Source organism: Streptomyces monashensis (assembly GCF_001866665.1).
In the GTDB taxonomy this organism is placed as follows: Bacteria; Actinomycetota; Actinomycetes; order Streptomycetales; family Streptomycetaceae; genus Streptomyces; species Streptomyces monashensis.
The window spans coordinates 1-206,678 of record NZ_MLYO01000025.1 but is presented as its reverse complement, the minus strand read 5'-3'; the positions used below and the strand labels follow the sequence as shown (position 1 = coordinate 206,678).

General features: G+C 72.0%; 156 protein-coding genes and 21 pseudogenes. 89 read left to right on the top strand and 88 right to left on the bottom strand.

What is annotated here, in order from left to right:
- On the top strand, positions 1 to 514 hold a 514-nt coding region (locus BIV23_RS16045; RefSeq protein WP_107471180.1), incomplete at its 5' end, for a peptidoglycan-binding domain-containing protein.
- A gap of 158 nt (positions 515 to 672) precedes the next feature.
- Here the strand turns inward: BIV23_RS16045 and BIV23_RS16040 are convergent.
- The 5 genes from BIV23_RS16040 to BIV23_RS16020 form a co-directional block, all read right to left on the bottom strand.
- Positions 673 to 1,053 (bottom strand): hypothetical protein, encoded by a 381-nt coding sequence (locus tag BIV23_RS16040; protein WP_079173186.1) that lies wholly within the window; start codon positions 1,051 to 1,053, stop codon positions 673 to 675.
- 429 nt (positions 1,054 to 1,482) lie between these two features.
- Positions 1,483 to 2,400 carry a MurR/RpiR family transcriptional regulator gene (locus tag BIV23_RS16035; RefSeq protein WP_071371450.1) on the bottom strand — a complete coding sequence of 306 codons (918 nt, stop codon included), beginning with the start codon at positions 2,398 to 2,400 and terminating at the stop codon, positions 1,483 to 1,485.
- 78 nt (positions 2,401 to 2,478) lie between these two features.
- Positions 2,479 to 4,284: a glycosyltransferase family 39 protein gene (locus BIV23_RS16030; RefSeq protein WP_071381508.1), complete on the bottom strand. Its 1,806-nt coding sequence runs from the start codon at positions 4,282 to 4,284 to the stop codon at positions 2,479 to 2,481.
- A gap of 92 nt (positions 4,285 to 4,376) precedes the next feature.
- Complete coding sequence (locus BIV23_RS16025; RefSeq protein ID WP_071381507.1) at positions 4,377 to 6,284, bottom strand: phosphatase PAP2 family protein; 1,908 nt, start codon at positions 6,282 to 6,284, stop codon at positions 4,377 to 4,379.
- Between the two features lie 229 nt (positions 6,285 to 6,513).
- The gene (locus tag BIV23_RS16020; RefSeq protein ID WP_071381506.1) at positions 6,514 to 7,416 is read right to left on the bottom strand and encodes an N-acetylglucosamine kinase; all 903 of its coding nucleotides are present in this window, start codon (positions 7,414 to 7,416) and stop codon (positions 6,514 to 6,516) included.
- 260 nt (positions 7,417 to 7,676) lie between these two features.
- Here BIV23_RS16020 and BIV23_RS16015 point away from each other — a divergent pair, with 260 nt between their 5' ends.
- From BIV23_RS16015 to BIV23_RS15990, 6 genes are all read left to right on the top strand, one after another.
- Positions 7,677 to 8,822, top strand: coding sequence for an ROK family transcriptional regulator (locus BIV23_RS16015; RefSeq protein ID WP_071381505.1), 1,146 nt, complete (start codon positions 7,677 to 7,679; stop codon positions 8,820 to 8,822).
- Positions 8,823 to 9,098: 276 nt separating this feature from the next.
- Positions 9,099 to 10,427, top strand: a complete 1,329-nt coding sequence (locus BIV23_RS16010) for an extracellular solute-binding protein (RefSeq protein WP_071381504.1) — start codon at positions 9,099 to 9,101, stop codon at positions 10,425 to 10,427.
- Between the two features lie 117 nt (positions 10,428 to 10,544).
- Positions 10,545 to 11,456, top strand: coding sequence for a carbohydrate ABC transporter permease (locus BIV23_RS16005; protein ID WP_071381503.1), 912 nt, complete (start codon positions 10,545 to 10,547; stop codon positions 11,454 to 11,456).
- Positions 11,453 to 12,355 (top strand): carbohydrate ABC transporter permease, encoded by a 903-nt coding sequence (locus tag BIV23_RS16000; protein ID WP_071381502.1) that lies wholly within the window; start codon positions 11,453 to 11,455, stop codon positions 12,353 to 12,355. Before BIV23_RS16005 ends, BIV23_RS16000 begins: the two co-directional genes overlap by 4 nt.
- Before the next feature lie 2 nt (positions 12,356 to 12,357).
- Entirely contained in the window at positions 12,358 to 14,058 is a 1,701-nt protein-coding gene (locus BIV23_RS15995; protein ID WP_071381501.1) for a hypothetical protein, read from the top strand.
- Positions 14,059 to 14,109: 51 nt separating this feature from the next.
- The gene (locus tag BIV23_RS15990; RefSeq protein ID WP_071381500.1) at positions 14,110 to 15,939 is read left to right on the top strand and encodes a hypothetical protein; all 1,830 of its coding nucleotides are present in this window, start codon (positions 14,110 to 14,112) and stop codon (positions 15,937 to 15,939) included.
- A gap of 3 nt (positions 15,940 to 15,942) precedes the next feature.
- Here the strand turns inward: BIV23_RS15990 and BIV23_RS15985 are convergent, their stop codons facing one another.
- Positions 15,943 to 16,605, bottom strand: coding sequence for a nucleoside/nucleotide kinase family protein (locus BIV23_RS15985; RefSeq protein WP_071381499.1), 663 nt, complete (start codon positions 16,603 to 16,605; stop codon positions 15,943 to 15,945).
- A gap of 107 nt (positions 16,606 to 16,712) precedes the next feature.
- Here BIV23_RS15985 and BIV23_RS15980 point away from each other — a divergent pair, with 107 nt between their 5' ends.
- On the top strand, positions 16,713 to 17,453 hold the full coding sequence (locus BIV23_RS15980) for a beta-phosphoglucomutase family hydrolase (protein WP_071381498.1): 741 nt from the start codon (positions 16,713 to 16,715) through the stop codon (positions 17,451 to 17,453).
- Complete coding sequence (locus BIV23_RS15975) at positions 17,450 to 19,804, top strand: glycoside hydrolase family 65 protein (RefSeq protein ID WP_071381497.1); 2,355 nt, start codon at positions 17,450 to 17,452, stop codon at positions 19,802 to 19,804. The genes BIV23_RS15980 and BIV23_RS15975 overlap by 4 nt, the downstream gene beginning before the upstream one ends.
- 22 nt (positions 19,805 to 19,826) lie before the next feature.
- On the opposite strand, the gene BIV23_RS15970 is transcribed toward BIV23_RS15975, so the two are convergent.
- The gene (locus BIV23_RS15970; protein WP_071381496.1) at positions 19,827 to 20,720 is read right to left on the bottom strand and encodes a M48 family metalloprotease; all 894 of its coding nucleotides are present in this window, start codon (positions 20,718 to 20,720) and stop codon (positions 19,827 to 19,829) included.
- Complete coding sequence (locus tag BIV23_RS15965) at positions 20,717 to 21,100, bottom strand: BlaI/MecI/CopY family transcriptional regulator (protein ID WP_071381495.1); 384 nt, start codon at positions 21,098 to 21,100, stop codon at positions 20,717 to 20,719. The genes BIV23_RS15970 and BIV23_RS15965 overlap by 4 nt, the downstream gene beginning before the upstream one ends.
- Positions 21,101 to 21,315: 215 nt before the next feature.
- On the opposite strand from BIV23_RS15965, the gene BIV23_RS15960 reads away from it, so the two are divergent.
- The 5 genes from BIV23_RS15960 (at position 21,316) to BIV23_RS49615 (ending at position 25,548) form a co-directional block, all read left to right on the top strand.
- The gene (locus tag BIV23_RS15960) at positions 21,316 to 22,326 is read left to right on the top strand and encodes a lysylphosphatidylglycerol synthase domain-containing protein (protein ID WP_071381494.1); all 1,011 of its coding nucleotides are present in this window, start codon (positions 21,316 to 21,318) and stop codon (positions 22,324 to 22,326) included.
- A 75-nt stretch (positions 22,327 to 22,401) separates the two neighbouring features.
- Positions 22,402 to 23,256, top strand: a complete 855-nt coding sequence (gene prcB / locus BIV23_RS15955) for a proteasome subunit beta (protein ID WP_071381493.1) — start codon at positions 22,402 to 22,404, stop codon at positions 23,254 to 23,256.
- 289 nt (positions 23,257 to 23,545) lie between these two features.
- The gene (locus BIV23_RS15950; RefSeq protein ID WP_071381492.1) at positions 23,546 to 24,157 is read left to right on the top strand and encodes a DUF6230 family protein; all 612 of its coding nucleotides are present in this window, start codon (positions 23,546 to 23,548) and stop codon (positions 24,155 to 24,157) included.
- A gap of 37 nt (positions 24,158 to 24,194) precedes the next feature.
- The gene (locus BIV23_RS51870; protein ID WP_425443494.1) at positions 24,195 to 24,638 is read left to right on the top strand and encodes a DUF6114 domain-containing protein; all 444 of its coding nucleotides are present in this window, start codon (positions 24,195 to 24,197) and stop codon (positions 24,636 to 24,638) included.
- A gap of 487 nt (positions 24,639 to 25,125) precedes the next feature.
- Positions 25,126 to 25,548, top strand: coding sequence for a hypothetical protein (locus BIV23_RS49615; protein ID WP_143079087.1), 423 nt, complete (start codon positions 25,126 to 25,128; stop codon positions 25,546 to 25,548).
- Positions 25,549 to 26,458: 910 nt separating this feature from the next.
- Here BIV23_RS49615 and BIV23_RS15935 read toward each other — a convergent pair.
- The 6 genes and pseudogenes from BIV23_RS15935 to BIV23_RS15910 all read right to left on the bottom strand — a co-directional run bounded on the left by BIV23_RS15935 (position 26,459) and on the right by BIV23_RS15910 (position 31,333).
- On the bottom strand, positions 26,459 to 26,644 hold the full coding sequence (locus BIV23_RS15935) for a hypothetical protein (RefSeq protein WP_071381489.1): 186 nt from the start codon (positions 26,642 to 26,644) through the stop codon (positions 26,459 to 26,461).
- A gap of 650 nt (positions 26,645 to 27,294) precedes the next feature.
- Positions 27,295 to 28,701, bottom strand: a pseudogene (locus tag BIV23_RS15930) (sensor histidine kinase); the annotation flags it as partial.
- Positions 28,698 to 29,363: a response regulator transcription factor gene (locus BIV23_RS15925; protein ID WP_071381488.1), complete on the bottom strand. Its 666-nt coding sequence runs from the start codon at positions 29,361 to 29,363 to the stop codon at positions 28,698 to 28,700. The pseudogene BIV23_RS15930 and the gene BIV23_RS15925, both read right to left, overlap by 4 nt.
- On the bottom strand, positions 29,317 to 30,072 hold the full coding sequence (locus tag BIV23_RS15920) for a phosphatase PAP2 family protein (protein ID WP_071381487.1): 756 nt from the start codon (positions 30,070 to 30,072) through the stop codon (positions 29,317 to 29,319). The genes BIV23_RS15925 and BIV23_RS15920 overlap by 47 nt, the downstream gene beginning before the upstream one ends.
- Positions 30,069 to 30,671, bottom strand: coding sequence for a phosphatase PAP2 family protein (locus tag BIV23_RS15915; protein ID WP_071381486.1), 603 nt, complete (start codon positions 30,669 to 30,671; stop codon positions 30,069 to 30,071). Before BIV23_RS15915 ends, BIV23_RS15920 begins: the two co-directional genes overlap by 4 nt.
- Positions 30,668 to 31,333 carry a DedA family protein gene (locus BIV23_RS15910; protein WP_071381485.1) on the bottom strand — a complete coding sequence of 222 codons (666 nt, stop codon included), beginning with the start codon at positions 31,331 to 31,333 and terminating at the stop codon, positions 30,668 to 30,670. The genes BIV23_RS15915 and BIV23_RS15910 overlap by 4 nt, the downstream gene beginning before the upstream one ends.
- Before the next feature lie 238 nt (positions 31,334 to 31,571).
- Between BIV23_RS15910 and efeU the strand changes: the two genes are divergently transcribed.
- From efeU to nicT, 3 genes are all read left to right on the top strand, one after another.
- On the top strand, positions 31,572 to 33,599 hold the full coding sequence (gene efeU, locus BIV23_RS15905; protein ID WP_071381484.1) for an iron uptake transporter permease EfeU: 2,028 nt from the start codon (positions 31,572 to 31,574) through the stop codon (positions 33,597 to 33,599).
- Positions 33,600 to 33,658: 59 nt separating this feature from the next.
- On the top strand, positions 33,659 to 34,930 hold the full coding sequence (efeB, locus tag BIV23_RS15900) for an iron uptake transporter deferrochelatase/peroxidase subunit (protein ID WP_071381531.1): 1,272 nt from the start codon (positions 33,659 to 33,661) through the stop codon (positions 34,928 to 34,930).
- 185 nt (positions 34,931 to 35,115) lie between these two features.
- Positions 35,116 to 36,267: a Nickel transporter NicT gene (gene nicT / locus BIV23_RS15895; RefSeq protein ID WP_177239910.1), complete on the top strand. Its 1,152-nt coding sequence runs from the start codon at positions 35,116 to 35,118 to the stop codon at positions 36,265 to 36,267.
- Positions 36,268 to 36,351: 84 nt separating this feature from the next.
- Here nicT and BIV23_RS15890 read toward each other — a convergent pair whose 3' ends face one another.
- The gene (locus BIV23_RS15890; RefSeq protein ID WP_071381483.1) at positions 36,352 to 36,555 is read right to left on the bottom strand and encodes a hypothetical protein; all 204 of its coding nucleotides are present in this window, start codon (positions 36,553 to 36,555) and stop codon (positions 36,352 to 36,354) included.
- A gap of 153 nt (positions 36,556 to 36,708) precedes the next feature.
- On the opposite strand from BIV23_RS15890, the gene BIV23_RS15885 reads away from it, so the two are divergent.
- Positions 36,709 to 38,562, top strand: coding sequence for a glycoside hydrolase family 15 protein (locus BIV23_RS15885; protein ID WP_071381482.1), 1,854 nt, complete (start codon positions 36,709 to 36,711; stop codon positions 38,560 to 38,562).
- Positions 38,563 to 39,107: 545 nt separating this feature from the next.
- Here the strand turns inward: BIV23_RS15885 and BIV23_RS15880 are convergent.
- Both BIV23_RS15880 and BIV23_RS15875 read right to left on the bottom strand, forming a co-directional pair.
- Complete coding sequence (locus tag BIV23_RS15880) at positions 39,108 to 41,846, bottom strand: SpoIIE family protein phosphatase (protein ID WP_079173184.1); 2,739 nt, start codon at positions 41,844 to 41,846, stop codon at positions 39,108 to 39,110.
- Between the two features lie 92 nt (positions 41,847 to 41,938).
- Complete coding sequence (locus tag BIV23_RS15875) at positions 41,939 to 44,458, bottom strand: PP2C family protein-serine/threonine phosphatase (protein ID WP_071381481.1); 2,520 nt, start codon at positions 44,456 to 44,458, stop codon at positions 41,939 to 41,941.
- A gap of 230 nt (positions 44,459 to 44,688) precedes the next feature.
- Between BIV23_RS15875 and BIV23_RS50330 the strand changes: the two genes are divergently transcribed.
- The gene (locus BIV23_RS50330) at positions 44,689 to 46,203 is read left to right on the top strand and encodes a hypothetical protein (RefSeq protein ID WP_245790544.1); all 1,515 of its coding nucleotides are present in this window, start codon (positions 44,689 to 44,691) and stop codon (positions 46,201 to 46,203) included.
- A gap of 1 nt (position 46,204) precedes the next feature.
- Here the strand turns inward: BIV23_RS50330 and BIV23_RS15865 are convergent, their stop codons facing one another.
- The 3 genes from BIV23_RS15865 to BIV23_RS15855 all read right to left on the bottom strand — a co-directional run bounded on the left by BIV23_RS15865 (position 46,205) and on the right by BIV23_RS15855 (position 49,422).
- Complete coding sequence (locus BIV23_RS15865; RefSeq protein ID WP_071381480.1) at positions 46,205 to 46,426, bottom strand: hypothetical protein; 222 nt, start codon at positions 46,424 to 46,426, stop codon at positions 46,205 to 46,207.
- Positions 46,427 to 46,466: 40 nt separating this feature from the next.
- Positions 46,467 to 47,687 carry a hypothetical protein gene (locus BIV23_RS15860; protein WP_071381479.1) on the bottom strand — a complete coding sequence of 407 codons (1,221 nt, stop codon included), beginning with the start codon at positions 47,685 to 47,687 and terminating at the stop codon, positions 46,467 to 46,469.
- A 370-nt stretch (positions 47,688 to 48,057) separates the two neighbouring features.
- Complete coding sequence (locus BIV23_RS15855) at positions 48,058 to 49,422, bottom strand: FAD-dependent oxidoreductase (RefSeq protein ID WP_071381478.1); 1,365 nt, start codon at positions 49,420 to 49,422, stop codon at positions 48,058 to 48,060.
- A 211-nt stretch (positions 49,423 to 49,633) separates the two neighbouring features.
- Between BIV23_RS15855 and BIV23_RS15850 the strand changes: the two genes are divergently transcribed.
- Entirely contained in the window at positions 49,634 to 50,698 is a 1,065-nt protein-coding gene (locus BIV23_RS15850) for an NAD-dependent epimerase/dehydratase family protein (RefSeq protein WP_071381477.1), read from the top strand.
- Positions 50,699 to 50,724: 26 nt separating this feature from the next.
- Here BIV23_RS15850 and BIV23_RS51865 read toward each other — a convergent pair whose 3' ends face one another.
- Complete coding sequence (locus BIV23_RS51865) at positions 50,725 to 52,467, bottom strand: C40 family peptidase (protein WP_071381476.1); 1,743 nt, start codon at positions 52,465 to 52,467, stop codon at positions 50,725 to 50,727.
- 436 nt (positions 52,468 to 52,903) lie between these two features.
- Here BIV23_RS51865 and BIV23_RS15840 point away from each other — a divergent pair.
- Positions 52,904 to 53,951: pseudogene (locus tag BIV23_RS15840) on the top strand (DUF1996 domain-containing protein); the annotation flags it as partial.
- Positions 53,952 to 54,126: 175 nt separating this feature from the next.
- On the opposite strand, the pseudogene BIV23_RS51860 reads toward BIV23_RS15840, so the two are convergent.
- A pseudogene (locus tag BIV23_RS51860) lies at positions 54,127 to 54,702 on the bottom strand (lipoprotein); the annotation flags it as partial.
- Positions 54,703 to 54,822: 120 nt separating this feature from the next.
- Here BIV23_RS51860 and BIV23_RS15830 point away from each other — a divergent pair.
- Positions 54,823 to 55,293, top strand: coding sequence for a flavodoxin family protein (locus BIV23_RS15830; protein WP_071381474.1), 471 nt, complete (start codon positions 54,823 to 54,825; stop codon positions 55,291 to 55,293).
- Positions 55,294 to 55,453: 160 nt separating this feature from the next.
- Here the strand turns inward: BIV23_RS15830 and BIV23_RS15825 are convergent, their stop codons facing one another.
- A complete protein-coding gene (locus tag BIV23_RS15825; RefSeq protein WP_071381473.1) occupies positions 55,454 to 56,005 on the bottom strand; it encodes a GNAT family N-acetyltransferase in 552 nt (183 codons plus the stop codon).
- 104 nt (positions 56,006 to 56,109) lie between these two features.
- Positions 56,110 to 56,907 (bottom strand): SAM-dependent methyltransferase, encoded by a 798-nt coding sequence (locus BIV23_RS15820; protein WP_079173183.1) that lies wholly within the window; start codon positions 56,905 to 56,907, stop codon positions 56,110 to 56,112.
- 215 nt (positions 56,908 to 57,122) lie between these two features.
- Between BIV23_RS15820 and BIV23_RS15815 the strand changes: the two genes are divergently transcribed.
- Positions 57,123 to 57,596 (top strand): SRPBCC domain-containing protein, encoded by a 474-nt coding sequence (locus BIV23_RS15815; protein ID WP_071381472.1) that lies wholly within the window; start codon positions 57,123 to 57,125, stop codon positions 57,594 to 57,596.
- A 98-nt stretch (positions 57,597 to 57,694) separates the two neighbouring features.
- Complete coding sequence (locus BIV23_RS15810; protein ID WP_245790543.1) at positions 57,695 to 58,207, top strand: hypothetical protein; 513 nt, start codon at positions 57,695 to 57,697, stop codon at positions 58,205 to 58,207.
- A 60-nt stretch (positions 58,208 to 58,267) separates the two neighbouring features.
- On the opposite strand, the gene BIV23_RS15805 is transcribed toward BIV23_RS15810, so the two are convergent.
- On the bottom strand, positions 58,268 to 59,419 hold the full coding sequence (locus BIV23_RS15805; RefSeq protein WP_079173182.1) for a PP2C family protein-serine/threonine phosphatase: 1,152 nt from the start codon (positions 59,417 to 59,419) through the stop codon (positions 58,268 to 58,270).
- Positions 59,420 to 59,475: 56 nt separating this feature from the next.
- Positions 59,476 to 59,904: an iron-containing alcohol dehydrogenase gene (locus BIV23_RS15800; protein ID WP_071381470.1), complete on the bottom strand. Its 429-nt coding sequence runs from the start codon at positions 59,902 to 59,904 to the stop codon at positions 59,476 to 59,478.
- Between BIV23_RS15800 and BIV23_RS50320 the strand changes: the two genes are divergently transcribed.
- Positions 59,876 to 60,052 (top strand): hypothetical protein, encoded by a 177-nt coding sequence (locus tag BIV23_RS50320; protein WP_177239904.1) that lies wholly within the window; start codon positions 59,876 to 59,878, stop codon positions 60,050 to 60,052. The genes BIV23_RS15800 and BIV23_RS50320 overlap by 29 nt on opposite strands.
- Positions 60,053 to 60,115: 63 nt before the next feature.
- Here the strand turns inward: BIV23_RS50320 and BIV23_RS15795 are convergent, their stop codons facing one another.
- From BIV23_RS15795 to BIV23_RS50315, 4 genes and pseudogenes are all read right to left on the bottom strand, one after another.
- A complete protein-coding gene (locus tag BIV23_RS15795) occupies positions 60,116 to 61,105 on the bottom strand; it encodes an aldo/keto reductase (RefSeq protein WP_071381469.1) in 990 nt (329 codons plus the stop codon).
- Positions 61,106 to 61,205: 100 nt separating this feature from the next.
- Positions 61,206 to 61,743: pseudogene (locus tag BIV23_RS51855) on the bottom strand (cytochrome P450); the annotation flags it as partial.
- Positions 61,728 to 62,318, bottom strand: coding sequence for a cytochrome P450 family protein (locus BIV23_RS51850; protein WP_071381467.1), 591 nt, complete (start codon positions 62,316 to 62,318; stop codon positions 61,728 to 61,730). The gene BIV23_RS51850 and the pseudogene BIV23_RS51855, both read right to left, overlap by 16 nt.
- A gap of 76 nt (positions 62,319 to 62,394) precedes the next feature.
- Positions 62,395 to 63,565, bottom strand: a pseudogene (locus BIV23_RS50315) (ATP-binding protein); the annotation flags it as partial.
- A gap of 627 nt (positions 63,566 to 64,192) precedes the next feature.
- Here BIV23_RS50315 and BIV23_RS15775 point away from each other — a divergent pair.
- The gene (locus tag BIV23_RS15775) at positions 64,193 to 65,089 is read left to right on the top strand and encodes a hypothetical protein (RefSeq protein WP_079173181.1); all 897 of its coding nucleotides are present in this window, start codon (positions 64,193 to 64,195) and stop codon (positions 65,087 to 65,089) included.
- Between the two features lie 156 nt (positions 65,090 to 65,245).
- Positions 65,246 to 68,620, top strand: a complete 3,375-nt coding sequence (locus tag BIV23_RS15770) for a pyruvate carboxylase (protein ID WP_071381466.1) — start codon at positions 65,246 to 65,248, stop codon at positions 68,618 to 68,620.
- A gap of 66 nt (positions 68,621 to 68,686) precedes the next feature.
- Here BIV23_RS15770 and BIV23_RS15765 read toward each other — a convergent pair whose 3' ends face one another.
- The 10 genes from BIV23_RS15765 to BIV23_RS15725 all read right to left on the bottom strand — a co-directional run bounded on the left by BIV23_RS15765 (position 68,687) and on the right by BIV23_RS15725 (position 78,004).
- On the bottom strand, positions 68,687 to 69,664 hold the full coding sequence (locus BIV23_RS15765; RefSeq protein ID WP_071381465.1) for an SMP-30/gluconolactonase/LRE family protein: 978 nt from the start codon (positions 69,662 to 69,664) through the stop codon (positions 68,687 to 68,689).
- Positions 69,665 to 69,706: 42 nt separating this feature from the next.
- A complete protein-coding gene (locus tag BIV23_RS50310) occupies positions 69,707 to 69,844 on the bottom strand; it encodes a hypothetical protein (RefSeq protein ID WP_177239908.1) in 138 nt (45 codons plus the stop codon).
- Positions 69,845 to 69,879: 35 nt separating this feature from the next.
- On the bottom strand, positions 69,880 to 70,341 hold the full coding sequence (locus tag BIV23_RS15760) for a hypothetical protein (protein WP_071381464.1): 462 nt from the start codon (positions 70,339 to 70,341) through the stop codon (positions 69,880 to 69,882).
- Between the two features lie 103 nt (positions 70,342 to 70,444).
- Positions 70,445 to 71,221, bottom strand: coding sequence for a polysaccharide lyase family 7 protein (locus BIV23_RS15755; protein WP_071381463.1), 777 nt, complete (start codon positions 71,219 to 71,221; stop codon positions 70,445 to 70,447).
- Positions 71,222 to 71,336: 115 nt separating this feature from the next.
- Positions 71,337 to 72,539 carry a carbohydrate-binding protein gene (locus BIV23_RS15750; protein ID WP_071381462.1) on the bottom strand — a complete coding sequence of 401 codons (1,203 nt, stop codon included), beginning with the start codon at positions 72,537 to 72,539 and terminating at the stop codon, positions 71,337 to 71,339.
- A 129-nt stretch (positions 72,540 to 72,668) separates the two neighbouring features.
- On the bottom strand, positions 72,669 to 75,290 hold the full coding sequence (locus tag BIV23_RS15745; RefSeq protein WP_071381461.1) for a glycoside hydrolase family 31 protein: 2,622 nt from the start codon (positions 75,288 to 75,290) through the stop codon (positions 72,669 to 72,671).
- Between the two features lie 271 nt (positions 75,291 to 75,561).
- On the bottom strand, positions 75,562 to 75,978 hold the full coding sequence (locus tag BIV23_RS15740; RefSeq protein WP_071381460.1) for a PaaI family thioesterase: 417 nt from the start codon (positions 75,976 to 75,978) through the stop codon (positions 75,562 to 75,564).
- 41 nt (positions 75,979 to 76,019) lie between these two features.
- The gene (locus BIV23_RS15735) at positions 76,020 to 76,235 is read right to left on the bottom strand and encodes a tautomerase family protein (protein ID WP_071381459.1); all 216 of its coding nucleotides are present in this window, start codon (positions 76,233 to 76,235) and stop codon (positions 76,020 to 76,022) included.
- Between the two features lie 26 nt (positions 76,236 to 76,261).
- Entirely contained in the window at positions 76,262 to 77,170 is a 909-nt protein-coding gene (locus BIV23_RS15730) for an SDR family NAD(P)-dependent oxidoreductase (RefSeq protein WP_071381458.1), read from the bottom strand.
- Positions 77,171 to 77,218: 48 nt separating this feature from the next.
- The gene (locus BIV23_RS15725; RefSeq protein WP_071381457.1) at positions 77,219 to 78,004 is read right to left on the bottom strand and encodes an SDR family oxidoreductase; all 786 of its coding nucleotides are present in this window, start codon (positions 78,002 to 78,004) and stop codon (positions 77,219 to 77,221) included.
- A gap of 152 nt (positions 78,005 to 78,156) precedes the next feature.
- Between BIV23_RS15725 and BIV23_RS15720 the strand changes: the two genes are divergently transcribed.
- From BIV23_RS15720 to BIV23_RS15710, 3 genes are all read left to right on the top strand, one after another.
- On the top strand, positions 78,157 to 79,011 hold the full coding sequence (locus BIV23_RS15720; protein ID WP_071381525.1) for a helix-turn-helix transcriptional regulator: 855 nt from the start codon (positions 78,157 to 78,159) through the stop codon (positions 79,009 to 79,011).
- A gap of 160 nt (positions 79,012 to 79,171) precedes the next feature.
- Entirely contained in the window at positions 79,172 to 80,296 is a 1,125-nt protein-coding gene (locus BIV23_RS15715; RefSeq protein WP_071381456.1) for a GNAT family N-acetyltransferase, read from the top strand.
- Positions 80,297 to 80,394: 98 nt separating this feature from the next.
- Entirely contained in the window at positions 80,395 to 83,034 is a 2,640-nt protein-coding gene (locus BIV23_RS15710) for a WD40/YVTN/BNR-like repeat-containing protein (protein WP_071381455.1), read from the top strand.
- Between the two features lie 42 nt (positions 83,035 to 83,076).
- Here the strand turns inward: BIV23_RS15710 and BIV23_RS15705 are convergent, their stop codons facing one another.
- From BIV23_RS15705 to BIV23_RS15680, 5 genes are all read right to left on the bottom strand, one after another.
- A complete protein-coding gene (locus BIV23_RS15705; protein WP_071381454.1) occupies positions 83,077 to 83,847 on the bottom strand; it encodes an ABC transporter ATP-binding protein in 771 nt (256 codons plus the stop codon).
- Between the two features lie 4 nt (positions 83,848 to 83,851).
- A complete protein-coding gene (gene mdlC, locus BIV23_RS15700; protein WP_071381453.1) occupies positions 83,852 to 85,459 on the bottom strand; it encodes a benzoylformate decarboxylase in 1,608 nt (535 codons plus the stop codon).
- On the bottom strand, positions 85,456 to 87,048 hold the full coding sequence (locus BIV23_RS51845) for an ABC transporter permease (RefSeq protein ID WP_245790542.1): 1,593 nt from the start codon (positions 87,046 to 87,048) through the stop codon (positions 85,456 to 85,458). The genes mdlC and BIV23_RS51845 overlap by 4 nt, the downstream gene beginning before the upstream one ends.
- Positions 87,045 to 88,013, bottom strand: coding sequence for an ABC transporter substrate-binding protein (locus tag BIV23_RS15685; RefSeq protein ID WP_071381452.1), 969 nt, complete (start codon positions 88,011 to 88,013; stop codon positions 87,045 to 87,047). Before BIV23_RS15685 ends, BIV23_RS51845 begins: the two co-directional genes overlap by 4 nt.
- Positions 88,014 to 88,100: 87 nt before the next feature.
- Entirely contained in the window at positions 88,101 to 89,108 is a 1,008-nt protein-coding gene (locus BIV23_RS15680) for a Ppx/GppA family phosphatase (protein ID WP_107471175.1), read from the bottom strand.
- Between the two features lie 265 nt (positions 89,109 to 89,373).
- Here BIV23_RS15680 and BIV23_RS15675 point away from each other — a divergent pair, with 265 nt between their 5' ends.
- The 6 genes and pseudogenes from BIV23_RS15675 (at position 89,374) to BIV23_RS15650 (ending at position 95,734) form a co-directional block, all read left to right on the top strand.
- Positions 89,374 to 90,570: an FAD-dependent oxidoreductase gene (locus BIV23_RS15675; RefSeq protein WP_107471174.1), complete on the top strand. Its 1,197-nt coding sequence runs from the start codon at positions 89,374 to 89,376 to the stop codon at positions 90,568 to 90,570.
- 124 nt (positions 90,571 to 90,694) lie between these two features.
- Complete coding sequence (locus BIV23_RS15670; RefSeq protein WP_079173180.1) at positions 90,695 to 92,494, top strand: RICIN domain-containing protein; 1,800 nt, start codon at positions 90,695 to 90,697, stop codon at positions 92,492 to 92,494.
- A gap of 56 nt (positions 92,495 to 92,550) precedes the next feature.
- The gene (locus BIV23_RS15665) at positions 92,551 to 93,369 is read left to right on the top strand and encodes an inositol monophosphatase family protein (RefSeq protein ID WP_071381451.1); all 819 of its coding nucleotides are present in this window, start codon (positions 92,551 to 92,553) and stop codon (positions 93,367 to 93,369) included.
- A gap of 44 nt (positions 93,370 to 93,413) precedes the next feature.
- A complete protein-coding gene (locus BIV23_RS15660; RefSeq protein ID WP_071381450.1) occupies positions 93,414 to 94,769 on the top strand; it encodes an FAD-binding protein in 1,356 nt (451 codons plus the stop codon).
- Between the two features lie 396 nt (positions 94,770 to 95,165).
- Positions 95,166 to 95,381 (top strand): annotated as a pseudogene (locus BIV23_RS48590) (coagulation factor 5/8 type domain-containing protein); the annotation flags it as partial.
- A 110-nt stretch (positions 95,382 to 95,491) separates the two neighbouring features.
- Positions 95,492 to 95,734, top strand: a complete 243-nt coding sequence (locus BIV23_RS15650) for a chaplin (RefSeq protein ID WP_071381448.1) — start codon at positions 95,492 to 95,494, stop codon at positions 95,732 to 95,734.
- A 226-nt stretch (positions 95,735 to 95,960) separates the two neighbouring features.
- Here BIV23_RS15650 and BIV23_RS15645 read toward each other — a convergent pair whose 3' ends face one another.
- The gene (locus BIV23_RS15645) at positions 95,961 to 97,127 is read right to left on the bottom strand and encodes an acyltransferase family protein (protein ID WP_071381447.1); all 1,167 of its coding nucleotides are present in this window, start codon (positions 97,125 to 97,127) and stop codon (positions 95,961 to 95,963) included.
- A 395-nt stretch (positions 97,128 to 97,522) separates the two neighbouring features.
- Positions 97,523 to 97,862: pseudogene (locus BIV23_RS51840) on the bottom strand (sugar phosphate isomerase/epimerase family protein); the annotation flags it as partial.
- A 121-nt stretch (positions 97,863 to 97,983) separates the two neighbouring features.
- On the opposite strand from BIV23_RS51840, the gene BIV23_RS15635 reads away from it, so the two are divergent.
- From BIV23_RS15635 to katG, 3 genes are all read left to right on the top strand, one after another.
- On the top strand, positions 97,984 to 99,153 hold the full coding sequence (locus BIV23_RS15635; protein WP_071381446.1) for a glycoside hydrolase family 113 protein: 1,170 nt from the start codon (positions 97,984 to 97,986) through the stop codon (positions 99,151 to 99,153).
- A gap of 432 nt (positions 99,154 to 99,585) precedes the next feature.
- Positions 99,586 to 100,023: a Fur family transcriptional regulator gene (locus tag BIV23_RS15630; protein ID WP_071371518.1), complete on the top strand. Its 438-nt coding sequence runs from the start codon at positions 99,586 to 99,588 to the stop codon at positions 100,021 to 100,023.
- 33 nt (positions 100,024 to 100,056) lie between these two features.
- The gene (katG, locus tag BIV23_RS15625; protein ID WP_071381445.1) at positions 100,057 to 102,267 is read left to right on the top strand and encodes a catalase/peroxidase HPI; all 2,211 of its coding nucleotides are present in this window, start codon (positions 100,057 to 100,059) and stop codon (positions 102,265 to 102,267) included.
- An 89-nt stretch (positions 102,268 to 102,356) separates the two neighbouring features.
- On the opposite strand, the gene BIV23_RS15620 is transcribed toward katG, so the two are convergent.
- Positions 102,357 to 102,917, bottom strand: coding sequence for a GlcG/HbpS family heme-binding protein (locus BIV23_RS15620; RefSeq protein WP_071381444.1), 561 nt, complete (start codon positions 102,915 to 102,917; stop codon positions 102,357 to 102,359).
- A gap of 277 nt (positions 102,918 to 103,194) precedes the next feature.
- Here BIV23_RS15620 and BIV23_RS48585 point away from each other — a divergent pair.
- Both BIV23_RS48585 and BIV23_RS15615 read left to right on the top strand, forming a co-directional pair.
- Positions 103,195 to 103,475, top strand: a pseudogene (locus BIV23_RS48585) (sensor histidine kinase); the annotation flags it as partial.
- Positions 103,450 to 103,776: pseudogene (locus BIV23_RS15615) on the top strand (LuxR C-terminal-related transcriptional regulator); the annotation flags it as partial. The pseudogenes BIV23_RS48585 and BIV23_RS15615, both read left to right, overlap by 26 nt.
- A gap of 68 nt (positions 103,777 to 103,844) precedes the next feature.
- Here the strand turns inward: BIV23_RS15615 and BIV23_RS15610 are convergent.
- Together BIV23_RS15610 and BIV23_RS15605 are read right to left on the bottom strand one after the other, a co-directional pair.
- The gene (locus BIV23_RS15610; protein WP_071381443.1) at positions 103,845 to 104,768 is read right to left on the bottom strand and encodes a serine hydrolase; all 924 of its coding nucleotides are present in this window, start codon (positions 104,766 to 104,768) and stop codon (positions 103,845 to 103,847) included.
- Positions 104,765 to 105,757 carry a LysR family transcriptional regulator gene (locus BIV23_RS15605; RefSeq protein ID WP_071381442.1) on the bottom strand — a complete coding sequence of 331 codons (993 nt, stop codon included), beginning with the start codon at positions 105,755 to 105,757 and terminating at the stop codon, positions 104,765 to 104,767. Before BIV23_RS15605 ends, BIV23_RS15610 begins: the two co-directional genes overlap by 4 nt.
- A 130-nt stretch (positions 105,758 to 105,887) precedes the next feature.
- On the opposite strand from BIV23_RS15605, the gene bla reads away from it, so the two are divergent.
- The gene (bla, locus tag BIV23_RS15600) at positions 105,888 to 106,826 is read left to right on the top strand and encodes a class A beta-lactamase (RefSeq protein WP_079173179.1); all 939 of its coding nucleotides are present in this window, start codon (positions 105,888 to 105,890) and stop codon (positions 106,824 to 106,826) included.
- Positions 106,827 to 106,902: 76 nt separating this feature from the next.
- Positions 106,903 to 107,415, top strand: a pseudogene (locus BIV23_RS15595) (right-handed parallel beta-helix repeat-containing protein); the annotation flags it as partial.
- Positions 107,416 to 107,454: 39 nt separating this feature from the next.
- Here BIV23_RS15595 and sigJ read toward each other — a convergent pair.
- Positions 107,455 to 108,429, bottom strand: a complete 975-nt coding sequence (gene sigJ, locus BIV23_RS15590) for an RNA polymerase sigma factor SigJ (RefSeq protein ID WP_071381441.1) — start codon at positions 108,427 to 108,429, stop codon at positions 107,455 to 107,457.
- Between the two features lie 194 nt (positions 108,430 to 108,623).
- On the opposite strand from sigJ, the gene BIV23_RS15585 reads away from it, so the two are divergent.
- Positions 108,624 to 109,316 (top strand): NAD(P)-dependent oxidoreductase, encoded by a 693-nt coding sequence (locus BIV23_RS15585; protein ID WP_071381440.1) that lies wholly within the window; start codon positions 108,624 to 108,626, stop codon positions 109,314 to 109,316.
- Between the two features lie 11 nt (positions 109,317 to 109,327).
- On the opposite strand, the gene BIV23_RS15580 is transcribed toward BIV23_RS15585, so the two are convergent.
- Together BIV23_RS15580 and BIV23_RS15575 are read right to left on the bottom strand one after the other, a co-directional pair.
- Positions 109,328 to 109,720 carry a VOC family protein gene (locus BIV23_RS15580; RefSeq protein WP_071381439.1) on the bottom strand — a complete coding sequence of 131 codons (393 nt, stop codon included), beginning with the start codon at positions 109,718 to 109,720 and terminating at the stop codon, positions 109,328 to 109,330.
- A gap of 136 nt (positions 109,721 to 109,856) precedes the next feature.
- Positions 109,857 to 110,402 (bottom strand): annotated as a pseudogene (locus tag BIV23_RS15575) (amidohydrolase family protein); the annotation flags it as partial.
- Positions 110,403 to 110,404: 2 nt separating this feature from the next.
- Between BIV23_RS15575 and BIV23_RS15570 the strand changes: the two are divergent.
- A pseudogene (locus BIV23_RS15570) lies at positions 110,405 to 110,893 on the top strand (TetR/AcrR family transcriptional regulator C-terminal domain-containing protein); the annotation flags it as partial.
- A 332-nt stretch (positions 110,894 to 111,225) separates the two neighbouring features.
- Here BIV23_RS15570 and BIV23_RS15565 read toward each other — a convergent pair.
- From BIV23_RS15565 to BIV23_RS15535, 7 genes are all read right to left on the bottom strand, one after another.
- Positions 111,226 to 112,788 (bottom strand): N,N-dimethylformamidase beta subunit family domain-containing protein, encoded by a 1,563-nt coding sequence (locus BIV23_RS15565; protein ID WP_245790541.1) that lies wholly within the window; start codon positions 112,786 to 112,788, stop codon positions 111,226 to 111,228.
- Between the two features lie 149 nt (positions 112,789 to 112,937).
- The gene (locus tag BIV23_RS15560; RefSeq protein ID WP_071381438.1) at positions 112,938 to 113,936 is read right to left on the bottom strand and encodes a hypothetical protein; all 999 of its coding nucleotides are present in this window, start codon (positions 113,934 to 113,936) and stop codon (positions 112,938 to 112,940) included.
- A 103-nt stretch (positions 113,937 to 114,039) separates the two neighbouring features.
- Positions 114,040 to 115,059 carry an aminoglycoside phosphotransferase family protein gene (locus tag BIV23_RS15555; protein WP_071381437.1) on the bottom strand — a complete coding sequence of 340 codons (1,020 nt, stop codon included), beginning with the start codon at positions 115,057 to 115,059 and terminating at the stop codon, positions 114,040 to 114,042.
- A 117-nt stretch (positions 115,060 to 115,176) separates the two neighbouring features.
- A complete protein-coding gene (locus BIV23_RS15550) occupies positions 115,177 to 116,976 on the bottom strand; it encodes a phospholipase C (protein WP_245790540.1) in 1,800 nt (599 codons plus the stop codon).
- Positions 116,977 to 117,203: 227 nt separating this feature from the next.
- Entirely contained in the window at positions 117,204 to 118,430 is a 1,227-nt protein-coding gene (gene efeB / locus BIV23_RS15545; protein WP_107471178.1) for an iron uptake transporter deferrochelatase/peroxidase subunit, read from the bottom strand.
- Positions 118,427 to 119,635 carry an EfeM/EfeO family lipoprotein gene (locus BIV23_RS15540; RefSeq protein WP_071381435.1) on the bottom strand — a complete coding sequence of 403 codons (1,209 nt, stop codon included), beginning with the start codon at positions 119,633 to 119,635 and terminating at the stop codon, positions 118,427 to 118,429. Before BIV23_RS15540 ends, efeB (BIV23_RS15545) begins: the two co-directional genes overlap by 4 nt.
- A 169-nt stretch (positions 119,636 to 119,804) precedes the next feature.
- Positions 119,805 to 120,581: a polysaccharide deacetylase family protein gene (locus BIV23_RS15535; protein ID WP_177239907.1), complete on the bottom strand. Its 777-nt coding sequence runs from the start codon at positions 120,579 to 120,581 to the stop codon at positions 119,805 to 119,807.
- 183 nt (positions 120,582 to 120,764) lie between these two features.
- On the opposite strand from BIV23_RS15535, the gene BIV23_RS15530 reads away from it, so the two are divergent.
- Both BIV23_RS15530 and BIV23_RS15525 read left to right on the top strand, forming a co-directional pair.
- Positions 120,765 to 121,775, top strand: a complete 1,011-nt coding sequence (locus BIV23_RS15530; protein WP_071381434.1) for an alpha/beta fold hydrolase — start codon at positions 120,765 to 120,767, stop codon at positions 121,773 to 121,775.
- Complete coding sequence (locus BIV23_RS15525; protein ID WP_071381433.1) at positions 121,775 to 122,404, top strand: DinB family protein; 630 nt, start codon at positions 121,775 to 121,777, stop codon at positions 122,402 to 122,404. The genes BIV23_RS15530 and BIV23_RS15525 overlap by 1 nt, the downstream gene beginning before the upstream one ends.
- Before the next feature lie 23 nt (positions 122,405 to 122,427).
- On the opposite strand, the gene BIV23_RS15520 is transcribed toward BIV23_RS15525, so the two are convergent.
- A complete protein-coding gene (locus BIV23_RS15520) occupies positions 122,428 to 123,192 on the bottom strand; it encodes a GNAT family N-acetyltransferase (RefSeq protein ID WP_071381432.1) in 765 nt (254 codons plus the stop codon).
- Between the two features lie 609 nt (positions 123,193 to 123,801).
- Here BIV23_RS15520 and BIV23_RS15515 point away from each other — a divergent pair.
- Together BIV23_RS15515 and BIV23_RS15510 are read left to right on the top strand one after the other, a co-directional pair.
- Positions 123,802 to 126,306 carry a SpoIIE family protein phosphatase gene (locus BIV23_RS15515; RefSeq protein WP_071381431.1) on the top strand — a complete coding sequence of 835 codons (2,505 nt, stop codon included), beginning with the start codon at positions 123,802 to 123,804 and terminating at the stop codon, positions 126,304 to 126,306.
- A 95-nt stretch (positions 126,307 to 126,401) separates the two neighbouring features.
- Positions 126,402 to 127,199 (top strand): maleylpyruvate isomerase N-terminal domain-containing protein, encoded by a 798-nt coding sequence (locus BIV23_RS15510; protein ID WP_071381430.1) that lies wholly within the window; start codon positions 126,402 to 126,404, stop codon positions 127,197 to 127,199.
- A 3-nt stretch (positions 127,200 to 127,202) separates the two neighbouring features.
- Here BIV23_RS15510 and BIV23_RS15505 read toward each other — a convergent pair whose 3' ends face one another.
- Positions 127,203 to 128,381, bottom strand: a complete 1,179-nt coding sequence (locus BIV23_RS15505) for a PP2C family protein-serine/threonine phosphatase (RefSeq protein ID WP_177239906.1) — start codon at positions 128,379 to 128,381, stop codon at positions 127,203 to 127,205.
- A 201-nt stretch (positions 128,382 to 128,582) separates the two neighbouring features.
- Entirely contained in the window at positions 128,583 to 131,522 is a 2,940-nt protein-coding gene (locus tag BIV23_RS15500; protein WP_079173176.1) for a lectin, read from the bottom strand.
- A 213-nt stretch (positions 131,523 to 131,735) separates the two neighbouring features.
- On the opposite strand from BIV23_RS15500, the gene BIV23_RS15495 reads away from it, so the two are divergent.
- Positions 131,736 to 133,193 (top strand): arabinofuranosidase catalytic domain-containing protein, encoded by a 1,458-nt coding sequence (locus tag BIV23_RS15495; RefSeq protein ID WP_071381429.1) that lies wholly within the window; start codon positions 131,736 to 131,738, stop codon positions 133,191 to 133,193.
- Positions 133,194 to 133,206: 13 nt separating this feature from the next.
- Here the strand turns inward: BIV23_RS15495 and BIV23_RS15490 are convergent, their stop codons facing one another.
- From BIV23_RS15490 to BIV23_RS15480, 3 genes are all read right to left on the bottom strand, one after another.
- Positions 133,207 to 134,853: an APC family permease gene (locus BIV23_RS15490; RefSeq protein ID WP_071381428.1), complete on the bottom strand. Its 1,647-nt coding sequence runs from the start codon at positions 134,851 to 134,853 to the stop codon at positions 133,207 to 133,209.
- A gap of 102 nt (positions 134,854 to 134,955) precedes the next feature.
- Entirely contained in the window at positions 134,956 to 135,945 is a 990-nt protein-coding gene (locus tag BIV23_RS15485; RefSeq protein ID WP_071381427.1) for a trypsin-like serine peptidase, read from the bottom strand.
- 218 nt (positions 135,946 to 136,163) lie between these two features.
- Entirely contained in the window at positions 136,164 to 136,637 is a 474-nt protein-coding gene (locus BIV23_RS15480; RefSeq protein ID WP_071381426.1) for a MarR family winged helix-turn-helix transcriptional regulator, read from the bottom strand.
- Positions 136,638 to 136,859: 222 nt separating this feature from the next.
- Between BIV23_RS15480 and BIV23_RS15475 the strand changes: the two genes are divergently transcribed.
- From BIV23_RS15475 to BIV23_RS15460, 4 genes are read left to right on the top strand one after another with little or no spacing between them, the layout of a single operon-like run.
- Positions 136,860 to 137,771 carry an SDR family oxidoreductase gene (locus BIV23_RS15475; RefSeq protein WP_071381425.1) on the top strand — a complete coding sequence of 304 codons (912 nt, stop codon included), beginning with the start codon at positions 136,860 to 136,862 and terminating at the stop codon, positions 137,769 to 137,771.
- Position 137,772: 1 nt separating this feature from the next.
- Positions 137,773 to 138,669, top strand: a complete 897-nt coding sequence (locus BIV23_RS15470; RefSeq protein WP_071381424.1) for an amidohydrolase family protein — start codon at positions 137,773 to 137,775, stop codon at positions 138,667 to 138,669.
- Between the two features lie 10 nt (positions 138,670 to 138,679).
- Positions 138,680 to 140,233 carry an acyl-CoA synthetase gene (locus tag BIV23_RS15465; RefSeq protein WP_071381423.1) on the top strand — a complete coding sequence of 518 codons (1,554 nt, stop codon included), beginning with the start codon at positions 138,680 to 138,682 and terminating at the stop codon, positions 140,231 to 140,233.
- A 29-nt stretch (positions 140,234 to 140,262) separates the two neighbouring features.
- A complete protein-coding gene (locus BIV23_RS15460) occupies positions 140,263 to 140,721 on the top strand; it encodes a MaoC family dehydratase (RefSeq protein ID WP_071381422.1) in 459 nt (152 codons plus the stop codon).
- Here the strand turns inward: BIV23_RS15460 and BIV23_RS15455 are convergent.
- Positions 140,712 to 141,350, bottom strand: a complete 639-nt coding sequence (locus tag BIV23_RS15455) for a TetR/AcrR family transcriptional regulator (protein WP_079173194.1) — start codon at positions 141,348 to 141,350, stop codon at positions 140,712 to 140,714. The genes BIV23_RS15460 and BIV23_RS15455 overlap by 10 nt on opposite strands.
- 203 nt (positions 141,351 to 141,553) lie before the next feature.
- Between BIV23_RS15455 and BIV23_RS15450 the strand changes: the two genes are divergently transcribed.
- Complete coding sequence (locus tag BIV23_RS15450) at positions 141,554 to 142,576, top strand: aldo/keto reductase (RefSeq protein ID WP_071381420.1); 1,023 nt, start codon at positions 141,554 to 141,556, stop codon at positions 142,574 to 142,576.
- A gap of 192 nt (positions 142,577 to 142,768) precedes the next feature.
- On the opposite strand, the gene BIV23_RS15445 is transcribed toward BIV23_RS15450, so the two are convergent.
- Positions 142,769 to 143,974 (bottom strand): NAD(P)/FAD-dependent oxidoreductase, encoded by a 1,206-nt coding sequence (locus BIV23_RS15445; RefSeq protein ID WP_071381419.1) that lies wholly within the window; start codon positions 143,972 to 143,974, stop codon positions 142,769 to 142,771.
- A 109-nt stretch (positions 143,975 to 144,083) separates the two neighbouring features.
- On the opposite strand from BIV23_RS15445, the gene BIV23_RS15440 reads away from it, so the two are divergent.
- From BIV23_RS15440 to BIV23_RS15425, 4 genes are all read left to right on the top strand, one after another.
- On the top strand, positions 144,084 to 144,899 hold the full coding sequence (locus BIV23_RS15440; protein ID WP_079173193.1) for a GntR family transcriptional regulator: 816 nt from the start codon (positions 144,084 to 144,086) through the stop codon (positions 144,897 to 144,899).
- Between the two features lie 77 nt (positions 144,900 to 144,976).
- Positions 144,977 to 146,338 carry an MBL fold metallo-hydrolase gene (locus BIV23_RS15435; RefSeq protein ID WP_071381417.1) on the top strand — a complete coding sequence of 454 codons (1,362 nt, stop codon included), beginning with the start codon at positions 144,977 to 144,979 and terminating at the stop codon, positions 146,336 to 146,338.
- A gap of 45 nt (positions 146,339 to 146,383) precedes the next feature.
- On the top strand, positions 146,384 to 146,773 hold the full coding sequence (locus BIV23_RS15430) for a rhodanese-like domain-containing protein (protein ID WP_079173175.1): 390 nt from the start codon (positions 146,384 to 146,386) through the stop codon (positions 146,771 to 146,773).
- On the top strand, positions 146,770 to 147,516 hold the full coding sequence (locus BIV23_RS15425) for a sulfite exporter TauE/SafE family protein (RefSeq protein ID WP_071381416.1): 747 nt from the start codon (positions 146,770 to 146,772) through the stop codon (positions 147,514 to 147,516). Before BIV23_RS15430 ends, BIV23_RS15425 begins: the two co-directional genes overlap by 4 nt.
- 105 nt (positions 147,517 to 147,621) lie before the next feature.
- Here the strand turns inward: BIV23_RS15425 and BIV23_RS53210 are convergent, their stop codons facing one another.
- Complete coding sequence (locus BIV23_RS53210) at positions 147,622 to 148,296, bottom strand: LysM peptidoglycan-binding domain-containing protein (protein ID WP_071381415.1); 675 nt, start codon at positions 148,294 to 148,296, stop codon at positions 147,622 to 147,624.
- A gap of 494 nt (positions 148,297 to 148,790) precedes the next feature.
- Positions 148,791 to 149,015, bottom strand: coding sequence for a DUF1275 family protein (locus BIV23_RS15415; protein WP_071381414.1), 225 nt, complete (start codon positions 149,013 to 149,015; stop codon positions 148,791 to 148,793).
- A gap of 41 nt (positions 149,016 to 149,056) precedes the next feature.
- On the opposite strand from BIV23_RS15415, the gene BIV23_RS50305 reads away from it, so the two are divergent.
- Positions 149,057 to 149,227 carry a hypothetical protein gene (locus BIV23_RS50305; RefSeq protein ID WP_177239905.1) on the top strand — a complete coding sequence of 57 codons (171 nt, stop codon included), beginning with the start codon at positions 149,057 to 149,059 and terminating at the stop codon, positions 149,225 to 149,227.
- 24 nt (positions 149,228 to 149,251) lie between these two features.
- Here the strand turns inward: BIV23_RS50305 and BIV23_RS15410 are convergent, their stop codons facing one another.
- The 3 genes from BIV23_RS15410 to BIV23_RS15400 all read right to left on the bottom strand — a co-directional run bounded on the left by BIV23_RS15410 (position 149,252) and on the right by BIV23_RS15400 (position 153,112).
- Positions 149,252 to 150,628, bottom strand: coding sequence for a glycoside hydrolase family 43 protein (locus BIV23_RS15410; RefSeq protein ID WP_071381413.1), 1,377 nt, complete (start codon positions 150,626 to 150,628; stop codon positions 149,252 to 149,254).
- Positions 150,629 to 150,741: 113 nt separating this feature from the next.
- On the bottom strand, positions 150,742 to 151,959 hold the full coding sequence (locus BIV23_RS15405; protein ID WP_071381412.1) for a glycosyltransferase: 1,218 nt from the start codon (positions 151,957 to 151,959) through the stop codon (positions 150,742 to 150,744).
- Between the two features lie 115 nt (positions 151,960 to 152,074).
- Positions 152,075 to 153,112 carry a C40 family peptidase gene (locus tag BIV23_RS15400; protein WP_071381411.1) on the bottom strand — a complete coding sequence of 346 codons (1,038 nt, stop codon included), beginning with the start codon at positions 153,110 to 153,112 and terminating at the stop codon, positions 152,075 to 152,077.
- A 229-nt stretch (positions 153,113 to 153,341) separates the two neighbouring features.
- Between BIV23_RS15400 and BIV23_RS15395 the strand changes: the two genes are divergently transcribed.
- The 5 genes from BIV23_RS15395 to BIV23_RS15375 all read left to right on the top strand — a co-directional run bounded on the left by BIV23_RS15395 (position 153,342) and on the right by BIV23_RS15375 (position 160,480).
- Positions 153,342 to 154,580 (top strand): ABC transporter ATP-binding protein, encoded by a 1,239-nt coding sequence (locus BIV23_RS15395; protein ID WP_071381410.1) that lies wholly within the window; start codon positions 153,342 to 153,344, stop codon positions 154,578 to 154,580.
- A gap of 249 nt (positions 154,581 to 154,829) precedes the next feature.
- Positions 154,830 to 155,189 carry a SpoIIE family protein phosphatase gene (locus BIV23_RS46270; protein ID WP_079173192.1) on the top strand — a complete coding sequence of 120 codons (360 nt, stop codon included), beginning with the start codon at positions 154,830 to 154,832 and terminating at the stop codon, positions 155,187 to 155,189.
- Between the two features lie 162 nt (positions 155,190 to 155,351).
- Positions 155,352 to 157,619, top strand: a complete 2,268-nt coding sequence (locus tag BIV23_RS15385) for an APC family permease (protein WP_079173191.1) — start codon at positions 155,352 to 155,354, stop codon at positions 157,617 to 157,619.
- 254 nt (positions 157,620 to 157,873) lie between these two features.
- On the top strand, positions 157,874 to 159,121 hold the full coding sequence (locus tag BIV23_RS15380) for a magnesium transporter MgtE N-terminal domain-containing protein (RefSeq protein WP_218161866.1): 1,248 nt from the start codon (positions 157,874 to 157,876) through the stop codon (positions 159,119 to 159,121).
- A 48-nt stretch (positions 159,122 to 159,169) separates the two neighbouring features.
- On the top strand, positions 159,170 to 160,480 hold the full coding sequence (locus tag BIV23_RS15375; RefSeq protein ID WP_071381513.1) for an NRAMP family divalent metal transporter: 1,311 nt from the start codon (positions 159,170 to 159,172) through the stop codon (positions 160,478 to 160,480).
- A gap of 520 nt (positions 160,481 to 161,000) precedes the next feature.
- Here the strand turns inward: BIV23_RS15375 and BIV23_RS15370 are convergent.
- Together BIV23_RS15370 and BIV23_RS15365 are read right to left on the bottom strand one after the other, a co-directional pair.
- Positions 161,001 to 161,298 (bottom strand): annotated as a pseudogene (locus BIV23_RS15370) (Hsp20/alpha crystallin family protein); the annotation flags it as partial.
- Between the two features lie 326 nt (positions 161,299 to 161,624).
- Positions 161,625 to 163,043 (bottom strand): sugar porter family MFS transporter, encoded by a 1,419-nt coding sequence (locus BIV23_RS15365; RefSeq protein WP_071381407.1) that lies wholly within the window; start codon positions 163,041 to 163,043, stop codon positions 161,625 to 161,627.
- 322 nt (positions 163,044 to 163,365) lie between these two features.
- On the opposite strand from BIV23_RS15365, the pseudogene BIV23_RS51820 reads away from it, so the two are divergent.
- Positions 163,366 to 163,467 (top strand): annotated as a pseudogene (locus BIV23_RS51820) (IS982 family transposase); the annotation flags it as partial.
- 19 nt (positions 163,468 to 163,486) lie between these two features.
- On the opposite strand, the pseudogene BIV23_RS51815 reads toward BIV23_RS51820, so the two are convergent.
- Both BIV23_RS51815 and BIV23_RS15355 read right to left on the bottom strand, forming a co-directional pair.
- Positions 163,487 to 163,771 (bottom strand): annotated as a pseudogene (locus BIV23_RS51815) (SpoIIE family protein phosphatase); the annotation flags it as partial.
- A 301-nt stretch (positions 163,772 to 164,072) separates the two neighbouring features.
- Complete coding sequence (locus BIV23_RS15355) at positions 164,073 to 165,701, bottom strand: PucR family transcriptional regulator (RefSeq protein ID WP_425443492.1); 1,629 nt, start codon at positions 165,699 to 165,701, stop codon at positions 164,073 to 164,075.
- A gap of 376 nt (positions 165,702 to 166,077) precedes the next feature.
- Between BIV23_RS15355 and BIV23_RS53565 the strand changes: the two are divergent.
- From BIV23_RS53565 to BIV23_RS15300, 13 genes and pseudogenes are all read left to right on the top strand, one after another.
- Positions 166,078 to 166,191, top strand: a pseudogene (locus BIV23_RS53565) (general stress protein); the annotation flags it as partial.
- A gap of 109 nt (positions 166,192 to 166,300) precedes the next feature.
- Positions 166,301 to 166,672: a hypothetical protein gene (locus tag BIV23_RS51810; RefSeq protein WP_245790539.1), complete on the top strand. Its 372-nt coding sequence runs from the start codon at positions 166,301 to 166,303 to the stop codon at positions 166,670 to 166,672.
- Complete coding sequence (dnaK, locus tag BIV23_RS15345; RefSeq protein WP_071381404.1) at positions 166,627 to 168,534, top strand: molecular chaperone DnaK; 1,908 nt, start codon at positions 166,627 to 166,629, stop codon at positions 168,532 to 168,534. The genes BIV23_RS51810 and dnaK overlap by 46 nt, the downstream gene beginning before the upstream one ends.
- 8 nt (positions 168,535 to 168,542) lie before the next feature.
- Positions 168,543 to 169,154, top strand: a complete 612-nt coding sequence (locus BIV23_RS15340) for a nucleotide exchange factor GrpE (protein WP_071381403.1) — start codon at positions 168,543 to 168,545, stop codon at positions 169,152 to 169,154.
- 6 nt (positions 169,155 to 169,160) lie between these two features.
- On the top strand, positions 169,161 to 170,114 hold the full coding sequence (locus BIV23_RS15335; protein WP_071381402.1) for a DnaJ C-terminal domain-containing protein: 954 nt from the start codon (positions 169,161 to 169,163) through the stop codon (positions 170,112 to 170,114).
- Entirely contained in the window at positions 170,111 to 170,518 is a 408-nt protein-coding gene (locus BIV23_RS15330) for a chaperone modulator CbpM (protein WP_071381401.1), read from the top strand. Before BIV23_RS15335 ends, BIV23_RS15330 begins: the two co-directional genes overlap by 4 nt.
- A complete protein-coding gene (clpB, locus tag BIV23_RS15325) occupies positions 170,509 to 173,148 on the top strand; it encodes an ATP-dependent chaperone ClpB (RefSeq protein ID WP_071381400.1) in 2,640 nt (879 codons plus the stop codon). The genes BIV23_RS15330 and clpB overlap by 10 nt, the downstream gene beginning before the upstream one ends.
- Positions 173,145 to 173,603, top strand: a complete 459-nt coding sequence (trxA, locus tag BIV23_RS15320; RefSeq protein WP_071381399.1) for a thioredoxin — start codon at positions 173,145 to 173,147, stop codon at positions 173,601 to 173,603. Before clpB ends, trxA begins: the two co-directional genes overlap by 4 nt.
- 6 nt (positions 173,604 to 173,609) lie before the next feature.
- Entirely contained in the window at positions 173,610 to 173,870 is a 261-nt protein-coding gene (locus tag BIV23_RS15315; protein ID WP_071381398.1) for a UBP-type zinc finger domain-containing protein, read from the top strand.
- Positions 173,870 to 175,651: an FAD-dependent oxidoreductase gene (locus BIV23_RS15310; RefSeq protein WP_071381397.1), complete on the top strand. Its 1,782-nt coding sequence runs from the start codon at positions 173,870 to 173,872 to the stop codon at positions 175,649 to 175,651. Before BIV23_RS15315 ends, BIV23_RS15310 begins: the two co-directional genes overlap by 1 nt.
- 41 nt (positions 175,652 to 175,692) lie before the next feature.
- Positions 175,693 to 176,190: an Hsp20/alpha crystallin family protein gene (locus tag BIV23_RS15305; protein WP_071381512.1), complete on the top strand. Its 498-nt coding sequence runs from the start codon at positions 175,693 to 175,695 to the stop codon at positions 176,188 to 176,190.
- Between the two features lie 474 nt (positions 176,191 to 176,664).
- Positions 176,665 to 176,842: pseudogene (locus tag BIV23_RS51805) on the top strand (MFS transporter); the annotation flags it as partial.
- A gap of 43 nt (positions 176,843 to 176,885) precedes the next feature.
- Entirely contained in the window at positions 176,886 to 177,278 is a 393-nt protein-coding gene (locus BIV23_RS15300) for a DUF2267 domain-containing protein (RefSeq protein ID WP_071381396.1), read from the top strand.
- 59 nt (positions 177,279 to 177,337) lie between these two features.
- Here the strand turns inward: BIV23_RS15300 and BIV23_RS15295 are convergent, their stop codons facing one another.
- The 3 genes and pseudogenes from BIV23_RS15295 to BIV23_RS15290 all read right to left on the bottom strand — a co-directional run bounded on the left by BIV23_RS15295 (position 177,338) and on the right by BIV23_RS15290 (position 179,344).
- A complete protein-coding gene (locus BIV23_RS15295; protein ID WP_071381395.1) occupies positions 177,338 to 178,531 on the bottom strand; it encodes a PP2C family protein-serine/threonine phosphatase in 1,194 nt (397 codons plus the stop codon).
- Between the two features lie 64 nt (positions 178,532 to 178,595).
- Positions 178,596 to 178,769, bottom strand: a pseudogene (locus BIV23_RS53205) (ISNCY family transposase); the annotation flags it as partial.
- Between the two features lie 125 nt (positions 178,770 to 178,894).
- Positions 178,895 to 179,344 (bottom strand): DUF1931 family protein, encoded by a 450-nt coding sequence (locus tag BIV23_RS15290; protein WP_071381394.1) that lies wholly within the window; start codon positions 179,342 to 179,344, stop codon positions 178,895 to 178,897.
- Positions 179,345 to 180,170: 826 nt separating this feature from the next.
- Between BIV23_RS15290 and BIV23_RS15285 the strand changes: the two genes are divergently transcribed.
- Complete coding sequence (locus BIV23_RS15285) at positions 180,171 to 182,345, top strand: FUSC family protein (RefSeq protein ID WP_071381393.1); 2,175 nt, start codon at positions 180,171 to 180,173, stop codon at positions 182,343 to 182,345.
- Here the strand turns inward: BIV23_RS15285 and BIV23_RS15280 are convergent.
- Entirely contained in the window at positions 182,319 to 182,855 is a 537-nt protein-coding gene (locus tag BIV23_RS15280) for a phosphate-starvation-inducible PsiE family protein (RefSeq protein WP_071381392.1), read from the bottom strand. The two genes, BIV23_RS15285 and BIV23_RS15280, sit on opposite strands and share 27 nt — an antisense overlap.
- A 172-nt stretch (positions 182,856 to 183,027) precedes the next feature.
- On the opposite strand from BIV23_RS15280, the gene BIV23_RS15275 reads away from it, so the two are divergent.
- From BIV23_RS15275 to BIV23_RS15260, 4 genes and pseudogenes are all read left to right on the top strand, one after another.
- Positions 183,028 to 183,384 carry a hypothetical protein gene (locus tag BIV23_RS15275; protein WP_071381391.1) on the top strand — a complete coding sequence of 119 codons (357 nt, stop codon included), beginning with the start codon at positions 183,028 to 183,030 and terminating at the stop codon, positions 183,382 to 183,384.
- Positions 183,374 to 184,519: an acetate/propionate family kinase gene (locus tag BIV23_RS15270; protein ID WP_071381390.1), complete on the top strand. Its 1,146-nt coding sequence runs from the start codon at positions 183,374 to 183,376 to the stop codon at positions 184,517 to 184,519. The genes BIV23_RS15275 and BIV23_RS15270 overlap by 11 nt, the downstream gene beginning before the upstream one ends.
- A 514-nt stretch (positions 184,520 to 185,033) precedes the next feature.
- Positions 185,034 to 185,216 (top strand): universal stress protein, encoded by a 183-nt coding sequence (locus tag BIV23_RS50295; RefSeq protein WP_071381389.1) that lies wholly within the window; start codon positions 185,034 to 185,036, stop codon positions 185,214 to 185,216.
- A gap of 318 nt (positions 185,217 to 185,534) precedes the next feature.
- A pseudogene (locus tag BIV23_RS15260) lies at positions 185,535 to 186,368 on the top strand (IS701 family transposase); the annotation flags it as partial.
- Between the two features lie 226 nt (positions 186,369 to 186,594).
- Here the strand turns inward: BIV23_RS15260 and BIV23_RS51800 are convergent.
- Positions 186,595 to 187,146, bottom strand: coding sequence for a hypothetical protein (locus tag BIV23_RS51800; RefSeq protein ID WP_245790538.1), 552 nt, complete (start codon positions 187,144 to 187,146; stop codon positions 186,595 to 186,597).
- Positions 187,147 to 187,770: 624 nt separating this feature from the next.
- On the opposite strand from BIV23_RS51800, the gene BIV23_RS15250 reads away from it, so the two are divergent.
- The 3 genes from BIV23_RS15250 (at position 187,771) to BIV23_RS15240 (ending at position 191,036) form a co-directional block, all read left to right on the top strand.
- Positions 187,771 to 188,034, top strand: a complete 264-nt coding sequence (locus tag BIV23_RS15250; protein ID WP_071381387.1) for a helix-turn-helix transcriptional regulator — start codon at positions 187,771 to 187,773, stop codon at positions 188,032 to 188,034.
- A gap of 159 nt (positions 188,035 to 188,193) precedes the next feature.
- A complete protein-coding gene (locus tag BIV23_RS51795; RefSeq protein ID WP_079173190.1) occupies positions 188,194 to 189,075 on the top strand; it encodes a DUF6083 domain-containing protein in 882 nt (293 codons plus the stop codon).
- 503 nt (positions 189,076 to 189,578) lie between these two features.
- Positions 189,579 to 191,036, top strand: coding sequence for a UvrD-helicase domain-containing protein (locus tag BIV23_RS15240; protein WP_071381386.1), 1,458 nt, complete (start codon positions 189,579 to 189,581; stop codon positions 191,034 to 191,036).
- Positions 191,037 to 191,101: 65 nt separating this feature from the next.
- On the opposite strand, the pseudogene BIV23_RS53560 reads toward BIV23_RS15240, so the two are convergent.
- The 5 genes and pseudogenes from BIV23_RS53560 to BIV23_RS15215 all read right to left on the bottom strand — a co-directional run.
- Positions 191,102 to 191,419: pseudogene (locus BIV23_RS53560) on the bottom strand (alpha/beta hydrolase); the annotation flags it as partial.
- A 276-nt stretch (positions 191,420 to 191,695) separates the two neighbouring features.
- A complete protein-coding gene (locus BIV23_RS15230; RefSeq protein ID WP_071381384.1) occupies positions 191,696 to 194,974 on the bottom strand; it encodes a TniQ family protein in 3,279 nt (1,092 codons plus the stop codon).
- Positions 194,971 to 196,092 carry an AAA family ATPase gene (locus BIV23_RS15225; protein WP_071381383.1) on the bottom strand — a complete coding sequence of 374 codons (1,122 nt, stop codon included), beginning with the start codon at positions 196,090 to 196,092 and terminating at the stop codon, positions 194,971 to 194,973. The genes BIV23_RS15230 and BIV23_RS15225 overlap by 4 nt, the downstream gene beginning before the upstream one ends.
- The gene (locus BIV23_RS15220) at positions 196,089 to 198,257 is read right to left on the bottom strand and encodes an integrase (protein WP_245790537.1); all 2,169 of its coding nucleotides are present in this window, start codon (positions 198,255 to 198,257) and stop codon (positions 196,089 to 196,091) included. Before BIV23_RS15220 ends, BIV23_RS15225 begins: the two co-directional genes overlap by 4 nt.
- 8 nt (positions 198,258 to 198,265) lie before the next feature.
- Positions 198,266 to 199,054 carry a TnsA-like heteromeric transposase endonuclease subunit gene (locus BIV23_RS15215; RefSeq protein WP_245790536.1) on the bottom strand — a complete coding sequence of 263 codons (789 nt, stop codon included), beginning with the start codon at positions 199,052 to 199,054 and terminating at the stop codon, positions 198,266 to 198,268.
- Positions 199,055 to 199,248: 194 nt separating this feature from the next.
- On the opposite strand from BIV23_RS15215, the pseudogene BIV23_RS15210 reads away from it, so the two are divergent.
- A pseudogene (locus BIV23_RS15210) lies at positions 199,249 to 200,016 on the top strand (ATP-binding cassette domain-containing protein); the annotation flags it as partial.
- Between the two features lie 31 nt (positions 200,017 to 200,047).
- On the opposite strand, the gene BIV23_RS15205 reads toward BIV23_RS15210, so the two are convergent.
- On the bottom strand, positions 200,048 to 203,149 hold the full coding sequence (locus tag BIV23_RS15205) for a non-ribosomal peptide synthetase (RefSeq protein ID WP_107471170.1): 3,102 nt from the start codon (positions 203,147 to 203,149) through the stop codon (positions 200,048 to 200,050).
- A gap of 308 nt (positions 203,150 to 203,457) precedes the next feature.
- On the opposite strand from BIV23_RS15205, the gene BIV23_RS15200 reads away from it, so the two are divergent.
- Positions 203,458 to 206,678 (top strand): type I polyketide synthase (locus BIV23_RS15200; protein WP_245790535.1); only part of this gene is annotated, 3,221 nt, incomplete at its 3' end.

The following is a 206,678-nucleotide window of genomic DNA, read 5'->3' as shown; positions in this document are numbered from 1 at the left end:
CAGATCCCCTGTCCCCAAAGCCGCTGCCTCCGGCGTCCCTGCCCCCAGCGCCCGCGCCGCGACCCCCCGGCTGCGCCGGGCCTCCGTCGCCGTGGCCGTGGCCGCGGCCGCCCTGGTCGGCTTCGGCTGCGCGATGCTGCTGCCCTCCGGCCGGGGATCCACCGCGAGCGCCGCGACCCCGGGGCCCTCCCGGCCCGCGGCCAGCGCACCACCCACCTCCGGGCAAGCCCCCGCCATCCCCACCGCGCCCACCGACCCCGACGGCCCCGGCACCCTCCGCCAGGGCGACAGCGGGCCTGACGTCGCCGAACTCCAGCAGCGCCTGCTGCGCGTCCCGGACGTCTACCGCGACGGCTCCACCGACGGCACCTACGACGCCACCCTCACTGCGGCCGTGGCCCGGTTCCAGCTCTGGTACGGCATCAGCGGCGACGAGCGGGGCGTCTACGGCGACGACACGCGCCGGGCCCTGGAGTCACGGACGTCACGGTCGCCCCTCGGCGACGGTTCGTGAGACCGGCCCGGAGCGGCGGACGGGGGGAATCGGTCCGACGGAGCTCCACAGCGGCCAAACGGGCCGACGGAGCCCACAGCGGCCCCCCGGCCGCGCCGTGACCGCGGCACGCACCCGACCCGGGGTACCCCGGGGTACGGGGAAGGGCGGCGCGGGGATCAGCGTCCCGGGCCGCGCCCCGACAGAGCCTCGCTGACCGCCCGTACGCTGCGGGCGATGTGCTGCAGCTGCAGGACCTCGGCGGCGTACAGCTTGATCGTGTGCTCGATGACCGACTCGGGCAGCCCCAGCATCGGCAGCTCGGCGCGCGCGGTCTGCAGGGCGGTCCGGGCCACCCGGACCTCCTGCTGGACCTGGAGCTGGGCGTGCCGGGCGAGCAGCACGGGGTGGCGGATGAGCGCCGGATAGCTGGCGTAGCGCGCGGGGATCAGCTCCCGCAGCCATTTGGCCGCCGAGCGCTCCCAGTCGTACGAGCCTGGCGTCTTGACCTGACAGGGCCAGTCGGGACTGATGCGCGTGCTGGTCAGGGGCATGATCATCGCTTCCGGTGTGCGGCGTCGTGAGGGTGGTCCGACGAATGCGGGGCGGCCCCGGCCTAGGGGATGGCCGGGGCCGCCACGGGCGCGTCGCGCAGACGGCGCGCCCCGGAACACCACACGTACCGACGTGGGTAGGAGCCGACGGCCGGGGGTGTCCGTTCGGGGGCCCCGGCCATCGGGAACCGGCGCTGCGGGTGGTCTTGCGTGCGCATGGCTGGTCCGTCGGCTTTCTCGGGGCGGTGGCGCGAGCGGTGGGTCCGCGTGCGCGGAACGTGCCCGGAGTGGGCCGGGCGCGATCCGTGAGCAGTATTTATATATGCCGTCCGGTTTGCAAGGCGTATGAAAACATTCATGCGTGCTTTGTGGCGGATGATCCCTGTCCGGGGGTATCGGGAGGCGCAGGATCTTCACGGATCCCTGGCGCGGACCTCAGTCCTTCATGAAGAACTGGTGGTGCTCGGAGAGCTGCTCGTACTTCTCCAGCCGGGCCTGGGTGCGCTCCGGATCGGCGTCGGTCATGGCCTGGAGCAGCGCGGCGGCCAGCACGCCGGGCGCGGCGTAGGAGTCGAACACCATGCGCGAACCGGTGCCGGTGGCGAAGGTGATCTCGGCCGCTTCGGCCAGCGGCCCGAGTGCCAGGTCGGTGACGAGCGCGACCTTGAGCCCGGCGTCCCGGGCCACCCGGACGGCCTGCAGGGTCTCGTGGGAGTGCCGGGGCATGGCGAAGGCGAGCACCCAGGTGCCGCCGGCCTCGCGGGACTGGAGCAGGGCGTCGTAGGCCACGCTGCCCCCGCGCGTGACGAGCCGCACGTCGGGGTGGATCCGGCGGGCCGCGTAGCCGAAGTACTCGGCGAGGGACACGGAGATGCGCAGGCCCAGCACGGTCAGCGGGGTGGAGCGGGACAGCGCGCGGCCGACCCGGATGATCCGGTCGGGGTCGGCGAAGTCGCGCCGCAGGTTCTCCAGGTTCTCGATCTCCGCGTCGACGGCCGCCTGGAGTTCGTTGGCCCGGTTCTCCTCGCCCGGGCCGCCCGCCAGCGTGCTCAGCGCGATGGCCTGGAGCCGCTCGCGCAGCGCGGGATAGCCGCTGAAGCCGACGGCGGCGGCGAAGCGGGTGACGGAGGGCTGGCTGACCCCGACGCGATCGGCCAGCTCGGTGATCGACAGGAACGCGGCCTCGGTGATGTGCTCGATCAGATACTGGGCGATGCGCCGCTGACCCGGCGACAGACGGGGGCCGTCGAAGAGTTCCCGGAGCCGGGAGGTCGGAGCGGGCTCGGCCTCGGGCACGGTCTTGCCCGAGGTGATCGCTGACGCCTGTGCGCGTGCCTGCTGCGGCGAGGGCACCCGGCCGCCTCCTTTGTCTGCCACGACCACTCAACATAGCTCACCGGCCGTCTTGACCAGCGGGTTGAGCGTACGTGCTCACCGTCGGTAGAGCGTGATCGAATAGCCCACATTGCCGACCGGATGACTGGAAGCGATCAGTTCGGCCAGTCGGCCGCTTGCCTTCGCGACCGCCGAGTCCGACACCACGAGCAGCCCGTGCACCCGGTCCGGCGGCACGTCGCGCGGATCGGCGGCGCGGATGCCGTAGTACGACGGCACGCCGCTGCCCTTGTAGACCAGCCACACCCGCTCGCCCGGATCGTCCCGGCGCAGCCGGTCGGCGAGCCGGCCCAGGTCCTGTCCCCAGTCCACGTTGGAGTCGTGCAGCAGCCGGTGGGTTTGCGCGGGCCCGCCGAACGCGTCGTTGGCGTACGGCAGGTAGTACGGGAAGGTGCGCAGCGAACTGACCGCCGTCCACAGCACGAGCACGGCCGTCACGGCGGCCGCCCACCGCCACCGCCTCCGGGACCACGGAGCCCGGGCCGGCACGCACGCCGGCACGCAGGCCGCCGTCACCGCGAGGAACACCGGCACGCACAGCGCGTACCGCGTCCCGAACTCCCGCGATCCCGTCATCGCCGCCGCCAGCAGCACGCCGGGCGGCACCAGCAGGTACGGCGCCGCGGGCCGCAGCCGCCGCAGCGCGACCACCGCAACGGCGCCGGCCGCGCCCAGCGCCAGCAGGCCGATCGGGGTCTTCACCAGCAGGGCGACGGGCAGGTAGTACCACCGCCGGCCGGTGTACAGGTGCCCGAACAGATAGCCCTGCCACGGGTAGTCCTCCAGCCCGAACTGCACCCGCATCCCGGCCCGGTACGCGGGCGGCAGCGGCAGCAGATCGACCAGCCTCCCGCGCAGCCCGTGCAGTGCCGGGACGGGTTCGGCGGGGGAGAACCGCAGCAGGGGGTCGACCGCCAGATACGAGGCCCAGACCACGGCCACCGCCACCAGCGCCATGCCGACCGCGGCGGCGAGCGCGGTCAGCACCCTGCGCCGCCGGCCGGCCCCCGCGGAGGCGACGGCCACGGACACCGCGGCGAGCGCCGTCAGCACCGGCACCGCCGGCAGCGCGCTCATCTTGGTCGCCACGGCCGCCCCCAGCGCCACCCCGGCCGGCGGCACGTACAACCCGGGCCGCCGGCGCGCCCGCCACAGCAGCCATACCGAGGTCAGGACGAAGCCGGTCACCGGCATGTCCAGCGTGGCCAGCGAACCGTGGGCGACCACGTCGGGCGTGAAGGCGTACAGGGCGAGCGCCACCAGCCCACCCGCCGCACCCGCCAACCCACCCGTCAACCCACGCGCCGCACCCGCCAACCCGCCCACCGCACCCGCCAACCCGCCCACCGAACCGGTCAGTTCGCCCGCCGTGCCCGTCAGGTCGCGGGCGAACGCGAAGACGACCAGCCCGAACAGCAGCGTCAGCACGATCACCGGCAGGCGTGCCCACAGCATCAGCCGCCCGGGATCGTTGCCCGACTCGTACAGCAGATGCCGGCCCACGTCCCCCTGCGTGCCGGGGTACGACGCGTCGTAGCGCGGGTCCGCCACCGCCGTCCCGGCCTCGATCAGCAGCTTGCCGAGCGGCGGATGTTCGGGGTTGTAGCGGATCCGGTGCTCGCGCAGATAGTCCGTGGCCGTCGCGACGTACACCGGCTCGTCGATCGTCGGGGTCTGCTGCACGGCCGTCGTCACCATCACCGCGGCCATCTGGGCGAGCAGCAGCAGCGCCACGAGCGGCACCAGCCACCGCCGGTGCCGGTGCAGCCCGGCGTACGGGCGGGCCGGGGCCGCGGCGGGAGCCGCCGGGCCGGGGACCAGGTGCTGTGCGCGCGCCATCATCCGCCCCGCGGTGGCACCGGCCGTACGGCGGCGGGAGCGTGCGTGGGCCGGATCATGGCCCTACTGTCGCACCGCTCCCGCCACCGGGGGCGTCACCGCTGCACGAGTCGTACCGACAGACCTTCTGCCGTGTACACGGGTACGGCCCGCAGGTGGCCGGAGTTCACCTCGATCCGCGCGAACCGGCCGCGCAGCCGGGGCGCGTCGAGGACGGGCAGCGTGCTGCCCGCGGCCGGCGGCCGCTCGGTGTCGAGGCGCAGCGACAGCGCGGCCCCACCGCCCAGCACTGCCAGGTGACGGACCGTCAGCGGCGCCTTGCGGCCCGTGCGCAGGGTGATCTCCAGCGTGCCCGCGTCCTGGGCGTAGGCGCCGCGCACCCGCAGCCGCCCGGCCACCCGCAGGGTGCCGTCCGTGATCCGCACGTCCCCGTGGCCGAGGGCGTCCTCGCCGCCCGCGACCAGCGCGCCCTGGGCCAGCACGGTCCCGCCGGTGTAGCGGTTGCGGCCGGTCAGCGTGAGCGTGCCGGTGCCGCGCTTGGTCAGGCCGCCGCGGCCGTCGATGCCGTTGCGCCAGGCGTCGGCCGCCGAGAATCCGCCCGCCGCCGCGTCCAGGACGACGGTGACGTCCGTGTCGAAGGCGCCGTAACCGTCCGCCGCGGCGAACAGGTTCAGCCGGCCCCACTGCTCGAAGCCGTCGAGCAGCACATAGCCGGAGGGCAGCGCGGTGCTGCGCAGCACCGCGCGGCGCTGGTCCGCGCTCAGGTACGGCAGCCGGGTCTCCAGCAGCACCTCGGCGCCCTTCGGCACGGTCAGCGGCAGCTCGCGGCCCTGCCGGGTGAGGACGTACGTCAGCCGGGGCCGGACCGCGCGGGCGTTGGCGGCACGGTCGGCGTACGGGTCGGTGCCGGTGTGCGCGTAGGAGAAGAGGGTGTCGGCGGTGGTGCCGGTCCGCTCGGTGAAGTAGGCGAGGGCCTGGGCGCGGGCGGCGGCCTTCAGCTGGGCGTTGGCCGGGTCGGCGAGGGTGGCGGCGGCGAGGGCGGTGGCCATGATCCGGCCGCCGATGACGTCGACGGGGTGGTGCATGCCTGCCACGATCCGGGTGTGGCTCAGCTCGACGGCGCGCGTCACCAGCTCCTGGAAGCGCTCCGGCACGGCGTACGCGTAGGCCAGCGCGGCCAGGTGGAAGGCGTTGGTGTGGCCGCTCGGGAAGCCGCCGTCGTCGGTGGCGGAGGTGCCGCGCTGGCGCAGCAGCTGCGGGGCGACGGCCACCGGGGAGTCGTACACCGGGAAACCGAACGCGTCGGTCCTGCCCGTGTCGACGACTTCGCTGTTCTCGTTCAGCCGCCACGGACGCGGGTACTGGTAGGCGTACTTGGCGGGATTGCCGGAGGCGTACGGGCCGCGCACCGTGTCGACCAGTTCGGCGACCTTGCCGAGCGAGGAGTCGTGGGCGCCCGCGCCGAGCGCCGAGCCGGCCGGGGCGTCGGCGGGCACGGCGTCGTTGACGGTGGTCGCCGGGGTGCCGTCGGGGGCGTCGTTGATCGAGGTGACCGCTTTGGCGCCCGCCTTGTACAGGTCGGCCAGTGGGCCGAGGCCCGCGATCATCGCGTAACTCTGGTGCCGGCGGTCGTAGACGAACGCTTCCTTCGCCTGGGCGTCGGTGCGCTCGGCCGTGGTACACGCGCAGTAGCGCAGGTCGGCGCGGAGGATCGCGGGGCGCAGCGGGGCGCCGGTGTCCCAGGCGGCGCCGGTCTTCCACACCTGGGCGAAGCCGCCGAGGACCCGGACCACGGCGTTGGTCTCGGGCGTCAGGTTGCCGGCGACGTTGGTCCGGTAGGAGTCCACGAACGCGGCCGGTGCGGTGGCCGCCGTGGCGTCGGCCGCGGGCAGCCGGACGGCGACGGCCGGGGCGGCGAGCACGCCCGCCGACGCGGCCAGCGTGGTGGTGAGGAACCCGCGCCGGTTCAGCGCGGCGGAGGGGGGCCCGGCAGGTGACGGCATGCCTGTGCCTCTCGGAAGCGGTCCACGGAACGCGGGGCGCGATGGGCCGACGTGTGCGAAACCGTGGAGAAGAAGGAGGAGGAAGTTGAACGCGTGAATATCTAGGGGTGGGGTGTGACCCGTCGGGGAGTCCCGGGTGAGCTCGGTCTGGTCGGCAGGTGAACGCGAGGCGCTCGGCACACGGAAACCGACAACCGCCGCCCGGCACAACGGAGTTCCGGTGTCTCGCTCACAGCAGCCCGCGCGCGAGCGTCACCGCCCCCGCCACCGGGGGTACCCGCAGCGGGCGCGGCCGGGCCGACGGCAGGGATGCGGCGAGGGCTGCGGCGAAGGCGTCGTACAGCGCGGGCTGGGCGAGGATGGTGCTGCCCGCGACCACCACGTCGTCGGTCACCGCGCCGCGCCGGTCGAGGAGTTCGACCAGCGCGGCGAGCGCGCGGCCGCCGGCGGCGATGACGTCACGGGCGAGCGCAGAGCCGTCCTCGGCGGCGGCGAAGACGGCCGGGGCGTGCCGGCCCCAGGCGGCGGACGGATCGGGGGCGCTCTCCAACGCGGCGCCCAGCGCGGGCACTTCGGGGACGCCGAACGCGTCGAGGAGGGCCGTCGCCAGCGCGTCGGGTGCCTCGCCGCGGTCGTGGGCGGCCCAGCAGGCCCGCGCCGCCTCGCGGACCAGTCCGGCCGCGCCGCCCTCGTCGCCGAGCACCGCGCCCCAGCCGCCGACCTGCACGGCCGTGCCGTCGGCGCGCCGCCCCACCGCCACCGAGCCGGTGCCGGCGACCAGGCCGGCACCGCCCTTCGCCAAGCCTGCGGCGGGGACGAGGAGTTCGGCGTCGCCCACGACCAGCGTGGGCACGTCGAAGTGGAGGTGCAGGGCGGTACGGAGCTGCTCGCACTGGCGCGCGGTCTCGCAGGCGTGGCCGCCCACCGCCAGTGCCGCCGGGCGCGGGCCGGCCGGCAGGGCCTCGGCGATCAGCCGGGCCAGCCAGCCGGCGGCGGCGACCGGGTCGTGCGGCCGCCAGCCGCCGCTGGTACGGACGTGGTCGGCGAGCGGGGTGTCCCCGGCCACGGCACGCAGCCGGGTCTTGGTACCGCCCACGTCGATGCCGACCAGGACGGGCGTGGAGTCCTGCACGGGACCTCTTTCGTCGTGCGTCGGGTGCGCTGTGCTGTGCGTGCGCGCGGTGCAGCGACGGCGGGCGAACCGTGCCGGGGGAAGCCGGGAAGAGCCGGTGGCAAGCCGGTGAAAACCCGGGAGACGGGCTGGTCGCAGCGATCGGGAGGCCCCGGGACGGGCCTCTGGCGGAGCACGGCAGGCGAGTACCGTGAAGTTCGTTAGGAAATTAACTAACGAAGTACAGTGCGTCAAGAGTCCTCGCGACCTGTGGGAGAACCGTGGAACACGACGTGGTGGCGGCACCCCGGCTGACCGAGAGCGCGAGCGCGGTGTTCGCCGTGCTCGCGCAGGCGGGCAGCGCGACCCGGCCGCAACTGGCGAGCCTGGCCAAACTGTCCAAACCGACGGTGTCCTCGGCCGTCGCGGAGCTGGAGAGCGCCGGGCTCGCCGCCCCCTCCGGCACCGCCTCCAGCGGCACCGGCCGCAGCGCCGCCGTCTACCGGCTCGGCCCCGGCGCCGGCGCCGTCCTCGCCGTCGACCTCGGCCCGGACCTCACCCGGGTCCGCGGCTGCGCCCTCGACGGCGCCCTGCTCGCCGAGGTCACCGCGTCCCGGGCCGAAGCCGCGGACGCCGTCCGCGAGGCCCTCGGCACGCTGCCCGCCGCGTTTCCGCCGCGCGCCGTCGTCGTCGCCGTCGGCGACGTCGCCGCGCCGGCCGGGAAGGGCGCGCCGGTGCGTCCCGCGACCGCCAAGGCCGGCCCCGTCTTCGACGCCGTGGCCGTCGCACTGCCCCCGGGCGTGCCCGTGCACCTGGAGAACAACGTCAACTGCGCAGCGCTCGCCGAGCTGCACGAGGGCGCCGCCCAAGGCCGTGCCACCTTCGCCTACCTGCGCGTCGGCGTGGGTGTCGGCCTCGGCATCGTCATCGGCGGGCAGGTGGTGCGCGGGGCGAACGGCGCCGCCGGCGAGCTGGCGCGGCTGCCCTACCCCTGGGACGACGACAGCGAGCCGCGCCTGGAGGCCCTGGAGGACTACATGGGCGCGCGCTCCCTGCTGCGCCGCGCCGCCGAGGCCTGGCGGGAGAGGGACGGGCCGTGCCCCGAGACCGCCGAGCAGCTGTTCGCGCTGTCCGGCGAGGGGCGGGCGCCGGCCCGCGCCGTCGTCGCCCGGCACGCCGCCGACGTCGGCCGGCTGGCCGCCGCCGTGACCGCCGTACTGGACCCGGGGCTGATCGTGCTCGGTGGCAGCACCGGCGCGGACCCCCGGCTGCTGCCCGGGGTGCGGGCCGAACTGGCCCGGCTGAGCTGGCCCACCGAGGTGGTCAGCAGCACGGTCGGCGACCTGGGCACCGTCGTGGGCGCGGCCCGGCTCGCGGTGGCCCGAGGTGTCCGAACCGTGACCGAGCCCGGGCGGCGGAAGGATTGACGGCTTCCGGCCCGTTCTGCCAATGTCCGGACAAGCGCTTTCTAAGCCGGTCGGGACGTCGGCTTGGGTCGGCGTCCCGACCGTACGCGACGTACGGCAGCCGCACGAGGGCGTGCTTGTGCGACGACGGCACTCATGGCCGGGGATCCCACCCGCGAAGGCGACGCGGCCGGGCGAGGCCGCGCCCCCGGGAAGCGAGATTTCACCTGCAGAATGCACCCGTGCCGCCTCGGTCGGCGCCGTGCTCCGTCCCCCTACGACGAAAAGGGATCGAAGATGACCAGTGTGGGTGTGCGGCGCTCCCGCCGACTCGGCCGCGGCGGCATACGCCGCGTGGTTCCCCTCGCTGCCGTGGCCGCGGCAGGTGCCCTTCTGCTCTCCGCCTGCGGGTCGGGGTCCGGCTCGGGCGGCAACTCCAAGTCGCTGACGTTCTGGATCTCCACGGTTCCGGGGCAGGACGCGGGCTGGAAGAAACTGGTGGCGCAGTACAAGAACGAAACCGGCGTCGACGTCAAGCTCGTCAACATCCCCTACGACGGCTACCCGGCGAAGCTCCACAACGCCGCTCAGGCGAACGCTCTGCCGGACGTGGCGGACGTGCCCGCGCTGGACCCGATCTGGTCGAACAAGCTGCTCGACCTCAGCTCCGTCGCCAACGACAAGAGCAACAACATCAACGGCAACTTCCTCGCCAAGGACTCGTCCGGGAAGGTGCTGTCCATCCCTTCGGACGTCACCGCGTCCGGCCTGTACATCAACGAGACCCTGTTCAAGAAGGCCGGCGTCTCCTTCCCGGCCTCGCCCCAGAAGACCTGGACCTGGACCGACTTCATCAAGGCGGCGAACACGGTCCGGGAGAAGACCGGCGCCAAGTACTCCCTGACGTTCGACCAGTCGCCGTCCCGGCTCCGCGCCATGGTGTACGAGATGGGCGGGCAGTACGTCCACGCGGACTCCTCCGGCACGTTCTCGGTGGACGCCGCGACCAAGAAGGCCGTGAACTACTTCGTCGGACTGAACGACGACAAGACCATGCCGAAGTCGGTATGGACCAGCGGCGCCGACCCGTCGGCCATGTTCCAGAGCGGTGACGTGGTCGCCTACTGGTCAGGCGTGTGGCAGGTTCCCGCCTTCGCGGAGAGCATCAAGAAGTTCGACTGGGCGAGCGTCCCGACTCCCGCCGAGCCGGTCCAGGCGAGCGACGTCAACAGCGGCGGCATGATGGTCGGGTTCAACAACAACGGCGCCGCGGCCACCGCCGCGCAGAAGTTCCTGGCCTGGGTGTACGCGCCGAAGCAGTACACCGAGCTCGTCGAGACCTCCGGGTTCCTCCCGGTCGAGAGCGGTCTGAACCCGAAGTACCCCTTCACCTCCGAGGCGGCGCAGGCGGCGTTCAAGCTGTACAACGAGGAGATCCCGCTCTACGCCCCGATCTCCGGGTACTTCAACACCGCGCAGACGAACTGGGTGCTGAAGGGCAAGAGCCTCACGACCGACCCGACCAAGACGGAGCTCGGCAAGGCGATCAACGGCCAGCAGTCGGCCGACAAGGCCCTGGAGAACATCGTGGCCGGCTACAACCAGCAGGTCGGCGGCGGGTCGTAGACCACAGGGCCGGGCGGCGGGGCCGAGACACCGCCGCCCGGCCCTGGCCGCCCACGTGACGCCGGGCTCATGGCGTGAGCCCACAGGAATCCCTTCCAGCAGCACGGAGTCAGGAAGATGACAAAACGCGCCTCGGACGTGTCCGCGAGCCCGCCCAGGAGACGCCGCAGCTACACGATCGCGCCGCTCGTCCTCATCGCGGCCAATGTCGTGCTCTTCGCGCTGTTCTTCGTGTGGCCGGCGGTGATCGGGCTCGTCTACTCCTTCACGAACTACACGGGGGTGGGGGCGTTCCAGTTCGTCGGACTGGACAACTACAGCAACCTGTTCGGGGACTCCTCCTTCTACGAGGCGCTGACCCGGACGCTGCTGTACACCGTCCTCTTCGTTCCGCTGAACTTCGCGCTCTCGCTGCTCATCGCCAACATGCTGGTGAGCAAGCACGCCAAGGGAGCGTCGCTCGCCCGCGTCGTCTTCTTCATCCCCTGGCTGCTGTCGCCCATCGTCGTGGGTGTCCTGTGGCGGTGGCTGTTCGGCGAGAACTTCGGACTGGTCAACTACGTCATCGAGAAGCTCGGCGGGCACGCCGTCCCGTGGCAGTCGAACGCGGACCTGTCGCTGCTGGTGGTGGTGATGGCGGCGTCCTGGGCCTGGACCGGCTTCTCGATGCTGCTGTTCATCGCGGCGATCAAGAACGTGCCGGTGTCGTACTACGAGGCGGCCTCGCTCGACGGCGCCGGTCCCTGGCGCCAGTTCATCAGCATCACGCTGCCGAGCATCGCGCCCACCTCGTTCATCGTCATCCTGCTCAACACGATCAACGCGATGAAGGAATACCCGCTGTTCGTCTCCCTCAACAACGGCGGACCCGGAACGTCGAACAACCTGCTGGTCCAGTACATCTACCAGACCGGCTTCCAACGGGGCCAGATCGGCTACGCGAGCGCCGCGTCGTTCGTGCTCATGCTCATCCTGATGGCCGTCGCGATCGTCCAGCTGATCGTCAACCGGCGGGTGGAGAACCGATGACAACCACAGACATGCCACGCCCGGTCGACGCCGGTCCCGGACAGGCCGTCTCGAAGAAGCGGACCCGCAACGCGGGCAGCGGCGGGGTCCGGCGGGCGGTGTCCGCGACGACACTGCTGTGGATCCTGGCGTGCCTCTACGGACTGCCGGTGCTGTGGTTCATCCTCAGCTCCCTCAAACCGGCCGGGGACCTGTTCTCCTATCCGCTGACGATGGTTCCGCACCACCCCACCCTGTCGGGATACCTGACGGCGTGGCGCAGCGCCAACTTCTCCCAGTACTTCGTCAACACGACCCTCGTGTGCGTGATCACGACGATCCTCACGGTGGCGGCCAGCTGCTGCACCGGGTACGCGCTGGCCAAGTACGACAACAAATGGCTCAAGGCGTTCTTCATCTGCATCCTGGCCACCACGATGCTGCCGGGCGAGGTCATGCTCGCCCCGGAGTTCCTGGTGGTGCGCAACCTCGACCTCTACAACTCGTTCACCGGCATCATCCTCCCGGCCGTGCTCACCGCGACCGGATGCTTCATGTTCCGCCAGTTCTTCCTGACGGTTCCCGACGAACTCGTGGAGGCCGCACGCATCGACGGCGCCCGCGAACTGTCGATCTTCCTGCGGATCATGGTGCCGCTCTCCCGGCCCATCATGCTGACCCTCGCCATCCTGTCCTTCCAGTGGCGGTGGAACGACTACATCTGGCCGCTGCTGATGCTCAACGACCCCACCAAGTTCACCGTGCAGATCGGCATCCAGAGCATCGTCGGCGCGCAGAACATCAACTGGTCGGTCCTGCTCGGCGCATCGGTCATCTCCATGATCCCGCTGATCGTCATCTTCCTGGTCTTCCAGCGCTACGTCATGGGCGCAGACATCAATGCCGGACTGAAGGACTGACCGTGCCCACTCCGTTCGACGACGAGTTCGTCCGCGCAGCGGCGCTCGCCGCCGACGGGTCGGCCGACCCGTCGGCGGAATTCATTGAGCCGCACCGCGCCCTGGCCCGGCGGGTGAAGACCCTGGTCGCGGCGTACCTCTCGCCGGAGTCGGCCCTGCACGGCAGCGAGCGGGCCGTCGCCGCCGCGCTGACCCACCTCCGTGCCCTGCGGTCCGTGCAGACGGCCTCCGGCCTCTTCGCGGGCGGCGACAACGTGCAGTCGCCGCCGGACTCCGCGTTCACCGTCAACGACGTGTGCGACGCGCACGTCCTCGCCGCGGGCGCGGGGCCGGAACTGGCCGACGTCACGGCGGCGCTTGCCGAGATCGCGGGCGCCGCCACCGGCCCTCTCCTGACCGGCGGGGTGCACACCCCGAACCACCGCTGGGAGCTGTCCGCGGCGCTGGCCCGGCTGCACCGCTCGTTCCCGGACGCCCGGCTGCTCGCCCGCGCCGAGGAGTGGCTCGCCGAGGGCGTCGACATCGACGCGGACGGCCTGTACTCGGAACGCAGTGCCGTCTACGCGTCCCTCGTGACCAACCCGTCGCTGCTGTTGCTGGCCGAGGTGCTCGGGCGTACCGACCTGCTGGACGCCGTCGAACGCAACCTTGCCACGACCCTGGACCTGATCAGGCCGGACGGCACGGTGGAGACCGTCCACTCGCGCCGCCAGGACCAGAAGCTTTCGTTCCCGTTGTGGCCCTATCTGCCGCACTACCGGCTGCTCGCGATCCGCACCGGCCGGGGCGACTTCGCCCGCGCGGCCCGCCTGGCGGCCGCCGACGGCATCGACGACCCCGACCTGCTCGCCCAGACCCTCCTCACCCCGGATCTGTGCCGCGCCCTGCCGGCCCCGGACGCGGAGAAGCTCCCGCGCGCCCGGTATCTCCCCACCGCACGCCTCGCCGCACACGCCTCGGCCACCGCACACACCGTGGTGTACGGCGGCTCCGACGTGCCCGAGCACCGGCGCATCCGCTCGGGCCTCGCCTGCAACCCCACCTTCCTGCGCCTGTTCGCCGGTGCCGCCGTCCTCGACGCGGTCCGTCTCTCGCGGGGGTTCTTCGACCTGGGCCCTTTCCGCGCCGCCGACATGGAACAGCTCGCCGACAACCGGTACCGGCTCACCGAAACCCTCACAACCGCCTACTACCAGCCGCTCCCGAAGGACCGGAGGCGCGACGACGGCGCCTACCGCCTGGTGGACGAGGGCCGCTTCTCCGCGGCGATGGCCTTCCCTGACCGCCCTCGGGACGAGGTCTCCCACACGACCCGCGTCGAGGTGGACCTCAGGGAAGACGGTGCCGACCTGCGGATCGACATCCGCGGCCCACGGGTGCCCTGGGCCCTCGAACTGACCTTCCGGCCGGGCGGCGTGCCAGAGGGCGCCGTGCCGATCGGCGACGGACGCTGGTGCCTGACGAGGGGGCCGATGACCTACCGGGTCGGCGACGACGAGATCCGGGTCGAGGCCGGCGTCGAGGCAGGCGAACCGCTTGCCGGGCCGGACCGGAGCGACGTACTGCGGTACGACCCGGGTCAGGACCACACCGTGGTGGGCGGCACCGATGCGACGACCGGGAACCGCGTCTACATTGGTGGACACGGCCCGCACACACTGACCGTCGCACTGCGCGCCCGCCGGCCCGCACCTGTCGTGTGACCCCGACGAACCGACGCCATGGCCACCTCAGGCATGAAGGGCTGATCCCCGTTGCACCTCCCCCGCCAGCGCGGCCCCCTGCACGACCTGCCCGACACCCCCGAGGCCTACGACGCCGTCCTCGCCGACGTCGTCGAGCAGGCCCTCGCCCGCCTCACCCCCGAGGGCAACCTCGAACACCCCGACGCCCTCGACGACGTCGGCGACACGTCGCTCGGCATCACCGCGCTGCTCGCCCTCGCCTGGCAGCGCGGCAAGGACCCCCGGCTGCCCGAGGCCGTCCGCCGCAGCCTCGCCTTCCACCTCCGCGAGCGTGTCTACACCGGGGACAACCCCGGATACCCCAACCTGCGCCGGACCAACTCGGGTCTGCCGTACGCCCGTTACGTCCTCGAAGCGGGCGCCCACCCCATCGGCGACTGGCCCAGCACGGTCTGGGCGCTGCTCCAGGCGGTCAACGTCCTCGACGCGGCCGACGGCCTCCTTGACGACGAACCGCGCGCCGAACTACGGGAGTTGGCGCACGGCTACTGGTGCTGGCTGACCGAGGCGACCTTCTTCAACCCGCAGGAGGCCGGCAACCAGGCCATCGGCTGCGTGGTCGGCGGCCTGATGCTCGCCCGCCACCTCCCGGCAAAGGAGGGGGAGTCGGTACGCGCACGGGCACTGAGCCTGTACGCCGAGGAGATCCGCGCCCGCCGGGTCCGCGACCGGGGCGCCCTGCTGCCGCCCGAGCACGGCGGTGCCTACGACAACAACTACGGCCCCATCTCCCTGTCCTTCCTCGCCCAGGCCCACCGGGTCAGCGGCGCGGAGATGTTCGCCGAGGACGGCGACACCCTCGCCCGCTACCTCGACGCCCGGCTGACCAGCGGCGGCTACGACTGCGGCGGCCCGCGCTACAGCGAACAGCACTCCGGCTTCGAATCCGTCCTCGGCCTGCGCTACTTCGGCGCACGCATCGGCACCGACCTGGGCCGCTACCGGGGCGACACCCGCTGGGCCCGGCACGCGGTCCAGCGTGACGGCCGGATCGACGGGCACTTCGCCTTCATGCTGGTCTGGCAGATCCAGGACCCCACGCGCTGGCACCGCACCCCGTCGCCCGCCGTCGCCCGCCACCAACTGCGCTGCGGCACCGTCTCCGTGGCCTTCGACAGCCGGCTGACCCCGGCCCTGATCGAGGCCGCCGGCACCTACTACCTGCCCGCCGCCGTACGCCGCCAGCACGGCTTCGGCCCGGTCACCGACGGCTTCCTGCTGTGCCGCCCGATGGGCGAGGTGCGGGTCCGCGACGTCCGCGCCGACGGGCTCGCCGCCAAACTGGTCACCAAGCCGGTCGTCGGCCGCGACCACGTCCTGCGCCACGTCCGCTCGCTGTACGTCACCGACGGCACGCGGCTGTGGGTGACGGTCGCCCTGGGACGGCTCGACGGAGCGCCGTACCTGCTGTCCGGACTGCCGTACGCCGCCGACGACGGCGACCGGGTGCGCCGCGTCGCCGAGGGCGAGGCGGTGTCGGCGGGCGGGCTGAGGCTCACCCACCCGGCAGCGTCCGGTCCCGACCATTTCGACGCCCGGGCCGAACTCACCCAGGAGCAGGCCGCGTTCGCGCTCGCCGCCGACCCGCGCGGCTACGGCGACCCCGACGAGGGCTGGCGCCACCTGGTCTCCTCCACCGCGCTGGAGGCGGAGCCGGCGCCGGGCGCACCGCGGGGGCTGCACGTGTTCGCCGTACGGTACGGGCCCGGCGGAGCGTTCGCGCCCGTCCTCGAAGCGGCGGGGGAGGAACTCACCGTGCGCACCGAGGCGTTCACGGCGGTCCTCGGCCCTGCGGCCGGGGACGACCGGGGCGAGCCCACGCTCATCCTGCGCCGCTGAGTCTCAGCGCTCGGGGAGCACGGCGGCCGGGAGCGCGGCGGGCGGCACCACCAGGTCCGCCCGCCCCCGTGTCGCCGCCACCAGGCCGGCGTTGCGCTGGTCCGTGCCCAGCACCCAGGCCACGGCGCTGTCGTGGTCCTTGCCGAACTCCTCGTGCCGCGCGACCAGCCGGCGGATCCGCTCGTCCTCGGCGATCTCGCAGAACCACACCTCGTCCAGGCACGGCCGCACCCGCGCCCACGAACCCTCCGCGAGCAGCAGGTAGTTGCCCTCGGTCACCACCAGCCGGGCCGTCGGCGCCACCGGGACCGCGCCCGCCAGCGGCTGCTCCAGGACCCGCTCGAACCCGGGCGCGTACACCACCTCCTCGGTGTCCTCGCGCAGCCGGCGCAGCAGCGCCGCGTACCCGGCCGCGTCGAAGGTGTCCGGGGCGCCCTTGCGGTCCCGGCGGCCCAGGCGGTCCAGTTCGGCGTCGGCCAGATGGAAACCGTCCATCGGGACGTGCGCCGCCCAGGGCGGCCCGTCCCCGTTCAGGGCGCGCACCACCTGCTCGGCCAGGGTCGTCTTGCCCGCGCCGGGGCCGCCCGCGATGCCGAGCACGGCACGCCGGCCGTCCCGGACGAGGCCACGGGCGCGAGCGAGAAGGTCGTCGAAGGTCAGCGGCACACCGCCCAGTGTGGCACCGCCGCGTGCGCCGCGGGCTGTGCCGAGAAGTACGCTCCGGTGTGGCGTGCGCCACCTCTCGAACGCCGATCGTGGGGAAGAGTGCCGGTATGACTCAGCTCGGTCTGCCAGAAGCGATCCAGGCCTGTCTGTTCGATCTCGACGGGGTCGTGACCAAGACGGCCCTCGTGCACGCGGCCGCCTGGAAGGAGACGTTCGACGCGTTCCTGCGCGACTACGACGGCGAGCAGGGGCGGCCGTTCGACGCGGACGCCGAATACGACGAGTACGTGGACGGCCGCCCCCGCGCCGACGGCGTGCGCGCCTTCCTCGACTCACGCGGCATCCACCTGCCCGAGGGCAGCCCCGACGACCCACCCGAGACCCGCAGCGTGCACGGCCTCGGCAACCGAAAGAACGACCTGCTCCGCGAGAAGATCCGCACCGGCGGCGTGGAGGCCTACGCGGGCACCCTGCGCTATCTGGAGGCGGTGCGCGCCGAGGGGCTGCGCACGGCGATCGTCTCCTCCAGCGCCAACTGCCGCGACGTACTCCGTGCGGTCGGCGCCGAGCACTTCTTCGACGTGCGGATCGACGGGATCGTCGCCGCCGAGCGGCACCTGCCCGGCAAACCGCACCCCGACACCTTCCTCGCCGCCGCCCGCGACCTCGGCGTCGAACCGTCCCGCGCCGCCGTCTTCGAGGACGCCCTGGCCGGCATGGACGCGGGCCGCGCGGGCGGGTTCGGATACGTCGTCGGCGTGGACCGCGTCGGCCAGCGCGAAGCGCTGTACGCGCACGGCGCGACAATCGTCGTGGCCGACCTCGCGGAGCTGGGAGGCGAGGAATGATCACCGGCCGGTCGTACGCCGTCGAGCCGTGGGCCGTCCGCGAGACCGCCCTCGACCTCGGCGTCCTCGCCCAGAGCGAGTCCGTGTTCGCCCTGTCCAACGGCCATGTCGGCTGGCGCGGCAACCTCGACGAGGGCGAGCCGCACGGCCTGCCCGGCAGCTACCTCAACGGCGTGCACGAGGTGCACCCGCTGCCGTACGCCGAGGCCGGGTACGGCTACCCGGAGTCCGGCCAGACGGTCATCAACGTGACCAACGGCAAGATCCTGCGACTGCTGGTGGACGACGAGCCGTTCGACCTGCGCTACGGCCGGCTCTTCGCCCACGAACGGGTCCTGGACCTGCGCCGCGGCGTGCTGGAGCGGACCTGCGAGTGGACCTCGCCGGCCGGCTCCACGGTCCGGGTGCGCTCCACCCGGCTGGTGTCGCTGACCCAGCGCGCGGTGGCCGCCGTCGCCTACGAGGTGGAGGCCGTCGGCTGCCGCAGCCGCGTGGTCATACAGTCCGAGCTGGTCGCGGGCGAGACGCTGCCAGCCTCCGACGGCGACCCGCGCGCGGCCATGGCGCTGCAGTCGCCGCTGGAGCAGGAGGACCACTTCGCCGCCGACCGCCGGCTGCGGCTGGTGCACCGCACCAAGCGCAGCGGCCTGCGCGTCGCCGTGGCCGCCGACCACGTCGTCACCGGCCCGGAGCGCACGACGACCCGCAGCGAGAGCGGCTCTGACGTGGCCCGGCTCACCGTCACCTCCGTACTGGAGCCCGGGCAGACGCTGCGGGTGGAGAAGCTCGTCGCGCACGGCTGGTCCGGCACCCGGTCGCTGCCCGCGATGGCCGACCAGGTCGACGCCGCCCTCGCCGCCGCCGCGCAGGACGGCTGGCAGGGGCTGCTCGCGGACCAGCGGGCCTGCCTGGACGACTTCTGGGCCGGCGCCGACGTCGAGGTCGAGGGCGACGAGGAGATCCAACAGGCCGTCCGCTTCGCCCTGTTCCACGTCCTGCAGGCCGGCGCCCGCGCCGAGCAGCGCGCCATTCCGGCGAAGGGCCTGACCGGCTCCGGATACGACGGGCACGCCTTCTGGGACACCGAGATGTTCGTGCTGCCCGTGCTCACCCACACCGCGCCCGCCGCCGTCGCCGAGGCCCTGCGCTGGCGGTACAACACCCTGGACGAGGCCCGCGAGCGCGCCGCCCAACTCGGGCTCGCCGGCGCCGCGTTCCCCTGGCGGACCATCGCCGGACCGGAGGGCTCGGCGTACTGGCCGGCCGGCACCGCCGCCTTCCACGTCAACGCCGGGATAGCCGACGCCGTCGTCCGGTACGTCGAGGCCACCGGCGACGACGGCTTCGAGCGCGAGGCCGGTGCGGAACTGCTCGTGGAGACCGCCCGGTTGTGGCGCTCACTGGGCCACCACGACACCCGCGGCGGCTTCCACATCGACGGCGTCACCGGACCCGACGAGTACAGCGCGGTCGCCGACGACAACACCTACACCAACCTGATGGCCCGGCGGAACCTGCTCGCGGCGGCCGACGCCGTCGAACGCCACCCGGACCAGGCCGCCCGGCTCGGCGTGGACGCGGAGGAGAGCGCGGCCTGGCGGGACGCCGCCGAGGCCATGCACGTCCCCTACAACGCCGAACTCGGCGTCCACGAACAGCACACCGGGTTCACCCGCTACCAGCGCTGGGACTTCGCCGGCACCCGCCCCGACCAGTACCCCCTGCTCCTCCACTTCCCCTACTTCGACCTCTACCGCAAGCAGGTCGTCAAACAGGCCGACCTGGTGCTGGCCATGTACACCTGCGGCGACTGGTTCGACGGCGAGGGCGACGAGGAGCAGATCGCCCGGAACTTCGCCTACTACGAGCCGCTGACCGTGCGGGACTCCTCGCTGTCCGCCTGCTGCCAGGCCGTCATGGCCGCGCAGACCGGCCATCTCGACCTCGCCTACGCGTACACCGCCGAGGCGGCCCTGATGGATCTTCAGGACCTGGAGCACAACACCCGCGACGGACTGCACATCGCCTCGCTGGCCGACACCTGGATGGCGCTGGTGGCGGGCTTCGGCGGCCTGCGCCCCGACGGCGAGAACCCGCGTTTCGCACCCCGGCTGCCCGAGCGGCTGAGCCGGCTCGCCTTCCACGTCCGGTTCCGCGGCCGCACGCTGCGCGTGGACATCGGCCCGGACAAGGCGACCTACGCGCTCCTCGCCGGCCCGCCGCTGACCCTGCGCCACCACGGCGAGCCGCTGACGGTGACCACCGCCGACCCGGCCGTCCGTGCCGTACCGCCGCCGGTGCGCCGCCCGGCCCCCGAGCAGCCGCCGCACCGGGCACCGGGCGCGGGCTGAGGCCCCGCGGCCCGCGCCCGGCTCAGCTCAGTGCGCCGGACAGCAGCCCCATCAGGTCGCCCGTCGCGTCGGCGGCCAGCAGGGCGGGCAGGGTGCCCAGGGCGAGGACGGCTGCGGCGGCGGTCCACAGGCGTGGCGGTGGGGTGGTGTGGAGGGCCGCGATACGGCGGGTGACGGCCCGGTCGGTGAAGCCGAGGGCGCAGGCGCGCCGGGCCCGGCCCGCCGTGAGCGCGGCCCGGGCCAGCGCGCGGGCGGTGGCGCGGCGGTCCCCGACCAGGGCCGCGGCCCGCTCGTCCGCCCAGCGCTCCACCAGGAACGCGACGGCCGCACGCACCGGGCGCAGCAGCGGATTGGCGGCCGCGGCGAGCGTCACGGCCGTCACCAGCGCCCCGTGCCGGTACGTGAGATGGGCCCGTTCGTGCGCGAGCAGCACCCGGCGCTCGGCCGGGGCCAGCGCGCTCAGCATCGCCGAGGTCACCAGGATCCGGCCCGGCCGGCCCGGAATCGCGAACGCCTGGGGCACCGCGGAGGCGGCGACGATCAGCTCGGTGTCCGCCGGCTGCCCCGCGCACAGCCGCCGCAGCACCCGCCGCGTGGACCGCTCGGCGCGCACGGCGCGGTGCAGCCGTACGGCGACGACCAGCAGCGCGGCACTCGCGCCGAGTCCGATCACCTCCGGCACCGGGTCCATCACCGGACGACCCGCCTCGCGCGCCTCACGGATCACCGGCGGGGCGTCCCCGAGCAGCGCGGCGGCCAGCAGCACCAGCGACCAGGTGGTGGCCGTGGCCGTCAGCACGGCGGCCGACGCCAGGACCGGCGCGGCCAGTGCCGGGGCGACGCGCCGGGCGATCACCGGTCCGACCAGTGCCAGCAGCAGGGACAGCACCAGCGGTCCGTACACGTCGAAGATCATGCGCCGCCCCCGGCGAGCAGCTCGCGCAGCGCGCGCTCCTCCTCGGGGCTCAGCCCCGTGACGAACTGCTGGAGCGCGGCGATCGGGTCCGGACCCCGGTCCAGGGCCTCGTGCATCGCCTCGGCGGTCAGCTGGGCCGCGTTCTTCGCCGGCCGGTACGCGCCGCGCCGCCCGGCCGCGTCGCGCAGCACCAGCCCCTTGTCGTACAGACGCTTGAGGATCGTGTGCACCGTGTTGTAGGCGAGCGCCCCGTCGACCTCGGCCTGGATCTCCGCCGGAGTCAGCGGCCGCTCGGTGGCCCACAGCGCGGCCAGCACTTCGCTCTCCAGCTCCCCGGCGCTGCGCCGCTCCGCCCTGCCGCGGGACTCCGTGCCAGCCATGCACCAACCTTACAGCGCGTAGTGCGTGGACCAGATGGCCCCGTCCGCCCGACAAGAGGCCGCGATACGGGGTAGTTTGGGGGTGTTTTCCCTTGGCCCTACAAGCTGTAGGGTTGTAGGGGCTCAGCCCGCCACGGGGCAAGAGGGGTGATCATGGCCGCCGGCGCGCACACCACACACGCGGTATCGCGGAACGCCCACCCCGGGAGCGGCCGATGACGCCCTCCGGAACGGAAACGACCGCGGGCACGGAAACGTCCCCGCCCACGGCCCCGGCCGCCGAACTCGCCGCGGCCTCCCCTGTCGTCCGCCGGCCCGCGCCCTGGCACCTCGGCGTCCTGCTCGCCGTCCTGCTCGGCGGGGCGTACCTGGCCCGCCGGCACTGGCCCGCGCTGGAGAGCGGAGCCGGGCGGCTGGCCGGAGCCGACCAGGGGTGGATGCTCCTCGGCGCGATCGCGGCCCTCGGCACCTGGGCGGCCTCGGCGCTCGCCCAGCAGGGCGCGGTCGTACGGCGGCTGCCCCGAGCCCGGCTGGTCGCCGCCCAGTTCGCCGCCTCCGCAGCCAACCACCTGCTGCCCGCGGGCCTCGGCGCGGGCGCGGTCAACGTACGGTTCCTGATGCGCTGCGGACTGCCCGCCGCCCGCAGCGCCGGCGCCCTCGCCGTCAAGGCCGCCACCGGTGCCGTCGTCCGCCTCGCACTGATCGCGCTGCTCGTCCCGGCCTGCCCGGGCCTGCTGCGGCTGCCGCGCCTGTCCCTGTCCGCGACCGTCCTCGCCTGCGCCCTGGGCGCCGCACTCCTCCTGACGGTCCTGCTCGTGACCCCCTGGTGGCCGCGCTGCCGCCGGGCCCTGGCCACCGTCCTCGCCGACATCCGCGCCCTGCACGCCTGCCCCGCCCGCGCGGCGGCCCTGTGGGGCGGCTCGCTCGCCTTCGCCGCTCTGCACTCCCTGGTCCTCGTCGCCGTCGGGCAGGCCGTCGGACTGCCGCTGCCCCCGCTCCAGGTGGCCCTGCTGTACCTCGCCGCGAGCAGCGCCGCCGCGCTGCTGCCCACGCCCGGCGGACTCGGCTCCCTCGACGCGGCGCTCGCCCTCGCCCTCACCGTCGCCGGCGCCCCCGGCGCGGCCGCCGCCTCCGCCGTCCTCGGCTACCGGCTGCTGACCGTGTGGCTGCCCCTCGTCCCGGGCCTGCTGGTGCTCGGGGTGATGGTGCGCCGCAAGGCCCTGTGAAGGGCGGGGAGTTTCCCGCGCGGCCACTTCAGGTAGGAGTCGGGTGTCGTATGCCCGTACTGGAGGGGGAGAGCCATGACCGGGACCGAGACAGCGGGGCTGCCGAGCGAGGCGTTCTTCACACCGGGGTCGTCGTCCTTCACCGAGTTCCTGGCCGCACACCGCCCCGGACTCCTGCCCACCACGCCCCGGCTGCCCGGCGGCGTGCGGACGGCACCCGACAGCTTCCCGCACGGCACCACGGTGCTCGCCCTGACCTACGGCGACGGCGTGCTGATCGCCGGCGACCGCCGGGCCACCATGGGCAACCTCATCGCCCAGCGCGACCTGGAGAAGGTGCACCCCGCCGACGACTACACGGCCGTCGCCTTCGCCGGCACCGTCGGACTCGCCGTCGACATGGTCCGCCTGTACCAGGTCGAGCTGACGCACTTCGAGAAGATAGAGGGCACGGCGATGACCCTCGCGGGCAAGGCGACCCGGCTCGCGGCCATGATCCGGCAGAACCTGGCCCAGGCCATGCAGGGCCTCGCCGTCGTCCCACTGCTCGCCGGGTACGACCTCACCGCACCCGACGGCGGCCGCGGCCGCATCTTCGCCTTCGACCCGGCCGGCGGCCTCTACGAGAAGCACGACTTCTACGCCGAGGGCTCCGGCTCGCCGTACGCCCGGGGCGCCCTGAAGAAGCTGTACCGGCCGGGGCTGACCCGCCGCGAGGCCGTACTCGCCGCGCTCCAGGCGCTGTACGACGCGGCGGACGACGACTCGGCCACCGGCGGCCCCGACCTGAACCGCCGTATCTTCCCGGTCGTGTCGGTGATCACCGCGGACGGCTTCGCACGGCTGTCGGAGGAGGAGACCGAGGAGCTGAGCCGGGAGATGATCCTGCGCCGCGAGGACCGCCCGGACGGCCCGCACGCCGCGCCCTGATCGCATTCCAGAACATTCGAGACCAGGATTTCCACAGACCGTGCCGAAGTGCGGGTGACGGATAAATCCTCATCGTATTGTCGGCCGTTCTGGTGCTGAAATTCCGGGTGTCGTCCGTGCCGCGTGCGCATGGCGGCGCGATAGGTCATCCGGGCGGCTTCGCACGAGAACGGCGGTGCCTGGCTTGCGGACCATGCCGGAGTGTCCGATGCTCGACCCGTCGCCGTTCAATGGAGTGGATGGGGAATTCGGCAGATATTCAAGGACGATCGCCGTATGGAGTGGGAAAATGCGAAGAACGCGCTGGAAGCGTTTTGCCGCCATCCTGGCGCCGAGCATTGCCGCCGCTGCCGTCCTGACCGTGAGCGTGGCGCAAGGCGCTCTCGCGGCCTCGTTCTTCATCTCGGGTGACACATTCAAGATCGCCGCGGACTCCCTGACGGGCAAGGGCCTGAGTGTCTACGGCATGGTGAACGTGACACGCAAGGGTAAACTCGTGCCGGTCACCGTCACGGGAGTGAGGGCCGCGAAGATCGACGGGCTGTGTCTGTCGGTCCTCTTCCCGATCCCCGTACTCGGCTCCTACACCCTGCGACTGACCGGCGACCGCGACCGTCCCGCCACGACACGGGACATGTTCTTCGATGTCGACCAGCTCAACGCCAGCGAGCAGAGCCTGAAGAATCTGGACATCGGTGTCGCCGCCGGATCGCTCACCTCGGGCGAAGTGTCCCCCGGCGACCGGGACTCGAAGTTCTTCGACCCGAACAGCATCGCGCTGCAGAGTACGGCGATCGCCATGAGCAACCTCCGTGTCAACGCCGTCGCGGCTTCCCTGGGCTCTCTCGACCTGCCCGGAGCGCGGGTGTCATTCAAAGCGGGCGCGCGCGAATGCTTCTGACCCGCCGGCGTGCCCGAAAAGTGGTGAGCCCTCTGACATGAAGAGTCCGACCATGCCGGCCGAGTGGCGTGATTCCCTCTCCCGCACGAGACACGAATTCCGAATCTGGCGCGATACACGGCCCTTCTGGGCAGGCCTGATCACTCTGTCAGCGGGTCTGCCGATCATCTATTTCCCCTACGCGCACCTGAGTTGGGGCGGTGTCACCTTGGCACTCTCCAGCACGGCCGGTGCCGCGTCACTGGTCATCGGTGTCCTTCTCGTCGTCCTCGGCCCCCTGTTGTGGTTCCAGCAGAACGCACGCCTCTTCGCCGGAATCGCCGCGATCCTGATGTCCTTGATCGCGCTGCCGCTCGCCAACTTCGGTGGCCTGCTGCTCGGTACGCTCCCCGGCCTGATCGGCGGCTCCCTCGCCTGCGCCTGGACGGCACCCGACGACACCTGCGCGCCACCGGCGGACGGCGGTCCTCATGCCCGGTGACCGCCGCGGCGTCCCGCCCCACGACGGCATGCAGGCCGGGAGCGGCATGATCGAGGCACGTGTCCCGAGAGCGCGCGCCGCGTTCCCCGGAATCGCCGGACCGGTCGGGCACCTCTTGCTGCTGGGCTCGCTGCCTCTCGCTCTCCTGGCGATGGCAACCGAGCCACCGGGAACGGGACCGGCGACGACAGGCCACTTCGTGCCGAGCGCACGTCGGGCCCCCACCTCCGGAGCAGGCACCGGCCACGTTCCCTGCACGTCCCGCAGCCGCCCCACGGCCGGCCCGCACCCCGCGCATTCCCCCGGCGCGGACGCGACGACGTGCCGTACGGGACCGTCGCACGAGCCGGACCAGGCGGTCGCCTCTCCGGGACAGCCGGCCTCCGCCCGACGCGGTCGCGGTACCCACCGCAGCCGCACGCCCTCCGTCGTCCCCACTCCGGCCGCCCCGGCCGGGGAGTCCTGGACCCTCACATCACGGCGGCTCGTGCTGTACGGCACACGGTTCGCGGGTGTGGTCACCGTCAGGACCGCAGCGGGAACCGAGCGACTGCTCAAGTTCACCGTCCGCTCGTTCGAAGCGGCGGACCTCGACCTGACGGTCCGAAGGGGGCTCGCCACCTGGCATCTCAAGGCCGGAGCCGGCACCGTCGCCACCGCGGGGAGCCCGGCGACGCTGTACGCGGAAAAGCTGGTCGGTACGGCCTTGGTACCGGGCCGCAGGACGGCCGTGCCCCACGGACGCGTCGTGATCAGTCCGAGCTCCGTTCCGCGGTGGCTCTCTCCTCGGGTTCCCGCTGCGCGGAACACCCGCCGCCGGACGGTCGTCATCGAAGGGGCGGCCCTCTACCGGATCCGCCTGACCGGCGGAACTCTGACGATGCCCAGGCCCCACCTCACCATGACGTAGCGGCCGGCAGTCTGGTTCCCGAACGCCTCCGACTTCATCCACGACAACCGCAACCGCGGAATCGACATCCTCGACGTCGTCATCTGCCTCTACCGCACCGCCCGGCCCGGCCAGACCCCCGAGGACACCGCGCACCTCCTCGGCCGCCTGGCCAACTGGATGGTCGACGCCTTCCTCGACTTCGGCGACGCACCGGTCAGGAAGGTCCTCGGCATCGTGGGAAGCCAGCGGAGGGAACACACCTGCCACCGGCCCGGATGCTGCGAAGGCGAACCCCTGCCCGCCGGCGACCACCCCGAGAGCGTCACCGCTCAACTGCGTGCCCACTCCCACGGCCCGGAAGACGACCTGCCCTACGAACGCCAACTCTGGGCCGACCTTGCACGTCGCTGCGTCCCGCCGTACACCGACCTGGCCCCCGCCCCTGCTTACCCTCCTCGCCTGGGTCGCCTGGGTCGCCTGACGACAGGGCGACACCATCCCTGCACGCCACCCCCTGTGCGAGGTCACGGCCCTCGACAGCAAATACGTACTCGCTCACCAACTCCACCGAGGCCTCAACCTCGACGCCCCGGCCGACGGCTTCCTCTACACCTTCCGCAACGCGGCAGCCGAGGCTTCGACCAACGACGAAGCCGCACTCCGCGCCCTCTGACCACCAGCGCGGCCCCGGCCTACACGCCGGGGCCCGCCCCGCCCCGCCTCGGCCCCAGCACCGGACCCATAGGGCGCCGTCCGGATCACATCCGGACGGCGCGTCACCACAAGGAAAACGTTGCCTGAGGTGTCTGATGCGGCACTGGAACGGCCCCGCACCGATTCACCTCGACGGGCGCTCAGCGGGTTGGTTCGGGCTGCCTCGTTCCCGGTGCAGAGTCAGCCCGCTGGCCTCACGCGCAGGGGTGATGGTCTACAGGAGGCCGTACTCCATGGCCGTCGCGTCCGGGGTGGCCAGAAGGCCGTACTCCGTCGCGGACGCGTCCGGGCTGACCTTGACGTACTTTGCGCCGTCCTGCACGGCATGGGCGGTGTCGCCGGTGCTGCCCCCGCCGCTGACAGAAAGCAAAATGGCGACGAGCAAACTGGCGCCGAGCATGGCAGAAGTGCGGAACCTCATTAGTTCCCCCATGTATTAGTTGGGCTCGGTTCTGCACAAAACTTATTGCTTTGCCGGGAAGTTGACGACCTACCGGCGCGAACTTATCTTTCAAACTCGCTCCCCACCCGAGGCTGAGTGAATCCTCCGCCTTTCGGGATTGATCGGCTCTATACCGGATACGGGCCAGGAGATCGATCAGCAGCGACTTCACCGCACTTTGAAAAAGTCATGGCCCCACCCCTCTTCCATTGCGGAGTGGGGCTCGACCTGTTCAGACGCTCCAAAGCGGCAGCGTCGGGAGTGGGATGTTCGGCAGCGGGCGGGGCCTGGGCGTGCACCAGGCTGACTGGTCAGCCACCGCCCCAGTCGGGGGCGCCGAGGGTGTAGAGGAGCGCGGCGACTGAGGCCAGGGTGAACGCAATCAGCGTCAGGCGCTGCCAAGGGATGACCTGAAGCATTGAAGACTCCTTGAGGTCGGTACTGCTGGTGTGCTTGGAGTGATCAGCCGCCGCCGAAATCGGGGGCGCCGAGGGCATAGAGAAGAACGGCGACTGAGGCCACGGTGAACGCAACCAGGGCCAGGCGCTGCCAAGGGATGACCCGAAGCATGAACGACTCCTTGAGGTCGGTGGTGTCGGAGTGTCGGCCGCCGGCAGGATCACCACGAACCGCGCCCCCGGTCCGTGCCCCGGGTCGTAGGACACCTCGCCCCCCGCTGACCTGGCCAGACGCCGGGCGAGTGGCAGGCCGAGGCCCGCGCCGCCGTGTCCGTCGGCGGGGTCGGCCCGTCGGCCGGGCTGGAAGAGCAGCTCGGTGAAGGCGGCGGGCACACCGGTGCCGTCGTCCGCGACCTCGATCCGGATGCCGTCGTCCGAGCGGGACGCGGCGAGCGTGACCGTCGTACGGGCGTACCGCACCGCGTTGGCCAGCAACGGACTGACGATCCGTTCGAGGAGCGCCGGCTGTACCCCGGTGGTGAGCGGTTCCGCAACGGTCACGCGTACGGACGGGGAGGCGTCCGTCCGGGCGGCCAGCCGGTGCAGTGCCGTCGGCACGTCGGCCGTGCCCGGAGCCGTCGTCATCCCCTCGCGGGCCTCGGCCAGCAGGGTGTCGCAGATCGTGCGCATCGACTGCGCGGCCTCGGCGACGACGCCGAGCGAGGCCTTCGTGTCGGCGTCGGAGCGCGGGCGGGCGTGCCACCAGTCCAGTTCGGCGACGATCCGGCTGAGCGGGGTGCGCAGTTCGTGGGACAGCTCGCCGGTCAGCTGCCGCTCGTGCCGCAGCACCGCCCGGATGCGGTCCAGCAGCGAGTCCAACGAGGCGCCCAGCGCGGCCAGTTCGGCCGGCCCGCCGCGGCCCGTGAACCGCTCGGCGGAGCCCACGGCGCTCCACTGCGTCGCCTGGTCCGTCATGGTCCGCACCGGCCGCAGTGCCCGCCCCACCGCCAGCCGGGTCAGCGCGTAGGTGCAGGCGAGCATGACCGCGTCCAGCGCGAAGGAGCCGAGCAGCAGCGTCCGGGCCGAGCTCCGGTACGGCGCGAGGTCCAGCGCCGTGACCACGGTGGTCCGCCCCGCGCCGCCGGGCACGGGCTCCGCGCACAGCCGTATCGTGTCGGGGCCGTGCACCGTGCGGCACGCGCGCCGGCCCCCGGCGGCCAGGACGTCGGCGGCACCGGTCAGTTCACCCGCTCCGGACGGAGGCCGCTCCAGCGGCCGGCCGCCGGCGTAGATCCACGCGTTGGTGTCCAGCAGGCGGTCGCCCGAGGTCTCCAGCACACGCACCCGGCCGTGCCGGGTGTCGAGGGTCGTGGCCACGGCCGCGGCGCGGGTGCGCAGCGTGTCGTCCGCCTCCCGTTCCAGGCGATGGCGGACCACGGTGTTGAACACCACGGTGAGGATCACCATCAGCAGCGCGGCCGTGGTCAGCGCGACCAGCGAGAGCCGCCCGCGCAGGGTGCGCGGGGCGTGCCGCGCGAGGAGCGGGCGGGCGGCTGCCGGGGCCCTCGTCTCGGGGAGTCCTCGTGCCGGGGAGTCCTCGTGCCAGGTGGTCGTCATGTCAGGCGGTGGCCGATCCCGCGGGCCGTGGCGATGGTCAGGTCGCTGCCCGCCGCACGCAGCTTGCGGCGCAGCCGGGTCAGATACTGGTCCAGCGTGTTGTCGCTGACCTGGGCTCCCTCCGGCCAGCCCGCGCGCAGCAGTTCACGGCGCCGTACCAGTTCCCCGCCCGCCGCCGCGAGCGCCGCCAGCAGCCGGAACTCGGTCGGGGTGAGGTCGACGCGGTCGCCGTCCACGGTGGCGCTGTGCCGGACGGCGTCCAGCACCAGGCCGCCCGCCGTGGCGGCCACGGGCGGCGGTGCGGCTCGGCGCAGGGCGGCGCGCAGCCGGGCGGTCAGCTCGGCGAGGTGGAAGGGCTTGGGCAGGTAGTCGTCGCCGCCGGCCGAGAAGCCGGAGAGGCGGTCGGTCAGCCCGTGCCGCGCGGTCAGGAAGACGACCGGGGCGAGGAAGCCGCCCGCCCGCATCGCCTGGCAGACGTCGCGGCCGTCGGCGTCGGGCAGGCCGACGTCCAGCACGACGGCGGACACGTCCGGTGTCGCCAGCCGCAGGGCGGTGGCGCCGTCGGCGGCCGTGACCGTGTCGAAGTCCTCGTCGTGCAGACCTCGGCGCAGTACGTCACGCAGGGCGTGATCGTCCTCGACGATGAGGATCCTTTGGCGCATGACTCTCCACCGGCCCGTCGGCCGGATCGCTCGGGTGGGGTGGGCCCGGCTCGGGGGGCCCGGGCAGGTGACGCGCGGGCAGCCGGCGGGCCGCCGCGCCGGTGCACAGGGCGAGCCAGCCGACCGCGAACAGCCAGCCGCCGACGACGTCGGTGAACCAGTGCACGCCGAGGTAGACGCGGGTCAGTCCGACCCCTGCCGCCCAGAGCGCGACCAGCGCGCACAGCACGGTCCGGCCCCGCGGGGCGCGCAGAGCGAGGGCCAGGATCAGCAGCCCGGCCGTCAGCGCGCTGGTGGTGGTGTGGCCGGAGGGGAACGACCAGCCGGAGGCCTGCGTCTGCCAGTCGTGCCGCGGCGGCCGGGCGCGGGCGACCAGGTTCATGACGCCGTAGCGCACCGCCTGGCCCGCGCCGAGGCAGGCGACGGCGAGCACCGCGGCCGTCAGCCGCCGCCGCGCCGTGCTGCCCGCGATCAGCCCGGCCAGGGCCGCCAGGACGTAGGGCACGGCACCCGTGCCCGTCGCGGTCAGCCCGCGGGCGAGCGCCACCGCGACCGGCGGGCGGTGCGCGACGGACCAGGACAGCAGGCCCCGGTCCGGAGAGAGCGGGCCGGCCTGGTCGCTGACCAGCACGGCGGTCAGCGCCGCGAACGCCATCCAGGCGGCCAGGGCGACGGTGCCCGCCGACTCGGTGAACCGGCCGCGGTTCATGACACCAGCAAGGGCCGCAGCCGCGTTCCCGACAACCGTCTCGGCAGATCCTCCGGCAGTCGCTTCAAGGCGGTCATGGCGAGGAACGCCACCGCCGCGCCGACCGCCGCACCCACGGCGACGTCGTGCGGATAGTGCACCCCGACCCACACCCGGGACGCCCCCATGGCGCCCGCGCACACCGCCGCCACCACGCCGAGGCGCCGGGAGACGAAGAAGAGGGCCACCGCCGCCGCGAAGGCGATCGTGGCGTGGTTGCTCGGGAACGACCAGTCACCCCGCGTGGGACACGCCTCCAGCGTGCGGAAGGCCAGATGCCGGCACGGCCGGTCCTCGGCCACCAGCGGCTTCACCACGCTGGTCACCGCGTACGCCAGTACCACCACCGCGGGGACGGCCAGCGCGGTCAGTGCCGCCGTGGTGCCCTCGCGGCGGGCCCGCCACCAGCCGACGAGCATGAGCAGCGCGAACACCGCCAGCCCGTACGCCGACCACACCGCGATCACGCCGTCCAGCCAGCCGGGGGTCCGGTGGGCGAGGTCCACCACGTCCCGGTAGAGCGGCCCGTCGACCGACGAGCCCGTCAGGGCGAGGTTCATCCGCGCACCCCCTCCTTGGCGGCACGGCGGGCGCGCAGCAGCTCGGCGGCGAGCGGCAGCAGGGACACCACGACGATCAGCGCGATCACCGGCAGCAGGTACTTGTCCACATTGGGGATCGAGGAGCCCAGCGCGTATCCGGCGAGGGTGAGGCCGAGGCTCCACACGAGCCCGCCCACCGTCTGCCAGACGGTGAACGTCCGCGCCGGCACGCCGAGCGCGCCCGCCATGGGGTTGAGCACCGTGCGCACCACCGGGACGAAGCGGGCCAGCACGATCGCCTTCGCGTGGCCGTAGCGCTCCAGCAGTTCCTCGGCGCGCTGCGCGCCCTCGCGCAGCTTGGCCGACCGGGTGCGGGCCAGCAGCGCGCCGCCCGCCTTCCGGCCGATCAGGAAGCCGCACTGCGAGCCGGTCAGCGCGCCGACGGCCGCGGCGGTGAGCAGCGGGCCGAGGGAGAGATGCAGCCCGCTGCTCGCCGAGCCCGTGCACAGCAGGCCCGCGGTGAACAGCAGCGAGTCCCCGGGCAGGAAGAACCCGATCAGCAGGCCGGTCTCGGCGAAGAGCACCACGCCGACACCGAGCACGCCGAAGGCGGCGAGCAGGGAGTGGGCGTCGAGCACGTTGACCGCGAGCTGCGATGCCAGGTGTGGGGGAGTGGCCATCGCCGTACGCCCTTCTTTCGGGTTCCTTCGACGTACGTCTCGAAGGACATCTCGACTCCATCCGACTACATATTTGTAGACGGTCGACGGAAGTGTAGACGAACGAGGAGAGCGGATCGTTCCCGGACTTTACCTTTCCATTGCCATTTCATGACCGACTGACTACATGGCCATCGTCATGATGGTCCGCGAAGGTTAGGCATGCCTTCACTAAGTAGGTCTGGGAGGGCAGCAGGTCATGTGGGACGACGCGTTTCCGAGTTTCCTGATCGGATTGAGGGAGGGACTCGAAGCCGGACTCATCGTCTCCATCCTCGTCGCCACCCTGGTCCGGGCCGAGGCGCGCTCGCGGCTCCCCCAGGTGTGGACCGGCGTCCTCGCCGCCGTCGCGGTGGCCATGAGCTTCGGCGCGGTGCTCACCTTCACCGCCGCCTCCATGCCGCAGACCGCCCAGGAGGCCTTCGGCGGCACCCTCAGCGTGATCGCCGTCGCGTTCGTCACCGCCATGGTGTTCTGGATGCGCCGCTCCGCCCGCAGCCTGTCCGGCGAGCTGAAGGAGAAGGTCACCGGCGCGCTCGCCATGGGCTCCGGTGTGCTGATCCTCACCTCCTTCCTCGCCGTCGGCCGTGAGGGCCTGGAGACCGCCCTCTTCTTGTGGACCACCGCCCAGGCGGCCGGTGAGTCCGCGGGCCCGCTGGCCGGCGCCGGCATCGGCCTGGTCCTCGCGACGATCCTGTGCTGGGGTCTGTACCGCCGGGTGCTGAAGATCAACCTGACGAAGTTCTTCACCGCCACCGGCGCCGTCCTGATCGTCATCGCGGCCGGTGTCCTCGGCTACGGCCTGCGTGACCTCCAGGAAGGCGGCGTGCTGCCCGGCAAGACCGCCTACGCGGTCGACCTCGGCAGCAGCGTCGACGCCGGCTCCTGGTACAGCACCCTCGTCCAGGGCGTCCTCAACCTCACCCCGACCATGACCTGGCTGCAGGTGGTCGCCTACGTCGGCTACCTGGCCGTCGTCATGACCCTGTTCGTGCGCGGCGTACGGGGCACGACGCCGAAGCCGGCCAAGGAGCGCACCGAGACCGAGCGGCAGCCGAAGGCCGCGCGGCGCCGCCCGGTCTGGGTCGTGCCGGCCGCCGTGGTCGCCGTACCCGCCGTCATCGCCGGAGCCGTCGTCGCCCTCTCCCGGCCCAAGCCCGCCGGCGACCAGACCGTCGCCGTCTCCGAGAGCGAGTGCGGCAAGGGCTTCACCGCGCCCAAGCCGGGCCGGCAGACCTTCCAGATGAAGAACACCGGCGGCAAGACCTCCGAGGTGTACCTCATCGACCCGTCGACCAGCGCGGTCTACGGCGAGATCGAGGGCCTCGCCCCCGGCACCACCCGCGACCTCGTCGCCACCGTCGCCGGCGGCACCTACGCCTGGCGCTGCGTCCCCACCGGCGGCAAGGCCGTCACCTCCAAGTCCGTCACCGTCACCGGCGGCGGCGCGGCCAGGCCGGTCGTCCCCGTCTCCGAGCAGGACCTCGCCGCGCCGCTGAAGCAGTACAAGGCGTACGTCGGCCAGGGCCTGGACACCCTGGCCGGCCAGACGAGGACGCTCGCCGACGACATCAAGGGCGACCACCTCGACAAGGCCCGCACCGACTGGCTCACCGCCCACCGCACCTACTCCTCGCTCGGCGCCGCCTACGGCACCTTCGAGGACTTCGACAAGAAGATCAACGGCCGGGCCGACGGACTGACCGACGGCGTGCACGATAAGGACTTCGCGGGCTTCCACCGCATCGAGTACGGCCTGTGGCACGGACAGTCCGCCAAGGACCTGACCGGCCCCGCCCAGCAGCTCGCCACCGACGTCGCGGGTCTGCAAAAAGCGTTCCCGAGCCAGGACTTCGACCCCGGTGACCTGCCCCTGCGCGCCCACGAGATCCTGGAGAACACCCTCCAGTTCGAGCTGACCGGCGACACCGACGAGGGCAGCGGTACCAACCTCGCCACCGCCGACGCCAACCTCTCCGGCACCCGCGAGCTGCTCACCGTCCTCAAGCCGCTGCTCACCAGCCGCGCGCCGAAGGTCCTCCCGACGGTCGACGCGGACATCGCGCGCGTGCAGAAGCTGCTGGACGCCGCCCACGACGGCGGCCACTGGACGCCCGTCGACCAGCTCGGCGCGAGCGACCGGCAGCGGCTGAACGGCGCCGCCGGCCAGCTGCTGGAGGACCTCGCCCCCATCCCGGACCTGCTCGAGATCCGGAAGTCCGCCTGATGACCGACCACGCCTGCCCGATGCCGTCCGCGCACCCGCACCCCGAAGGGACCCCGCCGATGTCCACCGCCGACCAGCCGACCTGCCCCGTCGGCCCCGCCCGCCGCTCCTTCGTGCGCACGGCGCTGGGCGCCGGTGCCGCCGGAGCGGTGCTGGCCGGCGGCGGCTTCGCACTCGGCGAGAGCGGCGGCACCGCCGAGGCGCAGACCTCCCACCCCGACGGCGGTGCCGAGGTCCCCTTCCACGGCGCCCACCAGGCCGGCATCCTCACCCCCGCGCCGGCCGCGGCCACCTTCGTCTCCCTGGACGTCATCGCCGACGACCGGGCGGGCCTGACCGACCTGCTGAAGACCATCACCGAGCGGGCCCGCTTCCTCACCGCCGGCGGCGCCCCGGCCGACCTCGGCGTCGGCGCGCCGCCCTCGGACAACGGCATCCTCGGCCCCGAGGTCCCCTCCGACGCCCTCACGGTCACCGTCGGCGTCGGCGCCTCCCTCTTCGACGACCGCTACGGCCTCGCCAAGGCCAGGCCCGCCCGGCTCACCCCGATGCGGACCTTCCCCAACGACAACCTGAACGCGGCCGAGTGCCACGGCGACCTGTCGCTCCAGATCTGCGCCCAGAGCACCGACACCGTGCTGCACGCGCTGCGCGACATCGCCCGGCACACCCGTGGCGCCATGCAGATCAAGTGGCGCATCGACGGCTTCCAGAACGCCCCGCGCCCCACCGGCGCCCAGCGCAACCTGCTCGGCTTCAAGGACGGCATAGCCAACCCGGACGTCACCTCCGCCCGTGAGACCGACCGGCTGATCTGGGTCGGCGCCGGCCAGGGCGAGCCCGCCTGGGCCACCGGCGGCAGCTACCAGGTGATCCGGATCATCCGGATGCTGGTCGAGTTCTGGGACCGGGTCTCGCTCAGCGAGCAGGAGAAGATGTTCGGCCGCCGCAAGGACACCGGCGCCCCGCTCGACGGCGCCCAGGAGACCGACATCCCCCAGTACGCCAAGGACCCGAAGGGCAACGCGATCCCGCTGGACGCCCACATCCGGCTCGCCAACCCGCGCACCGCGCAGAGCGACAGCTCCCGCATCCTGCGCCGCGGCTTCAACTACGACCGGGGCGTGGACAACGTCGGCAACCTCGACATGGGCCTGGTCTTCGCCTGCTACAACCAGGACGTCAAGCGCCAGTTCGAGGCCGTGCAGACCCGGCTGATCGACGAGCCCCTCGTCGACTACATCTCCCCGACCGGCGGCGGCTACTTCTTCGCCCTGCCCGGCGTGCGGGACGCGAAGGACTGGCTCGGCCGGGGCATGTTCTCCGCCTGAGCCTCCGCGCGCTCCCTCCGGTCAACCGTTTCTGCAGCTCAGAGGCAGGTCTTTCCCGTTTCTTTTCCTTTTCCATGGGAAAGGCCTGCCGCCCCCTTTACTGCACATGAGTTGCAAGTAGGAGAGGATGGCACAAGGCTGCGCGGTGCAGCCGTACCCGTACGACCGAAGGACACACCCTCCCGATGACGGCCGCCCCTGGTTCAGCTCCGTCCCTCCCCGCCCAGGCCGACGGCAGGCCGTCGCTCTGGCACCGCGTCCGCGGCTCCATGACGCGGCAGGAATGGATCAGGGTCGGCGGGATGACCGGCTTCGTGCTCGCGCTGCACGTCATCGGCTGGGGCACGCTCGTCGGGATCATCGCGCCGCAGCACTTCAGCGTGGGCAAGGAGTCCTTCGGCATCGGCATCGGCATCACCGCCTACACGCTCGGCATGCGGCACGCCTTCGACGCCGACCACATCGCGGCGATCGACAACACCACCCGCAAGCTCATGGGCGAGGGACAGCGCCCGCTCTCCGTCGGCTTCTGGTTCTCCCTCGGCCACTCCAGCATCGTCTTCGGCCTCTCCCTGCTGCTCTCGCTCGGCCTGAAGACCCTGGCCGGCCCGGTCCGCGACGACAACTCACACCTGCACGAGGTCACCGGCCTGATCGGCACGACGGTCTCCGGCACCTTCCTCTACCTCATCGCCGGCATCAACCTCGTCATCCTGGCCGGCATCTGGAAGGTGTTCCGCAGGATGCGCTCGGGCCACTACGACGAGGCCGCCCTGGAGACCCAGCTCAACAACCGCGGCTTCATGAACCGCCTGCTCGGCCGCGTCACCGGCACCATCCGCAAGCCGTGGCAGATGTACCCGCTGGGCCTGCTCTTCGGCCTCGGCTTCGACACCGCCACCGAGATCGCCCTGCTGGTCCTCGCCGGCTCCGGTGCCGCCTCCGGCCTGCCCTGGTACGCCATCCTCACCCTGCCGGTCCTGTTCGCCGCGGGCATGTCGTTGCTGGACACCATCGACGGCTCGTTCATGAACTTCGCCTACGAGTGGGCCTTCTCCAAGCCGGTCCGCAAGGTCTACTACAACCTCACCATCACCGGCCTGTCCGTCGCCGTCGCCCTGATCATCGGCACCGTCGAACTCCTCGGCCTCCTCGCCGACAAGATGGACCTGCACGGCGCCTTCTGGGACTGGATCTCCGGCCTCGACCTCAACACCGTCGGCTTCGTCATCGTCGGCCTGTTCTTCGCCACCTGGGCCGTCGCCCTGCTGATCTGGAAGGCGGGCCGCATCGAGGAGAAGTGGACGGCGGGCCTGGCCGAACAGTCGGCGGACTGACCCGCCGGGACCGGCGCGAGCCAGGGGCGCGGGGCCGTGTGCCGCACACGGCCCCGCGCCCCTGTTTCCGGCTCCCCGGACGCCTTACGGCAGCAGCCTCTCGACGGCCGTCGGGTCCGTCGCCATCTTGCGACGGGCCCAGTCGAGGTTCTTCGGAGTGACGTCCCTGCCCGCCGCCATCACGAAGTCCTCCGGGGTGACATCCCGGGAGGGAGCGGTGTGCAGCAGGGCGTCCGGGGTGCAGTGGTCGCCGGACGACCGGGACTCGTCGGGTGTGCTGGTCGACATGATGCCTCCTCCTCGGTCCGGATGACCGCATCCGTGCCGGTGCCGCCGAACGGGGCACACTCTCACCATTGCCCGCGGCGCCTTCCCACGCCACCGGAGCGCACACGCTCCTAAGCTGGAAGACATCTCGCACCGTACGCCGGGAGGCCACCGATGGCCCAGACCCCGTTCACCGAGGACGCCCGCCCCGGGCCCCGCTATCTGCCCATCGCCGAGCACGGGCTCATCGGGGACCTGCGCAGTGTGGCCCTGGTCGGCACCAACGGCACGATCGACTGGTACTGCTCCCCGTCCTTCGACGCCCCCAGCGTCTTCGCGGCCGTCCTCGACGCCGAGCGCGGCGGCTCCTTCGAACTGGCCGCCGCCGTGCCCGCGCGCACCAAGCAGTTCTACTTCCCCGACACCAACGTCCTGATCACCCGGTTCTTCACTGAGGACGGCGTCGGCGAGGTGCAGGACTTCATGCCGGTCACCTGCGACGGCACGGCCTGCCCCGGCGAGGCGGGCCGGCACCGGCTGATCCGGCGCGTGGTCTGCGTCCGCGGCACCGTCCCCTTCCGGGCACAGATCGCGCCGCGCTTCGACTACGGCGCCGCCCCGCACACCCTGAGCAGCGTCGACGGCGGCACCGTGGTCTTCGAGTCCGCCGTGCAGGCCCTGGCCCTGACCTCCACCGTCACCCTGGAGTGCGACGGCCGCGACGCCCGCGCCGACTTCAAGCTCGCCGAGGGCGAGAGTGCCGTGTTCGCCCTCGACCAGTTCGGCGGCACCGTGACCCCCCGCGGCTGCGCCCGCGCCGAGGCCGAGCACGAGTTCAACGCCACGGTCGCCTACTGGCGGCGCTGGCTGCACCAGTCCCGCTACCGGGGCCGCTGGCGCGAGATGGTGCACCGCTCCGCCCTGACCCTGAAGCTGCTCACCTACGCCCCCACCGGCGCCATCGTCGCCGCGCCCACCACCAGCCTGCCCGAACAGCTCGGCGGCGAGCGCAACTGGGACTACCGGTACGTGTGGGTGCGCGACGCCGCCTTCGCCGTCTACGCGCTGCTCAGGCTCGGCTTCAGCGGCGAGGCCGAGGCGTTCATGCGCTTCCTCACCACCCACGTCAGCCCCGGCGACAGCGGCGACGACTCCGCACCGCTCCAGATCATGTACGGCATCGACGGCCGCACCGAGCTGCCCGAACGCGAGCTGCCCCACCTGGAGGGACACCTCGGCTCCGCGCCGGTCCGGATCGGCAACGCCGCCGCCGACCAGCTCCAGCTGGACATATACGGCGCCCTGATCGACTCGATCTACCTCTACGACAAGTGGGCCCAGCCGATCTCCAGCTCCCAGTGGGACGACGTGTGCCACCTGGTCGACTGGGTCTGCGCGCACTGGGACCAGCCCGACGAGGGCGTGTGGGAGACGCGTGGCGGCCGCAAGAACTTCACGTACTCGAGGCTGATGTGCTGGGTCGCCATCGAGCGGGCCATGCGCCTCGCCCGCCGCCGCGGCCTGCCCGCCGACCTGGTCCGCTGGGGGCAGGCCCGCGACGCCGTCTACCGGCGGATCATGGAGTGCGGCTGGTCGCAGCGGCGCGGCGCCTTCGTGCAGTACGAGGGCGGCGATGTGCTCGACGCCTCGCTGCTGATGATGCCGCTCGCCAAGTTCGTCGCCCCCACCGACCCCAAGTGGCTGTCCACCCTGGACGCCCTCGGCGACGACCTGGTCTCCGACTCCCTCGTCTACCGCTACGACCCGCAGTCCAGCCCCGACGGGCTGCGCGGCGACGAGGGCACGTTCTCCATCTGCTCGTTCTGGTACGTCGAGGCCCTGGTCCGGGCCGGCCGGCTCGACGAGGCCCGGCTGGCGTTCGAGAAGATGCTCACCTACGCCAACCATCTCGGCCTGTACGCCGAGGAGATCGGCCGCACCGGCGAGCAACAGGGCAACTTCCCACAGGCGTTCACCCACCTCGCCCTGATCAGCGCCGCCTTCAACCTCGACCGCGCCCTCGGCTGACCGGCCCGCGCCGGCCGCCCGCGCTCGGTCGAACCCGGAGCCGGTGACCGGCCCCGCGCAGGCCACCCGGGCCGGTCGCCGCGCAGCCGGCTCTCCCGCACGGCCGCGGGGAGCGCGGTGAACTCCGCCTCGCCGTCGGGGACATCGGCGTCCCGCCGCCGTCGTGCGCGGCCGGCCCGTCGAGGTCGTAGGCCACGACCACGGTGTCCGAGCGGCCGGGCGCGAACGGCTCGGCCGGCGGGCCCGGCATCCCGGCCGCGGTCAGGCCAAGGATCCGCGAGTCCCGGCCCGGCGGCGACACCGAGCGCGGCCGCAGCTGCGTGGCCGCCGGCCGGGCGCGCAGCCGCAACAGACGGCCAGGACCGCGCGGAACACCGGCGGACAGCGGTCCGGCCGGTCCGCCAACGGTCCTTCGTACCGGGAGAGTTCGCGCACCGCCTCGCGACGGCGGTCGTGGCCCGCCCTACCACCAGAGCCACCCGAGCGGCTGCTCCGCACCGGCCGCCCGCAACTGCCGCGGCGCACCCGGCCCCCTCCCGCGGCCGTCACGGCAGCGGCTGCTCCGCCCAGATGATCTTGCCGTTGGGGATGTACCGGGTGCCCCAGCGCTCGGCGATCTGCGCGACCAGGAACAGCCCCCGGCCGCCCTCGTCCGTGCTGGCCGCGTACCGCAGATGCGGCGAGGTCGTGCTGGCGTCGGAGACCTCGCAGATCAGCGTGCGCTCGCGCAGCAGCCGTACCCCGATCGGGGCGCGGCCGTACCGGATGGCGTTGGTGACCAGCTCGCTCAGGATCAGCTCCGTCGTGAAGTCCAGCTCCTCCAGGCCCCACTCGGTCAGCGTCCGCGTCACCGAGGCCCGCACCTCGGACACCGCCGCGGGGTCCGCGGGCACCTGCCACTCGGCGACCCGGTCGGCGCCCAGCACCCGGGTGCGGGCGACGATCAGTGCGACGTCGTCGCTCGGCCGGGCCGGCAGCCGGTCCAGGACCGTCCGGCAGGTCTCCTCCGGGGAGGCGTCCGGCGTCCGGCCCAGGGCGTCGCGCAGCAGCTCCAGACCCTCGTCGATGTCCCGGTCCCGGTCCTCCACCAGCCCGTCCGTGTAGAGCACCAGCCGGCTGTCCTCGGCCAGCTCCAGCTCGGCCGTCTCGAACGGCAGCCCGCCCAGGCCCAGCGGCGGACCCGCCGGCACCTCCGGGAACTCCACCCTGCCGTCCGGGTGCACCACCGCGGGCGGCGGATGACCGGCCCGGGCCAGGGTGCAGTGCCGGGAGACCGGGTCGTAGACGGCGTACAGACAGGTCGCGCCCGTGATCGCCGCCGAGCCGTCGGCGGAGGTCTCGTCCTGGTCGATCCGGCCCACCAGCTCGTCCAGCAGACCGAGGAGTTCGTCCGGCGGCAGATCCAGCGACGAGAAGTTGTGCACCGCCGTGCGCAGACGGCCCATGGTGGCCGCCGCGTGCAGCCCGTGTCCCACCACGTCGCCCACCACCAGCGCCACCCGGGCACCGGACAGCGGCAGCACGTCGAACCAGTCGCCGCCCACCCCGGACTGCGCCGGCAGATAGCGGTACGCGATGTCCAGCGCGCCCTGCTCGGGCAGCGTGCGCGGCAGCAGACTGCGCTGCAGCGTCACCGCCATGCTGTGCTCGCGGGTGTACCGGCGGGCGTTGTCGATCGACACCGCCGCCCGCGCGACCAGCTCCTCGGCGAGCGCCAGCTCCTCCGAGTCGAACGGCTCCGGCTTCTCCGAGCGCCAGAAGTTCGCCACCCCCAGCACCAGACTGCCCGCCCTGAGCGGCACGGTGATCATCGAATGGATGCCGAACTCCAGCACCTGGTCGGTGCGCTCCGGATGCTGGGCCCGCCAGCCCGGAGCCTCGCGCAGCCGGGGCACCACGACCGACTGCCCGGTGGTCAGACTGCGCGCCTGCGGCGAGGTGGCGACGAACCTGATGTGCTCGCCCACCGGGTACAGCGGGGAGCCGTCGCGCACCCCGGCGCCGGCCGCGCGGCGCAGCGCGGTGCCGGGCCGCGGCTCCTCCCCGTGCAGCACCGCGTCGAACAGGTCCACCGTCGCGAAGTCCGCGAACCGGGGCACCGCTAGCTCGGCCAGCTCCGCCGCGGTGCGGGTCACGTCCAGGCTGGTGCCGATGCCCACACCGGCGTCGTACAGCATGTTCAGCCGCTCGCGTGCCACCTCCGCCCGGCCCGACAGGGCCCGCAGCTCCGTCGAGTCGCGCAGCGTGGTCACGCTGCCCGCCGGGCCGCCGCGCAGATCGGTGGGGCGCTGGTTGATCGCCAGCAGCCGGTCCTTGACCAGGTGCACCTCGTCCGTCGCCACCCGGCCCGAGGCCAGCAGGGCCGCCGTCTCGTCGTCCAGGCCCAGCTCCAGCACGCTGCGCCGCTCGGCGTCCTCCGGCAGGCCCAGCAGCCGGTGCGCCTCGTCGTTGGCGAGCAGCAGCCGGGCGTCGTCGCCGACGATGAGCACGCCCTCGCGGACCGCGTGCAGCACCGCGTCGTGGTGCTCGTACATCCGGGTCATCTCGTGCGGGCCGAGGCCGTGCGTCTGGCGCAGCAGCCGTCTGCTGACCAGGGCCGTGCCGCCGGTCGCGAGCGCGAGCGCCGCCGCTGCCGCCCAGAGCAGCAGGGGCAGTTGCTGGTCGGCGGTCCCGCCGACGTGCGCCGTGGTGATGCCAGCCGAGACCAGGCCCACCACCGTGCCGGCGGAGTCCTTCACCGGCACGACGACCTGCACCAGTGGCCCTATCGTGCCGTTGACGTGCTCGGTGACGATGCCCCCGGCCACCGCCGGGGCGATGGTGCCGACGAACTTCTTGCCGATGCGGTCCGGCTTGGGGTGCGTGTAGCGGATGCCGTCGGTGTTCATCACGACGACGAAGTCGACGCCGGTCGCCTTGCGTACGGCCTCGGCCTTCGGCTGGAGGAGCTTCGTCGGATCCGGGGTGCGCAGCGCGGCCGCCGTGCCCGGTGCGTTGGCGAACGTCTCCGCGACCGCGAGCGAGCGGTTGCCGGCCTCCGTGTCGCTGTCGCGGCGTACCTGGAGCACCTGCGCCACCACGGCCGCGACGACCAGCAGCAGCACGATCACGACCTGGAGGAGGAAGACCTGCCCGGCGACGCTGCGACCGGTCACCGCCGCGCGCAGCTTGCCCGTCCCGGCGCCGTCGCCGCCCGGGGCGTCCGGCGCGGGGCCCTGCGGTGCGTCCGGGCGTCCGGACGCGCGGGGCGGCCGCGTCGAGTTTCGGCCGGACAGTCGCACCATGTGCCCATGTCTACACTGCCCGGCCCGCTCAAGCGAGACCGTGACCATCGTCGATGGTCGTACGGTCGCGGCGCGCGGCGCGCGGCGTGCGGTCACGGGCCCGACGGCCGGGCCGACCGCCGGGCGGCGAGCAGCAGCGCCACGTCGTCGGGGCGGTCGGCGGCCAGCCGGGCGGAGGCGGTCAGCCGGTCGGCGACCCCGGCCAACGACCGCCCGCCGCGCGTCCCGGCGGTGGCCCCGGCCCTGCCGAGCGCCAGCCGCAGCGCGGTGATTCCGTCGTCGATGTCGGCACCGGGCCGCTCCACCAGCCCGTCCGTGTAGAGGGCGAGGATCGCGTCCGGCTCCAGCAGCAGCCCGGCCACCGGGTAGCGGGCGTGCGGATCCACGCCGAGGACGACCCCGCCGGGCAGGTCCAGCACACGGGTGCTGCCGTCGGGGCAGCGCAGCAGGGGCGGCGGATGCCCGGCCCGGGCGACCACGGCCCGGCCGGTGGCCGGGTCCAGCCGCAGATAGCAGCAGCTGGCGAACTGGCCGGGGTCGAGGTCGATCAGCAGCCGGTTGGTGCCGCACATCACCTCGTCCGGCGGCCGGTCGCCGAGCGCGAACGCCCGCACGGCGCTGCGCAGCTGGCCCATCGTCGCCGCCGCCTGCACCCCGTGCCCCTGCACGTCGCCGATCACCAGCGCGATCCCGTCACCGGCCTCCACCACGTCGTACCAGTCGCCGCCGACGTCCATGCCCTGCGTGCCGGGCAGATAGCGGCCCGCCGTCTCCACCCGGGGGTGCGCCGACAGCCGGTGCGGCAGCAGGGCCTGCTGGAGGCCGCGGGCGAGAGCGGCCTCGCTGTCGTAGCGCTGCGCTCGCTCCATCGCGTGCGCGATCAGCCCGGCGAGCGCGGTGAGGACCGTACGTTCCTCGGTGGTGAAGGAGCGTCTGCCGTCGAAGCCGAGGATGCACGAGCCGACCGGCCGGCCGGAAGCGATCATCGGCAGGAACGCGCGGGCGCCCTCGTCGGCGTCCAGCGGCATCCCCGGATAGGCGGCCGCCATCTGCTGCATCGACTCGAAGAACAGCGGCCGTCCCGTGGTCAGGCACTCCACACCGGGCAGGTGCGCGTCGAGGCCGGTGCCCTCGAACGGGGCGAGGAAACCCTGCGGGAAGCCGCTCTCCCAGGCGAGGTACAGATGCCGTTCCTGGAGCACGTAGATGGCGAGGCGGCGGCCGCCGAACGCCGGCAGCAGCTCCTGCACGACCACCGCCGACACCTGCCGGGCGGTCACCGCGTCCGTCAGTGCGATGGCCAGCGCGATCGGCCGGTACAGCGGCGTCATCGAGTGGTCCGCCGGACTCTGCGGACTCTGCCGATTCTCCGGCGCACGCGCCTCGGAGACCGGCCCGACGGGCGTGTCCATCCGGCTGGCCGGCACGAGCGTGCAGGTCAGCAGGTCCGCCCCGGGATGCGCGGACACGGCGAGCCAGTCGCCCCCGCCGGCCTGGCCGCCCGCACCGGCCGGGCGCTGTGCGTGGAAGTGCACCGGGTCCGCGGCCAGCAGCGCACCGCGCAGATGGTCGTCGTACGGCGGCCCGGTCAGCCACGGCAGCGCCTCCCACAGCGGCCGTCCGAGCAGCAGCTCCCGCTCCCGCCCGGTGAGCCGGGCCGCGGCCTCGTTGACGTACACGACCAGCCCCAGCCGGTCCAGGCAGAGCACCCCCTGCGGCAGCAGATCCGCCGCGCCGTCCGCGGCGGCGCCCGGTCCGGGGTCGAACACCACGCCGCCGACCCGCCCGCCGACCTCCTCCGTGGTCGGCCACAGGTCCAGCAGCCGCGGCGTGCCGCCCGGGGCCCGCAGGGTCAGCGGCGCGCCGGGCGGTTTCCCGGCGGCGGTATCGCGCAGGGCGGCCAGGATCCGGTCCGCGTCGACCGGGGCCACGGCGTCCGCGAGCGCCGTGTCCGTCCCGGCGAACTCGCCGGGCCGCAGCCCGAGCAGGCCGTACAGGCAGTCGTCCGCGCGCACCGCGCGGGTCCGCGGATCCCAGCTGAACCGCCCGAGACCGGCCCGCGCGGGCCGGCTGGAGGGCGGCCGCACACCGAGCGGCTCGGCGTCCCACACGATCGCGCTCGCGTCCCCGGCGGCGAGCGCCAGCAGTTCGGCGCCGAGCCCCTCGGCGAGCCGGGCGAGCAACTCCTGGTCGAGCTCCTGGGCCGGGGTGTCGCTCTCCGCCGGGCGCAGCACCGAGAGCACGCCGAGCGGCTCGCTGCCCCCCGGCACCGGGACGTGCACCGACCCGAGCGGGAAGGGCAGTCCCGCCGCGAACTGCGGATACCGGCGCACCGTCTCGGCGGCGTTGGCCAGCACCACCCGGACCCCGAGGCGGTAGGCGTCGGCCGCGGGGAAGGGACGGCCGACCTGCAGCCGCCACCAGGGGCGGAACAGCGGGCCGGGCAGTCCGCAGAGCACCGCGAGCCGCAACAGGCCCGGCGTGCCGGAGCGCAGATACACCGCCGCCACCCCGCCGCCCGCCACACCCAGCGCGCCGGTCGAGGCGTCGGTCAGCAGCGCGGCCAGCCTGGCCCGCGTACCGACCACCTGCTCGCCGCCGCTCCCAGCCATCGGCCCTACCTCGTCCCGTGCGCCCTCCGGGTGGCTGACACAGCAAGAATGCGCCAGGAGGAGTACGGAACGCACCTCAGATGCGCACCACTCACCTGGCCTATTCACGGGGAGGCCCGGGTGGCACGTTCGGCGGACGGCTCTTCCTAATGGAGGCGTAATGGAGGCGTACTGCTGCTGCCGTACGAGGGGGGCGCAGAGGTGGCCGCACCCCGTCGACTGGAGCCGAGATGACCACCTGCTCTTCGTCCCCCCGCCCCGACGACGCCCTCATGGCCCCCGCACCGGCCACCCTCGGCGTCCACGCCCCGCTCCCGCACCTTCTGGCATCACCGCCGGCGCTGTCACCACGACCGGTGCCCGAGGACTTCGAGCCATGCCCGGAGGAGATACCGCAGGAGCTCCCGTACGAGGGCCCGCGTGAGATTTCCGGGGGGTCCGCCGGGGTCGAGGCTTCCGTCGAGGGCGAGGCGGCCGACGGGCGTGGCTGTGACGGCGACGGAGTGCCGGCCCACGATCCCCTGCACGGCCTGGTCCACTCGGCGGTGGCCGACCGGCCGATCGAGGACGTCGTCCGGCTCATCACGCTGCTGGAGAGCTCGCCCGAGCACTCCCGGGCCACGGCGGACGCGCTGCGTGCGATCGGCCTCGGCCGTTCCGTGGAGGATCTCGCCCGCCTGGTCGCCCTGCTCACCCGGCCGCCCCGGGGGACCGACGGCGCCGACGAGGCGATCCGTGCCGCCGCCCGGGGCCGTCCCGTGGCGGAGGTCACCCGGCTGATACGGCTGCTGCACCACGCGCCGGTGGAGCCCCACTGCCGGGAGACCGTCCTGCGGGCGGCGGCCGTCAACCTGCCCCTGGAGGAACTCGCCGAGCTGATCGGCCGGTTGGCCACGGACCGCACCGCCTTCGAGTCCGGCCCGGTCCACCTCGTGCCCGCCGCGGCGGTCCGCGGCACCGGCACCATGCCGATCCCGCCCGTCGGCCGGACCGCGAACGGTGGGCCCGCGCGGGAGAAGCCACGGGCGGCGAGGCGCAGGTGCGTGCGGGACCGGAGGGCGGCCGCCGCGATCGCGGCCGAGTGGGCGACGTGGCGGTCGACGGCGCCGGAGCGGGTCGCGGACCGGCCGACGGCGCCAGAGGCGCCAGAGGCGGCGGAGGCGCCAGAGGCGGCGGAGGCGGCGGAGGCGGCGGAGGCGGCGGAGGAGAGGACGGATCCGGTTCCGAGTACGGCGGACGCGGCGACGACGGACGCACGGGCGAAGGCCCGGCCGCTGACGGACGGGCCGGAGCGGCTGCGGGCCGAGGACGGCGCTGTGACCTGCGGGGCGCGGGGCCGCCGGAGTTCACGCGCGGCCGTATGGCCCGCCCGGGGCGCCGCGCTGCTCGTGCTCCTGTGCGGGGTGGCCCACGCCCCGCGCTCCTGGGGCGGACCGCGCCAGGGAGTGCTCGTCGCCGGTGCCGTCGCCGCTGTGCTGTGCCTGCTGCTGGCGCTGGTGCTCGCCCTGCCGCTGCGCACGACGCTGCTCCGGCTCGGCACGGCGACCGTCGCGCTCGGCGTCGGCGCGGCACTCGCCGCGGGCCAACTGCTGCGCGGGCGGCTCGGCCTGCCGGACGCGTTGCGGCTGTGGGACCTGACCCTGGCCCCGCGGTGGCTCGCGGGTACGGCGGCGCTCGCGACCGCGCTGGCGGCCCTGGTGGTGCTGCTGGCCGTCCTGGTCGGCGGGCGCGGCGCCGCGAGCTGACTCAGTGTGCCCCAGGGGCCGGCTCCGCCCCGTCGGCGTACACCGGTCGCAACTCCAGGCGGCCGTCCGTGCGGGCGGCCGTCATGGCGAACGGGACGGCGTCCGCCTCCAGGCACATCGCGACGTCCTCGGGGTGGACCCCGGCCCAGCCGCGCCGTACGCCGTCCGCGAGCCGGGCGGCGGCGTCGGAGCGCCGGGCCCGGTCGATCGTGGTGGTGTCCATGCCGTCTCCTTCCGGCCCCGTTCCGCGTGCTGCTCGCGGGTCACGGATTCCGGTCCGTGCCGCTGTTCTCGGGCGTGTGACCGGCGGGCGCGTCCGGTGCGCCCGGCGCCGGGGTGCCCCCCGCCGCGTCGTCCGGGGCGTGCGTCTGCTCCCGCTGCCCCTTGGCGGTGAACCGCAGCCGCTCGAACGTGCGGGTCAGCTGCTGGAACGCCCCCGGCGTGCGGGCCGCGGGCCGTTCCTGCGCGGACGCGGGGGCGGGGACGTCGCGGTACGCGGCCAGGGCTTCCAGAGCCTGCTCGGCCGCGGCCTTGTACAGGTCCCGCGACTTCGTCATCGCCTCCAGGGCCTCGGCGTACCGGGCGGCCAGCCGCCGCTCGCGCTCCAGTTCCTCGGGGAGGGTCAACAGGGTCCAGTGTTCGCGCAGATCGTCCAGTGCCTCCTCGGTCTCCCGGGGCAGGGGCCGGGGCAGGGCGGCGAAGTGCCGCAGGGCCGCGAAGAGTTCCCGCGGCTCGGTGCCGTCCAGGAAGACGCTGCGCACGCGGTGCACCGCGCCGTCGTAGCCCTTGGGCGCCGGGTCGGGCGGCAGTACGACGGCACCGCCGCGCGGGACCTCGACACCGAGGTCCTTCAGCGCGTAGTTGACCGCGCGGAACTGGTGCGGGGCCGTGCGGTGTTCCACCACGCGGTGCCGCAGACCGGGCGGCAGCAGCCGGGCCAGCGGCAGCCGGCCCTGCGCGTCCGGGGTCATGGCCTCGTGCACGACGACGTTGACGCACCACCCCTCGCGGGCGACGTCCCGCAGTCGGCGGCGCATCTCCTTGTCGTCCTCGGGCAGCGTGTTGACCTGCCGCAGGCGTACGCCCGTGACCGTGGCGTGGTGGTCCCAGGAACCCTCGTCGCCTGCGCCGGTCCCGCTCTCGGGCCAGAACAGGGTCGCGGGCGAGGGCCAGGTCTCGTCCCAGGGGCGCTCCGCCTCGGCGACGAGCCGCCACTCGTGGCCCTGCGGCCGGCCCTCGTTCGGTACGAGGGTGAGACGGGCCCGCACGGTGACGGTGCCGGCGGCCCGCCAGCGCGCCTCGAAGACCCGTCCGGCCGTGCCCTCGGGTACGGCCGGTTCGGCGAAGTCGTCGATGTCCCCGCTGTCCTTGTGCCGGCGCAGGGTGCGGCGCACGACCTCGTCGGGGGCGGTACCGGTATGGCGGCCGCGGACCGCCCAGAGGGTCTGCGGGGCGGCGGCGCGGTCGGTGGCGGAGTTCGACATGGGCCAATCTGCTGATGGGGGCGGGTGAGCTTCCCAGTATCACCGCTCGGCCGGGAAGCGTCGCGTCCGGGGCCGGGCGGCGGCGCGTGCCGCCGGGCGAGCGCCCTGGTGCACGACGTGTGCGCCGTACGCACGGGGTGCGCGCGGAACGCGACGGGTGGGCGCCGTGCGCACATGGCCGGGGCCTGTTCCGGTCCCCGACAATGGTCGGCGAACGGGGTCCGCCCGCCCATCCGCATAGGGGTGGACCCCGTTCGGGCCGGGCCCGGAGCGGGGTGAGGGGGCCGGCGCGACGACGCCGGCTCCCTCCGGGCCGTACAGGAATCCGGGACCTCTCCGGACCAGGCCTCACACCCCGCTGACCAGGGCCTTACGCCCCGCTCTCCCGCAGCATGTCCGCACGCTCGACGATCTTCACGCGCTCGCGGCCCTGCGGCTCGCCCAGCGCGCGCTCGGCGGCGTCCAGCTTGTACCAGCCCTCCCAGGTGGTGAAGCGGACCTCGCGCTCGGCGAGGAAGGCGTCGACGGCCTCCGGCTCGGGCGAGGCCGGGGTGTGCAGGCGGCCGTTCGCGTGGTCGTCCAGCAGGTTGGCCACGGTCTCGTTGGCGTCGCCCTTGGTGTGGCCGATCAGGCCCACGGGTCCGCGCCGGATCCAGCCGGTGACGTAGGTGGACTGCAGGTGGCCGCCGCCCTCCTCGACGACCCGGCCGCCCTCGTCCGGGACGGTGCCCGAGGCTATGTCCCAGGGCAGCTTCGGGAGCTTGTCGGAGAGGTATCCGACGGCGCGGTAGACCGCGGTGACGTTCCAGTCCTTGAACTCGCCGGTGCCCTTGACGTTGCCGGTGCCGTCGAGGGCGGTGCGCTCGGTGCGCAGGCCGACGACCTTGCCGTCCTCGCCGAGGATCTCCGTGGGGGACTCGAAGAAGTGCAGGAACAGCTTGTGCGGCCGCTCGCCGACGTCGCGGATCGCCCAGTTCTCCAGCGTCTTGGCGACCATGTCGGCCTGCTTGTTGCCGCGCCGCGTCTCGATCGAGCCCGCGTCGTAGTCGATGTCCTCGGGGTCGACGACGACCTCGATGTTGGGGGAGTGGTCCAGCTCGCGCAGCTCCATCGGGCTGAACTTGGCCTGGGCCGGGCCCCGGCGGCCGAAGACGTGGATCTCCACGGCCTTGTTGGCCTTCAGACCGTCGTGGACGTTCGGCGGTATCTCGGTCGGCAGCAGCTCGTCCGCGGTCTTGGCGAGCACGCGGGCCACGTCGAGGGCGACGTTGCCGACGCCGAGCACGGCGACCTTCTCGGCCTGAAGCGGCCAGGTGCGCGGCACGTCCGGGTGGCCGTCGTACCAGGAGACGAAGTCGGCGGCGCCGTAGGAGCCGTCCAGCTCGATACCGGGGATCGGCAGCTCGCGGTCGGCCGTCGCGCCCGTGGAGAAGATCACCGCGTCGTAGAAGTCGCGCAGGTCGTCCAGGCTGATGTCGGTCGGGTAGTCGACGTTGCCGAACAGCCGGATCTGCGGCTTGTCGAGCACCTGGTGCAGGGCGGTGACGATGCCCTTGATGCGCGGGTGGTCGGGGGCGACGCCGTACCGGATCAGACCGAACGGTGCGGGCATCCGCTCGAAGAGGTCGATGGACACGCCGGGGTCGGCGGCCACCTCGGACTTGAGCAGGGCGTCGGCGGCGTAGATCCCGGCGGGACCGGCTCCGACGATGGCTACCCGCAGGGGGCGCGGCATGATCAGGTTCCCTTCGAACGTGGACAGTCGGCTCGAATGGGAGGAAGCCTAAACTAAGGCATCCCTAAGTTAGTACGGGGGTCCCGTCTATGACCTCATAAGGTGATCTTATGGGTTGTTCAGGTGTTCCTTATGCAAGGGGTTCCTCGCGGGGGCGACCGCAGGGATCCTGGCCGGGACTGTGAAGGCCGGCCGTGGAGGGTGGGGAAGCGTGGGCGGACTCGCGGGGACGACGGTGGCGGTGACGGGTGGCAGCGGCTTCGTCGGCAGCCACGTGGTGCGGCGTCTGCTGGAACGGGGCTGCGTGGTGCACGCGACCGTGCGCGACGCCGCCGACGCCCGCAAGGTCCGACCGCTGTGGGAGCTGCAGGAGGCGTTCCCCGGTCGACTCGTCCTGCACGAAGCCGACCTGCTGAGGGAGGGCTCGTTCGACGAGGCGTTCGGCGGCTGCTCGACCGTCTTCCACGTGGCCTCGCAGTTCCTCATGCCGGAACGCATCCGGGACGGCCGGCGGGACGTCGTGGACCCGGCGTTGCTCGGCACCCGAAACGTCCTCGGGGCCGTCGAGCGCACCCCCGACGTCGGCACCCTGGTGTTCACCTCGACCGTCGGCGCGATCTTCGGTGACTACGCCGACGTGCTCGGGATGGACGGCCAGGTGCTGTCGGAGCGCTACGTCAACACGACCAGCACGGCCTCGAACAACCCCTACCACTACGCCAAGACCCTTGCGGAGAGCGCCGCCTGGGAGGCGGCGGCCGCGCAGGACCGCTGGCGCATGGTGTCGGTCAACCCCGGGCTGGTCCTGGGCCCTTCGTTCACCCCCGCCTCCGACTCCGGCAGTCTCTTCCTGCTGGACGAGCTGTTGCGGGGCTGCTTCTGCTACGGCGCACCGGACTTCAGCTTCACCACCGCCGACGTCCGGGACGTCGCCGACGCGCACCTCGCGGCGGCGGAGAACCCGGCGGCCCGGGGCCGGTACATCGTGGCCGCGGAGACCATGGCGTCGTTCCACGAGATGTCCCGCATCCTCCGCGCCCACCACCCGCGCGACCTGCGGCTGCCGCGCACCAGGCTCCCGCACTGGCCGGTTCGGATCCTGGGCCCCGCCTTCGGCCTCACCCAGGACTACATCAGCAAGCACCTCGGCATCCGCTTCCGCGTCGACAACAGCCGTGGCATCCGTGAACTCGGCCTGACCTACCGGCCGTTGGAGGAGACCCTGCTGGACCACTACGAGAGCCGGCGCGCACACCGGCGCCGGCGCCACGGCTGAGCCCCCGGGGCAGGTCGCGCCGGGGGTCAGGCGGGTCGCACGATCCGGTGGATCGCCGCCTCCCCGGCACCGTAGATCGACTCCTCGCGGATCGTCGACCCCGGCCCCGGCGCGTGGACCATCATGCCGCCGCCGACATGCAGGCCCACGTGCCGGTCGTCGTCGAAGAAGAGGACCAGATCACCGGGTTCGGCCCCGGCGAGCGTCACCGGGGCGCCGGCGCGTGCCTGCTCGTGCGCGGCACGCGGCAGCGTGACCCCGGCGGACCGCCAGGCGGCCTGCGTGAGGCTGGAGCAGTCGTACGAACCCGGCCCCATCGCCCCCCACACGCACGGTTTCCCGATCTGCCCCCGAGCGAACGCGATGGCCGTGGCGGCACGGGCGGCCCGTGACGACTCGGGGGTGGGGGAGGGGGTGCCGGCGGGCGTGGCGGGCGCCGCCGGGTACGGGATCGCGCCGGTGTCGGGTGCGGTGAACGCCGGGGGCGGGAAGGAGCCCGTGGTGGTGGCTGAGGCGGCGGCGTCCGGCCCTGCGGTCCCGCCCGGTTCCTGCGCCGCCGCTGCGGGTCCACCCGGCGTCGGGCCCCACTGGGCTTGTTGCCACTGACCGGTTGCCCAGCCGGTCAGGGCCGCGCCGGCCTGCGCCGCGTCGGGCCGGGCGGGCGCGACCGTGGGGGGATGCGTCGTCACGGGCGCGGCCGGTACGGCCGTTGCGGGTACCGGGAATCGGGCGGCGTACCGGGAGAGGACGTCGCTCGCCGCCGCCAGCTTGCGCTGGTTGCTCGCCTTCGAGGCGGCGAGGGAGGGACGGCCGGGCACGGCGGCACCGGGAAGGATCCTGGGTTCCCGTACGGGCGTGGCCGGGGCGGCAGGCGGTTCGGTGACCGGCGGGGCGACCGTCTCGGCAGGGCCGCGTCCGAACGGCGTGCCCTGCGCGCCATGGGCCGTGAGCGCCGTCGCCTCCGGCGCACCGGACGCCATCAGGGCTGCGGCATCCTGCGCACTGGGGGCCATCAGTGTCGACGCCCCTTGTACTGCTGTGGGTGCCATCAGGGCCGCCCCCGTACCCGGTTGAACGTCACCGGCCGTCCAGGCGGCTCCCCCCTGTGTGCCGGGCGTCATCAGCGTCGTGGCATCCGCCGTGCCAGGCGCCGCCAGGGTGGCCGCACCCTGCGTGCCCGGAGCCATGGACGTGGCGGGTCCCGGCGCGAGCGGCGCCATGACGGCCGTCGCCTCCAGCGGACCGGGGGTCATCGATCCCACCGACCCTTGTCCGCCCGGCCCCGGCGCGCCCGGCGTCCCGAACTGTGCCGGCCCACCCGGCAGTTCGGTCGGCCGGGAGACCGGAAGGGCGGCACGCCCGCCGTCGCTCGGTGCGTCCTGGGTGGAGCCGCCTGCGGTCAGCTCGGCCACCGCGCGGCGGACGGGGGACTGCTCTAGTTCCAGAGGGCGGCGGACGACCGGTGTGTCACCGCCGGGCAGCTCCCGGGAGCGCGCGGGAGCCGGCGAGCGGTCGGGGAGCCGGTCCGCGGGCAGAGCCGCGGGGACGGTCGGGCCGAGCTTGGCGCGAGCCGTGTCGAACCACTGCCGGGCCATCTCGTCCAGCGCGGGTTCCGGCCGCCGCCCCGACCGCTTGGCCAGCGGCACGCCCCGCGAGCGCGTCACCGCGGCCATGGCCCGCGTCGCGTTGAAGTTCCCGGTCTCGTACTCCGCGCGGTCGTAGAGGGAATCGATCCGCTGGCGAACCTCGTCGCGGCTTTCCGGCGCCATGGAAGACGTGCTCCTTCCTTGCCCCGCAGGGCAGTTGGGCCGTTTCGTCCGGCTGAGCCGGGCGGCCAGGCGTCAACCTAACCAAGGTGTGTACCTCGTGTGAAGGTTGGAGTGTGGAATGTCCGATACGTAATTGTGATGTTCGCAGTGACGTTCGAGAGGGAAGAGCCGAGAGTCGCGATTTCCTGTGAGAGCCTGGTGAATTCGCGATCCTGTTGAACATCACGCAGCCGTCCTCCGTAGGAAACGGGGGATCTCCATCCCGGGCCGGTGAACCCAGACCGGCGAACCACAGAGGACGACCTTGGCGCGCACCAGCCGTAGCCGGAGCAGCAACCGTGGACATCCGTCGGGTGCCCGCCGTACGACCCTCGCCGCGGCCGTGCTGCTGGGCGGCGCCGCGCTGGTCGTGGCCGGCGTCTACGTCTCGACGGCCGAGGGGCGGGGGGCGGGCCGGGCAACCGCCGGTGCGGGCGCCACGGTTCGACAAGGCGCCCCCGGCCAGGGGCGGAGCGCAATCGGCCCGGCCCACGGCGAGAACGGCGCCGGCCAGAGCGGAAACGGCCCCGTCGTCTCCGACTACACGGACATCACCTCCGTGGAACCCGGCCTCCCGAGCCCGCCCGAGCTGTCCGGCGCCTCGCGCGGCAGCTTCACCTCCGACTGCGGCGTCAACGCGGGCGGTCTGTTCAACTCCGACAACGTCATCGTCGCGCCCGGCGTCGCCGACGGCGCCCACCACGTCCACGACTACGTCGGCAACCAGGGCAACAACGCGTTCGCGAGCGACGACGACCTCGCGAAGGCGAGCACGAGCTGTGCGGACCGGGGCGACAAGTCCTCATACTACTGGCCGGTGTTGCGCCTCCAGAACGGCACGCGCGAGCGCGACGCGGAATCCCCGGGCGGCGGCACGGAGGGCAACGCCGGGCAGATCGTCACGCCGAATCAGGTCACGCTGACGTTCGTGGGCAACCCGCGCGGCAAGGTCACCGCCATGCCCCGGCTGCTGCGCATCATCACCGGGGACGCCAAGGCCGTCGTCAACGGCCCCGGCAACGCCAACGCCTCGTGGAGCTGCACCGGTTACGAGGACCGGCAGCTGACGGACAAGTACCCGCTGTGCCCGGCGGGCAGCGACGTCGTGCGCACCTTCCGGTTCCAGAGCTGCTGGGACGGCCGCAACACGGACAGCGCCGACCACCGTACGCACATGGCCTTCACCGGCCCCGACGGCTCGTGCCCGGCCGGCTTCCGTGCGATCCCCCAGCTGGTGCAGCGCATCGTCTACGACGTCCGCGCGCCGAGCCTGCGGGACGGCGGCCGTACGGTCCCGCTGTTCGCGATCGACTCCTTCCCCGACCAGTTGCACAAGCCCGTCACCGACCACAGCGACTTCGTCGACCTCTTCGACGCGAGCCTGATGCGGGAGATGGTCGACTGCATCAACTCCGGCCGCGCCTGCGAACCCGGCCGCGGCGGCTCCGGTACGGCAGCCGTGCCGACGGCCGCCCCGAGTACGGCGGCGGGTGCGGCACCGAGTGCCGGCGCGTCGCCCGCACCGTCCCCGGCCCTCCTCGCCGGGGCCCCCGCACCGTCCCGGTCATGTTCCTCCGGGCCAGGGAGGTGCAGGACGACCGGCCCGTCGGGTGTGCTCACCGCGAGCGCGGTCTCCTTCTCGGACTCTTCCAGGAGCTTGCCGGTGTAGACGTACTCCACCTCCACGCCGGACAGGCCGCCGCCGGTGCGGACCGTGCGGTACGTCGCCCTGCCGGTGTTCTCCTCCGCGGCGACGAACTGCCGGAGCACCGTGCCCGCGTCGGCGTTGCCGTCCTTGCCGGTCCACACGCGCAGGAAGCCGATGTGGCCGGCCGGTTTCGCATCGATCTCGCAGGCGGCGGTGACCGGCCCCCGGCGCAGGAAGCTGTCGGCGAGCGCTCCGGTCGGATCGCCGTCGGAGCCCTTCGACGCCCTCGACAGATCCGCCTCGGCGTCGATCGACATGGCCTTCCAGTCCCGGGCGATGTCGAAACGGACCGGCAGCGGGCAGCCCGAACCCGGCGCGCCGACGGTGCCGCCACTCGGCGTCGCCGTCCCCGCGCCCCTCGCGGACGCCGACGCGCTCGCGGCCTTCTTCCCGGCAGCGTCCGCCGACCCCGCGCATCCGCCGAGCACTGCCGCCAGCGCCGCCGCCGCGTCGGCGTTGCCGTCCACGGCCCCCACTCCGACCTGCATCGTCGTCTCCCCTCCTGAGCAGAGGCGCACCTGTGGCCGAGGCCCCGGCAACGCCGACCGGAACATCCCGCGCGGGTCCGCCCGGGCCCACCCGGCCGTCCGCTCACTAGGGTGCGGGGTGTGCCTACCTTGCTGATCGTCCATCACACGCCGTCGCCCAACTGCCAGACGCTGTTCGAGGCCGTCCTCGCCGGCGCGACGACACCGGAGATCGAGGGCGTCCGCGTCGTGCGGCGCGCGGCCCTCGCCGCCACCGCCTCCGACGTGCTGGAAGCCGACGGGTATCTGCTCGGCACACCCGCGAACCTCGGCTACATGTCCGGTGCGCTGAAACACTTCTTCGACCAGATCTACTACCCCTGCCTGGACCAGACCCGGGGGCGCCCCTTCGGCTACTACGTGCACGGGGGCAACGACGTCACCGGCGCCGTCCGTGCCGTCGAGGCCGTCACCACCGGCCTCGGCTGGCGCCGCGCCGCCGAGCCGGTGACCGTCACCGGCGAGCCCGGCAAGGCCGACACCCAGGCGTGCTGGGAGCTCGGGGCCACCGTCGCGGCGGGGCTGATGCCCGACGAGCCTCCCCGCCGGTAGGGGCCGTACGCACCGATGACGCGAGAGCCGCGGACGGGGATGCCGCCTGTGCCGTGCTCGCCCTGCGCCACCGGCTGATCCCGCCCACCGCCAACCTGGACACCCTCGAACCGCGCCCGGACCTGGACGTCGTCAGCACGGTGCCCCGCCGACCGCGCGCTCAGGGCATCCAGTCGGCCGCCGCCCGGGTGAGGTGGCGGCGCGGCGCCCGGGCGTCCCCGGCCCGGCGCGCGCCGCTGCCGGGGTCCTCCGCGAGCGGCCGTACGAAGAGGCTGACGGCGGCCTCCTCCGCGAAGCCGTTGCGGCGCATCAGCGCGGCGGAAGCGGTGTTGCGCCGCTCCACGTCCGTGACCACGCACACCGCTCCGGCCGCGGCCAGCCGTGCGCAGCACTCCTTCACCAGCCGGGAGGCCACCCCGCGCCCCTGGAAGGCCGGGTCGACCGCGATCCACTCCAGGTAGCCCCAGTCGGCCCGCTGCTCGAACGACAGCGACCCGAGCACGAACCCGGCCACCCGGTCCCCGTCCAGCATCACCAGACAGGCCGGGTCCGGGGCGTCCAGATGCCCGGCGACCGCGGACAGCGACCAGCCGGTGTAGGGCATGGCGTCGGTGTCGTACACACGGTGGCCGAGGTCGAGGACGGCCGCCAGATGCTCGAAGCCGAGAGGCCGGAGCGTCAGTTCCCCGGGTGGGGGCGGTGCGTCGGCCATGGGCACTCCCTTCGGGCGGCATTTCGCAGCATATGTCCGCACCGGGCATCCGGCACGGCCGCCGCGCGCTCCCCGAGCCTCCGCCGTCGGGGCCCGCGCGGCCGTCAGGGCTTGCGCGCCACCCCCACGTACACCGGCTGCACCTCGCGCACCCGCATCTGAGGCCCGGGATGCCAGTCGGTGGCCGCGACGACGCCGGGCTCGCACAGCTCCAGACCCTCGAAGAACCGTGTCACCTCGGCGTGCGAACGCGCCCGGACCGTCGCGCCGCCGGAGCGGTAGACGGCCTCGATCCGCGCCCAGACCTCCGGGTCGAACTCGGCGCCGCCGTGGGACAGCGCCAGATGGCTGCCGGACGGCAGCGGATCCAGCAGGGTCCGCACGACACCGTACGGATCCTGCTCGTCGGGGACGAACGGCAGCAGCGCGATCAGCGACAGGCCCACGGGCCGGCTCAGGTCGAGGTGCTCGCGGGCGTACTCCACGATCCGCTCCGGCTCGCGGACGTCGGCGTGCAGATAGGCGGTACGGCCCTCGGGGGTGCCCCGGAGCAGCGCCTCGGCGTGCCGCAGCACGATCGGGTCGTTGTCCGCGTACACCACCCGCGCACGCGGCTCGACCGCCTGCACGACCTGGTGGAGATTCGGCTCGGTGGGGATCCCCGTGCCCACGTCCAGGAACTGGTCGACACCCTGGCGGGCGACGTACCGCGCGGCGCGGTGCATGAACTCGCGGTTGGCCCAGGCCGTGTCCCTCGCGCCGGGGAAGATCCCCAGCACCGCGCCCGCGGCCTCGGCGTCGACGGGGTAGTGGTCCTTGCCGCCCAGGAACCAGTCGTACATCCGGGCGGGGTGCGGCCTGCCGGTGTCGATCCGGTCCGGGCTGAATCCGGTGTCTGTCACGTCGGCTCTCCGTGAGGATCGGGGGGTGGGTGCCTCGTGGCGCCTGTGAATCTACCGGGGCGTGTGAACTGCCGTGCGCCAGGGGGACATTCGGGGACAGCCCCTGCCGACGCAGCGCCGCTGCAGGGAGGTTGATTCACTCCTCGGGCGTCGTCGTCGGCGCGGTCGCCCGCAAACCGCGACCGGCGAAGGGGTCGGGCCGGTAGCGTGAGCGCATGTACGCCACACGGATCTCCCGGCGGGTGCAGGCGCCCCCGCACGCCGTCTACGGGGCGCTGACCGACCCGGACGCGCTCGCGGCCTGGCGGGTCCCGGCCGGCATGACCGCGTACGTCCACCGTTTCGACGCCGGCGAGGGCGGCACCTTCCGGGTCTCCCTCACCTACGACGAAGCGTCCGCCCCCGGCAAGTCCGGCGGGCACACCGACACCTATCACGGCCACTTCGCCCGGCTCGTGCCCGGCGAACTGGTCGTGGAGGTGCTCGCGTTCGAGACCGACGACGACGCCGTGCGCGCCACCATGACCATCACGACGACGCTCACCGCGGCCGACGGCGGCACGGACGTGGAGATCCTGCACGAGGGCGTTCCCGACGGCATCCCCCGCGAGGACAACGAACAGGGCACCCGGACGGCCCTCGACAACCTCGCCCGGCTCGTCGAGAGCCGTCCGCACTCCGGGAAATAGATCTCGAACGACGGAACCACCGCGAGGGAATTGCGGTCTTAAGGTCCGTCGAAGGCCGGGATCGGCCTGGTCGCTCCTTAACCGGGGGAATGAGACACATGTCCGTTGGCACTCGCACGCACAGCCGCAAGATCCTGCTCACCGCCGTGGCCCTGACCGGCGGACTCACCCTGGCCGCCGTGACACCCGCCCTCGCCGGCACCGGCGCGAGCCACACCACCCGGGCCGCCGCCGTGTCCTCCGCCCAGGGCGACCCGCGCAATGTCACCCAGCACGTCGCCGACTTCTACGGCGCCTACATCGACGCCGTCCGGGCCACCGACGACAAGTCCGCCGGCCCGGCCGCCGACGCCCTGCGCCGCTTCTACCTCTCCGCCGCCGCCCAGAAGACAGTGGCCGCCTTCGAGAAGAAAGAGCACGCCGACGGGATCCTGTTCGCGCAGAGCGTGCCCGTGAAGTGGACCGTGGCGTACACCGGCTCCGGCGCGGGCCACGCCACCAGCCGTGTCACGCTCACCTGGAGCGACGGCAAGCACCCGGAGGTCTCCCGGATCGACGTCCGGTCCGACCTGAAGACCCTGAAGATCACGGACCTCAGGCCGGTCCGCTGAAGCCAGGGCGTGCGATCCCGCTCCGCCCCACTCGGGGCGGGGCGCGCGCCCTTCACACCGTCACCCGTGCCGGTGGCCGTCGTCGCCTGCCCGGCCGTGATGCCGGCCCCGCTCGACCACGGTGCGGTGCACGGCGATGAGCGCGGCGTCGTCGTCCAGCCGGCCGCCCACATGGGTGAGCAGATCGCGCCGCACATGGTGCATCAGCGCCTCGGGGCGGTCCTCGGTCCAGCGCGCCGCCCGGTCGGTCAGCGGATAGAACAGGCCGCGGGCGTCCCTCGCCTCCACCACGCCGTCGGTGTAGAGCAGCAGGGTGTCACCCGGTTCGAAGGAGAACACGTCCAGCGTGTGCTCGGCGTCGCTGTGCACCCCGAGTGGCGGCGACGGGTGCAGGCTCGGGACCGTGACCGCGCTGCCGGGGCTCAGCAGCAGCGGCGGGGGATGACCGCAGCTGGTCATCCGGGTCAGGGGATCCTGGTCCGGTATCTCCACCAGCAGCGCGGTGGCGAACCGCTCGCCCGCCTCCTCCAGCGGTTCCAGATCCGCCGCATAGCGGGTGATGCTCTGGTCCAGCAGGACGGCCAGCTCGGGGAGCGGGATGTGCCGGTGCGCGCTCTCCCGGAACGAGCCGAGCAGCAGGGCGGCCTCGCCGATCGCGGCCAGCCCCTTGCCCCGCACGTCGCCGATCATCACCCGCACCCCGCCCTCGTACTGCGTCACCGCGTACAGGTCGCCGCCGATCTGCGCCTCGTCCTCCGCGGCCAGGTACAGCGAGGCGATCCGCAGCGGACCGATCTGCTCCGGCAGCGGCCACATCAGCACGTGCTGCGCGGCCTCGGCGACCGAGCGGATCTGAGCCAGTTGGGCCTGCCGGCGCTCCCGCACGGCGCTGTAGACCACCACCAGCACCGACAGCACCGCGAGCGTGATGATCTGCACGACGTGGTTCGTGGTGGTGACGCCGCCATGGGCGATGCCGATGAGGACCTGGGCCGCGAGGGCCAGCGCCCCGACGGCCGCCGTGGTGCGGGGACCGGCGAAGGAGGGCGTGAGTGCGGGGGCGATCACCAGTGCCGGGCCGAGGTGCACGTTGGTGGGTGTCTGCACGTCCGCCACCGTGATCACCACGATGAGCAGGACCGGGAGCAGCAGCAGTGCGTGCGAGGACAGCCAAGGATGCCGCGCACCCCCCGTCCCGATCCGGGGTCTCATGCCTCCAGCGTGCTCCCGGGCCGGACCCGCCGCACGTCAGGCCCCTCCTCGACGGGTCAGTACACCCGGCTGAGGATCTCCAGGACCTCCCGCTCCCCGGCAGCCTGCAGCCGGGGCGCGTTCCTCGTCACCGCGTCCGCGTCCGCGTCCGCGACCGCGCCCGCCGCGACCGCGCCCGCCGCGATCGCGCCCGCCGCGATCGCCGGGAGCAGCGAGCGGTCCGCGCCGAGCGCGCGCAGCGGGCGCTTGACGTCGAGGGCGCCGGACAGCTCCCGCACCGCGGCCACGGCCGCCCGCGCCCAGTCGCCGTCGGCCGGCGCCGCCACGCCCAGCGCCCGGGCCGCCCGCTCGTACGGCTCCCGTGCCCGGGGCGTGCTGAACTCCATGCCTTCCTCCAGCACGGCGGCGAGCGCGACTCCGTGCGGGGTGCCGGTGTGCGCGGTGAGCGCATGCCCGATGCCGTGGACCAGGCCGAGCGCCGACATCGGCGCCCGCTTCGTCCTGCTGGTGGGCGCGGTGGTCCTGGCCCTGGGCGGCCTGGTCTCCCATTTCCCGGCCCCGGAGGCGACGGACCTGGACCTGGCGAGGGCGGCCCGCGCCCCGAAGGGGCGGCGCGGAACCGCGCGACGGTAGTCCGTCACCTCCGGCGGCCAGGGTGAACTCCTGGACGGTGGACGGCAGTTACCCCGACGGCGCCTACCGGTTGACCGACCGCATCCCCGCCTCGTCGTACCGCTCACCCGACACCTGCGGCAGCTCGGCGTCGATGCGGGCCAGGTCCTCCTTGGTCAGCTCGATGCCGACCGCGCCCGCGTTCTGCTCCAGGTAGGTGCGCCGCTTCGTGCCCGGGATCGGCACCACGTCCTCGCCCTGGGCCAGCACCCAGGCGATGGCCAGCTGGGCCGGGGTGACGTCCTTCTCGGCCGCGATCTCCTTGACCTTCGCCGCGAGGCGCTGGTTCGCGTCCAGGTTGGCCTCCGCGAAACGCGGGTTGCCCCGCCGGAAGTCGTTCGCGTCCAGCTCGTCCGGCGAGCTGAAGCGGCCGGCGAGGAAGCCGCGGCCGAGCGGGGAGTACGGCACGAAGCCGATGCCCAGCTCCCGGCAGGCCGGCAGCACCTCGGCCTCCACGTCCCGCGTCCACAGCGAGTACTCGCTCTGCACGGCGGTGATCGGGTGCACGGCGTTCGCGCGCCGGATGGTCTCCGCGCTCGCCTCGCTCAGCCCGATGTACCGGACCTTGCCCTCCTCGACCAGCTCCTTCAGCGCGCCCACCGTCTCCTCGATCGGCACGTTCGGGTCGACGCGGTGCTGGTAGTACAGGTCGATGCGGTCCGTGCCCAGCCGCTGCAGCGAGCCGTGGACCGAGGCGCGCACGTGCTCGGCGGAACCGTCCTGCGGGCCGATCGTGCTCATGTCGCCCGGTACCGCGTTGTCCATCCGGTAGTTGAACTTCGTCGCGAGCACGTACTCGTCCCGGTGTCCCCGGATCGCCTCGCCGACCAGCGACTCGTTGGTGAGCGGGCCGTAGAGCTGCGCGGTGTCGAGGAAGTCGATCCCGAGCTCCAGAGCGCGCCGGATGGTCAGGACGCCCTCGTCCTGGTCGGCGGAGCCGTAGAAGGCGGACATGCCCATGCATCCGAGGCCGATGGCCGATACCTGGAGGTCCCGCAGACTGCGCTTCTGCATGTGATGTCCCAGCCTTTCCCGTACATGCGGTCGTCGTGCCGTGCGTCTGCGACGCTACGAGTTGGAGCGCTCTCCAAGTCAAGCAACGCTCCGCTCCGGGTCAGGAATCCAGCCGCACCGGCAGCTCGAACAGGTCGTTCTGGGTGACCACCGGCTCGTTGTGCAGGTCCTCCGCGGCAACCGCCAGGTCCAGGCGGGGGAATCGAGCGTACAGCGCGGGCAGCGCCACACCCGCCTCCAGCCGGGACAGGGCGGCGCCCGGGCACACGTGCGGGCCGTGGCCGAAGGAGATGTGCCGGTTCCTCGTACCCCGGGTGATGTCGAACTCCCCGGCACGCGGGCCGTGTGCCCGCTCGTCACGGCCGATCGCGCCGTACGACACGACCAGCGCGTCCCCGGCCGGGATCACCCGGTCGCCGACCGGCACGTCCTCGGTCGCGAAGCGGATGAGCACGTGCGAGGCCGGGGCCGGGCGAATTGCCGATCCAGTCGGCGGTCGGCTGGTGGTCGGCCGCCATCATCACCATCAGGTCCTGGGTGATCTCCTCGTCGGTGGAACCGCTGTCGTCGGCCGGCATCCGGGAGACCACGTCACGCGCCGGCTCCGACATCCGGTCGGCGATCAACTGCCCCATGACGTGGCCAGATGGGCCTGCCCCGCGAGGGCCCGCTCACGGCCGTCGATCATGTCGTTCAGGGCGGTGACCAGACCCGGGCCGTCCTCGTCGGAGAAGCCGTGGAGCCGGGCGAGGACGCGCACGGGCAGCAGCATCGCGTACTGGGCGACCAGGTCGGCCTCGTCGGTCGTGCACAGCGCGTCGATCAGCTCGTCCGCGAACCGCTCGGCGTGCCGCCGCAGTTCGAAGGGGGCCACGGCCTCCGGGGCGTTGCTGGCCATCGTCGCGCGCTGCCAGTGCCGTTCGCCGACCGTGTGGAGGACCGACGGCTGGCGGCGGCCGATCATCGGCAGCAGCGGCCAGTCGTCGGGTATGTGCTCCCCCTGGTTCCACAACTCGGAGTCGCGGCTGAACAGGACGGGGTCGCCGGTGGCTTGATGCAGTTCGCGGTTGCCCAGCACCAGCCAGGCCGGGACGTCGCCGTCGAGCAGGACCGGTACGACGGCGCCGTGCTCGCGCCGCATCTCCCGGTACAGGCGGGCGGGTTCGGCCGGGAACCGGGGTCCGCCGATCGGGACGGCGTCGGGGGTGGTCACACGAACTCCCCCCGGGGCAGGCCGGCTCGGACCGGCGGTCCGGCGTACCGGTGCCGCACATGCTCCACGAGCGCGGCGGGCGGCGTCGGGGGCTTCGGTGGCTGTGCCGTCGCGGGGCCGGGTTGGTGAGGATGTCCTGGGGGACGAGCATCAGCACACCCGTGTCGCCCCGCGCGGACGGGCGGAACGACACTTTCAGGCCGTGCTTGCGGGCGAGGCGGCCGACCACGGCGAGCCCCAGCCGGGTGCCGGTCAGGCCGCCCAGTCCAAAGACGTCGCCGGAGACCGCCCGCTCGGCACGGCGCGGCTGCACCTCGCCCATCACCAGGCCGCTGTCCTCCACGGACACGATGACCCCGGCCGGCACCTCCTCGACGTAGACGTGCACCGTTGCCGTCGGCGGCGAGAACTTCGCGGCGTTGTCCAGGAACTCGGCCGGCGCGTGCATCACGCCCTCCGCGGCGCGCAGGGCCACGGCCACCTCACTGGCCGAGTGCACCCGCACCCGTCGTATCCGGCGATGCGGCCCATCGCGCCGCGCAGGGTCGACTCCATGCCGATCGGGCGCGCCCAGCGGCGGCCCGAGCGCGCCCCGGCCGGCACGGCGACGGAGTCGGCGAGCCGGCTCGCCTGCGCGGTGCGGTGGTCGGGCTGGAGCAGGTCGGCGAGGACGTCCTCGTCGGAGTGCCGGTCCTCCATCGCGCGCAGGTCGGCGAGGGTGGCCGTGGCGAGGGCCTGCAGCCGGCCGGCCGCGTTGGAGGTGGCGGCGAGCACCGTGACCCGTTCGCGCCGCGTCTGCTCCAACTCGGCCGCCAGCCGCGCGTTGTCACCCCGCAGCCGGTGCGCCTCCCGCCCGCCCGCTCCAGCCGGGTCCGCTCGGCCTCGAACGTCTCGGTGAACTCGGCGCGCTGCTGCGCGAGTTCGTCGATGTGCCGTTGCTGCTCCTGGCGGGTCACCTCGCTCGTACGGGCCTGTTGGTGCAGGAGCCGTCCGAGATCCCGGGTCACGGCCTCCAGCCGGTGCCGCAGACCGTGCGTGGTGCGCAGGCCGTGCGCGGCCGTGGCGACCGCCGCGCTCAGCACGGCCGCCGCCGTGCCCGCGCCCGAGGCCAGCGGAGTACGCACCGAGTCCGGCGCCGCCGCCACCGCCGCGCAGACCGCGAGCGCCGACAGGGCGCCGATCGCGGCGAGGACGCAGAAGAAGGTGCGGAGAGGGGGTCGTTCGCCGGCATGCGTGGGCGCGGTCATCGGTCCGGTCCTCGCGGCAGGGGGGGGAGGTGGCGGCTGGCCGAAACAATCGGGTGGTGAGACGTGACGCACGGTGGTGAACTGGCGGTCACTGTACGAGAGTTCGTAATCGAAAATGAAAGGTTCCGCATTCGATCCATGAAGTGGGCGGTCAGAACCGCGCGTTGGACGCGAACACCGGATGAACCGGGCGTTCCGGACCCGTGTGAGCGGCACGCGGCGTGGGCGCGGCGCGTCGGGGCGGGTGCAGGGGATCCTGATCAGAAGGACGGAAACCGGGCCCCTCGGGTTGCCTCGCCGGGCCGGATTTCCGCGCCCGCGACCTGTGGGTCTTTTCATACCCCCGGGCATGCGCAATGGATCTTGACGCCCGCCTTCCGGATCGCTGAACTGTCACCGACCGGGCCTCACCACCACAGAGGCCCACACCGGGGGAGGGACCGGGCATGCATGGCGTGACCCGCACGGAGGGGGTAGGCCGACCGGGTGAGACCCGCACATCTATACGATGGCGCCTGAAAACGGCGGATGTCGGAAAAACGCCGCCCACGGCTCGTATGCCGGAAGCGTGGCGAAGGGGGCGATGTGTATGACCGGGGAGCAGAAGGCGATGGGCTGCCGTGTCCCATGACGACTGAGACGACCGAAAGGCGCATCGAGACCTGCCGCTCCCTGCTCGCCCGGCTCGCGCGGTTCACCGGGCGCACGCTGCGCGGCGAGTGGCACGCGATCGTCGTCGAGCCGGTACGGCGCCTCGCGCGCCGCGGACTGTCCGGACTGCTGCTGGCCTTCGTCGCCGCGTTCGGCGTCATCTTCTTCCAGGCCATCGCCCAGCACCCCCTCGGCCGGCTCTGGGTGACCCGGCTCGGCGGCGTCAAGGCCGACCTGCCGCTGTGGCTGTCGTTGCTGCGCACCCCCGTGTCGCTGTACGTACCGGCGCTCGACCTGCCGGTGTGGGCCGGCATCACCCAGCTGTTCCTCGCCTTCGCCTGGGCCGAACTGGCCCTGGGCCGGGCCCGGACACTGGCGATCTCCTACATCACCACGCTGGCCGGCACGCTCACCGCCCGAGTGATGATCGCGATGGGCCCCGGCTGGGGCGGCCTCGGCTTGCCGCCCGCGGCGGCCCATGTGCTCGACACCGGTCCCTCCGCCGCCGTCGTCGGCCTGTTCACCTATCTCGCGGTGATCAAGCGGGCGCCGGTGGTGTTCACGCTGACGGGCGGCTCGATGGTCGTCGAGTCCGTCGCCATCCCCAACCTGGCGGGCCGCGAGCATCTGATCGCGGTGGGCTCGGCGATCGCCCTCGGGCTGCTGCACGGCCGCCGCGCGTGGCTGCGGGCACGGCTGCGCTCCCTGCTGCCGCCGCGCCGCCGCACACCCGCGACCGCCCCGGCGGCACCTGCCCTCGCACCCGCTGCCGCCGCGCCGGCCGCCTCCGCACCCGCGCAGTCCCGGACGGTGCCCGCCCCGGCGCGGGCCGACCGGCGCGGGGACGCGGCGATGACCTCCGCGGAACGCTGACCGGCCGGCGCCCGACTGTGGCGTCGGCCACCCCGGCGGTGTGATGGTTTTCGCACGACCGTGCCGGGGGGAACCCCTAGGGTTGCCGCGAGAAACGGCAGGTGTGGCAGACACCGTGGTGTTCGTCGCCCGACAGGCAGCCGAAGGGATTCCAGGATGTTCCGCAAGGTGCTGGTCGCCAACCGTGGAGAGATCGCGATCCGCGCGTTCCGGGCGGGCTACGAACTCGGGGCGCGCACCGTCGCCGTGTTCCCGCACGAGGACCGCAACTCGTTGCACCGGCTGAAGGCCGACGAGGCGTACGAGATCGGGGAGCCGGGCCACCCGGTGCGGGCCTACCTCTCCGTCGAGGAGATCGTGGGCGCGGCCCGCCGGGCGGGTGCCGACGCCGTCTACCCGGGGTACGGCTTCCTGTCCGAGAACCCCGAACTGGCCCGCGCCTGCGAGGAGGCGGGCATCACCTTCGTCGGCCCCGGCGCGGCGACCCTGGAGCTGACGGGCAACAAGGCCCGCGCGGTCGCCGCCGCCCGGGCGGCGGGCGTGCCCGTGCTCGGTTCCTCCCAGCCCTCCACCGACGTGGACGAACTGCTGCGCGCCGCCGAGGAGATCGGCTTCCCCGTCTTCGTCAAGGCGGTGGCGGGCGGCGGCGGTCGCGGCATGCGCCGGGTGCAGGACCGCGCCCAGCTGCGCGAGTCCATCGAGGCCGCCTCCCGCGAGGCCGCCTCCGCCTTCGGCGACCCGACCGTCTTCCTGGAGAAGGCCGTCGTGGACCCGCGCCACATCGAGGTGCAGATCCTCGCCGACGGCGCGGGCAACGTCATCCACCTGTACGAGCGCGACTGTTCGCTCCAGCGCCGCCACCAGAAGGTCATCGAGCTGGCCCCGGCGCCGGGCCTCGACCCGGAGCTGCGGAACCGGATCTGCGCCGACGCCGTCCGCTTCGCCCGCGAGATCGGCTACCGCAACGCGGGCACCGTGGAGTTCCTCCTCGACTCCGACGGCAACCACGTCTTCATCGAGATGAACCCGCGCATCCAGGTCGAGCACACCGTGACCGAGGAGGTCACCGACGTCGACCTGGTCCAGGCCCAGATGCGCATCGCCGCCGGCGAGACCCTCGCCGACCTCGGCCTCGCCCAGGACACCATCACCCTGCGCGGTGCCGCCCTCCAGTGCCGTATCACCACCGAGGACCCCGCCAACGGCTTCCGCCCGGACACCGGCCGGATCAGCGCCTACCGCTCCCCGGGCGGCTCCGGTATCCGTCTGGACGGCGGAACCACCCACGCCGGTACGGAGATCAGCGCACACTTCGACTCGATGCTGGTCAAGCTCACCTGCCGGGGCCGGGACTTCGGGGCCGCGGTGGGCCGCGCCCGGCGTGCCGTCGCCGAGTTCCGCATCCGCGGTGTGGCCACCAACATCCCCTTCCTGCAAGCGGTCCTGGACGACCCGGACTTCCAGGCGGGCCGGGTCACCACGTCCTTCATCGAGCAGCGCCCGCACCTGCTCACCTCCCGTTCCTCGGCGGACCGCGGCACCAAGCTGCTCACCTACCTCGCCGACGTGACGGTCAACAAGCCGCACGGCGAACGCCCCGAACTGCTCGACCCCGTCACCAAGCTGCCCGCGCTCCCGGCCGGCGAGCCCCCGGCCGGCTCCCGCCAGCGCCTCGTCGCCGTCGGCCCCGAGGAGTTCGCCCGGCAGCTGCGCGCGTCGCCGGCCCTCGGCGTCACCGACACCACGTTCCGCGACGCCCACCAGTCCCTGCTCGCCACCCGCGTACGCACCAAGGACCTCCTCGCGGTCGCCCCGGTCGTCGCCCGCACCCTGCCCGAGCTGCTGTCCCTGGAGTGCTGGGGCGGCGCGACGTACGACGTGGCGCTGCGCTTCCTCGCCGAGGACCCCTGGGAGCGGCTGGCCGCGCTGCGCGAGGCCGTACCCAACATCTGTCTCCAGATGCTGCTGCGCGGCCGCAACACCGTCGGCTACACCCCGTACCCGACCGAGGTGACCGACGCCTTCGTGCAGGAGGCCGCCGCCACCGGCATCGACATCTTCCGTATCTTCGACGCCCTCAACGACGTCGGCCAGATGCGCCCCGCCATCGACGCCGTCCGCGAGACCGGCACCGCGGTCGCCGAGGTCGCCCTCTGCTACACCGCCGACCTGGGCGACCCGTCCGAGCGCCTCTACACGCTCGACTACTACCTGCGCCTGGCCGAGCAGATCGTCGACGCCGGCGCACACGTCCTCGCGGTCAAGGACATGGCCGGACTGCTGCGCGCCCCGGCCGCCGCGAAGCTCGTCTCGGCGCTGCGCCGCGAGTTCGACCTGCCCGTGCATCTGCACACCCACGACACGGCGGGCGGCCAGCTCGCCACGTACCTCGCCGCGATCCAGGCGGGCGCCGACGCGGTGGACGGCGCGGTCGCCTCCATGGCCGGTACGACCTCGCAGCCGTCGCTGTCGGCGCTCGTCGCCGCCACCGACCACTCCGAACGCCCCACCGGCCTCGACCTCCAGGCCGTCGGCGACCTGGAGCCGTACTGGGAGGGCGTCCGCAGGATCTACGCCCCGTTCGAGGCGGGCCTCGCCTCCCCGACCGGCCGCGTCTACCACCACGAGATCCCCGGCGGCCAGCTGTCCAACCTGCGCACCCAGGCCGTCGCGCTCGGCCTCGGCGACCGCTTCGAGGACATCGAGGCGATGTACGCCGCCGCCGACCGCATCCTCGGCCGCCTGGTGAAGGTCACCCCGTCCTCCAAGGTGGTCGGCGACCTCGCCCTGCACCTGGTCGGCGCCGGGGTCTCCCCGGACGCCTTCGAGGAGACGCCCGACCGGTTCGACATCCCCGACTCGGTCATCGGTTTCCTCCGCGGCGAGCTGGGCACCCCGCCCGGTGGCTGGCCCGAGCCGTTCCGCACCAAGGCCCTCAAGGGGCGCGGCGAGCCCAAGCCCGCGCCCGAACTGTCCGCCGACGACCGCGAGGGACTCGCCAAGGACACCCGGGCGACGCTCAACCGGCTGCTGTTCCCCGCCCCGACACGCGAGTTCGACACCCACCGGCAGTCCTTCGGCGACACCAGCGTGCTGGACAGCAAGGCCTTCTTCTACGGCCTGCGCCCCGCCAAGGAGTACGCCGTCGACCTGGAGCCCGGTGTCCGGCTGCTCATCGAACTCCAGGCGGTCGGCGAGGCCGACGAGCGCGGGATGCGCACCGTGATGTCCTCGCTCAACGGCCAGTTGCGCCCGATCCAGGTCCGTGACCGCGCGGCCGCCTCGGACGTACCGGTGACGGAGAAGGCCGACCGCGCGAACCCCGGCCACGTGGCGGCGCCGTTCGCCGGTGTGGTGACCCTCGCGGTGGCCGAGGGCGACGAGGTCGCCGCCGGTGCCACGATCGCGACGATCGAGGCGATGAAGATGGAGGCCACCATCACCGCGCCGAAGGCGGGCCGGGTCGCCCGGCTGGCCATCAACCGCATCCAGCAGGTGGAGGGCGGCGACCTGCTCGTCGAGCTCGGCTGACCCGTACACACCTGCGCCGCGACCGGATGCCCTGCCGGTCGCGGCGCAGGTGTGTCTCCGGCGCGGCTACAGCCGGTCGCCGCGTTCCCGGAGCCGGGCGAGCAGCAGGTTCGGGTCCTTCCGTGTGAAGTACGCGGCGTTCGGCACGTAGACGACGCGGCCGAGTACGGCGACCGACGTCGGGTTGGACAGCCCGTCCTGCTGTCCGAGGGCGGCCGCGTGCGATCCGTCGCGGCGCACCAGGACCACCTGGTTGGCCTTGTTCAGCGCGGCCACCACCGTGCGGCCGGAGCCCGTGAAGGCGAAGTCGTCGATGCCGGCGAGCCCGCGGGCCAGGGTCTCGGCCCGGCCCGCGGAACCGTCCTGGCCGACGGGGATGCGCAGCAGCGTGCCGCGGTCCGTGTTCGACACCCACACGGCACCGCGGTGCACCTTGAGGCCGTTGGCGCCGCAGCCGCCCGCCGAGGCGCCGGTCAGCGGCTCGAGCGCGGTGTCCCGGGCCCACACGGTGGCCGGTCCGCCCTGCTGCGGGACCCGCCAGACGGTGCCGAGCACCGAGTCGGCGGCGTACAGCACGCCCCGGTGCTCGTCGAGGGCCAGGCCGTTGGGATAGCCGTTCGCCGGCAACGGGGCGATCTGCTCGGGTTCCTCGCCGGGGGCGAGGCGCCAGATGCCCGTTCTGCTCGTACCGGTCGCGTAGTTGACGTACAGCGTGCCGTCGTGGGCGCGGGCGATGCCGGTCACGACGGCCTTGTGCACGAGCGGGGTGTCCGGGTGGGCGACGGCCGGCAGGGTCGCGCCGATCCGGGTCTGTCCCTCGGGCGTGACATGGGCGACCTGCCGGGCGTAGGCGAGGGTCAGGTCGGCGGAGCCGTCGGGTTCGAGCGCGATGTTGTCGGGCGTCTGCCCGGCGGCCAGGCCGAAGTGGGCGGCGATGCGGGCGTCGGTGACGACCGGCTCGGTGCCGGTCGCGGGCGCCGCCGCGACCACGCCGAACGCGAGCGCGGCCGTGGCGGCAGCGGCCAGGCGGGGGAGTCGGGGCATGTGACCTCTCTCGGGACGGCGCGCGGGCGCCGGCGTGCGGGGTCACACCACCATGCGGCTGCGCCGGTCGCCGGGGGCGAGCGCCGGGCCGCGGGATCGCCCGCGCGGCTCAGCACCCGCCGCGGCGAGCGGCGCGCCCGGGTGACGGTCGGTGCGGTCGCCGGGCTTCGCGGCCGTCACTTGGGCATCGGTCCCGGAGAGCCGGTCCCCGAGCGTCAGTCCCAGAGCGGGTAGTTCATCACCGGCTTGAACGTGTCCGGCCGGGCGCCGGGGTAGGTCAGGCTGAGGTTCGCGAAGCGCAGGAAGTACGGATGCTTTTTCCAGGCCTGCTCGCCGCTGAGCCGGATGACGACCGGGTACGAGTGGAAGGTGCCGGCCGCGCAGTACGGCTTGCAGTCGTTCACCATGTTGACGCCGACGGCCTTCGCCCCGTCCGGACCCCACTGGGTCCAGTGGAGTCCGGTCAGCCGGCTGTTGCCGTCGCCGCAGGCCAGGATGAAGTCGTTCGGACGGACGTTCCGGTGGAAGAAGCAGTCCACGAGTACGGGCTGCCCGGGCCGCGCCCTGACCGGGGTCGTGGCCGTGGTCGGCACGCTGGCCGACGCCGTCGTCATCGCCGCTGTCAGCAGGGTTCCTGCCGCCAGGGTCACCGCCGTACCCACCACTGATCCGCGCATGGCCGCTCCCACCGTTGTGCTGTGTCCGACCGCGTCCACTCGACGCTACGACCGTACGGCCATTTGCACCAGTCGCGCAGGTCGGACGGCGTGGCGGCCGTGTTCAGCCGTGCTTCACGGTCAGCCCGTAGAACGCCACGCGGGCGCCGTCGGTGGTGCTGTCGGAGGAGGACTGGTTGTAGGAACCGGCCTTGAAGTACTGCTTGTACTGCTGGAACGACGACGCGATGGCGTAGTGGGTGGTCGTCCCGTTGACGGTCAGATCGATCGTGTTCCCGCCGGAGACGGCGATCGTATAGCTCCAGGTGTTCCCGATCGCAACATGTCCCACGGCGTGCGAGGTCTGGCCGCCGGACGGCGAGTTCTCGGTGCCGAGCACGATGTCGCCGTTCGCGTGGTAGTACAGCTCCAGCAGCGGCTTGGTGGACGAGCCGCCGCTGCCGAGGTGGATCTGCCCGACGCACACGTTCTTCGTCACCGACACCACGCGCAGCGTCGCGCTCATGCTGTGCGAGCCGGACAACGCCCAGTCCGCGGCGCTGCCGTCGCGGTTCATCTCGCGCAACTCGGAACGCGCGTAGTTCGAGTTGGGGGTCGTGACGCCCTTCTCGGGCGCCCAGAAGATCATCGCGCCGTCGCGGATGTCGGTGTAGAAGTACGCGTCCTGGTAGCCGTTCGCGCCCTGGAGCCGGGACGAGGGGATGATGGTCGGGCTGCCGGGGGAGCCCACCGGCTCCTGGAGTTCCCACACGGACAGGTCGAAGTTGCCGCCGGGGGCGACGTGCGGATCGGCGGCGAGCGCGCTGGGGCTGCCGAGGAGGGCGAGCGCGAGGGCGAGGCCCGCGGCGGCCGGTACCGCGAGGAGCCGGGCTCGGGTCATGGGGGGTCCCTTCGGGCGGGAATGCGGCCGTCGTTCATATGGATGAACGACGGCCGCGTACATGGTCGTTGGTGACCCGAGAAGCTAGAGGTCCGGACCAGGCCCGTCAAGAGGTTCAGCAGGCGCCCTCGTCCTGCCACGGCCCCCACTGCGAGGCGCCGGGCACCTCGTTCTGGGTCCACCACTTGGCCTTCCAGTCGTGCTGGTTGTACGACACCTCGTCCCCGCCCGTGTACGCCGTCGACGCGTTCCACGCCGGCTTGCACGAGCCCGGGGTCGGCGTGGGGGTGGGTGTGGTGGTGGGCGGGGTGGCGCCCGCGAACTTCACCGAGTCCTTCGCGAAGTCCCAGTCGCCCTGCGCCACGCTGGAGCAGGTGCCGGACGTGCGGCCCCCGTTGTCCGGCGGGCTGCACTGCCGGTCGCGGTTCAGGGACCAGAACGTGAAGCGGTCCATGTGGTGGCTCGTGGCGTAGTCCAGCACGGTCTGGAAGTCCGCCTGGGTGAAGATCTCGCCGGTGTCGCTGCGGCCGTTCATGCCGGAGAAGCCCTCGTGGGCGTATGCCGTCGCCTGGTCCCAGCCGAAGGTCGACTGGAGGATCGCGTTGAAGTTGGTCAGCGCGCTGGTCTGGCTCGCGGCGCCGTTGAAGCCGCCGTCGAACGGCATGATGGAGAAGTTGTTCGGCGTGAACCCCTGGGACTTGGCCTCCAGCAGCATCTGCTTGCCGAACCAGCCGGTGCCGTCCGCGGTGCCGGCCGTCGTCACGGAGACGTACAGCCCCGGGTTGTTCTGCTGGAGGATCTTGGCTGCGCCGATCTCGTTGTGGATCGCCGCCGTGTTCTCGTACTCCGGCTCCTCCAGGTCGAAGTCGATCGCGTGCAGGCCGTACTTGGTGATGACCTGCTGGTAGGCGGCCGCCGTGGCGGCGGGGTCGGCACAGTCCTGGCCGAGCTTGGTGCCGCCGTAGCCGCCGATGGAGACCGACACGTCCCCGCCCTTGCCGCGGATGGTGTTGATCATCGACTGCACGGCCGTGTCCGAGGAGACCGGTGCGGTGCCGCCCCAGGTGGGGGTGCAGCCGCCGCCGTTGGGGGCGAGGACGAACGCCAGCTGGAAGGCCTTCAGGCCGGTCGCGTCCATGATGGCGGACGGGTCCGGCGGGTCGTTGTCCAGCGGCATCAGATAGGGGGCCGCGGCGTACCAGCGGTCGCTCAGCGCGGTGGTCGCGCCCGAGGCGTTGCCCGCGACGAGCGCGGTCGTGCCGGCGGCGGCGAGGGTGACGGCCGCCGCCGCGCCCAGACATGCCCGAAGCCGTTTCACTTCGTGCCTCCAGAGGGTGGGGGTGGGGAGTCCCCGGTACGGGGAGCCCCACCCTCCGGGAGCTGTTGCGGCCACGTCAATAAGTTGGACTAGACCAGCGTGCTCTTTGGACTAGACCATGCGATTCCTTTACCTGTCGTCGACCAGCCGCACCGTGAACCCGCGGTCGAGGGGCAGGCTCGCCGTGGCGATCGTCGTGACGTGCGTGTCCGGGTCGAACGACCAGGCGGATGCGGGCAGTCGGCGACCGTCGAGCAGGACGAGTGCGGGCGCCGTGGCGCCGTGCACGGTGAACCGGTACGCGCGGGCGTCCACCTTGCCCGCGTAGTCGCCCTTGCTCGCGCCCACCGAGACCGTCGTCCCGCCGCCGTCGGAGTGCAGGGACACCCGCTGGCCGGCCGCCGCGCCCTTCGTGAAGTCACGGGTCACGCCGTCGTCCTCGTACAGCGTGTACCGGCTCGTGCCGCGGGCCGCCGGGTACAGGTCCCAGTCCAGCTCGTTCCGGTCCCGGGTCTGCCAACTCGTCGTCCCCTTCGGCCACATGGGCACGACCGCGCCCTCGCGCACGAACAGCGGCAGGGTGTCGAGCGGGGCGTGGTAGCCGTTGAGCGTGGTCGGACCCTGGTAGGTGCGGCCCGTCCAGTAGTCGGTCCAGGTGCCCTTCGGCAGGTAGATGCCGTCGCGGGTGTCGGAGTTCTGGTAGACCGGGGCGACGAGGAAGTCGGGCCCGGACAGGAACTCGTACTTCGCCTGGTCCGCGAGGGTGTCCGGGTCGTCCGGGTACTCCAGCCACAGCGGGCGGACCGCCCCCACCCCGGTCTTCGCCGCCTCGGCGGACAGGGTGTACATGTACGGCAGCAGCCGCTCCTTCAGCTGGAGGTACTTCCGGTTGATCGAGGTGTACGGCTCCCCGTCCAGCCAGGGCTGCTGGTCGGCGGGCTTCTTCGTGGTGAGGTCGGTCGCCCAGCCGTCCATGGTCATGATGGCCGGCAGGAACGCCTTCCACTGCAGGTCGCGGGCGTACATCGTGGCGTCGTGGCGGTAGATGCTGCCCACGTCGCCGGTGTCGTACGCGATACCGGACATCGTCGCCCCGGCATAGGCCGGGATCTGCCAGCGGATGTAGTCCCACGACAGCTTCTGGTCGCCGCTCCACAGCACCCCGCAGCGCTGCGCGCCCGCCCAGGACACCGGCAGCCACACGAATCCGCGCGCGTCGCTGTTGTCCTCGATGCCCTTCTTCGCCGCGTCGCACGCGTCGAGGGCGAACTTGTAGCCGTTGCCGACCCAGGCCACGTCCAGCTTGGCCACCCGCTGACCGGCCTTGACCTGGTCGGCGAGCTTGTCGATGCCGTCCTGGGTCCACAGGCCGAGCTGGGCGTGGCGGTCCTGGAGGCCCTTCGCGGTCTGCTCCAGGTTCTCGTACCCGCAGCCGTAGCCGTCGTTGACCAGCATCCAGCCGAGCGGCATCCGGTGCTGCGCGTACCCGTCGGCGATCTTCAGCGCGTCCAGGGTGTGCCGCTCGCCCCGGTTGGCGTTGTGCAGGTAGCAGTCGGAGTCGCCGGGCTCGAGGCCGTACACCGGGGGCATGAAGGGTCTGCCGACCAACGCCGTGTACTTCCCGATCACTTGCTTGGCGTCACCGAGGAAGTAGTAGGCGTCCAGGCGCCGTTCCTGCTGGCCGGTGGTGACCGGCCGGCCGAAGGTGTACACGCCGGGCGCGAAGGTGTTGCGCAGGACGCCGTAGCCGGCGCTGGAGAGGTAGAACGGCTGGGAGTTGTTGTAGCCGCCCTCGTCCCAGTCGAAGCTGTTGGCCACGTACATCGTCTGCCCGCGGTGCGAGAAGCTGCCGTTCTGCTCGCCGCCGCCGAAGAACTGCTCGTCCGCGCCGCGCGCGAGACTCTGCCGCATCCCGCCGGTGGACCAGCGCAGCGGCTTGTCCTCCTGCCAGATACGGGTGCGGTTGTCCGGCTTGTAGAGGCCGAAGCGCAGCGGCTTCTTGTAGACGCGCAGGACGGCCTGCGGCGAGCGGATGCCGTAGTAGTCGCCCGCGTCGAAGGACGAGGTGTGCCGCTGGAGCGCGGGCTCCCTGCGCACGATCGCGGTGCCCGCCGGGTCGCTCAGCGAACCGGACGGATCGGCCTGGAGCCGGAGTTGACCGCCCGTCAGGAAATCGGCGCGCGCCGCCAGCCGCCCGGCCCCGATGGTGTAGCTGCCGTCGCCGCCCGAGAAGGAGGTCAGGTCGCTGGCGTCCGTGGTCGCGGGCAGGTACGCCGTGCCCGTGAAGGAGCTGTCGTGCACGTCGTACGGCACGACCAGCACGTGGTACGTCCCCGACGCCCGCGGGATCACCGTGGCCTCGGGGTCGGCGGTGCCCGCGCTGGACGCCACCTGCTTGCCCTGGTCGTCGTAGACGTACAGGTCGAAGTCGTCGGAGGGCTTGTCCCATCTGATCGACAGCGGGACGCCGCCCTCGGGGTTGTCGTCCCAGTAGCCGGCCGGCACCGAGACGGTCAGGTCGAAGCGGTCGCAGACCGTGTCGCCCGGATCGCTGCCGGCGGCCGGGCAGCTCTCGGTGCCGCCGCCGGTGCCCTTGGCGTAGACCGGGCTCTGCCAGCTGACGCTGCTGTGGGCGGTGTCGAGCACGGCGCCGGAGGCGGTGGCGGCGGCCTGGGCGGGCGCCGGTCCGGCCAGCACGGTCGCCGCCAGGGCGGTCGCCAGCCCCAGCGGCGCCCAGGCCGGCCGGGGCACACGGTGGCGCGGTCTTTCCAGTCCTCGCGGTCGTTGCGGTCTGTGCACGGCGGAACAGCTCCCCTCGCGGCACTGCGGACTGACTGTTCTGAGCGATGATGCTCGGAAACGCTTGAAACATGCTTCGATCGAGCAACTTCAAGCACGCAGCCTCAGGGGTTACACAGGTTCATGTCAAGAGCGCGGGTGCGGAAGACGGGGCGGACACGACGAGGGCCGGCCCCCTCGTCGACGGGGGCCGGCCCTCGCGGCCGGGACGTTCGCGGTCGTCTCAGGCGGTGTTCTTCCGGAGCACGATCTGGGTCTGCGTGGTCTGGCCGACCAGCCGGTCCCGGTCGTCGCGCAGATCGGTCTGCACCACCAGCAGCGTGCCGCCCAGGTGCAGGGTCCGGGCCGTGGCGTGCACGTGCCCGGAGGCCACCGCCCGCAGGAAGTTGGTCTTGGACTCCACCGTCGACGTACCGGACGCCCCCTCGGGCAGGTTCAGGTACGCGCACACCGCCCCGACGCTGTCGGCCAGCGCCATCAGGGCCCCGCCGTGCAGCACGCCGCCGGCCGTGCACAGCTGCGGGGACCACGCCAGGGCGCCGACGACCCGCTCGGCCGCGGCCTCGCGCAGTTCGATGCCCAGGCCGGCCGCGAAGGGCATCGCGGCGAGCAGGTCGGCGGGCTGGGGGACGGGTGGCATGGCGTACCGCCTTTCACGCGACGGATCACATCGGTCGGTCGTCAATCCTGCGCCGACTCCCGGAGCTTGGCCAGGGTCAGCACGCCGCCCCCGATGCCCCAGCCGCCGTCGGCGACCTCCTCCACCAGGACCATCGTGGCGGCGCGGGCCCGCTCTCCGTAGACCTCGACGTACAGCTCGGTGGCGCGGGTGACGAGCAGCTCCTTCTGCTGCGCGTCCAGGCTTCCGGCGGGCACCTTGAAATTCGCGAACGGCATGGTGACTCTCCTTCTTTGACGGTGTATCAGAGGGAACTTCCGGTGGTGAGCAGGTCGTCGAGGCCCGCGCGGCGGAAGAAGTCGGCGCGGACGCGGTCGGCGACCGCGGAGACGACCTCGCTGCCGTCCCGCGCGGGGTCGACATGCGTGCGCAGCGGGCGCCGCCCGGCGGGCAGGTCCACCAGGCGTACGACGTCCCGGGCGACCTCCGCCACGTCCGCGTCCGGCGGCACCAGCGCCGCGAGGCGCTCGTCCAGCCCCGCCAGGAGGGCGCCGTAGCGCTCGTCGTAGGCGTTCGCGCGTCCGGTGTCGGCGGGGGTGCCGGCGTGCAGGAAGTGGTTGGTGCCGGAGGTGAAGGCGCCCGGCACGACGATCGCGGTGTCGATGCCGAACCGGACCAGCTCGCCGGCGTAGCTGACCGCCAGCGCGTCCATCGCCGCCTTCGCCGCGAAGTACGGCCCCAGGAACGGCGGGCAGCCGCCGCGCGTGCTGGAACTGCCGATCCACACCAGCAGTCCCGCGCCCCGCTCCCGCAACGCGGGCAGAGCGGCCCGGTTCACACGCTGGGCGCCCAGCACGTTGACGTCGTACAGGTCCGCCAGCTGCTCGGGGGTGAAGGCCTCGGCGGGCCCGGTGACCATGTGGCCCGCGTTGTGCACCACCACGTCCAGGCGGCCCTGTTCGGCGAGCACCCGGGCCACGGCCGCGTCGGCGCAGTCCTGGGAGGTGACGTCCAGGTCGACCGCGTACAGGGACACGCCGTGTCCGGCCGCGTACCGGTCCAGGCCGGCCACCGCGGGTGCGTTGCGGCCGGCCGTGTCGCGCATGCCCGCGTAGACGGTGTGACCGGCGTCGGCGAGGGCGCGCACGGTGAGCGCGCCGAAGCCGCTGGAGGCGCCGGTGACCAGGATGGTGAGGGGAGTGTCGGTCGTCATGGTTCCTCGGTGGGGGTGGGGCAGGGATGAGCGGGAAGTGAGAGGGGTTCAGATGATGCCGCCGTTGGCGCGGACCACCTGGCCGTTGACCCAGTGGCCGGCCGGGGAGGCGAGGAAGGCCACCACCCGGGCGATGTCCTCGGGCGTGCCGAGGCGCTCCAGCGGGGGCTGGGCGGCCAGGGCGGCGACGGCCGCCTCGTCCTTGCCGTCCAGGAACAGATCGGTGGCCGTCGGTCCCGGCGCGACGGTGTTGGCGGTGACGTCCCGGCCGCGCAGCTCGCGGGCGAGCACCAGGGTCAGCGCCTCGACCGCGCCCTTGCTCGCGCTGTAGGCGCCGTACGACGGGAACGCCAGGCCCACCACGGAGCTGGAGAAGCCCACGAACGCGCCGCCCCGGCGCAGGGTGCGGGCAGCCTCCCGGGCGACCGCGAACGTGCCGCGCACGTTGGTGCGGTGCAGTGCGTCCAGCTCCGCGAGGTCCAGCTCGGCGATCGGCGCGAGATACATCCGGCCCGCCGCGTGGACCACGACGTCCACCCCGCCGAACTCCTCGGCGGCCGTGCCGAACAGCGCGGCGACCTGCTCCTCGTCGGCGACATCGGCGCGGACGGCGAGCGCGCGGCCGCCGGCCGCGGTGATGTCCGCGACGGCGGCCTCGGCCAGGTCGCGGTTGCCCGCGTACCCGACCACCACGGCGTGTCCCTCGGCGGCGAGCCGGACCGTGGTCGCCCGGCCGATGCCGCGCGAGCCGCCGGTGACGACGGCGACGCGAGGCGTCGAGGCGGCGGCGGTCGAGGGGGTGGGGGGCGAGGGGGTGGGGGCTTCGGCGGACATGAGATCTCCAGTCGCTGAGGGCGTTGTGCCCGGTCGGTGACCTGCTCGGTGACCCCACCCTGGGCCGTCGCGCCCGCGGCAGCCACGGCTGCGCTCACCCTGGGGTCGGCGACCCCTGGATACGCGGGCCGGTTGGCGCGACCATGGGAGGCGTGAACCACGCAGAGTTGGCCGCCTTCCTCAAGTCCCGGCGCGACCGGGTCCGCCCCGCCGACGTCGGCCTGCCCGCGGGACCCCGCCGCCGGGTACCGGGCCTGCGCCGCGAGGAGGTCGCCCAGCTGGCCGGGCTGTCCGCCGACTACTACACCGAGCTGGAGCGCGGCCGCGGCGCCCAGCCCTCCGCGCAGGTCCTGGCCGCCCTCGCCCGCGCCCTGAGGCTCAGCGGCGACGAGCGCGACCACCTCTTCCATCTCGCCGAGCGCCCACTGGCGCCCGCCGCGAGCGGCCCCGCCACACTCGTCCAGCCCGCCCTGCTCGGCCTGCTGGACCGGCTCACCACGACCCCCGCCCAGGTCATCACCGATCTGCACGAGACCCTCGCGCAGAACCCGCTCGCCGTGGCGCTGCTCGGCGCGATGCCTCCCGGACGCGGGCCCGAGCGGAGCTTCGTCTACCGCTGGTTCACCGATCCCGCCGCCCGCGGCGTGTATCCGGCCGAGGACCACCCGCACCACTCCCGGGTCTTCACCGCCGACCTCCAGGCCGTCGCCGCCCGGCGCGCGAAGGACGCCGACGTGACCCGGATGGTGGCGGCGCTGCGCCGGCGCAGCGCGGAGTTCGCCGAGCTGTGGGAACGGCGGGAGGTGGCCCTGCGCCGCACGGACCACAAGCGCATCGTCCACCCCTCGCTCGGCGTCATCGAGCTGGACTGCCACAACCTCTTCAGCGAGGACGGCCGTCAGCGGCTGCTGTGGTTCAGCGCGCCGCCCGGCACCGAGGGACACGCCCAGCTGGAACTGCTCTCGGTCATCGGCACGCAGGACCTGGGCGCCCGGGTGGACTCCTGACCGATGTCCGCAGACCCATGGCGGACCGTCCGTCGCCTGGGGCACCCTTGAGGGCGTGCGTACTGTTTCGCGCGGTTTGAGCAGTCGCACGCGGTGGGGACGCAGACAACGGTACGAATGGCAGGACGCGCCCGGCGCGTCATGGGGGGAGCGGTCGCGCATGCGATCCATCAGCCGTGCTTCACGATCCGTCGTGGAGATCACCAACCACAGACCCGGCGAGCTGACGCCCGAGCTGCGGGCCGCCTGGCATCGCGCCATGGACGAGTCGCCCGAGTACGCCAATCCCTTTCTGGCACCGGAGTTCGCGGCCGGCGTCGGCCTCTTCCGGGGCGGCGCGCGGGTCGCGGTGCTGCGCGAGGGCGGGGAGCCGGCGGGTTTCCTCCCCTACGAGCGCGGGCCGCTGGGCACCGGCCGGGCCATCGGGCTCGGCCTGTCCGACTGCCAGGCCCTCGTGCACCGGCCCGGGGTCACCTGGGACCCGGACGCGCTGCTGCGGGCGTGCGGGCTCAGCATCTTCGAGTTCGACCATCTCGTGCAGGAACAGCGGCCGTTCGCGCCGCACGTCACGGGCACCTTCGCCTCGCCGGTGATCGACGTGAAACCCGGCGACGGCGGCTATCCGGAGTGGCTGCGGGCCACCTATCCGGGGCTGGCCAAGACAACGCTGAAGAAGGAGCGGCGGCTCGGCCGCGACATCGGCGAGGTGCGGTTCGCGTTCGACGAGCGCGACCCCGAGATCCTGCGCACCCTGATGCGCTGGAAGTCCGCGCAGTACCGCAGGACCGGCCGCATGGACCGGTTCTCGCGGCCCTGGATCGTCGGCCTGGTCGACCACCTCTTCCGCGTCCGCGAGGAGCACTTCACCGGGGTGCTGTCCGTCCTGTACGCGGGCGACCGCCCGGTGGCCGCCCACTTCGGCCCCCGGTCGAGCACGGTACTGGCCGCCTGGTTCACCGCCTACGACCCCGAACTGCACTACTACTCCCCAGGGTTGATGATGCACCTGCGCACCGCCGAGGCGGCGGCGCGGGCGGGGGTGACCCTGGTCGACCTGGGCCGGGGCGACAAGGAGTACAAGGAGTGGCTCAAGACCCGCGACCTGCGCGTCGGGGAGGGCTTCGCGGCCCGCGCCCATCCGGTGGCGATGGCCCAGCGGCTGTGGCGCAGGCCGGTCAGGGGCCTGCGCAACACGGTGCTGGCCCACCCGGGACTGCGTGATCCGGCGGACCGGTTCCTCAGGACGGTCGGCAGGCTGCGGACCCGCCGGAACGGCAGCTACTGACAGGTTCTCGCCAAGACTTTGCCAAGCGGCGGATGTTTCCGTGTCCGCGTGATCGGGTCTCCAGCGTCGGTCGTGTCGATCGCTCCTGGAGGTCCCTGGTGTCCGTGCCGACCCGCAGAAGACGGTGGTTCACCGTCTGCGCGCTCACGGCGTCCGCCGCACTCGTCGCCATCCCCCCGTCCGCCGCGTCAGGGCGCTCACCGAGCCCCTTCGGCGCCCGCGTCCTCGGCCAACTGGCCAAGGAACGCGTGCACTCGGTGGGCGCCGTGTCCCCGAACGAGGCGGGGGACGGCGACGGCGGCAACGAGGCGGACGGGATCGCCGAGGGCGCGGACCAGTACGCCGAGGCCCGCACCGCACCCGGCGTCGTCGCCCCGGGCGCCTACGGCGCGGCCTGGAACAGCCTTGCCCATCTCCGCAGCGCGGGCGGCCGTTGGCACAACATCACCGACCTGCCCTACAACTCCGACGACCCGCGCTACCGCGACGTCGACTCCAACTCCAGCGGCGGCTCGGGGAACGTCACCGGCCGGATGGCCGCGGTGGCCGCCGACGACGACGGCTACGTCTACGCGGGCAGCGCGGGGGGCGGCGTGTGGCGTTCGCGCAGCGGAGGCGGCCGCTGGCAGCCCATCAGCGACCGGCTGCCCGCCCAGTCCACCGGCGCCCTGGCCCTCGACGGCGCGGACCGGCTGTGGCTGGGCACCGGCGAGGCCACCACCAACTCCGACGCCCACCTCGGCAGCGGCGTCTACGTCCTGACCCACCCCCACCACGACGCCTTCTCCGTCCGCAGCCGGGTCGGCGGCAGCGAGCTGGAGAGCACCACCATCCACGAGCTGCGCTTCGGCGGCGGCCGGGTGTGGGCGGCCACCAGCGAGGGCGTGTGGAGCCACTCCACCAGTGACCTGCGCGGACCCTGGAAGCTGGAGTTCGCCCCCAACCCCGACTACCTGCCGAAGGGGTCCAGGGCCCAGGACCAGCAGGCGCCGTACAAGAACATCGCCAACGACATCGCCATCGACCCCAAGGACCCCTCCAGGGTGGTCCTGGCCGTCGGCTGGCGCAGCGGCGACGACTACAACGGCTTCTACACCAGGGTGAACGGCGCCTGGACCCGCATCACCAGCGGCCTCGGTGACCTGCCGGCCGACGCCGCGAACGTCGGCAACGTCACCTTCGCCCGCTCCGCCGACGGGTCCCGCTACTACGCCATCGACCAGTCGCCGCACCAGCTCAGCACCAACCCGGACAGCGGCCTCGAGGGCATCTACGTCTCCACGTCCGGTTCCCCGACCGGCCCCTGGACGAAGATCGCTGACTACAAGGGCCTCGCCGCCGACAACTCCGCGCTGACGACGGCCGGTTACATGCCCGGCGTCCAGGCCTGGTACAACCAGTTCCTCGCCGTCGACCCGGCCGACCCGCAGCACCTGTACGCGGGCCTGGAGGAGGTCTACGAGACCAAGGACGGCGGCACCACCTGGTCGACCGTCGGCCCGTACTGGAACTTCCCGTTCTCCTGCTGGAGCATCGACCCGTCCCGGCAGACCGGCGCCTGCCATCAGACCACCCACTCCGACCAGCACGGCGTCGCCATCGGCAGCTACCACGGAACGTCCTTCGTCTACGTCGGCAACGACGGCGGCGTCTACAAGCGCCCGGTCGACGGCGCCCAGGACGCCTCCGGCCACGCCACCGACTGGACCTCCCTCAACGACGGCACCATCGACACCCTCCAGTACTACTCGGTCGGCATCGGCAAGGACCTCGACCACGGCGGGGTGTCCGTCACCGGCGGCCTCCAGGACAACGGCCAGTCGATCCTGCGGAGCAACGACACCGTGATGGGCTCCGACTTCGGCGGCGACGGTGGCGACACGCTCACCGATCCCGCCAACGGGTGCGACATCGCCCAGGAGTACGTCTACCTCGCCGTCCAGGTCACGCAGAACTGCGCGGTGAACGACGGCAGTTGGTCCACCGACCCGACCAAGGCCACCTCGTACTCCGTCGCCCCGCCCGACAACGCCACCAGCGAGGCCCGCTTCATCGCCCCGCTCACCTCGGACCTGAAGAACGGCGACACCTGGGTCGCGGGCGGCCGTCACGTCTGGGTCCAGACCCACGGGTACGCCATCCGCAGCGGATCCGAGTGGACCAGCGTCCACGACCTCGGCCAGGGCCGCACCGCGACCGCCGTCGCCGCGTCCGGCGGGAAGATCTACGCCGCCTGGTGCGGCCCCTGCAACAACCAGGGCTTCGCCCGCGGCATCGCCGTCGGCAACGCGGACGGCACCGGCTGGCACGACATCAACCTGCCCGTCGACGGGACCGTACCGAACCGCTACCTCAGCGGTTTCGCCGTCGACCCGACCGATGCCGACCACGTCTTCCTCACGGTCAGCGGCTTCTCCCGGGCCTGGACCGAGGGCCCCGGCGCGGGCGTCGGCCATGTCTTCGAGTCGACCGACGGCGGCACCACCTGGAAGGACATCTCGGCGAACCTGCCCGACGTGCCCGGCGACTCCGCACTGCTGACGGCAGACGGCGGCCTCGCCGTCGCCACCGACCTCGGCGTCGTCTACCGCGCCCCGGGCCGCACCACCTGGCAGCGCGTCGGCAGCCTGCCGGCCGTCGCCGTCCTCCAGCTCAAGGCGAGCCCGGACGGCGGCACGCTGTACGCCGCGACGCACGGCCGCGGTATCTACACGGTGAAGCTGCGCGACCTGCGCTGAGCATCCGGTGACGGGGAAGGGGTGGTCCCGGCAGGCCCGGGGTCACCCCTTTCGGCCGTCCCGGCCCTCGCCGCGCACCGCCCGTCCCACCTCCGTGCGCAGCGCGACGAACCCGGGCAGGCTCCGCGTCGTGATCTGGTCGCGGTCTGCGGGCAGGCCGACCGGCAGGTCGAGGACGATGCGGGAGCCGGGGCCGGGGGAGAGGACGACGACGCGGTCGCCGACGTACACGCTCTCGTCGATGTCGTGGGTGACGAACACGATCGTCGTGCCGTCGGCCCGGTGCACCTCCAGCAGCAGGTCCTCCAGATCCTCGCGGGTGCGGGCGTCGAGCGAGCCGAACGGCTCGTCCATGAGCAGCAGCGAGGGGCGGCAGACCAGGGCGCGGGCGATGGCGACCCGCTGCTGCATCCCGCCCGACAGCTCGGGCGGACGGCGCCGCCCGGCCCCGGCCAGACCGACACGGTCGAGGATCGCCTCGGCCTCGGCCCGGCGCGCGGCCCGGCCGAGGCCGAGCCGGCGCAGCGCAAGGGCCACGTTGTCCCGCACGGTGAGCCACGGCAGCAGCGAGCGGCCGTACTCCTGGAAGACGACCGCGAGCCGGTCCGGCACCCCGGCCACCGGGGTGCCGTCCACCGTGACCGTGCCGTCCTGCACGGGCAGCAGCCCGGCGATGGTGCGCAGCAGCGTGGACTTGCCGCAGCCCGACGGCCCGACGACGCACAGGAGTTGTCCGTCCGGCACGGTGAGGGTGATGCCGTCGAGGACGCGCTGGTCGCCGAAGCGCCGGCCGACCGCGTCGAGGTGCAGCATCCCCTCACCCCGCCCACGGCTCGTACAGTGTGCCCGCGCTGCCGGTGACCCGCAGGTGCAGCAGGAAGGGGCCCGCGTGGTCGCCCCGGCCCAGTGCGTGGTCCAGGGCGGCCGGCAGCTCGCCGGGGTCCTCGGCGCGGGCCGCCGGGCAGCCGAAGGACCGGGCGAGGGCGGCGAAGTCGATGCCGGTGATGTCCGCGCCGGGGACGGCCTCGACGCCGATCCGGCGGCCGAGCGCGCGGACGGCCGCGTAACCGCCGTTGTCCAGCAGCACATAGGTGACCGGGGCCGCGTGCCGGGCCGCGCTCCACAGCGCCTGCACGGAGTACAGCGCCGAGCCGTCGCCGACCACGCACACCACCCGGCGCCGGTCGGCGAGGGCCCGGCCGACCGCGAGCGGCAGCCCCCAGCCGAGCGCCCCGCTGCCCGTGGTGAGAAAGCCGCCGCTCGTATCGACGGGCACGCGCGCGTGCAGCGCGTCCCGGTGGCTCGGCGCCTCCTCGACGAGCACGCGGTCGCGCGGCAGCCGGTCCCGCAGGAGGTCGAACAGGAACTCCGGGGTGAGGTGCGCGTCGGCCGCGGCCGGGGCGGACGCCGGCCGGGGCGGCGGGGGTTCCCGGTCCGCCTCCTTCAGCAGCTCCGCGAGCCGGGCCAGGGCGGGCCGCAGGGTGGTGACGATGCTGGTGCCGACGGGCAGCCACGCGGCCTGGGCGGCGTCGCAGTCCAGGTGGAACAGCTCGGTGCCGGGCGCGAGCGGCGGACCGTCGTCGGCCACGTGATAGGTGAACACCGGTGCGCCGAGGGCCACGACGACGTCGTACGGCGCGAGGCGCGCGGCCAGGTGGCGGGCCACCGGCGGCAGGAAGCCCTGGAACAGCGGATGCGACTCGGGGAACCCGGAGCGGCCGGAGAGCGGGCTGATCCACACCCCGGCCCGGAGCCGCTCGGCCAGCGCCCGGACCTCGTCCAGCGCGTCCTCGTCGTCCACCCCCGGGCCGACCACGAGCGCCGGGCGGGCGCAGGAGTCCAGCCGGCCCGCGAGCGCGGCGAGGGCGTCCGGGGCGGCCGTGAACGCCGTGTGCAGTGTGCGGGGCCGGACGGGCTCGGCGGGGCGGTCCCAGTCGTCCTCGGGCACGGACACGAACACCGGCCCGCGCGGGTGGGCCGTCGCGGTCCGGTACGCCTCGGCCAGCACGGCCGGCACGTCCTCGGCCCGCTCCGGCTGGCGGGCGGACTTCACGTACGGGCGCGGGAACAGGGCCGGTTCGTCGGCGCCGAGGAACGGCCGCAACTGGAGCAGCGAGCGCGCCTGCTGGCCCGCCACGATCACCAGCGGCACCCGGTCCCGGTAGGCGTTGAACACCGCGCCGAGCGCGTGACCCACCCCGCCGGCCGAGTGCAGGCTGACGAACGCGGCCCGCCGGGTACCCAGCGCATGTCCGGCCGCCATACCGACGGCGACGGACTCCTGGAGTCCGAGCACATAGGTGAAGTCGTCCGGCCAGTCGCGGAACATCCGCAGTTCCGTGGAGCCCGGATTGCCGAAGACCGTGGTCATGCCGGTGTCGCGCAGAAACCGTACGACCGCCTCGCGCACGGTGGTCGTCGTCATGCCGTCCTCCTCGCTGACATCCTCGGCCCGACGAGCCGCTTCTCGACCGCCAGCAGACCGGTGTTGAGCAGAAAGCCGAGCGCGCCCAGCAGGACCAGCGCCGCCCACACGGTGAGCAGGTCGGAGCGGGTCTGCGCGTCGGTGAGGGTGAAGCCGATGCCGTTGTCGCTGCCCGGGAGCAGCTCCGAGAAGACCATCAGGATCAGGGACAGCGACAGGCTGAGCCGCAGCCCCGCGAAGATCCGGGGGAGCGCCGAGGGCAGGATCAGGAACCACAGGCGCTCGGGCGCCGTCAGCCTTAGCACGGCCGCCGCCTGAAGCCGCAGCGGGTCGGTCGCGCGGGCGCCCTCGGCCGAGTTGATCAGCACCGGCCAGACGGCGCTGAACGCGATCGACGCCACCTGCATGGGCGTACCGAGGGCGAAGACCACGACGAACACCGGTACCAGCGCGGGCGGCGGCACGGCCCGCGCGAACTGGAGCACCGGATTGCACAGCGCGTACGCCCGGCGCGAGCGGCCCACCGCGAGCCCTAGCGCGATGCCGGCGACCGCCGCGAGCGTGAACCCGGCCGCCATGCGGCACAGGCTCGGCAGGATCGTGTCCTCGGCGGCCCGGGTGAGGAAGAGATGCCGGGCCGGTCCCGAGAACCACAGGTCGCGGGCGTGCCGGACGACGCGCAGCGGCGGGGGGAAGTAGACGCTGCCCTGTGCGCGGGCGGCCGGCTCCCAGCAGGCGACGGCGCCCAGGAGCACCGACCAGCGCAGCAGAAAGGGGACGGCGGTGCGCCGGGCCCCCTCCATGGCGAACTGCCCGTCCCCGCCCCCGCGTTCGCGTGCCCAGGCGAACAACCGCCGTTCCGCGGCGACCAGTACGCCGTTGACGATCAGGCCGAGACAGCCCGCCCACACCACCGCGGCCAGGACGTCCAGGGTGCCGTCCGTCGCGGTCTGGGCCTGGGCGATGAAGATGCCGAGGCCCTGCCCGAAGCCGGAGAGGATCTCGGTGGCCACGGCCAGGATCAGGGCGACGCCGGCGGAGATCCGCAGCCCCGCGGCGATGAACGGGGCGGTGCTCGGCAGCTCCACCCGCCACAGCACCGCGAGCCGCCCGAAGCCGAAGGCGCGCAGCGTGTCCTTGGCCGGCGGGTCGGTCTCGCCCAGGCCGTAGAGGGTGTTGAACAGCACCGGCCAGAGCGAGGCGTACGCGATCAGCGTCACCTCGGTCCGCGTGCCCGACCCGAGCAGCAGCGACACCAGCGGGATCAGCGCGACCGAGGGCAGCGGCCGCAGGAACTCCACGACCGCGCGCACGGCCGCCTCCACCCCCGGCACCGCGCCCAGCAGCAGCCCGAGCGGTACGGCGATCGCGCAGGCGAGAGCCAGACCCAGCGCCCAGGCCCGCAGGGTCGCCCCGACCCCGTCGAGGAAGGCCCCGTCGCCCGCCAACCGCACCGCACGGGCGAGGACTTCGGAGGCGGGCGGCAGATAGTCGCGCCGGACGATCCCGGCCCGGGAGAGCGCCTCGCACACCCCGAAGGCGAGCGCCGCCCCGAGCAGAGCGGGCGCCAGGTCCCGACGCCGGGTCATGTCACCAGCAACGGCGCCGGATCGACGTCCTTCGCCAGCATCCCCTGTTGTCGCATGAGCTGGATCAGCCGGCGCAGCTGTGCCGCGTCGGCGGTCGCCGGATAGGCGGGCAGATGGAGACTCCTGGCCGCGTCCGCCGTCACCTTGGCGTACTCCGGCAGTTCCGCGCGGACCGCGTCCGGGTCGGCGGCGGCGAGCCTCGAGGCCGCCTCGATCGCCCGCCGGAAGCCCGCGGCGGCCTTCGGGTGCTTGCGGACGAAGGCACTTGTGGTGACGTATCCGCTCGCGGGCAGGCCCGCCGCCGGTCCCGAGCCGCCGTCCAGCAGCACCCGTGCGCCCACCTGGTGCTGGATCGCGGAGTCGAAGGGCTCGACCGCGTGGACGGCGTCCACCTGGTTCCGCTCCAGCGCGGGGCCCATCTGCGGGAACAGGATCTGCCGGTAGACGGGCCGCCCCGCGCCCCGGGCGGCGAGGATCGCGTTCAGGGTGAGGGACTGGATGTTGTTGAGGACGGCGACGGCGACCTTCTTGCCCGCCAGGTCCCCGGGCGACGTCAGGCCGGAGTCCTTGGGCACGAGGACGTCCATCATGTGCGGGGCGATCCGCACCCCCTCGGCGAGGATGCGCAGGTCCAGGGTGCCCTTCTCGTACGCCTGGAAGTAGGTCACGTAGTTCGCGCTCGCGATCGCGTCGACCTGGCCCCTGAGCAGCGCGGGCAGGGCCTGGATGCTCTGCTGCACGGGCTGGACCCGCACGTCCAGGCCCTCCTTGGCGAACAGCCCCCGGTCCCGGGCGAGATAGAGCGCGGCCGAGTCGGTGAGCGGCAGCGCCGCCACGGTCAGCCGCTCGCGCCCGTCCCGCGGGGACGACGTGCCGCCGCTGTCGCAGCCCGCCAGGAGCAGGGCCGCCGCGGCGACGAGGGCGGCGAGGCGTTTCGTTCCCGGTCGTGATCGACGTAATGCCATACGGGCATGCGTACCCCTCATTTGTCATGATCGCTACATGCGGAGTGTGTTTCGTTGCCGTCGGGTGCCGCGGGCGCCGGGTCCCGGCTACGCCGACGGACCCGCGATGCGCAGGGCCGCCGCCGGGGTCAGGAGGGCGGCGTCGGCGGCGCCGGTGACCTCCGTCCACCACTCGGCGCCGTCCTCGACGTAGCGCAGCAGCACGCCCTCGCGGATCGCCCACGGCAGCACGACGACCCGGCGCAACCCCATGAGCTTCAGCGCCGTGTGGCCCACGACCGCGCCGGCCAGGCTCTGTTCGGCCCGCGGCGCGGAGATGCCGGGCAGCTGGGCCCGCTCGGCGGCGGACAGCGCGGCGAGCCTGCGCACCGCCTCGCTCAGGTCCCGGCAGCGCATCTCCCGCCGCACGAACGGCCCGTAACGCCCGGGTGCCGCCCCGCACAGCCTGGCCAGCTGCTGGAACGTACGGGAACTGACGGCGGCCGTGCGCGGCGCCTCCCAGCGGATCCGCGTGGCCACGTCCCGCAGATCGTGCCGGACCCGGCGGCGCAACTCCTTCAACTCGGCCGGACCCGGCGGATCCTGCAGACCCAGGTGCTCCCGGGTGAGCCGTCTGGCGCCGAGCGGGAGCGAGGCGGCGAAGTCGGGCAGCCGGCCCCGGCCGAAGGCCACCTCCAGCGAGCCGCCGCCGATGTCGAGCAGCGCGAGGGGGCCCGCGCGCAGACCGAGCCAGCGCCGCGCCGCGAGGAAGGTCAGCTCCGCCTCGGTCTCGCCCGGCAGGGTGCACATCCGGATTCCGGTTCCGGCGGCCACCCGCCGCAGCACCTCCAGCCGGTTCGGCGCACCGCGGACCACCGCCGTCGCGAAGGCCAGCGGCCCCGTCGCATGCCAGCGCCGGGCCGTGGCGCCGGCCGCGGCCACCGCCTGCACCAGACCCTCCACCGCCTCGTCGGCGATGGTGCCGTCCGGACCGACATGTTCGGACAGCCGCAGCTTCCACTTGACCGTGTGCACCGGCAGCGGAACGCCCCCCTCCACATCCGCGATCACCAACCGAACCGTGTTCGACCCCGCGTCCACCACGCTCAACCGCATGGTCGGGACGTACCCACTTCCCCGTCAAAAACCCGTCAGGGCGCGGGCGCACCGGGTGACGCCTGTGCACAGGTCCCCGCGGTGTGCCGCCCGGGTGCGGCGCACGGGACGGAGGCGCGACGCGCACGCGGAGGGGTGGCGGGCCCCGGCGCCGCCGTCGGTCGCGCGGTGTCCGGATCTCGGTCCTCTGCGCCCCCGCGGCGCCCTCGCCGCCCTTATAGGGTGACCGTTGCCGGACACGCACGGTCGAGACGGGGAGAGGCACGTGAGCGCGACAGACGTGGGCGGGACGCACGCGACGAGGGCAGTGGTGGTCGGCGGCGGCATCGCGGGCACCGCCGCCGCGCTCGGACTGCGCAAGGCCGGGTACGACGTGACCGTGTACGAGGCCCACCCCGACACGGCCGAGGACATCGGCGCCTTCCTGACCCTGGGCAGCAACGGCATGCGCGCCCTGGCCCAACTCGACGCCACGGACGCGGTCACGGCCATCGGGTTCCCGCTGACGTCTCTCCGGCTGCTCGACAGCCGCGGCACCGAGCAGGCGCACGCGCCGCTCGGCGAGGTGACCGACCCCGGCCTGCACTACCGGTGCCTGCGCCGCGGCGAACTCAACGCCGCCCTCCAGCGCGAGGCGGCCCGGCGCGGCCTCCCGGTGCGCCACGGCGTCCGCCTGACCGGCGTGAGCGAAGGGCCGGGCGGCGTCACCGCGTACTTCGCCGACGGCACCACCGCCGACGCCGACCTCCTCGTCGGCGCCGACGGCCTCGGCTCCACCGTGCGCGCGCTCATCGCCCCCGAGGTGCAGCCCGGTTACGCGGGCCAGCGGATCTACTACGGCTACACCGCCACCGCCCCCAGCGCCGATCCGACCGGCCTCATCACCTTCGTCCGCGGCGCCGAGACCACCTTCGGATACGCGGTGTCACCGGCGGGGGAGACGTACTGGTTCGCCCGCGTCGACACCGAGGCCCTGCCCGCCGACGCCTCCGCCCACGAGGTCGACCCGCGCGAGGAACTGCTGCCGCTGCTGGCCGAGGACGCCACACCGGCCGCGGACATCGTCGCCGCCTCCGTCGGCCCGGTCCTCGCCACCAACGCCACCGACCTGCCGCTCGGCTCCATGTGGCACACCGGACGCGTGCTGCTCATCGGTGACGCGGCCCACGCCGCCTCCCCGGCCACCGGCCAGGGCGCCTCGATGGCCCTGGAGGACGCCGTCGTCCTCGCCAAGGCGCTGCGCGACCGGCCCGGCGTGCCCGCCGCGCTCGCCGCCTACGAGGCGCACCGCCGCCCGCGCGCGGAGCGCAACGTCGCCGTCAGCGGCGGCATCTCCCGCGCCGGGCACCGTTCGGCCCGACCGGGCGCGGCCGTGGCCCGGCCAGCCGACCCGGACGCGGCACTCGTGCGCCAACTGGCCTGGGACACACCGCTGTCCGCCACCCCGCCCGAGGAGTCCTGAGCCGCACCACCGCGCGGCCGAGCGCGCGAAAGTACAAGAGGCGCGGCACTGGAGTCCATTGCCGGACAGAGCGGCGGGGCCGGATCGTTCCGTGCAACCGGCCCTTCGGCAACAAGGAGCACAGGTGCGACTCTTGAAGAACAGAGCGGGCACAACCCTGTCAGTGACCTCGGCGGCCGTCGCCCTGGTCCTCGGCGGCGGCCTCACCTCCCCGGCGACGGCCGCGACACCCCCCGACGCCGCCTACCGCGTGACCGTGGGCAGCCCGGTGCCGTTCACCCACCCCACGGACACCCCCGCCACCCCGTACCTGGACCGGGACGGCACCTTCCACTACCAGCAGTCCGCCGCCCTGTACGGCGCCAAGGACCCGCGCACCTGGGACTTCTACACCGGCAAGGACTTCGACTCCGCCGGCTTCGACACCAAGCTCAGCAAGGCGGTGAACCCGGCCAACTCCGCCGACCGCAACGACGACACCACCTGGCGCTGCAACAACAGCCCCACCGGCCGCGAGGCCACCTACGCACCCAGCGGCTCCGGCTACGCGCAGAAGAACTACTGCGACCTGTCCGGGCTGTGGGTCGACCCCGACACCGGCGACTGGTACGGCCTGGTGCACAACGAGTTCACCCCGCAGCCCTTCGGTGACGGACTGCACTACGACGCCGTCGACTACGCCGTCTCCACCGACCACGGCCGCACCTGGACCGTCAAGGACCACGTCATCACGTCCCCGTACAGCACGAAGCGCGGGGACACCACGGCCTTCCCGAACCAGACGTACTCCTACGGCGACGGCGACCAGCGCCTCTTCGTCGACACCGCCTCCGGCTACTTCTACGTCTATTACGGCTCCCGGATCATCGACAAGAGCGGTGGCTGGAAGGCGTTCTACGAGCACGTCGCCCGCGCCCCGATCTCGGCCAAGATGGCCCCCGGCTCCTGGCGCAAGTGGTACGACGGCGCCTGGTCCCAGCCCGGCACCGGCGGCAAGGAGAGCAACATCGTCCCCGTCGACGCCGACCACCCCACCGGCTACACCCCGGCCGCCGCCGAGTACGACCCGGCCGACACCGGCACCGCGGCCCAGCAGATCGCGGCCGGCACGATGCCCCCGACGTCGCCGCTGTTCGTCATGAACATCGCCTACGACGCCTACCTCGGCCTCTACATCGGCGAACCGCAGGCCGTCGACCAGAGCGGCGGCTCACCGCAGTACCTGTACGCCACCGACGACCTGACGACCCAGAAGTGGCACCTCATCGGGGACACCGGGAGCTACACCAACGCCTCCTGGTACCGCTGGTTCCTCGACAGCGCCAACCGCACCGGCTCCGCGATCGTCGGCAAGTCCTTCCGCTCCTACTGCGCCTTCGGCTGCGCGCACGACGCCTCCGGCGAGTACGTCGACATGACCGTCGACGCAGCGAAGCCCGCGGCCGCGCCCGTGGACACCAGCCGCCGCTACCGCATCTTTGGCGGCACGGGCCGGTTCCTCGCCCAGGCGGCCGGCGGCTCCGGCACCACCTCGCTGGCCCGGCCCACCGGATCCGGCCGGGACACCTGGGTCTTCAGGCCGACCGGCGACGGCGCCTTCACCCTCACCAACGCCGCGAGCGGCCGACTGCTCGGCGTCGACTCCGCAGCCACCGCGGGCCGCGCCTGGGGCGCCCGGCCCACCGTCACGCGGGCCCCGGCAGGCGGGCCGGCCGTCGGACAGCAGTGGTTCGTGATCCCGGACGCGGGCGGCCACACCTACCGGCTGGTCAACCGCTACAGCGGCCTCGTGCTCGGCCTCTCCGGCACGCCCGGGCGACTCTCCGAGACCACGCCGGTGCGCACCTGGACGGACCACACCCACAGCGCCGTCGGCGGGGCCCGCACCGCCGCGGAACAGACCCTTTCCCTCACCGCGAGCTGAGCGCCGGAGCACTCAGCTCCTCCGGACGGCACGGGACTTCCGGCTATCCTGCGCCCATGTCGATCATCAACGGGGAAACCGACGCCCACCTGGCCGTACGAGCGGCCCAGGCGGGCGCCGCCGTGGTCCGGGGCCTCCACGGCAGCCTGCTCGCACGCTACGACAAGTCCGCGGGCGACTTCGCCACCGAGGCCGACGTGGCCGCCGAGCGGGCCATCCTGGACGTGCTGCGCGCCGCCCGCCCCGCCGACGCCGTGACCGGCGAGGAGAGCGGGCGCTCCGGCGCCGCCGACGCCCGCCGCCGCTGGCTCGTCGACCCGCTGTGCGGCACCCTCAACTACGCCGTGCGCACCATGCTCGTCGGCGTGAACGTCGCCCTGCGCGACGGCGACCGGGTCACGGCCGCCGCGACCGCCGACCCGTTCAGCGGCGAGGTGTTCTGGACCGACGGCGACACGGCCCGGGTGCGCGCGGGCGACGGCACCGACGCGCCGCTGACGCCGACGGCCCGTTCCGCGCTGGTGGACGTCAACCTCGACCCGCCGTTCCCCCACGCGCCCGGCTTCCGGGCGGTGCACCTGCTGGCCGACCCGGGGTTCGCCGAGCGGTTCAGGCCCCGGGTGATCTCCAGCACCCTCGCCGTGGCCTGGGTCGCGGCAGGGCGCCGGGCCGCCTACGTCACCGACGGCGACCTGCGCGACAGCGTGCACTTCGCGGCCGGTATCGCCCTGTGCCGCGCGGCGGGCTGCACGGTGACCGGCCTGTCCGGCGAGCCCGTCCTCACCGGCGCCGACGGACTCGTCGCGGCGGCCGACACCGCGACCCACGCCGCCCTGCTGGAACTCGTCAAGAACCAGACGGCGGGCCCGCGTTGACGGCGATCTCGACGCCCGCCGCCGACTTCTGATGTGATTCCGGCATGACGCAGGCCCATGACCTCGCCGCCCGCTTCGGCCCGGCCCTGGACACCCGCCCCGAGGCACTCGCCGCGTCCGCGCGGGACTTCGGCCACCTCGTGCGGGAGACACCGCTCGGCGTGCTGCGCCCGGAGTCCGTCGCCGGGATCACAAAGCTGCTGGAATTCACCGGCCCCCGGGGCATCCCGGTGAGCGTGTACGGCGGCGGCCACTCGATGTACGGGCAGGGGCAGGCGGGCGGCGGGGTCGTGCTGGACCTGCGCCCGATGAGCCGGATCGGTGACGTCGCCGACGGCCGGGTCACGGTGGGGGCCGGGGTGTCGTGGCGGGAGGTGCTGGCCGCCACCCTGCCGCACGGGCTCACACCCCCGGTCCTCACGGACTACCTCGGCGCGAGCGTCGGCGGGGTCCTGTCGGCGGGCGGGCTCGGCGGCGCCGCCCACCGGCACGGACTGGTCGCGGACCAGGTACTGGAGCTGGAGGTGGTGACCGGCGCCGGGGAGCACCGCGTCTGCTCGCCCGACCGGGACCCGGCGCTCTTCCACGCCGTCCTCGCGGGCCTCGGCCAGTGCGCCGTCATCGTCACCGCCACGCTGCGCCTCGTCCCCGCGCCCGCCCGGGTCCGGCGCTACTGCCTCTTCTCCACCGACCTCGCCCGCTACCTCGCCGACCAGCGGACGCTCGCCGAGGAGCCGCGCTTCGGCTACCTGGAGGGCCAGGCCCGCCCGGCCGAGCAGGGCGGATGGCAGTACATGACCGAGGCGGTGGCCCCGCACACGGACGGGCTCGCGCCCGACGACCGGGCACTGCTCGACGGCCTCTCCCACGACCCCGCCACCGTGGAGACGACCGACCTCTCCTACGCCGAGTTCGTTCACCGGGTGGACACGGACGAGGCGGTCCTCACGGAGACGGGGGAGTGGCTGCACCCGCACCCCTGGCTCAACCTGCTGCTCCCGCACGACCGCGCCGCGTCCGTCGTGCGTGCCGTCCTCGCCGACCCGGCCTTCCAGGACCTGCGCGACACCGGCCTGGTCCTCCTCTACCCGCTGCTCTCCGGCCCGCTGCGCGCACCGCTCTTCCGCCGCCCGACCGGCACCGTCCTGCATCTGTTCGCCCTGCTGCGCACGACGCCGCCCGACCGCCCCGGGACGGCCGAGGCCATGGTGGCCGCCAACCACAGGGCGTACGACCTCGCCCGGTCCGAGGGCGGCGTCGCCTATCCCGTCAACGCCCTGGCGATGACCGCCGCCGACTGGCGCGAGCACTTCGGGAGCGGATGGCAGGCCTTCGCCGAGGCCAAGAAGCGCCACGACCCCCACCACATCCTGGCCCGGGGGCACGGTCTGCGGTTCTGACTCCCGCGGCTCCGAGCGTCCGCCTTCCGAAGGTTCTGGCTTCACCCTTCGGAGCCGCCAGATGGGAAGCCGCACGAGACCGAGATGCCCGGGAGTCGCGCTCGCCGCCCTGGCCACGCTGCTCACCCTTCCCCTCGCCCACACCCGGCCGCCGCGACCACCCCGGCGGCCGCCGCGACCCCGGCCACCGCCTGCGACCCGGCCGACGCCGCCCGGGGCAGACCCGCCACGGCCTCCTCCACCGACCGCACGCGGCACCGCTACGGCTACTCGCTGTGGGAGACGGCCGTGCACACCGCGGCGACCGCGACGACGGGCCCGATCCAGGGCGGCGGCGCCCTCGGCCCGAACGTCATCGTGGCCGACCCCTCCACCCCGAACTTCCAGCAGAAGTTCGACGACGTCTTTTCCCATCAGCAGTGGTGCGCGGCCGATCCCTCGATCGTCCGGGCCGACGGCTTCGAGGCCCCGGCGACCGGTGGCATCGGACTGCACGACCCGCTGGTGATCTCGCTCGGCGGCAACGGCCAGTACGCCCACGTCGTGAACGGCACCGGCGCACCGACCTCGGGGACCGGCACCGCCCCGTCGAAGGTGACGTCCTTCCCCTGACCTGCACTCCATGATCGCGCGGCTCCCCCCGAACGGCGTAGCCGGAGAGGCGGACGGCGTGGCGTACGGGTGTGATGGAAACGCCCCATCGTCAACCAGTGAGGCAGATCATGCGTCTTCGCAATTGCGCGACAACGGCCGTGCTCGCGGGCTTCCTTGCCATGGGGGGCTCGGCGACGGCCTTCGCGGACGACCCGGGCCCGACGACCGGCAGCGCCGCCGACAGCCCGGGCCTCGCCTCGGGCGACGTCATCCAGGTCCCGGTCGGCGTCAACGCCAACGTGTGCGGCGACACCATCGACCTGATCGGTCTGCTGAACCCGTCCATCGGGAACACCTGCTCCATCAAGTGACGCCGTCCGTGCGCCGGCTCCCGCCCCGCGGGAGCCGGCGCACGGCTGTTCAGAACCGCTCGGTGCGACGGAACGGGACCAGGGGGTGTCTCGTGGCTCGTGGCGGGGCCGCACGCCGCGAGGCGCGGCGTGTCGCGGCCAGGACCGCATCCCTGGTGGAGCGCCCACCCCGGCTGGATCACAGCCTGCCTGATCCAGCCAGGACGCCGCGGCTCGCGGCGGTGGCTCAGTCTCTCGCCGCCGCCTGGGCCTCGCGGGGGGCCGGCGCCTTGGCCGGGTGGCGGCGGCGCAGCAGCAGACGTCTCGCCGGGAGCTCCACCAGCTCGTAGAGAAGCCAGGACAGGCCGAGCGAAAGGGCGAACACGGTCGCGGTGACCGCGATCCCCGCCAGGCCGCCGAAGTGCGGCTTGATGCCCACCAGGTGCGTCCCGGCGCGCAGCACCAGCAGATGGACCATGTAGAAGGCGAAGGACAGCTCGCCCAGCCGCACCATCCGCCGGCTGCGCCACATCGACGGCAGCCCCTTCAGGTCCGCGTTCGCCGCCGCCGGGATCAGCAGGGTGAAGCCGATGATCGTGCACATGGTCGCCGAGTAGCCGAGCGGGGCCTGCGGGACCAGGAAGTAGCCGATGATCGCCAGGGCGAGGGAGGCCTCCAGGCCGGGTCCACGCCAGCGGCCGAGCAGGACCAGCCGCGCGGTGACCGCGCCGAGAATGAACTCGGGCAGCCGGGCGGCCGGGAACGAGTACAGCGCGTAGGTCCACCAGTGCTGGGAGTCGGCCCGGGAGATCACCACGATCGCCACCAGCGACAGCCCGCCCAGCGCGACCGAGCCGCGCACGCCGAGCCGGCGCAGCAGCAGGATCAGCAGCGGGAAGGAGGCGTAGAAGAAGGCCTCGCAGGCCAGCGACCAGCTGACCGGGTTGAGCGTCTGCCACCAGGGCCGCCACCAGGAGTGCAGCAGGAGCACATTGGCCACCGCCTGCTTCGGCGTCGGCTGCGCGTTGCTCTCCAGCGTGAGCGCCAGCAGGAACGCGAGGCCGACGGTGACGAGGTGGACCGGATAGATCCGGGCGACGCGCCGCCGCCAGAAGCCGAGCGCCCGGTCGTGGGGTCTTGCCGACCAGGTCAGTACGAATCCGGACAACACGAAGAAGAACGACACTCCGGTGGCGCCGGAGCTGAAAGCCCAGTACACCAGGCTGCCGCCGGTGCCGCCGAAGTAACCGAAGTTGTTCACGTGCAGACCGAACACGAGCAGCGCAGCCATCCACCGCAGTCCCGTCAGGGACGGCAGTGAGGTGTTGGGGGTGCGCGGGGAGTCCCTGGCGGTGGTCTCGCCGTCAGGGGGGTGCGGCGTCGTCCGGATCGTCCGGGTCGTCGCCGTGGTCATCGAATCACCTGCCGCAGAGGATTGGCGTGGGGCATGAAGGGGAACGTTGCCCGTTCACCTCCGATCATGTGCGTCACATGGCAAACATCACACCGTTGCCGAACGACGCACCCTTCTGTATGCCACGGACGGCCGGGCCCGTGCACCCTTACGGGTGACGACACGCCGCACTGCATTGATCGTCACAAATTGACGTAAACAGACCGACGCTAAGTGCCCGAAATCTCCTCATATTCAACGCAATTATCGGGAATGGCGAAGCGGCCTGTGCCGTCGCACGGGCCACTTGAGGAGAAGGTAATTACTAGGAAGGAATTGCACAGGAAAAACCGTGCGAGAGGAACTACGCGGGCAGCTCCTTCCTGATCCGTCCCCGACAGAGGGAAGGAGTGCGGGGCGCAGTACTCGGGACGGCCGTTGAACTCCGAGTTCATCAGCGGACATCCGAGCTCCGCGGTGATCTCGATCATCCGCTTCCCGTAGCGGACCGCCGCCTGCCGCTCCGTCTCGTCCGGCGAGGACCACTTGTACGGCGGCAGCACCGAGGACAGCTGGACGCCGTGCGTGCGCAGGGCCGTCCTCAGCTCCGCGATCCGCCAGCGGGTGCACGAAGAACGGCATGAAGTCGGCACGCGGGGACAACTCGATGTACTGGTAGCCGAGTTCGGCCACCGTGCGCACCATGGAGTCGATCGGCAGGGCGCGGAACATGTACGGGTCGATGGCGATCTTCACGCGGCACCTCCGTAGAACGACCGGCGTCGCGACTTTCGGTGTCGGATCGCCATCCTTGGACCCCGTGCCGTAGACCGTCGGCGGACGGTGCCGGCGGGGCGCTGCCCGGGAGGGTGGCCGTATGCAGAGGACCAAGGGGATCAAGCGCGCACAGTTCCTGGCCGGTATGGCGTCCGCCGGACTGGCCGCGGCCGTGCTGCCGTCGGCTCCGGCTCGGGCCGCCGAGGACCGCCCGGCCGGCCCGGCCCGCGACGCGCGGCGCGGACTGCGCCACCGGGGCGTGGTGTACACCGTGGGCGAGGGGGAGACACCGGGTACGGCGTTCAGCACGGCCCGTATGCGCAAGGACATCCGGGCGATCCGCGACGAGCTGCACGCCGACACCGTGGACGTCACCGGGGACGGAGTGGAGCGCCTGACGGCCACGGCCGCCGAGGCGGCGGAGCGGGGGCTGCGGGTATGGCTCCAGCCGACCCTCGGCGACGTGCCCGAGCGCGACATCCTGGAACACCTCGCCGAGACCGGCCGGTTCGCCGAGCGGCTGCGTCGGCAGGGCGCCGCCGTCGACCTCAGTGTGGGCTGCGAGTTCTGGCTGTTCGTGCCCGGCATCGTCCCGGGCGCCGACGTCCACGAGCGCATCCGCAACCTGCTCGACGGCACGGTGGATCCCGCAGCGATGCAGCGCCGTCTGGACCGCTTCACGGCGCGGGCGGCCGCGGTCGGCCGGTCCGTGTTCCGCGGCCGGCTCGCCTATGCCGCCGCGCAGGACGACCAGGTCGACTGGCGCCTCTTCGACGTCGTGGGCATCGACTACTACTCGTACTTCCCCCACCGGGCCGACTATGTGCGGGAGTTGAGCCGCCATACGCGGTGGGGCAAGCCGGTCGTCGTCACCGAGTTCGGGACCTGCGTGTACGTCGGCGCGCCGCAGACCGGTGGCATGGGCTGGGACATCGTGGACCGCGTCAAGGTCCCGCCGGAGATCAAGGGCGACCTGGTCCGCAGCGAGCGCACCCAGGCCGCCTACCTCACCCAACTCCTGGACGTCTTCGAGTCGTTGGGCCTGTACGCGGCGATGGCCTTCGAGTTCGTGACGCCCGACCTCCCGCACCGTCCGGGCGATCCGCGCCACGACCTCGACCTGGCGAGCTACGCGATCACCAAAACCGTCAAGGGCCGCCCGGACGACCCCGCCTCCGGCTGGCACCGGGAACCGAAGGAGGCCTTCCACGCCCTGGCCCGCCGGTACGGGTCCGCCGGGACCGGCCACCGTCGCACCGGCGGCGCCTGACCTCGTACCCGCGGCGCCCGGCCTCGCACCGGCAGCGGCGGGCCTCGCGTGGGCAGCGTCTGATCTCGTGCCGGCCCGTCCGGTGTCGACCGGCGCGGATCCGGCTCACCCGTTCGGGCGATGTCCCGGCTTGCCGTCCGGTCCTGGGCGAGCCGGGACCGGATGATGCGGGCATGCCCCCGACCGGCCCCCGGACCGCCCCAGCCCGCAGCGCCGGGCGGCGCCACGCGCACACGCGTGTACACGCATCTGTCGGCCTGAAGGGTGACGCGAAAGCAAACGCGGTGGCAAACGTGAGGGCGCATGTCGGGGCCGGGGCGCGAGCGGGTGCGGCGGCTGACGCCCGGGTGACCGGCGGGCTGCGGATCGCGACCAAAATTGCATCGCTCGTTTTCTTGAACCCTTCGTGTTTGTGAGGGTAGGTTCAGCCTCATGACCGCCTCCCCGACCCCGACCACCGCCGAGGAGCTCCGCGGTGCCGGCCTGCGCGTGACGGCAGCCCGCGTCGCGCTGCTGGAGACCGTCCGGGACGGCGACCACCTCGGCGTCGAGGCGATCGCCTCCGGGGTCCGTGCCCGCGTTGGCCACATCTCCCTGCAAGCCGTCTACGAGGCTCTTCACGCCCTGACCGCGGCGGGTCTGGTCCGCCGTATCGAGCCGGCCGGACACCCGGCCCGGTTCGAGGGGCGTGTGGGTGACAACCACCATCACATCGTGTGCCGGTCGTGCGGTGCCGTCGTCGACGTCGACTGCGCAGTCGGCGACGCGCCCTGCCTGACCGCCGCCGACGACAGCGGCTTCGCCATCGAGGAGGCCGAGGTCGTCTACTGGGGCACCTGCCCCGACTGTTCCACCGGCCGCAGCTCCTGAGCACCGAGTTCCGCACAGTTCGGAAGGAATGCCATGACTGAGAACATCGACGCCAACGTCGCAGACGCGAAGGCGGAGGGCGGCTGCCCGGTCGCCCATGGCCGCGCCGCGCACCCGACCCAGGGCGGTGGAAACCGCCAGTGGTGGCCGGAGCGGCTCAACCTGAAGATCCTTGCCAAGAACCCGGCCGTGGCCAACCCGCTCGGCGAGGACTTCGACTACCGCGAGGCCTTCGATTCCCTGGACCTCGCCGCGGTGAAGCGTGACATCGCCGAGGTGCTCACCACCTCGCAGGACTGGTGGCCCGCCGACTTCGGCAACTACGGCCCGCTCATGATCCGTATGGCCTGGCACAGCGCCGGTACGTACCGCATCAGCGACGGCCGCGGCGGTGCCGGCGGCGGTCAGCAGCGCTTCGCCCCGATCAACAGCTGGCCGGACAACGCGAGCCTGGACAAGGCGCGCCGTCTGCTGTGGCCGGTGAAGAAGAAGTACGGCAAGTCGATCTCCTGGGCCGACCTGATGGTCCTCACGGGCAACGTGGCGCTGGAGACGATGGGCTTCAAGACCTTCGGCTTCGCCGGCGGCCGCGTCGACGAGTGGGAGCCCGACGAGGACGTCTACTGGGGTCCCGAGACCGTCTGGCTGGACGACAAGCGCTACACCGGCGACCGTGAGCTGGAGAACCCGCTCGCCGCGGTCCAGATGGGTCTGATCTACGTCAACCCCGAGGGCCCGAACGGCAACCCGGACCCGATCGCCGCGGCCCGTGACATCCGTGAGACCTTCCGCCGGATGGCGATGAACGACGAGGAGACCGTCGCCCTCATCGCCGGTGGCCACACCTTCGGCAAGACCCACGGCGCCGGCCCGGCGGACAACGTCGGTGCCGACCCCGAGGCCGCCCCGCTGGAGCAGATGGGCCTCGGCTGGAAGTCCAGCTACGGCACGGGCGTCGGCAAGGACGCGATCACCAGTGGCCTGGAGGTCACCTGGACCGAGACGCCGACCCAGTGGAGCAACAACTTCTTCAAGAACCTCTTCGAGTACGAGTACGAGCTGACGCAGAGCCCAGCCGGCGCCAACCAGTGGGTGGCCAAGGACGCCGAGGCGATCGTCCCGAACGCGTTCGACTCGTCGAAGAAGCAGCGTCCGACGATGCTCACCACGGACCTCTCGCTGCGCTTCGACCCGATCTACGGGCCGATCTCGCGCCGGTTCTACGAGAACCCCGAGGAGTTCGCGGACGCCTTCGCCCGTGCCTGGTACAAGCTGACGCACCGCGACATGGGCCCGGTCGTCCGCTACCTCGGCCCGGAGGTCCCGAGCGAGGAGCTGCTGTGGCAGGACCCGCTGCCGCAGCGCACCGGTGAGGTCATCGACGCCGCGGACACCGCCTCCCTCAAGGAGCAGATCCTCGGCACGGACCTCACGGTCGCGCAGCTGGTCTCCGCCGCCTGGGCCGCGGCCTCCTCCTTCCGCGGCAGCGACAAGCGCGGCGGCGCCAACGGCGGCCGCATCCGCCTGGAGCCGCAGCGGAACTGGGAGGTCAACAACCCGGACGAGCTGGCCCACGTGCTGCGCGTCCTGGAGGGTGTCCAGGAGTCCTTCAACGCCAAGGGCGGCAAGCAGGTCTCGCTGGCCGACCTGGTCGTGCTCGCGGGCTCCGCGGCCGTGGAGAAGGCGGCCAGGGACGGCGGCGTCGCCGTCGAGGTGCCGTTCACGCCGGGCCGGGTCGACGCCTCGCAGGAGCAGACGGACGTCGAGTCGTTCGCCGCACTGGAACCGGCCGCCGACGGCTTCCGCAACTACGTCGGCAAGGGCAACCGCCTGCCGGCCGAGTTCCTGCTGGTGGACAAGGCGAACCTGCTCCGGCTGAGCGCGCCCGAGCTGACCGTCCTCGTCGGTGGTCTGCGCGTCCTCGGCGCCAACCACAACGGCTCCAAGCACGGTGTCTTCACCGACCGGCCGGGCACGCTGACGAACGACTTCTTCGTCAACCTGCTCGACCTGGACACCGAGTGGAAGTCGACCTCCTCCGCGCAGGACGAGTTCGAGGGCCGCGACGCCTCCGGCGCCGTCAAGTGGACCGGCACCCGCGCCGACCTGGTCTTCGGCTCGAACTCCGAGCTGCGGGCGGTCGCCGAGGTGTACGCCAGCGACGACGCGAAGGAGAAGTTCGTCAAGGACTTCGTCGCCGCGTGGGTCAAGGTCATGAACGCGGACCGGTACGATCTCGTCTGAGGCCGGTCCGGCTCGCCTGAACAGCGAGAAGGGACGTCCGGGCCCGCCCAGCAGGGCGGACCCGGACGTCCTGTCCGTTTCGCGGCGCGTCAGCGGCCGAGGACCGCCGCGCCCGCCTGCGCGTAGCGCTCGTCCAGATCACCGGACGGAGCCCCCGCGACGCCGATGCCCGCGACCGGGGCGCCCTTGGCGGTCACCGGCGCGCCGCCCGCGAGGAACAGCGTGCCCGGGATGTCCTTCAGGGCCGGCGCCTGGGCCAGCCGCTTGGCCAGCTCCGAGGTGGGCGCGTTCCAGGACACGGCGGTGTACGCCTTGCGCCCGGCGGACTCGTACGACTGCGGGCCCGCCCCGTCCCCGCGCAGCGTGGCCAGGGCGTTGCCGTTGCGGTCGACGACGGCCACCGAGACCTGCCGGCCCTCCTTCGCGGCGGCGTCCAGCGCGGCCCGCGCCGCCTTCTCGGCCGCGGCCAGCGTCAGATGCGTGCTCTGGGTGAAGTCCCCGCCGCGGGCCGCCACCGGAGCGGAGGCGGTGCCGGTGGAGTCCGCGGCGTTGGCGGCGACCGTACCGACGACACCCGCGCCGATCACGGCAAGGGCGGCACCCCCGACGAGGACACGGGTACGGCGGGAGGGCTTCCTACGGCTGGGCATGACGAGCAACCTTCCTGTGCGGGTGGGGCGGGGGGAACCGGGTCCGGAACCAGGTCGGGGACCAGGTGCGGAACCGCTTCCGTCATCGATCCTCGGCCCGGATCCACCCGCACCCCGTCGCCGGACCGGTCGCCCCCGGGGTCATCCGAACGGATGACCCCGGATGCCCCGGCCCAGGGAACAATGGAAGGTGTTTGCCCAGTTCAGAGCGGTTTTCAGGGAGGTGTCAGCGGTGCCCGCACCCGAACGCGACGACACCCGCGCCCTCACCGTCGTCATGCACACGGCGTTCTTCGTGCTGCTGGCCGCCTCCCTCGCCCGGTACCTGGCCCGGCACGCCGAAGGCCCCACACCCCCTGGACCATCGCCCTGTCCGCGCTGCTGGCGGCGCTCTACGTCCTCGGCCCCGCCCTCGGCACCCGCCCCACCCTGCGCCGGCTGATCTGGCTCGCGCTCGTCGTCGCGACGTGGGCCGTCCTCGTCGTCCTGGCACCGAGCTTCGCCTGGTGCGCGGTCCCGCTGTTCTACACCGGCGGGCGCCACCGGCTACCTCCTCAAGGCGGAACGCGCCGAGGACCTCTTCACGGCGATCCACGCGGCGGCCCAGGGCCGCCCGGCTCTCTCGCCGCCCGTGGCCGACCGCGTCATGTCCCGCCTGCGCAACCCCCGCCCGGCGCTCACCCCGCGCGAGCGCGACATCCTGGCCCACCTCTCCCAGGGCCTGCCCAACCACGCCATCGCCAAGGCCCTCTACATCAGCGAGGCCACGGTCAAGACCCACCTCCGCCGCATCTACGACAAGCTGGGCGTGGACACGAGAGCGGGGGCGGTGGCGAAGGAACAACGACTGCTGTCGTGAACGCCCCCGACGCGTCATGACGCGACACGGGACCGTCGCTGACCGAAACCCCTTACCCGCCCACGCCCTCACCTTCGCAGCGCCTCGAACGCCGACCTCCCCGCGACCCCGATCGCCCAGTCGACGTCCGCGGCGACACCCGCCCGACGCCCCGTGCGCGAGAGCGCCGCGATCGCCACCCTGTCCCCCGACGCGGCCTCCACCACCCCGATCTCGTGCCGCAGATGGAGAAACGTCCCGGTCTTCCCGCTCCACCGCAGCGTGTCCGCCCGCAGCTCGCTCGCCAGCCGCTGGGTGAAGACCTGCAGCCCCATCAGCCGCCGCAGCTCGTCCGTCGCCGCGGGAGCGGAGATCTCGTCGCACCAGACGCGCCGCAACAGCTCCACGAGCGCCGCCGCGGAGCCGCTGTTGGCACACGCCGGGTCCAGGGTCTCGATGGTCTGCCGGTCAGTGCCGTCGTCCCGGATCGCCAGCTCCAGCGCGAGGGAGAAGTCGTTGCCGGCGGCGCCCGCCGCGCACTCGTACATGTGGTTCATCCGGTGCCGCATCCGCAGCTCCCCGCACCCCCAGGCGCGCAGCCGCGCGTCCACCTCCGCCACCGGCACGAGATCGAGCAGGGCGTCCGCGGCGGCGTTGTCGCTCACCGACAGCATCGACAGCAGCAGGTCGCCGACGGCCACCGTCGCCGCGTGCCGGAACGCCGCCAGCCCGGTGGGGCCGACGCTGGTGCGGGCCGGGTCGAGCGTCACCGGGTGCCCGGGGTCGAGGTCCCCGGCCGCGATCCGGTCCAGCACCACGAGCGCGAGCGGGACCTTCGCCACGGACGCGAGCGGCGTCAACTCCTGGACTCCAAAACCGAGTTGCTCACCGGTGTCGAGATTGCGGGCGAGGAACGAACCCCGTACGCCGAGCGCCGCCCAGTCCGCGGCGATGGCCTCGGCCACGTCCGTCAGAGCGCTGTCGTCGCCCACGTACACCACCGCCGCGCTCATCCGCGTGCCGCCAGCCGCACCGGGACGTCGTCGGCCGCGGCGGCGCCGGCCCGCGGCCCGCCCGCCCCGCCGGCGGCTCCGTGACCGGTGGCTCCCACGGCCGACGCCAGCAGCCCCGCCAGCCAGCCCGGCACCGCCGCCGTGCCGCACCGGGCCGGGGCCGCTCTCACCTCGTACCCCCGGTGCAGCGACCGGTCGGCCAACGGCAGCCAGTCGGCCCCGTTCTGCCGTGCGAACGGCTCGGCGCACAGCAGCAGCGCCCGGCCCGCCAGGGTCTCGGCGAGCGCGGCGGCCGCGGGCCCGGCCGGCCGGAACCGGCCCGGTGGCAGGCCCGCCCGGGCGGCGGCACGCTCCAACCGGTCCTCGTGGTACGGCACGTGGTCCTCCGGCAGGGTGAGCACCGGCAAGGCGGCGGCAGGCCGGCCGCCGCGGGCACGGCGCGGCCGCAGCTCTTCCAGGTGGAGCACACGCCGGGAGCCGCCGAGGGGAAGATCCGCGGTGTCGGGCGCCGTCGCGACTCCGAGCGGTACCCGAAGCGCCCCCTGCTCCGGCGGCACCCGCACCAGCGCATAGGCGAGCGAGCCGTCGGACAGCCCCGACAGCCGCTCCGGAGGCGGCAGTTCACGTACGCCGAGGGTCACTCCGCGTTCGGTGCCGGCCCGGATGGCGCGGGCCAGTGCCGCCGGGGCGCAGTGCGCGGGCACGCCGACGGCGCGTACCCGGCCCCGCCCGGCCGTCTCGGCGACCTGCCGCAGCCGCTGGGCCCGGTCCAGTACGTCCCGCGCGTACGGCAGCAGCAGCACACCCAGCTCGGTGGTGGTGATCTGGCGCCGGGAGCGGTCGAACAGCAGGCCGCCGAAGTGGTCCTCCAGCGTCTTGATACGGCGGCTGAGCAGCGGCTGGGCGATGCCTAGCCGGTCCGCCGCGCGGGAGAAGCTCGCCTCGTCGGCCGTCGCGACGTACGCGTCCAGGTGCGCCAGGAGATCCACCCCGCACTCATATCAATAAAGCATGGCATGTTCAAAGTTTCCTCTTGGACATGAGTGGTGTCCGGCTGTTTCGCTGTCCCCGTCGAAGATCGAGGAAGCCGGCGACGGCCCGACCGGGAGGACTGCGCCCATGACCAGCCCCGAACACCCCGACCACCTCCGAACCCTGGCCCGGCGAGGCCTGTTCAGGGCGGGCCTCGCCGTCGGCGCCGCCGCCGTGACGGCCGGTGCCCTCGCCGCCCCCGCCGCGTCGGCGGCGCCCGGGGCCCGACAGCGGGACGAGGAAGCCGAGTTGCGCGCACTGGAGCAGTGGCATGGCGCCCGGCTCGGGGTGTTCGCCCGCAACCTGCGCACCGGGCGGACGGTGTCGCACCGCGCGGGGGAGCGGTTCGCGATGTGTTCGACGTTCAAGGCGTTCGCCGCCGCGGCCGTCCTGCGCGACCACGGCGACTGCGCCCCGCCGGACAAGGTGATCCACTACCCGCCGCACGACATCCTGCCCAACTCGCCGCGCACCGCCGAGCACGTGGACACGGGCATGACGGTCGCGGACCTGTGCGCGGCGGCGATCCAGTACAGCGACAACGCGGCGGGCAACCTGCTGCTGCGCCAGATCGGCGGCCCTGCCGGGCTCACCCGCTTCTTCCGCTCGCTCGGCGACGAGGTGAGCCGCCTCGACCGGTGGGAGACGGACCTCAACGGCGCGGTTCCCGGCGACCTGCGCGACACCACGACCGCCGAGGCGCTCGGCGGCAGCTTCGCACGGCTGACCCTCGGCCGCGCGCTCTCCGGGGCCGACCGGTCGCGGCTCGTCGGCTGGCTGAAGGGCAACACCACCAGCGGCACGCGGTTCGGTGCGGGGCTCCCGCGCGACTGGGTCCTCGCGGACAAGACCGGCACCGGCGACTACGGCACCGCCAACGACGTCGGCGTGGCCTGGACGACCCGCGGGACCCCGCTGCTGCTGACCGTACTGTCGGCCAGGACCGCTCGGGACGCACCGGCGGACGACGCCCTCGTCGCCGAGGCGGCGCGCGTCCTGGCCGGCGCGCTCGCACCGGGCGAGTAGCCGCCGCGGCCGCCCACTCCTCGCGTTCGCCGGTCCATCATGTGAATGCAAATCATGTACATGACCATTGACGTGTACGGGGCTTCAGCTCGGCCGGATCGCCCCCGGCACACCGAGCAGCCAGTGGCCGTCGGACAACCTGGCCGTCAGCTTGGAGTCGCACGACAACATGGACTCCACCGGCGAGAACGCCGACGGCTTCGCCTCCAAGCTGACGACCGGCACCGGGAACGTCTTCCGCTACGACGTCTCCCACGACAACATCGACGACGGCTGGGACCTCTACACCAAGAACGACACCGGTGCCATCGGCCCGGTGACCACCGAGTACTCCCTGTCGTACGGCAACGGGACGCTCACCGACGGCACCACGAACGCCAACGGGGACCGCAACGGCCACAAGCCCGGCGACGACATCGCGGTCGACCACGTCGTGCGGCACGACATCGGCTATAAGAACGGCCACCACGGGTTCACCTACAACGGCAACCCGGGCACGATGAGGATCTCCAGCAACGCGAGCATCGACAACACCGAGCGCAACTTCTCCTTCGACAAGGGGACTTCGGTGTTCCGGACCGCCACCTCGTGGTGACCTTCGGCGGCAAGGTCGTGACGCCTAACGGCGCTACGGCCGCGGAGGTGTCCCGTCCGGTACGGCCGGCAGCTTGTCCGGGTTGGTGACGAGGTAGACGTCGCGGACCCGCTCGCCGTCCGGGTCGAGGTCCATGACCATGACCGCGTGCGGGGAGCCGTCCTCGAACACCACCACGGCCGCGTCGCCGTTGACGTCCCGGTGGCGGAACTCCAGTCCCGCCGCCGAGCGCGCGGCATATCCGGTTAGGGCGCGGGCCACCTTGTCCCGGCCGCGGATCGGGCGGGGTGCCGCTTGCGCCTTGCCGCCGCCGTCCGTCCACAAGGTGGCCTCGGGCGCGAGGATCTCCAGCAGTGCCCCGAGATCGCCGCCGAGCGCCGCGGCGACGAACCGCTGCGTCGCCTGTCGCCGGACCCGGGGACGGACCTCGTACCGGGGGCGGCGGGCGCGTACCCGGGTACGGGCGCGGTGCGCGAGCTGCCGTACGGCCGCGGGGCTGCGGCCGAGGATGTCCGCGATCTCGGGGTGCGGATAGCCGAACACCTCGTGCAGGACGAACACGGCCCGCTCCAGCGGGGTCAGGGTCTCCAGCACGACCAGCATCGCCAGTGAGACCGACTCGGCGCGCACGGCCCGCTCGGCGGCGTCCCCGCCGGCCGCCGGGGCGGCGGGGACGTCCGTGAGCAGGGGTTCGGGCAGCCACGGGCCGACGTAGGTCTCGCGCCGCCGGGCGATCCGGGCCCGCCGCGCGAGCGCGTGCCGTACGGCGATCCGCACCAGATAGGCGCGCGGATGCGTGATCTCCGGTGCCGGTCCGCCGTCCCCGCCGCCGACCTCGTCCGCCCGGCTCGTCCGGCCCGCCCAGGACAGCCAGGTCTCCTGGAGCACGTCCTCGGTGTCGGCGACGGTGCCCAGCATGTTGTACGCCACCGCGAACAGCAGCTCACGGTGGTCGAGGAAGGCCTGTGTGGCGGCGTCCGTCGCCGCGGGCGTCCGCTGGTCGGCCATGGCGTCTCCCTCTCCTCACGTCGTGACGTCGTCCGCACGACGACTCTCCCCACCCAGAGGGCCGCGGTCCCCGGAGTGTGACATCGCGGGGCGGCGTGTGCCGTAGGTCTCATCGCACGCCGGCGCTGTCACACCGGCCGTCGTCCGGACCCTCTCGGTCCACGGCAGCAGCACCCCGCAGTGAGGAGAAGCCCATGAAACTCGTTGTCTTCGGCGCGAACGGGCCGACCGGGAGGCAGGTCACCGCGCAGGCGACCGCCGCGGGTCACACCGTCACCGCCGTGACCCGGCACCCGGACACCTTCCCGCCCGGCGGGCCCCGGCTGCGGATCGAGGCGGCCGACGTCCTGGACGGAATGGCGGTGGAGCGCGTCGTCGCGGGTCAGGACGGTGTGATCTCCGCCCTCGGCGTCCCGTACGGCCGGGAGCCGGTCACGGTGTACTCGGCGGGCCTCACCCACATCACCCGGGCCATGACCGTGCACGGCGTCCGCCGCCTGGTGTGCGTGTCCTCCACGATCATGTTCGACGTGCCGGCACCGGGGGAGGGCTTCTTCTTCCGGAAGGTGCTGGAGCCATTCTTCGCGCGGGTCGTCGGGCGCACGGTCTACGACGACATGCGCCGCATGGAGGAGGTCGTCCGGGGGAGCGATCACGACTCGACCGTGCTGCGGCCCGCCGGTCTCTTCGACACCGACGAGGTGAGCGACTACCGGCTGGCGCCCGTCCGGCTGCCCGGACGGTTCACCTCCCGGGCCGACCTCGCGCACGCGCTGGTGCGCGAGGCCGTCACCGAGGGGCATGTGCGGGCGTTCCTCGACGTCCGCACCACCGAGGGCACCCCGCGCCTCCTCGACATGATCAGGAAGGAGGCGTTCGGCAGCTGACGGTGGCCCGGCTACGCCTTCGGCCGGCCGCCGTAGGGGACCGTGATCAGCTCCATGGCGTGACCGGCGGGATCCATGAAGTAGATGCCGCGGCCGCCGTCGTTGTGGTTGATCGCGTTCGGCTTCTGCCGGTGCGGGTCGGCGTAGTGCTCGATGCCGCGGTCCCGGATCTTCTGGTACGCGGCCTCGAACTCCTCCTCGGAGACCAGGAAGGCGTAGTGCTGCGTGGCGATCTGCCCCTCGGGGACGCTGGCGAAGTCCAGCGTGACGCCGTTGCTCAGGGCCACCGCGACGAACGGGCCCCACTCTCCCGCGATCTCCAGGCCGAGCAGCTCGGCGAAGAACTCGGCGGACTCCCGGTTGTCCCGGGCGTGGACGATGGTGTGGTTCAACTCGACGGACAAGGAATGCCTCCAGGGCATGTCCTGGCACCTCCATGCCTCACCCGGTCGGTGACCGGCACGCGATGCCACTTCCGATCTTAGTCGGGCACGCGCCGGTGCGTCGATGCCGGCCGGGTCGGTGAGGCCGGCCCCTCCCTCACCCGCCTCGGTGCACCACGTGGCCGCCGGTCACCGTCAGTGCGACCGGGGAGCCGGCCAGCTCGTCGGCGGGGGCCCGGACGGGGTCCACGGCCAACGCGGTGAGGTCGGCCCGGCAGCCCGGTGCGATCCGGCCGGCGGCGTCCGGCTCCCCGGCCGCCGCTGCCGCGTGGCTGGTGCAGCCCTCCAACGCCTGCAACGGGGTGAGGCCGGGCCGGTGGGCCGCGGCACCCCTCGGCCGGCGGGCGGTGGCGAGGACGGCCCGGACGTCGTGGTGCGCGATGGGCCAGTCCGAGCCGAGGGCGAGCGTGGCGCCCGCCTCACGCAGGTCCCGCAGCCGCCAGGCGCGCCCGGCCCGGTCGCCGCCCAGCCTGCGCGACCACTCGTCGGTGCCGTCCGCCCGCGTGTATCCGGTGTGCGGCGGCTGGAGCGAGGCCGCCACCCCCAACGCGGCGAAGCGGGGCAGGAGTTCGTCGGGAGCGGTCTCGACGTGCTCGATCCGGTGGGCGCCGTGCCCGCTCGGCCCGAGGGAGGCGACGGTGTCCGACCGGCTCGGTGTACCACCACGTGGACGGCCGCGACGGCATAGTGGAACTGCTGCGCGAGCGCGTCGCTTCGGCGATCGATCCGGGCACCCTGGAGCTGACTCCGTGGGACGAGGCCCTGGAAGCCTGGGCTCGCTCCTACCGCGCCGCCTTCGCCGCGCACCCCCGGGCCATCCCGCTGCTCATGACCTCGCCGGTCCGCGCGCCCCGCGTTCTCGCGCAGTACGAGCGTGCGGTGAGCCTGCTGCTCGCGGCCGGCTTCGACCGCGCGCTGATCATGCCGCTGGTCATCGCCCTGGAGAACCTGGTGCTGGGCTCCGCCCTCGACCTCGCCGCGCCCGAGACCATGTGGGAGCTGACCGAGCACGCCCCCACCCCGCATCTCGCCGAGGCCCTCGCGGCCGTGGGCGAGGGGCGCGCCGACCGGGCCTTCGAGGTGGGGCTGACGGCGTTCATGAACCACGCGCGGGTGGTGCGCGAGGACGGCTGAGGGCGCTCCGCGAGCGTGGTTACCGGCGGGTTTCCCAGTACCGCCAGTAACATGATCACCTTGACTCCGGGTGTTACCCGTCAGTCAACCAGGCGCGTCCGTCGCGACGCGCCCTGCCCGGAGATCTCGATGTCGTCTTCCCACGAAGCGCTGGAAAACGCGCGCCACACCTATGAGCAGCACGTGCGGACGTGCCGTCAGTGCCATGCCGACGGTGCGGCCTGTGCCGTCGCCAAGCTTCACCTGCGGGCCTACAACAACGCCCGCAGGGAGCACATGCGGTCGGGAGGACGGGGCGCCCCGACAGGCTGAGGACAGCACCTGATGTAACGTCAGTCCCCGTATACATCACGCACGTTGGCGCGTGGCGGCGGGGCGTGCCGGGCCGCCGGTCCGCGCGCGAACGTCCGCAGGAGGTTCTCCGTGGTGCGGGTGACGAAGGCCCGGGTGCGGGCGTCCATCCCGTGGTCGCGGCCGAGCATTCCGGTCCCGGCCACCAGGCCCTCCACCCAGCGCATGGTCCCGGTCGCGAACACACCCGACCCGGCGGCGGTCGTGTAGTAGGCCGAGTCGCTGTGGCTGGGCCGCCCGCCGCACACCAGCGGGGAGTGCGCGGTGATCTCCAGCGGCGCGGGCGTCGGTGCGCCGGGCGTCACCCGGTCGTACTCGACGCCGACGAGATGTGCGAAGCCGTCCCCGGAGCGCACACCGGTGCCCTCGTACAGCCAGTGGTCGGCGGCCCGGACCACATAGGGCGCGTCGACCGGGTAGCCCTCGTAGAGCACCCCGGTCAGCGAGGACTCGGGGTCGGGCGCGGGCGGCAGGCGGTAGTCGGTGGTGACCTGCGCGGGCCGTGAGCCGTAGAGGGGGTCGGCGCGGCAGTCGGACTTGTAGCAGACCACCGTACGGTCGTCCGCCCCGTCCCCCGCGGCCAGCCGGATCCGCCGGAAGCACGTGTTGGCGCCGAGGAAGGCGATGTTGGTCCCCGCGTCCCGGGCGGCGGTGACATGGGCCCGCTGCTCGGGCGTCCAGTACTCGTCGTGCCCCAGGCAGACGACCGCGTGCGCGCCCCGCAGCACGCCCGGATCCCGGTGGACGTCGACGCCCGTGCTGTAGGCGAGGGGGACGCCCAGCCGCTCGGCCAGCACCACCAGCGCCCGCTCGTACACCAGGAACTTCTCCACGCCGTCGGCGTCGTAGGGCCGGTCGAAGCTCACCGCGAGGGACCGTGTGGCGTACGCCCCGGACACACCGGCGTACAGACTGCTGCCGCCCCAGCGGTTGTACGCCTGCCAGGTCGCCGGGGCGTGCAGCAGGACCGTACGGCCCGCGCCCTCGGTGGAGCGGACGATCAGCGGCACGTACCGCTGGTGGCCGGTGTCCGCCTCCAGCCGCAGCAGGTACGCGCCCTCCGGCCACCCCGTGGTGTCCACGGCCAGGGCCGCAGGCCAGTCCGCGCGCACGGTGCGGGTGGCGGGCAGGACGCGCGGGGCCGGCCGGGCGCGGCCGGGTATCCGTGGCGACGCCCAGATCCGGCGGGCCTGCCGGCCGCCGTACCAGCCGACCCGGAACGCGGACACCCGGAACGACGCCGCCGTGGTCGACACATGCAGCGCGAAGGCCTCGCCCGGGGTCACGCTCACCCGGTCCGCGTACCCGGCCACCGCGTCCGCGGGGCCCGTCGAGCCCAGCCGCCACTCGGCCGTACCCGGCGCGTCGCGCTCCGACTCCGGCCGCAGCCGTCCGCCGGGGGAGGCGCCGGAGCGCGTGTGCGGGGGCGCGGCCGTGCACGCGGCGGCCGTGCCGAGGCCGAGGCCCGCGCACACGGTGAGGAAGCGACGGCGGCCGAGTCCGGAGCCGTCGCGCGCGGGTGTGGGCTCGGGTTCCGGAGCCATGCCACCTCCCGGATGTGTCCGTGCTCCAGCGTCGGGGCGCTCACTCGCCCGGCGCAACCGCAGGGCGGCGCCGGTGCGGGAACGCCGGGGCCGGGACGCGTCCGTACGGGTGACGGCGCCGGGCGCGGTCGGGTCCCGCCAGGTCCCGTTCAGGTACGGAAGCCGACGTGCACGTGGTCGTGGTGGGTGGCGTCGCTGAAGAACTGGTCGGGGCCGCCGCCCGACAGCAGCACCGGGCCGCCCACGTTGTACGACCCGGCGGCGGCCGCGTCCCGCATGAACCGCTCGATCAGGGCGCGCGAGGTCGCCGGGTCCACGACCGCCTGCCCGTCGATCCGCCACACGTCGAAGGCCCGCCCGCGCGGGTGGTCACTGGGCCGGCTGGTGCCGAACACGTCCAGTGGATGCCCGGAGCGGACCACGCTCACCTCCAGCCGGTACGTCCGCGCCAGCGCGAGCATCGCCCGCGCCACCCCGGTGTGCACCTGACCGCTGCGCAGGTCGGCCGCCGCGGCGGGCGGCAGCACGATCCGGTCGTCGGCCAGCGCCGCGCGGACCTCCGGGGCCAGTGAGCGGGCCGCCGGTCCGGGCTCCGCCGGATGCAGCGCGTCGACCGTCCAGGCACCGCCGGACGCGGAGAGCCGCACGTCGACCGTCGTCCCGCCGGCCCGGACCGTGTCGCCGTGCCGGGTCCACTGCCGGCAGACCACCAGCACACTGGCGGACCGGGAGAGGATCCCGCCGTACTGCGCGTCCACGACCTGCAGCGCCGCCTGGTCGGCCGTGGACAGCAGCGGCCCGGCCTGCCCGACGAGGCCGGTCGGCAGCCCGAGCGCCGCGACCCGCGCCCCGGCCGCCGCCGCCCCGGCCCGTCCGGCGGTCCAGGAACCGATCGCCTCCACCAGCTGTACGGCCCGCAGCTTGGCCGCCGGCTGCACCTCGGCGGAGGTCGGCCGCCAGGGCGTGGTGTGCGGCAGGGCAGAGGAAGGTGAAGGGGACGCAGACGCTGTGGGCCGGGACGGCACCGGTGTTCCGGACTGCTGGGCCGTGCGGGACGCGGAGCAGCCCGCGAGCGCGATGCCGGCCAGGGAGACGAGCACGGCCCGGCGGCCGGGCGGGGGAGCCGCGGGCACGGGAGTGCGGGTCATGGAGTCCAGTGTCCGCCGTGGGCGGGGCGTGGGCGAGGGGAGGCGCGGTCCGGTTCACGGCGGGCCCTTGGAACGGGCGTCCCGCGTGGGCGGGCTGGGCCGGTCAACGTCCGGGGATCGGGGGCTCGTCGAGGAGCCCCAGCAAGGACTCCGCGCCCTGGGCGGCGACCGGGGGCGGGCCCGACGGGCCGGGGAAGACGCGGCCCCAGGACGCGGCACGGCTCAGGGCGCTCAGCCGCCATCCCAGACGGGCCGCGCGCCGCAGGGCCGCCGGGGTGCGGCCGGACCCCGTCCACGGCTCCAGATAGGCGTCGAGCAGCCGCGGCAGCACTTCCGGGCCGTACCGCGCCATCGCCTTCTCGGCGGGGATCCGCAGGCTGCAGAACGGGTGCGAGACGGCGGCGTCGCCCCAGTCGAAGAACGTGAACCGGTCCGGCGCGGGCCGGAAGAGCTGACCGTCGTGCAGGTCCGCGTGGTCGAGGGTGTCCTCGACGCCGAGTGACGCGAGTTCGGCACACCAGTGCGCGAGCCGGGGCCGCAGCCGCTCCAGCCGGGCGCGCGCCTGCGGCTCCAGCGCCGGCGCCCCGGCGAGGAGCCGGTCGAAGACCTCGGGCAGAGCCGCGGTCCGGGCGCAGGGCACGCCCAGCCGCTCGATGTCGCCCGCGTACGGGACCAGCGCCCGCTGCAGGTGCGCGTACTGGCCCAACAGGTGCTCCCAGGCGAGCGGTTCGACCGGAGCCCGGGAGAGCGCGGTCCGGAACAGCTCGCCCCCGTCGGGCAACAGCACCCACGCGCGCCCGGCGTCGACCGCCAGCGGCTCCAGCACGTGTTCCGGCACCCAGCGGGCCAGCGCGGCCGTCAGCGGGCCCTCGAAGGCACTGGCCGGCGGATTGGCCTTGAACCAGACCGCGCCCGGCCCACCACGCCCGTCGACGGGCACCCGCACCAGCACCGACCACGGCCGCAGCCGCACCGCGAGGTCACCGCTCACCCGCAGCCCGCGCTCGGCGAGCCGCTCCCGCACCCAGCCCAGCGCCGAGGCTCGCCAGGACTCCTGCTCCCACGGGGTCACCGCGTCCGCGTAGGCGCCCCGGTCGACGGTGTCCGCACGCTGTTGTCGCATCGCCACCACACCATCCCACCAGCACGAACGCCCCGCAGCCAGCGGTTTTTCCGCTCGGCCCCCGGCATGCGGACGCGCCCCCGGTCACCGACCGGGGGCGCGTCGTCAAGCGGTGGATCAGGCGCGCTGCTTGCGGCGCAGCGTCAGGTACGTGCCGGTCGCGCCCGCGGCCAGCAGGGCGCCCACGCCGAGGCCGACCGGGAGGGTCGGGAAGCCGGAGGCGTCCGTCGTGGCGGCGGTGTTCTGCATCGCCGGGCCTGGGGTGATGCTGGTGCTCACCGGGGAGATGTGCCGGATCGGGCCGACGTGCTTGACCGAGCCGTCGGAGTTCAGCAGCACCTGCTTGTCGTTCGGGTGCCGGAAGTCGAACATGCAGGACAGGGAGCCCGCCGTCGCGTCGAAGGAGTGGTCACCGATGCGGCCGGTCCTCCAGTTGTCCTCGATGAAGCGGGTGATGGACGCCTGGTTGGTCAGCGTGTGGTCGACCTTGTTCACCTTGCTGTACGGCGAGACGACGAGCAGCGGCTGCCGGGTGCCGGGGCCGCAGCGGTCGGCGTAACCACCCGCCGCCTTCGGGCCCTTCTGGCAGGCGGGGCTGTCGGTCGCCTTGCCGTTGGAGGCGGTCGCGGAGTCCGTCGAGCCGTTCCTCGGGGTGACGTAGGCGTGGTCGTACCAGCCGTCGGAGTCGTCGTAGGCGACCACGATCGCGGTGGACTTCCACTGCGGCGAGCTCTGGATCGCGTTGATCTCGTTGACCAGGAAGTGCTGCTCGTCGGTCGGGTCCGAGTAGCCGGCGTGGCCGTCCTGGTACGCGCCGGCCTTCAGGAAGCTGACGGACGGCAGCTTGCCCGCCTTGAGCGCGGCGGAGAAGTCGGTCAGGTCGTAGTTGTGGTTGGCCTGACCGTTGTGGCCGATCTCGGAGACGGACTTCGGCGCGAGGTGGTGCGGGTTGGCCGTCGACTTGTAGTACGAGAACGGGTTGTGGTGCGGGCTGTAGTCGACCACGGACGCGCCGCCCACGTTGGTGTGCGCGGTGTCGCACTTCGCGTACGAGCCGGACGAGCCGTTCCACGCGGTCGACGGACGGAAGCCGCCCTGGAACCAGCCCCAGGTCACCTTCTTGCCGTTGAGCAGGTCACCGATGTTCCTGCCCTGCAGCGACGCCAGCGCGTTGCTGCTCGTGTGGTCCTTGCCGGAGCAGTCGTCCCAGGCCGGGTCGGGGTCGTTGATGACCGTGCCGACACCCTTGGCGTCGGGCGACTGGATGGCGTACGCGTCCGGCTTCGCGGTCTGCTGCCCGGTCTTGGGGTCGATGGAGACCGCGCCGTGCGTGTTGCCCGAGATCAGGTTCAGCGCGCCGGGCGTGGACGGGCCGTAGTTCGAGCTGTAGGAACGGTCGCTCAGTGCGTAGTGCTGGGCGTAGTTCCACAGGCCGGTGACGGTGTTGCCGTCGTAGTAGTCCATCGCCAGGCCCGGCTCGCCGAACAGGCCGCCGCTGCACTTGTCGACCTCGGTGTTCTGCACGAACTGGTCGGCCCTGCCGCCGTTGTACGCGTACTGCTCGGCCCCGTAGGAGTGGTTCTGGTCGCAGGTCATCGCCTGCGACGGCGAGAGCCGCTTCGGTGCGTACTGGTTCGGGTTCTTCGTCAGCAGACCCGCGTGGGCGAGGGTGTCGATGTCCTTGGGGGTGTTCTTCGACGGCGTGAACTTCGTGCCGTCGGTGTTGGCGGCCTTCGGGTAGGTCCCGAAGTAGTGGTCGAACGAGATGTTCTCGTCGAACAGCACGACCACGTGCTTGATCGGCGTGGCGGTCGAGGAATGCCCGCCGTGCGTCTCGGGCGCCGCGGCCCAACCGGGCGCGTTGCTGCCGAGCACGGTGAGCGCGGCGGCCCCCGCGAGCGCTCCCAGGCTCCGCATAGCGGCTCGTCTTCCTCTGCTGGCCATGGTGGTCAACCCCTCCGGACAGAACGTCTGTACGTCGTACGAGCACGGATGCTGTGCCTGCCGCGCGGCGCGTCGGCGGAGCCATGATGGCCTGTGAGTGAACACCGAGTCATGGATGCTAGGGCAAAACTTGACTGTGTGTTGACCATATGAGTCGCCAAGTTGTCCGGACAGGTTCGGCTGGGCGGAGCAGGACGGGTTCAGCCGAGCAGGGCGCGTCCGTACCAGTCGGCCGTGTCCCGAACGCCGGGCAGCGCGAAGAAGTAGCCGCCGCCGAACGGCTTGATGTAGTCCGTCAACGGCTCGCCCGCCAGCCGGTGTTGCACGGTCTCGAACTGCCGCTTCAGGTCCTGCTGGTAGCAGCAGAACAGCAGGCCCATGTCGAGGTTGCCGTTGGCGTCCATGCCCCGGTCGTAGTTGTAGGCACGGCGCAGCAGGCGCTGGTCGGCGGTGGCGGGTGTGCGCGGGTTGGCCAGGCGGATGTGCGCGTCCAGCGGGATGACGTCCCCCTTGGGGTCGTCCGCGTACTTCGGTGTGTCGTGCTCGTGGTCGCCGTCCAGCGGTGCGCCGGAGACCCGGGCGCGGCCGAACATCCGCTCCTGCTCGCCGAGCGAGACCCGGTCCCAGAACTCCACCAGCATGCGGATCAGCCGCACCACTTGATAACTGCCGCCGACCGCCCACTCCGGCTCGCCCGCGCCCCTGCCGACCCAGATCAGCCGGTCCATCTCCCGGGCGCTCGTGGCGTCCGGGTTGGCGGTGCCGTCCTTGAAGCCCAGCAGGTTGCGCGGGGTGCCCGACGGGCGGGGCGGACTGCTGAACCCGTCCAGCCGCCAGCGCACCTGGAGCGCGCCCCGGGTGTGCCGGGCGATGTCCCGCAGCGCGTGCAGCGTGGTGTCCGGCTCGTCGGCGTGCAGGTGCAGGCTGAGGTCGCCGTGGCACCAGTCCGCCCGGAGGTCGTCGTCCGGGAAGGAGGGCATCGCGGTCAGCAGCCGGGGCCTGCGGGCCGCCAGTCCGAACCGGTCGTCGAAGAGCGAGGCGCCGACGCCCACGGTGACGGCCAGCTGACCGGCGGGCAGCTGGTCACCGAGGACGCCCGAGTCGGCGGGCGGGCCGGTGATGCCGACGGGCGCCGGGGTCCCGCCGGTGGTGAGGAAGCGGGCCCGGTCGGTCAACGTGCGCAGCACGTCGGCGAGTTCGGCGCGCGTCCCGGCGGTCACGTCGAGAGCGGCGAGGACACTGGTGCGGCGCGGGGCGGCGATCGCCGAGGCCTGGTGGACGCCGTGGAAGGGGGCGATCGCGTCCGTCGTGGCGGCCGTGGTCTGCGGTGCCGCCGCTCCGCTCGTGGCGAGACCGGCCCCCGCGAGGGCGGCGCCCCGCAGGAAGCCGCGCCGGGCCAGGCCGTCGGGTCGTCCGTCGCCGCTCACACGGTCCTCCGCGGGTCGCACAGGGTGGCCACCGATGCCAGTCGCTCCACCAGATCACCGAGAACCGCGTCGCTCTGCTCCCGCTGGGCGCGGGTCAGTTCGTCGAGCGAGGCCCAGCGGGCTCCCTTCCGGAAACCGTCGAGGGTGCGCTGGGCCCGGTCCAACTCCTGGTCCAGGCCCGGCAGATCGGCGTACCGGGTGGTCAGCAGCGGGCGCAGCCGGGCCAGCACCTCGCGGGTGCCGTCGAGGTTGGCGCGGGCGGTGGCGAGGTTGCTGCCACTGCCGTAGTCGGTGCGGCCGGTCAGCTCGAACTGCACGGTGTTCTCCAGGATCTCGTGCGCGCGCAGCCCCAGTTGGGCCGGGTCCATCCGGGTCTGCGCCCATGTGTCACGCAGCCCCGTGACGGCCTCGACCAGCGCCGCCGCCGGGGCGCGCAGCCCGCCGGCCGACTCGCCGTGCCACAGCCCGTACTCGATCCGGTGGAACCCGGCGAAGCCCTTGTCGTGCACCCCGTCGGCCAGCCCCGCGTCCGTGCCGTTGATCTGCGCGTCCGCGTCCCCGAAGGCGTCGTAGGCGGCCCCCAGGCGCTCGTACTGCAGATGTGCGGGCAGCCAGTCCGTGCGGGCGGCGCCGAGGTCGCCGCCGTCGATGTCCCGCCGCAGCCGCGCGGTCAGCCGGACGACGTCGTCGAGTCCGCCGCCGACCCACTTCTGGTAGGCGAGGGCGGGCGGGATGAGGTCGTGTTCGGAGACCGGCGCCGCGCCCGGGCCGCGCTGTCCGGAGGTGATGCGCACGGTGGGCCCGGTGACCGCGTCGGCGTCGTCGGGGACACACTTGAACGCGTACGCCCCCCTGCCCAGCCGCACGGTCAACTGCCGTGTCGTACCGGGCCCGATGCCCTCCACCTCGCCGTACACCGCCTGGCTCGCCGGATCCTCGAGATAGACCTCGGCGGCGCCGTCGGAGGAGTTGTGCAGATCGAAGGTGCGCAGCCCGGGCCCGGGGCGGGTCCAGCCCTGGCCGCAGTGGCTCTGCGACACGTCGATCACGGTGTGCCGGGACGCGTCGTCGCCGTGCCCGCCGCCGTGCCCGTCCCCGGGGGACAGCGCCAGGGCCGTGCCCGCGAGGGCCACGGAGAGGGCGACGAACACGACGGGCGCCGTCCGGAGACGAACGGACCGCGTGCCGAGGCGAGGCAACGGCATGGCGAGCCTTTCCGGAACGACGTGTGCAGTGCCCTCATGGTAGGCGCCGCTCCGGATCCGAACGGCCGTACCCATGAATCGGTGGCCAAGATTTCGCCCTGGGTTCACCATGGTGTTCCCGAACGTGAGCGCAGGCCATCGGGTGTGGCCGCCTGCTACAGCGGCCCGTTCAGCGGACCGGGAAGCCGAAGGAGTAGCCCTGCTGCTTCAGCTGCGGCAGCAGGATGCGCAGCGCGGCCACGGTCTGCGAGCGCTCGCCGCCCGCGTCGTGGAACAGGATCGTCGGCCCGTTGGACAGCTCGCCGCGGACGGTGGCCACGATGGTCCGGGTGCCCGGCCGCTCGAAGTCCTTGGAGTCCACGTTCCAGCCGAGCGGCCGCATCCCGTGCGAGGCGGCGAGCCGACGGCTGTACGGCGTGAACGCACCGCCCGGGGCCCGGTAGTACATCGGGCGTACGCCCCCCGACGCCTTGGTGATCTGCTGCTCGGCGTCCAGGATCTGCTGCGACTGGTAGGCCTCGGACTTCTTGTCCATCGTGGTGTCGTGCGACACGGTGTGGTCGCACAGCCGGTGCCCGGCCGCCACCACCTGGCGGACCAGATCCGGGTGCGCCTGCGCCTGCGGGCCGATCATGCAGAACGTCGCCTTCACCCCGTTCTCGCGCAGCACTTGGAGCACCTGCGGGGTCCACACCGGATCCGGGCCGTCGTCGATGGTGATGTTGACCGCGTGCTCGCCGCCGTCCGAGGCGTGGGCGATGTCGGGGGACACGGTGACCTTCGTCGGTGCGGTGTGCCGCGCCGACGCACCCGGCGCCGCCGCGGTGCCGCCCGACGACGGACCGGCCTGCGCGGTCCACACCGAGGTGGCGGCGGCGACCGCGGTCACGCCGACCGCCGCTGCGATCATCCGGCCGTACCAGCCCCGCCCGTTGTGCCGCGCCATGTCCGCCCCTGTTCTGTTTCCGTGGCCTACCGCCGAGTTCCTGTGCACCTGTCAGGACGGGCCGGGTTGATCACGGGATCCCTCTGTTACCGATCACGGACAATTCCGGGGCGCTTCCGCGACAGAGCGGACCGAGCGTATATCCGGGAACGCCCCGCCCCCCGGCTGCGCTACGGTGCCCGGATGCCTCGGTATCCGGAGATCGAACCGTACGAGAACGGCATGCTCGACGTGGGTGACGGCAACCACGTCCACTGGGAGACCTGCGGCAACCCCGACGGCAAGCCCGCCGTCGTCCTGCACGGCGGCCCCGGGTCCGGCAGCACCCCCTCCTGCCGGCGGCTGTTCGACCCGGCCGCCTACCGGATCGTCCTGCTCGACCAGCGCGGCAGCGGCCGTTCGACCCCGCACGCGAGCCGTCCCGACACCGACATGAGGGTCAACACGACCGGCCAACTCACCACCGATCTGGAGGAGTTGCGCCGTCATCCGGGCATCGACCGGTGGCTCGTGCGGGGGGTCTCCTTCGGCTCGGTGTTCGCACTGCGCTACGCCCAGACCCACCCGGGCGTCGTCTCGGAACTCGTGCTGACCGGGGTCGCCACCGGATCCGACGCCGAGTTGACCCGGGGGCTCGGGCGGATCTTCCCCGAGGCCTTCGAGCGGTTCCGGTCCGGGGTGCCCGACGGCGAGCGCGACGGCAACCTCTCCGCCGCCTGCAACCGGCTGCTGGAATCGCCCGACCCCGAGGTGCGGGAGCGCGCCGCGCGGGCCCGGACCGACTGGGAGACGGCCGTGATCCCCGCACCGCCGCGCTCGGTCGCCCGCTACGAAGACCCCGTGTTCCGCATGGGGTTCGCCCGCACCGTCACGCACTACCGGGGCAACGGCCACTTCCTCGGCGAGGGCGAGGGAGAGAGTGACGGTGCGGGCGCGAGCGGCGACGGTGTGCTCCTGCGCGACGCGCACCTGCTCAAGGGCGTCCCCGGCACCCTCGCCCAGGGCGAACTCGACTTCGGCAACCTCCTCGGCAGCGTCTGGCGGCTCCATCACGCCCGGCCCGACAGCGAGTTGGTGCCCGTGGGCGACACCGGGCACAACGCCGGGGCGACGGGCGTGGCCGAGGCGATGGTGGCGGCCACCGGCCGGTACGCCCGCGGCCCGGCGCCGGTCCGTCCCACGAGGAGGCACTGATGACGACACCACCGCCCCGGCTGCAGCCGCTGCTCGACCAGTTCGACTTCGCCCGCGAGCGGCTCCTGCGCCGACTGACCGGACCCGTCATGGACAGCGGCGACGGCACGGACACCCGGGTCGAACCCCTCACCGACGACGAGTACTTCTGGGAACCCGTCCCCGGCTGCTGGTCCGTGCGCCGGCGCGCGGACGGGCCCGGCCCCCGCGCGACCCTCCTGGCGGGCGGCGGCACCTGGGGGCGGGACGCCGCGGCCTACCCGCACCCGTGGCCGCCCCCGGTCACTACCCTCGCCTGGCGCCTGAGCCATCTCACCGAGATGCTGGCCCTCCGCGCCGACCACACCGCCGGGACCCGCTCGGCGACCCGGGAGCGGCATCCCGTCCACGGGGACGCCGCCGGGGCGATCGCGGCCTTCGCGGACGGCGCCGCCGCCTGGCGGCAGGCCCTGCTGGGCGCGGACGACGCGGCCCTGGACACCGTGGGGTACTGCGGCTACCCGTACGGCAGCGACGCGGAGGAGCCGCTCCTCGACATCGTGTGGTGGGTCAACCAGGAAGTCCTGCACCACGGCGCCGAGATCGCGCTCCTGCGCGACCTCTACCGCGCCGGCCGGCCTGCGGTCTGACCGCGGCGCGCGGGCGCTCGGGGTCACGCCTCCAGCGAGACGTACAGCCGGGTGCCGCCCGGCCGGAAGCCGACTCTCTCGTACACGCGGCGCGAGCCCTCGCCCGAGTACTCCAGCCACACCGACCGGGCGCCCCGGCCGAGCAGGGTCGCGGCCAGGTCGTGGGTGACCGCGGCGGCGATGCCCCGGCCCCGGTACGCCGGGACGGTGCCGACGCCCGCCAGCTCCGCGGTGCCCTCGGCGGGCGCCGAGCAGAGGGCTCCGCCGGCACAGCCGCCGGCGGCGGCACGGACGAACCGGACGGCTCCGCCGCCCTCCTCGGTGCGCCGCAGCCGTGCCGCGCCCTGCGGCGACGGCGGGAACTCACCGCCGAAGGCCTCGGACAGCGCGGCGTCGAGCGCGGTGTAGTCCGCGTCGGTGACGGGGCGCTCCACCTCCACAGGACCAGGGCCGGAACCGGGGCCGGGCGCGGTCAGCGTGGCCGCCGTACAGACCAGGTAGGTGTGCACCGCCTCCGTGGTGAACCCGGCCCGGCGCAACACCCGCTCCACGGCGGGCGCGCCGTCCGGGGCGAACTCCAGCCGGGGGCGCAGACCGCGTTCCCGGAACGCGGCGATCAGGTAGGCGACGTCCCGGTCCGTGGGCTCGGCACCGGGCAGAGGGGTGGCGTAGTTGACGTACGGACTGGTCGTGGCGGGGTCGAACCCGGCGACGAATCCGCCGACTTGGTGTGGCGCCGGGCGGCGCAGGAGGTGGGCGACGGCAAAGCTCTGGACATCGGTGGGCACGGTGAGGACCTCACGGTGAAGGGGCCACGGGCAGCTGAGAGCAGGACGTGGCCGGGCATGCGGGACGGACCTCCGCGAGGGAGGCGGGCGGTGTGCGGGACACCGCGTCGTCGGGCCGTCGTGACGAGGCACGAGCGGTACCGGAAACGCCGCCACCGGGCGGGCGGTTCAGTACCGGCGGCGGCCGCTGCGGGACGCCGGAACCACGGACCTCGCTCCCTTCACGATGAGGAGGGACGTCAACTGCTCTGCTGCAGAAGGAAATACCATACACGCCGGACACCACGTCGCTCTTCGCTCCTCGGGGCGCGGTCGACCACCTGGCGTCGGGACCGACCGGCGGCGCCCCTGCCGGAGCTGCCCGCGGACGAGGTCCACGCGCTGCTCGACGCGTCCCGGGACGACGCGGCGCCTCGGTGGGGACCGTCTGCGTCTGCCGGGGGCGGCGGCCCCATCGCCGGGCGCTCCGGTGGGCCGACGCCGACGCCGACGCTGAGGCCCGACGCCCGGCGAGCCCGGTGCCGCCCGGCCACGCGGAGGCCCCGCTGTCCACCGGTTGCCTGCACACCGGCGGACAAGCAGGCTCATAGTGGTGTAAGGGTGAAACTGATGGAACCAGCGCGACAGGACGGTGCCGTACCGCCGGCGGCGGGACCGGGCGAGCTCTTCGACGCGTCCGGCGACGCGACCGCGGTGATCTCGGAACACGGCGTCGTGGTCGGCTGGACCCGCTGCGCGACGGCACTGCTCGGCTACCCGGAACGGGAGGTCGTCGGCCGCTCCGCCGCGCCGTTGCTGGCCGTGCCCGAGGACCCGGCCCGGCTCGCCGGCATCGTGGAGCGGTGCCGTACCGGGAACGGCTGGAGCGGGCGGATCGCCGTACGGCACCGGGACGGCCGCGCCCTCGACGTCGAGCTGCGCGTCTCCGCCTCCTTCCGGGTGGGCGCGGACACGTGCTTCCTGGTCTCGGCGCGGGACCGGCACCGGCAGTGGACCATGGGCCAGTCCGTCCTCGACGACTTCCTCACCCGCGCCCCGGTCGGCATGGCCGTCATGGACCGGGAGCTGCGCTATGTGTGGCTGAACGACACGCTGGAGCACCTCGGCGGGGTGCCCCGGGAGGAGCGGCTGGGACGGCGGCTGAGCGAGCTGCTCCCGGGCCTGCAGGCGGAGGCCCTGGAAACGCTGATGCGCAAGGTGCTCGCGTCGGGACTGCCGGTCACCGACTACGAGTACGAGGGCTGGAGCTGGGCCGACCCGCACCGCCGACGGGCCTACTCGACCTCGTTCTTCCCCCTCGTCGACGCCGACGCCGCCATCACCGGCGTCTGCTACATGGTCCAGGACGTCACCGAGCGCTGGCACGCCCGGCAGCTGTTGACGCTGGTCAACGAGGCCGGCACCAGCATCGGCCGGACGCTCGACGTGGCGGCGACCGCCCAGGAACTCGCCGACTTCGCCGTCCCCCGCTTCGCCGACTTCGTCGTGGTCGACCTGCTGGAACCCGTGCTCAGCACCGAGGGCCACGGCGCCTGGCTGCCCGACGCCGGTCCCGCGCCCGCCCGGCCGGTGATGCGCCGGGCCGCGATGCGCTCGGCGCGCGAGGGCTGCCCCGAGGCCATCGCGCAGGTCGGCGACAGGGTCGACTTCGTTCCGCCGCCGTACGACGCCAACCTGCTGATCGACGGCGAGCCGCTGCTCATCCCGGTCGTCGACCCGGCCGACGAGCAGTGGTCCACCCGCGAGCCGCTGCGGGCGGAGCGGATCCGGCAGTACGGCCTGCACTCGCTCATCGCCGCGCCGATGCGGGCCCGGAACACCGTCCTCGGCCTCACCACCTTCGCCCGCACCCTCAACCCGGTCTCCTTCGGCCCCGACGACGTCCTGGTCGCCCGTGAGCTGGTGGCCCGTGCGGCGGTGTGCGTCGACAACGCCCGCCGCTACACCCGGGAACACAACGCGGCCGTCACGCTCCAGCGCAGCCTGCTGCCCCCGGCGCTGACCGGCGGCACCGCACTGGACGTGGCCTCCACCTATCTGCCGGCGGACCCGTCCGGCGGCGTCGGTGGCGACTGGTTCGACGTGATCCCGCTGTCCGGCGCCCGGGTGGGCCTCGCCGTCGGCGACGTGGTCGGCCACGGCATCACGGCGGCGGCCAGCATGGGCCGGCTGCGGACGGCGGTGCAGACCCTCGCCGAGATGGAGATGCCCCCCGACGAACTGCTCGCCCATCTCGACGACCTCGTGCTCCGGCTGAGCGACGCGGAGACCGCCGCCGGCGCGGCGGCCCGCTCCACGACCACCTTCGTCGGCGCGACCTGCCTCTACGCCGTCTACGACCCGGTCAGCCGGCGCTGCACGATGGCCCGCGCCGGACACCCGCCGCCCGTCGTCGTCACCCCCGACGGCGAGGCCGGCTTCCCGGAGATCCCCGCCGGGCCCCCGCTCGGGCTGGGCGGCATGTCGTTCGAGGCCGCCGAGATCGAACTGGCCGAGAACAGCCTGCTCGGCCTCTACACCGACGGCCTCATCGAGGGCCCCGACCACGACGTGGAGCGGGGCATGGCCCGGTTGTGCGCGGTCCTCGCCCGCACCGGGGACGACCTGGACGCGCTGTGCGCGTCCACCGTGCGGCAGCTCGTGCCCGTGCCTCAGCCCGACGACATCGCCCTCCTGCTCACCCGCACCCACGTCCTCGGCGCGGGCCGCGTCGCCTCCTGGGAGGTGCCCCCCGACCCGGCCGCCGTCGGCGACCTGCGTGCCCGGGCCACCCGGCAGATGCGCGACTGGGGGCTGGAGGAACTGGTCCTGACGACCGAACTCGTGGTGAGCGAACTCGTCACCAACGCGATCCGATACGCCGCACCGCCCATCCGGCTCCGGCTGCTCCGCGACGCCCGTCTCACCTGCGAGGTCTCCGACGCCAGCAGCACCGCACCCCGGCTGCGGCACGCCCGCAGCACCGACGAGGGCGGCCGCGGGCTCTTCCTGGTCGCCCAGCTCGCCCTGCGCTGGGGCGCCCGGTACACGGACCAGGGCAAGATCATCTGGGCCGAACAGGACATCCCGGAGCCCCTCCGCGATCCGCTGCCCGACCCGCTCCCGGACCCGTGATTTGCCTTGGAGCGGACTCCAAGCGCCAGACTGTCACCGACGCGACATCCGTACCGGACATCCGTATCGAGAACAGAACAGGACGGCGGCAGCCGATGGCAGCGACCAGCGGGCAGGGGCACCCCCTGCCGTACGACACCTACCGCGAGGCCGTCGCCCGCGAGACCCTGCGTTTCGCCGCGACGGTCGAGGACGCCGACCTCGCGAGCGCCGTGCCGGCCTGCCCCGGCTGGACGCTCGCCGACCTCACCCGGCACGTGGGCTCCCTCCAGCGCTGGTTCGCCACGCTGCTGACGCAGCGCGTGCAGGAGCCGCCGCGCAGTCGCGACGTGGAGCTGGGGCTGCCCGAGGACGAGCGGGAGTGGCCCGGCTGGGTGGCCGCGGGGGAGCCGGCCGTCGCGGCCGTCCTGCGGGACACCGATCCCGAGGCCCCGATGTGGGTCTGGGGCGAGGACCGCCGCGCGGGGTTCTGGGCGCGCCGGATGCTCTTCGAGACGCTGGTGCACCGGGTCGACGCGGAGCACGCCGTGGGCGGCCGGGCGGGCGCGGAGGCGGACATCGAGCCGGCCCTCGCGGCCGACGGCGTCGACGAGTTCCTCGTCAACCTGCCCTACGCGGGCCTCTTCGCCCCGGGCGTGACCAAGCTGCGCGGCGACGGCGAGACGCTCGCGTTCGTGAGCACGGACACCGGCGAGGAGTGGCGGGTGCGCCTGGACCCCGACGGGTTCCGTCCGGTAGCGCGGGAGGACGCCGAGGCGACGGTGGCCGTGCGCGCCCCGGCCGCCGGCCTCCTGCTGCTCCTCTACGGTCGCCGTTCGTACCAGGAGCCCGGCTACGAGGTCTCGGGACCGGCCGCGGTCCTCGACAACTGGTTCGCGCACACCGCCTTCTGACGCTCACTCGGCCGTCGGCGGCGGGGCCGTCGGCGGCTGCGCGCCGGGCAGCAGGCACACCGCGAGGGCCGCGGTGTCGTCCTGGAGGCCGTGCTGCCCGTAGGCGAGCAGGTCGTCGTGGAGGCGCGCGAGCAACTCCTTGGGCGGCAGCGGACCCCAGGAGCGGACACGCTCGGCCAGGGGATAGAACGTGCCCGACACGTCCCGGGTCTCCGTGACGCCGTCGGTGTAGAGCAGCAGCTGATCGCCGGGCCAGAACGGGTACACGTCGACGTGGTACGGGTTCGGGACCAGCATCCCGATGTTCAGCGGCGGCGCCGACCGCCCGCTGTCCAGCTCGCTCACCTCGCCGGCCCGCAGACACAGCGGCGGCGGATGGCCGCAGTTGACGACGTAGACGAGTCCGCCGTCGGCCGGGATCTCGGCGAAGATCGCGGTGATGAACCGCTCGACCGTCTCGTCCCCGCCGAGCCGCTCCGCCCTGCGGGCCATGCTCGTCTCCATCCGGGCGGCGAGCGTGGCCAGATCGGGTTCCTCGTACGCCGCCTCGCGGAACGCGCCGAGCAGGGTGGCGGCGGTCTCCACCGCGAGCAGCCCCTTGCCGCGCACGTCACCGATGAGCAGCCGGACGCCGTAGCCGGTGGGGACGGCCTCGAAGAGGTCACCGCCGATCCGTGCCTCCGCAGCGGCCGAGAGATAGAGGCTCTCCAGCTCAAGATGCCCGATCCGGTGCGGCACCGGCCGCAGCAGGACGCGCTGCGCGATGTCGGCCACGAACCGGACGTCGGCGAGGGTGCGCTCGCGCCGGATCCGGTGGGCGGCCAGGACCGTGCCGAGGGTGCCCACCAGGGCCGTACAGATGTAGGAGGCGACGTAGTGCCGGTCCCACAGGTAGCCGACGGACCGGCCCGCGCAGCACGGGGTGCCGGCCAGCACGCCCTCGAAGACCACGGAGAACACCGTGGCCGCGGCGACGCCGACGGGGCCGTAGGCGAAGGCCGCCAGCAGCGGTACGGCGATCAGCGCGAAGCTGACCGGCCAGTCGACCGGCGTCAGGGGCTCCACGGCCAGTAAAGCGGCCACGTACAGGACCGGCAGCCAGCGCAGCCACAGCGGAGCCGGCGGCAGGGTCCGCGGGTCGGAGAAGCCGTCCGTCTCCAGGTCGGTGGATGCCTGGCTCATCCGTCGCTCCGGGGCGCGGACGTTCCGGCCTCGGCCCCGCGGTGTGCCGTCCCTTCGGCGGGACGGCACACCCGACGGTTCGGCCTACGTGGTTCTCGCACCCGGACTCCTGTGTCACACGACCTCGACAGCCGTCCAGCCTGGCGGGTCGTGCCCCGGAATCCCGGTCATTGCTCCACCGGGCGGCATGTTCCGTTCGGCTCAGCCGGTGCCGAAGCCGATCGCGAAGACGTGCAGGCCGCCGGAGGCGACGTCGGACGGCAGCCGCACGCCGGCGACCGTCTTGCCCGCGGCCAGCGCGACCGGCTTGGTGGCGAACACGTAGGTCGTGGTGGTGTCGGACGACGTACCGGCCTGGTTGCGGTAGGGGGTGGTCACCGCGACGGTGTTGTCCGCGAGCGGCGAGGCGCTGCCCGCCCCCAGGGTCCAGTCGGAGAAGGCCAGGGGCACCGACTGGGTCGTGCCGTCCGTGTACGTCACGGTCGCGGTGCCGGAGGCCGGGCCGTTGTTGGCGGCGCCCAGGAAGGAGATGCCGCCGGAGCCCGACACCCGTAGCGTCTGCCCGTTGGCCACGTAGTTGTCCGCGGCGCCGGCCGCCACCCTCGGCCAGGTGAAGGAGACTCCGCCGGCCGCGACCTTCGCGCCCGGGGTGACACCCTGTCCGGCCAGGGCGCGCGCCGAGTAACTGAAACCCGCGCCGTCGAAGTTCGCCGAGCCGGCCGCGGTGTCACCGGAGGTGCCCACGTCGGTGTACGAGGGCGAGCCGGGGTAGGAGCGCGGCGCGGCGGAGGCGTCCGACGCCCAGGAGGTGTTGGCCGAGGTGCCCAGCACATAGCCGAGGGTGCCGCCGCTGGTGAGGGCGCCGTCGGGGGCGTGCGCCTTGTTCCACGCCGTGCCGTTCCAGGTGGCCGACTGGACGTAGGGGGCGTTGTCGGCGGCGCCGGTTCCGTCGACCGTGAGGGTGTGGCCGGACGGCAGGGTGATCACGGCCTGGGTGAACAGCGGGCTGCCGAGGGCCAGGTCGGCGGTGCCCGGGGTCTCCGGGTACATGCCGAGGGCGGACCACACGTACCACGAGCTCATCTCGCCCAGGTCGTCGTTGCCGGCCAGACCTGACGGGCTGTCGGTCCAGATCTGGTCCTGGACCTGCCGGACCACCGCCTGCGTCTGGTAAGGCCGGCCGATGTAGTCGTACTCCCAGGGGATGTTGAGGCTCGGCTCGTTGCCCAGGTTGGTGTAGCCGCCGGCGCCGGTCAGCGAGGACAGGTCCTGGTCCAGGAACTTGGCCAGCGCCGCGTCGCCGCCCATGGCGGTGGCCAGGCCGTGCACGTTGAACGGCACCATCGGCGTGTACTGCCAGGAGTCGCCCTCGACGAAGTTCTTGCCCGACGTCGGTGAGAAGCCCGAGGTCCAGGTGCCGGAGGCGTCGCGCGGCTGGACGAAGCCGCCGGCGTAGCGGAACAGGTTCTGCCAGTCCTGGGCCCGGTTCGCGAACCGCTGCTGGTCGGCGCCGTGGCCGAGGGCCCCGGCGAGCGCGGACAGGGCGAAGTCCGCCGAGTCGTACTCCAGCGTGGTGGACGCGGGGCCGTAGAAGTTGCAGCAGCCGTACCTGCCGTTGCTGGGCAGCCGGCCGATCTGCTCCAGGTAGTCGAGGCCGGGGCGGTTGTTGTTGGCCGTGGTGGCTTCCGCGATCAGGCCCTTGAGGGCGGCGGCGGTGTCGAAGTCGCGCGCGCCGAAGGCGTAGTAGTCGGCGATGATCTCGTCGGCGGGGTCGCCGACCATCACGTACGTCTCGCCGTTGTTCTCCGACCACTTGGGGAACAGCCCGGTCTGCCGGTAGTCGTCGACCATCGACTGCGCGGTGTCGGAGGCAACCCGCGGCGCGATCAGGGCTTCGAGCTGGGCCTGCGAGCGGTAGACGTCCCAGCCGGAGTAGTTGGCGTAGGCGGCGGCGTGTCCCTTGTCGACGGTGTGCGCCGTGCCGTCGAAGCCGGGGTAGCGGCGGTCGGTGTCGCTGATGACGTTCGGGTGCAGCAGCGCGTGGTAGAGCGCCGTGTAGAAGACGGTCTGCTGTGCCGCCGCGCCGCCCGCGATCCGCACCCGGCCGAGGAGTGACTTCCAGGAGGTGTGCGCCGCGTTCCGCACCTTGGCGAAGTCCCAGCCGGGGTTCTCCGCCGTGCGGTTGCCGGTCGCGCCGGCGGCCGACACGTACGAGATGCCGACCTTGGCCTGGACGGTGCGATGGGCGGAGGTGTCGAAGGTGACGTAGCCGTCGGCGCCGCGAGCGGCCGCGGCGAAGGAGTGGGCCGGGCCGGGGACGGCGCCGTGCAGTACGGGCTTGTTCGGCGTCTCGGGTGTGCCGGGCGGGACGTCGGTGCGCGGCGTGGTGGGCGCGGCGGCGGCCGGGGTGGTGCCGCTGTGCTGGAACGGCTGGTCGAAGACCATGTCGAAGTAGACGGTGTAGGAGTTGCCCTCGCCGCAGAAGTTGCCGCTGGTGATGCTGCCGCGCACTTCCTTGCTGTTCACCACGTGGAACTGGGCTGCGGTGTCACCGTTTTGACTCCCTGTCAGCTTGAACAGGAGGTTCGCCTGGCGGGTGGCCGGGAAGGTGAAGCGCGCCATGCCGCTGCGGGTGGTCGCGGTCAGTTCCGTCGTGACGCCGTTGTCCAGCGACACCGTGTACGAACCGGGGGAGGCGGACTCGTGGGCGTGCGAGAAGCTGTCCGTGGCGCGGGCGTCCACCGTGCCGAGGGTCGGCAGGACCGGGATGTCACCGCCGGCCCGGCACCCCGGTCCGGCGATGTGGGTGAGGCCGAAGCCGGTGATGGCCGAGTCGTTGTACTCGTAGCCGCCGCCGTCCGGCTTGTGCGGGGTGTCGGGGCTCCACTGGACCATCCCGAACGGGGTGTCGGCACCGGGGAAGTCGTCCGCGGCGTTCGAGGTCCCGATGAAGGGGTTCACGAGGGAGGCCGGGTCGGCGACCAGCCGGGCCGCGCCCGCGGCGGCGTGCGCGGGAGCTGCGGCGAGGCCCACCACGAGGGCGCCGACGGCCAGCGCGGACGGGAGTCGGAAGGGCGGCAGAACCCGGGCCGGGAACAGGCGAGTTCTGCCGTGTGCTCTGAGTCGTGTGGATCGAGTCATCGTGACCGTGTCCCTTCGACAACGTTGTCCCGAAAGCTGGCGCTTTCCGCCCCCGCTGTCAAGGACGCGCGGGTGACGCGACGTCATGTTGCGCGGCCGACGCACACATTGACTCAATCTCGGAGCTTCCCATAGGGCAAAAGGCAACAAATCTTGACGCGGGTCATCGGCGTGCGTAGCTTCCGCAACGGCCGTCGCAGGGAGGAGCCCGGCATGCGCGCACACCGCGGAAGACCGCGCGCGTCGTTCCTGGCCGTCGTCGCCCTCCTCCTGGGCGCCGCGATCGGACTGCCCGGCACGGCGCGGGCCGCAGGTGCCCGGCTGCCCTGTGACATCTACGGCGCCGCCGGCACGCCCTGTGTCGCCGCGCACAGCACCGTGCGCGCGCTCTTCGCCGGCTACGACGGCCCGCTGTACCGGGTCACCCGCGCCTCCGACGGCGCCGGCGCCGACATCGGCCTGCCGGCGCCGGGCGGTTACGCCGACGCCGCGCAGCAGGACAGGTTCTGCGCCGACGCCACCTGCGCCGTCACGCGGATCTACGACCAGACCGCACGCCACAACGACCTGACACCCGGCCCGGCGGGCACCTCCGGGACGGGCGCGGACCGGGGCGCGGACGCCGCCGAGATCGCCGTCACCGCCGGCGGCCACAAGGCGTACGGCGTGTGGATCTCACCGGGAGTGGGCTACCGCTCCGCCGGAGCCGCCTCCGGCGTCGCCGTCGACGGCCGGCCGGAGGGCGCCTACATGGTGGCCGGCGGCACCCACACGGGCTCCGCGTGCTGCTTCGACTACGGCAACGCCGAGAGCACCCCGGCCGACACCGGCAACGGCCACATGGACGCGGTGAGTCTCGCCACCACCTGCTACTTCGCGCCGTGCACGGGCTCCGGCCCCTGGGTCGAGGCCGACCTGGAGAACGGCATGTTCCAGGGCGACGACGGCTCCGACACCGCCAACCTGGGCAACGGCAGCACCTACGTCACGGCGGTGCTGAAGAACGACGGGCAGACGCGCTACGCGCTCAAGGGCGGCGACGCGCGGTCGGGCGGGCTGACGACGTGGTGGGACGGCGCCCTGCCCACCCGCGGCGGCTATCAGCCCATGCACCAGGAGGGCGGGATCATCCTCGGCACGGGCGGCGACAACAGCAACTGGAACATGGGCACCTTCTTCGAGGGCGTGATGGTCGCCGGCTACCCGACCGACGCCGCCGAGAACGCGGTCCAGGCGAACATCGTCTCCGTCGGCTACTCGGGCGAGACGAACGTCCCGAACGGCCCCCAGGGCACCATCACCGGTCCGGGCGGCACCTGCGTCGACGTGGCCGGCGACGACACCGGCACCGACGGCACGGCCGTCCAGCTGTGGGGCTGCCAGACCTTCGCCGAGGACCAGCACTGGACCCATCGCGCCGACCGCAGCCTCGTCACCATCCGCCGTTGCCTGGACGTCGACGGTGACGGGACGGCTGCCGGTACGCAGGTGGAGTTGTGGGACTGCGACGGGGTGGGTGGGCAGAAGTGGGTGCAGCAGGCTGACGGTTCGCTGTTGAATCCCTGGTCGGGGCGGTGTCTGGACGCGCCGGACGGGGCGACGGCGAACGGCACCCGGCTGCGGATCTGGGACTGCAACGGCTCGGCCGCCCAGAAGTTCCGGTTGGGGTGAGGCCGGGCGGGGGTCAGAGGATCTCTTCTTCCTCCGGGACCACGACCTGGTCGATCATGTGCTGGATCTGCTCGGCCGGCAGGGCCACCGCGAGCGCCCAGTAGTAGACGACGAGACTGAAGGCGGCGGTCACGCCGATGTCCCACCACAGCGGGAACCAGGGGTGCTTGAGCGGTCCGAAGTCGCTGAGGTAGACGATGAGACCCATCCCGACCAGGTAGACCGGCAGCCACTGGGCGGCGCGCAGGTCCAGTTGGGGCGTGATGGGGTTCATCTTGAACACGCGGTTGGCGACCAGGATGACGTAGCCGAGGAGGATGGCGACGCCCAGCTTCCAGTCGGTGGTCCAACCCGACCACAGGATCAGCAGGTTGGCGACGATGAAGGCCAGGGGGGACATCCAGCTGCCGCCGGGCAGCCGGTACGGGCGGTGGGCCTGCGGCAGCCGGTTGCGGAACACCCCGAAGGACAGCGGCGCACCGGCGTACATCAGCACACTCGCGCTGGTGATGAGACCGACGAGGGAACGCCAGCTGGGGAATGGCAGGAAGCAGACGCAGCCGGTCACGAACGCGGCGATCAGGCCGACCCAGGGGACACCGCGCCGGTTGGTGGCCTCGAAGGCGGAGGGCACGTAGCCGTTGCGGCTCAGGCCGTAGGAGACGCGGGAGGAGCCGGTGATGTAGATCAGACCCGTGCCGGCGGGGGAGATGACGGCGTCCAGATACAGGACCGTGGCCAGCCAGCCGAGGCTGATGAGCGTGGCCACCTGGGCGAACGGCCCGCTCAGGGCGGTGAACGCCGACGTGGCCCAGTGGCTGCCGATCTGGGAGGCGGGCAGCGCGGCGAGGAACACGACCTGGAGCCCGACGTAGATGAGGATGCCGAGGATGATCGAGCCGATGACGGCGCGCGGAATGTCCCGCTTGGGGTTGGCGCTCTCGCCGGCGAGCTGGTCGGCCTGCTCGAAGCCCAGCAGCGCGAAGATGATGCCGCTGGTGGACACGGCGGACAGGATGCCCTTGGCGCCGTACGGGTCGAAGCCGTCGGCCGCGGTGAAGTTGGCGGTGTGGAACTGGGCGACGGCGAACACGAAGATGGTCAGCAGCGGGATGCCGACCTTCCACCATGTCGCCGCGCTGTTGGTGCGGGCCAGCAGCCGGATGCTGAGGAAGTTGACCGATGTGACCACGGCCATCAGCCCGACCGCGATGGCGATACCGGGCGGGGTCAGGACATGCTCGCCGCTCCTGACCTTCTCCCAGCCGCTCGCCCAGGAGTAGTGCTGGGCGTACGTGATCATCGCCAGCACCTCGATCGGCGCCACCGTGGCCGCCTGGAGCCAGGAGAACCAGCCGAAGGAGGCCCCGGCGGCGCCGCCGAACGCGTAGTGCGGGAAGCGGGCGGTGCCGCCCGACACCGGGTACATGCCGCCCAGCTCCGCATGGACCAGCGCCAGGATCAGGATCGCGACACCGCCGATGGCCCAGGAGATGATCGCTGCCGGTCCGGCCGCCGCCAACGCCCCCTGGGCGCCGAACAGCCAGCCCGATCCGATGATCGAGCCCTCCGAAGCCCAGATCAGCCCGACGAACCCGATCTCGCGCCGCAGCCCGGGTCGGTGGGTCTTCGGACCGGGCTTCGCTTGGGACACGGCCATGGCGCACACCCCCTCATATAGGGTGAATGTCATCACCATCGTGCCACGGTGACGGGCTTTTGGCTGTCACCGTGCGGGCGCGAAATTCCCGGGGGACAGGGCTCAGCCGGCCGTGGGCCGCGGGCCGGCCGGCGCGGCACCGCTGACCGCGGCGTCGTACAGGGCCCGGGTGGCGGCGCCGAAGTAGGCGCTGTACGAGACCTGGGGTGTGTTGCCGCCCGTGTGATAGCCGCCGATCACCCCGATGACGCCCCAGCCGCCCGGCAGGGGAAGCAGCATGGGGCCGCCGCTGGTCCCGCCCACGAAGGCGTCGCAGGCGATGCGCGGGAACGAGCCGGGGTCGGCCGGGTCGTCGCTGTCCCACCGGGTGGTCCAGCTCCAGCACTCCAGCGGCTTCTCGGCCCCCGCCGGATAGCCGATCATCCGCACCGGGGCGTGGTAGTAGCCGGTCCCGGTGAGCAGCCGTACGCCGCCGACCGCGTCCTGGAGCAGGGTTCCGTCCTCGTTGGGCTCGGTGACGGCGAAGGCGAAGTCGTACGCTGCCCCGGCGTGCTCGCCCAGGTCGTAGTACTCCTGCGGCACATAGACGCCGTTGGTCCGCACCGGGAATATCCCGAAGGGCTTTTGCGCGTCGTGGTACTGCGGGACGAAGGCCAGATGCCGCTTCGGCGAGGTGCCGGCGTATCCCTTCAGGCAGTGTCCGGCGCTCAGCACCAGGTCGTGCCCGGCGCTGCGCACGACCGAGCCGCTGCAGGTGCGGCCGGTCCCGCTCGCGTCGGTCCAGAAGAAGGTGCCCGCCTGCGGGATGCCGTCGAAGCTCCGGCTCGGCGGGATGTACTCGCCCGGCTGCGGCCCGTCCACCGCGGGGGTCACGGTGTGCGCCGCGGCACCGTCCTCGGCGCCCTTGAGGACGTCGGCGGGCAGGGCGGCGGCCATCCGGGCCGGGGTCCAGTAGGCGTCGAGCTGTTCGGCGACCGGGTTGGGGCCGGCCGTGGCGCTGTCGGCGGATGCCGTCGTGGTGAGTCCGGCACCGATCAGAAGGGCTGCCGCGCAGCCGGCGGCATAACGGACGAATCTGGTCCCGAGCAACATCAGTCCCCCTCAGGGCGGCCGCAGGTGACGGCTCACCATAAGCCCGCGGCCCCGCGCGTCACAGCGCGCACGCCCGAATCCGGCTGGGCCAGGTGTCGGGCGGTCGACGGACCGTCAACTTCCGTCGTCCGTACGGGTGTACGGACCGTGAAGAACCGCCCAGGTCGCCCGTGCGGGCCCGGTCGCGGGGCCGCTGACCGCCGGGCCGTCTCCGGCGGTCACGACAGCGCCCGGTGCGCGCTCTTCAGCGCGTCCCGGAAGTGGGTGACCTCCTGCGGGGTCAGGCCCTGGAGCATGCGGTGTTCGAGGCGGCGGGCCGGTTCGGCGTAGGCGGTCAGGAGGTCGCGGCCCGCCTTCGTGAGGAGGATGATCTTCTCCCGGCGGTTGTGCGGATTGGGCTCACGGCGGACCAGGTCGCGGACCTCGAGGGCGCGGACCATGTCGGCCATGGACTGGGCCGTGACGAAGGAGTCCCGGGCCAACTGGGCGGCGGAGATGCCGTCGTGCCGCTCCAGCACGGTGAGCGCGGTGTACTGCAGCGCGGTGATGCCGGCCGGCCTGACCAGTTCCTCCAGCCGGGCGCGGACGACGAGTTCGGTGCGCTTGAGCAGGTAGAGGAGGGACGGGCCCGCCTCCTGGGAGCCCGCCTCCCCCGTGCCGTGTGCCGTCGTGGGCTTCGCCGGTCGCGTCATGCCGTGCCTTTCCCGATGCCTTCCCCGATGCCGATCCGAGGCGCACCGGTCAGCCTAGGCCATTGACAGGTTTCCTGTCGGAAGAGAACACTGGCCCAACCAACAGGATTCCTGTCGATTGTCGATGGGGACCCATCGATCCGGACCCATGGATCCGAACCCATCGATCCGGACTCGTCGATCCAGACCTGTCGACCCGGACCCCAAGGAAGAGGCGCACTCATGGATCTGCACGGCAAGGTCGCCGTCGTCACCGGCAGCGGTCGCGGGCTCGGTCTGGCCTACGCCCGGGCCCTCGCCGCGGCCGGAGCCCACGTCGTCGTCAACGACCTCGACCCCGGCGCCGTCGACGCCGCCGTGGACGGCATCACCGCCGCGGGCGGCACCGCCGTGGGCGTCGTGGCCGCGGTGGGGGACGGCGAGACGGCGGAGCGGCTCGTCGAGACCGCCGTGACGGCGTTCGGGCGGCTGGACGTCCTGGTGACCAACGCCGGGATCCTCCGCGACCGGGTGCTGTGGAAGATGACGGACGACGACTTCGACGCCGTCGTCAGGGTGCATCTGCGTGGCACCTTCACCTGCGCCCGCGCCGCCGCGGTGCGCATGCGCGAGCAGGGCACCGGCGGCCGTATCGTCCTCATCTCCTCCCCGGCCGGCCAGCGCGGCAACTTCGGCCAGGCCAACTACGCCGCCGCGAAGGCCGGCATCGTCGCGATGGCCCGCACCTGGGCCCTGGAGCTGGCCCGGGCCGGGATCACCGTCAACGCCGTCGTGCCGGTCGCGGCCACCGAGATGACGAAGACCATCCCGGCCTTCGCGCCGCTCATCGAGGAGTCCGAGCGCACCGGCGCGCCCCTGCCGGCCTGGCTGCGCCGGGACGAGGGCCTCGGCACCGTCGAGGACGTCGCGAGCCTGATCACCTACCTCGCGTCGGACGCCGCCGGGGATGTCACCGGGCAGGCCATCGGCATCGGCGGCGACCGGCTCGCCCTGTGGGCCCATCCCCGGGAGAGGTCCGTCGCCTTCGCCGACGGCGGCTGGAGCGCCGACGCCATCGCCGAGCACTGGCACGCCGGCGTGGGCGCCGAGCCCGAGACCTACGGCATCCCCGCTCCCCAGGCTCCGGAGGCGTGACATGGGTGACCGGGACGGAGCGACGATCGACGTCGGCGCGCTGACCGCCATCGACGTCCACACCCACGCCGAGGTGTCCAGGGACGGCCACGCATCGCTGAGCCCCGAACTCCTCGGCGCCTCCGCCGCGTACTTCAGGGCGCACGGCCACCGGCAGCCCACCATCGAGGAGACGGCCGCCCACTATCGTGAACGCCGCATGGCGGCCGTGGTGTTCACCGTCGACGCCGAGCACGCCACCGGCCGTCCCCGCATCGCCAACGAGGAGGTCGCCGAGAGCTGCGCGGCCCACGCCGACGTCCTCGTCCCGTTCGCGAGCGTCGACCCGCACAAGGGCCGCGCCGGCGTACGGGAGGCCCGGCGGCTGGTGACGGAGTACGGGGTGCGCGGCTTCAAGTTCCACCCCAGTCTCCAGGGCTTCTCGCCCGACGACCGGATGGCCTACCCGCTGTACGAGGCCATCGAGGAGCTCGGCGTACCGGCCCTGTTCCACACCGGCCAGACCGGCATCGGTGCCGGCGTCCCCGGTGGCGGCGGCATCCGGCTGAAGCACTCCGATCCGATGCTGGTCGACGACGTCGCCGTGGACTTCCCCGAGCTGCGGATCATCCTCGCGCACCCGTCGTTCCCCTGGCAGGACGAGGCGCTGGCGGTCGCCACGCACAAGCCGCACGTCTACATCGATCTGTCGGGCTGGTCGCCGAAGTACTTTCCGCCGCAGCTGGTGCGCTACGCGAACACCCTCCTGAAGGACAAGGTGCTCTTCGGCTCCGACTACCCCGTGATCACGCCCGACCGGTGGCTCGCCGACTTCGCGGCGCTCGACATCAAGCCGGAGGTCAGGCCCAGGATTCTCAAGGAGAACGCCGCCCGCCTGCTCGGCCTGCTCAAGGACTGAGGGAGACGCCGTGTTGAACCGAGGCATCGGCTCCTGGCCCGCCCGCCGGGCCCGCAAGACCCCGGACCGGATCGCGATCGTCCACGAGGACGGTCCCGAGGACGGCGGGATCACCTACCGGGCCCTGCACCAGCGGGTCCTGCGCCTCGCCCACGCGCTGCGCTCCCTCGGGGTCGCGCGCGGCGACCGCATCGCCCACCTGGGCCCCAACCATCCGGCGTACCTGGAGACGCTGTTCGCGTCCGGCGTGCTCGGCGCCGTCTTCGTCCCTCTCAACACCCGCCTCGCGGCAGCTGAGTTGGCGTACAGCCTCGCCGACTCCGGAAGCACGGTCCTGGTGCACGATCCCGAACTCGGCGACACCGCCGCCGAGGCGGCCGCGGACACCGGGGTGCGCCACCGCATCACCCTCGGCCCGGCCGCTCCCGGCGCCGTCGGCTACGACGACCTGCTCGCCGGCGCCGCGGCCGACCCGCTGGACGAGGCCGTGGCCCCGGACGACCCCTGCATGATCATGTACACCTCGGGGACCACCGGCCGTCCCAAGGGTGCCGTCCTGACGCACGCCAACATCACGTGGAACAGCGTCAACGTCCTCGTCGACAGCGACCTGGCCGCCGACGAGGTCACCCTGGTCGTCGCCCCGCTGTTCCACACCGCCGCGCTGAACATGACGTGTCTGCCCACCCTCCTCAAGGGCGGCCGGGTCGTCCTGATGGGCGCCTTCGACGCCGAGCGGGTGCTGGAGGTGGTCGAGCGCCGGCGCGTGACGTACCTGTTCGGGGTGCCCACGATGTACGACGCGCTGGCCGCGCGCCCGCGGTGGACGACGACGGACCTGTCCAGCCTGCGCACCCTCACCTGCGGTGGCGCGCCGGTGCCCGCCCGCACCATCGACACCTACCTCGCGCGCGGGCTGGCCTTCAGCCAGGGCTACGGGATGACCGAGGCGTCCCCCGGAGTCCTCTTCCTGGACCGCGAGCAGACCTCGGCGAAGGCGGGCTCCGCCGGTGTGCCGCACTTCTTCACCGACGCGCGCGTGGTGCTCCCCGACGGCAGCGCGGCGCGGCCGGGAGAGCGGGGCGAGATCCTCGTCAACGGCCCGAACATCATGGCCGGTTACTGGAACCGCCCACAGGACACCGCGGCCGCCCTCACCGACGACGGCTGGCTGCGCACCGGTGACGTGGCACGCACCGACGACGACGGCTACGCCTACATCGTCGACCGGGTCAAGGACATGTTCGTCTCGGGCGGCGAGAACGTGTACCCGGCCGAGGTCGAGGCCGCTCTGCTGACCCATCCCGCCGTCCGCGAGTGCGCCGTCATCGGTGTGCCGCACGAGGTCTGGGGCGAGGTCGGCCACGCGGTTCTGGTCCTGGAGCCGGGGGCACGCGCTGATGCGGGTGCCGATGTCGATGTCGAAGAGATCCTCGCCCATGCGCGGACCCTGCTGGCCAAGTACAAGATCCCGCGGACGGTGACCCTCGCCGAGAGCCTGCCCCGTACGGCCTCGGGAAAGATCGTCAAGGCCGCCGTGCGCGCCTCCCATGCCCACCCCTAGCCCCCGAACTCACGAAAGGCGGTACCCCCGTGGCCACCGAAGCAGACGGTCTCGGAGAACTCCTCGCCCTGTCCGGCCGTGACCTCGGCCGCACCGACTGGCTGGAGATCACCCAGGAGCGCGTCGACACCTTCGCCGACGCGACCGGCGACCACCAGTGGATCCACACGGACCCTGAGCGGGCGAAGAACGGCCCCTTCGGCGGCCCCGTCGCCCACGGCTATCTCACCCTCTCCCTGATCATCCCGCTCTTCGGTGACCTGCTGCGCATCACCGGCATCTCGATGAGCGTCAACTACGGCCTGGAGAAGGTCCGTTTCCCCAGTCCCGTACCCGTCGGCGCCAAGATCCGGCTGCACGGTGCCGTCGACTCCGTGGAGAAGGTCAAGGGCGACGGCGTCCAGATGCTGCTGACCTTCACCGTCGAGGCCGAGGGCAACCCCAAGCCGGTGTGCGTCGCGCAGGCGGTCTACCGGCACTACGCCTGAGGCATGACGTCGCCGCGCAGACCCACGACCAGGAGGGCGACCAGGCGGCGGGCGTCGTAGCGCGTGTCGCTCTCCGCGCCGACGCAGAGGTTGCCGACGCCGCGCATGAGTTGGTACGCCGTCAGGCCGGGGCGGATCTCGCCGGCCGCGGCGGCGGCGTCGAGCAGCTCGGTGCAGACCGGCAGGAGGCGGTCGAGGAAGTAGGAGTGCAGCGTCTCGAAGCCGGTGTTGTCGGACTGGAGCACGGCGGCGAGGCCGTGCTTGGTGACCAGGAAGTCCACGAAGAGGTCGGTCCAGCGGGCGAGCGCGGCGTGCGGACTCCCGGCGGCCGCCAGCAGGCGCGGACCGGCCTCGGCGAGGCTCTCCACCTGGTGCCGGTAGACGGCGATGATCAGATCCGCGCGGGTCGGGAAGTGCCGGTAGATCGTGCCGAGCCCGACCCCGGCCCGCGCCGCGATGTCACGGACCGGCGCGTCCACGCCCGAGGTGACGAACAGCTGCGCCGCCGCGTCGAGCAGCGTCTCCTTGTTGCGCCGGGCGTCCTTGCGCCGGGTGCCCTTGCGCGGGGTGTCCTCCGTGCGCGGGGACGGGGTCCCGCGCTCCGCGCCCTCGTCGCTGCTGTCGTTCACCACGTCGCTCCTTCGCTGCTCGTGCACTCGCCCGCTCGTCCGCGCGGCTGCGCGCCCAAGCGCCTGCGCGCCTTGCTAAGCGGAACCATGTTCCGTATCGTCGCTACCGGAACATGGTTCCGCTTACTCATGGTGTCAGAGCGGCGGCCGGCGGCCAAGTCCTGCCCTGCCGCCCTGCACCCTCCCTGTTGAGGAGAACGGTCATGCAGTACCGCACCCTGGGCCGCACCGGCGTACAGGTCAGCACCCTCGCACTCGGCGCGATGAACTTCGGCGCGATCGGGCGCACCACCCAGGACGAGGCCACCGCCCTCGTCGACGCCGCCCTCGAGGCCGGGATCAACGTCATCGACACCGCCGACATGTACGGCGCCGGCGAGTCGGAGGCGATGGTCGGCAAGGCCATCGCCGGCCGCCGTGACGACCTCGTGCTGGCCACGAAGGCGGCCCTGCCGATGGGCGACGAGCGCAATCACCGGGGCGGCTCGCGCCGCTGGCTGGTCACCGAGCTGGACAACAGCCTGCGCCGGCTCGGCGTCGACCACGTCGACCTCTACCAGATCCACCGCTGGGACCCGGACACCAGCGACGAGGAGACGCTGTCGGCCCTGACCGACCTGCAACGCGCGGGAAAGATCCGCTACTTCGGCTCCTCGACCTACCCGGCGTACCGCATCGTGCAGGCCCAGTGGGCCGCCCGCGAGCATCACCTGAGCCGCTACGTCACCGAACAGCCCAGCTACTCCCTCCTCCAGCGCGGCATCGAGGCCCATGTGCTGCCGGTGGCCGAGGAGTACGGGCTCGGGGTGCTGGTGTGGAGCCCGCTGGCCTCGGGCTGGCTGTCGGGCGCGGTCCGCGCGGGCCGGGACGTCAGCACCCACCGCGCGAGCTTCCTGCCCCAGCGCTTCGACACCGCGATCCCCGCCAACCGGGCCCGCCTGGAGGCCGTCGAGAAGCTGGTGAAGGTGGCCGACGAGGCCGGTCTGACCCTGATCCAGCTCGCGCTCGGCTTCGTCACCGCGCATCCCGCCGTGACCTGCGCCCTCATCGGCCCGCGCACGCTGGACCACCTGCACACCCAACTCGCCGCAGCGGACACCGTGTTGACGGCCGACGTGCTCGACGCCGTCGACGCGATCGTCGCACCCGGCACCGACCTGGCCCCCGACGAGAAGTTCGACACCCCGCCCGCGCTGCTCGACCCGGCCCTGCGCCGGCGCCGCTGACCCGCGGACGACCGAAGCGGCACACCCATGACCCCCACCCCCCGACCCCGCGCCCTTCGGCTTCCACGGCACCCACCACCGGCTCACCGGAGCCTTCGCCAACCCCAAGCCGCTCCAGCGCCCGTACCCGCCGGTCCTCGTCGCCCGGGAGTCCGGTCGGCGGCAGCCGGTCGCGTAGGCGCCGGCCAGGTGTCACGCGAGGCCGCGCAGCATGAGGTTCCAGTAGAGGAACGGCAGCCCGTACCGCTTGAGATACCACATGTCGCGGCGCTCGTGGGTCGTGTCGAGGAGGGGGAAGGTGGGACGGGGGCGCAGGGTGTAGTCGAACTCGGCGAGCAGCATGCGGTGCCGTGACGTGGTGATCGGGCACGAGGAGTATCCGTCGTACGACGCGGGCAGCGCGCCCGTGCCCGCGAGGCTCTCGGCGACGTTGCGCGCGACGACCGGCGCCTGCTTGCGGATCGCGGCCCCGGTCTTGGAGTTGGGCGAGGAACCGGCGTCACCGAGGGCGAAGACCTCGGGGTGGCGCACATGGCGCATGGTGTGCTTGTCGATCTCCACGTACCCGGCGGGATCGGCAGGGTCGGCCAGCGGCGTCGCCTTGAGCCAGTCGGGCGCCGACTGCGGCGGCACCGCGTGCATCATGTCGAACCGGATGGACTCCTCGGTGCCCGACGCGTGGTCGAGGACGACGGCGGCGCGGCCGTCCGGATCCACCTCCACGAGTTCGCTGTTCGTGCGCACCTCGATGCCGTAGCGGGCCGCGACCCGCTCCAGTTCCTTCGCGAACACGGGAACCCCGAACATGCCCGGCGTGGGCAGCACGAGCACCACCCGTATGTCCCTCAGGACCCCTTCCTCGCGCCAGTGGTCCGCGGCGAGGTAGGCGATCTTCTGCGGCGCTCCGCCGCACTTGATCGGGCCCGCCGGCATGGTGAACACGGCGGTGCCCGAGCGCATCGAGCGGATCAACTCCCAGGTCTTGGGCGCCAGTTCGTAGCTGTAGTTGCTGGAGGTGTGCGGTGCGGTGAGAGCCTCGGCCATCCCGGGCACCCGGTCCCAGTCGAGCTGGATGCCGGGGCAGACGACGAGCCGGTCGTAGCCGAGAGTCCTGCCGTCGGCCGTGCCGACCGTGCGCCGGGCGGGGTCCACGCTCTCCACGCGGCCGCGGATCCAGGAGACGCCTCGCGGCAGCACGGACCGCTGCGGGCGGGCGCTCGTCCGGGCATCGGCCCGGCCGCCGCCGACCAGCGTCCACAGCGGCTGGTAGTAGTGCGTCGCCGACGGCTCGACGAGCCCGATGCCGCCGACACCGCCGCGCCGCAGGCGGGCCGCGACGCTGATGCCGGCGCTTCCGCCGCCCACGATCAGGACCCTGTGGTGAGCGTCGATCGTCATGTGCGCCTTCCCTCGATCGTCCGTCCGAGTTAATGTACGTACATTATCTTTCCAAATGTACGTACACAAGAACGGCGATCACGGGTGAAAGGCATGGGTGGTGAGCGGCGTGAATGAGGAACCCACTCCCTCGGCGGGCCGGGGCGGGACACCGCTGTGGCGTCATGTGCGGGACGACCTCCGGGGCCGTCTGGCGCAAGGGGAGTTCGTCGACTCCTTCCCCGGCGAGAACGAACTGGCCGCGCGGTACGGGGTGAGCCGGCACACCATCCGCGCGGCGCTGCGCGAGCTGCGCGAGGAGGGCCTGGTCACCGCCGCACGAGGACGACGGCAGCGACCGGTGGGAGAGGCCGGCATCGAGCAGCCCCTCGGCGCCCTCTACAGCCTGTTCGCCTCCGTCGAGGCGGCCGGACTCGAACAGCGCAGCATCGTCCGCACCCTCGACGTCCGCGCCGACGCCCATGTGGCGGTGCGGCTGGGCATGGAGGAGTCGACGCCCCTGCTGTACCTGGAACGCATCCGCCTCGCCGACGGGGAGCCGCTGGCCCACGACAAGGTGTGGCTGCTCGCCGCGGACGCCCGCGCACTGCTCGACGCCGACTTCGGCCACACGGGGCTCTACGACGAACTCGCCGACCGGTGCGGCATCCGCCTCGTCGGCGGCGAGGAGCGCATCCACGCGGTCGTCCCGACCCCCGCCGAGCGGCGGCTGCTCGACCTTCCCGAGGGCGTGGCCGCGTTCTCCATCCAGCGGCTCGGCCGAACCCACGGCCGCACCGTCGAGTGGCGCACCACGCTGATCCGCGCCGACCGCTTCAGCGTCCTCGCGCAGTTCGACGCCCGGGCCGGCTACCGCCTCGACCCGGCGGGGTCCCGGTTCACCGGCCCGGCCCGCAGTGGACGGCGACTCGATGCGGTGCGGTGACGGGACGGTGCCGCGCGGCGAATCCGCCGCAGCCGCATACCAGTTGAGGGCGGAACCGCGAGGAGGGAGTGCCTGACATGTTCTTCGTCGACACGATCGAGGTGGCCGGGCTCGGCAACCGCAGCTATCTGGCGGGCGGCCGGCGTACGGCCGTGGCCGTCGACCCGCCGCGCGACGCCGACCGGGTGCTGGCGGCCGCGGCCCGCAGGGGTGTACGGATCTCCCACGTGGTCGAGACCCACCTCCACAACGACTACGTCACCGGCGGCCTGGAACTCGCGCGGCTCACCGGTGCCGCCTATCTCGTACCCGCCGGGGCCGGTGTGTCCTTCGCGCGCATACCCGTGCACGACGGCGACCGCACGGTCGTCGACACGGACCTCACCCTGCGCGCCCTCGCGACCCCCGGACACACCCCGCACCACACCGCCTACGTCCTGGAGGAACACGGCACGGCGGTCGCGGTGTTCACGGGCGGCTCGCTGCTGATCGGCACCGTCGGCCGCCCCGACCTGGTCGAACCGCGCCTCACCGAGCACCTGGCCCGCGCCCAGCACGCCTCCGCACACCGCCTCGCCGCCGAACTGCCCGACAGTACGGCCGTGTTGCCGACGCACGGTTTCGGCAGCTTCTGCTCGGCCGGCCGGGCCGGGGGGACCGAGACCACCATCGGCAAGGAGAAGGCGTCCAACGAGGCACTCACCGAGGACGCCGACACGTTCATCCCCCGCATGCTCGCGGGACTCGACGACGTCCCCGCGTACTACGCGCACATGGGCCCCGCCAACGCCGCCGGACCGGCACCCGTCGACCTCACCCCGCCCGCCGTCGCCGACGCCCGGGAGATCGCGGCACGGCTGGCCGCCGGGGAGTGGGTGGTCGACCTGCGCCATCGCGTCGCCTTCGCCGAGGGGCACGTCGCCGGCACCTACAACTTCGAGGCCGAGGGTCAACTCGCCACCTATCTGGCCTGGTTGGTCCCCTGGGGCAGGCCGGTCACACTCCTGGCTCAGTCGCCCGAGCAACTGGCCCAGGCGCAGCGTGAGTTGGTCCGCGTCGGCATCGACCGCCCGGCCGCCGCCGCCACCGGAGGCCCGTCCGCCTGGACGACCGAGGGCGAGGCCCTGGCCGCCTTCCCCCGCGCCCGCTTCGCGGACCTCGCCGCACGGCACCCGGCCGGGGGCACGGTCGTACTGGACGTCCGCCGTGACCGGGAGCGGGCCGCCGCGTTCATCGAGGGCTCGGTCCACATCCCGCTGCACACCCTGCACCGCCGCCTCGGCGAGGTGCCGGCCGGCGAGGTCTGGGTGCACTGCGCGGGCGGCACGCGCGCCGCCATCGCCGCCTCGTTGCTCGACGCGGCGGGCCGTGCCGTCGTCGCGGTCGACGACACCTTCGACACGGCCGAGGCGACCGGGCTCCCCCTGCGCACCGCCTGAGCCCGCCCGACGTCCCGATCCGCACGAGAGGCGAGGAGCGCCCCCATGGAGTCATCCCCTTCCGGCACAGGCCGGATCACCGTGCAGGAAGCAGCCGAACGCACCGGACACGCCGTGCGGGCCACGCCGTGCGACGACGCCGGCCCGCCCGTCCTGCTGGACGTCCGGGAACCGGACGAATGGGACGCGGGCCATGTCCCCGGAGCCGTCCACCTGTCCCTCACCACGCTCTACGAGGGCACCCCGCTGCCGTGCGAGATCCAGGGACGGCGCCTGATCGTCATCTGCCGCTCGGGCAACCGCTCGCGGCAGGCCGCCGACCTGCTGGGCGCCCACGGCGTCGAGGCCGTCGACGTGATCGGCGGCATGCGGGACTGGGCGGAGGCAGGGCTTGCGGTGGTGGACGCGCGGGGCCTGCGCGGCACGGTCGCGTGAGCGCCCTGATCCTCGCCGTGGTGGCCGGCGCCGTGATCGGGCTGGCCCTGGGCGCGCTCGGCGGCGGTGGCAGCGTCCTCGCCGTACCCGCCCTGATCTACCTGCTCGGCTTCACCCCGGTGGCGGCCACCACCGCGGGACTGGTGATCGTGGCGCTCACCTCGGGCACCGCACTGACCGCGCACGCCCGGGACGGTCATGTCCGCTGGAGTATGGGGCTGCTCTTCGCGGCTGCGGGCATCGGCCCGGCGATGCTCGGCTCCGTGCTCGCCGGGCACCTGCCGGCGGGTGTCCTGTCGGCCGGATTCGCGCTGGTCGCGGCCGTCGCGGCGGTCCGCATGCTACGGCCCGGGCCGCAGGACGGCGCCGTACGGGAGGTGCGGCCCGTGCGCGCGGCGGTAGCCGGCGCCGGACTCGGCACGGTGACCGGCGTCCTCGGGGTCGGCGGCGGCTTCCTCGCCGTACCGGCTCTCGTGGGCGTGCTCGGGCTGCGCATGCGCGAGGCGGTGGGTACCAGTCTGCTGGTCATCACCGTCAACTCCCTGGCGGCGCTCGGCCTGCGCGGCGGCACCGTGGACCACCTCGACTGGGCGGTCGTCGGTCCCTTCGCGGGCGCCGCGATCCTCGGGGCGTGGGACGGCAGGCGCCTGGGGGCGAAGGTGCGGGGCGGGACCCTGCGGCGGATCTTCGCCGTGGTGCTGCTGGCGGTGGCCGCCTGCATGTTCGCCGACGCGGTGATCTGACGCGGTGACTGACGCGACGACGCCGAACCCGCAGGCCCGTGCGGCGGGGCGGGGACGATCCTCCCCGCCCCGCCGCACGGACGTGCCGGCCGGCGCACGGACTCGCTAGTCGGCCGCAGGCAGGGCGAGCCGCTGCCCCGGCCGGATCATGTCCGGATCCGGGCCGATGACGCTCCGGTTGGTGTCGTAGAGCCGATGCCAGCCGCCGGGGACGGCGGCCTGCTGCGCGACGCCGGACAGGGTGTCGCCCCCGTGCACGGTGTAGGAGGTGCGGGAGCGGTGGCCGGTTGCGGTCTGCGGGCGGGACTCGGGTGCGGGGCGCAGGGGGGTGGTGGTACGCAGAGGAGTGGCGGGACGCCAGGGGGTGGCGGGGCGTGCGACCGGCGCGTTCCGTCCGTTGCCCCGCGTGAGGTTCGCCCGTGCCGAGCAGACCGGCCAGGCTCCCGGCCCCTGCTGGGCGAGCACCGCTTCCGCCACGTTGATCTGCTCCGCCCGGCTCGCCAGATCGGCCCGCGGCGCGTACGCGGTCCCGCCGTAGGCCGCCCAGGTGGACCGGGTGAACTGCAACCCGCCGTAGAACCCGTTGCCGGTGTTGATGCTCCAGTCGCCGCCGCTCTCGCAGCCGGCGACCCGGTCCCACGCGGTGCCGGAGGCCGCGTGGGAGGCGGCCGGTGCGAGGAGCGGCAGAACGATGCCGAAGCTGCCGAGGGTGAGGGCGGTACGGAGCGACGGCAGGAGCCGTGGGGGCATGGTGCGGCGGTGGGGCCGTCGTGCGGTCATAGGCCTTCCTCTCCACTGCGGTTCCCGCCCAGCCGGTCGGTCCGGCGGGCTGTAGGCAGTACGGCAGTGCCGCCCGGGCGCTCACAAGGAGCGCAGAGCTCACGCGGTCCAGTGCGCCGCCGCGTGCCACCGCCCGATTTCCTGACGATCCGTCAACTAGACTGGCAAGTGCGCACACACGTGGGCACGGGAGCACGGAAGTCGGGCCGACCGTCGTAGCGTGCTGTCGCCCCGACGCGGCACGGGCCGTGGGGCGGCGCACGCCTACGACGGGTGGGGGAGCGCTCGACCCGGACGCGACGGCCCGGATGCGGCCGACGCGGTACCGGGCACTGCGGCGAACGGGCCAGGAGGCGCACACGCCCTCCGGCCGCGCGATGAGCCGCAGTTTGGACATCGCGCAGAGCGCGGTCGTCCGTACCGCCACGGCGCCGGCGTCACCGCTTCCGGCACACGGGCGGCCCGCGGGCACACGGTGAACCGCGGACTCTGCCTCATCCGGCGCGGCGCCCGCTCATCCCTCCGGAGCGATGCGGTCCGGCTCGCGCGGCGCCGGTGACCAGGGTGAGGACGCTGAGGGCCTGCCGCCGGGCCGTCGACGAGGTGCGCTCCTCCGGACGGTTGGCGATCAGGCCGGTCAGGGTGCTGGTCATGACCGTGGTGGTGACTCCCGGCACGCAGATCCGCTCGACGACGGCGTTCTGCGTTCCCAGCGCCACGGCGCGCAGCCGCCGAGAAGGCCTCCCACGCCGGTGACATCGTGGGATACGGCGGGGCCGCGATGGCGGTCGGCGAGCGGGCGACGCTCGCGGGCGGCGACTCGGTGCTGATGTTCTCCGTGGGGGGCGGCAACGAGGTGGCGGTGAACCTCCGCACCAGCGCCGGCTGCCACGTCATCGAGGAGGTCCGCTCCATCGGCCGTCCGGAGTGACGCCGCCCGCGTGCGAGCGCGGGCTCAGTACCCGACCCGGAAGGTCGCGTCCTGCCGGTCCGTGGCCGTGGAGATCGGGTCGATGCGCAGGACGTAGTCGAAGTGGCGGATGTGGCGGGTCGGGTTGTTGTACGACCGGAACGAGGCCCAGCTCGCGTCCGCCAGGCCCGGTGTGCGGTAGAAGGTCGCGTCCCCGGCGAACGCGGACGTGCCGTCGCCGGCGTCGAGTCGGAGCTGGTAGTCGTAGTGACGCAGGTAGTGCGTCGGGTAGTTGACCGACTGGAAGGAGACACCTGCCGGGTCCGCGAGCCCCGGGACCAGCTTCCACTCCGAGTCGAGATACGGGTCGATGGGGTACGCGTCGACGCGGCCCACGAAGTCGGCGTGACGGACGTAACGGTCCGGGTGGTTGTACGACTTGAGCCGGTTCCACTGCGGAGTGCCCCAGTACGACAGGAGTTCGGCGTACTCCGCCGACGTGATCGCGCGGATGCCGCAGTGCTTGGAGTTGACCGGCTGGGTGTAGGTCTTCTGGTCGCGTGCGGTCCACGTACCGGTGGACAGATCACCGGACTGCCAGACGTAGAAGACGCCGTTGGGGGTGTAGGTGTCTCCGTAGAGGTACCAGGTGCCGGCGGCGGGGGACGAGACCAGTTCCGGCGCCTCGGTGCCGCCGTGCGCGACGGCCGTGCTGAACTCCGTGAAGCTCCCCGGGGCGAGCGACGTGGAGCGGGCGCCCACCAGTGTCTGGTTCTTCTTGAAGTAGAGGTAGTTGACGCCGCCCACGCCGACCGCCATGTCGCCGTCGATGACGTCGTAGCCCGGGTCGAAGAAGACCTGGGGTGCGGAGACGGTCAGGAAGTCGGTGGTGTAGTTCACCATGATGACGTTGTGGCCGCTGTCATTGACGGCCGAGTAGATCAGCGCGTACTGGCCCCGGCCCGCGTCCCAGAACGCCTCCGGCGCCCAGGCGTGGGTGTTCATGTCGTGCAGCTTCAGCCGGTGGTAGCCGGTGAAGGTGCACAGGTCGGTCGAGTACCAGACGTGGATGTACTGGCTGACGTAGTTCCAGTCGGTGCCCTTGAGATCGGTGGCGAGGACGACGAACGTGCCGTCCTGCCCCCGCAGGACGAACGGGTCGCGCAGCCCGAGGTCTCCCTCGGTGGGGGTGACCACGGGGTTGTTCTGGTTCAGCGGTGTCCATTCCAGCGCGTCCTGGCTGACGGCCAGGTGGAGGCCGTAGTCCGTGCCGTCGCCGAGGCTGGTCGACTCGGTGAAGTAACACATCACGTACGCCGAGTCGGCCGCCTGCGCGGCTGCGGCGCCGAGGCTCAGCGCGCCGGTCGCGGCCAGGGGAGTGGCGGCCGCGAGACCGAGGAACTGACGCCGGGAGGTGGCCATGCGTGCTCCAGGAGGGGTGCGGGCCCTTGAGGACGACGGCATGCTCGATATATCGAACATGGTTCGGTTGGTCGCTCAGAACGTAAGGTGTGGCCATGTTCGCGTCAATAATCTCAGGCGAGTTTCTTCAGGTCCTCGACGGCACTCTCGATCTCCGGCAGCGCCAGCATGGCCAGCCGGGCCTCGCGGGTCCTGGCGCGGATGTGCGGATCGGCCAGCGTCTGGCGTACGGCCGCGGCGATGCCGTCCGGCGTGCTGTCGTCGATCGCCCGGCCGAGCCCGAGCTCCTGCACCCGGCGCGCGTTGGCCAACTGGTCGCCGAACTGGGGCAGTACCGCCATGGGAGTGGCCGTGCGCAGCGACTCGCGGACGCTGTTGTAGCCGCCGTGGGTGAGGAACGCGTCGACGGACTCCAGCAGCAAGGGCTGTGGCACCCGGTCGGTGACGCGCACATGCGCGGGCAGGCCCTCGGTGTCCGCCGGGAGGCCCGAGGTGGCGACGACGACCGTGCACTCCTCCAGCCGCCCGGCCGCCTCGATCATCGACCGCAGCGTCACCACCGGGTCGGGCAGCGGGACCGGCAGTTGCTCCTGGGCGGGAGCGGCGGCGGTCTGCTCCCGGATCATCGGGAGCGCGGTGCCGAGCGCGGCGAACACCAGGGGGCGGTCGGTGGGCAGTTCAGCGATCCAGCGTGGCAGGGCCGACCGGTGGTCCACGGCCACGGTCTGCCGGTACGCCCACGACGGGGGCAGGTGCCGGGCGAACGAGAACGCCGCCGGTACGTAGTCGATACGCCCGTGGGGGACGATCGACAGCGGGTCCTCCTGGGCGGGCAGCCCCTGTTCCCGCCGTACGGCGTTGAGACGGGGCAGTACCTGGGCGGGATCGACGGCGTTGCCGGCGCCCGACGGGGTGGGCAACTGCGGGACGCCGAGGTGCTCCGCGGTCAGGCAGGAGCTGAGGTCCATGCCGTCACGGAGGATCAGGTCGGGTCGGAACTCCCGTGCCACCGGCAGGATCCGCTCCAGGAGAACCTCGGCCATCGGCCCGGACATGGCCAGGAGCAAGGCCCGCTCCAGCAGGCCGTGCCGGGCCTCTCCCTCCGGACTGCTCCGGGACGCCTGCGCGAGCACGTCCGCGGCGATGAAGGACCGTACGGAGAACTCGCCGACACAGGCGCTCACCCGGACGTCGTCCTGCGCGAAGAGCGGGACGAGAGACGGGGCGGTGGCCACGAGCACGTCGTGGCCGGCCGCCGCGAACGCCCTGGCCAGGGGCGACTGGGCGCGGCCGTGGGAGGGACTACCGAGCGTGGTGAAAAGTACCCGCACGACAAACCTTTCTGTGCTGGCACAGAAAGGTAAGGGAACGAGGTGCGAACGGCAGGGACGTGACGCGCACCCAGCGCGCCGTCGGCCGGACCGCCCGCGATCGCCGGCGGTCCGCTCAGACCCGGACGCCGAACATGAACGGTCCGCCGATGGTGTCCATCGACTCGTACCGTACGACCGTGCCGGTCCGGGGGGCGTGCAGGATCTGGCCGTTGCCCGCGTACAGGCCGACGTGGTGCAGGTCGTTGAAGAAGAAGACCAGATCGCCGACCTGGAGCTGGCTCCGGGTGAGGCGGGTCCCGGCGCCCGTCTGGGCCTCGGAGGTGCGCGGTAGGGAGACGCCGGCCTGTGCGTACGCCCACGAGGTCAGGCCGGAGCAGTCGTAGGAGGCGGTGCCGGTGGCGCCGTAGACGTACGGCTTGCCGAGCTGGCTCCGGGCAGCGGCGAAGGCGGCGGAGGCGCGGCCGGAGGTGGAGCTGCCGGTGCCGAGGTCCACGCGCGCGGTGGCGGAGCGGTCGGCCCGCGCCTGCTCGGTGGCGAGCGCGGCCTTCTCCTTGGCGGTCAGGGTGTTGAGCAGCTTCTGAGCCGCCGCGAGCTTGCTCTGGACCTCCTTCTTCTTGGTGCCCAGCTCGGTACGGGTGGCGGCGAGGTCCCTCAGCTTCTCGGTGGCCTCGGCGCGCTCCTGGGTGAGTTCGCGCTGTTGGTCCTGGATCTTCTTCAGCGCGTCGACCTGCTGGGCGCTCAACTGGTCGAGCGTGGAGGCCCTGTCGAGGAAGTCGTCCGGGTGGGAGGACAGGAAGAGCTGGACCGAGGGATCGATGCCGCCGGAGCGGTACTGGGCCGTGGCCAGCGAACCCAGGCCGTCGCGCAGCTTGTTGAGGTCCTGCTGGCCCCGCGCGACGCCGTCCTGGAGGGTGGAGATCTCCTTCTGCAGCCTCTGCTGCTTCTCCTTGGCCCCGTTGTACTTCTCGGTGGCCTGCTCCGCCTGCTCGTAGAGCTTGTCGACCTTCGCCTTGACCTCGTCCTTGCCGAGCTTCTCGCTCGGGGCGGCGTCGGCGGCGTTCGCGCTGAGCACGACGGCAGCGGCGGCCGCGGTGGTCAGCACGGTCACACGGGTGCGGCTCGGCTGCTTGGGCCGACGATGGGACGCCACAGGGGTGAGCTCCTTCTGCCTTGAGTGATCACCTGAGCGAGGACTGGAGCAAGACCTTAATGACTTTCCCATGGAAAGATCAAATGTTTGCATGAAGGATCTTGCTCGATGTGTACGTCGCCACGCCGTGCGGTTCACGAGTTCGAGTGGATCTTGCGCTCGCGCCATTCCCGGGAACGTCCGGTATGGCGCACTCTGGCATGCCCAACTCCCCTGCGGAAGGACCGACTTGAGCGCAGCCAGTGGTTCCGGCGAACCCGCCTCCGACAAACCCGCCCCCGACGAACCGGCCGAGGAACTCCGGTTCGAGTCCCCTCGGCTCACCGTCCTGCGCCGCCACCCGGCCACCACGTGGGGCATGGCGCGGCGCCTTCCGTACCTCATGCGCCGCGCCCTGGCCCTCGCCTGGAAGATCGACCGGCGGGCCGTCGTCTCCCTGCTCACCTGTCAGGGACTGTCGGCCGCTCTGGAAGCGTTCGGCCTGGTCGCCACGACCAGCACCATCACGGCGCTGGTCGGCTCCGGGCACATCCAGGACCGGCTCACGAGCGCCGTCCCGGCCATCACCGCCCTCGCCGTCGCAGCCGGCGCCCGGGCTCTGCTCGCCATCGCCATCACGAACCTGTCCTGGCGGCTGTCCCCGCGGATCTCCCGCGAGGCCGAGCTGGAGATGCTGAACGCGGCCGTCGCGGCCGAGCTGACCGCCTACGACCAGCCGGGCTTCAACGACAGGTGGGACAACGCCGACCGGGGCGCCGAACTCGCCCAGGACCTGATCACCCAGTCCCAGCAGCTCATGGCCTGCCTCGCCTCCATCGTCGCCGCCGCCGGCGTCCTCACCGCCCTGCACCCGGTCCTCCTCCCGCTGCTTCTCCTGGCCGTCCTCCCGCAAGGGCTCGCCAGCATGAAGAGCGCCCAGGTCACCTACGAGGCCAGCCGCGCCATGTCGTCCGAACGGCGCATCCTCGCCCTGCTGCGCTGGTACATCGTGGACAAGGAGACCGCCGACCAGGTCCGGGCCGGCACCATGGCCCCCTTCCTCCTCGGCCTGTACCGGAAGATCGGCGCCCGCGTGGACACCATCACCGACCACGCCATCAACCGGGGAGGCCGCTTCCAGCTCCTCGGCGCCCTCGCGGGCGGGGTCGGCTCCCTCGTCGTCTGGAGCGCGCTCGCGGCACTCCTGGCGACCGGCCACATGTCCGTGGCCTCCGCCGGAACCGCGGTGTTCGCGCTGCGCACCGTCGGCTCGTCGCTGCGCGGTCTCGTCGGCTACGGCACCCAGCTCTTCCGCACCGGTCTGTACTTCGACGACTGGGTCGACTTCATCGAGGAAGCCGGCGGCCACCGCATGAACCGCGGAACCCGCTCTCCCGCCTCCCCGGGCATCGTCAGGACGGAGAACCTCACCTACGTCTACCCCGGTGCCGACGAGCCCGCGCTGGACGGCGTCAGCCTGGAGGTGTAGGGGCCGCGTGGCGATGAACACGGTCTCAGCGTTGACCAGTGGTGCACGTCACCGGTCCAAGCCCGTGAACACTGCCCCTCTGCGGACCCCGTGAACAATTCCTACATGGGCTGTCCGTGCACCGGCGTGGAGGAACCGCTCGGAGCAGGACACCTGCGGTGTGCGGCAGGCCATCGCCTTCGAACCGCTGGTGGTCTGCGTGATGCCTGACGAGCCATTTCGGCGGAGCGCATCCTGCTCCCCACGGTGATGGGGACAGCGGATCCGGCGCCGCGGTGCGTGGGTGCCTCAATCAGGCCCGCCCAGCACGATCTTCCACACACGGGTCGCCGCCTGGAGGTTCAGCCGGTCCCAGCCGCTGCCCGCTCCACCCTTCTGCTCTACACCGACGGGCTGATCGAACGCCGCGGCGAATCCCTGGACGCAGACCTGACCCGACTGCGCCAGCACGCCGCTGCCCTCGCCCGCGAACCCCTGCCCGCCTTCTGTGACGAACTCCTCGCCGGACCCCTCACCGAGCGCTGCCCTGACGACGTCGCCCTCCTCACCCTGCGCCTTCACCCACTCGGCCTCGCGGCGCTCCGGTCGCCCGCAGCGACCATCCTGTGATTCATCGGCTGAGCACTGGACTCCATGACGCTGCCACGAAAGCCTTCAAGACGATCTCCACCAAGGACTTCACCGCTGCAACCTCAGCCCCGGCACGCCGCATAGCAATCGACCACACCGACACGAGGTGGTTACTGTCCAGGTATCGGGTACATGATCCGCATGGAAGCCGGGCGTGGTCGCTCGTCGGATACGGACAACGGCAGCGGGAATGACAGCGCGGACACCTCCGCTGCGGGCGCGCCGAGCCCGGATGCCCTGCTGCCGAAGCTCAGTGACCGAGACCTGAAGATCCTGCGCTACGTCGGACGCGAGTGGGGGCAGGTCCTGGAGGGTCCCGAAGCGTGGCGGTCCGCGCTGCCGGTGGATCCCAACCTCGGCGGCTACCCGGACGCCGTGCGCCCGAAGCGTTTCGGTCGCTTCGTACCCCTCACCGGCCTGCCCGGAGTCGAGGCAGAAGAGGAAGCTGAGGCCCCACCGTCGCCGCTTGGACGCGTCGGCCACCACGTCCGGCGGGTACTGCTGGGCCCTCCGCTCGCGGGCACCGCGATCGCCGCCGAGCGGATGCGCAAACTGGTGGCGCTGCCGGTCCTGTCGGCGGACGCCCTCTCCTCGGTCGCCTACGGCCCCGAGGCAATGCTGGCAGTGCTGGTACTCGGCGGCGCCGCCGGACTGCGCTACTCCCTACCGATCGCCGCGGTCATCGCCTTCATGATGCTCGCCGTCGGCGTTTCCTACCGCCAGACGATCCGCGCTTATCCACACGGCGGCGGCTCGTACATCGTGGCCAGCGACAATCTCGGACGGGTGCCAGGTGTGATCGCCGCCGCCGGCCTGATGATCGACTACATCATGACCGTCGCCGTCTCGATCGCCTCGGGGATCGAGGCGATCACCTCAGCCCTGCCCGCACTCGCCCCGAGCGCGGTGATGATCGGTGTGGCGGTGATCGTCGTCCTGCTGGTGGGGAACCTGCGCGGAGTACGCCAGGCGGGTGCCGCCTTCGCGGCACCCACGTACGCGTTCATCATCGCGGTCTTCACGCTTGTGGCCGTGGGGCTGGCCGACGCGGCCGCCCACGGATTCCAGCCCATGCCGACGCCCCGGCTTCCGGTCACGGAAGGAGTCACCCTGCTGCTGGTCCTGCGGGCCTTCACCTCCGGATCCACGGCCATGACCGGTATCGAGGCGATCTCCAACGCCGTACCAGCATTCCGCCCGACGGAGTGGCGCAATGCCCGTACGACGCTGACCTGGATGGTCACCGTGCTGATCATCCTGTTCGGCGGCACGGTCGCACTGGTCCACCTCGACGGGGTGGTGCCGCACGGCAACGAGACTGTCCTCTCCCAACTCGCTCGCCGTACCTTCGGCCCCGGAGTCATGTACGGCTATGTACAGGCGGCGACGGCCGCCATCCTGCTGCTGGCCGCCAACACCGCCTTCAACGACTTTCCCCGCGTGCTGTTCCTGCTGGCACGCAGCGGCCACGCACCGCGCCTGTTCCTGCGCGTCGGCGACCGGCTCGCCTTCAGCAACGGAATCCTGGCCCTGGCGCTGGCCGCGATCGCAATCTTCGTCGGGTTCGCCGGCAACACGCAGTCCCTAATCCCGCTGTACGCCGTCGGGGTGTTCCTGGCGTTCACCCTGTCGCAGGCCGGCATGGTGGTGCACTGGCTGCGCCACCGCGATCAGGCCCACTGGCGCAAGAGCCTCATCTTCAACGCCACCGGCGGCCTGCTGTCCGCCATCGTCTTCGTCACCGCAGGCATCACCAAGTTCACCGAGGGCGCATGGGTCGCCGTCCTCGTGATCGGACTCCTCGTCCTGCTTGCCCTGCGCATCCGCCGCCACTACGACCTCTGCACCCAGGCCCTCGCCCTGCGCCCCCACGTCATCGAACTGCCCCGACAGTCGGCACCGGGTTCCGGACCGCAAGTGCGGCCGACTGCCATGCCCCCTATGACAGCGGACACCGAGACGGAGGAACTAGAGGAAGCCGAGAGTGAGGAATACCCGGAGGAGGTCAGCCACCTGGTCATCGTGCCCATCGCCCGGCTCGACCTCGCCGGCATGCGCGCACTGGCATACGCGGCCTCCCTCGGACAACCTCTCCTGGCCCTGCATCTCAGCCCGACCGAGACCGAGGCGGAACGCTTTCGCAGCTACTGGGCGACCTGGGGCGACCACCTCCCGCTCGAGGTCGTCGTCTCACCCCACCGCGCGATCGTCGCCCCGCTGGTCCACTACATCGAGACCCTGCACCACCAGCGACCCGATCTCACGCTGACCGTGATCCTCCCCGAGATCGTCGTGCGTCACTGGTGGCAACGCGTCCTCCACAACCAGACCGCCCCCCGACTGCGGCGGGCTCTGCGACCACTGCCGAAGATCGTCATCACGACCATTCCGTTCCACTTGCCCAGATAGGCGAGCCGCCAGGACGGGAAACCGCCGTGATGGCAGCCTGGCTACAGGGAGCAGGCGGGCTATCCCTCAGCCCTCCAGCACGACTCCGCGCCGCGCGGACGAGGCCAACAGCCACAGGCGTGTTGGTGTCTGCCTGATCCGAAGCGTGCGTGAGGGTATTCAACATGCCGGGAATGGAACCGCAGTCGGCCAGGCCGAAGCGTCGCGAGGACGGGGCCCTTGGCAAAAGGGTTGTGCGGGAGGCCCTCGTCTCGTTGACGGGCTTGCTACGCGTGGTGGTGGTCAATCCCGCCGGTCAGGAGATCGGCCATTTGCTGGATGTGATCTGCCGGTGGAGCGGCGAACCGTACCCGGCGGTGTCCGGGCTGGTGGTCAAGGTCGGCCACCGGGCCGCCTATGTGCCGGTCACGGCGGTCGCGGACCTGGCCGCCGACGGCGTGCGGCTGAACTCGGCCCGGCTGGACCTGCGGGACTTCAAGGTGCGCGACGGCGAGGTGCGCCTCGCCCACGATGTACTGGACCACCAGCTGGTGGACGTCGACGGGGTCCGCGTGATCCGCGCCTCGGACCTGTACCTGGCCCGCGTGGACGGAACCTGGCACCTGGTGGGCGCAGAGGTCGGGCTCAAGGTCCTGCTGCGCCGCATCGGACCGCGTCGCCTGCGCCGGCGGCCTGCACCGGAGAAAGTGCTGGACTGGGCAGCTATCCAGGCGCTGGGCGGCCCGGAGCGCGAGGGCACCGCAGCGAGGCAGGTGCGGCTGCGCGCTGCGAATTCCGCCCTGAAGACCTTGCGTCCGGCGGAGCTGGCCGACCTGCTGGAGGACCTGGGCCGCGGTCCGCGCAGCGAGCTGCTTCAGATGGTCGAGCCCGGCAAGGCCGCGGACGCGCTGGAGGAGATGCACGCCGCCGACCTCGAGGCGCTGCTGCGCGAGGCCCCCACCGCACAGGCCGCTCGGCTGTTGGAGGAGATGGAGCCCGACGAGGCCAGTGAGGCGCTGCGCGACGTGCCCGAACAGGAGCGGGAGCGGCTGCTGGGCGCGATGCACCCCCAGCAGGCTGACCGGCTGCGCAGGCTGCTGGGCTACGCCGAGGGCACGGCCGGTGCGCTGATGACATCCCTGCTGGTCACCGCCACCGCCGACCGGTCGGTGGCGGACGTGGTGGCCGAGCTGCGCGGGCAGGCCGAGCACGCCGCCGACCTGGACGCGGTGTGCGTCCTCGACGGTGACGGCGCGCTGGTCGACGACGTGCCGGTGGTGCGGCTGCTGCTCGCCGAACCCGGCACCCGGCTGGCTGAACTCGTCCAAGAGCCGGCCCCGGTGACCGTCGCCCCGGACGCGCCGCTGAGCGAGGTGATCGAGCGGCTGACCGACACCCGCCGCCATTCCGTCGTGGTCGTCGACGACCAGCACCGTCCCGTCGGCCGGATCCTCGCCGACGACCTGGTCGACGCCCTCGTACCCGAGCGCGGCCAGTTCCGCGTCTTCCGTTTCGTCCCCTGAACCAGCCCACTCCTCCCGCGTACGTGCCCGAGACGAAAGGCCATGGTCATGGACCCGGACTCGACCACGGCGCCTGCTGCAGACCGGTCCGACGCGCCCACACCTGCGCGGGGCCGGTCCGCACCGAGCTGGAGGCGCCGCCTGCTGACTGCCCTGACCATCGCGGGCCCCGGCCTGATCGCCGCCAACGCGGGCAACGACGCTGGTGGGATCGCCACCTACGCCTCGGCCGGGGCCCAGTACGGCTACCGCACCCTGTTCTTCATGCTCCTGGTCACCGTCGCGCTGGTGGTGGTGCAAGAGATGTGCGCCCGGCTCGGGGCCTATACCGGGGTCGGGCTCGGCGGACTGATCCGTGAGCAGTTCTCCGTCCGCGTCTCCTCCTTCGCCCTGCTGTGCCTGATCGTGGCCAACTTGGGCCTGGTGGTCTCCGAGTTCGCCGGCATTGGCGCGGCCCTCCAACTGCTCGGCGTCTCCCGCTACATCGCGGTACCGATCGCAGCGGTGGGCGTGTGGGCGCTGGTGGTCTTCGGCTCCTACCGGTACGCGGAGAAAGTCTTCCTGGTGCTGTCGCTGGCGTTTCTCACCTATCCCCTCGCCGCCGTGCTGGCCCACCCCGATTGGGGGCAGGCCGGGGCCCAGCTGGTCTGGCCGCATTTCGTGGGCGGCAAGGACTTCCTGCTGCTCGGGGTCGCGCTGATCGGCACCACGATCACTCCGTACATGCAGTTCTACGTCGCCGCTGCCGTCGCCGACCGCGGTATCGGCCCCGCCGAATACCCGCGGGAGAGGACCGACACCGTCGCCGGATCGATCTTCGCCAACGCCATCAGCATGTTCATCATCATCGCCACGGCCGCCGCGATCACCACTCGGGCACCGCTGGACTCTGCGGCGCAGGCCGCCTCGGCGCTGAAGCCGGTGGCGGGCCGCTTCGCTGCACAGCTCTTCGGCCTCGGGCTCCTTGGCGCCTCGGCACTGGCCGCCGCCGTGGTCCCGCTGTCCACGTCCTACGCCGTCGCGGAAGCAGTCGGTGTGGAAAGCTCCGTCTCCCGCCGATTTCGCGACGCCCCTTTGTTTATTGGGCTGTTCTCGGCACAGATCCTCATCGGTGCCGCCATCGCCTTGATCCCCGGCAACCTGATCCAGCTTCTGGTGCGGGCCCAGGTCGTCAACGGTCTGATCACCCCCATCCTGCTCACCTACGTCCTCACCCTGGCCAACCGCCACAGCGTTCTGGGCGCAGCCGCCAACGGCCCCCTCTTCCGCGCGGTGGCCTCCGTGTGCGTGTCCGTCATCGCCCTGTTGTCGGCCGTCGTTCTGCTCCAGACCCTGCTGAGCTGGCTCGGCATGGGCTGACCAAGGTGCGCCCTACCCGCACGCGTCAGCTGGGCAAAGGAAGACTGGCGGGCAGACAAAGATCAAACACTTGGGGTGAGCTGCGACATTGCCATCGAACGCGACGAGCCGTCACCCTGAGGCGCATAACGGACGTCAAGGAAAGCAGCTCCTCATGGCCGATCATGTGCACGTGCGACTCAGTCAGGGGCTGAGCGTGTCCGAAGCCGGGGAACTGATCGAGCACTCCCATTGCCGCTGTGGAGCCACCTTCACCAAATTGTTCACCGCCAACGGCGGGGAGCCGGAACAGCCACCCAGCTCCTGACTCGGCACCCCGGCGGACGCACCCCGCCAGGGCCCCACCGTTCTCAGGCGGCTCCGCCGACGAGCACCAGGGCGGCTTGGAACGGCACCCTCGGCGGCACGTTCAGCGCGGACGGCAACTGGTTCCACTCACCAGATCCTACGGCGCCCGGCCTGTTCCATGGGCGGCGACAGACCTCGGGTTGACCCGAGGCCTATCGGGATGGCTCGTTGGTCAGCTGTCCAGTTCCTTGCGGTCGCCGCCGCTTATCGCGATCTTTCGAGGCTTGGCCTGCTCGGCCACTGGGATACGCAGCTTCAGCACCCGCTTCGTAGGAGGCCTCGATCCGCTCGGTGTCGAGAGTGTCACCGAGGAACAACTGTCGGCTGAAGGTCCCCGCGGGCCGCTCGCTGATCACCGTGTCGGTGTTGTCGCCGTACGCTGGCTTGCGTTCGGCCTTCACCGTCAGGACGTTTCGCTCGACATCCGGGTCGATGGACTCCGGATCGACGCCGGGCAGGTCCAGCTCCACGCCGTGCGCCGACCTCCTTGCACCGGCTCAGCCGGCGAGGCGGTCGGCGTTACCGAATGCTCACAGACTGCGATGAGAGGTTGAGTCTATTGATATCAACTTCTTCCAGTCCGACCCTTTCAACAAGTTGCTGTTGGGCTATAGGCATAAGCAGTTCTTGAGCGTCAGGGCCTCCCACAGCGGCGACCGTTGCCAAGGAGCGAAGGGGGAAGTGGAAGTGCTTGCGCATACCGGCGCGCTGGGCGACCCCGATCGGCTCACGCATCAGCTCGCGGATGCGACCGCACCTGCCGGACGCGCGTCCCCGGATGGTCCTGCTCAAGCAGTCAGACGCGAGCGAAGTCGCGCGGGCGGAACCGCCCGCTCTTCAGGTGCCTCTCAATGTCTTCGAGGCTGTGTCCGGTGAGCTCGGGCATCCGCCACCACACGAACAGCCATGCCGCGACGTTGAACATCCCGTAGATCCAGAACACCTGGCCCACACCGAAGATGCTGATCATCGTCAGCAGTGTGAGCGTGATCAGCAGGTTCGTGCCCCACAGAGTGGCCGACTGCACGCTTGCGGCCGCCGCACGCACCGCTAGGGGGTAGATCTCGGAACCGGTCAGCCAGCCCATCAGCTGGAGCCCGCCAGCGTTGAAAAACATGAAGGTCAGCAGGCAGGCGACGATTGGTGGCACGTAGGCGTGGCCGGAGTGGCCGGTGACGAAGAAGGCGCCGAGCGCGAACAGGCTGAGCGCCGTGCCTGGCACCATCACCAGAGTCAGCCGGCGGCGCCCGACCTTGTCGACGATGATCAGGCCGACCACCATCATGACGAGGTAGACCGTGCCCAGCGCCACGCTGACCCAAAGCGCGATCGTCTTGGAGAAGCCGTTGTCGGTCAGGATGGTCGGAGCATAGTAGATGATCATTTCGATGCCGGACAGCTGGGTGAACAGGGCAATGCCGCAGCCGACTGCCAAAGCCGGCCGTACCCATGGCTGCCGCAGCCCGCTCCAACCGCGGTTGCCTCTGCTGGTCCGCTGCTGGCGTCCCTCCAGAGCGACGATCTCTTCGAGCTCGGAGGAGATGTCGTAGCCGTCGGGCCGCAACCTGTAGAGCACCTTCTGCGCCTCCTCCGCACGACCGAGGCCGAACTTGAGCACCAACCACCGCGGGCTCTCGGGCAGGCGCAACTGAAGGAGAAGCATCACCAGTGCAGGTGCGGCGGCTGCGCCAATTGCCTCCCGCCAGGAGACCGTCTCGCTCGCACCCACGAGCGTCGCGATGACGATGCCGACACCGATGGCGAGTTGGAAGCAGAGCACCAGACGTCCGCGGATCGACTTGGGGGCCAGCTCGGCAACGTACATGGGTACGGTCTGAGTGGCGCCGCCGACGGCGAAGCCAAGCAGCACCCGGGCCAGGGCCAGAGCGACCGCAGTGGGTGCGAGTGAGCTGGCCAGGCTGCCGAGGACGAACACCACGCAGATCATCAGGATCGTGCGGTGTCGACCGACACGTTCGGACAGCAGGCTGCAGACGAGGGAGCCGACCACGGCACCCAGGAGGATCGAGGCCGCGATCACCTCCTTCATGGTGTTTCCGATGTGGAACTCCTTGGCGATCTGGAGCAGCCCGCCGGAGATGACGCCTGTGTCGTAGCCGTACAGCATCCCGCTGATCGCGGATACCACTGCCGCCATCAGCATGTGCCCGTTCAGGGCGCCGATCGGTGGCGCCTTGTCTTCAGCTCGGGTCATGGTTCCTCCAGGACGGTGAGTGGTCCTGGCCCGCGTGGCTCACTCGGTAGGCAGGACGGGTGGCACCGCACCCGTCCGTGGTGTCAGCGGCCGACTCGGTGCCATCGTCATGTTCTGCTCAACGGCGCTCGTCGGCCGCGCGACACGACCGAACCGGCGTGACTGTCCGGGGCACACCGCCGACTCGGCGGAGCCCTTGACGCGCTACGGCCATGATGAGGCCCGCGCGTGCGGCACCGCGCTATTGGGCTTCGCTGGTCGGTTGCGGCTTGTGACAGCCGGTAGGGAGCGCGGTTGCCGTCGCTCAGCATTGTGGATCCTCAACTCCAGGCCGGTCGAGTGCGGCCGCTCCCGCGAGACCGTCAAGCCTTTCGACCTGGCCGGACGGGCCGAGAACGGTTACTGCGCGGGCCACGGCCGCTGGGCGGCTGCCACTCGACCAGCACGATGGTCGCGTCGTCGCTGAGTTCGTTGTGCTGGTGGTCGAGGACGGCGTGGATGAGCAGGTGGAGGACCTCCGGGGCGTCCTGTCCGGCCGCCGTCGAGCGGATGACGTACTCGGTGAAGCGCTCCAGGCCGAACTCCTCGCCGCCCTTGTCGCGTGATTCCACGGCGCCGTCGGTGTAGAGCAGTATCCGGTGGCAGGGTTCGAGGGTGGTCTGATGCACGGCCCGGGCTCCGTCGGCCAGGTCGGCCGGCGTACCCAGCGGGGGTTCGGTGGGTCGCACCAGGGCGTCGTGGAGCAGGAGCTGACGGTGGATCAGGGGCGGAAATGGCCGCAAATACCGGTAGTTCGTGAAATCCGGCGGTGGCGGGTGTTGACGGCAGTTCGGCTTGGTCGTAGGGCGGTGGTAGGAGTCAACTGCCGTGCTGGGGGCTGTAGATGACCGCTCGCCGTCCGCGTCCACCTGCGCCGGGGCCGCTGGAGGAGTACGCGGCCCGGTTCGACGACCTCTTCTTCAGTCTGGCCGCATCCTGCTCCCCACGGTGATGGGGACAGCGGACCCGGCCCCGCGGTGCGTGGGAGCCTCAACCGTGTCCGCCCAGCACGATCTTCCACACTCGGGTCGCCACCTGGAGGTTGAGCCGGTCCTCGACGTTCGCGAGGTCGTTGCCGCTGATGTCGCGGATGCGCTGGAGCCGGTAGCGCAGCGTGCTGCGGTGGATCGCGAGGGATTCGGCGGTCTCGTCGTAGTTGCCGCCGCAGTCGAAGTACCGGGACAGGGTCTCCACCATGGCCGTGTGGTGCTGAGAGTCGTAATCGATGAGCTGCCCGAGCCACTCGTGGACGAACGTCTCCAGTTCCCGGTAATCGTTGCCAGGTCCCAGGATGCGGTAGAGGCCGAGCTCGTCGAAGAACGTCGTGCCGTAGCGCTCGCGGGAGTGGCGGCGCACTTCCAGAGCGCGCTGCGCCTCCTGGTAGCGGTGGGGGATGTCGTCCAGGGAGTCGCAAGGGGCGCTCACCCCGATCGTCCCGGACCGTGTTCCGGTCTCCCGGGCGAGCGCCTCGTACAGCGCGCGGGCGTGCGGCCTGTCGTCGGCGACCAGGACCACGTGGTCGGAACGTCGGGTCAGCAGCGAGCGCATGCCCACGGCAGAGGCCGCCCGGCCCACGGTCTGCGCGAAGGAGTCGTCCGCAGTCCGGTTCGACCACTGCACCACGACGACGTAGTGGCTGCGGTGCAGGTCGTGTCCGACTGCCTCGGACCGGGCGTAGGCGCTCGCCTCGTCCGTGCCTGCCAGGAGGTCGTCGACCAGCTCGCGGTGCAGCCTCAGCTCCACTTCGGCCAGATTGCGCAGGTGCGTCAGCTCCGGGGCGAGTGACGCGGCAGCGTGCTCCAGCGCGAGCACGGTGTGCTCGTCCGCCTCGTCCCGGGCATCGACCAGGGCCAGCACGCCCAGGATCTCGCCGTGCGGGCGGATCAAGGTGATCAGCCGGTCCCTTATCCGCACCGGCCCGGCCTGACGGGCGACGGCGTGCAGCATTTCGTCCTGGCGCACGGGGTCCGGTTCGGGATAGGGGACGGGGCGGCTGGGGCCGGTCCAGGACCTCAGCCGACCGAAGCGGTCCTCGACCAGCGCGGGAAGTCCAGTGAGCCTGTGCAGTGCGCGGGTGACAGCTTCCTCGCCGTCACCCGAGGCAGCTACACCGGCCATGAACGCGTGCACGGCTCGCTCGTAGCCCAGCTCAGCCACCACAGAGATCAGCTGCCGTTGGAGGGCTGTCCGTTCCTGCCTCAGTCGGTGCAGCTCCAGCGCGTCCTCGCATCGGCGGCGATGTGCGAAAGCGACTGACAGCGCAGCAGCGGTGTGCCGGACGAGCGTGGCGAGCAGAGATCGCTCGGCCTCGGTGGGCCGGGAGCGGGACGTCACCACGAGGTAGCCGTGGAGTCCCTCAAGTCCGCGTAGCCCCAGGGCCCGGCCCCAGGGCCTGCCGGGTACGGTCACAGGGCCGTCCTGCTCGGTCAGCTCCCGCACCCTCCGGTCCATGGCCAAGGCATGGATCCGCCCGTTCCTCGGGCTGGGGATCAGATCGCCGTCCACCTTGAGGTATCCGGCCTCGGCGCTGTACGGCCCTGCGGCGGCTATGTGGTCCATGGCCAGGCGCAGGATCTCGCCTTCGTCCCAGGTGCCGAACAGGGCGCGGGAGAGCGCCATCAGTTCGTGGAGGGCATGGTCAGCCGGGGCTGGAGCGGGTGGGCGACGCTCTTTCCGCGCGGTCCTGGGGTGCCGCCCAGCGCTGCCCTGCGGAAGGCTGCCCTCCCGGTCGGAGCGCCGGCGGTACAGGTTGTGCGCCCGGCTGTCGACCATGGGATCACTCCGTTCTCTCCAACCCTACAGGGAGGCGAGTGGTGTTTCGCGTACCCGCCCACGGGTCGACTTATCCGATATGTGCAGATAGTACCTTTCGTACTCGTGGGGGGACCGGACCCGTACATTTCTGACTCGCCAGGCGCAGGCGTGGAGCCACTCGGCTCGCCACCCTGGGGAGTGTTCGAAAACCGCCGTGCGCGCCGGCAGGAAGGGCTGAGCGATGACCGAGCAGCATCGCAGGCCGGTTGCCCCGTACAAGACGTACCGGGAAGCCGAACACAGCGTTCACCACCTCTCCGACCAGGGGTTTCCCGTGAAGGCGGTGGCGATCACCGGCCAGGACGTGCGCGTGGCCGAGCAGGTGATCGGCCGGGTGGACTACGGCAGGGCCGCGGACGAGCGGTGCGCTCTCCGGTGTCCCGATCGGCTGGCGGTTCGGCCTTGTGAACTGGCTCGACCTGGTCGTCTCCGCCCGGCTCCTCACCCTGTACGGGCTGATCTTCGGAGTGATCGGCGGTGCGCTGTTCGGCATGCTGCTGCAGGCCCTGCAGGGCGGTCGCCGGGATTTCGCCTCGCTCCGCTCGATGCAGCCGAGCCGGTACGAGGTCGTGGTGGACGAGGCGGTCGCCGACGAGGCTGTACGGCTGATCGGCGGGCTGCAGACCACCGGCGAAGGTTCCCCCCGTACCTGCCGGCGGAGGTTCCAGTCGTACCTGAACGAACGTGATCCGGGGAGTCGGCGCAGGCGCCGGACCGGGAGGAGTTCCTCATGGCGAAGGCAGTGGGCATCGACCTGGGCACCACCAACTCGGTGATCGCCGTGTGGGAGGGCGGCGAGCCGTCCGTCGTGCCCAACAGCGAGGGCAACCGCACGACACCGTCCGTGGTGGCCTTCACCGATACTGGCGAGCGCCTGGTGGGCCAGCTGGCCCGGCGCCAGGCGATCCTCAACCCGAAGGGCACCATCTACTCGGCCAAGCGGTTCATCGGCCGGCACTTCGACGAGATCTCCGACGAGGCCAGGGCGGTGGCGTACGACGTCGTCGAGGGCGACGGCGGGGCGGCCCGCTTCAAGGTGCGCGACAAGCTGTACGCGCCTGAGGAGATCAGCGCCCAGGTGCTGCGGAAACTCGCCGACGACGCTTCCAAGCAGCTGGGGGAGCGGGTCACGGAGGCGGTCATCACGGTGCCCGCCTACTTCAATGACGCTCAGCGCACCGCCACCAAGGACGCCGGACGGATCGCGGGACTGGAGGTGCTGCGGATCATCAACGAGCCGACGGCGGCGGCCCTCGCGTACGGCATGGACAAGAAGCAGCACGAGACCGTCCTCGTCTTCGACCTGGGCGGCGGCACCTTCGACGTGAGCATCCTCGACGTCGGCGACGGCGTGGTGGAGGTGCGCTCCACCGCCGGCGACAGCCACCTGGGCGGCGACGACTTCGACCGGCGTCTCGTGGATTACCTCGCGGACGACTTCCAGAAGGAGAACGGCATCGACCTGCGCAAGGACCCGCAGGCGCTGCAACGCCTCTTCGAGGCGGCGGAGAAGGCCAAGACCGAGCTCAGTTCGGTGACGCAGACGCAGGTGAGCCTGCCGTTCATCACCGCCGACGCGTCGGGCCCCAAGCATCTCACCGACTCGATCATGCGGTCCACGTTCGAGCAGATCACCAGCGACCTGGTGGAGCGGTGCCTGGGACCGGTCCAGCAGGCCATGGCCGACGCCAAGGTCGGCGAGAGCGACATCGACGAGGTCATCCTCGTCGGCGGTTCCACACGTATCCCGGCGGTCCAAGCCCTCGTGCGTCGGCTGACCGGCGGCAAGGAACCCAACATGAGCGTCAACCCCGATGAGGTCGTCGCCCTGGGCGCCGCGATCCAGGCCGGGGTGCTCAAGGGCGAGGTCAAGGACGTCCTGCTGCTGGACGTCACACCCCTGTCGCTGGGTGTCGAGACGCGCGGTGGCGTGATGACGAAGATCATCGAGCGGAACACCACCATCCCCGTGCGCCGCGCCGAGACCTTCTCCACCGCCGAGGACAACCAGCCCGCCGTCGACATCGTCGTCCTCCAGGGCGAGCGCGAACGAGCCGCCGACAACCGGGTGCTCGGCCGGTTCCAGCTCACCGACATCCGCCCGGCGCCGCGGGGCGAACCACAGATCGAGGTCACCTTCGACATCGACGCCAACGGCATCCTCAACGTCAAGGCCCGCGACCGGGACACCGGCAAGGAACAGGGCATCACCATCAGCGAGAGCTCCAACCTCGACCGCAGTGAGGTTGAACGCATGGTCCAGGAGGCCGAGCGCAACCGGGGCCAGGACCAGGCACTCCGTGAGGCCGTCGACGCCCGCAACGAGCTCGACGCCGTCGCCTACCAGGTCGAGAAGCGCCTCGCCGAACTGGGCGACGCAGCGCCCGCGCACGAGAAGGCACGCGCCGAGATGCTCGTGTCCGACGCCCGGGCGGCGGTCAAGGAAGAGGCGGGTGCGGAGCGCGTGCGGCCCCTGACCTCCGAACTCCAGCAGGTGCTCGCCGGGCTGGCGGCCCATCAGGGCGCCGCTGCCACGGGCGGTCCCGGCCAGGACACCACCGGGGGCGGCGCGACCGGTGGCCCGGGCGGCGCTGGCGGTGACGAAGACGTCATCGATGCCGAGTTCGACAAGGACTGAGGCGCGCCATGCCCAGCCGCCCCCAGGAACCCGACCGGGCCGCGTCGGAGCCGGTCGAACCGGTCCCGGAAGGCGCCGTACGCCCTCCGCGCGGGGATTTGCCGCAACCGGGCCCGTCGCCCCGGCCGGAAGCGGCGAACGACGAACCGGGACCCGACGCCGCCGGCCCCACGCCTGCCGAGGACGAGTACACGACCGCGATCCAGGAACTGGAGGACCGCTGGCGGCGCGCGCTCGCCGACCTCGACAACCTTCGCAAGCGCCACGCCAGGGAACTGGAGCGGGAGCGGACGGTCGAGCGTTCCCGCACGGCGGCCGCCTTCCTGCCCGTCCTCGACAACCTCGAGCTCGCCCTGACCCATGCCGGCGCCGATCCGGGTGCGATCGTGGAGGGCGTCCGGGCCGTACGCGACCAGGCGGTGAACGTCCTCGAACTGCTCGGCTACCCGCGGCACGCGGAGACCGGCGTCGCCTTCGACCCGGCCCGGCACGAGGTGGTCGGCGTCGTCCAGGACCCCGACGCCCCACCGGGCACCGTCGTCGAGGTGCTGCGCCCCGGCTACGGGGACGGCGAGCGGCAGCTCAGGCCCGCCGCCGTGACGGTCGCGAAGCGGGAGTGACCGGTCATGGCACGGGACTTCTACGAGGTGCTGGGCGTGTCGCGGACCGCGAGCCAGGACGAGATCCAGCAGGCATATCGCAAGCTCGCCCGCAAGTACCACCCCGACGTCAACAAGGACCCCGGGGCGGAGGAGCGTTTCAAGGACCTCAACGAGGCATACAGCGTCCTGTCGGACCCGAAGACCCGGGCCCGTTACGACCGCTTCGGCGAGGACTTCCGCAAGATCCCCGAGGACTTCGACGAACGGGTCGCGGCCGGAGCGGGCGGCGGCTTCCGCGCGCGGAGGACCGCGGGCGCGGGCGGCCCCCGTGTCCGGTACACCACCGGCTTCGGCGACGACTTCGGAGCGGAGGGCATCGACATCGAGGACCTGCTCGGCTCCATGTTCGGAGCCGGCGCCGCCCGAGGTGGCGTCCCCGGAGCGGACCAGGAGGCCGAACTGCCGCTCACCGTCGAGGAGGCGTACCGAGGCGGCCGTCGCACCGTCACGCTCGCCGGTCCCACGGGGCAGCCGCGGCGGTACGAGGTCGACGTGCCACCAGGTGTCACCGACGGGCAGCGCATCCGGCTATCGGGCGAGGGCGGCCGGGGCAGTGGTGACGCCGCCGCGGGCGACCTGTACCTGCGGGTACATATCCAGCCCCACCCCCGGTTCCGGCTGGACGGCCGCGACGTGCACGTACAGGTCCCGGTCGCCCCGTGGGAGGCGGCCCTGGGTGCGACCGTGCCGGTGCCCACCCCCGGCGGCGGCACGGCCAAGGTCACGGTGCCCGCCGGCTCGTCCAGCGGCCGGCGGCTGCGGCTGCGCGGCGAGGGCATGCCGAACCCGCGAGGCGCGAACGGCGACCTGTACGCCGAACTCCGTGTCATGGTGCCTCCCGCCCTCGGCGACCGGGAGCGCGAACTGTTCGAGGAGCTCGCCGCCACCTCCTCGTTCGACCCCAGGAGGACGCGATGAACGACCGACCCGCGGGAGCGGCAGGCATCGGCCGGGCCGGCGTGGGCGACCGTCCGGTACGAACGGGCGCCGACATCACCGCCTCAACGGCGGTCCGGTACGCGCTCGTGCCTGTCCCCAGGCTCTCGCTGGACACCGTGGCCCGTCGCTCGGGCCTCCACCCCGATCTGATCCGCCGGTTCGTCGCCCTCGGCCTGGTCGACGCCGAACGCGACTCCGCGGGGCGACTGGTGTTCGACCCCACGGCCCCGGCGGTCCTCGCCCGTATCCAGCGACTGCGCACCGGACTCTGCCTCAACTACGCATCCATCGGCCTGGTGCTCGACCTGCTCGACCGCATCAGCCTGCTCGAAGCCGCCCTGCGCGGCCGCGGCACGAGGAGTGAAACACCCCCATGGACATGAACCGTCTCACCCAGAAGTCCCAGGAAGCCCTGCAGGAGGCCCAGAGCGCGGCCGTCCGCATGGGGCAGACCGAGGTCGACGGGGAACACCTGCTGCTCGCGCTTCTCGATCAGGAGGACGGTCTGATCCCGCGGTTGCTGCAACAGGCCGGCACCGAGCCGAAGGAGCTGCGCGCTGCCGTGCGCGAGGAACTCTCCCGCCGTCCGAAGGTCACCGGCCCCGGCGCGGCACCCGGCCAGGTCTTCGTCACCCAACGCCTCGCCCGCCTGCTCGATGACGCCGAACGGGAGGCCAAACGCCTCAAGGACGAGTACGTGTCCGTGGAGCACCTACTGCTCGCCCTGGTCGAGGAGGGCTCTTCAACCGCCGCCGGGCGACTGCTCAAAGAGGCCGGCATCACCAGGGACTCGTTCCTGAGCGCGCTCACCCAGGTCCGCGGCAACCAGCGCGTCACCTCCGCCAACCCCGAAGTGGCCTACGAGGCTCTGGAGAAGTACGGCCGCGATCTCGTCGCCGAGGCCAGGGCCGGCAGGCTCGACCCGGTCATCGGGCGGGACGCCGAGATCCGCCGCGTCACCCAGATCCTCAGCCGCAAGACCAAGAACAACCCCGTCCTCATCGGCGACCCCGGCGTCGGCAAGACCGCCATCGTCGAGGGCCTGGCCCAGCGCATCGTTCGCGGCGACGTCCCCGAAGGACTCCGCGACAAGACGGTGTTCGCCCTCGACATGGGCTCCCTGGTCGCCGGCGCCAAGTACCGCGGTGAGTTCGAGGAACGCCTCAAGGCCGTGCTCAGCGAGGTCAAGGCCGCCCAAGGGCGCATCCTGCTCTTCGTCGACGAACTGCACACCGTCGTCGGCGCGGGCGCCGCCGAAGGGGCCATGGACGCGGGCAACATGCTCAAGCCGATGCTCGCCCGCGGCGAACTCCACATGATCGGCGCCACCACCCTCGACGAGTACCGCAAGCACATCGAGAAGGACGCCGCTCTCGAACGCCGCTTCCAGCAGGTCCTGGTCGACGAGCCGAGCGTGGAGGACACCATCTCCATCCTGCGCGGACTGCGCGAACGCCTCGAGGTCTTCCACGGCGTGAAGATCCAGGACACCGCGCTGGTCTCCGCGGCCACCCTCAGCCACCGCTACATCACCGACCGGTTCCTGCCCGACAAGGCCATCGACCTCGTCGACGAGGCGTGCGCCCGGCTGCGCACCGAGATCGACTCGATGCCCGCCGAACTCGACGAGATCACCCGCCGCGTCACCCGCCTGGAGATCGAGGAGGCGGCCCTGTCCAAGGAGACCGACCCCGCCAGCAAAGCCCGCCTGGAGGAACTGCGCAGGGAACTGGCCGACCTGCGCGGCGAGGCCGACGCCAAACACGCCCAGTGGGAGGCCGAACGGCAGGCCATCCGCCGCGTGCAGGAACTGCGCCAGGAACTGGAGCAGGTCCGCCACGAAGCCGAGGAGGCCGAACGCGCCTACGACCTCAACCGAGCCGCAGAACTGCGCTACGGCCGCCTTCAGGACCTGGAGCGCCGGCTCACCGCAGAGGAGGAGCAACTGGCCGCCAAACAAGGACAGAACCGGCTGCTGCGGGAGGTCGTCACCGAGGAGGAGATCGCCGAGATCGTCGCCGCCTGGACCGGCATCCCCGTCGCCCGTCTCCAGGAGGGCGAACGCGAGAAACTGCTGCGCCTCGACGAGATCCTGCGCGAGCGGGTCATCGGCCAGGACGAGGCCGTCAAGCTCGTCGCCGACGCCATCATCCGCGCCCGCTCCGGCATCCGCGACCCACGCCGCCCCATCGGCTCGTTCATCTTCCTCGGCCCCACCGGCGTCGGGAAGACCGAGCTGGCCAAGACCCTCGCCCGGGCCCTGTTCGACTCCGAGGAGAACATGGTCCGCCTCGACATGAGCGAGTACCAGGAACGTCACACCGTCAGCCGGCTCATGGGCGCACCGCCCGGATACGTCGGCTACGAGGAAGGCGGCCAGCTCACCGAGGCCGTACGCCGCAAGCCGTACTCGGTCGTGCTGTTCGACGAGATCGAGAAGGCGCACACCGATGTCTTCAACACCCTGCTGCAGATCCTCGACGACGGCCGCATCACCGACGCTCAGGGCCGCACGGTCGACTTCCGCAACACCGTGATCATCATGACGTCCAACATCGGCTCCGAGCACCTCCTCGACGGCGCCACCGCCGAGGGCGAGATCAAGCCCGACGCCCGCGCCCTGGTGATGGGCGAGCTGCGCGGGCACTTCCGCCCGGAGTTCCTCAACCGCGTCGACGACATCGTGCTGTTCAAGCCGCTCGGTGAGCGGCAGATCGAGCGCATCGTGGAACTGCAGTTCGACGAACTGCGCCGCCGCCTCGCCGAACGCCGCATCACGGTCGAACTCACCGATGCTGCCCGGGAAGTGATCGCCCACCAGGGCTACGACCCGGTGTACGGGGCCCGCCCGTTGCGCCGCTATATCTCCCACGAGGTCGAGACGCTGGTCGGGCGGTCCCTGCTGCGCGGCGACGTCCAGGACGGCGCGACGGTCCGCGTCGACGCCGAACACGGAGAGCTGGTGGTCACCTACGACCAGCCCGAGGACGTGAAGGGAGCGAGGGCGGCATGAGCACGATGCAGGCGACGACCGTCAGTTGTCCGAACTGCGGGCGGACCAACCGGGTGCCCGTGTCCGCGGAGGGCCGCCCCAAGTGCGGCCACTGCAAGCAGCCCCTACCGTGGATGGTGGACGCGGGCGACGACGACTTCACCGAGGTCGCCGAGCGGGCCGACGTCCCCGTCGTGGTCGACCTGTGGGCCACCTGGTGCGGCCCCTGCCGCATGGTGAGCCCCGCGCTGGAGAAGGTCGCCGCCGATCTCGCGGGAACGATCAAGCTGGTCAAGGTCGACATCGACAAGAACCCGCGCCTGGCGCGGCGGTTCGAGGTCCAGGCGGTACCGACGCTGCTGGTCCTCGACAAAGGACAGGCCATCGCCCGGCAGTCGGGTGCCGCGCCTGCCCCTGCCCTACGGCGGTGGGTGGAGCAGTCGATCGCGGGCCGCGCACCGGCCGGGAAAGGGTGATCGGCCATGACCGTACGAACGGACCCCCACCTCGCCCTCGTACGCCCCGTCGCCCCGCGTGCCCCGGGGTGCGAGGAGTGCCTGGCCATGCGTTCCCCCTGGGTCCACCTCAGGCTCTGCCTGACCTGCGGGCACGTCGGCTGCTGTGATTCCTCGCCGAACCGGCACGCCCGCCGTCACGCCGCCGCCGACGGCCATCCGATCGTGGCGTCGCTGGAGCCCGGCGAGGACTGGCGGTGGTGCTTCGTCCATGAGGCGTTCGTGTGATGCCCGGCGACGAGACGCGGCCCGGCGCAGCGCCTGTGCCGGACGGGGCGGAGGAGAGCGTCCCCTTCGAGACGCCCGACATCTACGGCGCCTATCCCCGCCTGTCGGACGACCAGATGGCCCGCCTGGCGCAGCACGGCTGGCGGCACGTGGTCGACGCCGGTGACGTGCTGATCCGGGAGGGGGAGCGGTGCGAGACGTTTTACGTCGTCCTCAGTGGTTCGGTCGCCATCGTCGAGGGCTACGGCACGCCCGATGAACACCTGCTACGCGTGCACGGTCCCGGCCGCTTCATCGGCGAACTCGGCCTCCTGAACGGACAGGTGGCCTTCTACACCGCCGTGGTCAGGGACCCCGGCGAGATTCTCGCCCTGTCCATGGACCAGCTGCGTGACCTGGTGACCCGTGACTCCATCCTCGGTGATGTGGTGCTGCGCGCCTGCCTGGGCCGCCGTGCTCTGCTTGTCGGGCAGGGCGCCGGTTTCCGCATCATCGGCTCGCGCTATTCGCCCGACACCCGGCGGCTGCGCGAGTTCGCCGCCCGCAACCGGCTGCCGCACCGCTGGATCGATCTGGAGACGGACGAGGAGGCCGAGGCGCTGCTGCGCCGCTTTGCGGTCGGTCCGGAGCAGACGCCGCTGGTGATCTGGCGGGACACGACCTTGCTGCGCAATCCGAGCAACGCCGAACTGGCCCGGTTCATCGGCCTGCCATCCCTGCCGTCGAGCAACGGCCACGGCGATCTCCTGATCGTCGGCTCCGGTCCGGCCGGTCTCGCCGCCGCGGTGAACGCCGCCTCGGAGGGCCTCGGCACGACCGTGGTCGAGGCGATGGCCACCGGCGGCCAGGCCGGGACGTCCTCCCGCATCGACAACTGCTTCGGTTTCCCCTCCGGCGTCTCCGGCGCCGAACTCACCGAGCGCGCTGTGCTCCAGGCGGGCAAGTTCGGCGCCCGGATCAGCGTCCCGGCGGAGGCGGCCCGGCTAGAACCGCGGGGCGGCCACTACGCCGTCAGGTTCGCCGACGGCAGCGAGATCACCGCCCGTACCGTCGTCCTGGCAACCGGCGCCCGCTACCGCCGCCTCCATGTGCCCGGCATCGAACCGTTGGAGGGCGCGAGCGTCCACTACTCGGCGACCCTCTACGAGGCCCAGCAGTGCCGTACCGACCCGGTGGCGGTGGTCGGCGGCGGCAACTCCGCAGGTCAGGCCGTGCTCTTCCTGGCCGGGTACGCACCGCAGGTCTATCTGCTCGTCCGTGGGCCGAGCCTCGAGGCGCACATGTCCCGCTACCTGATCGATCAGATCGAGCGCCACGCGCGTGTGCGCGTACTGCTGCACACCGAGATGACCGAGGCACTCGGCGGCAAGGCGCTGGAGGCGGTCACCGTGGTCGACCACCGTACGGGAGAGCACCGCCACCTCGCGGTGCGGGCCCTGTTCGTCTTCACCGGCGCAGACCCTCACACCGAGTGGCTGTCCGGCGCGCTCGCCCTCGACGCGCGTGGCTACGTGCTCACCGGCGCGGAGGCGCAGGCGTGCTCCGTTCCCGAACTGTGGCAGAGCCAGGGCCGCGACTGTCTGACGTTGGAGACCAGCCTGCCTGGCGTCTTCGCTGCCGGCGACGTCCGCAGTGGCTCGGTGAAGCGTGTGGCCTCCGCGGTCGGCGAAGGCGCGATGAGCATCCACTTCGTGCACCGCTACCTGGGTCACACGGCCGCGCACGGCGGCACCGACAGCTCCCCGTACACCCGTCCGAAGGAGTCCGCTTGGCTCGCGTGACGCCCAGCGGGCGAGGAGATCACGAGAAGGAGGCGATGGTGATGACCATGCCCGTCCGGCGCCCCCGCGGTGGCGCAGTGCAGGACAGGCCCCTTGGCTGGGCACGCGATCCGCTGACGCAGTTCGACCAACTGCTCGGCGAGATGAGCGGACTGATCGAATCCACGGTGGGAGGCGTGGCGCCCGCAATCGCGTGGACACCCCTGGCGGATGTCACGGAGTCCGACGACGCCTTCCACGTCGAGATCGAACTCCCCGGCGTCAAGAGCAAGGACATCGACGTCGAAGCCAACGGCCAGGAGTTGGTGGTCACCGGAGAGATCAAGGAGAAGGAACGCAAAGGCGTCCTGCGCCGGAGCACCCGCCGCACCGGAGCCTTCGAGTACCGGCTGCGGCTGCCCGGAGAGGTCGACACCGAAAAGATCAATGCGCAGATGTCGGACGGGGTGCTCGCCATCACCGTCCCTAAGGCCGAGGTCGCAAAGCCCCGGCACATCGAGATCAGCGAGACGAGTGAAAGCACCGAGAGCAGCGGCTGAGACGCGAACGCCGCGGTTCCGGACACACGTCCGGCACCGCGGCCGGGCCGGCGACGCTCGACACCCGGGTGATTCATGGATGACGTCTCGCGTCGCACCCCTCACGTCGGCGGAGACTCGGCACACGGCTCCCCACCGGCTTCCTTTCGGTGCCGCAGACGCCAGGCGTGCAGCAGCCGAAGGGGAAGCAGACCCAGCGGTGCGCGCCGGCCCATGTCCGCCTGGTCCTCGCGGTCGAATGCCCGTGCGTAACGCTTGGCGTCCTGGGCCGACGGATATCGCTTGCTTCCCTCCGCTCCGCCCCCACGCGCGACCAGTGCCAGAGCATCGTGTCGCCCTCATGGAGAAAGTGAAAACGGTGTCCCAGAAGGTGGCAGCGCAGCACAGAAGACGACGCCATGCGGACCTGTCCATTTCAGCCCGTTCTGCCCCTTTCCGGGTAACAGTCCATGGCCCTGAACGAGGAGGCGTGGCATGACCAGCACTGGCGAGTTCGGTGTCGTCACGACCAAGGTCCCCGCCCGGCCGACCGGCTGCGTGGTCCCGATTCCATTGGCGGATCGTCATCGGTTTGGGAGCCGTCTGGATTCTGGACGGCCTTGAAGTGACGATCGTCGGGGCGGTTGCCGCCCGGCGCGACAGCGCACCGGGCGACCCTCATGACCAGCGGTGACCGGGGCGGAAGGAAGGCAGCTATGAAATACGACGGATTCCTCGCCCGTGTGCGTGAGCGAGGCGAATACAACGACCAGGACGAAGCCGCGGACGTCACCAACGCCGTGCTGGAAGTACTGGCCCAACGGATCAGCCCGGGAGAGGTCAAGGACCTCGCATCCCAGCTGCCCGGCCCGCTGGGACAAGTTCTGGATCATGCCACGCCGCAGCAGGCGCGAGGCTTCGGGATCGAAGAGTTCTACCGCCGGGTCGCCGAGCGCACCCATGCCCGGCCGCGTACGGCGCAGTGGGACGCCAGCGCGGTCCTGACCACCGTTGCCGACGCTGTCACCGGCGGAGAGCTGAATCAGATCATCAGCCAACTCCCCTCCAGTTACGCGGTCCTGTTCGGCAAGGTCGACCTCGCGGACTGAGCCCGTGAGGCGCCTAGAACGAAAGCCGGCGCCACGGCTGCGCTCTCCGGCTCTTGCGGTCACGGATCAGGGGGCTGCCACTCGAACATCAAGATCGTGGCGTCGTCGCTGAGTTTGTTGTGCCGATGCTCGAGGATGGCGTGGATGAGCAGGCGCAGCGCTTCCGGGGCGCTCTGCCCTGCTGCGGTCGACCGGATGATGTAGTCGGTGAAGCGTTCCAGGCCGAACTCTTCGCCCGCCTCATCGCGTGACTCTACGACGCCGTCTGAGTAGAGCAGTATTCGGTCACCGGGTTCGAGGCTGACCTCGTGCACCTGACGGACGGTCCCGGCGAGACTGACGGGCAGACCCAAAGGAGGCTCAGGTGGCCGCTCCAAGGCATTGTGGAGCAGGCGGTGGCGACGGATGAGCAACGGAGGCGGGTGGCCGCAGTTGCACCAGCGCAGCACACCGGTGGGCATGCGCAACTGGGTGAAGACACCCGTGCAGAACTGCTCCGGAAGCCACTTCGCCAGCGCCTCGTCCACGGTGCCCGCGAGTTCGTTCAGGTCTGCCCCGCTGCGCCGGGCGTTACGGCAGCCTGCCATGGCGACAGAGGTGGCAAGTCCGGACGCCAGGTTGTGCCCCATGCCGTCAAGGATTGTGGCGTGCAAAACGTCCTCGGTGAACGCATGGTCGAAAGCATCGCCGCCCAGTTCGTACGCAGGCTCCAGAACCGCCGTCGAAACGACCCGCCCGGTGCCGATCGACCGGGGAGGGAGAAAGGCCCTCACCATCTCCGTGGGCAGGTGCATCGGCCTGGTACGCATGCGCTGCGCGATGGTGTCGCTGTAGGTGCGCTTGGATGTGATGATCAGTGCGAGGAGCAGCGCCGTCGTTCGACAGCGCCGTAGCTTGAGCCCGTCCAGGGTGCTCACGTTCAGCTCTACGACGCCCAGCCGCTCCGCCCCGTCGGCCAGGGGCAGCCATACGTTCAGCCCGCCGGAGGGGCCTTCTTCCACTCGGAGAGAGTCGGTGCGGTAGGCCCATCCGGCCAGCGAAGTGTCGAGCTCCAGTTCCGGCTCGCTTTCGACAAGCGGCACCAGCAGTCTTTGCTGGATGTCGACCAGATAGATAACAGCCCTGCCCAGACCCATGGCCTCGGCATACCGGTTCAGGACCACGGGCAGTTCCGCAGGTGATGCCAGCTGGGCTGCTCTGACCAGTTCCTCCAGCAGCCGCTCCCCGGACCCGACGGACATGTTCCTGTCCATGCCTTCGATGATCCCTGCGAGGTCGAGCCGCCACAATCTGAGCTCTGGGACACCCGGGATGCGGACCGATCAGCCTGGGGTGCTGGAGCTTGCCCTTGCGGATCGGTCGGGCTTCGGGACCGACTTACGACACCAGCCGGTAGGGGATCGTGCGGATCCCCGCAAGCCTCACAGCGGTCAGCTCCAGCAGCCGGCGGGTGCCCGCCGCGGTCTCGGCCAGCTCACCGACCAGGACCGCTTTCGGGAGCACCTTGGACGTGGACGAGGGCCTGCGGCGAGCCAGCAGATGGTTGCGGCAGCCGAGGAAGCAGAGCGCGCTGACGCTGTTTGGCCGTGGTCTGCACCGCCTGGTCCGCTCGCCACTCACAACAGGAGGTCGAAGACGGCTCGGGTCTCGTCCCAGTGCTGGGTCTGGGGGTTCTTCAGGTCGGGGTGGAGGATCTTGAAGCACTGAGCAAGGGCCAGGCTGAGTCCGCCGATGATGTCCGGATAGGCCGCCTCGGTCTCCTCGTCGGGCGTGCGGTCCAGAGCAGGGTGGGTGGCGAGCTGTTCCAGGATCGGTTTGAGTTCTACATCCTGGTCGATCTTCCGGAAGTGGTGAATGCTCTCCTGCAGGCCTTTCGTGATCGGTAGGTCACAGGTCCGGATGATGTCGCGCCCGTTGGCCTTGGCAGTGGCCTGGGCGACGGTCAGCAGGTCATAGAGCTTGGCGTCGACGAAGTCGCTGTAGCGCTTCAGATCGTTCTTGTCGACGTCCAGCCCCGCGGCCGCGCGGAAGAACCTTTCGAACCTGGCGATGGACATCACGGTCATGACGGCAACCTCCGGCTGCGGGGCCGGGGTGGCTCCCGGCCCCTGGGCTTCCCATTCAGCCTGGCCGACAGGGCGCGCGAACGCATGCGCATGTCGGGCTCAATTAGCCTCCCTGTATTGCCCTGCCAGGCCCAGGTGTCCGGCTGCCCGGGGTGTCGGACGGGCGTGCGGATCGACAGCACGGCGAACACCGTGTCGCGGAGCGGCCCCACGTAAAGGGTGACCCCAGATGTCACTGCACACGAGGCCGAACGCCGCGGTGGCGAACACGCCAGCGATCGCTCGGGAGCGGCCGGTGAACAGCACAGCCACGGCCGGTTGACGCGGACCATCCCACCTAGCAGCCGCAACCGCCCGTAGACATGCGGTGCCTCGCTGGTGTACTGGATCTCCCGGGTGGCAGGGTGTTGCCGGACTCCGGGAATCGCGCTCCGAACACGCCGAGGGCCGCTCCCCTCAGCCGGTGGGCGGCGCGCATCAGGCCGAGCATGGGCAGCGACAGCAGCGCGATGTGCTCCGGTGGGCCGATCATGGCGATGACGGGGCGGATGCTGTCCAGGTAGGGCCGGGTCCGTGACCCTCTCTTCAGTCGCTTCGCGACCTCCGTTGGCCATCACGGATCGGCCACGAGGACGACGTCGAGCCGCGGCCGCTGGGGCTGACAGCCGGCGCTGGGGGGTGTGGTCATCGATCGCCCTGTACACGAGGGTGCCGGTTTGTGAGTGTAGGTCGGCCCGGGATCGCGCGTCCGCCGAGCGCGGCGCCTCCAGGAGGCGGCGGCGCGGCCGACGCGACCCGGCAGAACGTTCCGGCTAGGCTCACATTCGTGACGTGGCTGCGGGCCTTCGGGGAGGTCGTGCGATCCGGACTCACGATCGAGGAGACGCGGCTGGAACCTCTACTCGCGCTGCGTACGGCCGCTGGGGTGGCCATCGTCATCGGGCCGGCGCTGTGGCTGGTCTCCCCTGCGTATGCCGCATCCGCCGCCCTCGGTGCCTACTCCGCGGGTGGGGCCACCTTCCAGCGCACCTGGCGTCCACGCAAGGTGATCGCGCTCGGCGCGGGCGCGGGTCTGGCGCTCAGCACCTTCGTGGGCTACCTGGCGGCGGGGCGACTCGTGACGTTCTTGCCGCTGCTGGCCGTATGGGCCTTTGCCGCGGGAATGGCGTGGGCCGTCGGATCGACCGCTGGGATCGTCGCAGCGACGACCGTGGGCAGCATGCTGGTGACCATCACCCTGCCCACGAGCGTGGGGCGAGCCCTGGAGCACGCCGGGGTCATCGCGCTCGGGGGCGTGACGCAGGCCGTGCTGATCCTGCTGTTCCCGATCCGCCGTTGGGGGGCGCATCGTGACGCGCTCGCCGACGCCCTGGCCGCCGTGGCGGACTACGCCCGCCGGCTGCGGCACGACCCGACGGCCGCGTTTGACCCGGAGCCGTTGATGACGGCCCGGGACGCGGCCGCCGTGACGCCGTCACAGGCCCGAACCCGTCCCCCCGTCCTGCACGGCCCCCGGGGACTCGCCGAGCGCATTCGGCCGGTCGTCGCCGCGCTCGCCGACCCGGATGTGGGCGCCCCAGCGGAGGGACCCGGGCGGGACCGCGCGCGGGAGTTGCTCGACGCGGCCGCCGACGTCCTGGATGCGGTCGCCCGTTCGATCCGCCGCGGCACTCCCGCCGAGGTGCGGCCCGGGAGCGTGGACGTCCTGCGCGTCGACGAGGAGCACGAGGTGCTGGAGGGCCCCGCGAGGCAGGCCGCCGAGCAGCTCGTGGAACTGCTCGGCGAGGCGTTGGAGGTCGCCGGGAGTGGAGGCGCGCGCGGGAGGGCGCCCACGCTGCCCGGCCCCGCGGGCGCCGAGTTCCTGGTGCGCCCGACGATGTTCCGGCTGGTCCCGGTCGTCGTCCGGGCGGTCCGCCGTGAGCTCCGCCGGGACTCGCCCGTGTTCCGGCACGCCGTCCGCCTGGCGGCGGTGGCCACACTCGGCTATCTGATCGCCGCCCGGCTCCCCCTGGGCCACGGCTACTGGGCGCCCATCGCCTCGGTGATGGTGATGCGGCCGGATTTCCACCGGACGTACGCGCGTGCGGTGGCCCGTCTCGCCGGGACCCTGGCGGGGGTCGCGCTCGCCACCGTGATGGTGCAGGCCCTGGGACCGGATGCCCATGTGTTCGGCGCGCTGGCAGTCGTCTCGGCGGGCCTGTCGTACACGCTGAACCGTACCGGCTACGCCTACTCCCAGTGCTTCACCGCCGCGTACGTCGTCTTCCTGCTCGGCATGGGCGGCCAGGCGTGGGAGCAGACGGTCCCGGAGCGGGTGGTGCTCACCCTGCTCGGCGGGGCCCTGGCAATGCTGGCGTACGTGGTGTTCCCCGCATGGGAGACACCCCGGCTGCCGAGCCGGCTTGCGGACTGGCTCGCCGCCAACGGCCGCTATGCGGCCGCGGTGCTCCGCAACTACGCCGAACCGACCCGGGAGCATCACGCCGACATGCGCAGGGCACTGCTGGCCAGCAGGGAGGCACGTGCCGCCTGGCAAGAGGCATACGACCGGGCAAGGCAGGAACCGGTTCGCCCCAGGGGGCTGACGTCGCGCGAGGCACAGGAGGCGCAGGAGGCGCTCAAGGGGTTCGGCCGCGCGGCGATGCTCATGGAGAGCCACGTCCCGCGGGCCGACAGCCGTGTCGTCCCCGAGGCGGAGCGGTTCGCCGACGCCCTGGAGACGGACACCGCGAAGGCGGCAGTCGCCGTGCGCGAGCACAGGAATCCGGACTGGGGACGCGTGGAGGAGGCGCTCCACGCGTGGGAGGACGCCGCCAGCAATGGGAGCCCGGTCGTGCGGCGCGAGGCGGAACTGCAAAAGCAAGCCTTGGAGGACCTCGCGACGGCCGTGAGCCGCACCCCCCTGGAACGGGACGTCGGCTCTGCTCGCGAGGAGCAGCGAGTGCGGGCGGCCGCGGCGGCGGAGGGCGACGGATCAGGAGCCGCGCACCGGAGTGGGTGACGAAGTCGGCGACGGAGAGCGCCGCGCCTCCTGGAGCGGGAAGTAGTCTCCCGGCCGCGTCGAGCGCCGCCACACGTACACCGCTGTCGCCATCACGATGATCAGCCCCGCCAGGATGAGCAGTTCGATCCCCTCGACGTTCCACCGGAAGGACTTCTCCGCCTCGGCTGTCACGATGAGCACCCTGCGGATGCCGGCGATCAGGCCGACGACTAGGAAAGGCTCCGCGTCGAGGGTCTGGTTCCTGATGGTGAGGCGGACGGTGTGGAGCAGCTCGGCCACGATGAACAGCACCAGGCTGCTGTCCAGGGCGGAGAGAACGACCGTCTCCTCGTGGTACGGCCCCTGGAGCAACCGGATGACGTCATGGACGACCCCGACGGTCAGGATCCCCGCGAGCAGTACGAGGAGCGCCGCGACGACGAGGTGGATGCCGTCCTCGATGAGCTGCAGGAGGCCCTGCACCCGGCCGCCCTCGAGCTTCGGCAGAATGGGTCGCACAGTCAGCATGCTAGGGGTGCCCCGTCCCGCAGGCGCGGCGTGCTGCCGAACGGGTGGACGAGCGGATCCCTCCCTGTGGTGGCAGCCTGGGGGAAGCGGCGAGGCGCGACATCACCGAGGCCTACCAGGCGGCAGGGCAAGGGTTGTGAGGTAGCCCGACGCGGACACGAACGGCAGGAACTTGCGGCCCATCCTGGCGCCGACCCGGGGTCTGCCCTCCGATGCGGCCCGGGACCTTGCCTCCGGCCTGCGGGAGGAACCGCGCCACCGCACCGCCAGGGGCATCCGCTGGCAGACGGACACCGACGGCGCCCCTGGCGGCGAACGAGCAGGTCGGCGTGGCCGACGTGGCCGAAACGTCGGCACCCGCCTGGAGGACGGCGACTGGGCCACCAGCGTCTTCTTCACCGAACTGCCGAGCCGGGCGGAGCACAACCCGGTCCGCACCGAGGCCGACCCTGAGCACAGGGTCGCACTCCGTGGCGGGCGCACCGTGCCGGGGGACGCGAGTGCACTGGAGGTGTGTGATGAGTGCTGACCGCTCCCACGAGAGCCGTGATGGTCACGTACTGGTCCTCGATGCTGGCTCTTCGAGCCTTCACATCGCTCTGTTCGCGGCGGACGGTGAACGGGTGGCGGATCGAGACGCCTCGGAGCCCCCGGGGCCTGCTGTGGCGGCGGAACTGCGGAACTTCCTCAGCGAGGTGCCCGTTCCTGCGGCGGTTGGTCACCGCATCGTCCACAGCGGCCCGCACCTGACTGGACATGCGCTGATCGACGCACGCGTACGGGCTCTGCTGGCGGACGTCGCCGATCTCGCGCCGTTGCACGTGACCCCTGCCTTGCATGTGGTCGATGCCGCACGAGAACTCCTGCCCGACGTTCCTCATATCGCCTGCTTCGACACCGTCTTTCACAAGGATTTGCCGGCACAGGCGCGCACGTACGCCGTGCCGGAGCGATGGCGAGCCGAATACGAGCTGCGCCGGTACGGCTTCCACGGGCTTTCCTACTCGTGGGCACTGCAGAGGACGGCGCAGGCCCTGGGCCGACCCGTCGACAACCTCCAGGTCGTGCTCGTGCACATGGGCGGCGGCTGCTCGGCCTGCGCCGTGCGGAACGGACGCAGCGTGGACACCACCATGGGCCTCACTCCGCTGGAAGGCCTGGTGATGAGTCGGCGCAGCGGCAGTCTCGACCCCGGCGCGCTGCTGTGGCTGCAGCGGCGGCACGGTCTGAGCACGGACGAATTGGATGACACACTCCACCGGCATTCCGGTCTGCTCGGCCTCTCCGGTACCTCGGGAGACACCCGGGACCTGGTGCGCGCCCGCGCGGAGGGTGATGCCGCGGCCGCGTTGGCGCTGGCGACGTTCACACTCAGCTGCCGCAGGGGCATCGGCGCGATGGCCGCCTCGCTGGACCGGCTGGACGCCCTGGTCTTCACCGGGGAGATCGGCGAAGACCAACCTGAGGTACGCGAGGAGATCTGCTCGGCCCTGACTGTTCTCGGTGTTCGAGGCGGGCTGCTCGTCCCCGAACTGGCAGATTTGATGCGGGAAGGCCACCGACGCATCGATCAGGCGGTGAGAGGTGTCCCGGTCCTCGTGGTCGCAACCGGCGAGACGCAGCAGATCGCCGCCGAGACCCGACGAGTGCTCGGCGGCATGTGACTGGCCAATGCAACTGCCAGCACGTCCACACTTACCTGGCCCGCGCCAAGAACCGGCCTCCTGTACCTGGACAGCACAGAGGAGCGGCGACGTCTGGTCCTGCACGCCGCCCCCCCGTCAGGGGCACGGGGCTCGAGGGCCACTGGCCCCCATCAGAGCCCCATACCTCCCCTTCGACGCCAATGAGGACATCCTGAGCCGCATGTTCACCGACTGGCTCGCCGCCCTCAGCATCCCGGTGCTGGTCTCACACGAGGCTTCCACTCGTAGCCCTACGTCGACATCGTTCGGGCGCGCACCGCCCGCGATCGGCGCCCCGGAGAAACACCGGAGACTTCGACTGCTCCGGCGACGACATCCAACGCGACTGGGCGCACCAACTGCTGGGCTGACGTCAAGCGGTGGCCCGGGAGGGCCGGAAGGGATCAGGCCGACGCTCGACGATCCGGACCCGTGCCCCGTTGTTCATGGGCCTCCAGCGCCAGGGCGAGGCCGAGAAGTACCCACCGCCGTCGTGAAGGAAGAGCTCCACGAGGGGTGGCTGGCGCACGTCCTCGTCCGGGCCGCGGCCGGTGCGGGGCCGCTCGTCGTGGGCAGCCGCAGGCGCTGTGCCGTGGTCGGCCCGCACACGGGGCCGGTCGGGCACGCTCTGATCCACCACGTGCACTGCCCGGTCGCGCTTGTGCCGTACGACTGAGTGCTGTTCGACATGTTCGTCGTCGACAGTGGGAACAGGAGACGCCCGAGCCACAGAGGCCGCGTGTCAGCAGGTCAGCGTTCCCTCGTTCGCGCAGACAACGGTCCACCGGTGGGTGCGCGTTGTACAGCCACGACCGCGGGCCCATACCGCCCCCATGACGCCCGTTCGGACCGCAGCGACTGCTACTCCAGCGGTAGGTCGATGCCGTCGAGCGTGAGGTGGCCGTGTTTCCTTTGCTCTCCGGGTTAATACTGCAACCGCATCTGGGGTGACGATCAACGTCGCCTGTCGTTGATGTGACTGTGTGCTGATGCGCTGACGGTCGAGCAGGTTGAGTCGTGGTCCGAGGGGATAGCCGGGCTGCATGCCCGGTTCGCCCACCGTTTTGGCAGGTCCGAGCCGCGCGAGCGGGCACTGGACTACCTTCAGGGGCTGGTCGCACCTTTGGAGAAGAAGAACGGCTGGACGTTGGCCGAGCAGGTCGGCCAGCTCCGCCCGGATGGTGTCCAGCGCCTGCTCAACCTCTCCGACTGGGACGAGGACGCGGTCCGAGACGACGTGCGTGACTTCGTCGTGGAGACCATCGGCAGCCCAGACGGCGTCTTGATCTGCGACGACACCGGCTTCCTGAAGAAGGGCACCAAATCCGCCGGTGTCCAGCGCCAATACTCGGGTACGGCCGGCCGCACGGAAAACTGCCAGATCGGCACCTTCCTGGCCTACGCCTCGGCCCGGGGACGTGCCCTGATCGACCGCGAGCTCTACCTCCCGGCCTCCTGGACCGATGACCGGGACCGCTGCCGGGCCGCCGGCATCGGCGACGACATCTGTTTCGCGACCAAGAACGAGCACTTCAGGCAGATGCTGCAACGCGCCGTCGATGCCGGTGTGCCGTTCGCATGGGTGACCGCGGACGAGGCATACGGGCAGGTCAAGCACACACGTGTCTGGCTGGAACAGCGCGGCATCGCCCATGTGATGGCCACCAAGGTCAACGACACGGTCATCACGACCCGTTGGTCCGAGAAACGGGTCGACGAGCTGATCGCCGCGCTGCCCCGGCAACGCTGGAAGCGGCTGTCGGGCGGGCCGGGCGCGCACGGCGAACGCGTCTACGACTGGGCACGCGTCGCGATCCGCCCTTGCTGGGTGTCGCCGTTCCGATGAGCATGTGGCCAACCGATCCAGCGCAGCGATGAGCTCCGCGGGAACGAGTCCGCAATCGCGCGATCCGCTCCAACTCGGGCACATCCTGGACCAGCGGAGGCAGCTGTGTGTGGCCCGTGAGCCTTCTCCGGCGTCCTCAGTCCGGGATGGCCAAACCGCCTGATGGTGTGCAGCTGAGCCGGGCGCCGACCTACCCCTTCGATGCGAGTCAGGCGCGATTGGAAACCAGCTCCCAGCGCAAGTCTCCCGCTTCCCCAGTCCCCGTCCAAGAGACGAGGACCTCCTCGGCCACCAAGTGCTTGAGAATCACGGGCAGTGCTGTAATACGGCAGCCGCATTCGCGCGCCATCTGCTCCGCTGATACCGCTCCTTGGTTCTCTCCGGCTACGGTGTGCGCTGCCAGTGCGAGAGCGGCCAGCCGTGGAAGCGGCGCGGAATCTGTTTGGATGCTGGAGGCGGAGCGCACTGCCCAGTCGGCAGCCTGAAGCCGGTCGGGGCGAGCCGGGTGCTGTGTGAGCAGGGCTGCGTCGAGCATCTGAGCCGTGATCACGCCGCCGTCGGACATGAATGGCCGCAGCCATCCCGCTTCGCTCAGCTCGCGCCACGCTTCTGAGGCAGATCCCAGGCGGAGGCTTCGGAGCAGCCCTAGGGGCAAGCGGACGCGCGCCACGTTGTTCATGCGCAGCGCGCACTGCAAGGCGATCAACCGGGCGTCGGCCCCCGTGGCGGTCGGCAGGGCGACGGCAAGGTAGTTGAGCATCTCCTGTACCCGGGTTCGGCTGTCGGGTCCTTGGGGGTGGCGTTTTCGGCGCGTGTTCGCCCGTCCTCGCGACGAGACCGCAGCGGCCAGGATCGTTTCGGGCACGACGGCGGCCTGTGACGTGGCGGCCGCACACGCAGTGCATGCATCGGTGAGGCGCCACGCCCGTCCGCCGTGGTCACGGGCCAGGAGAAGGCGGATCGGGCCGTGGCAGCCACGGTGACGGGGATGCCAGCCGCAGCCCCGTTCGTGGCACTGGCACGTCCGCAGATGCGCAGGAAGCAGGTCTCGGCGCGCGTGTGACGCCAGATGCGCCAGGACCTCTGATCGAGCAGCTGGGCCGGTGAGCCGCTGCCCACCCTGCGCACATTGCTGACAGACGAGTACCGGCCCGCCGGGCTGGGGGAGGAGCTCAACCGTCCATGTACGCCGGACATCTGACTGTGGGAAGCAGAGCCTCATGGCGCGCGAGTTCCTCCTGCCGTTTCCGCGCCGGCCTCTGGCGGGCTGGGGTCGGCCGCACACGGTAGTGCAGACCTCTGCCCCTCGGAGCGAACCTGAAAGGCGGAAATAGGGCAGAGGTATGCACTGACAGGGCAGGCGTCTGCACCGTCGGATGGTCGGGTGACGATCTTTCCGCCCGACCCGGACTTCGAGGCCCTGCGCCTGGAACTCGCCCGGCTGCGTGCGGCGCGGGGATGGAGTTACGACGAGCTCGCCTCTCGAAGCGGCCTGGCCAGAAGGACTCTGATCGAGATCGAGCAGGGGCGCACTATCGGCACTCTCAAGACGTGGCACGCTCTGGCCCACGCATTGAGCACTCCCCTCGACGAACTCTTCGGCACTCTCTGCCAGGGGCACGAGCCACCTCGTCAAGCGGGCGGCTGACTGGTCGGCCCGGCCGGCCGGGCAATCACCCGATTGGGTAGGCGGACACGAATGTCTGAGCGATGATCCGAATAGGCGTTGCCATGGATTCGGCCGTTCGACGGACGTCACCAGCCAGGGCAGTGCTTCGACAGCGTGTTGGCTGGCACCTTCTCGCGCATGCACCCCTCATCCGCATCCCGGCACTGGGACGGCAGCCCCGCATCCTCCCAACAGCGACGGTCCCTGCGCGTCCACCCCGACAGCCCAACCCGCCTTCTGCGCTGCGCACAGCGTGCTCGTTGCCGTGAGTGCGGAAACCCGGTCGAGTGGTACCACCGGGGCCGTGACCGGCCCGTGCCACTGCACCCGCAAGAACTGCCCGCAGCCGAGATGCCCGCCGCATACCGCTGGCACGTCAGCTCAGGCCTCGCCCATCCCGCCGGGGACGGCAGCACCTGGTGTCGGCTGACCCACGCCGTCGTCTGCCCCGCTCGCGACGCCCCGTGTGACATCACCCCCGCTCTGACCTGGCTACGCCGGTCGCTGGCTGTGAACACGCGCCGCCTGACTGACGCCGGTGTTTTCGTCCCGCCCACGGACGTCGACCGCCGCTCGCGGTCCAACGGCACATGCCGACCCGCCAGGCCCGTCGTCCAGATCCTGTATGTCCGCTACCTCGCCGCCCGCCCCCTGGACGAGATCCAGTGCGTCGCGCAGACGCGGCATCGCACCCGATGCTCCACGAAAATGCTCGCCCCGGACAGCCTTCAAGGCATCTGGATCCTGGCCCCCGCAACGGCCGCCAAAGGTCAGCTGGCCCTTCCCACTGAGGTAATGGCTCTCTACGACCTTTCCTCGCTGCTGTACGCGGAACAGCTGCGCTGGCGTACACAGCGATGCCCTCACCATGCCGCCGTCCCGACGTCGGCGGATCTCGCACTGACCGATTGGGAGCCGTTCGACCCGGCGGTCCATCACCCCTACGTGCACCCACGTCTCCCGACTCACGTGCGTCAACCGCGCCGCGGAAACGGTGAGTCGGAGGCGGCCTGGCGATGAAGCACCAGTACGCAGTGGAGATCCTCCTGACGAGATCCGTCATTCTCGCAGAGCTTCGCCGAGCCTGCCGCGCCTTTCCCCTGGCGGCGAACGCCGAACCCACACGGCTCACGACGGTTCGGTGCGCCAAGTCGCCCGGGCGGGCCGTCCGGTCGCTTCCTCATAACCGCGACCGCCTGCTACCCATTGACACGCTGACGACCCACTACCTCGACCCAAGCGGCCAGGTCCTGCTCTATGTCGCCCTCTCCTGGGATGTGTGCTCAACGGTTCGTCGAACCGCGGCAAACTGCGGTCGCAAGCCCGCAGACCTCCTCGGCCGCACCATTGTGGCGGCCTTGGAACAGGACAGAAACCATCGAGCTCGCCAACTCGCAGCACAGATAGAGGGCCTTCCTGCCCATCACGGCCTTGAGGGCGTACTGGCCTGTGCAGCGCGCGCCTTGCTCCGCAGTCGTCCTCCTAGCTTTCGCACCCCATAGCCCACCTCCGCGGAGTTCCCGTTGCACACCCCCACCGACGAACAGGCCCATGCCGTCGACGCCTTCCGTAGCGGCGATCACCTGGTGCTGCAGGCAGGTGCCGGCACAGGCAAGACCAGCACACTCGGCATGCTCGCCACGAGCACAAAGCGCCGAGGCCGCTACCTTGCCTTCAACAAGGACATCGCACGCGATGCCAGTAGCCGTTTTCCGAACTCTGTGCAGTGCAAGACGGCCCACGCCACGGCCTTCGCTGCCCTCGGGCACCGCTTCGTCCTCCGCCTCAACAGCCCGCGACAGCCCGCATGGAGGATCGGAAAGTCGCTCGGCGTCAACTCCTCCGTCCGTATCGGTGATCACGAGATCAGCCACCGGACGCTGTCTCAGGCTGTACTGCGTACCGTGACCCGGTTCTGCCACTCGGCAGACCGGGCGCTGGCGCCTCACCACGTGCCGGTTCTGCGCCGCCTTGAAGCACCGGAAGACCATACGCAACTCTCCGATGCTGTTCTGCCGTTCGCTGCGCGGGCCTGGCACGACCTGCAGAATCCCGAGCGCGGCGTAGTCCGCTTCGAACACGACCACTACCTGAAGATGTGGGCGCTGACCGACCCCAAGATCGAGGCCGACTTCCTCTTCCTCGACGAGGCGCAGGACACCAACCCGGTTCTGGAGCAGGTCTTCACCGCACAACGTGCTCACGCTCAGTTGGTCATGGTCGGGGACTCGGCTCAGGCCATCTACGGCTGGCGCGGCGCCCGCGACGTGATGACCGGCTTCGACGCCAACCATCTCACCTTGACCCGTTCCTTCCGTTTCGGCCCGGCGCTGGCGGAGGAGGCAAACCGATGGCTGTCGTTCGCGAACGCCTCCATCCGGCTGACGGGCACCGAAGAGATCTCGACTGAGGTCGGCGTGGTCACCAGCCCCGATGCCGTGCTGTGCCGGACCAACATCGGCGCCGTGACCGAGGTGATGCGTCTGCTCGCCGCCGGCCAACGAGTCGCTCTGACCCGTGGTGGACAGACACTGACGGCACTGGCTCTTGCCGCGCAGGACCTCAAGGAAGGCCGCTGCACATCCCACCCGGAACTGGCACTCTTCTCCTCCTGGGGCGAGTTGCAGGACTACGCGACCTACGATCTCGCTGGCCGTGACCTTCAGCCTTTCGTGGAAGTCGTGGATGCCCACGGCCCGCAGGCCATCATTGCCGCGGTCGACGCCCTGACCGACGAGACTACGGCCGACGTCACGGTCTCCACCGCCCACAAGGCGAAGGGTCGAGAGTGGTTGCAGGTGAGGATCGCCGATGACTTTCCTCAACCTGCGGAAACGGATCAGAACGACGACTGTGGTCGGCCGCCCCCGCCATCCGTGAGCGAGAAGGACGCCCAACTTGCCTACGTCGCCGTGACGCGCGCGCGTCGTCGACTCGATCTCGGAGGCCTCTCGTGGATCCAGAGCCACCCGGGCGCCTGAAAGTCCTCGCGCAGATGAACGTCGTGCGCAATGACAAGGCCCCGTATCTCGGAGAGTACTGTCGTGGCGTCCTCAAGGGTGTCGGGCAGCCAGTTCACGTGGGTCGTCTCGCCGGAGCGGGCCTCTTCGGTACGTGCGTCCGCGAGGGCGTCGAGTGCTGCGGCCGGACCGTCGGGCTGGAAGCTGCGGAACGAGGCGCCGATGTTGATGGGGACGACCGTGCCGACCGCTTTGATGCGGTGGTCCATGCGGGCGGTGTGCACGGCGTAGCCCCCACCGGCGTAGATGCCGAGGACGCCGATGCGGTGCGGGTCGATGCCGGGGGTCGTGGTGAGCACGTCGATGGCGTAGGAGATGTCCTCACCTCGGCGGTAGGGGTCTTCGGTGGCATCCCGAACTCTCCAACGCTCAGGCGCCTTTCGACGCGTTCGTAAGCTCCTGTGCCGTGTGAGGGCATGGCTGTATCGGACGCCATAGTCGCACCGCATAGTGCAAGCCAGATCAGATGGGCATGCCCTGGCCCAGACCTCAGCTTGCACAGGTGGAAGCTCGCACCCCGCACGACATCAACGAACTCTGACCCGTGAGACACAGACATCGGGTCTGCGTTTGGCCCTGTAGTCGGTTGTCGGCAGCCTGCGGAAACTGATCGGCGGGATTCACGGTGCATCGTGGATACCTGGCGTGAAATCTTGCGGAGACGCGGTGTCATAGCGATCAAGTACGGGCATGACCTGATGCAGAAGTGCTCGGCCCTCGGCCGTGAGCCGTAGCGGGCGCTCTGACAACAGTAGGCGAACTCCCGCGTTCTTCTCTGTGACAGTGATCATGCGCAGCAGCTCGGGCACTCTTGCATTTGCGGCTTGGGCGGCGCTGTCGATCGTGTGGTGGTCGAGCAGCGAGCTGACGACCCTGACGCGTGAGACCGAGTTCCACCCGGCGAATGCCCGGTACACCGCGGGTTGGATGGCGAGTCCCTTGGTGGTGGTGGCGAAGTCGCGGGGGACGCCTGCGTACGTTCTGAGCGGGATTCCTTTGCGTCGGGCGATGTTGAGGACGGTAGTGGACACCACGCCGACTTCGCCGGCGATGTCGACGAAGGTGCGGTGTCGCACGACGTATTGTTCGTAGAGCCAGTCTCGGTCGAGGTCGCAGGAATAGTTGGGCCTGTGGCCCTGTTTGCGGATCTCGATACCGGCGTCTAGGAGCGCTTCCTTCACGACGTGCATGCTTGCGCCGGTGGCCTTGCATACCCGCGCGAGGGACAGGTCCTGGTGAACGTAGAGGTCCTCAAGGACGGCTGGTTCGGGGGCTGGTGTGCGCGGAGGTCTTCTCCGGGCTGCCGAGTTGGCGACGCCGTCGGCATGCAGGGATGCATAGCGATTGAGTACGGGCCGCACCTGGCGCAGAAGTTGAGCTCCTGGGGTGGTGAGTGTGAGCGGAGTGAGTGTGTCCACAAGGCGGATGCTGGTTGTCTTTTCCACGACCGTCACTTGCTGCTTCAGTGCGGACTCGTTCAGGCCAGCCGCGTGTGCGGCGGAGGCCATCGAGTCGTGGTCGAGGAGCACGCTGACGTGCTTGACGCGCGCCACGGCGTTGGTTCCGCAAAATGCCCGGTAGACATCAGCGGAGAGATCCAGCCCTTCGGTGGTCGCAGCGAAGTCTCGCGGGACTGATGCCCGGCCTTTGGAGGCGATGCCTGCACGTCTGGCGATATTCCGGACGGTGATCGCCGCCGCGCCGATTTCCTCCGCGATGTCAGCGAAGCTGCGGTGTTTCACGGCGTACTGTTCAAGGAGCCAATCGGGATCGATGTGGTGGTTGTGGTTGGGACGTTCCCCTCGCCTCCGTAATGCCAGTCCGGCTCTTGTGAGTGCCTGCTTCAGCACCTCCACGCTGGCTCCGGTGATCTTGCTGACTCCTCGCAGAGGAAGGCCCTGCCGGAGGTAGAGGTCGCGGAGGGTGGCTTCGTCGGGGGCGTTGGTTCGCGGGCCTCTGGGTCGCCGGGGCTTCTTTTGGACGGTGGGGATGGCGCCGGCGAGTTCGGCATAGAGACGGGCATGCTCAATGCCGATCCCTAGGGATTCGGCAACGTCGTTGAGTTTGTGATGGCGTGCGGTGGTGCGGCGGAATACGTCTGGGGCGATGTCAGTTGGCTCGGTGCCGGGCCAGTTGACACCGGTCACCCACTCGGACGGGGGTTCCCACGTGACGGGTTCATCGATGCCGAGTTGGTTCAGATGGGCTGCGGCTTGGGCGAGCAGGAAAGCACGTACGGCGGGGTCGGCGCGAAAACGCAGATCGCTGACGCGGGGGTGGGTGTCGGTGAGGGTGCCAGTTACAATGGCCTTGAGGTAGCTGTCCAGAACGTTGAGGCGCTGCGTGCCGGGGGTTCGCCAGCCGTGCTGGGCGGTGAGCTGTCTGAATGCGGCGCGGTCGAGGCTCAGTTCCGATGTGTCGGCCAATCTCCTGCGTCGCGCGTAGTCGATGGGTGATCCGTGACGGTCGAGGGCGTCGGCCAGTTGCGTCAATGCGGCGAGCATGGGGCTCATGTGGGGGCGGTCGAGGCGGGTGACCATGCTCTTGACGAAGTTTGGACTCACGGGTTGGCCGAGGAGTGCGAGGGCGTCGCGGTAGGTGCGGCTGGTGGAGCGGACGACCAGCAGAAGCGCGGTGAGCCCGGCCCGGTATTCAGCGGTTTTCATTCCGCGGGGACCGCCGATCTGGTGAGGCATGAGGCGCATGCTCCAGGACGGCCACAGTGTGGCCGGAACGTTCGCGGCCCTGCGTTCGATCAGTTCGGCAGGTGTGGAAGGGGGCTGGGGATTGGGGGAGGCGGTGGCGAAGCGTAGTCGGTCGATGGGCCGCAGGCGGGTGTCGATGACTGCCAGAGCACGGGTCAGGATGGGCGGTGAGCAAACAGAGCGCCAGGAGTTGAACTTCAGCAGCACCTCCATAGAGCCGTCTTTGCGCAGGTGGGAGTTAGCGATCCAGTGCATTACCTCGTCGCTGTGGGGGTGGTCGCGCTGCAGGATGCTCATGGCGAGGGCGGTGCCGATCGCCACATCGGTGGCGGACTCGTTGCTCAGCCCGGTGAGCAGGGCGGGAGCGCGTTTGCCTGCCTCCCCCAGGAGCTGCCGCACCAGCGAGGGGACGGGGGCGGTGTTGTCGTGGAGTGCTGCCAGGCCGCGCCAGGCCAGGAAGAAGAGTTCCTCCAGGCCCACTTGAGTTCCCTCGGTTTCACGCGGCACGTCAGTGTGATGGCGAATGATGGCGTCGACGAAGTGCTGGGCTTGGATGATCTGACCGTCGGCAGGGACCTGTTGGGCCACGGCGGTGGTGAGGTCGGCGTGGCAGGGGAGGCGTGCGCCTTTGCTGCCGCGGCCGAGGGCGCGGGCCATGGTGCAGCGTGCCGGGTTCGTCACGCCCGCGGGGTGACGGCCGGCGGGGTGCGGGCGTTGTCCGCACCCTTCGCAGGTCTCCACCAGGAGTTGAGCGTGCGGGGTGCAGGCGAACGTCCAGGGGTCGCGCCAGGCCAGCTGCCAGCGGCCGCCGCTCTCTGCCAGGCAGGTGGGGCAGTACCGGCTGCCCTTGTGCCGCCGCCAGCGCGGTGGGGAGCCGAGCCCGCGCGTGGTGTGCCGGAGAGTCACGGTGATCTGATCGAAAGGTTCCAGCGTCATCGCACACAACGTCTCGGGCGACACTCCGGTACGCCGCGCAAGGACAGCCGCCTCCTCGGGTAGGAGCTTGACCAGCATGCGCTCGAGGTGGGGGCCGGGCAGGCCGATGAAGGTCAAGAACTCTCGGGAGGTGACGATGAGCTCACGGGCGTAGGCTTCGATCCAGCTGTCGAGGGCCTCGCCCGGGAGCGGATCCACTACATAGGGGAGCCGCTCGGTCGAGAACGTGGGCGCCATGGCCGCGGTGTTGAGGGTCATGGCCGCCGTCCTGGCCTCTTCTTTGTGCGGCGGGGCTTGGTGGTGAGGGTGCCCGCTTCGAGGGCCGCTTGGAGTTCCAGGCGTCCTCGCTCGGCCGCCACATCGTTCTTGACGGTGTCCATCAGTTCCACGGTCAGGCGTTCCTCGCCACTGTCGACGGCGCGGCGGCAGCCGCGGGCGATGAGCGTCATGAGTGAGGCGAAATGGCCGGTGGAGCGCGCATACAGGTAATCGGAGAGGTCCTCGGCCAGCATGCCGCGGTAAGCGTCGCCGAGGACGAGAAGGCGTTCGATGGTGAGCATCAGTGTGCGCCACTGCGCCCGCCCTACCTCGGTGTCAACGGTGAAGGGCGGCAGCGTCAACGTCGTCATGCGGCGGGCCGCTTGCGCAAGATCGATGTCCTCGTCGTCCAGGCCGTCGGTGAGGACCCCGCGCGCTTCCACACCAACGCCGACGTAGATAAACGTGACGGGGAAGACGGTGGACAGATGTTTGAAGTGGTTGGCCACCGCTCGGTGGTTGGTGCGGCGCAGGTCGAGGAAGTGGATGTCGTCGACGACGATGACGGTCGTGCACATGGCGCGGGCCGCGCGTGAGGCTCGGGCGGCGAGCTGGTCGGCGTTACCGGACTCGGGCAGTTCGTAGAACCGGCAGATCGCCTCGTTCAAGCCGCGGATCGTGACGTTCCCGGTCAGGGTGATGTTCACGACCGGGACGCGGCGGTGCCCGCTGGGGGTGGTGGCGCCGTGCAGCAGAATTTGATCACGGTGGTACTGCTTCACGTAGTCCAGGACCGCGGTCGTCTTCCCCAGCCCAGGAAACGCATCGAGCACCGCGGACGGCTTTACTCTGTCGCCGTCCTGCCGGTTCGAGTCCACGATCTCCGCGAGCCCGTCGTGCAGTTCCCGCAGCTGTGCGGTTTTGATCGGCCCGAGGTTGGCATGCCACACAGCGCGCTGTTCCTTGTAGACGAGGAGATCGCGGCGCGTCAGATCCTTGATCTCCACCCTGCTGAGCTGCCGTGGACGCTCGCGGGCGGGCCGCTCGCACATCTCCACGAAGCCCGTCAATTGAACGGGTGAATAGTTGCGTTCTCCCTCTTCGAAGGCGGCGGTCATGACACCTCCCACGCGTCCGCGTAGTACTCATCGTCGCTTACCGTGTCCGCGTGCTCGGGCAGGAGAGCATCGAGGTCCTCGTCCTCGTCGTCGTCCCCGCCCTCCCCCACCTCAGACCCATCCACCACAGGCGTCTCGGCCAAGTCATGGTCGATGCCCGCGGGCTTGGTGGGGGCGAGAGCCGTGAGCTGTCGCACCGACGGCAACTGCGCCACCGTCACCTCGTGATCGTCCTCGCCCGCGCCTGGCCCCACCGTGTCGGGGCCCATGATGGATAGCCGCTCATCCGACAGCCGCAGCGCCATACGTCGCTCTTCCTGGCTTCCGGTCAGGCCCGCGCCCCATCGCTGAAGCAGCTCGATCAGCGTGCGCTTGGCGTCGGGAAACCGCTGAGTCCTGGCTGCCAGTCGGCGCGCGTGCTGGAACGCCTCCCGGCTGAGTGGACCATCGAGCGCGTCCGCGTGCTCCCACCGCAGGTCATGCCACTGCCTGCTCTCGGGGTCCTGAAAGTAGATGCGGGTGATGTCCCCGGGATCCACGGCGATCGGCCACTGCCCGGCGTGGATCCCGCCGTACGGGCTCGTCGTGTGACGCCGCCCCTTCAGCGCGGGGCCGTTGTAGCGCAGGGTGCCGATCTCCACCCCGTAGTGCTGGATCGTGGTCCATTTCACCTCGAGGAAGTCGTAGGCGAGGTCGGGCCGCCCCAGGATCCGCAGATGCCCGGCCCGTTGGATGCCGTGCTCGTACATGTCGAGCGGGCTCATCTCAAGGCCCGGCGCCTCCGGAACGCACAGGCCGGTGTGGACGCGCCGGTGGTAGACCAGGTCGATCCACTCGCGGATGATCGCTTCCAGTTCCGGCAGGAAGAAGAACGCCTTCTCCTCCACGTCCTTGCCGCGGCTGTGCACATCTGCGCCCTTGTAGCCGGGCAGCGCCGCGAGAACCCCTTCGCGTAGGGTCCGAAACCAGCGCTCCAGCGGCGCTTTGTCCGTCGGCGTGTACGGCCGGGCCGGCTGCAGTGACATGCCCAAGCGGTCGCACACAGCCTGCACATGCTGCGAGAGGTAGATCTTGCCGTGGTCGAACACCAGCGTCTCCGCCGCCACCGACGGCAACAACCACTCACCCTCCACGTCCACCAGTCGCGCTGCGTCCACCACCACCGTGCTGGGCACCCCGTGATGCGGTAGCACCGCCCGCTCTCCATCCGTTCGCGGACGCACCGTCTCATAGAGGACGGCTGCGACATCAGCAGCCTTCGTCGACACCGGCGTCAGTCTGAGCCCGGTGATGCAGCGCGTGTAGAGGTCCATCGCGACGGTCAGCTCGCACTGCACCCACCGGCACGTGACCGGTTCCATCGCGTATACGTCCAGCCGCGTCGTATCGACGAGGACATACTCACCCGGACGTGTCGCCCGCAGCCTGCCGTAGACCCCCGGCGGGCGGTTCGCGATCGAGCGCCGCCCCTTCGCGCTCCCCGAGAACGCATTGCGTCCCCGGCCCAGCTCCTTGAGTAGGGCGTACGCCGTCGTCTTCTTCGGCAGCTTCACCGCGCCCCGCCCGAACTCGGCAGCCAGGCGCTCCTCGATGGTCGCGATGACCAGGTGCCGCGGCGGAGTGCTCTCCTCAACGAACTCGTCGAGCACCTTGCGGCACATGTCGATCCAGCGCGGATCGGTCTCCCCCAGCGGGCTGCGGCCACGATCGGCGGGCAGTAGTCCGGCCACTCCTTCGGGGCCTTTGATCTTCATCAGCCAGCGCCGCACCGTCATGACACTCACACCGAGTTCGGTCGCCTTAGCCTCGTAGCGGTCCATCTTCGGCACGTCGGGCGCATACTGCGGGCGCGGTTCACCGTCGAGCGCCAACTCCGCTGAGCCGTAACGGTATCCGGTCTCCACCTCCAGCAAATGCTCGTAGCGCTCCCGCAGCGCGTCCTGCTCTTCCTTGCCCAGCGCCGAGAACTGTGCACCCAGCCCCGGCAGAGGCTCGGCAGCGGCCTCTGGCATCCGGGTGGTCGGGTGCGACAGCAGCCAACCCAGATCCACTTGCCGTAATCCGCCGGACCGGTTCTGGAGAAGAATGCGGCTCCCGGATATCTCCACCACGGTCAACTGCTCACCGTCGTGCTGCAGGACCAGCCCGCACCGCAGCGTCGCCACGCCCCCTCTCACGACACCCTCCTGAGCGCCGAACGCCCGCCGAGCGGACGCGTGAGATCCGTCCTCCAATAGCCCCGCCACAACAGCGACAGCAACGCCGGGCGCACGTCCTCACGCTTGCCGTAGGCGCTCAACCTGTGTTCCGCTACAGCGAGTTCGTCCCCGTCCTTCACCAGCTCACGTGCCCGATCGACAAGAGCGCTGTCCACCACCCACGGCCGCCGGAAGCCGGCAAGAAACCGTACATTCCTCAACACCACGGGCTCACAGCCCGACCAGACCTCATACAGCCACCCCTGCGCGGCAAACAGCTCACCCGGCCACGCCAAGGCCTCCCGAACCTTCGGATCCCTCGCACGATCGGCTGGCTTCACATTCACCACGCGCACCAGACCGCTGCGCAGCGTGAGCAGGAAGTCCGGAACATGCCGCCGCACCCGCCCCTTCACCTTGCTCCGCACCCAGCACGGCTGCGCCCGGATACCGATTACATCCGGGTCGAAGTCCGCCAACAGGAGACGGGCAAGCTCCAGCTGACTCTCGAAGATCACCTGGGTGCCCGCTGTCGACGACCAGTAGCTCCCGGGCAGATGCGCCTGCCCACGCCTCGACCGCATCGCCCGCCACGGAACAGAACCCTCGAAATGCCGCTGCCCCAGGCGCCCGAACGGCACCTGGCGCACCTCATCGACGCCGTACCGGATCCACACCGCCGCTTCTGCGGCACCACGCTCACGTATAGCGACCATCGCGCACCTTCGCGCCCAGCCCGTGCTGATCACGAGCAACTGGCCCACACGATCAAGGATTCGGATCCCGAATGCCCGCCCGATCACCGAACTTCACCCTCACCGGTAGAAAGTCGCGATCCCGTGCATGCGCCCCGCTGCGGCGGGCATGATTGCAAAATGCTCAGCGGCGCACTCCTGAACACTGTTCAAGCAGTGTTCAGGAAACACCCGCATTGTTCACTCAGGTGCGGAACCTACAGGAGGTCCGCCGCGGCGAAGTCCTCGCCCTGGTCGGCGAGAACGGATCCGGCAAGACCACCCTGTCCAAACTCCTGTCCGGCCTGTACCTGCCCAGCCGGGGGCGCGTCACCTGGGACGGCCGCGACACCGGCGAGTTCGACCCCCACGCACTGTGGCAGCAGACCGCGGTCGTCCCCCAGGACTTCGCCCACTGGCCCCTCACGGCCCGTGAGAACATCACCCTCGGGCAGCCCCACGGCGGCGACCGGACCGTCCACCAGGCGGCCGAGCGCGCCGGCGCCCACGAAGTCGTCGACCACCTCCGCAGCGGCCTGGACACCCTGCTCGCCCGGGAGTGGTTCGGCGGCGTCGAACTCTCCGGCGGACAGTGGCAGCGCATCGCCATCGCCCGCGCCTTCCACCGCCCGGCCGGACTCCTGGTCATGGACGAACCGACCAGCGCCCTCGACGCCCGCGCCGAGCACCGGATCTTCACCGGCCTGCGCGAGGTCGCCGAGGACCGCGCCGTCGTCCTCGTGACACACCGGCTCGCCAACGTGGCCATCGCCGACAGGATCGTCGTCCTGGACCACGGCCGGATCATCCAGACCGGAACCTTCGAGGAACTCACCACCGCCCCGGGCCTGTTCCGCGAGCTCTGGCTCCTGCAGAACGACCGCGCCATCCCCGCCCAGCGCGCCGACAAGGAGAAGGAGGCGGGGAAGGACGCGGGGAAGGTCACGGAGAAGGAGGCGGAGACGGGCGCGGAGAAGGAGCAGCCGGCATGACCGCGCCGGCCCCGCGCCGCTCCGTACCGGATCAGGGGCGGTCGGCCGCGTCCGGCGATCTCGTCACCTTCCGGCACAGGGCGACCACCTGATCCAGCGTCGGCTCTCCCACGATCTGTGCCAGTTCCGCCATGAAGGCCTCCTCTCCCTCGGCGTCCAGCACGGACCGGCACACCCCGGCGATCATGGTGAGCAGGGACAGCGAGTCCCCGCCCAGCCGGTGGAAGTCCGAGCGGCCCTCCAGCCGGGAGCGCTCCACCCCGAGGGTGCGTGCCCACACCTCGGCCACCGCCTCCTCCAGCGGGTCGAGGGGCCCCTGCGGAGCCGCGTCCGCGTCCGCAGCGGCCCCTGGAGCCTGCGCGAAGGCGTCCGGGAGGGCCTTCGTGTCGACCTTGCCGCTCACCGTGTAGGGGAGCTCGGGCAACGCCGTGATCGCCGCGGGAACCATGTACCGAGGCAGGCGCTCGGCGGCGTACGCCGTCAACTCCTTTGTCAGGGAGTCCTGTTCCTCCGCGGCCAGGCCGGTGACCACGTACGCGTACAACGCCTTCGACGTGCTCCCCGGCCGGGCCCTGGCGATCACCACCGCCCGGGTCACTCCCGGATGGTCCTCGAGCGTCCGCGCCACCTCGGTCGGCTCGACCCGGTGGCCCCGCACCTTCACCTGGTCGTCGATGCGCCCGACGAACTCCAGGCTGCCCGAGGGCAGCACGCGGGCGAGGTCACCGGTCCGGTAGGCCCGGCTGCCGTCGGCGAGACGGACGAAGCGTTCACGGTCCAGATCGGGACGGCCCAGGTACCCACGGGCCAGTTGCGTGCCGCCCAGGTACATTTCCCCGGCCTCCCCCGGCGCCACGAACCGGCGGCCCGCGTCCAGCAGATGCACCCGGGTGTTGTCGCCCGGCAGCCCGATCGGGACGGCGACGCCGGTGTCCTCGCCGACCCTGAAGGTGTGCGTGGTGCAGCCGATCGTCGCCTCGGTGGGACCGTAGAGATTGATGATCCGGCACCGCGGCCCGAACATCTCCTGGGCCCGCGCGGCGACTTCCACCCGCAGCTGCTCGCCGACGACGACCACGCTGCGGTATCCGCGCGGCGAGATGTCGAGCTGCCCGATGAGGTCCAGATGGGACGGTGTCAGGTTGAGCATGGTGGCACCGGAGGACTGCAGCAACCGCCGCAGCGACAGATGGCTCGGCTCCTGCGGCATCAGGACGACTTCGCCGCCCGCCAGCAGCGGCAGGAAGACCGAGGTGCCCGTGACGTCGAACGACGGGGAGGTGATCAGCGGCAACCGCGTCCCCGCGTCCACCCCGAACTCCCGGGTGGCCCACTCGGCATAGTGCGTCAGGCTGCCGTGCTCGATCTGTACGCCCTTGGGCCGGCCGGTCGAACCGGAGGTGTAGATCACGTAGGCCAGGTCCCGCGGGGACACCTCGACGTCCGTGAACGGCGGTTCGTCGCCGTCGTCCGGGCCGATGGGCGCCGTCAGTTCGCCGAGCGCCAGCCGCTCGCAGCCCTCCGGTACGACCCCCCGGCGCCCGTGGGCCTCCTGTACCAGGCAGTACGCCGCCCCGGCGTCCGACAACAGCCCGGACAACCGGGCGTCCGGATGCTGTGCGTCCAACGGCAGATAGCAGGCGCCTGCCCGCAGGACGCCCCACAGGCCCGCCACCAGAGCCACCGAACGATCCGCGAGCAGCCCCACCACCGTGCCGGGACCCACGCCCCGGTCCCGCAGCGCCCTGGCCACCGCGTCGGCCTGCCGGCTCAACTCGCCGTAGGTGACCGGCCCTTCGGGGCCGCTCAGCGCGACACGGTCCGGCGTGCGCCGCACCTGCTCGCGGAAGCGCCGCACGACCGAAGCGCTCGACTCCAGCTCGCGCGCGGTGTCGTTACCCGCCCACACCCGGTTCGCCCGGGGCGACAGGGCCTCCTCGACCACGTCCAGCAGCTCCCGCGCGCGCTCCGCGACACCGGGCCCGTCCTGCCACGTCAGGGTCACCTCGGTACGGCCGCCGCTCTCGACCATGTCGATCGAGGGCGGGGCGCCGGGGCCCGTACCGCCCAGCGCGTACAGGGCCGTCGCCGTGAAGCCGCCCGCGTCGAAGGACACGAGGTCGTAGGTGCCCAGATGCGTGAGGAAGGACAAGGCGGAGTACCGGTCGTTCCGCACGGCGGTCCGGTCGACCGCCGAGGAGAACATCCGGATCAGCGGCAGCGGGGTCTTCAGCATCTTCGGGTCGGTGCGCACCGCCAGCTCCGCGCCGTCGGCGAGCGCCTTGAGGGCGCGTCCGTGCACGTCCTGCCAGCTGTCCCCGGCATCGACGCCCAGCACGAACGCCTGCGACAGCCAGGCCGTGGAACGGATCCCGGGTGCGTGCCGGCGCAGGTCGACGGGGACCATGAAGCGGCCGTTGCCGTCCGGGCCGTACGCCGCGGCCACCGCCGCGGCCACCTTGGCCGTCGCCGCCGGGTGGCTTCCGTCGACCGACCGCCGACGCCAGATGATCCCGGAAGGCTTGCGCGGCAACGGGCCCAGCGGCGAGGACCAGGCCAGTTCGCCGACGTTGCGGGGGATCGGCGGCAGCCCGCCGGGCAGGTCCAGGTCCTCCAGGAACTCGTCTCTGCTCAGGGTGGACGGCGCACCCAACGGCTCCGAACCCCGCAGGACCCGGAACACGTCCTCGATCCACAGCATCAGCCCACGGGCGTCCGTCACACCGTGCGAGGCCCGGAAGACGACGGTGACGGGCGCCTCGTCGGAGTCCGGACCCTGCGTGCCGCCCGGGAAGAGGAGCACCTCGAAGGTGGCGCCCGGACTGCGCAGTACGTCCCGCAGCGCGGGTGCGTCCAGCAGCCGTCCGTCGAACGAGCCCGCCTCCATGACCCGGACACGCGGCGGAACACCTCCGTCGACGAGCCGGCGGCCGTCGCGCACCAGTCTGGTGCCGGGACTGGCCTCCGCGGCGCGGGCCACGGCGTCGGTCAGCCGCCGCTCGTCCAGCGTCCCCGATCCCTCCACCACGTACTGGACCATGTTGGAGTGACGGGGAGCCATGCCCGCGTAGAGCCACTCGCCGGCGGACATCGCCCTGCGGTAGCCGTGCTGCTGTCGAGAAAAGGGACTCATGTTGGCCTCCGGACCTGCTCCACCGTGGAGCCGGGCCCGCGTATTTTCGGCCGCCGGGCACTGGGGGTCCTCCTAGGAGTTACGGGGAACCAACCCACCGGTTTCACCATCGCCTCGCCCGGGAAAGCGGCCCGGCCGAGCCGCACGAACCCGGCGCGGCACTACTAGGCAAACCCCTAACGAGGTCGTGGCGATACTGACGCTGCAATTCCATGCTGCGGCGTGTCGAAGGCCCGTGCGCGGCACGACCGTTCGGCTTGTCGGCGGCACCGCACTTCCGTTCCCCACGCGATTGGAAACCGAGAGGCGTGAGCGTCACGTTGCGTACTGACCTGATCCGGCCGCTGCACGAGCTGCTCACCGACCATGCCCGTCGCCTCCCGGAGAAGACCGCGTTCCGGGACGCACGGCGCTCCGTGACGTACGGGGAACTGGAACGACGCACGCGCCGACTCGCCGGACACCTCGCGGACCTGGGTGTCCGACGCGGCGACCGGGTACTGCTGCGCATGAACAACAGCGTCGAGATGGTGGAGAGCTACGTCGCCGTCGCCCGCGCCGGTGCCGTCGGTGTCCCCGTCAACCCGCAGTCCACGGACGCCGAACTCGCCCACCACATCGACGACAGCGGCGCCGTACTGGTCGTCACCGCGGCCGCCGGGGCGGAACAGGTTCTCAGGATCGCCCGGCGCGGCGAGACGGTCGGCGTCGTCGTGGCCGGACCCGGCCGGGCGCCCGGCGGGCGCCCCGACTTCGACACCCTCGCCACCACCGAGCCGGACAGCGCGGCGCGCGACGACCTCGGTCTCGACGAACCGGCCTGGATGCTCTACACCTCGGGCACCACGGGCCGTCCCAAGGGAGTGGTGTCGACCCAGCGGGCCTCGCTGTGGGCGACCGCGGTGTGCAACGTGCCCATTCTCGGCATGTCCGCCGACAGCCGCGTGCTGTGGCCGATGCCGCTGTTCCACGCGGTGTCGCACAACATCGGCGTACTGGGCGTACTGGCCGTCGGCGCCACGGCACACATCATGCAGGGCGCGGCACCCGACGAGATCCTGGCCGCCGCACGGGAGGACCGGTCCACCTTCCTCGTCGCCGTACCGACCCTGTTCCACCGCATGGTGGACGTGGCCAGGGAGAGCGGCACGGGTCTGCCGGACCTCCGGGTGTGCATGGTGGCCGGGTCCGCCTGCCCGGCGTCGCTCCACGAGGCCTTCGAGACGACCTTCGGCATCCGGCTCCTGGACAGCTACGGCAGCACCGAGACCGGGGGAGCGATCACCACGCACGCGCCCGGCGGACCCCATGTCCCGGGCTCCTGCGGGCTGCCGCTGCCCGGACTCGGCCTGCGCCTGACACACCCCCGCACGGGCGAAGAGGCCGCCGGCGGCGACGAGGGCGAGGTGTGGGTCAGCAGCCCGGCCCTCATGCTCGGCTACCACAACCAGCCCGAGGAGACCGCGGAGGTGCTCCGCGACGGCTGGTACCGCACCGGTGACCTCGCCCGCCGCGACCCGGCCGGCTACCTCACCATCACCGGACGGGTCAAGGAACTCATCATCCGCGGCGGGGAGAACATCCACCCCCGGGAGGTCGAGGAGGTCCTGGCCCGGGTGCCCGGCGTGGCCGACGCCGCCGTCGCCGGCCAGGCGCACGACGTGCTCGGCGAGGTCCCGGTCGCCTACCTCGTACCGGGCCCTGAAGGCATCGACCCGCACACGCTCCTGGAGACCTGCCGCCGGGAACTCTCCTACTTCAAGGTCCCCGACACGTTCCACGCGGTCGCGGAGATCCCCCGCAACGCGGCCGGGAAGACCGCCCGCGCACGACTGGCCGAACTGCCCGCCACGCTGCTCACCGTCAACCCCGCGGTCGGCCACCGGCCGGACGCCCAGGCGCCCGCCGACGCCGACGCGACGGAATCCGGCACGGCCGCGTCGCTCGTGGACATCGCGAGGCCGACCGGAGGCAGGGCGCTGCTCGACCTGGTGCGCTCCGCCGTGGCCGAGGTCCTCGGACACGACTCCGCCCAGGAGGTGGACCCGGACCGGGCGCTGCACGAACTCGGCTTCACCTCGCTGGCCGCGGTGGCCCTGCGCGACCGCCTGTCCGCCGCGACCGGCCGGACCCTGTCGGCCGCCCTCGCCTACGACCACCCGACGGTGAGCGCGCTGGCCGCCTATCTGGCGGGCGAACTGCTCGACACCGCACCGGCGGTCGACGACGCGGCGCCGGTACGCCTCGACCCGGACGAGCCGGTGGCCATCGTCGCGATGGGCTGCCGCTACCCCGCGGGCGCGCACTCTCCCGGGCAGCTGTGGGACCTGCTCATGGCCGAGACGGACGCGGTCGGCCCGCTGCCGGCGGAGCGCGGCTGGGACCTCGACCGGCTGCTGGACCGGGAAACCGGCAGCGCCGGCACGTCGTCGGCGCGTCAGGGTGCGTTCCTGGAGGACGTGGGCCGGTTCGACGCCGCGTTCTTCGGGATCTCGCCGCGTGAGGCGCTGGCGATGGATCCGCAGCAGCGGCTGCTGCTGGAGACCGCCTGGGAGACCATCGAACGCGCGGGCATCGCGCCGCCCTCCCTCAAGGGCAGCCGGACCGGCGTCTTCGCCGGCGTCATGCACGGCGGCTACGGGCCCGGACTCTACGAGCGCGCGCCCGAGAACCTGGAGGGATACCTCGGCAACGGCGCAGCCGCCAGCATCGCCTCCGGGCGCATCGCCTACGCGCTCGGCCTCGAAGGACCGGCCATCACGCTGGACACGGCGTGCTCGTCCTCCCTGGTCGCCCTGCACCTGGCCGCCCAGTCGCTGCGCCAGGGCGAGTGCACCCTGGCCCTGGCGGGCGGGGCGACGGTCATGTCGACCCCCGCCGCACTCGTCGAGTTCAGCCGACAGGGCGCCCTGTCCGCCGACGGCCGCTGCAAGGCGTACGCGGCCGCCGCCAACGGCACCGGGTTCTCGGAGGGCGTGGGACTGCTGCTGCTGGAGCGGCTGTCGGACGCGCGGCGCAACGGCCACCCCGTGCTCGCGGTGATCCGCGGTTCGGCGATCAACCAGGACGGTGCGTCCAACGGTCTGACCGCGCCGAACGGGCTGGCGCAGCAGCGTGTCATCCGTACGGCCCTCGGCAACGCCGGCCTGAGCCCCGACGACGTCGACGTCGTCGAGGGCCACGGCACCGGTACCACCCTCGGCGACCCCATCGAAGCGCGGGCGCTGCTGGCGACGTACGGACAAGGGCGCTCGGCGGAACGGCCGTTGTGGCTGGGGTCGGTGAAGTCGAACATCGGTCATACGCAGGCCGCCGCGGGTGTGGCGGGTGTGATCAAGATGGTGCAGGCGATGCGCCACGGTGTGCTGCCGCGCACCCTCCATGTCGACGAGCCGTCCCCGCACGTCGACTGGACCACCGGAGAGATCCGCCTGCTGACCGAGACGCGCTCCTGGCCGGACACCGGACGTCCCCGCCGGGCGGGCGTGTCCTCCTTCGGCGCCAGCGGGACGAATGCGCATGTGATCGT

What these genes read in the sequence shown, in the direction of transcription:
- BIV23_RS16040 (WP_079173186.1), bottom strand. Translation starts at nt 1,053, where the DNA reads ATGATCATGCCCCTGACCAGCACGCGCATCAGTCCCGACTGGCCCTGT.
- BIV23_RS16030 (WP_071381508.1), bottom strand. Translation starts at nt 4,284, where the DNA reads ATGATGGCGCGCGCACAGCACCTGGTCCCCGGCCCGGCGGCTCCCGCC.
- BIV23_RS16025 (WP_071381507.1), bottom strand. Translation starts at nt 6,284, where the DNA reads ATGCCGTCACCTGCCGGGCCCCCCTCCGCCGCGCTGAACCGGCGCGGG.
- BIV23_RS16010 (WP_071381504.1), top strand. Translation starts at nt 9,099, where the DNA reads ATGACCAGTGTGGGTGTGCGGCGCTCCCGCCGACTCGGCCGCGGCGGC.
- BIV23_RS16005 (WP_071381503.1), top strand. Translation starts at nt 10,545, where the DNA reads ATGACAAAACGCGCCTCGGACGTGTCCGCGAGCCCGCCCAGGAGACGC.
- BIV23_RS16000 (WP_071381502.1), top strand. Translation starts at nt 11,453, where the DNA reads ATGACAACCACAGACATGCCACGCCCGGTCGACGCCGGTCCCGGACAG.
- BIV23_RS15980 (WP_071381498.1), top strand. Translation starts at nt 16,713, where the DNA reads ATGACTCAGCTCGGTCTGCCAGAAGCGATCCAGGCCTGTCTGTTCGAT.
- BIV23_RS15975 (WP_071381497.1), top strand. Translation starts at nt 17,450, where the DNA reads ATGATCACCGGCCGGTCGTACGCCGTCGAGCCGTGGGCCGTCCGCGAG.
- BIV23_RS15970 (WP_071381496.1), bottom strand. Translation starts at nt 20,720, where the DNA reads ATGATCTTCGACGTGTACGGACCGCTGGTGCTGTCCCTGCTGCTGGCA.
- BIV23_RS15965 (WP_071381495.1), bottom strand. Translation starts at nt 21,100, where the DNA reads ATGGCTGGCACGGAGTCCCGCGGCAGGGCGGAGCGGCGCAGCGCCGGG.
- BIV23_RS15960 (WP_071381494.1), top strand. Translation starts at nt 21,316, where the DNA reads ATGACGCCCTCCGGAACGGAAACGACCGCGGGCACGGAAACGTCCCCG.
- prcB (WP_071381493.1), top strand. Translation starts at nt 22,402, where the DNA reads ATGACCGGGACCGAGACAGCGGGGCTGCCGAGCGAGGCGTTCTTCACA.
- BIV23_RS15950 (WP_071381492.1), top strand. Translation starts at nt 23,546, where the DNA reads ATGCGAAGAACGCGCTGGAAGCGTTTTGCCGCCATCCTGGCGCCGAGC.
- BIV23_RS51870 (WP_425443494.1), top strand. Translation starts at nt 24,195, where the DNA reads ATGAAGAGTCCGACCATGCCGGCCGAGTGGCGTGATTCCCTCTCCCGC.
- BIV23_RS15935 (WP_071381489.1), bottom strand. Translation starts at nt 26,644, where the DNA reads ATGCTCGGCGCCAGTTTGCTCGTCGCCATTTTGCTTTCTGTCAGCGGC.
- BIV23_RS15925 (WP_071381488.1), bottom strand. Translation starts at nt 29,363, where the DNA reads ATGCGCCAAAGGATCCTCATCGTCGAGGACGATCACGCCCTGCGTGAC.
- BIV23_RS15920 (WP_071381487.1), bottom strand. Translation starts at nt 30,072, where the DNA reads ATGAACCGCGGCCGGTTCACCGAGTCGGCGGGCACCGTCGCCCTGGCC.
- BIV23_RS15915 (WP_071381486.1), bottom strand. Translation starts at nt 30,671, where the DNA reads ATGAACCTCGCCCTGACGGGCTCGTCGGTCGACGGGCCGCTCTACCGG.
- BIV23_RS15910 (WP_071381485.1), bottom strand. Translation starts at nt 31,333, where the DNA reads ATGGCCACTCCCCCACACCTGGCATCGCAGCTCGCGGTCAACGTGCTC.
- efeU (WP_071381484.1), top strand. Translation starts at nt 31,572, where the DNA reads ATGTGGGACGACGCGTTTCCGAGTTTCCTGATCGGATTGAGGGAGGGA.
- efeB (WP_071381531.1), top strand. Translation starts at nt 33,659, where the DNA reads ATGTCCACCGCCGACCAGCCGACCTGCCCCGTCGGCCCCGCCCGCCGC.
- nicT (WP_177239910.1), top strand. Translation starts at nt 35,116, where the DNA reads ATGACGGCCGCCCCTGGTTCAGCTCCGTCCCTCCCCGCCCAGGCCGAC.
- BIV23_RS15890 (WP_071381483.1), bottom strand. Translation starts at nt 36,555, where the DNA reads ATGTCGACCAGCACACCCGACGAGTCCCGGTCGTCCGGCGACCACTGC.
- BIV23_RS15885 (WP_071381482.1), top strand. Translation starts at nt 36,709, where the DNA reads ATGGCCCAGACCCCGTTCACCGAGGACGCCCGCCCCGGGCCCCGCTAT.
- BIV23_RS15880 (WP_079173184.1), bottom strand. Translation starts at nt 41,846, where the DNA reads ATGGTGCGACTGTCCGGCCGAAACTCGACGCGGCCGCCCCGCGCGTCC.
- BIV23_RS15875 (WP_071381481.1), bottom strand. Translation starts at nt 44,458, where the DNA reads ATGGCTGGGAGCGGCGGCGAGCAGGTGGTCGGTACGCGGGCCAGGCTG.
- BIV23_RS50330 (WP_245790544.1), top strand. Translation starts at nt 44,689, where the DNA reads ATGACCACCTGCTCTTCGTCCCCCCGCCCCGACGACGCCCTCATGGCC.
- BIV23_RS15865 (WP_071381480.1), bottom strand. Translation starts at nt 46,426, where the DNA reads ATGGACACCACCACGATCGACCGGGCCCGGCGCTCCGACGCCGCCGCC.
- BIV23_RS15860 (WP_071381479.1), bottom strand. Translation starts at nt 47,687, where the DNA reads ATGTCGAACTCCGCCACCGACCGCGCCGCCGCCCCGCAGACCCTCTGG.
- BIV23_RS15855 (WP_071381478.1), bottom strand. Translation starts at nt 49,422, where the DNA reads ATGCCGCGCCCCCTGCGGGTAGCCATCGTCGGAGCCGGTCCCGCCGGG.
- BIV23_RS51865 (WP_071381476.1), bottom strand. Translation starts at nt 52,467, where the DNA reads ATGGCGCCGGAAAGCCGCGACGAGGTTCGCCAGCGGATCGATTCCCTC.
- BIV23_RS15825 (WP_071381473.1), bottom strand. Translation starts at nt 56,005, where the DNA reads ATGGCCGACGCACCGCCCCCACCCGGGGAACTGACGCTCCGGCCTCTC.
- BIV23_RS15815 (WP_071381472.1), top strand. Translation starts at nt 57,123, where the DNA reads ATGTACGCCACACGGATCTCCCGGCGGGTGCAGGCGCCCCCGCACGCC.
- BIV23_RS15810 (WP_245790543.1), top strand. Translation starts at nt 57,695, where the DNA reads ATGTCCGTTGGCACTCGCACGCACAGCCGCAAGATCCTGCTCACCGCC.
- BIV23_RS15805 (WP_079173182.1), bottom strand. Translation starts at nt 59,419, where the DNA reads ATGAGACCCCGGATCGGGACGGGGGGTGCGCGGCATCCTTGGCTGTCC.
- BIV23_RS50320 (WP_177239904.1), top strand. Translation starts at nt 59,876, where the DNA reads ATGCCGTGGACCAGGCCGAGCGCCGACATCGGCGCCCGCTTCGTCCTG.
- BIV23_RS15800 (WP_071381470.1), bottom strand. Translation starts at nt 59,904, where the DNA reads ATGTCGGCGCTCGGCCTGGTCCACGGCATCGGGCATGCGCTCACCGCG.
- BIV23_RS15795 (WP_071381469.1), bottom strand. Translation starts at nt 61,105, where the DNA reads ATGCAGAAGCGCAGTCTGCGGGACCTCCAGGTATCGGCCATCGGCCTC.
- BIV23_RS15775 (WP_079173181.1), top strand. Translation starts at nt 64,193, where the DNA reads ATGACGACTGAGACGACCGAAAGGCGCATCGAGACCTGCCGCTCCCTG.
- BIV23_RS15770 (WP_071381466.1), top strand. Translation starts at nt 65,246, where the DNA reads ATGTTCCGCAAGGTGCTGGTCGCCAACCGTGGAGAGATCGCGATCCGC.
- BIV23_RS15765 (WP_071381465.1), bottom strand. Translation starts at nt 69,664, where the DNA reads ATGCCCCGACTCCCCCGCCTGGCCGCTGCCGCCACGGCCGCGCTCGCG.
- BIV23_RS15760 (WP_071381464.1), bottom strand. Translation starts at nt 70,341, where the DNA reads ATGCGCGGATCAGTGGTGGGTACGGCGGTGACCCTGGCGGCAGGAACC.
- BIV23_RS15755 (WP_071381463.1), bottom strand. Translation starts at nt 71,221, where the DNA reads ATGACCCGAGCCCGGCTCCTCGCGGTACCGGCCGCCGCGGGCCTCGCC.
- BIV23_RS15740 (WP_071381460.1), bottom strand. Translation starts at nt 75,978, where the DNA reads ATGCCACCCGTCCCCCAGCCCGCCGACCTGCTCGCCGCGATGCCCTTC.
- BIV23_RS15735 (WP_071381459.1), bottom strand. Translation starts at nt 76,235, where the DNA reads ATGCCGTTCGCGAATTTCAAGGTGCCCGCCGGAAGCCTGGACGCGCAG.
- BIV23_RS15730 (WP_071381458.1), bottom strand. Translation starts at nt 77,170, where the DNA reads ATGACGACCGACACTCCCCTCACCATCCTGGTCACCGGCGCCTCCAGC.
- BIV23_RS15725 (WP_071381457.1), bottom strand. Translation starts at nt 78,004, where the DNA reads ATGTCCGCCGAAGCCCCCACCCCCTCGCCCCCCACCCCCTCGACCGCC.
- BIV23_RS15715 (WP_071381456.1), top strand. Translation starts at nt 79,172, where the DNA reads ATGCGATCCATCAGCCGTGCTTCACGATCCGTCGTGGAGATCACCAAC.
- BIV23_RS15705 (WP_071381454.1), bottom strand. Translation starts at nt 83,847, where the DNA reads ATGCTGCACCTCGACGCGGTCGGCCGGCGCTTCGGCGACCAGCGCGTC.
- mdlC (WP_071381453.1), bottom strand. Translation starts at nt 85,459, where the DNA reads ATGACGACGACCACCGTGCGCGAGGCGGTCGTACGGTTTCTGCGCGAC.
- BIV23_RS51845 (WP_245790542.1), bottom strand. Translation starts at nt 87,048, where the DNA reads ATGACCCGGCGTCGGGACCTGGCGCCCGCTCTGCTCGGGGCGGCGCTC.
- BIV23_RS15685 (WP_071381452.1), bottom strand. Translation starts at nt 88,013, where the DNA reads ATGGCATTACGTCGATCACGACCGGGAACGAAACGCCTCGCCGCCCTC.
- BIV23_RS15680 (WP_107471175.1), bottom strand. Translation starts at nt 89,108, where the DNA reads ATGCGGTTGAGCGTGGTGGACGCGGGGTCGAACACGGTTCGGTTGGTG.
- BIV23_RS15665 (WP_071381451.1), top strand. Translation starts at nt 92,551, where the DNA reads ATGTCGATCATCAACGGGGAAACCGACGCCCACCTGGCCGTACGAGCG.
- BIV23_RS15660 (WP_071381450.1), top strand. Translation starts at nt 93,414, where the DNA reads ATGACGCAGGCCCATGACCTCGCCGCCCGCTTCGGCCCGGCCCTGGAC.
- BIV23_RS15650 (WP_071381448.1), top strand. Translation starts at nt 95,492, where the DNA reads ATGCGTCTTCGCAATTGCGCGACAACGGCCGTGCTCGCGGGCTTCCTT.
- BIV23_RS15645 (WP_071381447.1), bottom strand. Translation starts at nt 97,127, where the DNA reads ATGACCACGGCGACGACCCGGACGATCCGGACGACGCCGCACCCCCCT.
- BIV23_RS15635 (WP_071381446.1), top strand. Translation starts at nt 97,984, where the DNA reads ATGCAGAGGACCAAGGGGATCAAGCGCGCACAGTTCCTGGCCGGTATG.
- BIV23_RS15630 (WP_071371518.1), top strand. Translation starts at nt 99,586, where the DNA reads ATGACCGCCTCCCCGACCCCGACCACCGCCGAGGAGCTCCGCGGTGCC.
- katG (WP_071381445.1), top strand. Translation starts at nt 100,057, where the DNA reads ATGACTGAGAACATCGACGCCAACGTCGCAGACGCGAAGGCGGAGGGC.
- BIV23_RS15620 (WP_071381444.1), bottom strand. Translation starts at nt 102,917, where the DNA reads ATGCCCAGCCGTAGGAAGCCCTCCCGCCGTACCCGTGTCCTCGTCGGG.
- BIV23_RS15610 (WP_071381443.1), bottom strand. Translation starts at nt 104,768, where the DNA reads ATGAGCGCGGCGGTGGTGTACGTGGGCGACGACAGCGCTCTGACGGAC.
- bla (WP_079173179.1), top strand. Translation starts at nt 105,888, where the DNA reads ATGACCAGCCCCGAACACCCCGACCACCTCCGAACCCTGGCCCGGCGA.
- sigJ (WP_071381441.1), bottom strand. Translation starts at nt 108,429, where the DNA reads ATGGCCGACCAGCGGACGCCCGCGGCGACGGACGCCGCCACACAGGCC.
- BIV23_RS15585 (WP_071381440.1), top strand. Translation starts at nt 108,624, where the DNA reads ATGAAACTCGTTGTCTTCGGCGCGAACGGGCCGACCGGGAGGCAGGTC.
- BIV23_RS15565 (WP_245790541.1), bottom strand. Translation starts at nt 112,788, where the DNA reads ATGGCTCCGGAACCCGAGCCCACACCCGCGCGCGACGGCTCCGGACTC.
- BIV23_RS15560 (WP_071381438.1), bottom strand. Translation starts at nt 113,936, where the DNA reads ATGACCCGCACTCCCGTGCCCGCGGCTCCCCCGCCCGGCCGCCGGGCC.
- BIV23_RS15555 (WP_071381437.1), bottom strand. Translation starts at nt 115,059, where the DNA reads ATGCGACAACAGCGTGCGGACACCGTCGACCGGGGCGCCTACGCGGAC.
- BIV23_RS15550 (WP_245790540.1), bottom strand. Translation starts at nt 116,976, where the DNA reads ATGCGGAGCCTGGGAGCGCTCGCGGGGGCCGCCGCGCTCACCGTGCTC.
- BIV23_RS15540 (WP_071381435.1), bottom strand. Translation starts at nt 119,635, where the DNA reads ATGCCGTTGCCTCGCCTCGGCACGCGGTCCGTTCGTCTCCGGACGGCG.
- BIV23_RS15535 (WP_177239907.1), bottom strand. Translation starts at nt 120,581, where the DNA reads ATGGCGCGGCACAACGGGCGGGGCTGGTACGGCCGGATGATCGCAGCG.
- BIV23_RS15530 (WP_071381434.1), top strand. Translation starts at nt 120,765, where the DNA reads ATGCCTCGGTATCCGGAGATCGAACCGTACGAGAACGGCATGCTCGAC.
- BIV23_RS15525 (WP_071381433.1), top strand. Translation starts at nt 121,775, where the DNA reads ATGACGACACCACCGCCCCGGCTGCAGCCGCTGCTCGACCAGTTCGAC.
- BIV23_RS15515 (WP_071381431.1), top strand. Translation starts at nt 123,802, where the DNA reads ATGGAACCAGCGCGACAGGACGGTGCCGTACCGCCGGCGGCGGGACCG.
- BIV23_RS15510 (WP_071381430.1), top strand. Translation starts at nt 126,402, where the DNA reads ATGGCAGCGACCAGCGGGCAGGGGCACCCCCTGCCGTACGACACCTAC.
- BIV23_RS15505 (WP_177239906.1), bottom strand. Translation starts at nt 128,381, where the DNA reads ATGAGCCAGGCATCCACCGACCTGGAGACGGACGGCTTCTCCGACCCG.
- BIV23_RS15500 (WP_079173176.1), bottom strand. Translation starts at nt 131,522, where the DNA reads ATGACTCGATCCACACGACTCAGAGCACACGGCAGAACTCGCCTGTTC.
- BIV23_RS15495 (WP_071381429.1), top strand. Translation starts at nt 131,736, where the DNA reads ATGCGCGCACACCGCGGAAGACCGCGCGCGTCGTTCCTGGCCGTCGTC.
- BIV23_RS15490 (WP_071381428.1), bottom strand. Translation starts at nt 134,853, where the DNA reads ATGGCCGTGTCCCAAGCGAAGCCCGGTCCGAAGACCCACCGACCCGGG.
- BIV23_RS15485 (WP_071381427.1), bottom strand. Translation starts at nt 135,945, where the DNA reads ATGTTGCTCGGGACCAGATTCGTCCGTTATGCCGCCGGCTGCGCGGCA.
- BIV23_RS15480 (WP_071381426.1), bottom strand. Translation starts at nt 136,637, where the DNA reads ATGACGCGACCGGCGAAGCCCACGACGGCACACGGCACGGGGGAGGCG.
- BIV23_RS15475 (WP_071381425.1), top strand. Translation starts at nt 136,860, where the DNA reads ATGGATCTGCACGGCAAGGTCGCCGTCGTCACCGGCAGCGGTCGCGGG.
- BIV23_RS15470 (WP_071381424.1), top strand. Translation starts at nt 137,773, where the DNA reads ATGGGTGACCGGGACGGAGCGACGATCGACGTCGGCGCGCTGACCGCC.
- BIV23_RS15450 (WP_071381420.1), top strand. Translation starts at nt 141,554, where the DNA reads ATGCAGTACCGCACCCTGGGCCGCACCGGCGTACAGGTCAGCACCCTC.
- BIV23_RS15445 (WP_071381419.1), bottom strand. Translation starts at nt 143,974, where the DNA reads ATGACGATCGACGCTCACCACAGGGTCCTGATCGTGGGCGGCGGAAGC.
- BIV23_RS15435 (WP_071381417.1), top strand. Translation starts at nt 144,977, where the DNA reads ATGTTCTTCGTCGACACGATCGAGGTGGCCGGGCTCGGCAACCGCAGC.
- BIV23_RS15430 (WP_079173175.1), top strand. Translation starts at nt 146,384, where the DNA reads ATGGAGTCATCCCCTTCCGGCACAGGCCGGATCACCGTGCAGGAAGCA.
- BIV23_RS53210 (WP_071381415.1), bottom strand. Translation starts at nt 148,296, where the DNA reads ATGACCGCACGACGGCCCCACCGCCGCACCATGCCCCCACGGCTCCTG.
- BIV23_RS15410 (WP_071381413.1), bottom strand. Translation starts at nt 150,628, where the DNA reads ATGGCCACCTCCCGGCGTCAGTTCCTCGGTCTCGCGGCCGCCACTCCC.
- BIV23_RS46270 (WP_079173192.1), top strand. Translation starts at nt 154,830, where the DNA reads ATGGGGACAGCGGATCCGGCGCCGCGGTGCGTGGGTGCCTCAATCAGG.
- BIV23_RS15385 (WP_079173191.1), top strand. Translation starts at nt 155,352, where the DNA reads ATGGAAGCCGGGCGTGGTCGCTCGTCGGATACGGACAACGGCAGCGGG.
- BIV23_RS15375 (WP_071381513.1), top strand. Translation starts at nt 159,170, where the DNA reads ATGGACCCGGACTCGACCACGGCGCCTGCTGCAGACCGGTCCGACGCG.
- BIV23_RS15365 (WP_071381407.1), bottom strand. Translation starts at nt 163,043, where the DNA reads ATGACCCGAGCTGAAGACAAGGCGCCACCGATCGGCGCCCTGAACGGG.
- BIV23_RS15355 (WP_425443492.1), bottom strand. Translation starts at nt 165,701, where the DNA reads ATGGCGCTCTCCCGCGCCCTGTTCGGCACCTGGGACGAAGGCGAGATC.
- dnaK (WP_071381404.1), top strand. Translation starts at nt 166,627, where the DNA reads ATGGCGAAGGCAGTGGGCATCGACCTGGGCACCACCAACTCGGTGATC.
- BIV23_RS15340 (WP_071381403.1), top strand. Translation starts at nt 168,543, where the DNA reads ATGCCCAGCCGCCCCCAGGAACCCGACCGGGCCGCGTCGGAGCCGGTC.
- BIV23_RS15335 (WP_071381402.1), top strand. Translation starts at nt 169,161, where the DNA reads ATGGCACGGGACTTCTACGAGGTGCTGGGCGTGTCGCGGACCGCGAGC.
- BIV23_RS15330 (WP_071381401.1), top strand. Translation starts at nt 170,111, where the DNA reads ATGAACGACCGACCCGCGGGAGCGGCAGGCATCGGCCGGGCCGGCGTG.
- clpB (WP_071381400.1), top strand. Translation starts at nt 170,509, where the DNA reads ATGGACATGAACCGTCTCACCCAGAAGTCCCAGGAAGCCCTGCAGGAG.
- trxA (WP_071381399.1), top strand. Translation starts at nt 173,145, where the DNA reads ATGAGCACGATGCAGGCGACGACCGTCAGTTGTCCGAACTGCGGGCGG.
- BIV23_RS15315 (WP_071381398.1), top strand. Translation starts at nt 173,610, where the DNA reads ATGACCGTACGAACGGACCCCCACCTCGCCCTCGTACGCCCCGTCGCC.
- BIV23_RS15310 (WP_071381397.1), top strand. Translation starts at nt 173,870, where the DNA reads ATGCCCGGCGACGAGACGCGGCCCGGCGCAGCGCCTGTGCCGGACGGG.
- BIV23_RS15305 (WP_071381512.1), top strand. Translation starts at nt 175,693, where the DNA reads ATGACCATGCCCGTCCGGCGCCCCCGCGGTGGCGCAGTGCAGGACAGG.
- BIV23_RS15300 (WP_071381396.1), top strand. Translation starts at nt 176,886, where the DNA reads ATGAAATACGACGGATTCCTCGCCCGTGTGCGTGAGCGAGGCGAATAC.
- BIV23_RS15295 (WP_071381395.1), bottom strand. Translation starts at nt 178,531, where the DNA reads ATGGACAGGAACATGTCCGTCGGGTCCGGGGAGCGGCTGCTGGAGGAA.
- BIV23_RS15290 (WP_071381394.1), bottom strand. Translation starts at nt 179,344, where the DNA reads ATGACCGTGATGTCCATCGCCAGGTTCGAAAGGTTCTTCCGCGCGGCC.
- BIV23_RS15280 (WP_071381392.1), bottom strand. Translation starts at nt 182,855, where the DNA reads ATGCTGACTGTGCGACCCATTCTGCCGAAGCTCGAGGGCGGCCGGGTG.
- BIV23_RS15270 (WP_071381390.1), top strand. Translation starts at nt 183,374, where the DNA reads ATGAGTGCTGACCGCTCCCACGAGAGCCGTGATGGTCACGTACTGGTC.
- BIV23_RS51800 (WP_245790538.1), bottom strand. Translation starts at nt 187,146, where the DNA reads ATGCTCAACTACCTTGCCGTCGCCCTGCCGACCGCCACGGGGGCCGAC.
- BIV23_RS51795 (WP_079173190.1), top strand. Translation starts at nt 188,194, where the DNA reads ATGCACCCCTCATCCGCATCCCGGCACTGGGACGGCAGCCCCGCATCC.
- BIV23_RS15230 (WP_071381384.1), bottom strand. Translation starts at nt 194,974, where the DNA reads ATGACCCTCAACACCGCGGCCATGGCGCCCACGTTCTCGACCGAGCGG.
- BIV23_RS15225 (WP_071381383.1), bottom strand. Translation starts at nt 196,092, where the DNA reads ATGACCGCCGCCTTCGAAGAGGGAGAACGCAACTATTCACCCGTTCAA.
- BIV23_RS15205 (WP_107471170.1), bottom strand. Translation starts at nt 203,149, where the DNA reads ATGAGTCCCTTTTCTCGACAGCAGCACGGCTACCGCAGGGCGATGTCC.